We start from the raw sequence: 227617 nt of genomic DNA, 5'->3' as shown, positions 1-227617 counted from the left end.
CCTGCCGGCGGCCGATCCGACCGTCATTCCGCTTCTGGCGGACATTCCCGTCATCGGCCCGGCCTTCTTTCGCCATCACCTGCTCGTCTATCTGGCGGTGCTGCTCGTCGTCGTCATGAGCTATCTCTACCGGCGCACGCAGCTCGGCCTCAACCTGCAGGCCGCCGGCGACAAGCCGGCCGCGCTGGATGTCGCCGGCATCGACGTGATCCGCACCCGAACCATCGCCGTCTTGACCACCGGCGCTCTTGCCGGGCTCGGCGGCGCCTATCTCGCCAATGTCGGGGCCGGCCTGTTCATCCCCTTCATCACCAACGGCGCCGGCTTCCTCGGCATCGTGCTGGCAATGCTGGCACGAGGGCGTCCGGTCTGGGTCCTGTTCGGCGCCCTCCTGTTCGGCGCGTGCCTGTCGCTGACGACGGCCATGCAGGTGGCCGGCATCAACATCCCGACCGACGTCATCCAGATGCTCCCGTTCCTGGCGGTGATGATCATGCTGGTGCTGTTCGGCCGCCAGGCCAGCCTGCCGGCGGCACTGGGCATCCCCTATGAGCGCGGGGCGCGCTGACGACGACGACAACCGCGTGGCAGGACGCCGCGAAACAAGGAGGCATGAATGTCGGATACCAAGGTCTACCTGCTCGACGGCGGTTCGCTCGTCCTCGACGGCTACCATGTCTTCTGGAATCGCGGCCCCGGCGGCGAGGTGCGCTTCCCGGTCTATTCGATCCTCATCGACCATGCCGAAGGCCGTTTCCTGATCGACACCGGCTTCGACTACGACCACGTCATGAAGGTGCTGCCTTTCGAAAAGCCGATACAGGAAAAGCATCAGACCATTCCCGGCGCCCTCGGCCTGCTCGGGCTCGAGCCGAAGGATATCGGTGTCGTCGTCAACTCGCATTTCCATTTCGACCACTGCGGCGGCAACAAGTACTTCCCGCACGCCAAGAAGATCTGCCATCGCACGGAAGTGCCGCAGGCCTGCGATCCGCAGCCCTTCGAGCATCTCGGCTATTCGGATTTGAGCTTCTCGGCGGAAGCCGCCGAGGCGCGCGGCGCGACGGATCAGCTGATGGACGGTACCACCCGCGCCAACTCGACCTTCGAAGGCATCGAGGGCGACGTCGAGCTCGCCAAGGGCGTCAAGCTGATCTCGACGCCCGGCCACTCGATCGGACACTACAGCCTGCTGGTCGAGTTCCCTCAGCGCAAGCCGATCCTGTTCACCATCGACGCCGCCTACACGCAGAAGAGCCTGGAGACACTCTGCCAGGCCGCCTTCCACATCGATCCGGTCGCCGGCGTCGAGTCGATGCGCAAGGTGAAGAAGCACGCCGAGGACCATGACGCCGAGCTGATGTATTCGCACGACATGGACAACTTCAAAACCTACAGGACCGGCACGCAATTCTACGGCTGACGGCAGGCATCAGGGGAGAAGACGATGCGTTATTCCGATCACGCCAATCCGGTCCTGACGCTGACCGCTGGTCCGGTCGACGCCTATCCGGACGTGCTGCGCGGCCTCGGCCGAACCGTGCTCTACGACTACGATCCGACCTTCCAGCTCCTCTACGAAACGGTTGTCGGCAAGGCGCAGAAGGCGATGCGTCTGTCGACCCGGCCGGTGATCCTGCATGGCGAGCCGGTGCTCGGCCTCGAGGCGGCGGCCGCTTCGCTGATTACGCCGGGCGACGTCGTCCTCAATCTCGTCTCCGGCGTCTACGGCAAGGGGTTCGGCTATTGGGCGAAGCGCTATTCGCCCCATCTCATCGAAATCGAAGTGCCCTACAACGAGGCGATCGACCCGCAGGCGGTCGCCGGGATGCTGAAGGCGCATCCCGAGATCACGATCGTCTGTGTCTGCCATCACGACACGCCGTCGGGCACCATCAATCCCATCGACGCCATCGGTAGCCTGGTCTCGGCCCATGGCGCCTATCTGATCGTCGACGCGGTGTCCTCCTTCGGCGGCATGAAGACCCATCCGGAGGACTGCAGCGCCGACATGTATGTCACCGGCCCCAACAAATGCCTGGGCGCGCCGCCCGGTCTCACTCTGATGGGCGTCAGCGACCGTGCTTGGGCGAAGATGAAAGCCAATGACGAGGCGCCGCGCGCCTCGATGCTGAGCATTGTCGACTGGGAACATGCCTGGTCGCGCGACGAGCCCTTTCCGTTCACGCCGTCGGTCGCCGAGATCAACGGGCTCGACGTCGCACTCGACCTCTATCTCGGCGAAGGACCGGAGGCCGTCTGGGCCCGCCACGCACTGACGGCGAGAGCCATGCGAGCCGGCGTCACCGCCATGGGCCTTTCCCTCTGGGCCGCAAGCGACGCGATCGCCTCGCCGACGACGACAGCCGTTCGCACGCCCGACGGGATCGACGAGGCCGCGATCCGGCAGGCCGCGCGCGCCCGCTACGGCGTGGTGTTTTCGGCAGGGCGCGGCGAGACGCTCGGGAAGCTGACGCGCATCGGCCATATGGGGCCGACCGCCCAGCCGATCCATGCGGTCGCGGCGCTGACTGCCCTCGGGGGCGCCATCAAGGCGCTCGGCAAGGATCTCGCAGTCGGCAGGGGCATCGAGGCGGCGCTGGCCGTCATCGACGCCGACGCCTGACAATCAACCACTTGATCACGGGAGACTTTCATGACAGGATGGCTCGAGGGAAAGACGGCGCTGGTGACGGGCGCCGCGCAGGGCATCGGCAAGGCGATCGCGGCACGGCTGGCTGTCGACGGCGCGACCGTCATCCTCAGCGACATCAACGCCGACGGCGCCAGTGAAGCTGCCGCATTGATCGGCGGCAAGGCGAAGGCGTTCGCCGCCGACATTTCCGACCCCGCCTCGGTCAAGGCGCTTTTCGACGAAATCCAGACACTTGCGGGCGGCCTCGACATCCTGGTCAACAACGCCAGCATCGTGCCGTTCGTCGCCTGGGACGACGTCGACCTCGATCATTGGCGCAGGATCATCGACGTCAACCTGACCGGCACCTTCATCGTCACCCGCGCCGCGACCGACCAGATGCGGGCGGCGGGCAAGGCCGGACGGGTGATCAGCATCGCCTCGAACACCTTCTTCGCCGGCACGCCCAACATGGCGGCATATGTCGCGGCCAAGGGCGGCGTCATCGGCTTCACCCGCGCCCTCGCCACGGAACTCGGACAATACGGCATCACGGCGAATGCGGTGACGCCCGGTCTGATCGAGAGCGACGGCGTCAAGGCGAGCCCGCACAACGGTGCGTTCGAATTCGTCGAGATGCTGCAGGCGGTCAAGGGCAAGGGCCAGCCCGAGCATATCGCCGATGTCGTCGCGTTCCTCGCCAGCGAAGACGCCCGGTGGATCACCGGCCAGACTTTGAATGTGGACGCGGGAATGGTCCGACATTAGCGCGCCCTGCGTCCATTTGGAGGCGCGGCGATCTGAGCTACCGAATCGCCGCATCGTCCCGACTGTTTCGCCGGCGCCAACCGGGGCGATCATTCGATCATTAGCTTGGCGGCTCACCGTCAAGACTCCCGCATGATCGAGATCGCCTTCATGCGCCGTTCCAGCTCCGCGGCTTGACGTCAGCCTCTGCGATCACCGCGCCGGCGCGGCCGGCTGCGTCACGCGGCGGTCACGCGGCGGTCACGCGCCAGATGACGTCTCCGACGTCGTCCGCCATCAGCAGCGATCTGCCGTCCGGGCCGATCGCCACGCCGACGGGACGCCCATAGGCAAGCTTTTCGTCCTTGGACAGGAAGCCGGACAGGATATCGCGAGCCGGTCCGCTCGGCGCGCCGTTCTCGAAAGGGACGAAGATCAGCTTGTAGCCCGAAAGCGTCGAGCGATTCCACGATCCGTGCTGGCCGATCACCATGCCCTCGCCGAACCCCGGCAAGGTGCCGTCCGGCATCCAGCAGAGGCCGAGCGATGCCGTGTGGCCGCCGAGAGCATAATCCGGCTGGATGGCGCGGGCGACAAGGTCCGGGTCCTGCGGGACGCGATCGTCCACCGTCCTGCCCCAGTAGCAATAGGGCCAGCCGTAAAACCCACCCTCTTCGACGGAGGTGAGGTAGTCGGGCGGGGTTTCGTCCCCGAGCCCGTCGCGCTCGTTGACGACGGTCCACAGCTTTCCCGTGACCGGCTCGAAGGCCATGCCGACCGGGTTTCGCAGCCCCGAGGCGAAAATCCGCGCCGTTCCGGTGGCAACGTCGAGTTCCCAGATCGCCGCGCGACCCTCTTCCTCCGCCATGCCCTTGTCGCCGATGTTGGACAACGAGCCGACGCCAGCGTAGATCTTCGCCCGATCCGGCGAGACAATCAGGCTGCGGGTCCAGTGGCCGTGCGGCTTGAAGTCGACGAGCTTTTCACCGTCGCCCATCAGGCTCGTATCGCCTGGCCGGTAGTCGAAACACCTTATGCCGTCCGTGTTGCCGAGGTAGAACTTGTCACTGATCAGCGCCATGCCGAAGGGCTGGTTCTGGTTTTGAACGAAGACCTCGCGGCGCTCGGCGACACCGTCCCCGTCCGCGTCCCGCCAGAGGGTGACACGATTGGCGCTCTTTCCGACCGCCTTGACGCGGCGCATCGTCGCCTGCTGGGCGTGGTCCATGAGAGTGCGCGGCGTCTCCGGCTGCTCCTTCGATTCCGCCACGAGGACGTCGCCGTTCGGCAGAACCTCGATCCAGCGGGGATGATCGAGGTTCGACGCAAAGGCATTGACCTTCAGCCCCGGCGCGCAGATGGGAAGGCGCCCGTCCTTCCAGCCCTCTGCGGCGGGAAGTTTCAAGGTCATGATGCCCTGTTTCCGAGCCTCCGGGATTTGCGGTGTCTGCCCGACGGCCTGATGCGACGGAGAACCGTAGCGCCTGACAAGCGCGACAGCGCCACCCACGACTTCCGTCGCCTTCGCGACAATTCCCATAGTCGACCGCCTTGTCCCGAGGATCATGTCTGGAGAGCACCAATACCCGTAGGGCATTGGCGTCGATCTGCGGTTTTCGCCATGACATGAGGCGACGTCAAGGCGGCTCAGACCGCCTCGGCCCCAGCCATCCGAATGTCGGGCGACCGCGTCGAAGCCCGTTTGGCAGGACGGTTCATTGACCGTCTGCGAGCGCGCGTGCTGTGAACCGGGAGCCAAAGGCAACCGAGCAGAGAAGGAATCGGCACTGAAATCAATGGGCTAGGACGTATTGGCTGGGGAACCTGGATTCGAACCAGGACTAACGGAGTCAGAGTCCGTGGGTCTACCGTTAACCTATTCCCCAACGCCGCCCGCCTGAGGGGCGTTGTGCCTGCCGCCGATCCGATAACGGAGCTTGCTGGCGTCAGGCTGGCCGGGCGATCCGCCCGACGCGCCGTCATATAACGGCCTCGCCGCCGGATGTGAACCCTTGGCGAGGGTTTTTTTGGCGGGCGGCTCCGGCGGCGGTGTCGCCCTTTTCAGCGCGGTAGGAGGCAGGGGACCGCCTTTGCCGGCGCATCGACATCTGCAGAGGCCTGGCCGTCGGGTCCACCGAGCGGACCAAAGACGGCATTGTCTTCGTGGTCGACGAGCGCAGAGGTCGAATCGTTTCGGCGTCAGCGAAGGTGCGGCCAACGAGCCGGGCCCCTGAGGTCTCGGGCGACAAAAGCGATACGTCTGGCGGGAACCGTTCGCCGTGCCTATTTTCTCCGTCCGTGACCGCCCGCCCCTCCCCCTTTGCGCCCGGCCCGTCCGAGCCAGACAGCGCGTCGATCCACCTGCCCGAACCGTTTGCAAAATGGTTCGCCGGGCATGGCTGGGCGCCACGGCCGCATCAGCTGGAACTGCTCGCAAAGGCCGAGGCAAGGGCGTCAGTCCTGCTGATCGCGCCGACTGGCGCGGGCAAGACACTCGCCGGCTTCCTGCCGGCACTGGTCGATCTCCACCGCCGCGTCCGGCCGAAGCCCGGCACCCGGCCACGCGGGGTGCATACGCTCTATGTCTCGCCGCTGAAGGCGCTCGCCACCGACATCCAGCGCAATCTCAAACGGCCGGTCGCCGAGATCGGGCTGTCGGTGACGCTCGAAACCCGCACCGGGGATACCAGTCAGGTCCGCCGCCAGCGCCAGAAGCTGAAGCCGCCGGACATTCTTCTGACCACGCCGGAACAGCTGGCGCTGCTGATCGCGGCGAAGGACGCGGACAGCTTCTTTTCCGACCTCAGATACGTCGTTTTCGACGAGTTGCATTCGCTGGTGACGTCGAAGCGAGGGCATCTCCTCGCTCTCGGCCTTGCCCGGCTGCGCAAATTGCGCCCTGAACTCCAGACGATCGGCCTGTCGGCGACGGTCTCCGAGCCGGCCGAGCTTTGCCGCTGGCTGGTGGCGCAGTCGCCCGATGCGTCTCCTGAGGCAGATCTCATCACCGTCGAAGGCGGGGCCAGGCCGGAGATTGCGATCCTCGAATCGGAAGAACGCGTTCCCTGGCAGGGTCATACGGCAAGGTATGCACTCGCCGAAGTCTATCAGGCGATCAAGGCGCACAAGACGACGCTGCTCTTCGTCAACACCCGCAGTCAGGCCGAGCTCTTGTTTCAGGAGCTGTGGCGGATCAACGAGGAGACGCTGCCGATCGCGCTCCATCACGGCTCGCTCGATGTCGGTCAGCGCCGCAAGGTCGAGGCGGCGATGGCGAAGAATGCGCTTCGCGCCGTCGTCGCCACCTCGACCCTCGATCTCGGCATCGACTGGGGTGACGTCGACCTCGTCATCCATGTCGGCGCACCGAAAGGCGCCTCGCGCCTCGCCCAGAGGATCGGCCGGTCGAACCACCGGATGGACGAGCCGTCGAAGGCGATCCTTGTGCCCGCCAACCGCTTCGAGGTGATGGAGTGCCGGGCGGCGCTCGACGCCAACTATCTTGGCGCGCAGGATACGCCGCCCTTGCGCGACGGAGCGCTGGATGTCCTCGCCCAGCATGTGCTCGGGATGGCGGTGGCGGCGCCCTTCCGCGCCGACGAGCTTTATGACGAGGTCACCTCCGCCGCCCCCTATGCCGACCTTTCCCGCGAGACATTCGAGCGGATCGTCGAATTCGTCGCCACCGGCGGCTACGCCCTGAAGGTCTATGAGCGCTACGCCAAGATCAAGCTGACCGAGGACGGCACCTGGCGGCTCACCCATCCGCGTTTCGCGCAACAGTACCGGATGAATGCCGGGACGATCATCGAGGCGCCGATGCTGGAGATCCGGCTGGTGCGCCGGCGCACCGCCTCGGCGATCGCCCGGGGCGGCCGGGCGCTCGGCAAGATCGAGGAGGCGTTTCTGGAGACGCTGGCACCGGGCGACACCTTCCTCTTCGCCGGCGAGGTCCTGAGGTTCGAGGGCATCTTCGAGACCAGCTGCCTCGTAACCAAGGCCGCCAGCGAGGAGCCGAAGGTGCCCTATTACGGCGGCTCGAAGTTCCCGCTGACCACCTATCTCGCCAAGGAGGTCCGGGCGATGCTCGCCGATCCCGCCCGCTGGCATGCTCTGCCGGACCAGGTGCGGGACTGGCTGTCGATCCAGAAGCTGAAATCGGTGATCCCCGGGCCAGACGATCTCCTGGTCGAGACCTTTCCGAACGGCAGGCTCTTCCACATGGTGCTCTACCCGTTCGAGGGCCGCCTCGCCCACCAGACCCTCGGCATGCTGCTCACCCGCCGGCTGGAGCGCGCGCGAGCGATGCCCCTCGGCTTCGTCGCGACGGACTATGCCATTTCGATCTGGGGCCGGCGGGACATGGGCGCAATGATCGCCGAGGGTTCCCTCTCCCTCGACGCGCTCTTCGATGAGGACATGCTGGGGGACGACCTTGAAAGCTGGATGGCCGACAGCTGGCTCCTGAAGCGCACCTTCCGGCAATGCGCGGTGATCTCCGGGCTGATCGAGAAGCGCCATCCCGGCCAGGAGAAGACCGGCCGGCAGGTCACCGTCTCGACCGACCTCGTCTATGACGTTCTCAGAGCCCACGAGCCGGACCATATCCTCATGCAGGCGACTTGGGCGGATGCTGCGACGGGCCTCCTCGACGTTGCCCGCGTCTCCGATCTCCTCGCCCGCATCAAGCACCACATCGTCCATCAGGACCTTCCGCAGATCTCGCCGCTCGCCGTTCCCGTCATGTTGGAGATCGGCCGCGAGAGCGTCGTCGGCGAGGCCCGCGATGCGGATCTGCGCGAGGCTTCGCAGGAGGCGATGATCGCGCTCGCGATGGGGGAGCCAGACCGGGAGGCGTAGTGCCATCGGCCCCGCCCGATCTGCCGGTGGGATCGACGCGATGCGGGAGCGCCCCTCGCCCTTCGAGGCTCGCTGCGCTCGCGCCTCAGGATGAGGGGCGACTGGGGTGTCGCAGCCGGTGTCTGCCGATGGAGGTCTTGCCGCGGCCGAAGTCGCCGAAGTCAATGAAAGCGCACGGCGGGTGAAAAGTCCCTCATCCTGAGGCGCGAGGCGAGCGAAGCGAGGCGAGCCTCGAAGGGCGAGGGACTTCGCGCCGGCTACCGGAACTCAAACGACAGACCCGGCGTCACCGATCCCCACCCATCACCGTCGCGTCGCCTGGCTCGAACTGAGCGCCGGGCGCGCTAGCTCCGAAGCGACCCGTCAAGGAGCTAAGCCCCATGTACAATCTCTGGTACAAGAACGCCGTCATCTACTGTCTCGACGTCGACGCCTTCATGGATTCCGACGGCGACGGCGTCGGCGACTTCCAGGGCCTTGCCGACCGGCTCGACCATATCGAGGCGCTCGGCTGCGACACGATCTGGCTCCTGCCCTTCTACCCCTCGCCGGACCGCGACAACGGCTACGACATCACCGACTACTATTCGGTCGATCCGCGGCTCGGCAATCTGGGGCATTTCGTCGAATTCTCCCAGGCCGCCAAGGATCGCGGCCTGAAGATCATGGTCGACCTCGTGGTCAACCACACCTCGATCGACCATCCCTGGTTCCAGATGAGCCGCGAGGGCCACCCGAAATATGCCGACTGGTATGTCTGGTCGAAGGAGAAGCCGGCCGATGCCGACAAGGGCGTAATCTTCCCGGGCGTGCAGGAATCCACCTGGACCTTCGACCGCAAGCGCCAGGCCTATTATTTCCACCGCTTCTACAAGCATCAGGCCGATCTCAACATCGCCAATCCGGCGGTGCGCGAGGAGATCGAGCGGATCATCGGCTTCTGGCTGGCGCTCGGCGTGTCTGGCTTCCGGGTCGATGCGGTGCCCTTCATGCTGGAGGATCTGCAGGGCTCTGGCGACGGCGAGACCCCCTACGGCTATCTCGCCCAGATCCGGCGGTTCCTCTCCTGGCGCAGGGCCGAGGCGATCCTGCTCGCCGAGGCGAACATTCCGATGGATCAGGCGGACGACTATTTCGGCAATGACGACCGGCTGAATCTCGTCTTCAATTTCCCGCTGAACCAGAAGCTGTTCCTGGCCCTGGCCCGCCGCGACGGAACGCCGGTCGGCGAATTCCTCAAGGCGCTGCCGAACATCCCCGAGACGGCGCAATGGGCGACCTTCCTGCGCAATCACGACGAGATCGACCTCGGCCGGCTCGAGGATGACGAGCGCAAGGAAGTGTTCGCCGCCTTCGGGCCGGAAAAGTCGATGCAGATCTACGACCGCGGCATCCGTCGCCGTCTGGCCGCGATGCTCGGCGGCGACGAACGGCGCATCGCCATGGCCTTCTCGCTGATGCTCTCGCTGCCCGGCACGCCGGTGATCTGGTATGGCGACGAACTCGGCATGGGCGACAATCTCGACCTTCCCGAACGCGATGCAGTGCGGACGCCGATGCAGTGGACGGCGCGAAAGAGCGGCGGCTTTTCCACCGTCAATCCCGAGGACTGCGTCAGGGTGCCGGTGAGCGAGGGGCCGTTCGGCTACGCTCATGTCAATGCCGAGGCGCAGCGGATCGACCCGACATCGCTGTTCTCGACGGTGCAGCGGCTGATCCGGGCGCGGCGCAGCTGCCCGGAAATCGGCTGGAGCGGTGCCGAGGTTCTGGATTGCGGCAAGCCGGCGGTGATCGGCCTTGCCTATTCCTGGCGCGGCAACCGCCTGATGACGCTGCACAACCTCTCCGATGCGCCGCAGACCGTGGAGATCACCAATCTGATCGACGGCGGCGAGGTCCGCCCAGTCCTGCAGGCGGGGATCGACATCGACCGCTCCGGCGACGGGCTGACGCTGAAGCTCGGCGCCTATGGCTATCAGTGGCTGCACCTCGACCCCCCGGTCGAAGTGGAGTGACGCTAGCTCGATGAGCGCGTCGTCCCGCCGCAGGAAGCCGAAGAACCGGCGCCTTGCCAAGCCGCCAACGCCTCTGCCAGATAGAACGAAACGCGAATCAGTGCGGCCCGCAACGGGGCGTCCCTCGGGACGAGCAGGGTCGCCGGCAGAGGGAAGTCAGGCGATGAACGCTTTGGCGCGGCGGCGAGCCCAAGGCGAATGCGAGGCGTTGGAGATTTCGCTGGCGGGCGAAAGGGTCGCCTGCGATCCGTCGGGCGTCCTCTATCTTCCCGGCGAAGACTGCCTCGTCGTCTCCGACCTCCATCTCGAAAAAGGGGCGGCATTTGCCCGTCGCGGCATGCTCCTGCCGCCCTACGATACCGCGGCGACGCTGGCGCTGCTCACCCTCTGTCTCGAGCGCTATCGGCCGGCCCGCGTCGTCTGTCTCGGCGATTCCTTCCACGACAGGAAGGGTGCCGCGCTGATGCCAGCCGGCGAGCGCGACAGGCTCGCAGCGCTGATGGCCGGCCGCGAGTGGATCTGGATTGCCGGCAATCACGATCCGGAACCGCCGGTCGGCATCGGCGGCGAAACTTTTGGCGAAATCACCATCGGCGGCCTCACCTTCCGCCACGAACCGAGCGTCGGCGTCCGCCGCGGCGAAGTTTCGGGCCATCTCCATCCGGTCGCGCGGCTCGCCGGCCGCGGCTCACGCCGGGCCTGTTTCGCCACCGACGGCAGCCGGATGATCCTGCCTTCATTCGGCGTCACCACCGGCGGGCTGAACGTCCTCGACCGGGCGTTTCACGGGCTGTTCGATGCGAGCCGTGCGCTGGCCTGCATGATCGGCCATTCCGGCATCTATCCGGTGCGCTTCGGCGCCCTCGCCGCCGGTTGACGGCAGCCGGCCAGGCTGACCGCTACAGCATCGCCCGAAAATCGGAATCGATTTTCGGAAAGCACGATGCGTAGATTCAATAACTTAGAGCGTCCTTTGTGCGTCCGTTCGGACGCACGGCGCTCTAACCCCAGGTCGAGACGAAGGCGACGATCTGGCAGAGCGTGACGGCAGCCGAGAGCACTAGGCGCAGCCGCCCGAACCAGGCCGGCAGCGCGCCATTGCGGGCGGCGATCGCGTCCCAGATCCCGGTCAGCACGAATCCGGCGGCAAATCCCGCAAAGACGAACGGGCTCGGCACGAAAAGCAGCGCCCAGCCGAGGAGCGAAGGCAGCACGGAAACGGCAAGGGTCCCGATCGCCTGGTGCCCCGGGGCGAGGCAGTAGCCCCAGCGGATCCCGCCGAGAAAGGCGAGAATCGTCGCTGAATAGCCGGTGAAGGCGAGGATCAGCTGCGGGAAGGCAATGAAGTCGCGCCCGGCATAGGCAAACAGCGCCGCCATCACCACGAAGGGGACGAGGCCGGCGAGCGCCAGCCCCCAGGCTGTCCGGGCATGGTCGTGGGGCGCAGCAGACCTCGCTGCGGGCCTGCCGGCATCCGTGACCTCACGCCGGGTGTCGTCTTCGATCGTGCTCATTCGATGCAACATAGGCCGCGGATGCCCGCGGACAGGGGCGATCAATCCCGCTTGAAGACCAGGCGGCCGAACCAGCCGGTGAAGATCGCCAGGAGCACGGCACCCACGCCGTAAAGGATGCCGTAGCGGGTGGCGATGTCGTCGATATAGCTCTCGAAGCCGGATTTGCGGACATAGAGCGGCTCGGACGTTTCGCGGATGAAGACACCGCTGCGAAAGAGATAGGCCCTGGCGGTATGGGTGCCAGTCGGGAGGTCGGCCGGCAGCTGCAGGTCGGCGCGGAACAGCGTCGGGCTGACGAACTGCACCGATCCGACCCGCTGGTTGTAGAGCCCCTTGGCCTCGCGGATGCGCTTCAGCGCCTCGGCATAGGCGCCGACGCTCGACTCCCCCTGCATCGAGACCACTGGCTTGCCAGCGGCCAGGGCGCGGCGCTCGGCGAGGCTGACATTGGCCTGGGGGGCGCCCTTGTCCCGCGGCTGATCGACGGCCGGCTGGCCTGACGGCCCCGGCGGCGGCACGCTGCCGAGCTGCAGGTCGCTGATCCCGAGCGACAGGCGCTCGCGGAGCTCCTTGCGGGCGATGTCGGCGAGCGGCCGCGTCGCGGCGAGCGCATAGGAGCCCGGAACCGATTCGAAGGTTTCCGAGCCGCGGTTGATCCAGATGCCGAAGGTGCGCTCCTTCTCGCGCACCACCACCGGCCGGCGTGGCCCGATCAGCACGACGACGATGTCGTAGCGCTGCTGCCGGAGGAGCCTGGCGTCGGCATTGTCGAGGGCGCCAAAGACGACCAGCCGGGCGCCGTTGAAGTCGGAGGTGATCGAGATCGTGCTGGTGGAAAGACCGATCTCGAAGCTCTCATTGCCTTCCTGGGCATCGGCCGTCGGCCCCGCGAGGGAAAGAAGGCAGGCCAGCGCCAGAGCGCTTCGCCGCCGGTTGCGCAGCGTTCCGCGTGGCTTCCGCCGGGCGCCGGTCACCCCGTCTCTCCCGTCGGCAGGGTGATTGTGAAAGGCTCCTGCGGCTGGACGACCAGCTGATAGCCGAGGCGCAGGCCGACGGCGAGGACGAGCAGGGCGAGCAATGCCCGCAGCTGGTCGCCGCGCAGCTTGCGGCCGGCTTCGGTGCCGAACTGCGCGCCGATGACGCCGCCGAGCATCAGCAGGAAGGCGAGGACGACGTCGACCGTCCGGTTGGTCGCCGCCTGCAGGATGGTCGTCGCGGCGGCGGTGAAGATGATCTGGAACAGCGAAGTGCCGATGACGACGCTGGTCGGCACGCGCAGCAGGTAGATCATTGCCGGGACCGCGATGAAGCCGCCGCCGACGCCCATGATGCCGGCAAGCACGCCGATCAGCGCCCCGAGGCCGAGCACCGGCAGCACCGAGACATAGAGCTTGGAGCGGTGGAAGCGCATCTTCAGAGGCAGGCCGTGGACCCAGCTGTGCTGGCCGGGGCGGCGCACCTCGCCGGTCCCCTGCGACTTCGACCGCAGCATCGACTGGGCGCTTTCGACCAGCATCAGCCCGCCGATGCCGCCGAGGAAGACGACGTAGAGCAGCGAGACGACGAGATCGAGCTGGCCGAGCCGTCTCAGCAGCGTGAACAGGAGGACGCCGCCGGCCGAGCCGAACAGGCCGCCGATCAGCAGCACCGTCCCCAGCCTCAGATCGACGGTGCCCCGGCGGTAATGCGCGAGCGCCCCGGAAAAGGAGGCGGCGATGACCTGGTTGGCGCCGGTCGCCACCGCGACCGCAGGAGGAATGTTGTAGAAGATCAAAAGCGGCGTGATCAGGAAGCCGCCACCGACGCCGAACAGGCCGGAGATGAATCCGACCGCAGCGCCCATGCCCACCAGGACGAAGACGTTGAGCGAGATTTCCGCGATCGGCAGATAGAGATTCACGGGAGGTCGCGGCCGATGAAGCTGAAGTATGCCCGCCGCACGGCGGACAAGGTCGTTCTCGCCCGAAGGCACTCTGCTGTCAAATCCCGAAACGCCGTCGCCGCGGGACTTTAAGCCCGGCGTGTCAGCCGTCCTTGCGCTCGAGCAGCTTGCGGATCAGCGTCTCGTCGACCTTGCCCGTCGCCTCGAGGCCGGAGTCCTTCTGGAAGGCCTTGATCGCATCGGTCGTCTTCGTCCCGATGACGCCGTCCGGGGCGCCGGGCTCGTAGCCGAGCTTGATCAGGATCGCCTGGATGTTGCGGATCGCCCGGGTCATGTCGATGGACGAGGTCTCGGTGGTCTGCGACGGGCCGGACCAGTCCTTCGGGATGTCGACGGTGTTCGCCGCCTCGTCGCGGGGCTGCGGCTGGAAGCTCTCGACCGCCGCCTCGGCGGTCTTCAGCTGGGCCGGCGTCAGCGCCTTCTTGATCTCGTCGCGCTTGGCGGCGGCGTCCTTGTCGCCCGCCGCCGCGACGATCGAGAACCACTTGAAGGACTTGACAAGATCCTGATCGACACCGGCGCCGCGGGCATAGAGGATGCCGAGATTGTACTCGCTGTCCGGCATGCCGTAGCTCGCCGCCTTCTCGAACCACTTCGCCGCCTGCACCGGCTCGGACTTGCCGTCGATGCCGGTGGCGTAGAGGACGGCGAGATTGTGCATCGCCCGCACATTGCCGCCATTGGCGGCGGCGAGATAGGCGTCGCGGGCGCGGGCGAGATCGCGATCGACGCCGTTGCCCTTCTCGTAGAGCGTGCCGAGGCTGTACTCCGCCGGGGCGAAGCCGCGATCGGCGGAAAGCTGGAACCACTTCGCAGCGAGGGTCGGATCGGGCTCGCCGACGCGGCCCTCCATCAGCCTGAGGCCGATCTCGAACAGCGCCTTCGGATCGCCCGCCTGCGCCGCCTTGGTCAGCGGCGCCGAGGCGAGGCCCTCCGGAATGGTCGGAAGATCGGCCGAGGCGATCGACTGCGCTTCGGCGGGTGCGGCGGGCGCATCGGCGCCGGCATCAGGCATGGCCGCTGGGGTCGCCGCGGGCGCGGCGTTCAGGCCAGGCGTGGAAGCCGAAAAGCCGTTGTCGGCCGGACCGTCGCTCAAGGAGAAGCCGACCTTCGGTGCGCCGTCGGCCGTGTTCGGCGCTGCCGCCAGCGGCGGCTGCGACGGAGCCGGCGCGCCCGATGTCTCGGGGCCACCGCTCCCGGCGGCCGGCATTGGCGCGTCCGTGCTGTCGGCGATGTCGGGCGAAGACCGCTCGGTTTCTCCAGTTGCAGGGCTCGCATCGACCGGCGCCGTCTGTTCGGCAGGCGCCTCGGCGGTGATGGTCGGCTCGCTCGGCGAGGGCTTTGAGAGCATCGTCGAGGCCATCTGGCCGAGCGGCAAGGCGAGGAGCGCCAGAAGGACGGCGCTGACGGCGAGCAGGATCGGCTTGCGACGCCGCTGCAGCGTACCGGCGAGACCTTCGCCGGAGACCTCGTCCGCATCGGAATCGCGCGAGCTGCGCATCGCGTCGGCTTCGGCGGCGGCGGCAAGCGCTGCCCGGCGGGCGGCGGCGATGAAGTCCGCCTTGCCGCCGTGGTCTTCCTCGGCGCGGCCGGCCTGCTGGGCGCGAACCCGCTCGATCAGCGAGACGATGTCCGGCTGGCCGGAGCCGACCGCGAGCGGCCGGTTGGCCTCCTCGGAAGCAAGGTCGGCGGTGTCGTCTTCGAAGACGGTCGCATCTTCCTCGGGAGCCTCGGCATGGACCAGGCCCTGGTCGGCGCCGTGATCTTCGAACTCCGGCTCCTGCCAGTGATCGTCGCTCGCCGGCGCCGCCATTTCAACGCGCTTCAAACCGCGGCGCTTCAGCATCCCGCGCAGGCCGCGCGGCGCCTCTTCCGCGGCGGCAGCCGGGAGCGCCTCCGCAACAGGCGCGCCAGGAGCGCCGGTGCTCGTCAGCTCGGTGTCGATCCGGTCGATGCGGTCGACGAGCTTCAGCAGCGTCGCATGCATCGCCTCGTAGAAGCTCTGGCTCTGCTCGCCGCTGGCCCGCGACATTTCCTGCAGCGCCTTGAGGTCGCCGGCAAGCTGCTCGACATAAGCGTTCTGGCCGCCGGCGCCGGTCTCGATCATCCGGCGGACGGCCGACTCGGCGGCAGCCTCGGCCGATTCGAGGATCGACTCGCGGTTCTCCTCGATGCGAAATTCGATCGTCGCCAGACGCTCGTCGAGTTCGGGGTCGTTGAGAGCGGAGACGCTGCCGACCTCGGCGATGCGTTCCGACAGGCGACCGATCTGGGCTTCCAGCGCCGCGACGATCTCCGGGTCGAGGCTCGGCGCGGCGATCGCCTCGAGGCGCTCGCTCAATGCGGCGAGCCTCTCCTCGATCGCGCTGACGTCCGGCGATACGGCACCGGGCATGCCGACAAGCGTGTCGAGCTGGGTGGAAAAGGCCTCGATCCGCTCGGTCAGCGACGCGATGGCCGGGCCGCTTGAGAGGCTCTCGATGCGGTCGGCCAGCTCCGCGATGCGGGTCGACATCGCATCGACATCGGCCTCGCCGAGACTGTCGACGCGGTTCGACAGCGACTGCAGCCGCGCCTCGACACGCTCGACCGGCGACATGTCGACGGGCGGCGCCTTGCTGGCGGCGGCGACGATCGCCCGGGAGATCTCGTCGAGGCGCTCGTCGAGCGCCTGGAAATGCGCGTCGTCATCGTCGTCGCGGCTTCCGGCGAGGGCCTCGAGCCCGTCCGAAAGCGCCCGCAGACGCGCCTCGATCGGCTCGAGGGCAAGGCTGTCCGGCAGCCTCGTCAGCGTCTGTTCGAGCTGCTCCATCCGCGAAGCGAGGGCTTCCATATTCTCTTCGATCGCCCGCGAAGCAAACCGCTCCTCGAGCGAGCCCCAGCGCTCCTCGACGGCCTTGACCGACTGCTCCGAGGCCAGCGTCTCGAGCTTTTCGCGAAGGCTCGCCATCTCCGAACGCAGGATCTCGCCGAGATCGGGACTCTCCTCCCTGGCGGCCCCGTCGAGATAGCGGCTCTCGAATTCGTCCCAGCGCCGTTCGACCGCCCTGACATGCTCCTCGCTGGCGAGGCTGCCGAGCGACTGGCGCAGCCGCTCCAGCTCGTCCTTGATGTCGCGACGCTCGGAGGTGTTGGCGACCTCCTGGCTGGTGATCGTCGCGCGGATGTCGTCCCATTTCTGGTCGGCGACCTTGAGGCTCTCCTCGCGGGCAAGCTCCTTGACCAGCGAGCGGATCGAATCGAGCTCGGAGCGCAGCCCCTCGACACCGGCGGCGTCGGCGCCGTTGGTCGCCATGCGCGCCAGACCCTCGTTCACCCGGGCGATCTCGGCGTCGATCCTGTCGCTGCTGGCATGCTCGGAGATCATCCGCCTGAGGTCGTCCACCGCCTCGCGCATGTCGTCGAAGCGCGGCTGGAAGCTCTTCGCCATGTCGGCGCGCAGTTCCTCGCGCAGCCGTTCGAGCTGCTCGGTGATGCTCGGGCCGGCCGGCGGGTTCTGCCGCGCGGAGCTGCGGGCGAGCGCCTCGGCATCGGCGAGCGGCAGCGCGCTGTCGCGCATCGGCGCGGCGGCCGGGCGGCGGCGGTCTTCTGCGTCACGCTCCTCGGCCTGGACAGGCCGCGCCGGCTGCGGCCGGTTGAGCGCCCGCTGGCGCATGACGATTTCTGAAACGGCATGGGAAAGTTCGGCGCGCGGCGAGGCCCGCCCGCCTGCGGCCGCAACGCGGCGCTGCACGAGTTCGGGCTCGGCCTGCACTTCCTCAGGAGGCGCGGTGCGCTCGGCATGTCTGAGATCGGCGGCAGCGCGCGCATGGCTGGCGGTCAGGCGCGACAGCCTGGCTTCGAGCTGTTCGAGAGTCCGGTTCAGCGATTCCAGCGATGTCGACTCCTCCGCCGACCGCCGCCTGCCCGCTTCCATCCCTCTAAGATCGGCCATCTAAAGCTCTTCCCGGTTCGCACGGCCTGTGGGTCCGCCCCACGCCCTGGATCGCGCGACGATTCGACTTGGAACCGCTCCGTCCCGCACCATCTTTCCTCCGTGAGGACACTGCCTGTCCCACTTACGGCTCGTTAGGGATTAGAACGGGAAGCCGGCTTGAAGCTGGAGCCGGATTTACCCCTTGTTACAAATTTGTCTTTGAAGAGCCGCAATTGGATCGATATTCCTCTAGGTAGGGACTCGGGGCTCGCCTTCCGGCAAGCTGACCTGAGTCTCGGGGCAAAAGTGGAATTTTGTAATGGCAAACCAATCGGCGGCCGCACGGCTGCAAGATGACGACGTCGAAGTCGATATCGACTTCCTCCTGGGGCTCAGCGGCGATCCCCATGTCGAGAAGGAGACTTTCCGGATCGGCGATCTCTCCCAGGAATTCGGCGTGACGCTCAGAACCCTGCGGTTCTACGAGGATCGCGGGCTCCTGTCGCCGGCACGCCGGGGCACTACCCGCCTCTACAGCCGCCGGGACCGGACGCGGCTCCGGCTGATCCTGCTTGCAAAGATGCTTGGGTTTTCGCTCACTGAGGCCAAGCAACTCATCGAGCTCTACCATCAGCCGAACGGCAAGCAGAAGCAGCTCGAAGTGTCGCTTGAGCGTTTCGAAGAACAGCGGCATATCCTGCTCGAGCAGAAGCGCGAGATCGAGGAATCGATCGTCGCCATGGACAAGACCATCGACTATGTCCGCTCGCGGCTGAGCGAACCGGTCGCGCAGTAGCGCCTGCGCCATGCGCGCCGCTGGCTTGCCGGCGGCCGGCGCCTCTGAGACCGATCTGCGGAGCGACGCGCTTCGACGATCATCGCCGCCGGCTTCCCGGCTCGGCGGCGATATCCTGCGAGCTTGGCTTCGCCCTTCCCCACACCAAGATCCCTCCACACGAAGACGTGTGCGAGAAAATATCGGCGGGGCCGGCTGATCGGCGACCGGCTGATAGATAGCGCACGGGCAGTCTCTGACGGGCTCATCGCCCCTTGCCGGCCGCCATCTTCGCGGTTTCCTTGCGCGGCCTCCTCCACCGATGGCCCCCGGGTCGCAGATGCCCACGGCCACCGGCCACTCGTCGGCATTGCCACACCCGCATTGCCATCCGCCTCCGCACGCTATGTCGTCGTGAAAAGCATGGCCTATCCGGCGGGACGCGCCCGCACCGCCGCGCCAGTCGCCCCGGGAAAACACCCGGCCCGCCGAAGGCTGTCCATGGCGACAGCATGGAGACGAAGAAATTGACGTTTACGTCAATGTAATTCATATAACGGGCAAAGGTTGGTCCCGCCGCCGACGTCTCCGGTCGCGGTTTCGGGATCGCCGAAAGGGAGAGGAGGCACGCTCGTGACTGAGGCTTACATCTACGATCACGTCCGCACCCCGCGGGGTCGCGGCAAGAAGGACGGCGCGCTGCACGAGGTGCCGGCGGTCCGTCTCGGCGCCAAGGTGCTCGAGGCGCTGAGGGACCGCAACGGCATCGACACGGCGAAGGTCGACGACATCATCTTCGGCTGCGTCGATCCGGTCGGCGAGGCCGGCAGCGTCATCCCGAAAGCCTCGGCCTTCGAGGCCGGCTACGACTTCGCCGCCCCCGGCATGCAGATCTCTCGCTTTTGCGCTTCGGGCCTCGACGCGGTGAACCTTGCCGCGGCCAAGGTGGCGCAGGGAGCCGACGATCTCGTCATCGCCGGCGGCGTCGAATCGATGTCCCGCGTCGGCATGGGGATGTCGGGCGGCGCCTGGGTGATGGACCCGTCGGTGGGCATCCCGGCCTATTTCATGCCGCAGGGCGTCTCGGCCGATCTGATCGCCACCAAATACGGCTTTTCCCGCGACGACGTCGACGCCTATGCGGTCGAGAGCCAGAGGCGCGCCGGCAAGGCCTGGTCCGAGGGACGGTTCGCGAAGTCCGTCATCGCGATAAAGGACCAGAACGACATGACGATCCTCGACAAGGACGAGCACATGCGTCCGTCGACGGACATGCAGTCGCTCGGCAGCCTGAAGGCTTCCTTCGCCCAGATCGGCGAAATGGGCGGCTATGACGCCGTCGGCATCCAGGCGCATCCGGAGATCGAGACGGTCGAGCATGTCCACCATGCCGGCAACTCCTCCGGCATCGTCGACGGTGCGGCGGGCGTGCTCGTCGGCTCGAAGGCCGGCGGCGAAACCCTCGGGATCAAGCCGCGGGCGCGCATCAAGGCGTTTGCGAATATCGGCTCCGATCCGGCACTGATGCTGACCGGCCCGGTGGACGTGACGAACAAGCTGCTCGAGCGGTCGGGCATGTCGCTGAAGGACATCGACCTCTTCGAGCTCAACGAGGCCTTCGCCGCGGTTGTCCTGCGCTACATGCAGGCCTTCGACATCGACCACGAGGTCCTGAACGTCAATGGCGGCGCCATCGCCATGGGCCATCCGCTCGGCGCCACCGGCGCGATGATCCTCGGCACCGTCCTCGACGAACTCGAGCGTCAGGACAAGCAGACGGCGCTGGTGACCCTCTGCATCGGCGCCGGCATGGGCACGGCGACCATCATCGAGCGCGTCTGAGGCCTCGCCATGCCGGCTATCAGACTGGAGATTTCAGGCGATGGCTGTCACGGTGTCGCGGGGAGCCGCGACGTCGCAGCCGACCGTCACCGGCGGCAGCGCCTCGAAGGCCGGCCTGGCGAAGTAGTAGCCCTGGAACAGGCTGACGCCGGCCGCCTTCAGCGCGCCGAACTCGGCCTCGGTCTCGATGCCTTCGGCCAGCACCGTGATGCCGAGTTCGCGGGCAACGTAGAGGATCGCCGACAGGATCGCCTGGCGGGGATGCGAGCGGTCGACGTCGCGCACCAGCTTCATGTCGATCTTGATGAGGTCCGGCTGGAACTCGGCGAGCAGACCGAGCCCGGCAAAGCCGGCGCCGAAATCGTCGAGCGCGGTGATGAAGCCCATCCGCCGGTACTCTTCGATGATGCGCTGGAGATGGGCGATATCGGTCATCTGTTCGGATTCGGTGAATTCGAACATGATCGACTCGAGCGGAAAGCTGTACTTGCGGGCCGCGGCAAGGGTGGCACGCAGGCAGGCCGAGGGCTCGTAGACGGCGTTCGGCAGGAAATTGATCGACAGATGCAGGTCCGGGCGGGGGAACAACTGGGCGGCGAGCTCGATCGCCTTCACCCGGCAGGCCTGGTCGAAGCGGTATTTCTGCTCATCCGAGACCCGGCTGAGAACCTGGAAGGCGCCCTCGCCCGCTTCGCCCCGCACGAGGGCCTCATAGCCCCATACGCGGCCAGCACGGCTGTCGACGATCGGCTGGAAGGCCATGGAGAAGGTGAAGTCGAGAGGTCGGGAGGCCTGGCAGCCAGGACATGCGGGCGCGGACATGTCGTCGTCTCCTGTTCATCCGTTCGCCAGGATGACGATGCACCGCAAAGATTGAAACTGTCTCAACGGAATGCACTGCCGCGTGCAGTAAGACATTCATACGAAACGAAAATCGGTAGCCGGACAAGCGAAGTCCGGGATGGGAGCCAGCCATGAGCTATGAGAACTTCACCGTCGAAACCGACGCGGACGGCATCGCCCTCGTCACCTGGGACATGCCCGGGCGCTCGATGAATGTCTTCACCGACGAAGCGATGAGCGAGATCGACAGGATCATCGACGAGGTGGTGGCCGACGAGGCGATCAAGGGCGTCGTCGTCACCTCCGGCAAGGCCGGCTCGTTCACCGGCGGCGCCGATCTGAAGACCATCAGCGCGATGTTCGAGCGGTTCCATGCCGAGGTCGATAAGAACCGCGAGGCGGCGATCGCCATGCTGTTCGAGCGGGCCGGCCGGATGTCGTGGCTCTGGCGCAAGCTCGAGACCTGCGGCAAGCCCTTCGTCGCGGCGATCAACGGCACCTGCATGGGCGGTGGCTTCGAGCTGGCGCTGGCGAGCCACGGCCGCGTCGCCGCCCGCTCGGCGAAGATGGGCCTGCCCGAGGTGAAGGTCGGCATCCTGCCCGGCGCCGGTGGCACACAGCGCGTGCCGCGGATGATGGAGACGCAGGGCGCCCTGCAGATGCTGATGAAGGGTTCGACCCTTTCGGCCGACGACGCGGCGAAGATGGGCCTCGTCGACACCGTCGTCGACGACGGCGATGTCGTTGCCGCCGCGAGGGAGATGCTGAAGAAGGGCGTCTTGCCGGTGAAGCCTTGGGACGAGGAGCGCTTCAAGCTGCCCTCCGGCCCGGTCTATTCGCCGGCCGGCGCCAAGGTCTGGCCCGCCGTCGCCTCGCTCTACCGCAAGGAGACGAACGACAACTATCCTTCGGCAAAAGCGATCGTGAAATGCGTCTATGAGGGCCTGCTGCTGCCGATGGACACGGCGCTGAAGGTCGAGCAGCGCTATTTCACCGAGGTGCTGCGCACCACCGAGGCGCGGATGATGATCCGCTCGCTCTTCGTCTCGGCGCAGGCTCTGGCGAAGGGCGCACGCCGCCCGCAGGACGTGCCGCCGACGCAGTTGAAGAAGGTCGGCATCGTCGGCTCCGGCTTCATGGGCGCCGGCATCGGCTATGTCGCCGCCATGGGCGGGCTCGAGGTGGTACTGATCGACCAGGAGCAGGCGGCCGCCGACAAGGGCAAGGCGCATTCGGCGAAACTGGTCGAGGCGGCGGTGTCGAAGGGGCGGATGAGCCAGGCGAAGGGCGAGGCCCTGCTCGGGCGGATTACCGCGACGACCGACTATTCGCTGCTCGGCGATGCCGGACTGGTCATCGAGGCGGTGTTCGAGGATCGCGACGTCAAGTCGGAGGTCACCAAGAAGGTGGCCGAGGTCCTTTCGGCGGACGCGATCTACGCCTCGAATACCTCGACCATCCCGATCACCAGCCTCGCCGAAGCCTTCCCCGATCCTGAGCGCTTCATCGGCATCCACTTCTTCTCGCCGGTCGACAGGATGCAGCTCACCGAGGTGATCCTCGGCGAGAAGACCGGCGACAAGGCCCTGGCGGTGGCGCTGGACTTCGTGCGGGCGATCAAGAAGACGCCGATCGTCGTCAACGACTCGCGCGGCTTCTTCGCCAATCGCTGCGTGCTTCGCTACATGAACGAGGCCTACGACATGCTGGTCGAGGGCATTCCGCCGGCAATGATCGAGAATGCCGCGAAGTTCGCCGGCATGCCTGTCGGCCCCCTCGCCCTCAACGACGAGACGGCGATCGACCTGTCCCAGAAGATCATGAAGGCGACCATGCGCGACATGGGCGAGGCCGCCGTCGACCCCCGCCACTACGAGCTGGTCTCCAAGATGGTGGCCGACGGCCGGCTCGGCCGCAAGTCCGGCAAGGGCTTCTACGACTATCCGGAAAAGCCGGCGAAGAAGAAGCTCTGGCCGGGCCTGAAGGACATGTTCGAGCAGAAGGACCCGGCGAGCACCGACTTCGAAGAGCTCAAGCAGCGCTTCCTCGTCACCATGGCGTTGGAAGCTGCGCGCACCATGGAAGAAGGCGTCGTCGTCGATCCGCGGGAGGCCGACATCGGCTCGATCTTCGGTTTCGGTTTCGCGCCCTATACCGGCGGGACGATCAGCTATATCGACGGCATGGGCGTGAAGGCCTTCGTGGCACTCTGCGAAAAGCTCGAGGCAAGGTTCGGCGAGCGATTTTCGCCGACGCCGCTGCTGCGAGACATGGCCGGAAAGGGTGAAACCTTCTACCAGAGGTTCGACCCGGCCGGCGATTCCGCCAGGGCTGCCTGACCCGGCAACCGCAAATCGGCAGCGCGCGGACGAGGCGCGCCGCCCCTCGCATATCGAAGGTCTGACGTCGCCCTGTCATGAAACGGGGATGACGCCAGACCTTTGCCATGTTTAACAGCTCAAGTTTTAACGAAGGGGCAGAAGCCGGCTCGCCCGATCGCAGAACCGTGGGGACGGGCGCGCGCGATCAGGCAGGGCGCCGATCGGTGGGATGCGTGCGGCATTGCCGGCGCGTGCCGATCGGTGCGGCCGCCACCGCAGGGATTCCGGCGAGAGATGAGGAAGCAATGAGGACGGGGGATCGTCATTCAGGCGCCGTGACCGGGGATCGCGGCGTCGGCCGGCCGAGCGAGGAAGCCATCCGCAACCGGCTGATCGATCGCCGCAAGGCCTACGACGCCGCCGAGGCGGATCGCCGGCTGATGAACCGCCTGCGCCAGAGGCTGCTGCAGCGTGGGCCCGGCTCTTCCCGTCCGGGCAGGCCGCTGCCCGGTATCGGGCCCGGCACCCGGGCTATCCGCGGATTGCGCGACCGGCCGATCATCGCCTTCTGCCTCGCCGCTTCGCTTTCAGCCGTCATTCTGGTGCCGCTGGCGCTCTCCTCCTACGCGCCGCTGCCCGGCGAGGCGCCCCTGCCGCTCGCGGCCAACAATGTACCGGAAGCCCGGACCGCCGTGCCGCAGGACGTGAAGGCCCGCAGGGTCGACGATCTTGCGGAAAAGGCCGGCGAAAAAGCCGTTGCGGATACCGGCGCCAAGCCGTCGATGTTCGAGGCGCTGGAACGCGAAGAGGCGCCGGCCAAGTCGGGCCGGGCGATAGCAGCGGAAAGCGATAGGGGGCGGGAGACGCCTCGGCAGGCGGCCGCTGCAGGCGTCGTCACCCCCGATGGCGAGCTCAAGGAAAGCGCGGCGCTGCGAAAGACCGCGCCGGCCGAAGCTTCGGCAAGCGCCGCCACCGCAGGTGAGAACGCCGCTGCGCCGGACACCGACGGCGCGGCCTCCATCGATCCCGTCGCCGCGGCGCTCGCCCTTCGCCTGCCCTCGGAGCCCGTGCCGATGGCGGGCAATGCCGAACCCGATCCGGTAACGACCGGAGGCATCCCATCTCCCGCTCCGCTGGGAGACGTCGCAGTTGTCACCGCGGGTGATCCTGCTTCTGGTATGGCTGCGGAAGCCGGCCCCTCCGCTCCGGCTGAAGCGGCCAGCCAGGCCGGCGGCGTCGTCGCCGTCTCGCCCTCGATCCTCATTGCCGACACTGCGACTCCCGGAACCGCTGCGCCCGCGCCGAACCAGGCCGAGGCGGACCAGCCAGCCGAAGGCGAGGCCCCCGACGCCAGCCGTGCCGATGCCGGCGCGATGGCGGAGGCCAGCGCCGCCCCGACGGGTTCGAAAGCCCGCGCCACTGCGTCGGTCAACATGCGCTCGGAGCCGACCAATAACGGCAAGATCGTCGCCATCCTGGCCAAAGGCGACGCCGTGACCGTGCTGTCCTGCAAGGGCTGGTGCGAGATCGAGACGGCGAGCGGCGCCAAGGGCTACGTCTATGAGAAGTTCATCGACCGCGGATCCGAGGGGTAGCGATCCGTCAGCCGGGATGCGCGGCCGCCCAGCGGGCGTTCTGCGTCCGGCCGCCATAGCCATAGGCGTCACCGTCGGCCGCATGGACATGGACGTAGCATTCCTCGTGCAGCGGCCCGAGCAACTCCTCCATCCGTGCATAAGCGGCATCGACGAAGGCCGCCGTCTCCGCCTTGGTGTTCGTTCCGGCGGTGATCTTGATGTCGAGCCAGAAGGCCGAAAGCCCCGCCTCCGTCGGCCTTCGCCCGGCGATGAACCAGCTGTCGGGATCGGCCGCCTCGACCAGAACGGCGGTCACGCCGGGATCCTTGCCGAGGATCTCGGCGCTGAGCCTAGCCGCCAGCGCGGCAATCTCCGGCTTCAGCTCGGGTCGCGGCCGCGGGGTGACGAAGCGAATGGTGATCATCGGCATTTCGGTTCTCCTTCATGAGGCTGAGACACCGAATGTGAATTTTCGTAATCATCGTGCAATCCTATGATAATCGATATCTGCGATAGCGATTTCATATGATGCTCGATCCCGAATCCGTCCGCCTGTTCGTCATGGCCGCCGACTACGGCAATCTCACCCGTGCAGCCGAGGCCGCCGGGACCGTGCAGCCCGTCGTCAGCCAACGGATCAAGGCGCTGAAATGGGACGATCACGAGCCGCCGACGCTGGCGCTCGGCATCAGCGACCATGCTCTCGGCACCGCTTTCGACGGCGTGTTGCGCCGCCTGCAAGGCGCTGTCCCCGCCCGCACCCCGATCACCGTGCGATTGGGGCAGTCGGCCGAGGTCAGGAGCCTCTACGAAAGCGGTACGGTCGATCTGGCGATCATCCGCCGCGAGGCGAATGCCGGCGATGGCGAGATCCTCGGCGAGGACCCGCTCGCCTGGCGCGTTCCGGAGGGCTGGACGATGCCGAGCGGTCCGGTCCCGATCGTCAGCCTGCCGCCGCCCTGCGGGGTGCGTGCCGTTGCCTCAAGAGCCCTCGATCACGCCGGCCTGGCGTGGCGGGACGCCTTTGTCGGCGGAAGCTGCCTCGCTCTCGTCGCCGCGGTCCGCGCCGGTCTCGGCATCGCGCCGCTCGGCCGGCTGGTCGGCGGCGGCCTTGCCACGGCGAACAGCGCCCATGGGTTGCCGGATCTTCCGTCCTCGAAGATCGTGCTTCTGGCGCGAACGTCGATGCCGGCTCAGGCCGCGGCAGGACGGGCGCTCGCCGCAAGCGTCCGGGAAGCCCTGAAATAGCGCGCCGTGCGTCCAATAGGACGCACAAAGGACGCGCTATCGGTTCGATTCACCGCATCGTGCTTTCCGAAAATCGATTCCGATTTTCGGGTCGATGCTGCAGCCCGCAGTTTGGGCGCCGTCGCGCGGATGCCTCAGCACAGGGTGACATTGGCGGCGAGGCCGCCGAGCGCGGTTTCCTTGTATTTCTCGCTCATGTCCTCGCCGGTCTGGCGCATCGTCTCGATCACCTGGTCGAGCGAGACGAAATGCGTCCCGTCGCCCTTGAGGGCCAGTCTTGCGGCGTTGATCGCCTTCACCGCGCCCATGGTGTTGCGCTCGATGCAAGGGATCTGGACGAGGCCGCCGATCGGATCGCAGGTGAGGCCGAGATTGTGCTCCATGGCGATCTCGGCGGCGTTCTCGACCTGCCGCGGCGTTCCGCCGAGGACGGCGGCGAGCCCTCCCGCTGCCATCGAACAGGCGACGCCCACCTCCCCCTGGCACCCCATCTCGGCCGCCGAGATCGAGGCGTTCTGCTTGTAGAGAGCGCCGATCGCCGCGGTCGTCGCGAGGAAGCGGATCGACCCTTCGTCGTCGGCGCCGGGGATGAACCGCTCGTAATAGGCGAGCACGGCGGGGATGACGCCGGCCGCGCCATTGGTTGGTGCGGTGACGACGCGGCCGCCCGCGGCGTTCTCCTCGTTGACGGCAAGCGCATAGAGATTGACCCAATCGAGGGTCGTCAGCGGATCGCGCAGCGCCCGCTCGGGGCGGTGGATCAGGTCCTGATAGAGCAGCTTTGCCCGCCGCTTCACCTTCAGCCCGCCGGGAAGGCAGCCCTCCATGCGGCAGCCGCGCTCGATCGAGGCGACCATCGCGTCGCGGATCGACAGGATGCCGGCCCTGACTTCGGCGCGGCTGCGCCAGGTCTCCTCATTGGCGAGGACGAGGTCGGCGATCGACAGTCTCTCCCCGTCACAATGGACGAGAAGCTCTGCGGCATCGGCAAATTCGTAAGGCGCCACGGCGTTTCTTAGGACGGGAGTCTCATCGCTCGCCTCCTCGGCCGACAGGACGAAGCCGCCGCCGACCGAATAGTAGTCGGCACGGTCGATCTCCGCCCCGCTCTCATCGAAGACGATGAAGCGCAGGCCGTTCGGATGGTGCGGCAGGCGCTCGCGCTTGCGGAAGACGAGTTCCTCGCCGTCGCGGAACGGCATGGCCCGCCCGCCGTCGAATCGCAATTCGCCGCTTTCGCGGATCGTCGCATAGTCGCGTTCTGCCGCGTCGGGATCGAGCTGGTCCGGCCGCATGCCCTGCAGCCCCAGCATCACGGCCTTGTCGGTGCCGTGACCGATGCCGGTCAGCGCCAGCGACCCGTAGAGTTCGGCGGCGGCGCCCGCCACGCGGTCCTTCAGCCCGCGCGATTCCAGCCGGTCGAGAAAGCGGCGCGCCGCCCACATCGGGCCGACCGTGTGGGAAGAGGACGGGCCGATGCCGATCTTGAAGAGATCGAACAGGCTGATCGACATGGCGAACCGCTCCCACTTCCGCATCGCGCCGGCTTGCCGCCCGCACCTTCGCCAAGGGGAACCCGAAGCTGCGGCGGCGTCAAGCGCCCCGGCCAATCCTCCGCCCGACCGTGTCGGCGACCCGCGCGCCGCGCCGCCCGATGGGTTTCGGCGGCGGGTCGGTGGTGTCGACGGCGGTCTGGTGCTCCATCTCGGCGTTGATCTCGGCGCCGACGATGAAGATCAGCGAGGATATCCACACCCACATCATGAAGCCGACGACGGCGCCGAGCGAGCCATACATGGCGTTGTAGTTGGCGAAATTCTGCAGGTACCAGGAGAAGCCGATCGAGGCGACGAGCCAGACGCTCGCCGTCAGCACCGCGCCGAAGGTGACCCAGCGCCAGCGCGCCCGCTTCCGGCTCGGCCCGTAGCGATAGATGACCGCGATGGCCGAGACGATCAGCACGTAGACCACCGGCCAGCGCAGCGCCGCGATGACCTTTTCGGAAAAGCCTTTCAGCCCGAAGATCGCCATCAGCGCCGGCACGACGCCGACTGCGGTGATCAGCACGATACCGATGAAGATCGCCCCCAGCGTGAAGCCGAAGGCGACGAGATTGAGACGGAAGAAGCTGCGCTTCTCGTTCTCGCCATAGGCGACGTTCATCGCCTCGAACAGCGTCTTGATGCCGTTGTTGGCGCTCCACATGGCAAACAACAGGCCGGTAAAGAAGCCGAGGGAAAGCGACGTCGAGTTCTGCGAGGTGAGATTGTCGAGCTGCGCTTCCAGAAGCTGCGTCCCCGCCTGCGGCAGGAACTGGCCGATGAAGGCGATATGCTCGCTGATCGATTTGGGATCGCTGACGAAGCCGTAGAAGGAGACGAAGACGGCAAAGGCCGGAAACAGCGCCAGGAGAAGATAGAAGGTAGCGCCGGCCGCGATCAGCATCACCCGGTCTTCGAAGAAGGACACATAGAGCCTCGCCCCGATGTCCTTCCAACCCTTCCATGGGATTGAAGTCGGATGGGAGGCGTCCCGGCCACGGCCTGGCTCGCCGGCCCGGTGGCGCATCTCCTCGCTGGTCTGGGCGGCGAACCGCGTCTCACTCACCTCGTCTCGTCTCCACCGCCAAACCCTGCGACCGGTCGCGCCACGCGCCGCAACAAAAGCTCAAAAGCCATTTCGAAACCGTTCCAGGCCAACGTGCAGGACCGGCCCGCGGCCAGACAGCATCGCGCCCCATGATTGCCACAATGTCACAGGTGGCGTCTTCGTTCCCGTGCGGGATGGTCGCAGCGCAGCGCTGCCTTGCATCTTGACCATCCCCTATGGACAATCGCCCCGCGCGCTTTTAAGAAAGGCGTGAGGTATATTTTCCTTGACTGCCCGCCGACGGAACTCCGCCATGTTCTCGCACGACCGAATCTGGGCCGCGATCGACGCGCTCGCCGCGCGCCACAATCTCTCGGCCTCCGGTCTGGCGCGTCGGGCGGGCCTCGACCCGACAACCTTCAACCGGTCGAAGCGCAGCGCCGGCGACGGGCGGCCGCGCTGGCCCTCGACGGAATCGATCGCCAAGGTGATCCAGGCGACGGGCGCGACGATCGAGGACTTCACCACGCTGATGGCCGGCAAGGGCGCGCTCGACGCCGGTGTGCTCGCCCGTCGCTCCGCCGTCACCGTGCCGCTGCTCGGCTTCGCCCAGGCCGGCACCGGCGGCTTCTTCGACGATGCCGGCTATCCGGTCGGCCAGGGCTGGGACGAGATCCAGCTTCCCGCCCAGACCAACGAGACGGCCTATGCCCTCGAGGTCGCCGGCAATTCCATGCTGCCGCTCTACCGCGACGGCGACGTCATCATCGTCGCGCCGGGCGCCTCGGTGCGCCGCGGCGACCGGGTGGTGGTGCGCACCCGCGACGGCGAGGTGATGGCGAAGATCCTGCAGCGCCGGACCGCCAGGACGATCGAACTCGCCTCGGTCAATCCGGACTATCCCGACCGGCAGTTCACGGTCGACGAGGTCGAGTGGATGGCGCGGATCCTCTGGGCAAGCCAGTGAGACTGGCGATCGAGGATGTCCGGCGCACCATCGTGGTCGCCGTGGCGCTGGTCCTCGTCTTCTGGATGGTGCTGTGGCTGGCGCCGGCAAAGGACGGCCGCCACACCGTCTTCGACCCGGCGCCGCAGCCGCCGGTGACCACCACCGCCGCCACCGGAAGCGAAAAGCCGGCCCGGACGACCGCCCGGCCGGAAGACGCTGCCCTGAGCGAGACGTCCGAAGACCAGATGGCGGTGCGAAGCATCGATGGCGAGGACCTGCCGGGCTCAAGCGGGCCGTCCGCGCCGCTCGAGCGCCTGCCGCCCCGCCCGCCGCTGTCTGAGGCAAAGCTCCGGCCCGACACGCCGAAGCCGCGCCTTCTGCCCCGGCCCGTCGCGCTCGACGGCGCCAGGATCGCCTACCGCCAGGGCGTCATCACGCTGCCGGGGGTCGAGGCACTGCCGCTGGCGGAGCGCTGCGGCCCCGACGAGGGCAACTTTCCCTGCGGAGTGATGGCGCGCACCGAGCTTCGGCGCTTCCTGCGTGGCCGCTCGATCGCCTGCGACGTGCCTCAGGATTTCGGCCTGAAACGCGGCGAGGCGACCAGCGCCTGCACCGTCGCGGACGAGGATATCGGCCGCTGGGTGGTCGAGAATGGCTGGGCGAAGGCGGCGCCCGGCGGCCCCTACGAGAAGGCCGAAGCGGCGGCAAAAGAAGCAAAGCGCGGCCTCTGGCGATAGGCCGCGGCAGGCGACGCCGCGGCACGCCCGAACTGGCGCCTCAGGCGGCGTCGGCGAGCTTTCCCTCCAGCGCAAGACGGATCAGTGCGCGGGTCTCGCCGATCCCGTAAAGCGCCACGAAGGAGCCGAAGCGCGGTCCCTTCTCCTGGCCGAGAAGGATCTGGTAGAGCGCCTGGAACCACTCGACCGAGACCCCCGGCCCGCCTTCCGGCCCCTTCTTCTTCAAATCCTGATAGCGCTCGATCGGCCGGGCGACGTCGAGCATGGCGTTCTGGATCGCCTCGCCATCGGCATCTTCGGGAAGCTCGGCGAGCTTGGCGTCGAGAGCGGCAAGCGCTTCGCGTTCCACCTCATCCGGCGCGCGGAAACGCTTGGCGGGCTTGACGAAATCATCGTAGTAGCGCAGCGCGTAGCCGACCAGCCGGTCGAGCTCCGGATCGGTCGTCGCAGTGACGCCCGGCGCATAGCGGCTAATGAAGCCCCAGAGGGTTTCCTTATTCGACGCATTGGACGCCGAGACGAGGTTGAGCAGCATGGCGAAGGGCACAGCGATGCCCTGTTCCGGCGGCATGCCGTCATGGATGTGCCAGACCGGGTTCTGCAGCTGCTGGCGCATCTCCTGGCGCCGATAGGCCGACAGGAAGGCGTAATAGTCGTCTACCGCCTTGGGAATGACGTCGAAATAGAGCTTCTTTGCCGTCTTCGGCTTCTGGAACATGTAGAGCGACAGGCTCTCCGGCGAGGCATAGGCCAGCCAGTCGTCGATGGTCAGGCCGTTGCCCTTGGACTTCGAGATCTTCTGGCCGTTTTCGTCGAGGAAGAGCTCGTAGTTGAAGCCCTCCGGCGGCTTTGCCCCCAGCGCCCGGCAGATCTTCGAGGAAAGGGTCACGCTGTCGATCAGGTCCTTGCCGGCCATCTCGTAGTCGACGCCGAGCGCCGTCCAGCGCATCGCCCAGTCGGCCTTCCACTGGCACTTCACCCTGCCGCCGGTGACGCTGGTCTCGATCCGCTCGCCGGTCTCTGGATCGAGATAGGCGATGGTGCCGGCGGCCGGATCGCGCTCGACCATCGGAACCTGCAGGACGATGCCGGTCTTCGGATGGATCGGCAGGAAGGGCGAATAGGTTGCCCGCCGGTCCGGCCCGAGCGTCGGCAGGATGATCTCCATCACCTCGTCATAGGCGGCGAGCATCTTCAGGAGCGTCGCGTCGAAGCGGCCGGCGGTGTAGTAGTCGGTCGCCGAGGCGAACTCGTAGTCGAAGCGGAAGCCGTCGAGAAAGTGCCTCAGCCGCGCATTGTTCGCCGCGGCGAAGGACGGGTGCTCGTTGGAGAACGGATCCGGGATGCGCGACAGCGGCTTGCCGAGATGGGTCGCCATCATCTCGCGGTTCGGCACGTTGTCCGGTACCTTGCGCAGGCCGTCCATATCGTCGGAAAAGCAGAGGAGCCGTGTCGGAACCGCGTCGTCGGTCAGGACGCGAAAGGCATGACGCACCATCGAGGTTCGCGCCACCTCGCCGAAGGTGCCGATATGCGGCAGGCCGGAGGGTCCGTAGCCGGTCTCGAACAGCACCTCGGCAGGCATGCCCGGCGCCTCGAAACGCTTCAGGAGCTTGCGAGCCTCCTCGAACGGCCAGGCATTGGAGGCGAGCGCCTCTTCGCGCAAGGGTGCAGCATCGTTCTCGAGCGTCGGCATCCGGTTTCCAGACAGTCATGGGGGTCGAGGGCCACGGCCCTGGCAAGACGTCGCGGCAGATCAGCGAACGGTCTAGAAAGAAGCCGGCGGCGCGTCAACAAAGCCCACCGCCCGCGGGCGAAATCGTCGCGGCAAGGCCCCGCACCTTGTGGGGCCACACTCCGGTCCCTAGGTTCATCGCTCTGTCGAGACTGGGAGAACAGCAAGACAATGGCCGGACTGAATCCGCAGGAAGCCCTCATTCACCTGATGATCGCCGTCGCAGCGGCGGACGGCCAGATCAGCGGCATCGAGCAGCGCGAATTCACCGTGCTCCTTCGCACCCTCCCCGTCTTCGAAGGCTTCGACGAAAGCCGCCTCACCGAGATCGCGCATGATTGCGGCAAGCTGCTCGACGAGGATGACGGCATCGACCGGATCATCGAGAACGTCCACGCCTCGGTGCCGAACAACCTCTACGAGACCGCCTATGCGCTGGCCGTCGAAGTCGTCTCGGCGGATGTCGAGGCATCGCAGCCTGAGCTGCGGCTTCTCGAAATGCTGCGCGACGCCTTCGAGCTCGACCGGCTGACCGCCGGCGCGATCGAGCATTCGGCAAGGGTGCGCTACCGCCGCGCCTGAGCGAGGGCGAGCCGCTCCGACCTGCAGCTTTTCCTGCCTTGAGGCCCTCTCAGAAGGCGCTGATCGGAAAGTAGCGCAGCATCAGTTCCGTCATCCGGCCCTTGGCGACGAGCTGCGCCACGGCATAGTCGACGGCGTCGGCAAGTTCCGTGTCGCCCGGCGCGACGGCGACCGAAAGCCCCTCGCCGAGAAAGCGGTCCGACAGGAACGGTCCGCCTGCGAAAGCACAGCATTTGGCCGCGGCGTCGCTTTCCAGCCAGAAGGACAGGCTGACGCCGTCGCCGAAATAGGCGTCGACCTTGCCCTGCCGCATCGCCGCAAGCCCTTCCAGCCGGTCGGGAAAGGTCTGCACCGTCACGTCGGGAAAGAACGCCCGGAGCATGGCGGCATGGGCGCTGCCGTCCGTCACCCCGACCACCTTGTCGGTGAGATGATCGGCGACCGGCTCGGCGATCGTCCGGTCCTTGCGCGAAACAAAGCGCGCCGGATAGCGAAAATAGGGCTGGCTGAAAGCAAATTCGCGCCGGGTCGTCGCGGTCATGGCAAGGCCGGCGACGACCGCCTCGCCGTCTCCGCGATTGAGCGCGGGAACGAGATCGCCAAATGGCAACGCCTCGATCTGGCACCGCGCCAGAACGCCGAGTTCCTCGCAGATCGCCTTGGCGAGATCGACGTTGAAGCCGGTGAGCCGGCCCCGCGCATCGAGGAAGTTGAAGGGCGGATAGTCCGTCGAGGTCAGAAAGCGGATGCGCTGGCGACCCGAAAGGTCCGGCTTGGCGATGCGCTGGTGCTGGTCGACGAAATTCGGGGTCGCCACCGTGCCGGCTTCCTCGGCCATCGCCGGAGCCGCCGCGCAAAGTCCTGCAAAGGCAAGGAGAATCAACCAGCGCAAGAACATTTCCCCTAATGGTTAGTTTACCGAATAGTTCAACTTGAACACGATCACTTTCAAATTGTGAAAGGTCGAAACACCCTCGGTCACGGAGCGGGCCTTGCGAGCGGACGTCGAACTCGCAGACGCGTGCGAGGCGCATTCCTACCCGATGCCCCAAGCGGCGGGCAAGCGCGGTTCCGCGGCTGCGGCGCCGACGCAGGTCGACGCCCAGCCGGAAGCGGGCGACACGCCCCGGCCAACGCCACCGCAAAGCCCGTTCAGCCCGCGCCAGCTGGCGCTCCTGAATGCCATGGGCATCGACCATGCCGACGCACTCGAAGCCTTTCGCGCCGCCCGCCGGAACGGCAGCGACGTGGCGTCCGAGCTGATCGTCGCGGGTCGCGTCACCGAGCGGCGCTACGGGGAGTGCTACGCCCGCGAACTGCGACTGCTATTCGAGCCGATCCGCGACGATGCCGCCTTGCGCGGCGCCGCGGCGTTTCTCGGCCGCCCTCCACCGCGAACGCTGGAGATCTATCCCCATCGCGTCGATGGGAAGTTCTTCGTCTGCCCGGCCATCGAGAGCATCGACCGCTTCGCCCGCTATCTCGACCGCCGACCGGACATGCGCGCATATCTGCGCGTCACGGCGCATTCGCAGATCGCCCGCGCCATCGAGCGGGAGACGATGGCGCAGCGTTACGCCGCCGCGAGACTGAGCCTTTCCGCCGACCTACCGCGGCTGTCCGCAAGGCTGGCGATCGAGCCGCTGCAGGCGGCGCTCGGTCTTGGAACGGCCGTCGCCGTCTGCCTGTTTCTCTACTACCTGCCGGGCTTCGCGCTCGCGACTGGGCACGGCGGCGCGACGCTGTTCTTCGCCGCCTGCCTCGCCATCCGCCTGCCTGCCGCCCTCGCCGCCGACCGTCCGCCCCCTGTCGCCGACCTTCCGGCACCGGGCGTGCTTGAAACCGGCTGGCAGGGCGTGCCGGTCTACAGCGTCCTCGTCGCGCTCCACGATGAAACGACGATAGTGCCGCAGCTCGTGGCGGCACTGGAGCGGCTCGACTGGCCGAAGACGCGGCTCGACATCAAGATCGTCTGCGAGGCAGACGACGGCAACACGATCGCCGCGGTCCGCCAGGCGACCACGGGTCTTGCCCATGTCTCGACGGTGCTGGTGCCTCCCGGCGAGCCGCGGACCAAGCCGAAGGCGCTCAACCATGCCCTGCCCCTCGCCTATGGCGAGTTCCTGGTACTCTATGACGCAGAGGACGTGCCGGATCCCGGCCAGCTCCGCGAGGCCTATCTGCGGTTCCGCACCGGTCGGCCGGATCTTGCCTGCCTGCAGGCGCCGCTGGTCGTGACGAACGGCGAGACGCACTGGCTGTCGGGCCTCTTCGCCCTCGAATATGCCGCGCTGTTTTGCCGGATGTTGCCCTGGCTCGCCAGCCAGGGCTTTCCGCTGTCGCTCGGAGGAACATCCAATCATTTCGTCCGCGAACGCCTCGTCGAGATCGGCGGCTGGGACTCCCACAATGTCACCGAGGACGCCGATCTCGGCATCCGCCTGCATCGTGCCGGCTACCGCGCCGAAACGATCACCCGGCCGACATACGAACAGGCCCCGGTGCGCTGGAAAGTCTGGCGCAACCAGCGCACACGCTGGATGAAGGGCTGGTTCGTCACCTATCTCCTGCACATGCGCCAGCCGCTGCTGCTTTTTCGCCAGCTCGGCCCTAGGGCGATGGTGGCGTTCCAGCTGGTGTTCTTCGGCATGGTGGTCTCGGCCTTCGCGCACCCGCTGTTTCTTCTGCTGGTCGTCATCCAGCTCGTCCCCGTCGCGGTCGGCCTCTCCGAGCTCGACGAACTCAGCCCCTTCGTCATCGTCGACGTCTTCAACGTTGTCGCGGCCTATGGCCTGTTCATCGCGCTGTCGGCGCGAGGCCTCGAGCCCGGAACGGCAAGAGGCCTCCGCCGCTGGTATGTCCTCCTGCCGGCCTACTGGGCGCTGCTCGCATGGGCATCGCTGCGCGCCCTGTGGCAGCTGCTGACTGCTCCGCACAAATGGGAGAAGACGCCGCACGGGCTGGAATCGCGGATGAATGCGGGAGAGCCGCGCCATCAGATCTGGCCGACGCTGACAGGCTGACGCGGAGCCGCGGAACGGCTTCCAGCCTAGTCTTCGGGCATGGTCAGCGGCCCGGTTGGCCGGCCGCCTGCAGCCGCTCCATCGCCTGCTTCAAGACCGCGGCGAGCCGCGCCCGTTCGCGCTCGCTGACCTGCCCCATATCGAGGAAGATGCGGGCGCCTTCGGTGAATTCGTTGATGACGTCGCCATTTTCCTCGGCCCTCTCGTCCGGCACGGCCTCGACGACATAGGGCACCACCTGGCGGCTGATCCCCTTCAGCGAGATCGCCTCCAGCGGCCGGGCGCGGACGATGTCGGAGACGAGGGCATAGGTCTCGTAGCTGAGAACGATCCCGCCGGGCTCGGCGATCGATTCCAGCCGCGCCGCAAGGTTCGCCTCGGCCCCGATGATCGTATAGTCCATCCGGTCTTCGCTGCCGAAATTGCCGACATTGCAGTACCCGGTATTGATGCCCATCCGGGTCTGGAAGGGCTTTTCGATGCCGCGCTGGCGCCAGGTGTCGTTGAGCTCCGCCATGCGCCGCTGCATGGCGACAGCCATGCGCACGCAGGCCTGGGCATCCTCCTTGGGCCCCTTGGTCTCGGGATCGCCGAAGAAGGCGAGGATCGCGTCGCCGATGAACTTGTCGACGGTGGCGCCGTGTTCCTGGGCGATCTTCGACATTTCGGTGAAATACTCGTTGAGGAGCTGGGTCAGCTCCTCCGGCTGCAGCCGCTCGGAGGTGACGGTGAAATCCTTGATGTCGGAGAAGAACACCGTCAGCTTCTTGCGCTCGGTGGAAATGACGACATCCCGCTCGCCCGAGAAGATGCTGCGATAGACCTGCGGCGAGAGATATTTCGAGATCTTCATCGAGACTGCGGCGAGGAAGGAATTGGCTTCCTCGAGATCGGTGTTCATTCGGCGGAACACCCGTGCCTGCCGCCACTGCATCGAGGCGAAGGCCACACCGAACAGGCCGGCTCCGGCGAAATAGGTCAGGAGATATTTGAAGGAGAAGATGTTGTCGGCGATCGGCTGGGCGATCTCCACCTCCTGGATTCCGCGGACGTCGCCGACCGCCCAGTCGCGCTTGGGGCTTTCCGGATGGGTGTTGTGGCAGCCGACGCAGCTCTCGCCCATCAATACGGGCGCCGCAAGGCGGACGTTCCGATTGAAGATGGAACCGGCGGTCCGCACGATCACCGGCTTCTCTGCCCCCGCCGCCCGAAAGGTCTTCAGCGCCGACCGCTCGAATTCGTCGAGGTCGTGGGGCTTGCGCGACTTGAACGGAAAGTCCGAGACGAAGCGATACTTCATGTTCTCGCCGCGCCCGCCGATCACCTCGCCGAGTTCGAGCGACAGCGTCGCCGGGATCGGGATGCCGCCGTCGACATCCTCGTAATTGTGCACCGGGACAGCCTTGCCCCCCGCTGCATTGACCCGGGAAACGATGTTCTTGGCGTAATAATTGCGGATGTCGCTGATCATCAGATCGAGGCTGCGGGCCTGATCACCGAGCGCCGTATCGGAGAGGTGGCGCAGGTCCAGCCACACGGCGACGGGAAGCAGCGCCAAGGCTGCGACGACGGTCGCAACGAAGAAGATTGGCCGCGCCATTAGCGCATTGAACAACGCGGTCATCTCTGCCTCGATCCGACACCGAACCGAGGCGGAGCTTATACTATGTCTTCGAACCGGTCACTCGCCTGCGTACGAATGCGGGCACAACAAAGCCGGCTGATCGCCGGCTCGCTGGATTCGGTGAGGTCGTCGGCCTTAGCGCGCGACGTCGTTGACCGCGGCGCCCGTCGCATCGACCGTATTGCCGACATCGCGGCCGACGCCGCGGACGGTGTTGGCACAGGCCGAGAGCATCATAGCGCCGGCAAGGAGGGTGATGATGATGGTGTGGCGCCTGTTCACGGCCGATACTCCTGTACATGGAACAAACGCCAAACGGCTTCGCCGTCGAAAAGGTTCCCGCGCGACCGAGCCGGGCCGCCGATCCTGCCTCGATCATGCCATGCTGCACTGCGAGAAAGAGGAGGCGCTGCGGCCCTTGCCGGCCACGCCAGAGTCCCGCCCGACCGCGATGGGATGAGGTCCGATGAAGACGTCCGGAAAACAGACATCCATCTCCAATGACGTTGCCCTGACCAAGAACGACGAGATGCTTGTCCTCGTCTTCCAGGGCGGCGGGGCGCTCGGCTCCTATCAGGGCGGAGCCTTCGAAGCGATGGAGAAGCGCGGCGCGCGGCCGGACTGGGTCGCCGGCATCTCGATCGGCGCGATCAATGCCGCCCTCGTCGCCGGCAATGCTCCAGGCGAACGCAGCCGGGCACTCAGGGCGTTCTGGGACGAAGTCTCCTCGACGATCACCTTCGGCCCACCGCTGCCGGGGGTGTTCCTGCGCTCGGCCTTCAACGAGGCGAGCGCCGCGTCCTCGGCGCTGTACGGAATTCCCGGCTTCTTCAAGCCGCGCTTTCCGCCGACCTATCTGCTGCGCGACGGCTCGCCCGGCGATGTCGGCTATTACGATACCGCGCCGCTGAAGGCGACGCTCGAACGACTGGTCGATTTCGACCGCCTCAACCGCGGCGAGATGCGCGTCAGCCTCGGCGCGGTGAACGTCGAGACCGGCAACTTCCGCTATTTCGACACCGAAGACACCCGGATCGGCCCGGAACACGTCATGGCCAGCGGCGCACTGCCGCCGGGCTTTCCGCCGATCGAGATCGACGGCGCCTGGTACTGGGACGGCGGTCTCGTCTCCAACACGCCGCTGCAATATCTGCTGGAGCGCGACCATCACCACGACATGTGCATCTTCCAGGTGGACCTGTTCAGCGCCAGAGGCCCGCTGCCCCAGACGATCTTCGACATCGCCGAGCGCGAAAAGGACATCCGCTTCTCCAGCCGTACCCGGCTCAACACCGACATGATGAAGGAGGAGCGCAAGCTGAAGCGGGCTCTGCACCGCCTGCTCGGCAAGCTGCCGCCGGAACTTGCGAGCGATCCCGACGCCGCGACGCTGATCGGCGCATCCTGCGACGCCTCGGTCACCATCATCCATCTGATCAACCGGCGGCGGGCGGCGAGCAGCGAGTCCAAGGACTACGAGTTCTCCCGCCATTCGGTCGAGGAGCGCTGGAGGGACGGCTTTGCCGACGCCGAGGCGACGCTCGTCGACAGTCGCTTCGTGCATCGGAAGATGCCGCCGCATTCCGTCGAGATACTCGACCTCACCAAGGACTGACAGTCCGAAACCGGTCTTCGGTCCCGGTCTGCGGCCGTCTTGGCGGGTGCCGGAACCAACGGACCCTTAGGGAAGTCCATGGTGAAAATCTCAATGCCACGTTCGATGCGGCGCCCAGTCTCGATGGTGAGTTACATGGCAGATCAGATCCGCCGGACCGTAGCGGAAGGCCGGCCGACCGGCGACAGCTGCGCAACATCGCGACTGTTTCGGCAACAGATCACCCCTCTCCTGCATTGAAACCTCGACTTAAGCGGGGAAAGGGCATAGTGAGCCCGATGCCGTCAGCCCGGCGCCGTCCCGCCCGATCCGTGGCGGCGTCTGACGGGCGGTGAGCCCGCTTCTGCGACCTTGGTCAAACCGTCGTGTCACACCACAGAGTTTCGTCCGTGTCCCCTCCTGGTGGCTTCTCCAGTTTGCGCCGCGCCCTTCGCCGGCAAGGCGGCAGGCGGCAGAAGCGCATTTCTGCGATCCTGCGCACCTTCAGCCACCATCGCCGCGACGAGCCGACGATCGGCGAACTGTCCCAGGCTTTCGACACCCGTGCCTTCGGTGCGTTCTTCATCCTGTTCGGTGGGCTGAACCTCGTGCCGCTGCCGCCGCCGGCATCGTTCTTCTTCGGCCTGCCGCTGATGTTCTTCACCTTCCAGCTGGCGATCGGCCGGCATCGCCTCTGGCTGCCGAATTTCGTGCGGCGGATGAAGCTCAGTCCCGATCGGATCGCCCAGGTGATGGAGAAGATCGGCCCGATGCTGCGACGCATCGAGCGGCTGGCGCGCCATCGCTACTGGATCGAACCGGAGCGGCTGCTGCTTCCGATCCTCGGCTGGTACTGCTTCATCATGGCGACGATCGTGGCCATCCCCTTCCCACTGACCAACCTCATCCCGGGTATCTCCGTCGCCCTCGTCGGGGTCGCGATCAGCACGCGGGACGGCCTCTGGCTCGGGGCGGCGCTGATCACCGGGCTGATCGGCCTGATCGTCCTCGGCGGCTTCTACGGCGCGGCGGCTTTCGCGCTGCTGCAGCTGTTCTGAAGAGACCGGCTGCGGCAGCGCAAAATTATTCGTGTTGCACTGCCACCTTTCGGCGGGTTTCGGGTTCCTGCCCCGAACCCACCGAGGAATATCTGCCATGGATCAACGTCAGCCTTTCTCGTTCGGAACCGATCTCGCCGCCCCGAAGAGCACCGCCGAACTTTTCACTCTCGCCACGCTGTCGCCCCTCGTCATTGCCAGCCGGGTCGGCCAGCTGTGGCTGGCGATGGCGACTGCGCCGACGGCGAAGGACAAGGCGGAGGCCGTCCGCATGGTGAGCGAGAAGATGGCGGCCACCGGCGAAGCCGTCATGGCGGTGCAGACGGCTATGGCGAAAGCCGCAGGCGACGCGGTGATCGCTTCGATGAGCGGGCGCCGCCAAAGCGGCAATCCGATGGACGCCGTGCTCACCGCCGGGCTGCGGCCCTATTCGAAGCGGGTGCGGTCGAACCACCGGCGGCTGTCGCGATAAAGCGCCGACGTCCTGCAGGAGGCGCGAGAAGCGCCGCATGGCCCATGCGATGGGCGACGGTGCACTGCGATCTGCCGCAGTCCCCGCCGATCGCCCGGATCGGCTCGAATCGGTAACCGGTGCTTAACCCTGCTCCGAGAAATCGGCTCGCCAAACGCGCTCATCCCCAGATTTTCTGCAATTGCAAGCGGCACCTTAACGTGACCACAGGAAACTTCCGCCCTTCGTAAGGCAGGCGGAGGATAACGTGATGGCACGGAATCGTTTCTGGTCCCGCTGGTCGATGGGTTCGGCCGGCCGGTGCATTGCCCGGTTCATGAAGGACCGGCGCGGCAATTTCGGCATGATGGTCGGGCTCGCGGCCGTCCCGCTGGTTTTCGCCATCGGCGGCGGCGTCGACCTCTCCAATGTCTGGCGTTACAAATCCGCCGCTCAGGCCGCCGCCGATACCGCGGTGATCGTCGCGGCGAAATATCTCGGCACCGATTCCGCCGAGCGCGAGCGCCTCGCCGACATGTATTTCCTGGCGAATATCAGCGACGACATCGACGCCGACGTCTCGGCCACCAATCTCAGCATCGTCGACGGCAAGTACAAGTACAACGTCGATTTCGACGTCGACACGCCGTTCCTGTCGCTGTTCCACGTCGCCTCGCTCAATGTCGCGCTCGAGGCGGTCTCGGCCCGCTCGAACATTCCGCTCGACATCGTCCTCGTGCTCGATTCCTCCGGCTCGATGCAGAACGACAGCCGGATGACCGAGCTCAAGGCGGCGGTGAAGCTGTTCCTCGGCCAGTTCTCCGGCGCGGTTGCAGGCGACGCCAAGGTCCAGGCAGCCCTCGTGCCCTTCGACACCCAGGTCCGGCTGGATGCCGCGACGATGGGAACCTATTCGACCACCCCGACGAATCCGTATGCGACGACCACCAACTGCAGCAGCATCACCGACGCGGCCGATCGGGCTGCCTGCGAACTGGCCCAGACGGTGACCGATCCGGTGGTGAACTGCAGCGCCCTCAATTCCAACGCCAACAGTGTCGATCGCTCGGCTTGCTCGCCGACAGCGGATGGCTTCAAGCTCGGTACCACGAACTACGTGGCATACAACTGCTACAGGTACAGCTGCAGCTTTTACCAGTACAAGGCTTCAAAGAGCGGCACGACTTTTCAGGTCGAGCGTACCAGCGCCTCCTGCGTGCTGATCTGGTGTTCGACCTTCGGCAATTCGACGACGATCTATTCGGTCACGGTCCAGAGCAATACGTCGACACCCGTCGCCACCAAGGACAACGACACGACGACCGCCAACAACGACCTGATCCTGACGGGCACGGAAACCTGGTCGGGCTGCGTCATCGACCGCACCCAGCCCTACGACGTCCAGAAGGATGCGCCGCAGTCGAGCATCGCGGCAACCCTCTATCCCAAGGCGAATTGCGCCAGGAACACGCTGCTGGCGGCCTATCCGCTGACGACCGATCTTGCGACACTGAAGACCAAGGTCGACGCCATGCAGCCCTCGGGCAACACCAACATCACCATCGGCGTGCAATGGGGGATGGAGGCCTTCACCCCCACCTACCCCCTCGCCGGCGCCAACACGGATGCGCGCACCCAGAAGGTGATGATCGTCCTCACCGACGGCAACAACACCCAGAACCGCTGGAACGGCTCGAGCCAGTCTTCGCAGATCGATGCGCGAACCTCGCTCGCCTGCACCAACGCCAAGGCGATGGATGTCGAGCTCTACACCATCCGCCTGATCGACGGGAACGAGACGCTGCTCAAGAACTGCGCCACGGACACTTCGCACTATTTCTCGGTCACCTCCGCAAGCCAGCTGACCAAGACCTTCCAGGAGATCGCCGAACGCGTTTTGCGGATCCGCATCGTCAGCTGACCGGCTCGCGGCATCGCCAAGCGCGAAAATCCCGCCTCACGCCTCTTGCGTCCGACTTCAGGCGGGCGCAATTACCGCCGGATCGTCTGCGGCCTAAGTCGGATTGCGGGTCTGACGAAATTTCGTCACCGTTAAACGGCGCAATGGGTCGGGACGTCACGGATTCGGTAGTGAGCGCTTCGATGGATGAAGGTGTTGAAGCCGGCGTCGGGAGGGTGCCCACCGCTTGGGGTGCGGCCGCCGACGCTCCGCGCAGGACGATCGTCTTCCTGCTGGTTCCGAACTTCTCGATGATCGCATTTGCCAATGCGATCGAGCCGTTGCGGATCGCCAACCGGATCATCGGACGCGAAGCCTATCGCTGGCGCCTGACCTCGGCCGACGGCAGGCCGGTCGCCGCGTCCAACGGGGTGACCTGCGCGGTCGCCTCGAGCATCGAGGACGAGCGACGCGAACTGATCGGCGGCGGGCGGCCGTCGATGATCTTCGCCTGCTCTGGCGTTTTCGTCGAAGAATTTCAGGACAAGCCGCTGTTCTCCTATCTGCGCGAAGCGCATCAGCGCGGCATCTCGGTCGGCGGCCTCTGCACCGGCGCCTGGATCCTCGCCAAAGCCGGGCTGCTCTCCGGCCGGCGATGCGCGATCCACTGGGAGAACCTTCCGGGCTTCGCCGAAGCCTTTCCGCGGGCGGACGTCTATGCCGATCTCTTCGAGATCGACCACAACATCTATACCTGCGCCGGCGGCACGGCGGCGCTCGACATGATGCTGGCGCTGATCCGCGAGGATCTCGGCGACGGCGTCGTCGACCGGGTCTGCGAGCAGGCGCTGACCGACCGGGTGCGCGGACCGCACGACCGCCAGCGACTGCCGCAGAAGGCGCGGCTCGGCGTCCAGCATGCCAAGGTCGTGCGGGCGATCGAGATCATGGAGGCCAATCTCTCCGATCCCCTGTCGCTCGCCGGCATCGCCTATCACGTCGGGCTGTCGCGCCGGCAGGTGGAGCGGCTGTTCGAGCGCGAAATGGGCCTCTCGCCGGCCCGCTATTACCTGGAGATGCGGCTCGACCGCGCCCGCCATCTTTTGCGCCAGTCGCAGATGCCGATCGTCGAGATCGCCATGGCCTGCGGCTTCGTGTCGTCCTCGCATTTCGCCAAATGCTACCGCGAGCTCTATACCCGCTCGCCCCAGCAGGAGCGGGCGAGCCGCCACAAGGTCGCCTCCGTCGCCTGACTCCTCGCACCGGCAGGACGTCTCGTCCGAAGCAGGGACCCTGAAGAATCCGGGCGGCGCGGGTGAACCACGAGCTGCTTGGGGACGGCCCGGACCGTTCGGTCAGGACACTCAGCGCGAGTCGTCCATCCAGCGCTGCTGGCGCTCCATCCACATGTTCTCGCCGACGAGACAGTCGGCCGAAGGCAGCTCCTGAGCCCGCAGCACGGGCCCTGGCAGGTGCTGCTCGACGGGCCAGCCGCCGGCGAGTTCCAGGATCAGCTTGCGCCGGACCGCCTCCGGAAACTGCGACCAGTCATTGACCGGGATGACAAAGGCACGCGGGCCGCCGATGACGCAGTTGGAATAATAGCGATCGAGATCGGGGATCGAGCCCCAGGAGTAGCCGCCGTCGGAGGTCATCAGCGGCAGGCCGTTGATGGTGATACCGGAAGCGACCGCCGCATCGCGCGCCATGGTGACCATGCGGCCCTGATTGTTCGGCCCGTCGCCGGAAATGTCGATCACCCGCCGCAGACCCTCGAAGCCGTTGCCGGTGAACATCGGAACGATCGCGTCGATGGCCGCCGAGATCGAGGTGCGGCGCTCGCGGTCCGGTAGTTCGGTGGCGAGGCGATAGGCGAAGGCGTCGGCGCTTTCCTTGGAATCGATCAGCGTCCAGGGGACGACGACGGTCTGCGACACGGTCCCTGCCCACTCGACATAGGTGACCGCGACCCGGCCGTTAACGCCCTCCATGATCGCTTCCTGGACCTTCGGATCGCGGAAGGCCGCTGCATAGCCGTCGCGCTGGATCTCCTGCTCGCTGCGGTCCATAGACCAGGACACGTCCACGGCGAGAACCAGCTCGACGTCGACCGGCGCACCGTCCGGCTGCCGCTTGCCGGCGGCACCGAAATCGGAAAGCCCGCGCTCGAAGGCCTGGCCCTGAAGCGGCATGGCAAAAATTGCGCAGAAAGCGGCGGCCAGCAGGGCTGCGAGAGTTCGGTGGGGCATCGCCCGCCTTACGGCGCTGGCGCGCGGCAAGCTGCGCCCCGCTGTCAGGGCCGCCCCACGATTTTCGGAAATCGTCTGGTTGCAACGCCGCTTTTGCATTGCAATACGCTACGCCGAAGGTGAAGACGCGCAATTCACATAAACGTCAAAACAACCCTTTCCGGCCGCCTGCCCGAGCGACCAATCGCCGCGCAAAAGACGCTCAGATGCTCGGAATTGCCGAGGCGATCATCAGTCTTTCTTAATGCCGTTGCGGCATGATGCGGCGAAATCTCGCAATGGGAACAGTCGACCCGTGACGCTCGCTCCGACGGCAAGCCGACCCGGCAGCCTCAGACTTCTCCGCCCCCTCGCCTCGCCTCTGGTCATCGTGCCGGCGGTCTGCGCGGTGCTCGCCTGCCTGCTGATGACGCCGCTGACGGTCCCGATCGGGGCCTTCTACTGGGACCTCTTCATCTATTTCGACGCGGCGAACCGGATCTTTTCCGGCCAGGTGCCGGGCCTCGACTTCTTTACCCCGGTCGGCCCCCTTGGCTACTGGCTCTTTGCGCTCTGCGAGCGGCTTTTTCCGAGCGCCCAGCCGCTGCTTCTTGTGCAGTGGTCGCTGCTCATCGTCACCGGCCCGCTGATCGCCCTCGTTGCCCACGACGTCGACAGGCGCTCGCGCGCTCTGGCGCTCGCCCTCTTGCTGCCGTTCCTGGTGTTCCAGATCCTGCCGATCAACGTCACCGAATATTACTCCTATCCGAGCGTCGACGGTTTCGGCATCTACAACCGGCAGATCACCGAGATCCTCTACGTCCTCGTCGCGGCTCTGGTCTTCGCAAGGTCGCGGCGGATCATGCTGGCGGTCATCGTCACGACGATGCTGGCGCTGTTCCTGATCAAGGTGACCGGCTTCTTCGCTGGCGGCCTTCTCTGCGTCGTGGCGCTTCTTGCGCGCCGGATCGACCTGCGGCTGTCGCTCGCCGCGGCGCTCGGCTTTCTCCTCGTCCTTGCCGGGCTCGAGCTCTGGCTCGGCGTCGTCTCTGCCTATCTCGGCGACATCGCCGCGCTTCTGGCGCTGAACGAAGAGAGCCTGCTGCCCCGTTTCCTGCAGGCGGCCTCGATCCACTTCACCGTCTTCGGGCCTCTGGCGCTGCTGATGCTCCTGCTTCTCGTCCTCGACGGTCGCGACATGGTGGACAAGGCGAAGGCGCTGTTTCGCTCGCCCGGCGCATCGTCCCTCGCAGCGCTTGTGGACCGGCCACTGGTCTGGATCGCCGCGGCGACATTCGCGGCGCTGTTCGTCGAGACCCAGAACACCGGCGGCCAGGGCTTCATCTTCGTCTGGCCGGTGCTCCTGATGGCCTGGGATCGGCGTGGTCGCATCGCCGGTACGCGGCTCGGCCTTCTCGCCGTCCTCATTGCGGCGGCTTCGCTTCCCTATCTCACCGAGGTGACGGCGCGCGCCGCCCGCGCCTTCGTCGGACAGATCAAATACGAGCGGCTCGCCGGGGACCATCTCGGCCAGCTCGGCCTCGTCAGCCAGCGCTCCGAGATCATGCACCATGCCGAGGTGATGAAGGGAATCTTCGCGGCGCATCCCGAGACCTACGAGGCTATCGCGACGGCCGGGGAACTGCCGAACTTCACGCTCTACAACGAGCCCGACTTCCAGCTCGCCTGGCTGATGGCGGTGGACGAGGCGGTCGGCGCGATCAATGCCTTCGAGGCAGAGCATGACGTCAGGTTCGGCACGATCATGAGCCTCAACTTCACCAATCCGTTTCCCTGGCTGCTCGGCCGCGAGGCGCCGAAAGGCATCGCCATCGGCGCAGATCCGTTCCGCGCCGTGCCGGATCCGGACGCTGCCATCCTGTCATCGGTCGAGGCGACGGATCTCGTCCTCTATCCACGCTGCCCGATCACCGATGCCAACGAGAAGCTGCGCGATCTCTACGCGCCGGCACTCGAGGCACTGACGAAGATCACGCTCTCCCCGTGCTGGGAGGCCTATGTCGCGCCGGACGTCGCGGCAAAGCTCGGCACGAAGTCCGCAGCGGCAGGCCCGCTTCGCCCGTCGCTGGCAGCGAAGCCCTGACAAGCGAGCACAACCCGGGCGCGGCGGGGAATCATTCCCCCCGCTTGTCTTTCCGCAGACACAGTTTGTCGGCAAAGCTTCAGCCAGAGTCTGAGCCTTCCACTCATGCTGCCTGACGCCAAAAACTCAAGTTCGGAACGAGACCGAGATGCGCCTTCGCCCCGCCCTTGCCGCTGCCGCCCTTCTCCTCACTTCCACCGCCGCCTTCGCCGCAGACGGCGACAAGGCCGGAACCGCGCTCGGCGCCGCGACGCTGAGGGCGGCCCTGAAGGACTATCTTGGCACGCTTCCCTTCGACAGCGGCTTTGCGACCATTGAACCCGACCCGCAGGGCTACCGGATCACCCTCGGAGCCAATGGCAGCTTCACCAGCGAGTTGCCGGACGGCAGCAGCGTCAAGGCCAACCTGACCCCCTATTCCTGGGTCGTCAGCCAGCGCGACGACGGCAACTGGCAGGTCGATGCCAGTGGCGCCATCGCGGTCTCCTACGACGCCGTCGTCGCCGGCCAGCAGACTCATGTCGATTATGCGATCAACGGTGTGACGATGTCCGGCGTCTACGCGTCGGAATATCGCGCCTTCCTCGACATCGGGGGCTCGATCGACGAGGTCACCGTCGAGCAGAACCAGGGGACCGGCAACGTTTCCGCGACCCTCGGGCCCCAGACCATCAAGGCGACCGCCACGCCCAATCCGGACGGCAACGTCGAATACAAGAGCGACCAGGAAGCCAGGAGCTTCACCGAGACATTGCGCATCGCCGCCGATCCCGCGCAGCCCGACAAGCTTGTCGAGGTGGAGATCTCGGCGGGAACCTACACGGTGGCGATGACGGCCTCGGACTTCCGGTCGCGCCAGATCGCAGATCTCTTCGCCTTCCTCCTGCGCAATGCCGACAAGGACAAGATCCGGGCCGCGCAGGCGGAGCTGAAGCAGCGCCTCGGCGAGGCGATGCCGCTCTGGAGCGGGATTGGCGGCAAGACCGGCATCGACGGCATCAAGGTGAAGACGGCCTACGGCACCTCCGAGATCGGCCGCTTCGTGATCGGCCTGACCGGCGACGGGATCGTCACCGACGGCACCTATCGCTACAGCCTCGAACTCGGCGGCATGAGCTTCGATTTTCCGCAGATCCCCGAATGGGCGAGACCGCTGGTGCCGACCGATCTCACGATGGACGCGGTCGGGGCGGGCGTCGATCTCGACACGCCGCTGCGCATCCTCCTCGCCAATCTCGATCTCTCGGCCGATAAGCCGGTCTCGGACGCCGCTTCGCAGGAGATCCTCGCAAGCTTCGAGCAGCACCGGCCGACGCTGAAGTTCGAAAATGTCAGGCTTGCGGCGCGGGACTACGATCTCAAGGTCGATGGTTCGATGACCTTCGAGAGCGACAAGCCGGAGACACGTTTCGACATCGTCGCGACCGGTCTCGACAAGGCGCTGAAGTCGCTGCAGGACGCTGGCGCGAAGGATCAGAATGCCCTGCAGGGCTTCGCCTTCGGATCGATGGCCAAGGGCTTCGGCAAGCAGCTCTCCGACGGCAGGACCGAGTGGCTGATCGAGACCGCCGCCGATGGCTCGGTGAAGATCAACGGCGTGACGATCAAGGGTCCCGATGCGCCGACCGTGGCGCCGGAGGCTGCGCCCGACGCGATCCCCGCGCCCGCTCCTGGCGGCGAGACCATGCCGGGTGGCGAAACAGGCAGTCAGCCGCTCTGAGGACGCTACGGCAGGAAGCCGAGGGCGAAGAGACCGGCGCTCCCCACCGCAGAGGCGGCGAGCGTCGCCAGCATGCCGAGCCGCAAGACGAAGATCGCCACCGCCGCGAAGACGAACAGCGCGAGCGCGATCGGGTCGAGGCTTGCCGGGTCCGGCAGGTCCAGCGAAAGGCCGAGGCCTTCGATCGTCCTCACCCGCGAAAACAGGATGTGCAGCGCGAACCAGACGGCGAGATTGAGGATCACGCCGACGACGGCGGCGGTGATGGCCGACAGCGCCGCCGAGAGCGCGCGGTTCTGCCGGAGGCCCTCGATGAAGGGCGCCCCGGCGAAGATCCAGAGAAAACAGGGGGCGAAGGTGACGAAGGTGGTCAGACACGCTCCCACCACCCCGGCGACCAGCGGATCGAGCGCCCCGGCCTGACGATAGGCGGCGAGGAAACCGACGAACTGGGTGACCATGATCAGCGGTCCCGGCGTCGTCTCGGCAAGGCCGAGGCCATCGAGCATTTCGCCCGGCCGCAGCCAGCCATAAGTGCCGACGGCCTCCTGTGCGACATAGGCGAGGACGGCATAGGCGCCGCCGAAGGTGACGACCGCCATCTTCGAGAAGAACAGGGCGATCTGCGAGAAGACACTCTCCGGACCGAGCGCGAGCAGGATCGCCGCCGTCGGCAGCATCCATAGGGCGAGACAGATTATCGCTGCGATCAGTGCAGAGCGACGGGCCGCCGAGGTTTCAGCGCCCGTCGCCAAACGATCGGAAAGCCCCTCCTCCGCCTGGTCTGCGCCGCCCGCCTTACCGCCATCGTGTTCCGAAAAGGCTGGATGGCCGCTCCTCTGGCCGAGGAAGCCGGTCACAGCGGCCAACGCGATGATCAGCGGAAACGGTACGCCGACGACGAAGATCGCCACGAAGGCGAAAGCGGCGATGGCAATCATGAAGCGATTTTTCAGCGCACGACCGCCGATGCGGATCACCGCCTGAATGACGATGGCGAGTACCGCCGTCTTCAGCCCGAAAAACAGCGCAGTGACAATGCCGATCTCGCCATAGGTGGCATAGACGATGCTGAGAGCAAGGATCGCCAGAAACCCCGGCGCGACGAAGAGCAACCCGGCGACGAGGCCACCGAGCGTCCGGTTGAGCAGCCAGCCGCAATAGGTCGCGAGCTGCTGGGCTTCCGGCCCCGGCAGAAGCATGCAGAAGTTCAAGGCATGGAGAAACCGCTCCTCGCCGATCCAGCGCTTCTCTTCGACGAGGATGCGGTGCATCACGGCGATCTGCCCGGCCGGTCCGCCGAAGGACAGGCAGGCGATGCGGGCGAAGGCCTTCGTCGCCTCGCCAAAGGGCACGACCAGGGGATCAGCAACACCCTGCGGCGTGGACGGTGCCTCGAACTTTGTCACCTGTCCCACCCTTTGCCGGCACCCTCTGGTGCCGCATCCCCGACGCGCGTTGCAGGCAGGGTGAGCAAACCGATCCAGATCAAGACCGCCTCGCTTCCGCCCAACCGCGAATTCTACGGGCAACGAAGCCATCAAGCCATGTCGGCTATGTGACGGGCAAGCCGGATGAATGGCAGATCATCGCGTCGAGGCCTTCGCGAATGCCGCGCGCTTCGCTATCAGCCTTGCCATGACGAATGACTTTCTGGCCGTGGCGGCGCTTTTCTGGTCGGCCTTCCTTGCTGCGACGATCCTGCCAGGGGCGTCCGAGGTGCTGCTCGCCGTGACGCTCATCGAGAGAACGGCAGACCCGTGGCTGCTGATTGGCGTGGCGACGCTTGGCAATACGCTCGGCTCGCTCGTCAACTGGATGCTTGGGCGGTTCCTGATCGGCTTCAAGGATCGGCGGTGGTTCCCTGTCCCGTCGGATCGGATCGACCGGTTTTCAAAGACATTCAACCGCTATGGAAGCTGGAGCCTGCTTTTCGCCTGGGCGCCGATCGGCGGTGATGCTCTGACCGTCGTAGCCGGAATTGCGCGGGTCGGCGTCATCCCGTTCCTCGTCCTCGTTGGTGTCGGAAAACTGTTCCGCTACCTCGTGGTCGCTGCGGGCGCGCTGAGCTGGCCATGGATATGAGGCGACCGCGATCGATCTTCGTCGCGGAAGCCTCTCGCGCCAGGCTCGCCTGTGTCAGCCGGCCTTCTTCAGCTCGGTCTCGGACTTCAGCACCTTTCCGCCGTCCTCCTGCTCGATGAGATAGGCGGGATTGTCCTCGCTGGCGTTGCGGGTCACTTCGGCGCCGTCGATGGTGCGGGTGACCTTTTCCTTGAAGTGGTCCTTCACCTGTCCGGTGCCCTCGCCATTGCCCCACGACCAGGCGACATGCTGGCCCTTCCGGAATTTCGTCATCGCGCGTGTCCTCCTGCTGGTTGCGATCGACGCCACAAGCCCGGCACTCGCCGGCGGGTTCCCTGACAAGTGTTTGATCCAGGAATCGAAATTGCCGCGGCCGGGTGACGGAACGGCGAAGCTGAAAACCACGTTAGCACGCCACCGAACCATCAGTGTCACCTGTCGCCAACGGACTGACGATGCAATACGAACTCGCCATGCATGCCGAGCGCTACGGGCTCGAAATGGTCGATCCCGGGAGCTTCGAGATCGAGCGGCACAAATGCGGCCGGGGCTTCAAGATCTGCTTCTGCTCCGGCGAGACGATCCACGACAAGCAACTCAAGCGCCGGGTCAAGGCGCTGGCGATCCCGCCCGCCTGGTCGAGCGTGAAGATCTGCGTCTATGAGAACGGCCACATCCAGGCGGTTGGCCGCGACGAGAAGGGTCGCCTGCAATATCGCTATCACGACGCCTGGGTGAACGTGCGCAATGCCGTGAAGACCGAAAGGCTGATGCGCTTCGGCAAGGCACTGCCGACGCTTCGGGAGGCCATCGAGCGCGATCTGCGTCGCCGCAAGGCCGACCGGCGGATGACGGCCGCGGTCGCGACGCGCCTCATCGACGTCGCCGCCATGCGGCCGGGCCACGAGAAATACGCCGCCGACGGCGGCCGGGGCGTCGCCTCGCTGCGCCGGAAGAACCTCAAAATCTCGGGCGATGTCGCAGTGCTCAAATTCGTCGGCAAGTCGAACAAGGAGCACCGGATCGAGATCCTGGAACGCCCGCTCGTCACCTCGCTGAAGAAGATGCGCCAGGGTCGCGGGCAGCGGCTGTTCCGCTTTCCCGGCAAGACCAAGAAGCAGCGGGAGCTGACCGCCAACCTCCTCAACGACTATCTGGCAGAGGCCTCGGGTGCCCGCATATCGGCGAAGGATTTTCGCACCTTTCACGGTTCGGCAGAGGCGCTGCGCTTCCTGATCGAAGAGGCCGGCGACGCGAACACCCCGAACAAGCGCAAGCGCGCCGTTGCCGCAGCGATGCGCTCAGTCGCCGCAAGGCTGCGCAACACGCCTGCGGTGGCGCGCTCGTCTTATGTCCATCCGGCGATCGTCGAAGCGTACGAGGCCGGCGTCTTGCCCCCGGATCTTCTGCGCGGCCGGCGCCGCGAGCGCCTGACGGCCCCGGAAACCGGCCTGATGCGTTTTCTGGAAGAGGTGGCGCGGTAAGCGATCGAGCCGGCGTCTAGGCAAGCGCTGCCGGCTTGTCCCCGCCGAACGCCCAGTCGAGCAGCTCGACCGTGTGGACCACGGGAATCTGGGTTCCGCTGCCGATCTGGGTCATGCAGCCGATATTGCCGGTGGCGATCACCTGCGGCATGACGCTCTCGATGTTCTTGACCTTGCGATCCCTGAGGCGCCCGGCGATCTCCGGCTGCAAAATATTGTAGGTGCCGGCAGAGCCGCAGCAGAGATGCCCCTCGGGAACGTCGCGGACGGCAAAGCCGGCGCGCGAGAGCAGCGCCTTCGGCTGGCGGATGACGCGCTGGCCGTGCTGCATCGAACAGGCGGAGTGATAGGCGACGACGATCGGGCCGACGGCGCGCGGCGCCGGCAGCTCCAGATCGGTGAGCAGTTCCGTGACGTCCTTGGCGAGGCCCGAAACCTTTGCTGCCTTTTCGGCATAAGCGGGGTCCAGCCGCAGCATGTGGTGATAGTCCTTGATCGTCGTCCCGCAGCCCGACGCGGTGATGACGATCGCGTCGAGCCCGCCGGCCTCGATCTCCCGCATCCAGACATCGACGTTGCGGCGGGCAAAATCGAGCGCCGGTTCCTCCTGCCCCATGTGATGGACCAGCGCGCCGCAGCACCCCTCGCCTTCCGGCACCACGACCTCGACGCCGAGCCGGGTGAGCAGGCGGATCGTCGCCTCGTTGATCTTCGGGTCGAGAACCGATTGGGCGCATCCCGTCAGGAGCGCGACGCGTTTTTTCCGCGGTCCCTCGGCGGGACGGACCGCCGGGCGATTGGCATCGGACGCGGCAGGCAGGCTGGCCGGCGCGAGCTTCAGCATCGCGGCCAGCGGCTTGAGCGGCTTGATCCCGTCAAGCACCGCGGCGAAGGGTCGCCCGAGCCGCGCCAGGGTCAGGCTTGCCCGGAACCGCCCCGGATAGGGCAGCGTCATGGCAAGGATCCTGCGGATCATCCGGTCGGCGAACGGGCGCTTGTAGGTGCGCTCGATATGCGCCCGGGCGTGATCGACCAGATGCATGTAGTTCACATCCGCCGGGCAGGTGGTGATGCAGGAGAGGCAGGACAGGCAGCGGTCGATATGGGTCACCACCCTCTCGTCGGCCGGGCGGTCGTCCTCCAGCATCTCCTTGATCAGATAGATCCGCCCGCGCGGCGAATCGAGCTCGTTGCCGAGGGTGACATAGGTCGGGCAGGTTGCGGTGCAGAAGCCGCAATGGACGCATTTGCGCAGGATCTTTTCGGAATGCGCGACATCCGGTTGTTCAAGCTGGTCGGCGGTGAAGGCGGTTTGCATGCGGCGGAACTTTCGTGACTCACGCGGGATGGAAGTTGAGATGGCCCTCGGAGTCGAGGACCATAAATCGCCCATCGACAAACGCCTCAAGACAACCGACGATTTGCGATGCCTGCCTATCGGCGGACTTTCGGTCTGATGTCAGCATCACGACGACGCAGAGTTTTCGATGTCCCAACGTTTGCTGGAACGGCATGTTTTTGTCCGCGGTCAGTATCAGATCGAAGCCCTGCTTCTCGGCGAAATCCAACATCTCAGCATCCGGCGGTCGCTTCCAATCATTCGGAAACGGTGTGGCATCGCCACCAGCTTCGTTGATCAATCGCGACAATCGCCGCGGCATATTTTCGTCGAGAAGGATTTTCCTCATGCAGCCGCGCGAAGGCGTGACGCGGCCAACCGTATTGCGGCTTCCGCCCGTTCTCGACCGATCGTGGGAAAATCCTCGAGAATTTCGTCGAGCGACGATCCTCCGGCGAGGTTCTCGAACAAGACATCGACGGGGATACGCGTATCCTTGAAGACCAGCGCGCCACTGACGATCCCGGGAACGCTTTCGAAAATGTCGCTTTCGCGCATGGCCCTACGTCCTCTGAACTGAGCCCGAGACACTACCCCATGCGTCCTGGATTCAGCACGCCTTTCGGATCGAACTGCTCCTTCAGACGCCGCGACAGTGCCGCCAGGGGTGCCGGCTGGGGCTGGAACACCGCGGAGACGGCCCGTGCCGTTTCAGGTGCCCGCACCAGCGTGCCGTGGCCGCCCCCGAACCGCGCGATGGTTTCCCGCAGGAGATCTGCCTCCGGCTCCCCATTCTCCATGCGAAGCCAGACCAGACCGCCCTGCCAATCATAGAACGCGTCGATCGCCGCCTGCATGCGAAGGCTCATGACGATCTCGTGGCCCTTCGCCGGCGCGACGGACAGCCGCCATACGGGTTTTTCGGTCCCGTCGACGAATGGTTTCGCGTCGCGCACATCCCGCCAGAGCCGCTCGGAAGCGTCCCGTTCGAGACGTTCCAGCTTGCCGACCTTTTCGAGCGCCTTGCCGAGATGGGCGGCACGCGCCTCGACCGAGGGCCCGAAACCGTCGATGCGGATCAGCGTCGCCGCGGCCTCGCCGAGTTCGCCGTCAACGACGCGGGAAGCGACATAGGCCGGCAGATGCGCGGCGCCCGAGACCTCGGCCGACGAGCCCATGGAGGCCGCCATCGCGCCGGCCGCCTCCGCGTCTGACAGGCCGCGCAAGACCAGCGTCGTCTCGGTCTCGCATTTCGGCAGAACCTTGATGGTGATCTCGCTCATCACCGCCAGAGTGCCATATGAGCCGGTCAGGCCCTTGGACAGGTCGTAACCGGTGACGTTCTTCACGACGCGGCCGCCGGACTTGAAGATCTCGCCGCGCCCGGACACCGCCCTGACGCCGAGGATGTGGTCGCGTGCCGCCCCCTGCTTCAGCCGTCGCGGGCCGGACAGGTTGCAGGCGATCACCCCGCCAAGCGTCCCCTGCCCCGCTTCGAGGCCATGCAGCGGGCCATAATCCATCGGCTCGAACTCAAGCCGTTGACGGCTCGCCGCGACGAGCGCCTCGATCTCGGCGATCGGCGTGCCGGCCCTGGCGGAAAGGACGAGCTCCTCCGGTTCGTAGAGGGTCACGCCGCTCATCTTTCGAAGCGACAGCGTCCGCGCGGCCTGGACCGGCCGGCCGAGGCCGCGCTTGGAGCCCGTTCCCTCGATCGCCAGCGGCTCCTCGGCCGAAACCGCAGCGGCGAGGATGTCGCGAATGTCGTCCTCGCTCTGCGGCTCGATGATTCGCGTGAGCGCCTCATTAGGCATTCGATGCGTAGCACTCATCTTGGGTGACGCCGCATCAGGTCGGTGCGCTCATAGAGATCTCCGACAGCACAGGAGAAGCCGAATTCCGGCAGATCGATGCGATCGTCGGCAGATCGCAAGACGCGCCCCTGCCAACCACTCGATCGCGACCAGATCTCCACGCCGAAATCCGACTGGGAGATGATCAGGACGTGGAGACAATCGGGGTGGTCCGAGTAGCGGGCGCGCTTGATGCTGATGAACTCGGACGTGTTGGAGTCCGACAGAACCTCGGCGGCGAGATAGAAGCGCTCGGCGAAGTAGACGCCGTTCGGCTCACGATCGACCACAGCCACATCGGCCTGCGGCCGAAAGTCTGGATGCGCTTCCACTGCCAGGCCGATTTCCCGCATAGCGTCGAATTCCGGTCTGCTCTTGTCGAACTGGTCGTTCAGCAATCGCTCCAGATTGGACGCGATCCGCTGATGCTTCAGGCTCGGAGGAAGCATCATCATGACGGGCTCACCATCGATCAGCTCCCAACGTTCGTCCTCCGAACGCGCCTCCAGGAATTTGAGAAAGCCTGCCTCGTCCATCGGACGGGCATCCTTGATCGACGGCCATGTTTCGATCGCGCTCATTGCTCGATCCTCGTCCTAGAATCTCGGCAGGTCGGGAAAGGCGACCTGTCCCTTGTGCACATGCATCCGGCCGAGTTCGGCGCAGCGATGCAGTTCGGGGAAGACCTTGCCCGGATTGAGAAGGTGCTTGTCGTCGAAGGCGCATTTCACCCGCTGCTGATGCTTCATGTCGTCATCGCCGAACATTTCCGGCATCAGATCGCGCTTCTCGACGCCGACGCCGTGCTCGCCGGTCAGCACCCCGCCGACCTCGACGCAGAGCCGCAGGATGTCGTTGCCGAATTCCTCCGCCCGGTGCAGTTCCCCCTCGTTGTTGGCGTCGTAGAGGATCAACGGGTGAAGATTGCCGTCGCCGGCATGGAAGACATTGGCGACGCGCAGACCGTATTTTTCCGACATCGCCTTCATGCCTGCCAGCACCTTCGGCAGTTCCTTGCGCGGGATCGTGCCGTCCATGCAGTAATAGTCCGGCGAGATGCGCCCGACCGCCGGAAATGCCGCCTTGCGTCCGGCCCAGAAGGCGGCGCGCTCCTCCTCCGACTGCGATACCCGGCAGGTGACGGCGCCATTGGTGTTGCTGATCGCCTCGACCTCGGCGAGGAGATGGTCGACCTCGGCCGCCGGCCCGTCGAGCTCGACGATCAAGAGTGCCTCGACGTCGGTCGGATAGCCGGCATGGACAAAATCCTCAGCAGCCCGGATCGCCGGCCGGTCCATCATCTCCATGCCGCCCGGAATGATCCCCTTGGCGATGATCGCGGCGACGCACTCGCCGGCCTCCTCCGAGGTCGGAAAGCCGATCAGCACGGCCCGCGCCGTCTCCGGCCTCTGCAAAATGCGCACGGTGACCTCGGTGACGACGCCGAGAAGTCCTTCGGAGCCGGTCATCAGCCCGAGAAGGTCGTAGCCCTCGGCGTCGAGATGCTTGCCACCGAGACGGACGACCTCGCCCTCGATGGTGACGAACTCGATTCCGAGGACGTTGTTGGCGGTCAGACCATATTTCAGGCAGTGCACGCCGCCGGAATTCTCCGCGACATTGCCGCCGATCGAGCAGGCGATCTGCGACGAGGGATCCGGCGCGTAATAGAAGCCGCGGTCGGCAACGGCATGGGTGATGCCGAGATTGGTGACGCCCGGCTGGACGACCGCGCAACGATTGTCGATGTCGATCTCAAGGACGCGGTTGAACTTCGAGAGGACGAGCAGAACACCGTCTTCGAGCGGCAGAGCGCCACCCGAAAGCGAGGTGCCGGAGCCCCGCGGCACCACCGGGATTTCCTCGCGATGGCAATATTTCAGCACCGCCGAAACCTGACCGACGGTCTCGGGAAGAACGACGACGAGAGGCAGCTGGCGATAGGCGGTGAGCCCATCCGATTCGAACACCGCCATCTCGTTGGCGGCATCGACGACGCCCTCGCCGGGCACGATGGCGCGCAAGGCCTCGACGATCGCCCGGCGACGGGCGAGGATCGCCTCGGACGGCTTCGGCATCATCACGGACATCGGCGATCTCCCAATCTTCATCCCAACTTATGCAGAGAGGCTGCCGCCGTCCACCAAAGGCATGTGCGAACCGCGACCTTGCCGGTCACGCCGCGGCCTCTGCAGAAGGCGCCCCTCAGTGGTCGACATCCTTCGCAGAGCCGACGTGATGTCGCCGGATGCGCTCCACCACCATCCAGACGAAGAGCAGCGCAAACGGCACGAAGAGTGCCGTCATCAGCGTCGAGGACACCGGAAACCCTTCGTGCTCCAGCCCCTTGGCGACATAGCCGAAGAGGCCGACGACATAGTAGCCGATCGCGGCGACGGATAGCCCCTCGACGGTCTGCTGGAGGCGCAACTGCAGCTGTGCGCGCCGGTTCATCGAGGACAACAGGTCGCGGTTCTGGTGCTCCAGTTCGACGTCGATCCGCGTGCGAAGGAGGTTGGCGGCCCGGGCGAGCTTTTCGGACAGGTTCGCCTGACGCTCCTCGATCGCCCGGCAGGTGCGCATCGCCGGCGCCATCCGGCGCTTCAAGAAGGCGCTCCAGCTCTCCTGCCCGGCAATCGGCTGCTCCCCCACAGCCGAAAGCCGCTCCCTGACGATTTCGTCATAGGCCCGGCTCGCGCCGAAGCGGTAGAGCACCGCGGCAGCAGAGGCTTCGACCTCCGCCGCCGCGAGGGTGATCTCCTGCAGGAGTTCGCGCGAATGGCCGGGCCCGCCCTTCATCTCCTCGGTGATGCGCATCAGCCGCCCTTCCAGCGCCTGCACCTCGGGCCCGATGGAATGGGCGAGCGGCAGGCCGAGCAGCGCCAGCGTGCGGTAGATCTCGATCTCGACGAGGCGCATGGCGAGCGCGCCGGCGCGCGGCGGCGGAAGACCGTCATCGAGGACGAGGATGCGCGTCAGCCCGTCGCCGTCCTGGCGAAAATCCGTCGCGGCATGGGCAAGACCGCTCTCCATCACAGACAGGCAGAAGCTCGACTTGTCAAAGATCTCCAGCGCCGCCTGCCCGGCATCGTCGTTCGGCCGCATCTCCAGATGCACACCGGCAATGAACGGTCCCGGCGGATCGAAATCGGCGCCGAACGGGTGGCCGGCGACCGGATCGCCGAAGCGCTCGGGCACCGGCCCTTCCCAGCTATAGGTGCAGAATTCGGTGTGGCGCTCCCAGCGCAGCCGGCCCTTGCCGAAGGCGAAGGAATGGGTGCGGGCATCCTTGGCCGGTGGCGGCACGCCCCGGCGTACCGACATCTCGGAAAGGATCTGATGATCCCGCGCACCGTGGTCGGTATTCATGAAGGCAAGAACGATGAGCGTCTTCGGCAGCTCGATCAAAGGAAACGGGCGGGCGTGGAGTTCGCCGAGCACCAGCGCACGGCGCGGATCCTGCTCGAAACGCTCGACCGCCTGCTGAGCGAAGCTGATGGCCGTCATGACGGCACTTTCACGAGACTGGCCTCATGATCGGTTTCCTTCCCTCCCTAGCTCCGCCGTAGCCATGCTCCCGAGCCGTCGTCGCAAGCGGCGAGACGCTTTCGCTCTGCCTGCCCGGGCGGCCCTGCCCCCCGTCCCGCTATCGACGACCGGAGCGGAATCGCATGGCAAATGCGGGACCCCTAGCTACAGGATGACGGTAGGCGAGAAAACGGCAATTTGCGATCGTTCCAAAAGGCGCCCAGACTCCTAGATGAGTCGATCGATCGCGGCTGGCGTCACAAGATGCGGGCCGGCCTTTGCTTCAGTGGAGTTTCAGTGCCTTGACCATCAATGGCGTGACGACTGGCGATCCTGCCGGCACCACCGTTCCCGAAGTTCCGACCGTCGCCCTTTTCGTCACCTGTCTCGTCGATCTCTTCCGGCCAAGCGTCGGTTTCGCGGCCATCAAGCTCCTGGAGGACGCCGGCTGCCGCGTCGTCGTGCCACAGAGCCAGACCTGCTGCGGCCAGCCGGCCTACAATTCCGGCGATCGCGAAGACACCAAGGCGATCGCGCGGCAGGTCATCGAGACCTTCGAGGGTTTCGACTATGTCGTCGCACCGTCGGGATCCTGCGGATCGACCCTCAGGAAACACTATCCCGAACTCTTCGCCGACGATGCCGAGTGGTCAAAACGGGCGACGGCGTTTTCCGCAAAGGTGTTCGAACTCGTCAGCTTCCTCGCCGATGTCAGGGGCGTTGCGGCGGTCGATGCGGCGCTACCGGTGACCGTGACATATCACGATTCCTGTTCGGGCCTGCGCGAACTCGGCGTGCGCGATCAGCCGCGCCGCCTGTTGCAAAGCGTTACGGGGCTGACCCTGAAAGAGCTGCCAGAGGCCGACGTCTGCTGCGGCTTCGGCGGCACATTCTGCGTCAAATACCCGGACGTATCGAACGCCATCGTCGGCAAGAAGACCAAGCACATCGCCTCGACGGGGGCGGACCTGCTGCTCGCCGGCGATCTCGGCTGCCTGATGAACATGGACGGCAAGCTGAAGCGCGAACAGATCGGCGTCGAGGTGCGGCACGTCGCCGAGGTCCTGGCCGGAATGACCGACACCCCGCCGATCGGAGGCAAGCTTTGACGAGACCAGGCGGTGAGATGGAATGGCAGCGTCAGCCGGACCGGCGATCACGATCGTGGCGGAGCACGATCAACCGGGAACGCGGCACGCTGCAGATTGACGAGGCGAAAAATCCGTCACTCGCAGCGCGACCCCAGGGCCTCGTCGACGAAGCATACCGTGCGGCGCGGGTTGATGCCGCTGACGAGACCGAGCTCCCCCTCTCGACCTTCCCGGAAACCTGCCCCTATACCGTCGACCAGCTTCGCGACCGCGACTACCTGCCCGAATAGGCGAATTTGATGCAGATCACCTCACAGACCTTCAAGGCGAACACCGTCAAGGCGCTAGCCGACGTCGAACTCCAGCGGGCGCTGAAGCATGTCGAGAAGGGCTTCATCGGCAAGCGCCAGAAGGCCGCCGACGCGCTGCCCGAATTCGAGGCGCTGCGCGACAGTGCCATGGCGATCAAGCAGCACACGCTGAAGCATCTCGATCTCTACATCGACGCCTATGTCGAAAAGGTCGAGGCTTCCGGCGGCAAAGTTCATTTCGCCGAGGATGCCGACCATGCGAGGCGGATCTTCCTGGACATCGCAAAGCGCCGGAAGGCGAAGACCGTCACCAAGGGCAAGACGATGATCTCCGAGGAGATCGGCCTCAATGCATTCCTTGAAGAAAACGGCATCACCCCGGTCGAGACCGATCTCGGTGAATACATCATCCAGCTGCGGGGCGAGCACCCCAGCCACATCATCGCACCCGCGGTCCACATCAACCGCGACCAGGTCGAGGCGGATTTCCGCAAGTTCCACGTCGATCTCGACCCGAAACGGGATCTGGTGAAACCCGAGACGCTGCTGTCCGAAGCGCGTGAGATCCTCCGTCGGAAATACGGCGAGGCCGACATCGGTGTCACCGGCGCGAACTTCCTGATCGCCGAGACCGGCACCTCGGTCATCGTCACAAATGAAGGCAACGGCGACCTCACCCAGCTCCTCGGCAAGTGCCATGTGGTGCTGGCCTCGCTGGAAAAGATCGTGCCGACGCTGGAGGACACGGCGCAAATCCTGCGCGTCCTCGCCCGCTCGGCCACCGGTCAGGAGATGAGCGTCTATACGACGCTCTCGACCGGTCCCCGTCGCGCCGAGGACCAGGACGGGCCGGAGGAATATCACGTCATCCTCCTCGACAACGGCCGCTCCAACATGCTCGGCACCGAGTTCGAGGACATGCTTCGCTGCATCCGCTGCGGCGCCTGCATGAACCACTGCCCGGTCTATCACGCGGTGGGCGGCCACTCCTATGGCTGGGTCTATCCCGGCCCGATGGGCGCCGTCCTGACACCCTCCCTCATCGGCGTCGACAAGGCCGGCCACCTGCCGAACGCCTCGACCTTCTGCGGCCGCTGCGAGAGCGTCTGCCCGATGCGCATCCCTTTGCCGAAGATGATGCGGCACTGGCGGGAAAAGGAATTCGAGAGCCACCTGCAACCGACCACCGCCCGCGCCGGGCTCGGCCTCTGGGCATTCTTCGCCCGGCGGCCGACTCTCTACAGGGCAGCGGTGTCCTTCGCCATGCCGGCACTGAAGCTGATGGCTGGCAGCAAGCGCCGCTTCCGTTCGCTGCCGCTCGCCGGCGGCTGGACCAAATGGCGGGATTTGCCGGCGCCGGAAGGCCGCACCTTCATGCAGGCCTATGCACAGAGCGGCCACGCACGGTCGAGCGGCCGGGGAGCCTCGAAATGAGCGGGTCGACGCGCGACGCCGTGATGGGTCGGATCCGCCGCGCCGTCGGCGCCACACCGGCCAACGAGGAGGCGCGCAGGCGTGTCGTCGAAGACCGCCTCGGCGCGGCGCCGGCCGGAGTGATCCCGGAACGCGGGCAGTTGCCGCCGGCCGAACGGCTGGCGCTGTTCATCCAGATGGCGACCAAGGCGGACGCGACCGTCGCCCGGCTCAAAAGCACGGCCGAGATCCCCGAGGAAGTCGCCGCCTATCTGCGCGAGCGCAACCTTCCCGCGACGATCCGCACGGGCGGCGATCCGCGGCTTTCAGGGTTGGATTTCTCACAGACGTCGCTGTCGGTGACCCAAGGACCGAGCGACGGCGACGACCTCTCGAGCCTGTCCCATGCCGACGGCGGCATTGCCGAAACAGGCACGCTGGTCCTGAGCTCCGGCCCGGACAATCCGACCAGCCTCAACTTCCTGCCGGAATATCACATCGTCGTCCTCGATGCGGCAGACGTCACCGGCGACATGGAGGCCGTGCTCGCGCGGCTGAGGCAGCGCCAGGGGAAGGGCGTGATGCCCCGGTCGGTGAACTTCATCACCGGCCCGTCCCGCTCGGCAGATATCGAGCAGACGCTGCTGCTCGGCGCCCACGGTCCGCGGAGCCTGCACATCCTGGTGGTGGGAGACGCCTGACCGGACCGGCGTTTATCCGAACAAGGGGCCCGGAACGAACTCGATGCCGTCGTAGATTTCGGCGAGCGGCAGCGCGATGCCGAGCGCGGGTATCGCGACGTCGTTTTCGAGGCCGACGACGCGCCGTTCGGGCTGCCAGCTCTCTACCGGCCCTTCAGCCCGCTCGAAGACGTACACCTCCGGCCGGTTCGGCTCGACATAGAGGATCGTCCGGATCGACGTGACGGCCTTGTATTCCGTCAGCTTGGCGGCCCGATCAAAATCGCGCGTCGATGGGGAAAACACCTCGACAACCAGCACCGGCTTCTTGGCGACGAGATCGGCTGGTTCACGCCGCCCGCAGTCTACCCCAGCATCCGGTCGCCGGATCTGGTCGGCTGAGGTTCTAATGCATAGGTCGGCCGAAAACGGCCGACAGGAACGCCCCTTCAGACGTTGGCGCAACTCGGCAAGAACATTGAGCACGATGTCATCGTGGCGGGCCGTCGCGCCGGTCATCATCTTGACCGGCATTCCCCCGACAAATTCGTAACGGCCCGGCCGGCCCTCCTGCCAGGTCAGAAATTCATCGACGGTCCATGGCTCTTGAGCAGCGTGGCTCACGACTATCTCCGACAATCGGCCGTTCCGCCCATCGTAGCATGCCGGGGCACGCTTGAAAGCGGCTTCTCCTCTCAGAGCCCTTCGGCGAATTCGTCGATCAGCATGCGGATGACGCCATGCAGCGCTTCGCGCTCGCTCGCGCCCGCTCCCCGCAGGGTGGAGAATTTCGACAGCTGCCTGTCGGCGCTCGTCCCATTCTGAAAGACGTCGCGCAGTCCTTCGACTTCGGCAAGGCATCCGAGCGCCTCGGCGTGGGGGCGCGCCAGCGCGATCAATTCGTCGAGCAGGGCGACATAAGGCACGAGTTCGCCTTTGCCGAAATCGATGAGGCTTTCACTGACACCGTAGCGCTGGGCCCGCCAGCGGTTCTCGGAGATGAGGAAGCGGTCATATCGCCGCCAATAGCGGTTCTCGGCCCGCAAGCCATAGAGAAACCGGAAGAGCGACTGGGTCAGCGCGGCGACCCCGATCGCTTCCGAGATCTTCGGCATCACGTCACAGATGCGCGATTCCAGCGTCGGAAACCGCTCGGACGGCCGGACATCCCACCAGATCTTGGTGCGATCCTCGATCAGACCGGTATCGATCAGGATGCCGGTTGCTCTCGCATATTCGGAGAAGCTCGAAAAGCTCGGCGGGATGCCGGTGCGCGGCATGTTGTCGAACACCGTCAGACGGTAGGATTTCAGCCCCGTATCGCGCCCGCCCCAGAACGGCGAGGATGTCGACAGCGCCAGGAGATGCGGCAGGAAATAAGAGAACTGGTTCATCAGGTCGATGCGCAGATCGTCGTCGTCGATCCCGACATGGACATGCATCCCGCAGATCAGCATTCGCCGAGCGACGGCCGCGAGATCCTCTTCCAGCTCGCGATAACGCTCCTTGTCGGTGAAGCGCTGCTCGTCCCACTCGGCGGTCGGGTGGGTGGAAACGGCCAGCGGTGCACAGCCATGCTCACCGGCGATGCGCGCGACCGTCTGCCTCAGCCGGGAGAGATCCTCGTGCGCCTCGGCGATCGTCTTGCAGATCCCGGTCCCGACCTCGATCTGGCAGCGCAGGAATTCCGGATTGACCTTGTCGCCAAGCTCGGCGACGCAGTCTTCCAGCAGGCCTTCCGGCGCCGAAGCAAGATCGAGAGTTTCCCGGTCGACGAGGAGATATTCCTCCTCGATGCCAAGAGTGAAGCTGGGTTCGACACTGGCCATCACCACAAATTGCGGCTGCGTGAGTGGAAGGCAAGCCGCAGGACCTGCTTGCCGTCACATCGGCAGGATGCGGCCGCCCCGCATTGCTTGACAGGCGAAACGTTGTCCGGGCTTCCTTCGGAACAAACCATCCGGAGAGCCGTCTCATGCCCGTCGAGCCTGCCACCTTTCTGGCCTTCGTCGCCGCCTCGGTGATCCTCCTCGCAATCCCGGGCCCGACGGTGGTGATGGTCGTCGGCCAGGCCCTCGCCCATGGCCGCAGAACGGCGCTCGCAAGCGTTCTCGGCGTCGGTCTTGGCGATCTCGTCGCCGCGACCCTCTCGCTTGCCGGGATCGGCGCGCTGCTCGCGGCATCGGCGGAGGCCTTCGCCTTGGTCAAATGGGCCGGCGCCGCCTATCTCGTCTTCATCGGGCTGAAGCTCTGGCGAAACCCGCCGCGGCCGGCCGACGCCGTTGCAACCGGTGTGACGAGCGGACCCGGCCGGGTGTTTCGCGATGCCTTCCTGGTAACGGTCTTCAACCCCAAGGGCCTCGTCTTCTTCGCCGCCTTCGTGCCGCAGTTTATCGCTCCGGGCCGCGACTATCTCCCGCAGGCAGCGGTCTTCATCATGACCTTCGTCCTTCTCGGCGTCCTCAATGCCGCCCTCTATGCGAGGCTCGCATCCGGTGCCCGGTCGCTGCTGACGCGGCCGAGAGCGCTGACGATAGCGGGTCGCTTCGGCGGGGCCTGCCTCGTCGGCGCGGGCATCGCCTCGGCACTGGTACGCCGGCCCGCGTCCTAGGCATCAGCCGAGCCACGTATGCCTGTGAAATAGGCACTCTGTATCCTTCTTGTGCATCATTGTTCGAAGGAGGCGGGCAAGGTACCCCAGCAAGCCGTGCCGGGAGGCTTGGCATGGCCGTTGCTTCAGTCGGAGCGAACGACGCCTGCCCTGAAGGACATGCCTTGCCGAATCGAGCCGCCGATCTGGAACTTGCCGCCATCACCAAGGCCTATGGAGAAACGATCGCCGTCGACCGGGTCTCGTTGAAGATCCCGGCGGGCACCTATTGCTGCCTGCTCGGCCCGTCCGGCTGCGGCAAGTCCTCGACGCTGCGGATGATCGCCGGCCACGAGTTCATCTCCGACGGCGACGTGATGATCGGCGACACCGTCGTCAACGACCTGCCGCCCGCCAAGCGCGGCACGGCGATGATGTTTCAGAGCTACGCCCTGTTCCCGCATCTGTCGGTGCGCGAGAACGTCGCCTTCTCGCTGAAGATGGCCGGAGCGGCCAAGGCCGAGCGGCTGAAGCGCGCCGACGATCTCCTGGCGCTGGTCGACATGACGCGTTACGGCGACCGGCTGCCGGCACAGCTCTCCGGCGGCCAGCAACAGCGCGTCGCCCTCGCCCGGGCGCTCGTCACCAACCCGACGGTGCTGCTTCTCGACGAGCCGCTCTCGGCCCTCGACCCGTTCCTGCGCATCCGCATGCGCGCCGAACTGAAGCGCTACCAGCGCGAATTCGGCATCTCCTTCATCCACGTCACTCACAGCCAGGAAGAGGCGATGGCGCTCGCCGACATGGTGGTGGTGATGAACGACGGCCGCATCGAGCAGGTCGGCTCACCCCGCGAGGTGTTCAACGCCCCGAAGACGGTGTTCGTCGCCAAGTTCATGGGCGGCCACAACGTCGTTCCGGAAGGCGGCAAGTCCTATGCCGTGCGGGCCGACCGCATCAAGCTCGCGCGGCCCGGCGAGGCCGGCGCCAAGGCGACCGTCACCGACGTCGAATATCAGGGGATGACCGTGCATGTCGCCCTCACCCGCGAGGACGGGACGGACCTTCTCGTGACGCTTGCCGAGACCGAATTCGACCGGGCGCCGGTGAGTGTCGGCGACACGGTGTCCGTCGGCTGGCAGCCGGCAGACCGCCACGAACTCGCGGCCTGACCGCCGCAATCGATCCCACCACCCAGACTTTAACCAGAGACGGAGGAAGCATTTCCATGACGATCCTGAAGGAAACCCGCGGCGGCGTCACCCGCCGGTCGATCCTCAAGGCATCGGCGGCCATCGCCGGCGCCGGCGTCATCACCAAGGTCACCGGCTTTCCGGCGATCGCCCAGGAAAAGGTGACGCTCCGCTATCTCTCGACGGCGGTGAACCAGTCGCCCGCGATCGCCGAAAAGGCCGGCGAGGATCTCGGCATCAAGGTCGAATATATCGCCGTGACCACCGACGACGTCGCCAAGCGCGTGATCACCCAGCCGAACTCCTTCGACCTGGTGGACACCGAATATTTCGCCCTGCCGAAGCTGCTTCCCTCCGGCAACATCATGGGCCTCGATGCCAAGAAGATCAAACTCGCGGACAAGATCGCCTCGGTGATCCGCGAGGGTACGGTCGCCGGTAAGAAGATCGGCCTCGACGGCACGGCGCCCGCCGAGGTGCTCTATCTGCCGGACGAGGAGGCGACGGAATTCGCCGAGGAGCCGACCGACTTCCTCACCCTCATCCCGACCACCTACAACGCCGACACGCTGGGCATCCGTCCGGACCTCATCGACGGTCCGGTGGAGAGCTGGGCCTCCCTGCTCGACCCGAAGTTCAAGGGCAAGGCGGCGATCCTCAATATCCCGTCCATCGGCATCATGGACGCGGCGATGGCGATCGAAGCCCGCGGTGACATGAAATATGGCGACAAGGGCAACATGACCCGCGAGGAGATCGACGCGACCATCGCGGCGCTGATCGAGGCCAAGCGCGCCGGCCAGTTCCGCGCCTTCTGGACCGACTTCAACGAGAGCGTCAATCTGATGGCCTCCGGCGAGGTGGTCATCCAGTCGATGTGGTCGCCGGCGGTCACCGCGGTCCGCACGCAGGGCATCGAATGCAAGTACCAGCCGCTGAAGGAAGGCTACCGCGCCTGGGCCTCGGGCTTTGGCCTGCCGGTTGCGATCGAGGACCGCGAGAAGGATGCGGCCTACGAGTTCATCAACTGGTTCCTCTCCGGCTGGGCCGGCGCACATCTCGCCAAGCAGGGCTACTACACCGCCGTCCTCGAGACGACCAAGGAAGCCATGGAACCCTACGAATGGGCCTACTGGTTCGAGGGCAAGCCGGCCGAGAAGGACATCCACGCGCCGGACGGCAAGCTTCTGGAGAAGGCCGGCGCCACCCGCGACGGCGGCTCCTATGACGAGCGCATGGGCCGCGTCGCCTGCTGGAACGCCGTCATGGACGAGAACATCTACATGATCCGCAAGTGGAACGAGTTCATTGCCGCCTGAGGTCATGACCGAGACGCTGGACGCTCCGACGCAGGTCGGGGCGTCCAACGCCGACAAGGGAGTGGCGCGCACCGGCGCGCGCCGCACCTCCTGGACGCCTGCCTGGGTGGCCTATCTCCAGGCGGCGCCGATCGCGCTCGTCTTCCTTCTCTTCTTCATCCTGCCGCTGATCGCGACCTTCGTCGTATCTTTCTGGAACTACACCGAATATTCCATCGAGCCGGCCTTCGCCCTGACCAACTACCAGGACGTCTTCTATGGCTGCTTCTCAGGCTCTTCCGGCCTCTGCACGACCTTCGCCACCTATCTCTCGACGCTGAAATTCGTCGCCATCGTCTGGGCGATGACGCTCGCGATCGGCTTCACGATCGCCTATTTCCTCGCCTTCCACATCCGCACGCTGCCGATGCAGATCGCGCTCTTCATGGTCTGCACCATTCCGTTCTGGACCTCGAACGTCATCCGGATGATCTCCTGGATCCCGCTGCTCGGCCGCAACGGTCTCGTCAACGAGATGCTGCTGGCGACAGGGCTGATCGACCGGCCGCTGGAATGGCTGCTTTACTCCGACTTCGCCGTCTCTCTCGCCCTCATCCACCTCTACACGCTGTTCATGGTGGTGCCGATCTTCAACTCGATGATGCGCATCGACCGCTCGCTGATCGAGGCGGCCTACGACGCCGGCGCTTCCGGCTGGCAGACGCTGACCAACGTCATCATCCCGCTGGTCAAGCCCGGCATCCTGATCGGCTCGATCTTCGTCGTCACAATCGTCACCGGCGACTATCTGACCATCGGCATCATGGGCGGCCAGCAGATCGCCTCGGTCGGCAAGGTCATCCAGACCCAGATCAACTTCCTGCAGTTCCCGATCGCCGCGGCCAACGCCATCGTTCTCCTCGCGGTGGTTCTCGTCACCATCTGGGGCATGCTGCGCCTCGTCGATATCCGCAAGGAGCTCTGAAGGCATGGCCACCGCCTCCACCACCCGCGAGGAGAAGCGCCCCGGCTCGTTCTACGCGCTGTCGGCGTTCTTCGCGCTCTTCGTGGTCTTTCTCTACGGGCCGGTGGTGACGATCCTCATCCTGTCCTTCCAGGGCCCCTCCGGCGGTCTCACCTTCCCGATGAACGGCGTCTCGCTCTACTGGTTCGAGCGGCTGTGGAGCGGCCGCGGCACCGTCGATATCGGCAGTGCCTTCCAGCGCTCGCTGATCCTCGGCCTGACGGTGATGGTGCTGACGGTCGTCATCTCGGTGCTGGCGGGACTTGCCTTCCGCAAGAAGTTCTTCGGATCGACGGCGCTGTTCTATGTCGCGATTGCCAGCCTGATCGTGCCGTCGATCGTCGTCTCGCTCGGCATCGCGCTGGAATTCCGCATCCTCGACGACATCCTGCGACCCCTGCTCTACCAGATCGGCCTTCTGTCGCGGCGAGGCAATTCGCTTGGCCTCTTCACCTCGGGCCTCGGCGCGCATCTTTCCTGGACGCTGCCATTCGGCCTCCTGATCATGTTCGCGGTGTTCAACCGGCTGAACAAGAGCTACGAAGAGGCAGCCCGCGACCTCGGTGCCTCCAACTGGCAGAGCTTCCGCCATGTGGTGCTGCCGATGATCGCGCCCTTCCTGATCGGCATCGCGCTGTTCGGCTTCACCCTTTCCTGGGACGAGATCGCCCGCTCCAGCCAGACCATGGGTTCCACCAACACCCTGCCGCTGGAGCTTGCCGCATTGACGACGACGGTGACGACGCCGGAGATCTACGCGCTCGGAACTTCCGTCACGGCGGTGTCCTTTACGGTGATCTTCGGGACGCTCGCGGCCTTCGTCCTGTTGCAGCGCAGAAGGCAGCGCCGCGCGCTGGCGGACTGATCGCCCGGACGCATCCATGAAAATCGGTTTGGCCGCGTGACAAATTCGCCGCCTCCGCGCTGCGACAATGCCGTAAGAGTGCTGATGTTGCGACAGTGTCCCGGAACGTCGGAGCCGCCGGCAGCCGATCGTCTAGAGGGACCACCAGCCGTCTGAGGGGGCCCGTTGCGGATCTCGATCGTCAATCCCAACTCCACCCGGTCGATGACCGAGACGATCGCCCTAGCGGCGCGCCATGCGGCGGCGCGGGGCACTGAAATCCTTGCCTATCAGAACGACGCGGGGCCGGTCTCGATCGAGGGCCATGTCGACGGCGCACTGGCCGTGCCGGGGCTTCTCCATGCCCTGGCGATCGCCGAGCGTGACGGCGCGGACGCCCATGTCATCGCCTGTTTCGACGATACCGGCCTCGAAGCCGCCCGCTCGATCCTCAAGGGGCCGGTGATCGGCATCGGCGAGGCCGCCGCGCGGATGGCGAGCCTCGTCGCCCGGCGTTTCTCGGTGGTGACGACCCTGTCTGTCTCCGTGCCGATCCTCGAGGACAATCTTGCTCGCGCCGGCCTGTCCGGGCTGTGCGCCAGCGTCCGCGCGTCGGAACTGCCGGTCCTTGCCCTCGAGGCCGACCCTGAGGCCGCCAACGACAAGATTTCCGAGGAGATCGCCAGGGCCATCGACCAAGACGGCGCCGAGGCGATCGTCCTCGGCTGCGCCGGGATGGCGGGTCTTGCCGCCGAGCTTTCGGAGCGCCATGGCGTGCCGGTGGTCGAGGGGGTCTCGGCGGCGGTCAAGCTGATGGAGGGGGCCGTGACACTCGGCCTGAAGACGGCCAAGCGCGGAGGCTATGCGCCGCCTTCGCCGAAGGACCAGGGCTTCGTCTATCCGGACGGCATGGTCCCCGCAAGGGCCGAAGTCGAAGCATGACCGGCACTCCGCCCGATCTCGAAATCCGCCCGATGCGCGAGGCGGAACTCGAGATCGCCGTCGACTGGGCGGCCGAGGAGGGCTGGAACCCCGGCCTCGGCGATGCAGCGGCCTTCCGAGCCGCCGATCCGGACGGCTTCTTGATGGCCTTCCTGGATGGCAAGCCTGCAGCCTCGATCTCGGTCGTCGCCTATGACGGGGATCACGGCTTTCTCGGCTTCTACATCGTGCGGCCGGGCCTGAGAGGCCAGGGAATCGGCTGGGCGCTCTGGCAGGCAGGCATGGCTCGGCTCGAAGGCCGCTCGATCGGGCTCGACGGCGTCGTCGACCAGCAGGCGGCCTATGCCAGATCCGGCTTCGTCCTGCAGCATCGCAACATACGCCATCAGGGCGTCGCCGCGCCGATCGCCGACGGACAGGAGGGTGCGCGGCCGGTCGGCGACGACGATCTCGAACCGATCGTCGCCTTCGACGCCCGGCATTTCGGTTTTGAACGCGGCGCCTTCCTGAAGACCTGGCTGTCGACGCCCGGCCACGTGTCGCGGCTGATGACGTTGCCCGGCGGCGGGCTTGCCGGCTACGGCGTCGTGCGGCCCTGCCGCACCGGCTTCAAGATCGGGCCGCTGTTTGCCGAGACGCCCGATGCGGCATCGGACCTCTTCGACGCGCTGGTGCGGATGGTCCCGCCGGGCGAACCGCTGGTGCTCGACGTTCCCGAACCCAACAAGGCCGGGATCGCCCTTGCCGCATCGCGGGGGATGAAGCCGGTCTTCGAGACCGCGCGGATGGTGAAGGGCGAGCCGCCTGTCCTGCCGCTCGATCGGATCTTCGGTGTGACGAGCTTCGAGCTCGGCTGAAAGACGAGGACGGGCGATGTTCGACTTCATCCTGCGCGATGCCAGGCTCGGCGGCCGCGACGAGATCCTCGACATCGGCGTTGCGGGCGGGCGCATCGCGGCCCTCTCGCCGGGTCTTCCTGAAGGGGCCCCAAGCCGCTCGGCCGAGGGCCGCTTCGTGTGCAGCGGCTTCGTCGACGCCCACATCCATCTCGACAAGGCATTGATCCTCGATCGCTGCCCGATCTGCCAGGGCACGCTGCAGGAAGCCGTGTCGCTGACGGCGAAGGCCAAGGCCGGCTTCACCGAGGAGGACGTCTATGCCCGCGCGGAGACCGTGCTCCGTCAGGCGATCGTCTCCGGCACCATGGCGATGCGCAGCTTCGTCGAGACCGACCCGCGCGTCGGCCTCAGATCCTTCGAAGCTCTGACCCGGCTGAAGAGTGACTATGCCGGGATGATCGACCTCGATCTCTGCGCCTTCGCCCAGGAGGGCCTGACCCAGGAGATGGCGACCCACGACCTTCTGGTCGCGGCGCTGGAGGGCGGCGCCACCAGCGTCGGCGGCTGTCCCTATACCGACCCCGATCCTGTGGCCCACATCGATCTCGTGCTCGACCTTGCCGAGCGCTTCGGCGTTCCGGCGGACTTCCACATCGACTTCGACCTCGATCCAGAGGGCTCAGACCTGCCGGCGCTGATTGCCGCCGTGAAGGCGCGCGGACTCCAGGGGCGGGTGTCGATCGGCCATGTCAGCAAATTGTCGGCGATGGCGCCGGACCGCTTCGACCGGCTTGCCGGCGAACTGGCCGCAGCCGATATCGGCCTCGTCGTCCTGCCGGCGACGGATCTCTATCTGATGGGCCGGGATGCCGACCGGCTCGCCCCGCGCGGCATGGCGCCGGCCGACCGCCTCGCCAGGGCCGGCGTCAGGACGGCGGTCGCCACCAACAATGTCATGAATCCCTTCACGCCTTTCGGTGATGCATCGCTGATCCGCATGGCGAACCTCTTCGCCAATGTCGCGCAGATCGGCAGCGACGAAGAGATGGCATCCGCCTTCGCGATGGTCGGCGAGCGGGCCGCCTCGGTCATCGGCCTTGCGAGGCCTGAAACGCCGGAGGTCGGCGCCCCAGCCGACCTCGTTGTCCTCGATGCCACGAGCGCGGCAGAGGCCGTCCGCCGCATCGCCCAGCCGATCGCCGGATGGAAGGCCGGCCGCCAGACATTCGAGCACCCGCTGCCGACGATTGTCGCTGACAAGGCCGGAGACTAGTCGGTCCCGGCTTTTACTCGGGAGGCCGGTCAGACGCCGCATCGCCGCATCCCCGGCTGCACGCCTCGCGGGCGAAGCCACGGATGCGCTCGAAGACGTTCACTCGTCATAGGATTCAACCACAACCCGCAAGCCGATCACTTGTCAGCATACCGATCATCAGTATAGTGAGAGATGGGCTTGTCTGGCTCTCGCGAGGCGGCGCGGCGGGCCGGTCGGCACTCCGGGACAAGTCTCGCGTCCGGCTGCATGAACTCCCGCACACCATTCCCTGGGCAGCGGCGGAGAAGACGACGCATGTATCCACGATGATTGGGCAAGAGCGATGCGGAATGGATGACTGCACAGACGCCGCGCCGGACTTGAAAGACCGCGGGCAAGGGGTCGGCGCCTCGCCATTGCGGCTCGAGGATGCGCGCTATCTCACCGGCCGCGGGCGCTTCGTCGCCGACATCAAGCTGCCCGGCATGCTCGACGTCGCCTTCGTCCGCAGCCCCCTCGCCCATGCCCGCATCGGCCACATCGCCAAGCCAGACGCCCACGCGGACGCGGTCTTCGTCGCCGCCGATCTCGTGGGCGCGAAAGGCATTCGCGCCGATTCCGGCCTGGCCGGCTTCCGCTCCTCCGTGCAACCGATCCTCGCCGACGCCAAGGTCCGCCATGTCGGCGAGGCAATCGCTGCCTGCCTCGCCCCGTCCCGCGCTTTGGCCGAGGACATCGCCGACGAGGTCGTCGTCGATCTCGAAGAGCTTCCCGCCGTTCACGAGATGACCACGGCGCGCGACGCCGAAATGCCGCTGCTCCACGAAGACTGGGAGGAGAACGTCTTCCTTGAGACCGCCGTCGACTATGACTTCGACGCCGGCATTGCCGGGGCGGCTGCGGTGGTGAAGCGGACCTACCGCACCTCGCGCCAGTGCATGGCGCCGATGGAGGGTCGCGGCGTCGTCGCTTACTGGGACAATCAGGCCGAACAGCTCGTCGTCTACACCGCGACGCAGATGCCGCATATCGTGCGCACCGGCCTCTGCGAATGCCTCGGCCTCGATCATGGCCGAGTGCGGGTGATCCCGCCGGATGTCGGCGGCGGCTTCGGCTACAAGGGCATCCTCTCCACCGAGGAGGTGTTCGTCGCCTGGGCCGCTATGACGCTGCGCCGCCCGGTGCGCTGGATCGAGGATCGCCGCGAGCATCTGACCGGCAACGCCAATTGCCGCGAACATCACTACGAGATCATTGGCTATGCGAGCGCCGACGGCACGCTGCTCGCCGTCGACTGCGAGGCGATCGTCGATTCCGGCGCCTATTCGATCTACCCCTTCTCGGCCTGCCTCGAGGCGGCGCAGGTCGCCAGCATCCTGCCCGGCCCCTATCGGATGGCCGGCTATCGCTGCCGCACCTGGTCGGTCGCTACCAACAAGCCGGCGATCCTGCCCTATCGGGGCGTCGCGCGCACCGGCGTCTGCTTCGCCATGGAGCTGATGATGGACGCGCTCGCCGCCGAGCTCGGCATCGAGGGCCATGAGATCCGGGCGAAGAATCTGGTGCCGCCCGAGGCGATGCCCTTCACCAACATCACCGGCAAATATTTCGACAGCGGCGACTATCCCGAGGCGCTCAGGCGCGCCGTCGAGGCGATCGACGTTCCCGCCGTCAGGGCGCGGCAGAAGGCCGGCGAGCGCATCGGCGTCGGCTTCTCGATCTTCTGCGAACAGGGCGCCCACGGCACCTCCGTCTATGCCGGCTGGGGCATCCCGATGGTACCGGGAGCCGAGCAGGCCGGCGCGCGGCTCACCCCCGATGGCGGCCTCGAACTGCGCGTCGGCGTGCAGAGCCACGGCCAGAGCCTCGAGACGACGCTGGCCCAGATTGCCCATGAAGAGCTCGGCGTGCCGATCTCGCGGGTGCGCCTCGTCCATGGCGACACGGCGCTGACGCCCTATTCCACCGGCACCTGGGGCTCGCGCTGCGCGGTCATGGCCGGCGGCGCGGTGGCGGCGGCGACGCAGAAGCTCGGCGAGCGCATCAGGACGATCGCCGGCCATCTCCTGCAGGTTCCCGCCGAGGAGATTGTCCTTGCCGGCGGCATGGCCCGCACCCGCCAGGGCCAAGGCAAGGTCTCGCTCGCAGAGATCGGCCGCCTCTGGTATCTCGGCCCGCAGCACCTTCCCGCCGGGGCGGAACTCGCCGGCCTCGAAGTCACCGAGGCCTACAAGCCGCAACGCGACACCGGCACCTTCTCCTATGCCTGCCACGCCGTCGTCGTCTCCCTCGACATCGAGACCGGTTCGGTTCGGCTCCTCGACTATGTGATCGTCGAGGATGCCGGGGTGATGATCAATCCGATGGTGGTCGATGGCCAGGTTCTCGGCGGCGCGGCCCAAGGGATCGGCACGGCGCTGTTCGAGGAGATGGCCTTCGACGCCTCCGGCCAGCCGATGGCCGCGACCTTTGCCGATTATCACCTGCCGGGGGCCGCGGAGATCCCGGCGATCCGCATCCAGCACATGGAATCGCCCTCGCCGCTGACGCGCTTCGGCCAGAAGGGCATCGGTGAGAGCGGCGCGATCGGCCCGCCGGCCGCCATCGCCAACGCCGTCAACGATGCCATGGCCGATCTCGGCGCCAGCATCGGCGAATTGCCGATCAAGCCCGAGCGGGTGCTCGGCGCCCTCGCCGCGCAGAAGGAACGGGCGGCATGAAGCCGGCGCCCTTCGCCTATGTCGCAGCGGCCTCGGCCGCCGATGCGCGCCGGCATCTCGGCGCCGGCGGCGTCTCGGCAAAGATCCTCGCCGGTGGCCAGTCGCTCGGCCCGATGCTGAACCTGAGGCTCGCCCGGCCGAGCCATCTCGTCGACGTCACCCGCGCCGGCGATCTTCGCACCGTCACCGACGAGGGCGACGCGCTGCTCTACGGCGCCGCCATCCGCCACGCCGAATTCGAGGATGGCGACGTTGCCGACGCGACGCCCGGCTGGCTGGCGGCGATCGCCCGCGGCATCGCCTATCGCGCCGTGCGCAATCGCGGCACCATCGGCGGCAGCCTCGCCCATGCAGATCCGGCCGCCGACTGGGTGGTGACGCTGACGGCGCTGGGCGCCGAGGTGGTGATCGCCGGCGAAAACGCCGCACGGACGCTGCCGATGACCGGTTTCGTTCAAGGCCCGCTGGCGACGGCGCTCGAGCCTGGCGAGGTGATCACCGGCATCCGGATCGCCAAGCGCGGCTCCAGCGCGCGCTGGGGCTACTGGAAATTCACCCAGAAGGCCGGCGAGTTCGCCAAGGCCAGCGCGGCGGTGCTGATCGACCTCGAGCGCGGCGAGACCCGCATCGTCGTCGGTGCCATCGAGCGAGCGCCCATCGTCCTCGACGACCCTGAAGCAGTCCTGGCCGATCCCGATATCGCCCTGCCGCTGCTCGAGCGCCTCACGGCGCCGAACCCGCCGGCGACCCTGGCGCTGCACGCCGCCGCCGTCCGCAGAGCCTGTCTCGCGGCGGCGAAAGACGAGGACATGCCGTCGTGACCGCCATTTCGCTGACCGTCAACGGCCGCCGCCAGTCTGCCGAGGTCGAGCCGCGAACCCATCTCGCCGATTTCCTGCGCGAGGACCTGCTTCTCACCGGAACCCATCTCGGCTGCGAGCACGGCGTCTGCGGCGCCTGCACGCTGATGGTCGACGGCCGGCCGGTGCGCTCCTGCCTGACCTTCGCGGCAAGCTGCGACGGCGCCGAGGTGCAGACCGTGGAAGGCTTCGAAGACGATCCGCTGATGACGCGGCTGCGCGACGCCTTCAGCCGCCATCACGCGCTGCAATGCGGCTACTGCACACCGGGCATGCTCGCCACCGCCTACGACATCGTCCGCCGGCTGCCGGAGGCCGACGAGCCGCGTATCCGGGAAGAGCTCGCCGGCAATCTCTGCCGCTGCACAGGCTATGCAGGCATCGTCGCGGCGATCGCCGAGGTTCTCGCCGACCCGCTAACGGCGCCACTTCAGCCGCGCGAGCGTCCCGCGCTTTCGGCGGCGGAGAACGGGCCGCAGCCCCCTGCCGCGGCGACAGCCTCCGCCAGGCCTGCAGCAACCTCCTTTGCCACCACGTTGCCGATCCCCGAGCGGATCGACGGCGGCGTCACGCTGGAACGGCGGCTCTCTTTGGACATCGCGCCGCAAGCCCTCTGGACGCTGCTTGAAGATTTTCAGGCCGTCGTCGCCTGCCTGCCGGGCGCATCGCTGGAGAGCGTGCCCGAGGGACCAGGCGAGCCCGTGACGGGAAGCTTTACGGTGGCGATCGGCCCGATGCGGGCGCAATTTCGCGGCCGCGCCCTCGTCGCCTATGACGAAGTGCGAAGGACAGGCCTTGTGCGCGGCACCGGCGGCGATCCGGTCAGCCGGTCGCAGGCCGAAGGCCAGATGCGCTTTGCCGTCGAGGCGGGTGCCGATACCGCAGGCAGCGTCCTCGTCGTCGCCCTCGTCTACCGTCTGAAGGGCCCGCTGTCGCAATTCGGACGCCCGGCCATCGTCGCCGACGTCGTCGACAGGCTGCTCGCCCGCTTCGCCGACAATCTGGCGGCACTCGCCGAGGGCCGCGGCCCGGTGCATGCCGCACCGATGTCGGGCTTCGGGCTGATCTTTGAAACGATCTCGATGCGCGTGCAGAAGCTTCTTGCGAGGCTGCGCGGTTGATCCACGTTGCGTCGAAAGGCTTTTTCCTGACGATCCCATCCGGGTCTGCTTAAAGGCATCATGACAAACGCTTCGAAAGACCCTGAGATCGCCACCGGCGAAGCCGCCGAGAGCCCCGCGCTGGCAGCCCTCCGCGAGCGGCCCGGCTTTCTCATCCGCCGCCTGCACCAGATCCATGTCGCGCTGTTTGCCGAGGAATGTGCCGGCGAAAACATCACGCCGGTGCAGTTCTCGATCCTCTCGGCGCTGGAGGAAGCCGGAAGCTGCGAGCAGACCGGCCTCGGCCAGGCGGTCGGGCTCGACCGCACCAACACCGCCGACGTGCTTGTGAGGCTGCAGAAGCGCGGGCTGATCCGCCGCCGCGTCGTCACCAAGGACCGGCGCCGCAAGCTCGTCAGCCTTACCAGCGTCGGCCAGGCGACGCTGGAGCGGATCAAGGCGGCCGCCGCCCGCGCCCATGACCGGACCGTGCAGTCCCTGCCCGCCGAAGAGCGTCGGCGTTTCGTCGACAGTCTCGTTACGCTGGTCGAAGCCAACAACGACGTCGGCCGCGCCCCGTTGCGGCTGAGCTGAGGCGACAGACGACGGCGCCAGGCGCCGCTCAAGACACGGAGTGCAGCCGATGACGCTGGAAGTGAACCGTCCCGATATCCTCGCCGAAGTCGAAGCGGCCTTCGCCCGATACGAGGCGGCGCTCACCTCGAACGACGTCGCCGTGCTCGACGAGCTGTTCTGGCAGAGCGAACTCACGGTGCGCTACGGCGCCGGCGAGAATCTCTATGGCTATGAGGCGATCGCCGCCTTCCGGGCCGCACGCCCGTCGAAAGGTCTCGAGCGGGACCTCTCGCAGACGCTCGTCACCACCTTCGGCGAGGATTTCGCCACCGCCTCGACGCTGTTTCGCCGCGAGGCGACGAGCCGGATCGGCCGGCAGATGCAGACATGGGTGCGCATGCCGCAGGGCTGGCGGATCGTCGCCGCCCACGTCTCGCTGACGGACGATTGAGGCGTCGGGCGCTGGAACGCGCCCGAACGCGCAGGAAAAGCCCTCGCGTCTTTCCCGAAACATTCCCAGGCGGCCTCAGGCCGCAGCGGCGCGGATGACCTCCACCGCGATCGGGGTCGGCTTGCCGCCCGCGGCCGGATTGTGCTCCTGCGGGCAGTTGGACAGGACCGCGATCACCGGCTGCTCGGCCTTCAGCACCACCTGGTCGCCGGGCTTGGAGATGCCGTGGGCGATGACCACCTCGCCGTCCTCCTTGAAGGGAACACGCATGAAAAAATTGATGTTGGAGACGATCTCCGACGGCCCGAGCCCCCATTTCGCCAGTTCGGCAATGAAATTGCTCCGGCAGCTCGCCGTACTCGTAACGTCGTAGCGCAGCCTGTTGCTCTCGTTGCTGCAGCAGCCGGCGAGCGTGTCGTGATAGCCGCAGCTGTCCTCCTCGACGGTGAACAGCAGGCGGGCGTGATCGGAATAGATCCGTGAGCCCTTGGTCACATAGAGCGACCTGTTCAGCTTGATGGTATTGGGAAGGTTCATCCGGTCGAGCGGCATGTCGGCGCCATAGCAGAGGAAGTCCACCGCCTGCTGGCCTTCGAGATCGGTGATGCGCAGCCGGTCGCCGCTTTCCAGCCGGCCGGACCAGCGGCCGCCGGCCGGAATGATTTCACGTAAAGCTGCGGCGGGTTCCGGGCGGGCGGGCGATGTCATGGCGAGACTCCAGAATGTGGTCGGACGGGCAGCCGCGAAGGCAGCCACCGGGCCTGTCGGAAGCAAGCGGCGAGCCAATCGCACCTGCCCACGATCATTATGCAGTACACTGACGGAAATGCCTCGCGTCGCCCATTTGAGCATGCCGATCGATGCCGACGAGACGACCGCGTGATGCATGCATTCGTGGTCAGCACAGCATCGAGCACCGCCTGAAAGCTGAGCAGCCCTCCCTGCTGTTGCCCAGATAATAGGCGTCGTGACACGTCTCCCGGCGCTCAGAAGCCAAGCCCGCTAGCCGTCCCGCCTGGAAGAACTCCAGCAAATCCGCGCGCTCCACCCTGATCGGCCCAGCGTGGCACGCCACTTGCTCAGCATACTTACGATCGACCCTCCGTGGCACCGCCGATGCCAGCCCGGCTGGCAGCAAGCGCGGCATCGCGGATCGGCGTCGGTCGTCAACCCCGGCAGCCGCGGCTGTGCCTTTCCGCCTGATGAACAGGAGCCTTTCATGCGCCTCGATCGTGATTTCCTCACGCCTTTCGCCTTGCGGCGTCTCGCGCTCGCCGCCGCCCTCCTGGTGCCTCTTTCAGGCGCCGGCGTTCGCGGTGCGCATGCCGCCGATCTCGACGCCATCAAGTCGAGCGGCACGATGCACGTCGCCACCGAGGACGATTTCCATCCCTTCGAATTCGTCGAGGACGGCAAGCCGAGCGGCTACGACAACGCGCTTCTCGACCTCGTCCGCGAGAAGGCGCCGTTCAAGATCGAGCAGGACATCATTCCCTGGGCGGGCATCCTGCCGGGCGTGACGACGGGCAAATACGACATGGCCGTCACCGCCGTTCTGGTGAACGACGAGCGCAAGCAGACCCTCGCCTTCACCAGCCCGGTCGCCGAGTCGACCAGCTATTACGTGATGAAGAAGGATCAGGACGCCATCGGCTCGGCATCCGATCTCAACGGCAAGACCGTCGGCGTCCAGGCCGGCAGCGCCATGCTCAAGCATCTCCAGGCCTTCGACGCGAAGCTGAAGGCCGATGGCGGTTCCGGCATCGCCAAGATCGTCGAATATCAGAGCTATCCGGAAGCCTATCAGGATCTCGCCATCGGCCGCACCGACGCCGTCGTCAACACGCTGATCAACGTCCAGGCGCTCGTCAACGAGAAGCCGGAAGTCTTCAAGCTCGGCGAGGCGGTGTCGGAACCGGTCTACATCGCCTGGGCGACCGCCAAGGGCAACGACGCGCTGGTCGAGTACATCAGCTCGGTCCTGCTTGCGGCCCGCAAGGACGGCACGATGTACGAACTCCAGAAGAAGTGGTTCGGCGCGAGCTTCGAGGACATGCCGGAAGCCATCCAGTGATCCGACTGTCGCAACACTGAACGGACGCTGGACCGCCGCATGACCTGGTACGATGTCTACGCCATATTTCAGGGCGCCGTGTTCACGGTGGCGATCTCGCTCGCGAGCATCGTCATCGGCCTGCCGCTCGGCCTCGGCTTCGCGCTCATCCGCTGGTCCCGCATTCCCGTTCTCGACCGCATCGTCGTCGTCTATGTCAGCGTCATCCGGGCCTCGCCCGCGGTGACGCTGGCGCTTCTGATCTTCTTCGCCCTCCCGGTGGTGGGGATATCGATGGGCGCGGTCACCGCCGCCATCGTCACCCTCACCCTCTCGACCGCGACCTTCAACACCGAGATCTGGCGCGGCGCGCTGATGAGCTTTCCGAGCGACCAGCTGGAATCGGCGCGCGCCTTCGGCATGCCCCGGGCCTTGCGCTTTCGCCGCATCGTCTTTCCGCAGATCCTCCACTCGGCCCTGCCGGCCCTCGTCAACGAGATGACGCTGCAGGTGAAATCGAGCCCGGCGATCGCCGTTCTCGGCCTCGTCGACATCACCCGTGCAGCCTCGCGCGTCGGAGCGCGGACCTACGACCCGCTGCCGCCCTTCGTCGTCGCGCTGGTCCTCTACAGCCTGATCGTCGCGGTCTTCGTCATGAGCCAGCGCTTCATCGAGCGCCGCCGCGCGGCCGAACTGGAGGCGGCGCGATGAACGGTCTCGCCATCGTCTGGGACAATCGCGGCGTCTTGCTGGCGGGCTTTGCCAACACCCTCACCTTGTCCTTCGTCGCCGCCGTCGTCTCCCTCCTTCTCGGCACGCTGCTCGCCATGGCACTGATGGCGCGGGCGAAGCCCGTGCGCCTCGTTGCCACCCTCTATGTCGACGCGATGCGTTGCGTGCCGTTCCTGCTGCTTGCCTATCTGATCTATTACGGCCTGCCGAGCTTCGGCATCAGGATGAGCAACTGGACCTCCGGCCTCATCGCGCTCATCGTCTACAACATCGCCTATATGGCCGAGCTCTTGCGCGCCGCCTGGTCGAACCTTTCGAAGGAATCGATCGAGGCGGGCCACGCCTTCGGCTTTCACGGCCTGAAGCTGGTGCGGCGGATCATTCTGCCGCCGGTGTTCTTCGCCGCCGTGCCGATGATCGGCAACCAGACGATCCAGATCGTCAAGGACAGCGCCTTCCTGACGATCATCGCGGTCGCCGAGCTGACCCAGGCGGCCATGGCCATCCAGACCACCTATTTCGTGCCCTTCGCCTCCTTCGTCGCGGCGATCGCCCTCTACTGGATCACCTGCATGGCGATCGAGACCGGCGTCGCCTTCGTCGGGCGCGCCGCGAGGACCCGGCAATGATGGAGCTGCAATGATCCCGCCCATGGATGCTGCCGAAGCGCCGGTGGTGCTCGCCGCGCATGGCATCTCGAAGTCGTTCGGTGCCAACACGGTCCTCACCGACATGGAACTGACCGTCCGCAAGGGCGAGACCGTCTGCCTTCTCGGCCCGTCCGGTTCGGGAAAGTCGACCTTCCTGCGCTGCCTGAACTGGCTCGAGGAGCCGGATGCCGGCTCCGTCCTCTTGAAAGGCCAGAGGATCGGCGTGCGCGCCTCCGGCAACATCGTCATGAGCGACGGCGAGCTTGCCGCGATCCGCACGCGGATCGGCATGGTGTTTCAGCATTTCGCCCTGTGGCCGCATCTGACCGTGCTGCAGAACGTCATGGAAGCGCCGATCCACGTCCAGCGCCGGGACAAGGCCGAGGTCCGCCGCGAGGCCGAGGCGCTGCTCGAGCGGGTCGGCATCGCCGACAAGGCGGGCCAGTATCCGGCGCGTCTTTCCGGCGGCCAGAAGCAGCGGGTCGGCATTGCCCGGGCGCTGGCGATGAAGCCCGACCTTCTCCTGTTCGACGAGCCGACCAGCGCGCTCGATCCCGAACTCGTCGGCGAGGTGCTCGCGGTGATGAAGGATCTCGCCCGCGAGGGCATGACCATGGTCGTCGTCACCCACGAAATGGCCTTCGCAAGGGACGTCGCCAGCCGGGTGGTCTTCCTCGACCGCGGCCGCATCGTCGAGAGCGGATCGCCGGAAGAGTTCTTCACCCGGCCGAAGACCGACCGGGCAAAGCAGTTTCTGCTCCGCTACTCGGCGCAATAGCGGTTGGGCACGACCGTCGAACCGGGCCGTCCGGGGCGGCGCAGGTGACACGCCTCATGCCCTGGCATCGGAGCGCGGTCCGCGACGCCGCGGTGCGAAGTGCGGATCAAGGCTATGCCGCCCGATGCACCTCCCCGCCAGCGGCGTTCCATCGCTCCGCCTGCTGCGCATCCTCGCGGCAACGCACAAAAATTCGCCAAAAGAACCACCCGCGACTTCACCTAACCCGTTGAAATCCTGTCGCCGCGGCTTGGCACGGTGATTGCATGCAATTTCACGACAGCGCCGAACCCTCCGCCCACCACCCTCGAAGGCTCCTCCTCCCGTTCCAGTCAGAAGGACAGCACATGGACCGTAGAACATTCTTCAAGGCCGCGGCCGCCGGCGGCCTCGCCGCGGCCAACCTTCCCTTCCTGCGCAACATCGCCCATGCGCAGGGCCGGCAGCAGGCGGTCATCGTCACCGGCGGTTCGATCAACAGCCTCGACATCCATCGCACCGGCACCAACCGGCCGAGCTATCAGGTGGCGGTCAACGTCTACGACCGGCTGGTGAGCTTCGGGGTCGATCAGCGGGAAGACGGCTCCTACACCTTCGACTATTCAAAGGTCGTGCCGGAGCTCGCCGAAAGCTGGGAGAGCGCCGAGGACGGCAAGTCGATCACCTTCAGGCTCAGGCCCGACGCGACCTTCTGGGACGGGACGAAGGTCACCGCCGAGGACGTGCGCTGGTCGTTCGAGCGGGCGCTGGCGCTCGGCGGCTTTCCGAAGTCGCAGATGGGTGCGGGCGGCTTCGTCGATCCCGCCCAGTTCGTCGCCGTCGACGAGGCGACCTTCCGGGTCGATCTGAAGGAGCCATCGAAGCTTTCGCTGCCGGATCTCGGCGTTCCCGTCGCCATCGTCATCAATTCCAAGCTCGCCCTTGAAAACGCCACCGACGCCGATCCCTGGGCCAGCGACTATCTGCACCGCACTCCCGCGGGCGGCGGCGCCTTCAAGGTGGAGCGCTGGGATCCCGGCCAGCAGATCGTCTATGCCCGCAACGAAAACTGGACCTGCGGCCCGGTGCCGGCGATGGAGCGGGTGATCGTGCGCGAGGTGCCGAGCCTTGCCACCCGCCGCGCCCTCATCGAACGCGGCGACGTGACACTCTCCTTCGACATACCCAACAAGGATGCCAAGGACCTGAAGAATTCCGCCTCGGTGAAGGTGGTCGGCTCGCCGATCGCCAACTGCATCCACACCCTTTGCCCGAACCTCACCTTCGAGCCCTTCAAGGACAAGCGGGTGCGCCAGGCTCTCGCCTGGGCCCTGCCCTATCAGCAGCTCTTCGATCAGGCGGCCTATGGCCTCGGCGTGCCGCTGTGGGGCGGCGACAGCACCACTCCTCAGGACATCAGCTGGCCTCAGCCCTTTCCCTACAAGACCGATCTCGACAAGGCCCGCGCGCTGCTCGCCGAAACGGACTATGCCAAGGGCTTCGACGTGCCCCTCTCCTTCAGCCTCGACTTTGCCGACTGGGGCGAGCCGGCGGCCGCGCTGATCCAGGATTCGCTCCGCCAGATCGGCATCAACGTCACGCTCGAAAAGATCCCCGGCGCCAACTGGCGGACCATCGCGCTCGTCGAAAAACGCCTGCCGCTGTTGCTCGAGAACTTCGGCGGCTGGCTCGATACGCCGGACTACTACTTCTATTTCGCCTATCTGAAGGGCAATCTCTTCAACGCGTCGAACTACGACAATCCGGAAATGCAGAAGCTCGTCGACGCGACGCTGCCGATGCCCGTCGACGCGCCGGACTATGCGCCCAACGTCCGCCGGATGATCGCCATCGCCATCGACGATCTGTCGCGCATCCCCCTCTGGCAGCCGACCCTGAACTCCGCCATGGCCGAGAATCTCGACGGTTACGAGTTCTGGTTCCACCGCCAGATCGACGCCCGCCCGCTGAAGTTCAAGGCCTGAGACGAAGCCTTGGGAGGTGGCGGGCCGGCCCCGCCACCTCTCCCGCGACCTCGCCGTCACCCAACGGATCGGACCCAACGGATGAGCCGTATTTCTCTCGTCGCGGGACGCATCGCGCTCTCTTTGCCGACGATCTTCGGTGTCATCGTCATCAGCTTTCTCCTGACGCGCGCTTTGCCGGGCGATCCCGCGGCCTATTTCGCCGGGCCGACGGCGACGCCCGAGTCGATCGCCGAGATCCGCCATTCCCTCGGCCTCGACCGCTCGCTGCCGGTGCAGTTCCTCGCCTATCTGCAGGATCTTGCCACCGGCGATCTCGGCCGCTCGATCTCGACCGGCCAGAGTGTCCTGTCCGACCTTCTGACGCGTCTGCCCGCCTCGCTGGAGCTGACCTTCCTGGCACTGCTGATCTCGCTCCTCGTCGCCATTCCGGCGGGCATCCTCGCGGCCACCCGCCCCGACGGGATCGTCGACCAGGCGACGCGCTTCCTGGTCACTGCCGGGGTCAGCCTGCCGACCTTCTTCACCGGCCTGCTGCTTCTCTTCATATTCTACTTCAAGCTCGGCTGGGCACCCTCGCCGCTGGGGCGTCTCGACATCCTCTACCTGCCGCCGCCGCAGTTGACCGGCTTCTATCTCGTCGATTCCCTGCTCGCCGGCGACTTTGAGACGTTCCGGGCAGCACTCGCCCAGCTCGCCCTGCCGGCGATCACGCTGGCGCTCTTCACCATGGCGCCGATCGCCCGCATGACCCGCGCCGCGATGATCGCCGCCCTCGGCAGCGAATATATCCGCACCGCCCGCGCTGCCGGCCTGTCGCGCCGCAAGGTGCTGTTTGTCTATGCGCTGCGCAACGCCCTCCTGCCGGTGGTGACGACCCTCGGCATGGTGTTCTCCTTCGCCCTCGGCGCCAACGTCCTGGTGGAAAAGGTCTTCGCCTGGCCGGGCATCGGCTCCTATGCCGTCGATGCGCTGATCTCGTCGGACTATGCCGCCGTCCAGGGCTTCGTCCTGACCATGGCGCTGCTGTTCGTCACGCTGAACCTTCTCATCGACATCCTCTACACCCTGCTCGACCCGCGGATTGCCCATGAGAGCTGACCCGATGCGCGTTGACCCGACGACGGGCGAAGCCGTCCCCCTCCCCGCCGCGCCGCAGGGGACGCAGGGCCGGTGGAAAGACGCCGCCGGCGAACGGCTTCGGCTTTTCGTCTATGTCGCCCGCGGCTCGACGACGACGATGCTCGCCATGGCAATGGCCACGCTCTTCGTCCTCGTCGCGATCCTCGGCCCGGCGATCCTGCCCTTCGATCCGCTGGCCTCCAATCCGCAGGCGGCGCTGCAGCCGCCTTCCGCCGACCACTGGTTCGGCACCGACAATCTCGGCCGCGACGTCTTCTCCCGCGTGCTCGCCGCCACCCGCCTCGACCTCGGCATCGCCTTCGGCGCGGTCGCCCTCTCCTTCGTCTTCGGCTCGTTGATCGGGGCCCTGTCGGGCTATTTCGGCGGCTGGGTGGATGCGGTGTTCGGCCGCCTGATCGACGTGATCATGGCCTTTCCGCTGTTCGTGCTGGCGATGGGCATCGTCGCAGCCGCCGGCAACACGGTGGAAAACATCGTCTACGCCACGGCGATCATCAACCTGCCCTTCTATGCCCGGATCGTCCGCTCAGAGATCGCGATCCGGCGTGAGGCGGGCTTCGTCCAGGCCGCCCGCCTGTCCGGCAACGGCGACTTGCGGATCATCGCCGTGCATCTCTTTCCCAACGTGCTGCCGCCCTTGATGGTGCAGCTCTCGCTGAATCTCGGCTGGGCGATGCTGAACGCGGCGGGCCTCTCCTTCATCGGGCTCGGCGTGCGCCCGCCGACGCCGGAATGGGGGATCATGGTCGCCGAAGGATCGAACTTCATCATCTCCGGCGAGTGGTGGCTGGCGCTGTTTCCCGGCGCGACGCTGATGCTCGCGGTCTTCACTTTCAACCTTCTCGGCGACGGTCTGCGCGACCTCGTCGATCCGCGCCAGCGCACGTGAGGCGGTAGCGATGAACGACGTTCCGCTGCTTCAGATCGACGATCTCGCCGTCACCTTCGAGACCCGCGGCGGCAAGGTGGAGGCGGTGCGCAACGTCTCCTTCCAGCTGAAAAAGGGCGAGGCGCTGGCCATCGTCGGCGAGTCCGGCTCGGGCAAGTCGGTGACCTCCTATGCCACGATGCGGATTCTCGATCGCAACGGCACCGTGGCCGGCGGCAGGATCACCTTCGGCGGCATGGATCTCACGACCGCGAGCGAAGCTGCCATGTCAGACCTTCGCGGCCGCGAACTCTCGATGATCTTCCAGGATCCGCGCTCGGCGCTCAATCCGATCCGCACCGTCGGCCGCCAGATCGAGGACGTGCTCCTGCGCCATTCCCAGGCGACGCGCCACGACATGCGCGCCAAAGCCATCGAGATGCTGCGCAAGGTGAAGATCGCCCGGCCGGAGGAGCGCTATCACGCCTATCCGTTCGAGCTCTCCGGCGGCATGTGCCAGCGCGTCGTCATCGCGATCGCGCTCGCCTGCGATCCGCAACTTCTCATTGCCGACGAGCCGACCACCGGCCTCGACGTGACGACGCAGAAGGCGGTGATGGACCTTGCCGACGACCTGCGCCGGCAGTCGAACCTGTCGCTCCTGCTCATCACCCACGATCTCGGCCTCGCGGCCACCTATTGCGACCGCATCGTCGTCATGGAAAGGGGGCGGATCGTCGAGGCGGCCGAAGCCCGCACCCTCTTCGCAGCCCCCCGGCATCCCTATACCAGGCGCTTGATCGCGGCGATGCCCCGGCGCAGCGCCGGGCTTCGCGATCTCCTGCCACCGGGCGACACCAAACGCGCCCCGCCCACCCGTCCGGCGATCGCGGCCGAGCCGCTTCTCGTCGTCGATAAGCTCACCAAGACCTTCGGTCCGAAGCTCGGACTGCCGGGACGGCTCTTCGGCAAGAGCGAAGCGCCGGCGCCCGCCGTCGACCGCCTGTCCTTCATCCTTCACCGCGGCGAGAGCCTCGGGCTCGTCGGGGAATCGGGCTGCGGCAAGTCCACCACCTCCTCGATGATCATGCGGCTGCTCGACCCGACCGCGGGACAGATCGTCTTCCACGGCGAGCGGATCGACCAGATCCCCCGCGCCCGCTTCGCGAGTTCGCCCCTCAGGGCCCGCATGCAGATGGTCTTTCAGGACCACACCGCGAGCCTCAACCCGCGCTTTACCGCCCGGCGGTCGATCGCCGATCCGATCCTGCGGCTCGGGCGCCGCCGCGACAGGCGCTCCCTCGACCAGAGGGTGGCAGAACTCGCCGAAAAGGTCTCGCTGCCGCCCGAGCTTCTCGACCGGTTTCCGCATCAGCTCTCCGGCGGCCAGAAGGCGCGCGTCGGCATCGCCCGGGCGATCGCCCTGTCGCCCGACCTGTTGATCCTCGATGAACCGACCGCGGCGCTCGACGTCTCGGTCCAGGCGGTCGTCCTCAACCTTCTCGCCGATCTGCGCGCCGAGATGGGCCTGAGCTATCTCTTCATCAGCCACGATCTGGAAGTCGTGCGGCTGCTCTGCGACCGGGTGATTGTGATGCGCGCCGGCGTCATGGTCGAGGAGGGCCTGACCGGAGAAGTGCTAACCCATCCGCGGGCCGACTATACGCGCGAGCTGATCGACGCCATCCCGTCGATCGAGCCCGACTCAGCCCTTCCCAACGCCCCTGTCACTGACGATCCAGCAGCCGGTGTGCCGGCCGCGCCGGTCCGATGAGCGGCGATCACGCTCCGCACGAGCCTTCCGTCGCACCGACCGAGGTCTGGCAGGCACTCTATCCGCCCGGAAGCTTCGCCGCCCCCGATCGCCGCAATCATCAGGAAACCTTTCCGGCCAGCCTTCCGGACCGCCGCCAGATCGCCCTGCCGATCCGGCCGCTGCCGGAGGAGCCTGGCTTCGCCGTCGCCTCGCTGATCGTCAACCAGGCGAGCTTCGCCGTCGAGGACGCGCTGATGGACATGATGGCAGAGCTGGTTGCTGAGGCCGGCGCCGAGATCGTCGTCGCCGTACCGACCCTCGGCCTGACGCTGGCGAATGGCGTCGCCCGGCGCCTCGGTCATTCCCGCATGGCGGCGCTCGGGACCACCCGCAAGTTCTGGTACGACGACGCCCTCAGCCAGCCTTCGGCCTCGATCAGCAGCCGCAAGGCGCCGAAGACGCTGTTCCTCGATCCGCGCCTCGCGCCGCTTCTCGCCGGGCGCCGCGTCGCGGTGGTGGACGACGTGATCAGCACGGGTTCGTCGCTCCTCGCCGTCCTGCGTCTTCTCGAAAAGATCGATATCGAGCCGGTGGTGGTCGCAGCGGCGATGCTTCAGACCGACCGCTGGCGCAGCGCCCTCAGCGCCGGCCTGCCTGATTTCGCAGGCAAGATCGTCGGCGTCTTCGAAACGCCGCTGCTTGAACGCACCTCGGCAGGCGGCTGGCGACCGGTCACGCCCGCCGGTGCCGACGGCACGGCAGGGGTCACGTCGCCGTGACTGGCCACGGGGTTGAGCGGTCCGATCGCCGCCATCATGCCTTGTGGACCGGAATGCCTAGCTGGTCGCCGGCTCCGGTATCAGGCTGGCCGCCGGTCCCGACCCTGCCGGGTGTCCGATCAGGAAGGGTCGCTGCTCTCGGCGTGAGACCCGCACTCCGGCCCTGCCTCGCCCGCCTCCGCCGCGTCGCAGCTGTCGTGATGAGCCGCGACCAGCTTCTGCATCAGGGCGATCAGCTGCGCCTGCTCCGCCGGATCGAGCCGCTCCACGGTCGCCTGATGGGCGCGGCGCACCGCCAGCTCCATCGCCTTCAGCAGAGCCCGCCCCTCGGGCGTCAGCCGCGAGGTCTGTACGCGGCGGTCGCGGGTGCCGACGCTGCGCTTCAAAAGACCCCTGCCCTCCAGCCGCTTCAGCGCGCCGGTGGTCGTCGTGCGGTCGAGGGCGACGGCGCGAGCAAGGCTCGTCTGGTCCGCCTCGCCGGTCTCGCCCAGCGTCGACAACAGGCTGTATTGCACCGGCGTGATGGCGAACTCGGCGCAGAGTGCGCTGAACAGGCTGACATGGATCTGATGGATCCGGCGGGCGAGAAAGCCCGGGCGCTCCTCCAGCGGCCAATAGGTCGGCTCGCCCTCGGGCGCCCCGTGATCTGCCATGATGTCCTTCCTTGCCGTCGCCGCCTGGCGCTTCCAGCTTGCGCTGGATTGCGAAGTATGCTTCGCTTTTTTCAGCACGTCCACACCGCCATGCCGTCGTGAAGGAAAATGCCATGGAAGTCAGCGGATATGATCTCGTTCTGAAAGGCGGGCGGGTGATCTGCCCGGCATCGGGGATCGACGGTATCAACGACGTCGCCGTCAAGGACGGGCGCATCGCCGCCATCGCCCCGACCATCCTGCCGACAAGCGCAAAAGAGGTGATCGACGTCTCCGGCAAGCTGGTGCTGCCGGGCATGATCGACACCCATGGCCATGTCTACCAATACGTTACCGGCCGCTTCGGCCTGCCGGCGGACATGGTGGGCGTTCGCTCCGGCGTCACCACCGTCGTCGATCAGGGCGGCCCGTCCTGCATGACGCTTCCGGGCTTCCGCAAGTTCATCGCCGAGCCGGCGAAGACCCGAGTCCTCGCCTTTCTCTCGGCCTATCTGGTCGGCGGCCTCGAGGGGCATTTCTACCCCAATCTCTACAGCCCGGACGGCGTCGACGTCGAAGCCACCGTCCGCTCGGCGACCGCCAACAAGGACATCGTCCGCGGCATCAAGGGCCATGCCGAGATCGGCGGCTTCGCCCGCTGGGGCATCAAGGTGATGGAGCTCGCGGCGGAGATCAGCCGGCGTTCGGACCTGCCGCTCTACGTCCATTTCGGCCAGCTCTGGGGCCTGCCGGAAAGCGGCGCCAACGGCGAGGACGCCGACACGATCATGGAGCGGGTGATCCCGCTGCTGCGCCCCGGCGACGTCCTCGCCCACCCCTTCACCCGCCATCCCGGCGGCTTCATCAACGAACAGGGCGAGGTCCATCCCATCATCCAGACCGCCATGGATGCCGGGCTGAAGGTCGATGTCGGCCATGGCAGCCACTTCTCCTACAGGGTCGCCAAGGCGGCGCTGCCGGCCGGCGTGATCCCCTATACGCTCGGCGCCGACATGCACGGCTACAACACCGAGATCCCGGAAGTGCCGGCTCCCGCGGGAACGCCCGAGGAGCACCACGACGACGAGAACCATCCCTTCAAGGGCCAGGCGCGATTCAGCCTGACCCAGGCGATGAGCTCGATGATGACGCTGGGCATTCCGCTGGAAGACGTCGTGCCGATGGTGACGTCCCATCCGGCCGAAATGCTGGGCATGACGGACGAGATCGGCAGCCTTGCCGTCGGCCGCGTCGCCGACGTCTCCGTCCTCAACGACGACCGGGGCCGCTTCGTGCTCCGCGACAACGAGGACATGCGCATCATCGCCGAGCGTCTGCTGCGACCGGCCTTCTGCCTCAGAGCCGGGATGCGCTTCGACGCCGACGCGCCGATCCTGCCGGCGGCGGTCGCCGCGTGAGCGGGCCGGAGAAGGCTCCGGCGCCCCAGGAGGTCTGGGAGACGCTCTCCCAGGCGGAGCGGGACGCCGCCTACAACAACAATGCGGCGGTGAAGAACAGCGCCGATCTGGTGGCGGCGCGCGACCGAGCCTCCACGAGCCTGCGCGGCCGCTATCCCGCCAAGCTCGACCTTGCCTATGGCGGCCGGGAGCGGATGCTCTTCGACCTTTACCCCGCCGCCGATGCGAATGCCGCGTGCCTCGTGTTCATCCATGGCGGCTACTGGCAGAAGAACTCCCGCGAGGTCTTCGCCGCCTATGCCGAGGGCCCGCTCGCGGCCGGCTGGTCGGTGGCGATGCCGAGCCACACCCTCGCGCCCCATGCCAGCCTGACCGACATCGTCGCCGAGATCGGCGACGCCCTCGACTGGATCACCCGTGAGGGCCGCATGCACGGCATTGCCGGGCCGATCGTCCTTGCCGGCTGGTCGGCGGGCGCCCAGCTGACGGCGATGCTGCTCCGCCATTCCTCGGTGGTCGCGGGTCTCGCGGTCTCCGGCGTCTACGAACTCGGCCCAATCAGGGACACCTATCTCAACGAGGCCCTGAAGCTCACCGACCGGGAAATCGCGACGCTGTCGCCGCTGCGCCTGCCGGTGACCGACAAGCCCCTCGCCATCGCATACGGCACGAACGAGGTCCCCGCCCTCGTCCACGACGCCATTCGATTCCACGACAAGCGCATGGCGGCGGGTGCTCCGGGCCCGCTGATCGCCATCGAGGGCGCCGACCATTTCACCATTCTCGACGAGTTCCGTTCGCCCAACGGGCGTCTGGTCGAGGCCGCGGCGGCTCTGTTGCCCGAAGCGCAGCGGCCACGCGGCGGCGCCTGACGGCGCATTTCAGCGGGGCGCGGCAGCCCCGGCATCGGGAACCGCGATCCAGACGACGCCGTCACGGAGCTCGACGGGATAGCTTCGCGGCGGCGCAAAGGACCAGCCGGCCGAGACCGCGCCGCTCGAAAGGTCGAAGGAGGCCTGATGGCGCGGGCAATGCAGCCGCCCCGCCGCGCACCAGCCCTCGGCGAGATCCGCCCCCTCATGCGGACAGGCACGCTGGAAGGCATGAAACCTGTCGCCGGCCCGCAGCACGACGATGGAATGTCCGGCGAGGCTGACCGGGCGCAGCGTGCCGTCTTCAAGTTCCTGCGCCCGGAAGAGCGGGTGCCAGTGCAGAGCGTCGGCCACACGCTGTCCATCGACTGCAAGATCGTCAGAGCCGCCCGCGGGGTTCGATCGTCTCATCCACGGCCTCCTCGACGGCTGGATTTGCTGCTGCCGGCTCTTCCGCACAAGGCCACCGCCGGAGCGACCAGATAGCCTCCGCCGACATTTCCGACGCGACTGTCCCTTGGCTTGCCCGGATCGCAACCATCTCCCGCGAGCCGAGCCTGCGACGGTACGGCTCTTCAAAGCAAGTTTGACCGCGGATCTGCGGATGGTGCCGGCGGAGAGGATCGAACTCCCGACCTTCGGTTTACAAAACCGCTGCACTACCGCTGTGCTACGCCGGCCCGCAGCGTCGGATATCATATCCCGTTCGTGCGAGACACCCCAAAAACCCGGCCCCGGCGGGCCACGCCATCTCCCCGCCCCGACCCTTTAGACGGCGCCGGCCCGCAACCCCGAGACGCATGTGTCTCAGCCTCCGAGCGACGCGAGGTCGGCGGCCGAGATCCGGCCGTCATGCAGCGCCGTCGCAACCAGCGCGCCGGCAATGCCCATGTCGGCAAGCGCCCTCAGATCCTCCGGCCCGCGCACCCCACCGGCGGCGAAAACCCTGCGCGCCCCTGCCCTCGCCTTCACCGCGGCGAGCCTTTCGAAGTCAGGCCCGGCGCCGCTGCCAACCTTGGCGAGCGTCATGACGATCAGCGTCTCCGGCCAGAGGCTGTCGTCGTCGAGGATCTCGCGCGGCCCGAGAAAGGCGTCGGCGCGAAAATCCAGCGACAGCGCGAAATCCGCCGTCAGGGCCAGGCGGCGCAGGCTCTCGACACCGTCGACCGATTCGCTGCCAACGACCGCCAGAAGCCCCGACATCGCGGCAATCCGCGCCGCCTCGACGCAAGTCCTGACACCCGCATCGAGCCAGATGGTGGTGCCGGGATACGCCGCGAGGAGGCTCTGGATCAGCGCGGTGTCGGCCTCGCCGCGCCCTCGTCCCGCATCGCCGTGCCCCTCGATGGCGTCGAGATCGGCGATGTAGAGCGTCCCGAAGGGATGCAGCGCCATCAGCCCCTCAGCCACGTCGAGCGGCTCCGGACTTGCCGAGAGCGGCGTCTCGATCGGCCGGTAATTCGCCCGCTCGCCCATCACCCCGCGCACCACGAGGGAGTTCTTGATGTCGAGGACTGGTACGACTTGCATCTTCGACCTTGAGACCGGAACGCTTTCGGTGGTCATATAGGCCCACGCGGCCATCCGCACCAAGGGCTGGCGGAACTGCCCCAGAATGGCGGAGCCGGCGCAGGAGACGGATTGCCTCGCCGCCGGCGGCGCATCGGAACGAAACAGAGACGCAAGTAGCAGCGATGACGAGAATTCTGGGCTGGGACGTCGGCGGTGCGCATCTGAAGGCGGCGCTTGCCGAAGACGACCGCATCCTGCGGGTCTGGCAGGAGAAGACGCCGCTCTGGCAGGGGCTCGACCATCTGGAAGCCGGGCTTGGACGCATCCTGGCGGAGATCGACGCCACGTCGATCGATCGCCATGCCGTCACCATGACCGGCGAACTCTCCGACGTCTTCGCCTCGCGCCGCGAGGGCGTCGAGACGCTTTCCCGGCTGTTTGCCGAGCGGCTTTCCGGCGACGTCTCGCTTTATGGCGGCGGCGCCGGGCTCCTGTCGCCGGGCGACGCGCGCTCCCATGCAGACGAGATCGCCTCGGCCAACTGGCACGCCAGTGCTGCGCTTGCCGCGGCTTCGATCGAAGAGGCGGTCTTCCTCGACATGGGATCGACCACCACCGACATCCTGCCCGTCTCGGGCGGCAAGGTGGCGAATCTCGGTGCCAGCGACAACGGCCGCCTTGTCTCCGGTGAACTCGTCTATCAGGGCTACACCCGGACGCCGCTGATGGCGGTCGCAAGCACCGCGGCCTTTGCCGGCCGGCTGGTGCCGGTGATGAACGAGCTTTTCGCGACCATGGCCGACGTCCAGCGCATCACCGGTGTCCTCGACGAAGGCGACGACCTCTACCCCGCAGCCGACGGCGAGGAGAAGACGCTGGAGGCCTCGCGCCGGCGGCTCGCCCGGATGATCGGCCTCGACGCCGAGGACGGGACCGACGGCGCCTGGGAATGGCTTGCCCACGGCTTTGCCGAGGCGCAGCTGCGCAAGGTCCACGACGCGGTGCTGCTCGTCCTGTCGCGGGAGGACATCTCGGAGGACGCGCCGGTGGTCGTCGCGGGGACCGGCCGGCCTGTGCTGAAGCGTCTCGCGGCACGGCTCGACCGCGGCGTCGTCGACTTTCCCGATCTCTTCGACTGCCCGGCGGAGCTGCGCGACGCGGTGTGCCGGGCAGCGCCCGCGGCGGCCCTCGCGGTGCTCGCCGGCCAGGCGGGATAGAGCGCCGGGTGGGATAGCGGGCGGCGCAGATCCGCAAGCCGCAACGCTGCGAGACGGCGCAGGCTGCGTCGTCTCGTGGGGCGATCGATCCGAAAACGTGAGATAGGGATCGTGAAAAATGCCCGGGCGCCGCGAACGGCTCGGTCCGGGGCATCGGGGCTGGCTTTTGGAAAACTGGTCGGAGCGAGAGGATTCGAACCTCCGACCCCCTGAACCCCATTCAGGTGCGCTACCAGGCTGCGCTACGCTCCGACGAAAGACTGCCTATCCAATGGGCGCGGTCGACGCAAGATGTTTCGGCGGCCTCGCGGCCGGCGACGGAACGGGGACGAGCGGCCCTGCGCCCCTGCCGATATGCTTGCACTCGTCCATCGGGTTTCGGACCCCGACGGCTCAGGTGCCTGAGCAAACCGTTCGGGGTGTCGACATGCTGTCACCCATGTCTCCGGTACGGGGTCATCGCAGGTACGGGATCATCGCATCACAGGCTGGCGCGCATCAGCGGCGAGCCGATCCGCTCGATGTCCCAGCGCGGCACCCAGTCCGCGGTGACATCGACGATTCGTCGCATGTCGAAGATGTAGCGGCGCGCGACCAGCGCCTCGACGGCGGCAAAGTCGAAGCTTTTGAACTCCGCCCATTCCGTCGCGACGAGGACGGCGCTGGCGCCTTCGCAGGCCGCCGCGATGCTGTCGCACTGGCGATAGCTGCGGTGATCGACGGCGAGCCTCGCGACCGGGTCAAAACTCCTGACGTCCGCCCCCTCCTCCAGCAGCGCATGGACGAGATCGACCGCCGGGCTGTCGCGCACGTCGTCGGTATTGGCCTTGAAGGCGAGGCCGAGCACGGCGATCCGCTTGCCGGCGAGCTTGTCGCCGACCGCCGATTCGATCCGCTTGAGGATGTGAAACCGGCGCGAATCATTGATTCTGATGACCGTCTCGACGATCTGTTGCTGGACGCCATGGCGCCGGCCGATGGTCGCGAGCGCCAGCGTATCCTTCGGAAAGCAGGAGCCGCCATAACCGGGGCCGGCCTTCAGGAACTGCGGGCCGATGCGGCTGTCGAGGCCGATGCCGCGGGCGACCTGGTCGATGTCGCCGCCGACGGTCTCGACGAGGTCGGAGATCTCGTTGATGAAGGTGACCTTCGTCGCGAGAAAGGCATTCGCGGCGTATTTGATGGTCTCGCTGGTCGAGGTGTCGGTGAGGATCATCGGCACGCCGCGTTCCTCGAAGGCGGCGTAGCTGCGGCGAACCCTTTCGCGCGCGCTTTCGCCAGCGCCGCCGATGACGATGCGCTCGGGATTGAAGAAGTCCTTGAGCGCCGTCCCCTCGCGGAGGAATTCCGGGTTGGAGACGATCTGCAGGCGCTTGGCCGGATGGTCGCGGTCGAGCCGCGCCTGCAGCCCGGCGCAGGTACCGATCGGCACGGTCGACTTGACGACGATGACGGCATCTTGCGGCGCAACCGCCGCAATGTCGGATACCGCCGCGTCGAGATAGTCGAGCCGGGCATTGCCGGTGCGCTCGCTGGTCGGGGTTCCGACGGCGACGAAGAACAGATCGGCGTCGGCCGCCGCGGCAATGTCGGTGGTGAAGGTGATGAGGCCGCGGGCAATGGTCTCTTTCAGCGCCTCGTCGAGCCCCTCCTCGAAGATCGGCGGGACGCCCTTCTTCAGCATCTCGATCTTGCATGCGTCGAGGTCGACGCACTTCACCTTCAGCCCGAAGCTTGCGAGTCCGACCGCCTGGATCAGGCCGACATAGCCGACCCCGACGACACAGATGGTTTCTGCCTGCACGATACCGTTCCCACACTGATAGTCGTGCCGAGGCGATAGGCCCTTTGACGGGCCAGTCAAGCAGAGTCTGCGACCGGATAGCCATCGCGCCGTCTCCGCGGCAGGACTGTCACGGACCGCCACCCGCCGGCCGCCGGTGTGGCAGGCTGATCAGACGAAATGCTTCGACAGCTTCAGGCCCTGGGCCTGGTAGTTCGAGGCGAGGTCGGCGCCATAGAGCCGCTCGGGGATCGCCGCCATCTTCTCGTAGATCAACCGGCCGACGATCTGGCCGTCCTCGAGGATGAACGGCACGTCGTGGCTGCGCACCTCGAGCACCGCCCGGCTGCCGGTGCCGCCCGCCGCCGAATGGCCGAAACCCGGATCGAAGAAGCCGGCATAATGGACGCGGAACTCGCCGACCAGCGGATCGAAGGGCGTCATCTCGGCCGCGTGGTCCGGCGGCACATGCACAGCTTCCTTCGAGACGAGGATGTAGAATTCGTCCGGATCGAGGACGATCTCGCCGCTGCCGCGCCGAAGGATCGGCTCCCAGTAGTCGGCGATCGGATAGGCGGCGCGCTTATCGACGTCGACGAGGCCGGTGTGGCGCTTGCCGCGATAGCCGACGAGGCTGCCCGGCTCGCCGGCAAGGTCGATCGACAAGGCTATGCCCGCATCGGAGATGTTGACCGTCTCGGCCGACGTCAGCCGCGCCTCGGCATGGAGCGCCGCGAGGTCCGCTGCCGACAGGGTCGGCTCGCCGCGGCGGAAGCGGATCTGCGACAGGCGCGAGCCCTCGCGGACGAGGATCGGGAAGGTGCGCGGCGAGATTTCCAGATAAAGCGGCCCCTGATAGCCCGCCGGCAGCTTGTCGAACTCCTGGGCATTGTCGGCAAGCACCCTGGTGAAGATGTCGAGACGGCCGGTCGAGGATTTCGGGTTCGCCGTCGCCCGCACGTCGGCCGGCAGAGCGAGACGCTCGATCAGCGGCACGACGTAGACACAGCCGGTCTCCAGCACTGCTCCGCCTTCAAGGCTGAATTCGTGAAGGGCAAAGCGCGTGAGCTTGTCGGCGACCGAATGGGCGCCGCCCGGCAGGAAGCTTGCCCGCACCCGGTAGGCGACGGGCCCGAGCCTGAGGTCCAGCGAGGCCGGCTGGATCTGGTCGCCGTCGCGCTCGCGCTCGGCGACGAGCCCGCCCGCATCGAACAGCGCCGCGATGTCCCGATCCGGCAAAATCCCTTCCAGCCTCGCGCTCACCTCGCGCCGTCCTCTCGTCTCTCGGCCCGCCTGCCGGGCCATGTCCCAAGTTTTCGCGGATTGACGCCTAACCGCATCGGAGCTATTTGCAAAGCCATCGTGGTGATTTGGCCGGCCGGCTTGCAGCCACGTAAAACAACTCGCTAAAGGGCCGATCCGAAGACGAGGACGTTCTGGAGGACCGGCGTTGCGGGATCGCAGTGGCCGGTTTTTTGCTGTTCGGAGATGACGATGCTGAAGCGAAGCGACGAAAAGAAACCCCTCAGGCCGGCGACCATGATGGTCCATGGCGGGACAACGCGCTCAGGCTTCGGCGAGACCTCCGAGGCGATGTTCCTGACCCAGGGCTTCGTCTACGACACGGCGGAAGCCGCGGAGGCGCGCTTCAAGGGCGAAGAGCCGGGATTCATCTATTCGCGCTACGCCAATCCCACCACCCGGATGTTCGAAGAGCGGATGATGGCGCTCGAAGGCGCCGAGGACGCCCGCGGCACCGCCTCGGGCATGGCGGCGGTCGCATCCGCCATCCAGTGCCAGGTGAAGGCCGGGGACCACGTCGTCGCGGCGCGGGCGCTGTTCGGCTCCTGCCGCTACGTGGTCGAGACGGTGATGGCGCGCTGCGGCGTCGACTGCACGCTGATCGACGGCCGCGACCTCGATCAGTGGCAGAAGGCGGTGCGGCCGAACACCCGCGTGTTCTTCATGGAGACGCCCACCAATCCGACGCTCGAGGTGATCGACATCGCCGCCGTCGCCGAAATTGCCCACGCCGCCGGGGCAACGCTGGTGGTCGACAACGTCTTTGCGACGCCGATCCACCAGAAGCCTTTGGCGCTCGGCGCCGACGTGGTCGTCTATTCGGCGACCAAGCACATCGACGGCCAGGGTCGCTGCCTCGGCGGCATCGTGCTGTCCTCGAAGGACTGGATCGACGAGAACCTCCACGACTTCTACCGCCATACCGGCCCGGCGCTGTCGCCCTTCAACGCCTGGACGCTTCTGAAGGGTCTCGAGACCCTGCCTTTGCGTGTCGCCCACCAGACCGCCGCCGCAGCGACCGTTGCCGACCGGCTGGCCGAGCGGCCGGAAGTCTCGCGGGTGCTCTACCCGCATCGCGAGGACCATCCGGACCATGCGATCGCCAAGCGGCAGATGGCGGCCGGCTCGACCCTCGTCGCCTTCGATATTGCCGGCGGCAAGGAGGCAGCCTTCCGCTTCCTCAACGCGCTGGAGATCATCCTGATTTCCAACAATCTCGGCGACGCCAAGAGCCTCGTCACCCATCCGGCAACGACCACCCACAAGAACCTGACGCCCGAGGCCCGGGCCGAACTCGGCATCGACGACGGCCTGGTGCGGCTGTCGCTGGGCCTTGAGGACGTCGAGGATCTGTGGGACGACATCGAGGGCGCACTGGCGGCTGTCTGATCCGTGCTCCCACTCCCTCATGGTGAGCCTGTCAAACCACGAGGGGATCCGACCCGTTCGCGCCCGGCGCCCCTCGCCCTTCGAGGCCGCCTGCGGCGGCACTTCAGGATGAGGGGCTAGGTAAAACTCGGCGCTCTCGGTTGCGAAAACCGAGCCCTCTCGTCTGGCGAAAAGCGCCCGCACTCATCGGCGAAGCCCGAGCGCCCTCATCCTGAGGTGCGAGACCGATCTCCGATCGGGCGAGCCTCGAAGGGCGAGGGTGCGGGCCGCTGCGTGAAACTGCCAAGACCCAGGCGCGCGGAGGAAACGTCGCGTTCTCGTGGCGAGCAGCTTGCGGCCTCACCCGAACGTCTTCACCGCCAGCCAGACGCGGGTGACAAAGGTCCACGCCGTCATCGCCGCGAACACATAGGCGATCACCGGAAACCACGCCGGAAACAGGCAGAAAAGGCAGAAGGCGATGATCGTCTCGCTGGCCTCTGCCAGTCCCGTCGAGAAGAAGAACGACTTCTTCCCCCTCACATCGGTGGTGATCTGCCGCTTTTCGGCGAGGACCGCGTAGGCGAGGAAACTCGCGCCATTGGCATAGAAGGTCAGCAGCAGGACGGCGGCCGGCAGGGCGTTCTCAGCCGGGTCGAGCGCCGCAAAGCCGAGCGGGATTGCACCGTAGAAGACGAAGTCGAACGTGATGTCGAGATAACCGCCGAGATCGGTCGGCCGGGTCTGTTTGGCGATCGCCCCGTCGAGCCCGTCGCAAAGCCGCGAGACGAGGATGAGGACGAGCCCGGCAAGCGGGCTGCCGAGCGCGATCGCCGCTGCCGCGCCGATGCCGATGGCAAGGCCTGCCACCGTGACGGCATTCGCCCCGAGCCCGTATGACACCAGCCGGGCTGCCAGTCTCTCGACCGGCGGATCGATCCTCCGCCTCAGTATCGCGTCGAGCACTGCAACTCCACTCGCCTCGTCGCCAGCCCTGCGGGCGCCATCCGCATCGTCAGGACTTCTTCAACCTCTGAAGCGCCTTGCGGGCGTCCTCATGGCCGACGGCTGCGGCCCTGCTATACCATCTCGCCGCCTCGGCGAGATCCTTCCGAACACCTTGACCCGACTGATACATGGCGCCGAGATTGTAGAGAGCCTGGGGCTCGTCCTGTTCGGCCGCCTTCCGGTACCATTTGATCGCCTCGGCATCGTCTTCGCGAATGCCCCGCCCTGTCGCATACATCCAGCCTAGCAGCCTCTGGGCAGCGGCTTCGTTCTTTTCGGCGGCCTTGCGGTACCATTTGACCGCCTCGGTTTCGTTCTTTCGCAGGCCGAGACCATTGGCATACATCCAGCCGAGCAGCCGCTCCGCCGCGGCGTCGTTCTGGTCGGCCGCCTTGCGGTACCACCTGACCGCTTCGGATTCGTTCTTGCTGACGCCGGTGCCGTTGGCATAGGCCCAGCCGACTTCCCGCTGCGCATCGGCGTCACCCAGATCGGCAGCCTTGCGGTACCACGCCACGGCCTCCGTCGCGCTCTCGGCAACGCCGTAGCCGTTCTCGTGCATCCAACCTATCAGGCGCACCGCCGCCGGTTCATTCTGGTCCGCCGCCTTGCGATACCATTTCAGCGCCTCCCCATCGTTTCTCTCGACGCCTTGCCCGTTGGCATACATCCAGCCGAGAAGTCGTTGCGCGGATGCATCGCCCTGGTCGGCCGCCTGCCGGTAGAGCCGCACCGCCGCAGCATCATCTTCGGCCGTGCCCAGACCGTGATCGTACATCCAGCCGAGCTTGCGCTGGCCATCGGCATCGCCCTGGGCAGCGGCCAGGCCGTACAGGCGGAAGGCTTCGGCATCGTCGCGCGGAACGCCCTCTCCCTCCGCATAAATCTCGGCAAGGTTGAACTGCGCCGGAGCATATCCGCGCTCGGCGGCGCTCCTGTAGTGCTTGATCGCTTCGCTCGGGTCTTTCGTTACGCCGAGGCCGTATTGATACATGAAGCCGATATTCGACTGCGCCGGCGCGTAGTTGGCGGCGAGCGCCTTCTCGTACCAGTAGAGCGCCTCGTCATAGCGCTTCAGCTTGTCGAGGCTCCGGCCGAGCTGAAATTGCAGGCGCGGCGAATCCGGCTGTACTGCCGCAGCCGACCGGCAGGCGGGCACGGCACGATCGGCATTCAGATCGTCGAAGGAGACGCCGACGATTCCCGCCGGCCGGTTGCGGTCCGCGGGATAGGCCGCGAGTTCGTCGCACAGGCGGATGGCCTCGCGGGCCTCGGCAGAGAGCCGTGCCTCGACCGGCGCCCCGGCGCCACTGTCCGGCGGCGAGGCAGAGCGGCCGCTCGATCCGCCCGCCTGGTTGATCGCCAGCCGCTCGATTTCCTCGGCGTTGAAGACGTGCATCTGGTCGGCCGGTGTCGCCAGCATGATCTGCGCGATCTCGAGATCGACCCCGGCGCGGCGGAAAAGATCGAGCACGTCCGACAGCGTCGACTGGGTGAAGCCGACGTCCCCGGAACTGGTCGAGGCCACCTGGTGGACGCCGAGGCGGCCCTTCACCACACGTTCCCTGCCGGCGAAGAAGACCAGCGCGCAGGCCGAGAGGCATCGGGATCCCTCCGCGACCTCGGTCGTCAGCCCCCGCTCCAGCACGTCCTCGGCAAGATCGAGAGCGATGATCAGCGAGCCGCCCTCACTGTCGAGCAACAGGGTCCGCGCCTCCGGAATGGCCCTGAGCGCCCGGCGGAACTGCAGGCTGTCGCGGACCCCGATCGGCCCGGTGAGACGGATGACGCCTGGCCGATCGCTGCTCACCACGAATGCGCCGAAGCGGCGTTCGTCGGCGACACTCTCACCGGCAACCACCATGAGCATCGCAGCCAGCGCGGCCATGAAGATCCGATTTAGCGTCATGATCAATCCCGTGGCGCGGAGTTCGTACGCTCCCGGAATGTCCATGAAATGACCTAGCGTCACAAGGGGTTTGCCGGTCAAATTCCGGTTGGTGCCGCAAGGTGCCGTGCGGAGACGGGGCTGGATCGCCGGGCGCGCGCCGCTTTGCAAACCGCATGCAGGGCTCGGCGAGCGTGCTTGTAAAGCCGGACTCATCACTTCCTTGGTGAAGACCGCCTCTTCCCGTCGTCGACACGCATCGGCGACGCTTCCCACTGCCGGAACCAGCGATTGGTCACGCTTTCCGGGCAGATCGCCGGCTGCCCTGTCATTATGAGGCGCGGACCGATGAATTCCGCCGCGATCCGCGCTATAGCCATGCATGCGACTGTCATCATGACGAAAAGGTTGCAAGTGTGATGTACCAGGCGACGACACGGCAGATCGTCGTGACCGTGAAGCCGGCCTATCTGGAGGAGCAGTCCGATCCCCCGGGCGGCCGCTGGGTCTGGGCCTATCAGGTCGAGATCGAGAATGCCGGCGACGTCGCCGTGCAGCTGCAGTCGCGCTACTGGCAGATCACCGACGCGGCCGGTCACGTGGAGGAGGTCCGCGGACCCGGCGTCGTCGGCGAACAGCCGGTGATCCTGCCGGGCGACAGCTTCTCCTACACTTCCGGATGCCCGCTGCCGACCCCATCCGGCATCATGCGCGGCAGCTACCACATGCGCAACGACATCGGCGAAACCTTCGAGGTGGAGATCCCTGCCTTCTCGCTCGATCTGCCCGGCGACCACCGCACCCTCAACTGACCCTGCAGCCCTTCTTTCAGAGTATCCGCGATGGTCCTCCCGGCTTTGCCAAGCGCCATGCGAGGGTCTAGAAGCGTCCCGCAACAATGGCCGGAGGGGGCAATGAACGAGCCTCGAAAGTCCGATCCGTCGCGGCTTGTGGAGCTGCGGGCGAAGATCGACGCGATCGACGAGTCGGTGCACCGCCTGCTGATGCAGCGCGCCGTGGTGATCGACGAGCTGATCGCGGTGAAGGGGACGGCGAGAAACGGCGCGGCCTTCCGTCCGGGCCGTGAGGCCGACATGATGCATCGCCTTGCCGAGCGCCATTCCGGCCATCTGCCGCTGACGGCGATCGAGCATCTGTGGCGGGAGATCATCTCGACCTTCACCGCGCTGCAGGCGCCGTTCGGCGTCTTCGCCTCCGGTGACCCGGCCGCGATCATCGACACGGCGCGGTTCTATTTCGGCTTCACCGTGCCGCTGACCCTGCTCGATTCCGCGGCGGCGGTGATCGAGGCGATCGAGACCGGCGGCGACGACCGGCTCGGCGTCGTCGCCATCGAGGGCGACGGTGGGGCTTGGTGGGAACGGCTCTCCAATGCTCATGTCGTCGCACGGCTGCCTTTCTACGCGATCGACGCTCGCCCCGCGGCAACGCCGAGCCTCGTCATCGCGCCGCCGCTGTCGGACCCGGTGCCGCCGGAAATCGCCTGCTATGCGGTCGCCGGCGCCAATCCCCTGCCTGCGCCGGGCGACGGCATCGACGTCCTCGCCTCCGTCAGCTCCGCCACCGGCGCCAGCGCCCTTGTCGCAGCGCCGCTTGCCGAGGAAGAAGTCTCCGCCCGCCTCGGCGGCGGCCTCGACATCCGCCGGATTGGCGGCTATGCGGCTCCCTTGGCGTTCCCGGCCGCCTGAGCGTGCCGGCCAGGCTCTCAATCAAGGTTCTTCGACGATGAAACCCGTGCCCAAGAACGGCGTGCTCGATATCGAGATCTACGTCCCCGGCAAGAGCCGCGCACCGGACGGGATCAAGCTCTACAAGCTGTCGTCCAACGAAACGCCGCTCGGGCCTCCGCCTGCGGCTCTGGAGGCGGCGAGCCGGACGCTGTTCGACCTCGCCTCCTATCCGGACGGCCAGGCGAACGACCTGAAGGCGGCGATCGCCGAGGTGCACGGCCTCAACACGGCGAACATCCTCTGCGGCAACGGCTCTGATGAACTCCTCGGGCTGCTTTGCCAGTGCTATCTCGCGCCGGGCGACGAGGCGATCCACACCGAGCACGGCTTCCTCGTCTACGAGATCCAGATCAAGGCCGCCGGCGCGACGCCAGTGGTCGCGCCCGAGACGGACCGCACCGCCGACGTCGACGCCATCCTCGCGCGCGTCACCGAGAAGACGAAGCTGGTCTTCCTCGCCAATCCGAACAATCCGACCGGCACCTATCTTCCCTTCGACGAGATCCGGCGGCTGCAGGCGGGGCTGCCGGGCAACGTCATCCTCGTCCTCGACGCGGCCTATGCCGAGTATGTCCGGCGCAACGACTACGGCGCCGGCATCGAGCTCGTCTCCTCGGCCGAAAACGTCGTGATGACCCGCACTTTCTCGAAGATCTACGGTCTCGCCGGGCTGAGGATCGGCTGGCTGTTCGGCCCCGAGGCGATCGTCCAGGCGATCGACCGGGTGCGCGGTCCGTTCAACCTCAACGCCGCGGCGATCGCCGCGGGCGCCGCGGCGATCCGTGACCGCGCCTTCGTCGAGGAAGCGGCGAGCTTCAACGCCGAATGGCTCGAATGGACGACACGCGAGATCGAGGCCCTCGGGCTGACGGTGACGCCGAGCGTCTGCAACTTCATTCTCATCCACTTCCCGGACGAGCCCGGCAAGGGCGCCGCCGAGGCGGACGCCTATCTCACGGCCCGCGGCTACATCCTGCGGCGCGTCGCCGGCTACGGCTTCCCGAACGGGCTGCGGATGTCGATCGGATCGGAAGAGGCCAATCGCGGCGTCGTCGCGGCACTTGCCGAGTTTCTGAAGAGCCCGTCCCCATGACGGAACCGCTCTTCGACCGCGTCGCCCTGATCGGCATCGGCCTGATCGGCTCCTCCCTCGCCCTCAACATCAGGGCGAACGGTCTTGCCCGGCATATCGCCGTCACCACCCGGCGGCGCGAGACGCTGGAAAAGGCCGAGGCGCTCGGGCTCGGCGACAGCTATCATCTGGAAGCGACGGAGGCCGTCGCCGATGCCGACTTCGTCATCCTCTGCGTGCCGGTCGGCGTCTGCGGAGCGATCACGAGCGAGATCGCGCCACATCTGAAAAAGGGCGCGATCGTCTCCGACGTCGGCTCGGTGAAGGGCGCGGTGATCGACCAGATGCGCCCGCACCTGCCGGAAGGGGTGGATTTCGTGCCGGCCCATCCGCTCGCCGGCACCGAACAGTCCGGCCCGGAATCCGGCTTTCTCGAACTCTTCCGCAACCGCTGGTGCATCCTGACGCCGCCCGAGGGCACTGACCCTGCGGCCATCGAAAAGGTCGAAGCGTTCTGGCGGGGCTGCGGCTCGAATGTCGAGACGATGACCGCCGAGCACCATGATCTGGTCCTCGCCATCGTCTCCCACGTCCCGCATCTCATCGCCTACAACATCGTCGGGACCGCCGCTGACCTCGAGACGGTGACCCAGTCGGAAGTGGTGAAGTTCTCTGCCTCTGGCTTTCGCGACTTCACCCGCATCGCCGCCTCCGATCCGACCATGTGGCGCGACGTGTTCCTCACCAACCGCGACGCGGTGCTGGAGATGCTCGCGCGCTTCTCGGAGGATCTCGCCTCGCTGCAGCGAGCAATCCGCTGGGGCGACGGCGACACGCTGTTCGATCTCTTCACCCGCACCCGGGCGATCCGGCGCAACGTCATCGAGGCCGGACAGGACACCGCCAAGCCGAATTTCGGCCGCGAGCCGGGAAACGGCGAAGCGGCGCCCGGCGAGTCCACCGGCAGCTGAACTGGGTTATGGACCGGTAGGACATAGTCATCGCCGGCCACGCGTCCGGCGGCCTGCGACGCTGCGGCGGTCGTCCGCCTCAGCCTCTCGCGCTTTCCCGCCGCAGCGCCATGGCCGGCGCCTCGGGTACCAGCAGCCCGTCGAGAAAGACGTCCGCAAGCCGGGTGACCGCTCCCTCCCAACGATCCTCGCGGCGGGCGAGGCACATGCCGATCACCGTCTGCAGGATGTCGTCGGCGGAGACGTCGGGGCGCAGCCGGCCGCTCGCCACTGCCGGCTCGTGCAGCCGCTGCATGGCCGCAGAAAGCGTCGTGAAGGAATAGACCGCGATGTCGCAGGAACCGTCGATGGCGATGGCGAGAGCCGCGACCATGCCCTTCTTCGTCGCGACCATGCCGACCATCCCATGCAGGAAGCGGCGCAGCGCCGCAACCGGATCGTCATCCTCGGCGAGTTCGCGTGACAAATCGTCGAGCTGGTCTATCTCGCGGCGATAGACCGCCTCGAACAGCGCCTCACGAGTGGGAAAGTGCCGGTAGAGCGTTCCGATGCCGACGCCGGCAGTGCGAGCCACGGCTTCCAGCGTTCCCTGGCCGCCGGTCTCGCGAAACACCGCGGCCGCCGCGGCGAGCAGCTTCTCACGGTTTCGTAACGAATCGGCGCGGGGGCGGCGGATTGCCGTAGTCAATTCTCTCTCCATCTCGGAAATTATAATCCTTCCACTCTTGAAAGCGGAGGAGCCCTCCGTATAAATATGGCGGGCAGGCGGTCCCCTCCGTATCCCATCGTCTTCCTCAATCAGCTCCGGATCGCAAGGAAAACCCTCGCACCTCGCCTGGACACCCTGTCCCGAAGGATACGCGACGGCTGGACGATCGCCTGTTCCGACATTCCCATTCCTCGAAAGGTAACCCGATGAACCTTTCCCTGACACTCACGATCAACGGGGAGCGACGCGAAATCGTTCTCGACGATCCTCGCGTGACGCTGCTCGACCTTCTGCGCGAGCGTCTGCACCTCACCGGCGCCAAGAAGGGCTGCGACCGCGGCCAGTGCGGCGCCTGCACGATCCTCGTCGACGGCGAGCGGATCAATTCCTGTCTCGCTCTGGCGATCAGCTACGACGGCGCGGCGATCACCACCATCGAGGGCCTCGCCGAGGGCGACAAGCTGCATCCGGTGCAGCAGGCCTTCATCGAGCATGACGGCTTCCAATGCGGCTTCTGCACGCCGGGCCAGATCATGAGCGCCGTCGGTCTGATCGCCGAGGGCCAGGCCTGCGACGATCCGGAGCGGGTGCGCGAGGCGATGAGCGGCAACATCTGCCGCTGCGGCGCCTACAAGGGCATCACCGAGGCGGTGATCGACGCGAGCGGCAAGCTTTCGGCCGGCAAGGAAAGGGACGCGGCATGAACCTCTTCGAATATGTTCGCCCGGCCTCCGTCGCCGAGGCCATCGCCGCCGCCGGCGAGCCGAACTCGGCCTATCTCGGCGCCGGCACCAACCTCCTCGACCTGATGAAGGGCGGCGCCCTCACCCCGGCCCGGCTCGTCGACCTCACCCACCTGCCTGATCTCGGCAGCATCGAGACCCTGCCGGACGGATCGACGCGGATCGGTGCCCTGGTGAAGAACGCCGCCCTCGCCCATGACACCGACTTCGCGAAGCGGTTTCCGGTGGTGGCCGAGGCGCTCCTTTCGGGTGCCTCTGCGCAGCTGCGCAACGCCGCGACGGTGGGCGGCAACCTGATGCAGCGCACCCGCTGCCCGTACTTCACCGACACCGCCAGCGCCTGCAACAAGCGCCAGCCCGGCTCCGGCTGCGACGCGATCGGCGGCGAGAACCGCTCCCACGCCGTTCTCGGCTGGAGCGAAAACTGCATCGCCGTCCACCCGTCGGATTTCTGCGTGGCGCTGACGGCGCTCGGCGCGATCGTCGAGATCGAGGGAACGACCGGCCGGCGCGAGGTGCCGATCACCGAGTTCTTCCTCCTGCCCGGCGACACGCCCGAGAAGGAGACGGTGCTTGAGGCCGGCGAGATGATCGTCGCCGTCAGACTGCCTGCGGAAGCGGCCAAGCTCGCCGCCAACCAGCGCTATCTGAAGGTCCGCGAGCGCACCTCCTATGCCTTCGCCCTCGCCTCGGCGGCAGCGGCGTTGACGATCGAGAACGGTGCCATCACCGAAGCGCGGCTCGCCCTCGGCGGCGTCGCACCGAAGCCCTGGCGGGCGAGCGAGGCGGAAGCCGCCCTCGTCGGCAAGGCGCCGGGCAAGGAGGCCTTTGCGGCTGCCGCCGAAGCGGCCTTCGCCGAGGCGAAGCCCTCCGGCGACAACGCCTACAAGATCGAGCTCGGCAAGCGCGTCGTCGCCCGCGTTCTGGCGATGGCCGCGGCCGGCACCCCGGAGCGCATGCCGGCGCTTCCCGCCTCGGCCTTCGCCCCCCTTCCGGAAGGTGTCGTCAATGTCTGATATCGCCTCGCTCCCGACGGGATCGCGGCAGCGCCAGGGATCGAACATCGGCCAGCCGATGACCCGGCGCGACGGGATCCTGAAAGTCACCGGCAGCGCCACCTATGCGGCCGACAACAACCCCGAGGGCCTCATGCATGCGGTGCTCGCCACGGCGACGATCGCCCGCGGCAAGGTCACCCGCCTCGACGTCGAGGCTGCGCGGGCGCATCCCGGCGTCGTCGAGGTGATGACGCCGGAGAACCGGCCGCCTCTCGCCACCGACCCGGACGAGAAGACCAATCCCTTCGCCTTCCGGCTCGATGCCCTGCAGAACGACGGCGTGCGCTATGCCGGGCAGCCGATCGCGGTGGTCGTCGCAAAGACGCTCGAGGCCGCCGTCGAGGGCGCGGCGCTCTTGCGGCCGAGCTACGAAACCGAGGCGGCGCGCGTCGATCTCGAAGGCGAGAGCTTCGTTGCCGAGATCGTCGGGCCCGGTGCGCCGGGCCGCGCCGCAAGCGGCGACTTCGACGCGGCTTTCGCCAGCGCGGCGAAGCACATCGAGGCGACCTACGACACCCCGCCGCAATATCACAACGCCATGGAACCGCATTCCATCGTCGTGCGATGGGAAGGCGACAGCCTGTCGATCGACATGCCGACCCAAGGTCTTGCCATGGCGGTCGGCCGCACGGCGGAGCTCTTCGGCATCTCGCCCGAGAAGATCCACATCCGCAGCCCGTTCCTCGGCGGTGGCTTCGGCTCCAAGGGCCTCGCGGCGGGACCGCAGGTGCTCGGCATCCTTGCGGCGAAGCTCGTCGGCGCGCCGGTCAAGCTCGTCCTCACCCGCCAGCAGATGTACGGCCCGGTCGGTCATCGTGGTCAGACGCGGCAGACGGTGAAGCTCGGCATGGGCGAGGACGGCCGGCTTGCCGCCATCGAGCATCACACGCTCACCTCGACGAGCCGCTTCGACGACTTTCTCGAGCCGGCCTCCAATGTCACCCATTCGCTCTATGCGGCGCCCGCCATCCGCACCACCCACGCCGGTTCGCGCATCGACATCGGCACGCCGATGTTCATGCGGGCGCCGGGCGAGGCGCCAGGCTCGGCGGCGCTTGAGAGCGCCATCGACGAGGCGGCCTTTGCAGCGGGAATGGACCCGCTGGACTTCCGGCTCCTCAACTATGCCGAGGTCGAGCCGATCTCCGGCAAGCCCTTCTCCTCGAAAGCTTTGCGCGAATGCTACGAGCGGGGCGCCGCGCGGTTCGGCTGGTCGAAGCGCCCCCAAGCCCCGCGCTCGATGCGCGACGGCGAAGGCCGGCTCCTCGGCTGGGGTGTCGGCACCGCCACCTTCCCGGCGATCATGTTCCAGGCCGAGGCCCGGGCGGTGATCCGGGCCGATGGCAGCGGGCTGATGGAGATCGGCGCCCATGACATGGGCCAGGGTGCCTGGACGGCGCTGCACCAGATCGCCGCCGACGGCCTGGGCCTGTCGATGGACGAGGTCGAGTTCCGTTCCGGCTCGTCCGACCTGCCGAATGCCGGCATCGCCGGCGGCTCCGGCCACACGGCGACGGCGGGCACGGCGCTGCATGGCGCCGGCGAGGACGTCATCGCCAGGCTCACCGAACTCGCCGTGAATGACGAGGCGTCGCCGCTCTATGGCGCCGGCAATGTCGGTGTCGTCGCCAGGAACGGCCGGCTGGTTCGCCAGGACGACGAGAGCCGCGGCGAGCCCTATGCCGCCATCCTGAAGCGGGCCGGCCTTGCCGAGATCGAGGGCCGCGGCCAGAGCGCCGCCGACCCGGCCGCGCAGGAGCGCTACGCCATGGACGCCCATGGCGCGGTCTTCGCCGAGGTGGCGGTCGATCCGAATCTCGGCCAGATCCGGGTGACGCGGCTCGTCGGCGCCTTTGCCGCCGGCCGGGTCATCAATCCGCGGATGGTCGAGAGCCAGTATTACGGCGGGATGATCTGGGGTCTCTCCTTCGCCCTCCACGAGGAAGCGGTGCACGACAAGCGCACCGGCCGGATTATGAATGCCAACCTCGCCGAATACAGGGTGCCGGTGAATGCCGACGTCCCGTCTCTCGAGGCAATCCTCGTCCATGAGGACGACCCCCACGTCAACGCGCTCGGGGTCAAGGGCGTCGGCGAGATCGGCATCACCGGCACGGTCGGCGCCATCGCCAATGCTATCTGGCACGCGACGGGCGTCCGCGTCCGGCGCTTTCCGATCGGGCTCGCCGATCTTCTCGGCGGCACGCCCGACGTCTCCGACAAAGGAGTCTAGCGTCATGTCTGATGCGATCCCCATGCCGGGCGGGCGCAACCGCTTCGGCTCCAACAGCGGCCAGCCTTTGACCCGCCGCGACGGCGTCCTGAAGGTGACGGGCGCCGCCACCTTCGCCGCCGACAACCATCCCGACCGGCTGCTCCACGCCGTGACCGCCGGCGCCACCGTCTCGCGCGGCCGGGTGACCTTCCTCGACGTTGAGGCTGCGAAGGCGCATCCCGGCGTCGTTGCGGTGATCACGCCGGAAAATCGGCCGCCGCTGGCGATGGATCCGGACGAGAAGCCGACGCGTTTCTCCTTCCGCACCGAGGTGCTGCAGGACGACACGGTCCGCTATGCCGGCCAGCCGATCGCCCTCGTCGTCGCCGAGACGCTGGAGGCGGCCACCGAGGGAGCGCGGCTGCTCTCGCCGCGCTACGAGGAGGAACCGGCTCGGCACGGCTTCGACGCCGTCGACACCTACGAGCCCGAGGCCGTCGGCGTCGGCGCCCCTGCGAAGGTCGGCAAGGGCGACGTCGAGGCGGGGCTTGCAGCCGCCACCCGGCGGGTCGAGGTCCGCTACGAGACGCCGGGGCAGTATCACAACGCGATGGAGCCCCATGCCATCGTCGCCGAATGGGATGGCGACCGCGTCACCCTCGACACGCCGAACCAGGCGCTCGTGATGTCGACCGGCGCCTTCGCCGCATGGTTCGGCATCCCGGCCGAGAACGTCACGATCCGCAGCCCCTTCCTCGGCGGCGGCTTCGGGTCGAAGGCGATCATCTTCGGCGGCCAGGTCCTCGCCATCCTCGCTGCCAGAATGCTTCAGCGGCCGGTCAAGCTCGCCCTCAGGCGGGACCAGATGTACGGCCCGGTCGGCCATCGCGGCGCGACGCGGCAGGAGATGCGGCTCGGCATCGACGACGAGGGACGGCTCACCGCCCTCGATCACCTGACGACGTCGGCGACGTCGAGCTTCGAGGAGTTCCTCGAGCCGGCCTCCAACGCCTCGCTGAACACCTATGCGACGCCGGCGCTGCTGGCGCGGCACAAGGCGGTGCGGTGGGACATCGGCACGCCGGGTCCGATGCGCGCGCCGGGCGAAGCCTCCGGCTCGGCGGTGCTCGAATCGGCGATGGACGAGGCGGCCTTCGCCGCCGGGCTCGATCCGCTGGAGTTCCGGCTGCGCAACTATGCCGAGACCGATCCGGCCTCCGGCAAGCGGTTCTCCGCCAAGGCGCTGCGCGAATGCTACGCCGACGGTGCCAAGCGCTTCGGCTGGGCCGGCAGGCCGCTCGCGCCGGGGCAGATGCGCGACGAGACCGGGCGTCTCGTCGGCTGGGGCATGGGGACGGCGCTGTTTCATGCGCCGATGTTCCAGGCCGAGGCGAAAGCCACCCTGCGGGCCGACGGCACCGCGCTGGTCGAGACCGCCGGCGCCGACATGGGCCAGGGTGCCTGGACGGCGCTGCACCAGATCGCGGCGGACGGCCTCGGCCTCGCCATCTCGATGGTCGAGTTCCACTCCGGCCATTCGGGGCTGCCCGACGGTGGCATCGCCGGCGGCTCGGGCCACACCGCGACGGCAGGCAGCGCGCTGCACGCCGCCGGGACCGATGCGATCGCCAAGCTCTCCGAACTCGCGGTGGGCGACGAGCGCTCGCCGCTCTTCGGCGCCGGCAATGTCGGTGTCGAGGCGCGCGACGGCAGGCTCTACCGCGCCGACGATCCGGAACGGTCGGAAAGCTATGCCGAGATCCTCGCGCGAGCCGGCCTCTCGGAGATCGGCGGCGCCGGCCAGGGCGCCCGCGATCCGGCGAGCGCCGAGGAACGGGCGATGTTCTCCCACGGCGCGGTGTTCGCCGAGGTGAAGGTCGATCCCGATCTCGGCCAGATCAAGGTCAGCCGGCTGGTCGGCGCCTTCGCGGCTGGCCGCATCATCAACCCGAGGCTGGCATCGAGCCAGCTCTATGGCGGGATGATCTGGGGCCTCGGCTTCGCCCTCGAGGAACAGGCGGTCCACGACCGGCGGTCGGGGCGGATCATGAATGCCAACATCGCCGAGTACCATGTGCCGGTGAATGCCGACGTGCCGGAGATGGACGTGATCCTCGTCCCCGAGGACGATCCATACGTCAATCCGCTCGGCATCAAGGGTGTCGGCGAGATCGGCATCACCGGCACCGTCGGGGCCATCGCCAATGCCGTCTGGCACGCCACCGGAATTCGCGCCCGCCGCTTTCCGATCGGGATCGCCGACATGCTGACGCGGCCGCAGGCCGCCTGATCGACCCGATCGCTCCTCGCCGGCGACCCGATCGGTCATCCTCGGTGACCCGATCGCTCATCCGGGGCGACCCGATCGCAGACGTTCGAACCCGCCGGTGGCCACCATCGGCGGGTTTGTCCTATCCGGCATGACATCGACAACGCCCGGGCCTCGCGATAAGAGCGCAAGGACCGACTGGATTGACGTAGCGGACCGTCGGCTCCCGCCTATTTTCATGCGCGTGGGTCCGCGGCGGGCGCCTGGCCGACGATGAGGGAAAGATTGATGCTCGATTTGCTTGGCGCGGGACGACCGGACAATCCGGCGATCGGAGCACCGGATCGGCCCGCCCTCACCTATCGGGATCTTTCCGCCCTCGTCGACAAGACCGTCGCGGCGCTGAACGGCTTCGGCATCGGTCGGGGCGACAGGGTGGCGATCGTGCTGCCCAACGGCCCTGAAATGGCCGCGGCCTTCGTCTCGATCGCCGCCGGCGCCGTCGCGGCGCCGCTCAACCCGGCCTACCGGGCCGAGGAGATGGAATTCTACCTGACGGACCTCAGGGCCAAGGCGATCGTCCTCGATGAGGCCGGACACGAGGCGGCCGAGGGTATCGCGGCGAAGCTCGGCATCCCGGTGCTGCGGCTTTCCGTCGATGCCGTCGCCCCCGCCGGTGCCTTTTCGCTGAGCGGCGAGGCGCGCGGGACGGCAGCGCGGCCGGGACTTTCCGCGGAAAATGAGGAAGCGCTCGTCCTCCACACATCCGGCACCACCTCACGGCCGAAGATCGTGCCCCTCACCCTCGGCAATCTCAAGGCCTCGGCGCGTCACATCCGCACCTCGCTGGAGCTGACGCCCGAAGACCGCTGCCTCAACATCATGCCGCTTTTCCACATCCACGGGCTGATCGCGGCGGTGCTGTCTTCGCTTTCGGCCGGCGCCTCGGTCATCTGCACCCCGGGCTTCAACGGCCTGAAGGTCTATCACTGGATGGATGACGCCGCCCCCAGCTGGTACACGGCGGTGCCGACGATGCATCAGGCGATCCTCGCCAGGGCGCCGCGCAACAAGGACAGCGTCGCGCGGGCGAAGCTGCGCTTCATCCGCTCCTCCTCCTCGTCGCTGCCGCCGCAGGTGATGACCCAGCTGGAGGAGACCTTCGACTGCCCGGTGATCGAGGCCTACGGCATGACCGAGGCGGCGCACCAGATGACCTGCAACCTTCTGCCCCCCGGAGCCCGCAAGGCCGGCAGCGTCGGCCCTTCCGCCGGCCCCGAGGTGGCGATCCTTTCCGATGACGGCGAGATCCTGCCGACCGGCGCCATCGGCGAGGTCTGCATCCGCGGCCCCAATGTCACCGCCGGCTACGAGAACAACGAGGCGGCCACCGCCGAGGCCTTCGCCCATGGCTGGTTCCATACCGGCGACCAGGGCCGGCTCGACGAGGACGGTTTCCTGTTCCTGACCGGTCGGCTGAAGGAGATCATCAATCGTGGCGGCGAGAAGATCTCGCCCCGCGAGGTCGACGAGGTGCTGATGGACCATCCGGCCGTGCAGCAGGTGGTCTGTTTCGCCATGCCCCACGACAAGCTCGGCGAGGACGTCGCCGCGGCGGTCGTGCTTCGCGACGGCATGCAGGCGAACGAGCGGGAGCTCCGCGATTTCGCGGCGGAGCATCTCGCCGATTTCAAGGTGCCGCGGCGTCTCGTCTTTCTCGACGAGATCCCGAAGGGCGCGACCGGCAAGCTGCAGCGGATCGGCCTCGCCGAGAAGCTGGGCCTCGGCAAGGAGGGGGGAGCATGAAGATCTGCATCTATGGCGCCGGCGCGATCGGTGGACTGATCGGGGCGCGGCTTGCCGAACGCACCGATGCCGAGGTCAGCCTCGTCGCCCGCGGGCCGCATCTTGCGGCCATGCAGGAGAAGGGCCTGACCCTGCGCACCGCGGAGGGCGAATTCACCGTCAAGGTCCGCGCCACCGACGACCCGGCGACGCTCGGCCCGCAGGACTACGTACTGATCGCGCTGAAGGCCCACTCGGTGCCGGCGATCCTGCCGGGGCTCAAGCCGCTGCTCGGCGAGGAGACCGCGGTCGTCACCGCCCAGAACGGCCTGCCCTGGTGGTATTTCTACAAGAGCGGCGGCGAGCATGAGGGCCGGCGCATCGAAGCCGTCGATCCCGGCGGCGCGATCTGGGACACGATCGGCCCCGAGCGCGCCATCGGCTGCGTCGTCCATCCGGCCGCCGACATCGAGGCGCCCGGCGTGATCCGTCACACCGAGGGCGAGCGGCTGCCGCTCGGCGAGCCTTCCGGCGAGAAGACCGAACGCTCGCAGGCGCTGTCGCGGCTCCTGGTCGCCGGCGGCTTCCGCGCGCCGGTGCGGCCGCATATCCGCTCGGAGATCTGGGTGAAGCTCTGGGGCAACGTCTCCTTCAACCCGATCTCGGCGCTGACCGGCGCGACGCTGGCGGCGATCTGCGGCCATGACGGCACCCGCGCCGTCGCCCGGGAGATGATGGAGGAGGCCGAAGCGATCGCCGAGGCCCTCGGCATCCGCTTCCCGATCGACGTCGACAAGCGCATCGCAGGCGCCGCCGAGATCGGCGAGCACAAGACGTCGATGCTGCAGGATCTCGAACTCGGCCGGCCGATGGAGATCGACGCGCTCGTCGCCTCGGTGCAGGAGCTCGGCCGGCTGACCGGCATTGCGACCCCGACGATCGACACGGTGCTCGGCCTCGTGCGGCTGAGGGCCGAGACGCCGCTCGCCCGCTGAGGTTACGGACCGGTGGCCTCCAACCCGGCGAAGACCTTCGGCAGCATGCCCGGGAGATCCTCGGCGATCAGGCCGGCCCCGAAGGCCTCGGCCGCTTTGCCATGCATCCAGACGGCGGCCGCCGCCGCCTCGAAGCTGGGCGTCCCCTGAGCGAGCTGTGCCGCGACGATGCCCGACAGGACGTCGCCGGAACCGGCGGTGGCAAGCCACGGCGTGCCGGTGGCATTGATCGCGGCGCGGCCGTCCGGCGCCGCGATCACCGTGTCGCGTCCCTTCAACACCACGACGGCACAGGCGCGCTCCGCGGCCAGCCGGGCCTGGTCGAGCTTCGAGAGACCCTCGGCCGAGGCGATATCGGGAAACAGCCGCTTGAATTCGCCTGAATGGGGGGTCAGCACCAGCGCCGGCTCGCTATCTCCGCGCGCTTCCGATGCCGCCCTCGCAGCGGCGAACAGCGCCTCGGGATCGTCCTTGAACGAGGAGATCCCGTCGGCGTCGAGCACCAGCCGCCCCCCGGCCGCGAGCACCGCCTCGGCATAGGCACGGGCTGTCTCGCCGGCGCCGAAACCCGGCCCGAGGACGAAGGCGTTCAGCCGAGTGTCGCCGAGATGGGATGCGAGTTCGTCCGTATCCTCGCAACGCTTCAGCATGACCGCGGTCAGATGGGCGGCATTGACCAGCACCGCACCGGCCGGAGAAAACATCGTCACCAGCCCGGCGCCCGCCCGCAGCGCCGCCGTCGCCGCCAGCCGCGCGGCGCCCGTGCGGCTCGCCGGCCCGGAGAACACGACGGCATGGCCGCGGTCGTATTTGTGGCCGGCGTCGCTTGGCACAGCGAGACGATGGCGCCAGAGCGCCGGCCGGTTCTCGAAGCATTTGGGCGCGATCGTCTCCAGTGCCGTCGACAGGACTCCGATGTCGCTGACGGCGACAGCGCCGCAGTGGGACCGACCGGGTTCGAGGAGATGGCCGGGCTTCCGACGGAAGAACGTCACCGTCGCCTCCGCTTCGACCGCCGTGCCGAGCACCGCGCCGCTCGCCCCGGAGATGCCGGACGGCAGGTCGATCGCGACGACCGGCGTTGCCGCCGCGTTGAGCCGCTCGACCAGTTCCGCAACTTCGCCCTCGAGCGGCCGGGCAAGCCCTGCCCCGAAGAGCCCGTCGATGACGAGGTCGAAGCTCTGAGCATCGAACGCCGCGAGGGGCTCGGCCGGTCCGTCATAGGCCGCCGCCGCATTCGCCGCGTCGCCCTGCAGCTTCTCGGGAGGAACCAGATGGAACAGCCGCACCTCGCGCCCGGCGCGCAGCAGGATCGCGGCTGCGGCATAGGCATCGCCGCCATTGTTGCCCGGCCCGGCGAGGCAGGCGACGCGTTCGGCGCCAGGATAACGCGCGAGGACGGTTTCGGCGATCGCCTCGGCCGCCCGCTCCATCAGAACGATGCCCGGCGTCCCCGCAGCGATCGTCAGCCGGTCTGCCTCACCCATTTCGGCGAGGGTGAGTAGCGCAGCATCCATTGCCTGATTTTGCGCCATTCTAACTGCCGACTTCTTCATCTTTGTGCCTATCAATTATGCAATCTAACGCGATCGGCCATCCGGCGCCGATGGATCGACGAGCCTGGCCGGCGGCCTCGGGAAAAAAATCTCGGTCCTTGGCGCCGTAGCGTCATCGCTCCATTGCCGGCTTGCGGAATCAAGCTATTTCCGTTTGGCCTGCACAGCCGGCCTGTTGGCATGACACCTGCATCGTCGGCGCCGACGGGCAGAAGGCCCGGTGCAACGATAAAGATTGAAAAAGGGCAGTCGATGAAAAAGGTCGAGGCGATCATCAAGCCGTTCAAGCTGGATGAGGTGAAAGAGGCGCTTCAGGAAGTCGGCCTCCAGGGCATCACCGTGACCGAGGCAAAGGGATTCGGCCGCCAGAAGGGACATACCGAGCTCTATCGCGGCGCCGAATATGTCGTCGACTTCCTCCCCAAGGTGAAGGTCGAGATCGTTCTCTCGGACGAGACGGTCGAGGCGGCGGTCGAGGCCATCCGCAAGGCGGCGCAGACCGGCCGCATAGGCGACGGCAAGATCTTCGTCTCGCCGATCGAGGAGGCCATCCGCATCCGCACCGGCGAATCCGGCACCGACGCGATCTGACGGATTTCTGCCCATCAAGCCCTGTGGATCAAGGACATCGCAGAATGCCGTCCGCAGCCGGCTGAACCGAGGATGGATCGGCGCGCCGATTTCAGGTAGCCAAGCGCCGATCCGGCACACGATCGGACAAAACACACGCAACGGGAAGGACGGCCATGACGAGTGCCAACGAGATTCTGAAGCAGATCAAGGACAACGACATCAAGTTCGTCGACCTGCGCTTCACCGATCCAAAGGGCAAGATGCAGCATGTGACGATGGATGCCTCCATCGTCGATGAAGACATGTTCTCGGAAGGCTCGATGTTCGACGGTTCGTCGATCCAGGGCTGGAAGGCCATCAACGAGTCCGACATGGTGCTGATGCCGGATCCCGAGACCGCCTATATGGATCCGTTCTTCGCCCAGGCGACGATGGCGGTGACCTGCGACATCCTCGATCCGATCTCCGGCGAAGGCTACAACCGCGACCCGCGCTCGACCGCCCGCAAGGCCGAGGCCTATCTTTCCCAGTCGGGCATCGGCGACAGCTGCTATTTCGGCCCCGAGGCCGAGTTCTTCGTCTTCGACGACGTTCGCTACAAGGCCGACCCGTACAACACCGGTTTCAAGCTCGATTCGACCGAGCTGCCGTCCAACGACGACACCGAATACGAGACCGGCAATCTCGGCCACCGGCCGCGCACCAAGGGCGGCTACTTCCCCGTCCCGCCGGTCGACAGCTGCCAGGACATGCGCTCGGAGATGCTGACGGTAATGGCCGAGATGGGCGTCTCGGTCGAGAAGCATCACCACGAGGTGGCGGCCGCCCAGCACGAGCTCGGCATCAAGTTCGACACCCTCACCCGCAACGCCGACAAGATGCAGATCTACAAATACGTGATCCATCAGGTGGCGAACGCCTACGGTAAGACGGCAACCTTCATGCCGAAGCCGGTCTATGGTGACAACGGCTCGGGCATGCACGTCCACCAGTCGATCTGGAAGGGCGACAAGCCTGCTTTCGCGGGCAACGAATATGCCGGACTGTCGGAGAGCGCGCTGTTCTACATCGGCGGCATCATCAAGCACGCCAAGGCGATCAACGCCTTCACCAATCCCTCGACCAACTCCTACAAGCGCCTGGTCCCGGGCTTCGAGGCTCCGGTGCTGCTCGCCTATTCAGCCCGCAACCGCTCGGCCTCCTGCCGCATCCCCTTCGGCCAGTCGCCGAAGTCGAAGCGCGTCGAGGTCCGCTTCCCCGATCCGACGGCAAACCCCTATCTCGCCTTCGCCGCCATGCTGATGGCCGGCCTCGACGGCATCAAGAACAAGATCCATCCGGGCGCCGCCATGGACAAGGATCTCTACGACCTGCCGGCCGAGGAGCTGAAGGAGATCCCGACCGTCTGCCGCTCGCTGCGCGAAGCCATGGAGAGCCTCGACGCCGACCGCGACTTCCTGAAGGCCGGCGGCGTCTTCGACGACGACCAGATCGACGCCTTCATCGACCTGAAGATGGCCGAGGTGCTGCGCTACGAAATGACGCCGCATCCGATCGAGTTCGACATGTACTACTCGGTCTGATCGAGAGATCTGCCATCGGCGGAATGAGACGAAGGGCGCCCGGCAACGGGCGCCCTTTTCATGTCCGCCACCGTCGGTGCCGGGATACGGGCCGGACGCCCTCGCGTCGGGGCATAGGGCGCCCGCTCCGAAAATCCTTCGCAGCCGCCGATTTTTCCGTGGAAAACGCCGCAAGCGGCCGCGAAACCGGCAATCCGCCCAACCCGCACCTTGAAGAACATTTCGTGAAAGTGTAGGCAGGGCCCTATGATTGCGGCGCAGCATGACACTTCCTGGATCGAGCGAGGAAATCCCGGCCGATGAGCGACGACCTGTTCTCGGGCAACGCCGCTCGCAAGCCCTCTCCGCCAAAGCCGGCGGCGCCCCGCCGCCAGCCGGCCCAGGAATTCGTCCCCGGCGCCGACTATACCGCCGCTGACATCGAGGTGCTGGAAGGGCTGGAGCCCGTCCGGCGACGGCCCGGCATGTATATCGGCGGCACCGACGAGAAGGCCGTCCATCACCTCTTTGCCGAGGTGATCGACAACTCGATGGACGAGGCGACGGCCGGCCACGCCAATTTCATCGAGGTCTCGCTCGAGGCCGACGGCTCGCTCGCAGTCTCCGACAACGGCCGCGGCATTCCGATCGACCCGCATCCGAAATACAAGGACCGCTCCGCCCTCGAAGTGATCATGACGACGCTGCATGCCGGCGGCAAGTTCGACTCCAAGGTCTACGAGACCTCTGGCGGCCTCCACGGCGTCGGCGTCTCCGTGGTGAACGCCTTGTCGGAGCAGCTCGAGGTCGAGGTCGCCCGCAACCGCAAGCTCTACCGCCAGACCTATGCGCGGGGTCTCGCCACCTCGCGGCTTGAGGAGGTCGGCGAGGTCCACAACCGGCGCGGCACCAAAGTGCGCTTCCGCCCCGACCCGGAGATTTTCGGCACCAATTGCCGCTTCCGTCCCGAGCGGCTGATGGCGATGGCCCGTTCGAAGGCCTATCTCTTCGGCGGCGTCGAGATCCGCTGGGCCTGCGATCCCTCGCTGATCGGCGCCGATTCCGGCGTGCCGACCCGCGAGACCTTCCACTTCCCCGGCGGCCTCAAGGACTATCTCGACACGACGCTCGGCACCGAGCACCGCGTGACCTCGCAGATCTTTGCCGGCCGCACCGAGAAGATCTCCGGCCACGGCGCCGTCGAATGGGCGGTGAGCTGGACCGCCGACGACGGCTTCGTCCGTTCCTACTGCAACACCATCCCGACGCCGGAGGGCGGCACCCACGAGGCCGGGCTGCGCTCGGTCTTGCTCCGCGGCCTCAAGGCTTTCGCGGAAGTCTCCGGTAACAAGCGCGCCGCTATCATCACCGGCGACGACATCATGCAGACCGCCTCGGCGATGTTGTCGGTTTTCATCCGCGAGCCGGAATTCGTCGGCCAGACCAAGGACCGTCTCGCCACCGCCGAGGCACAGCGCATCGTCGAGCAGTCGATGCGCGACAGTTTCGACATCTGGCTTGCCTCTTCGCCGCAGGACGCCGCGCGTCTGATCGACTGGGTGGTCGAGCGCGCCGACGAGCGGCTGCGCCGCCGCCAGGAAAAGGAGGTCAGCCGCAAGTCGGCGACCCGCAAGCTCCGGCTTCCCGGCAAGCTGGCAGACTGCTCGCAGACCGGCTCTGCCGGCGCGGAGATCTTCATCGTCGAGGGCGACTCCGCCGGCGGCTCGGCCAAGCAGGCCCGCGACCGCAAGGTCCAGGCCATCCTGCCGCTCAGAGGCAAGATCCTCAATGTCGCGAGCGCCGGACGGGACAAGCTCGGCGCCAACCAGCAGCTCGCCGACCTGACTTTGGCACTCGGCTGCGGCACCCGTTCGAAATACCGGCAGGAGGATCTGCGCTACGAGCGTGTGATCATCATGACCGACGCCGATGTCGACGGTGCCCACATCGCCTCGCTGCTGATCACCTTCTTCTATCGCGAGATGCCGGAGCTGATCCGCGGCGGCCATCTCTTCCTCGCCGTGCCGCCGCTCTACAAGCTGTCCGGCGGCGGCAAGACCTTCTATGCCCGTGACGATCGGCACCGCGAGGAGATCACCCAGCGCGAGTTCAAGGGTCGCAAGGTCGAGGTCGGGCGCTTCAAGGGCCTCGGCGAGATGCTCCCTGCCCAATTGAAGGAAACGACGATGGACCCGAAGAAGCGCACGCTTCTGCGCGTCATCGTCGACGAGACGCCGGAAGCCGGCACCTCGGGCGCCGTCGACGCGCTGATGGGCAACAAGCCGGAATCGCGCTTCCGCTTCATCCAGGAGCGCGCCGCTTTTGTCTCCGACCTTGACATCTGAGGATCGGCAGGGTCCGTCGATCGTCGTCCGGAGGGCCTTCGTTAGAGCGTCGCCTTGAAAGCCCTGAAATCCGCGACGACGGAGTGCCACGCGCCGCTGGCCACCTCGTCGATGACCACACACAACGTATCGCGTATTCGTGGCGTAGCTTCCAAATCCTTGCGTTTCACATGCCGGCAAAAAATCGGCACGACGTCGAGCATCGTCTCCCACTCAAAGTGAAAAGCCGGCCCGGAAAAACCCGGGCCGGCTTTGTCTGCCGCGCGGACTGTCACCGCCACGCGGATTCCTGATCAGTTGAACTTGTAGTTCAGGCCGACCCGGACCGTGTGCATGTCGAGATCGACCTCGTGATCGAGCGGCTGGTTCGGAATGTTGGCGTTGATCGTCCGGAAGCTCTCGGTGCCGAAGTCGGTGTACTGGTATTCGACCTTGGCCGTGAGGTTGTCCAGGAAGGCATATTCCAGACCGGCGCCGATCGTGTAGCCGAAGTCGAAGTCCTCGCTGCCGACATGGCAACGCTGAAGGCCGCCACCGACGGGCGGGCAACCATCCGCGAAGCTCCAGTCGAGATTGCGGCTGATCTCGGCGTCCGACCAGGCGACGCCGCCCGTACCGTAGATCAGCAGCCTGTCTGCTGCGTAGCCGAGGCGGCCGCGAAGGGTGGCCAGCACGTTCATGTCCAGATCGTCCGTCGTGCGGGCGTTGAAGCCGCCGAGCGAGAAGATGCCGGAGTCACGCGAGCCGTCCATGCCCGACCAGTCGATATCCGCCTCGACGCCGACGACGTAAGGCCCGCTCTGGTAGTTGTAGCCGAACTGGACGCCGGCGAGGCCGCCATCGCTGTCGAAGCTTCCGTCGCCGGTTCCGACGGCGAGTGCCGATGCGACAGCATTGATATTGCTGCCAGTAGGGACAGACGTGCTGGTGTCGCTGTTGCCCCAGCCGTACCCGCCGTTGATACCGATGTAGAAGCCACTCCAGTCATAGCCCGACGGTGCTGCGGTTTCGTACATGACATCGGCTGCCATGGAAGACGTCGCAACAACGAACATGCCTGCGGACGCCAGAAGTACTGCACGAATCATTTTGGGATCCCCCGTTTATCAGTCGACGGAGCAATTTGTCGCACCGTCACTACGAGTCGGCTACAACACTTTTGCAACACTAGATAACCGTAATCCAATACGTTCATTCACAAACAGCAATCATTCATTCATATGACCGTTGCGATGCGCCACTACTTACAAGTCTCGCACCAGCTTCGGCCGCATCTATACCGCAACGGTATCTCTTGACCGGATGCCGCAAGGCGGGGTCAAACGCCTATACAGCCGGCTCTCGACAAATTCGCGCGCTGAAGCAATTGTCGCCGCGGGAGTTTGAGTGTTCCGTGCGTCCGCGATCGGCCCGAAGCGATGCGCAAGCGGTTTCCAAGCGATCGCGTTGCTTGAAAACGGATTGCCGGGGCCGCGAGAGTTTTCAGCAAGTGGCGCTTGCGCCACACCAAAATCCATCCCGAGGCGACGGCCCCCGCGGACCGGTCTCGCCCCAACCGAGGTGATCATCATGCCCAGCCTGACCCCATTGCGTTCCGCCGGCATCGTCGCCGCCGCGCTGCTGCTGGCCGCCCCGGCTTCTGCTCAGGATGCAGCAGCCCCCGCCGCGCCGGAGGCGGGCGCCGCGGCAGCGCCGGCTCAAGGCAAGGATGCATCCGGCGAATTCTCGGCGGCCGTCGAGGCGCTGTCGCCGCTGATCCAGGACGTCCAGGTGGTCGGGCCCTGGTCGGACGGCGACGAGCACGGCGTCTGGCGCACGGTGATGGTCCAGCCCGCCGGCGATAACGCAGGGGCGCATTTCTTCATCCAGCAGCTCGATGCCTCCGGGCACAACGGATTGTCCTTGCGCTCGACGACGGAAATCCCCGAGATCGCCAAGATCGACGGCCAGGTCGTCGGCTATCGGGCGGACGACCCCAGCGAAACCGAGCCGAACAGCCTCGGCCTGTTCTTCGAGGTGGTGCCGTCGGACGGCGAGATCAGCGAGACCTACGAGCTGCATTTCACCCCGGGCCAGCCCTACCTCTTCGGCCCCGCCTCCAACTGAGCCGGTTCCGCCTGCCGAGCCTCTCGCCCTGCGGCAGTCGCGGGCGGGCGCCTCGGCGTGCCCGACGCGCCCGCGAGAGCAGGTCTGCCCATCTCGGGTCACCAGGTCCGGACCGTGGTGGCCGCCCTGCCGGCCCGCGCGCACCCTCGTCGGCCGCCGAAGGGTGACATTTACGACATTCCGATGAAAACCTCTTCAAAATCCCCGGAATCCTGCCCATATGCGCAGAAACGGTTGACTTGGACGACCAGTCGACCTATCGCCCGAGCACGACGGGCTCCCAAGGGCGCGACCTGCGCCGACATCTCGATCCGAAGAGACACGCCAGCTTGACACTTTTTTCCGAACTCGGTCTCAGCGCCAAGGTGCTGGCGGCTGTCGAAGCCTCCGGCTACACCGAACCGACCCCGATCCAGGCGGAGGCGATTCCGCACGCCTTGGAGCGGCGGGACGTGCTCGGCATCGCCCAGACCGGCACCGGCAAGACTGCGTCCTTCGTGCTGCCGATGCTGACGCTTCTGGAAAAAGGCCGCGCCAGGGCGCGCATGCCGCGTACGCTGATCATCGAGCCGACCCGCGAGCTCGCCGCGCAGGTGGAAGAGTCCTTTACCCGATACGGCAAGGACCAGAAGATCAACGTCGCGCTGCTCATCGGCGGCATGTCCTTCGATGAGCAGGACCGCAAGATTGATCGCGGCGCCGACGTCCTGATCGCGACGCCGGGCCGCCTGCTCGACCATTTCGAGCGCGGCAAGCTGCTGCTGACAGGCGTCGAGATCCTGGTCATCGACGAGGCCGACCGGATGCTCGACATGGGCTTCATTCCGGACATCGAGCGGATCTGCAAGCTGCTGCCCTTCACCCGGCAGACGCTGTTCTTCTCAGCGACCATGCCGCCGGAGATCACCCGGCTGACCGAGCAGTTCCTGCAGAACCCGGTGCGGGTCGAAGTCGCCAAGCAGGCATCCGCCGCCCTCACCGTCACCCAGCGGCTCGTCGCGACGGGCGGCAAGGAATGGGACAAGCGCGAGACCCTTCGCCGCGTGCTGCGAGAAGAGGCAGATCTCACCAACGCGATCATCTTCTGCAACCGCAAGCGGGACGTCTCGACGCTGTTCCGGTCGCTGGAAAAGCACGGCTTCTCGGCCGGTGCGCTGCATGGTGACATGGACCAGCGGGCACGCATGACGATGCTGCACAATTTCCGCGAGGACAAGATCCAGCTCCTCGTCGCCTCCGACGTCGCCGCCCGCGGCCTCGACATCCCGAAGGTCAGCCACGTCTTCAATTTCGACGTGCCGATCCATGCCGAGGACTATGTCCACCGAATCGGCCGTACCGGCCGCGCCGGCCGCTCCGGCAAGGCCTTCACGCTGGTCACCAAGTCCGACCGGAAATATCTCGACGCTATCGAGAAGATGATCGCCAATTCCATCGAGTGGCACGGGCCGACGGTCGCCGAACTGCCGGCCGACACCGAGGAGGACGAGCGTCCGAAGCGGGGCCGCGGCCGAGGTGGCAAGACTTCCGGCGACAAGCCGGAACGCCGCAGCCGCCGGGCGAAGTCGGAGCCGCGCGCCGAGGCTGATGTCACCGAGATTGCGGCGGACAGCGCCGTGCTCGAGCGGGCCGAGGCGGGAGAGCTCGCCGTTCCGGTCGAGGAGATCGCCGACCTGCCGGTGGCGAACGAGAACACCTCGCGTCCGGCTGCAGCCAGCTATCCGCGCGGCAACGGCGCCAGCCGGGGCGGGCGTTCGCAGCGCAGCCAAGATGGCGGGCACGGCAATGGTGGGCACGGCGGCGGTCGCCGCCGCGACGACGACGGCAAGCAGCCGGTCGGCTTCGGCGACGACATCCCGGCCTTCATGCTGATCAACACCGGCACCTGACGCCTCGCGGCGGGCGCCTCTGACGCCCGCTTGGCTCAGCCTGCGATGGTGATCCCGTCGGACGATGCGCCGAGCCGACGAAGCTCGGCGCGGGCGCTTGCCGTCATCTCCGCCTTCAGATGCACCACACCATCCTCGCCGTCTTCGCGTGCGAGGACCGTGGCGTTGTCGTAGAGCCAGGGGATGAAGCTCATCGCCTCGGGCCTGACGTCGAGGCTGACGTCGGTCATGTTGCCAGCAATCCGGCGCTCGATGTCGGCAAGCAGCGCCTCCGTCCCCTCGCCCGTCACCGCCGAGACGAGAAACGCCGCGTCGGGATGGGCGAGCGAGGCCCGCGACGCCGCCACGAGGTGCAGCGCGTCCTCATCCAGCCGGTCGATCTTGTTCCAGACTTCGACGACGTGATCGGTGTCCTCCGTATCGACGTCGAGATCGCGCAGGATCCGCCGCACGTCCTCCGCCTGGGCCAGCGTGTCCGGGTCGGCGATATCGCGGACATGGAGGATGAGATCGGCCTCGATGACCTCCTCCAGCGTCGCACGGAAGGCAGCGACGAGATGCGTCGGCAGATCCGAGACGAAGCCGACGGTGTCGGAAAACAGGATCTCCGTGCCATGCGGCAGGACGGTCTTGCGCAGCGTCGGATCGAGGGTCGCGAAGAGGAGGTCGCGGGCCATCACGTCGGCGCCGGTCAGAAGGTTGAACAGCGTCGACTTGCCGGCATTGGTATAGCCGACCAGCGCGACGATCGGATGCGGGCGCTTGCGCCGCTTGGCGCGGTGAAGCTGGCGGGTGCGACGCACCTGCTCGAGCTCCTTTTCCAGCCGCTTGATCTTTTCCTGCAGCTGCCGGCGGTCGGCCTCGATCTGGGTCTCGCCCGGACCGCCCATGAAGCCGGCGCCGCCGCGCTGGCGCTCGAGGTGGGTCCATGAGCGGACCAGCCGCCCGCGCTGATAGTTCAGATGCGCGAGTTCGACCTGCAGCCGGCCCTCCTTGGTGCGCGCTCGCCGGCCGAAGATCTCGAGGATCAGCCCGGTGCGGTCGAGGACCTTGGTCTCCAGCTCCTTTTCGAGATTGCGCTGCTGCACCGGCGTCAGCGGATGGTCGACGATGACGAGACCGACGGCTTCCGCCGCGACCAGTCCCTTCAGCTCCTCCACCTTGCCGCTGCCGATCAGCGTCGCGGGCTGCGGCTTCTGGCCAGTGACGATCGAGCTCGCGACGATGTCGAGATCGATCGCCGCGGCGAGCCCGACCGCTTCGGCAAGGCGCGCGTCGTCGCTGCGGCGCGCCGGCTCGAGCCCCGGCGTCGCGCGGTTCTCCGCCTCGCTGCGCTGCCGGAACACCGGCACCAGCACGGCCGCACGCGTCGGCTCCCGCCGATGCTCGACGGGTCCGCGCGGCCCCTTTTCCTGAAATTCAGCCAATCAGGCCTTCCCGCTCTCGTCGACGCCCTCATACATCTGCACGGGCTGCGAAGGCATGATGGTCGAAATCGCATGCTTGTAGACTAGCTGCGAATGACCGTCCCGGCGCAAGAGAACGCAGAAATTGTCGAAGGAGGTGACGACCCCGGTCAGCTTGACGCCGTTGACGAGGAAAATCGTCAAGGAAATCTTCTGCTTGCGGACCGTATTGAGAAACAGGTCCTGAAGGTGTTGTGTCCGTTCTGGCATGCAGAGATGTCCTTTTTTGATTTGTGCTGCAGCCTGGTTGAATCCGATCGCGCCCGCCCATGCATCGAACGCTTAGCCATTGATACCGCACGGCCGGGCGAGTTCGAAAGCCTGACCTTGCCGAATCATGACACAATTTTTGCGTCTGCGAACAGGGTGATCGTGCTGGCGGGGAAAGTCACGGGGGTCAGAAGAATTCCAGCGACACCCTGAACATCTGTTCGACATGGCGAACCGCCGCCGCCGCCGCAAAGATCACCACCCTGTCCTTGGCGCGAATCTTGGTCTGGCCGGTCGGCTTGACGTAGGCGCCGTTCCTGAAGATCGCGCCGATCCTGAGATTGTCCGGCAGGTCGAGATCGCGCAGCGGCTCTCCGACCAGCGGCGAGGTTTCCAGCGCCTCGGCCTCGATGACCTCGGCGACGCCGTTCTGGATCGAGTGCACCGCCCGGATGCGGCCACGCCGGACATGCTGCAGGACACGCGAGATCGTCACCGACCGCGGATTGATGAAGGCGTCGATGCCGAGCATCCGGGTGAAACCCTGGTAGTCGGCATTGTTGAGCAGCGCGAGATTGCCCTTGCAGCCGTGGCGCTTGGCCATGACGCTCGACAGGATGTTCACCTTGTCGTCGTTGGTGAGCGCGACGAGCAGGTCGCTGGAGCCGACGTCGGCTTCCTTGAGGATCGACTGGTCGAGGCCGTTGCCGTGCAGGACGATTGTCCGCTTCAGCCCGTCGGCGATGGTGACCGCGCGATCGTGATTGTCCTCGATCACCCGGATCTTGGCACCGAAATTGCGCTTTTCGATCTGCCTGGCGACGAAATAGCCGATATTGCCGCCGCCGACGATGACGATCCGCCCGGCCTCCGGCTCCTCATGGCCGAACAGGCCGAGGGCGCGGCGCACATGGGTCTTCTCGGCGACGACATAGGCGACGTCGCCGGGCACCATGTGATCGTTGGAGCCGGGGATGAACAGCCGGTCGCCGCGCCAGATGCCGACGACGGTCGCGTTAAGATCCGGGAAGAGGTCGGTCAGCTGGTCGAGCGGCGTGTTGACGACCGGGCAGTCCTCCGAACATTCGATCGCCACCATGGCGATGTGATCGTCGGCAAACCGCACCGCATCCATCGCGCCCGGCAGGGCGATGCGCCGCAGCACCATCTCGCCGACCTCGACTTCCGGCGAGATGATGACGTCGATCGGCAGGTTGTCGGTCGAGAAGAGGTCCTGCCAGTGCGGCCGCAGATAGCTCTGGGAGCGGATGCGGGCGATCTTGGTCGGCACGTTGAACAGCGAGTGCGCGACCTGGCAGGCGATCATGTTCACCTCGTCGTGCAGGGTGACGGCAATGATCATGTCGGCCTGTTCGGCGCCGGCCTCGGCAAGAACGTCGGGCTGGGCGCCGTGGCCGACGAAGCCCCGGGCATCGAGATTGTCGCGGATCGCCTGGACGAGACTGCGCGAGGTATCGATCACCGAAACGTCGTTGCGTTCGGAGGCCAGCCGCTCGGCAATGCCGTAGCCCACCTGCCCTGCCCCGCAGATCACCACTTTCATTCCGGCCGCTCCGTGCTCGCCAATAGGTTTCGCCGCGCAGCCATACCGTATCGCGCCATCAGATGCCGAGCGATTTCAGTTTCCGGTGCAGCGCCGAGCGCTCCATGCCGACGAATTCGGCGGTGCGCGAGATGTTGCCGCCGAAGCGGTTGATCTGGGCGACGAGATATTCCTTCTCGAACACCTCGCGGGCGTCGCGCAGTGGTAAGGCCAGGATCTGGCCATTGGCCTGGCTCGGCGTTCGCGGCAGCATGTCGCCGACCTCGTTCGGCAGCATGTCGGCGGTGATCGGGCTTTCGGCGTCGCCGTCGCGGGCGAGGATCATCAGCCGCTCGACATTGTTGCGCAGCTGGCGGACATTGCCCGGCCAGTCGCTCGCCTGAAGCACGGCCATCGCCTCGTCGCTGATCGGCTTGGCCTTGATGCCGGTCTGCTCGGCGATCTGGTTCATGAAGGCCTCGATCAAAAGCGGGACGTCCTGGCGCCGATCGGCGAGCGGCGGCACCGAGATCGGCACGACGGCGAGGCGATGGAACAGGTCCTCGCGGAACAGCCCCTCGGCAATCAGCGAATCGAGATTCTGCGAGGTCGAGGAGATGATCCTGACATCGACCTTCACCCGCTTCGAGCCGCCGACGCGTTCGAAGGTCTGTTCGGTGAGAACCCGCAGGATCTTGTTCTGGGTCTCGCGCGGCATGTCGGCGACCTCGTCGAGATAGAGGACGCCGCGATGGGCCTCCTCCAGCGCCCCGATCTTGCGCTCGACGCCCGGCGGCGTCTCGTTGCCGAAGAGTTCGAGTTCCATCCGGTCGGGGGTGATCGCCGCTGCGTTGAGCGCGACGAAGGGGCCTGACGCTCGCGGCGAAGCAGCGTGGATTGCCCGCGCCACCATCTCCTTGCCGGAGCCGGAGGCGCCGAGGATCATCACCCGGCTGTTGGTCGGCGACACCCGCTCAATGACGCTGCGCAGATGGTTCATCGGCTGCGACTTGCCGATCAGTTCGGCGAAGTCGCTGGAGCGGCGCCTGAGCTCGGAGACCTCGCGTTTGAGCTTCGAGGTCTCCAGCGCCCGCTCGGCGACGAGGATCAGCCGGTCGGCCTTGAACGGCTTCTCGATATAGTCGTAGGCGCCGCGCTTGATCGCCGAGACGGCGGTCTCGATGTTGCCGTGGCCTGAGATCATCACCACCGGCACCTCCGGATGCTGCGCCTTGATGGCGTCGAGAAGATCGAGGCCGTCGAGCCGGCTCCCCTGCAGCCAGATGTCGAGGAAGACCAGCCGCGGGACACGATCGGTCAGCGCCTGCAACGCCGCGTCGGAATTGCCGGCCGTGCGGGTCTCGTGCCCCTCGTCCTCGAGAATGCCTGCGACGAGCTCGCGAATGTCGGCTTCGTCATCGACGATGAGGATGTCCGATGCCATGGCTCACCACTCCTTGTGTTGGTCTCGATCTTTCGGTGCGCTCGCGCCGTCCGGCCCACTGCCTGCGGGCAGAACGATCCGCACCATCGCGCCCTGGGGCTGATCGGGAGCATCCTCCAGCGAAATCACGCCACCATGGTCTTCGATGATCTTGCGGACGATGGCGAGGCCGAGGCCCGTGCCCTTCTCGCGCGTCGTCATGTAGGGCTCGAGCAGCCGATCGCGATTGTCTTTCGGAAAACCGCGGCCGTTGTCGACGATATCGATGCGGTAGACGTCGCCATCGGCCCGCGCCCGGACCTTGATCCGGCCTTCGATGCCCTCGGTCGCCTCGAGGGATTCCACCGCGTTCTTCACCAGATTGCCGAAGGCCTGGGAAAGCAGCCGGGTATCATAGGATCCGTACATCGGCGTGTCGGGAATCTCGGCGGAGAACGCAATGCCGTGATCGCCCATCTCGCGCATGAACACCGCCTCGCGCAGCGCGTCGCGCAGGTCGATGCGCTCCATCGTCGGCTTCGGCATGCGGGCGAAGGTGGAGAACTCGTCGACCATCCGGCCGATGTCGGAGACTTGTCGCACGATCGTTTCGATGCAGCGGTCGAAGACCTCGCGGTCGTCCTCGATCCGCTTGCCGTAGCGCCGGCGGATGCGCTCGGCGGAAAGCTGGATCGGCGTCAGCGGGTTCTTGATCTCGTGGGCGATGCGCCGCGCGACGTCGGCCCAGGCCGAGGTGCGCTGGGCATCGACGAGATCGGTGATGTCGTCGATGGTGACGACGAGGGAATGTTCGCCCTCGCTCTCCTCGAAGGAAGTGATCCGGATCGCCAGGGTGCGCTCGCGCTCGCGGATCTTCAGCTTGGCCTCTTCCTGATATTCCGGCCGCCAGGAGGCCGCCGCGGCCTGCCGGATACGCCCGATCTCGGGGAACACTCCGTCGACCTTCCGGCCCGTCACCGCTTCGGCATCGACGTCGAGGATCCGCTCGGCCGAAGGGTTCAGCATCGAGATGGTGCCGTCGCGCTCGATGCCGATGACGCCGACGGTGACGCCGGAGAGCACCGCCTCGATGAAGCGGCGGCGCTCGTCGATGACGTCCTTGGCGTTGACCAGTTCGGAGCGCTGGCTCCGCAGCTGCAGGATCATGTTGTTGAAGGTGTTGGAGAGCGATCCGACGTCGCCGTCGGAGACCCTCACCGGCACCGTCACGGAGAGATTGCCCTCCGACACCTCGTCGGCGGCACCGATCAGAAGGCGGATCGGCCGCACCAGCCGGTCGGCGACGCCGATGCCGGTCCAGATCGCCGACAGAAGCACGATCAGCGTGATGCCGAGATAGAGCAGCGCGAAGGCGACCTGCAGCCCGAAGCGGTTCTCCGAAAGGCTCGAATATTCCGCCGAGCGCTCCTCCATCTGCCGCAGCGCCGTGATCACCTGGGGGTCGACGGCGCGCACGGTATAGAGATAGGCGTTGGAAATCTGCCTGAGACGGATGATCGCGCCGACGAGATTGGTGATGCCCGGCGGAATGAAGACCAGATTGCCGGCCGCCGCCTGCTGCAGCGCGTCGTTCGGCGGCACAGGCAGCGGCTTCTCCTCGTCGACGTCGGCCTTGAGGATCGGCGTGCCGTCGAGGCGCAGGATCTGCGCACCGAGCAGGGAGCGGCCCCGCGCCTGCTCGGTCATCAGGTCCTGAAAGCCGCCGCGATCGAGATCGAAGAGCTGGCGCTGTTGGTCGAGGTCGTAGGCCATCGACAGCGTCGTGCCCTGCAGGTTGCGGGCGTTCTCATTCACATAGGCCTGGGCGACGTTGATCGAGGATTCGACGATCGCCCGGGTACGCATGCCGAACCAGCGGTCGAGGCCGAGATCCAGGGTGACGCTGGCGACGATGGCCACCAGGAGCGCCGGCAGGATCGCGACGATCGAGAACAGGACGACGATGCGCACATGCAGCCGCGAGGCGGCCCTGCCCTGCCGCCGGGCGCGCACCATGCGCATCACCTCGCGGCCGATCAGCACGCAGAGGAGGAGCACGAAGCCGCCGTTCACCACAGTCGCGATGGTGACGATCGTATCGGTCGGCTCGATGGGCGTCAGGCCCATCAGCACGACGAAGGAGATCGCGCCGGAGATCAGCGCCCCGGCAACGGCGAAGAGGCCGGGGAACAACAGGAACCGGCGTCGTTCCATCAGGAACGGGACTTCGGTTTCGGACTGAATCGGGTGCGTCGTCATGCTCTGCGTGCAGTTTTGATTTCGTTGCCACAGAGCAACGGAATGTGTCTAAACTGCAACGAAATGCCGAAAAAAGCGAGTCAGCGGATCGAGCGGACGACGGAAATGTCGAGATCGCGGATCTTCTTGCGCAGGGTATTGCGGTTCACCCCGAGGAGATCGGCCGCCTTGACCTGGTTTCCGCGGGTCGCCGCGAGCGCTGCGGCGATCAGCGGATATTCCACCTCGCGCAGGATCCGGCCGTGCAGCCCCGGCGGCGGCAGGTCGTCGCCGAAGGACGAGAAATACTCGGCGAGATAGCGCTCCACCGAGGCGCTGAGATCGATCGGCTTGTTGCCGTCGGCCTCGAGGCCGGGGCTCTTGATCGGATCGTTGGTGAGCTCGTGCTCGACGATCTCGGTGGAGATCTCGTCCTGCGGATAGAGCGCGGCGAGCCGGCGGATCAGGTTTTCCAGCTCGCGGACATTGCCGGGCCAGGCATAGCGCCGCATCACGTCGAGTGCGCCCTGGCTGAGCGCCTTGCGCGGCAGGCCTTCCTTCTCGGCCTGGGCGAAGAAGTGGCGGGCGAGATCCGGCAGGTCTTCGATGCGCTCGCGCAGCGGCGGCAGGCGCAGCGGCACGACGTTGAGCCGATAGAACAGATCCTCGCGGAACTGGCCGCGTGCGATCAGCTGGCGCAGGTCCTTGTTGGTCGCGGCGACGATCCTGACGTCGGTGGCGATCGGCGTGCGCCCGCCGACGATGGTGTATTCGCCCTGCTGCAGGACGCGCAGCAGCCGGGTCTGCGCCTCCATCGGCATGTCGCCGATCTCGTCGAGGAACAAAGTGCCGCCTTCGGCCTGTTCGAAGCGGCCGCTGGTGCGCGCCTGGGCACCGGTGAAGGCGCCCTTCTCATGGCCGAAGAGTTCTGATTCGATGAGGTCGCGGGGGATCGCCGCCATGTTGATCGCGACGAATGGCCCCTTGCGGCGGCGGCCGTAGTCGTGGAGCGCCCGAGCAACAAGCTCCTTGCCGGTGCCCGATTCGCCGGTGATCGTCACTGTCAGGTCGGTCTGCATCATCCGGGCGAGCGCCCGGTAGATGTCCTGCATGGCGGGCGAACGGCCGACCAGCGGCATCGATTCCTGCAGGTCGTCCTGGGCGCCCGGGCGCGGCCCCTGCTTGGGCTCGGACAAGGCGCGGCGGACGATCGAGACGAGTTCGGTGAGGTCGAAGGGCTTTGGGATATAGTCGTAGGCGCCCCGCTCGGACGCCTTGATCGCCGTCATGAAGGTGTTCTGGGCACTCATCACCACGACCGGCAGCTCGGGCCGCGAGTTCTTGATCTTCGGCAGTGTGTCGAAGGCATTGCCGTCCGGCATGAGGACGTCGGTGATGACGAGATCGCCCTCGCCCGCCGAGATCCAGCGCCACAGCGTCGCGATGTTGGAGGTCACACGCACTTCGAAGCCGGCGCGCATCAGCGCCTGGGAGACGACCGTGCGGATCGCGGCATCGTCGTCGGCTACGATAATCTGCATTGCCATGTGTGAAATCAGCCCTGTTCGTCGGTCTCGGCGAGTGTCTCGCCCGGCACGGACAATTCGCGCCAGGCCGGCATGAGGATGCGGAAGATGGTGTGACCCGGCTGGGACTCGCATTCGATGACGCCGCCATGGTCACCGACGATCTTGGCGACCAGCGCGAGGCCGAGGCCGGAGCCGCTCGGCTTGGTGGTGACGAACGGGTCGAAGATGTGCTCGCGGATATCGTCCGGCACACCGTCGCCATTGTCCTCGACCGCAAATTCCAGAGGCAGGGTGACGCGGTCCTTGGTGCCGGGCACCGACAGCCGCACGCCGGGCTTGAAGGCGGTGGTGAGGCGGATCTCGCCATCCTCCTTGCCGCGAACCGCCTCGGCGGCGTTCTTCAGGAGATTGAGGAACACCTGCACCAGCTGGTCGCGGTTGGCAAAGACCGGCGGCAGCGACGGGTCGTAGAGCTCGACGATCCTGATGTCGCGGGCAAAGCCGTTGCGGCCGAGGGTCTTCACATGTTCGAGCACGGAATGGATGTTGACCGCCGACCGCTCGATCGGCCGCTGATCGGAGAACACCTCCATCCGGTCGACCAGCTTGACGATGCGGTCGCTCTCCTCCTGGATCAGCCGGGTCAGCGTCCGGTCCTCGTCGCTGGCCGAGGTCGCGAGCAGCTGCGCTGCCCCCTTGATGCCGGAAAGCGGATTGCGGATCTCGTGGGCGAGCATCGCCGCAAGGCCGGTGACGGTCCGCGCGGCGGAGCGATGGGTGAGCTGGCGATCCATCTTCTCGGCGATCGAGCGCTGCTGGATCATCACCACCACCAGCTCCGGCGCCTCGTTCATGCCGGAGACGTAGAGATCGACCAGCCGCTCGCCGCCGAGCCGCGGCGAGGAGATGTCGACACGATATTCGCTGATCCGCGCCTGCTGCTCGCGGGCCTGCTCGATGAGGAAGAACAGCGGGCTGTCGCCCGGCACGAAATCCTGCAGCCTCTTGCGGGCGAGATAGGCAAAGCCCGCCGAGAAGAACTGTTCAGCGTCGGAATTGGCAAAGCGGAAACGGCCGGTCGGATCGACGACGATGACCGGATGCGGCAGCGCATTCAGGATCTGGGCGGCATCGCCCGGCAGCGCGGTGTCTTCGTCGGGTGAATCGGTCATGGTCAGGCAGCCTCGGCGTCCGGGGTTGCGGCAGCAGTCTCGACGGAGGCGAGCGTGGTGCCCGCAAAGAGGCGGGCGATCTTCCGCCGCACATCGGTCGGATCGGTCGCGGTCATGATCGCCTTTCGCTCGGACGGCGGCACGAAGGCGCCCGCCGCCGCGAAGCGGTCGAGATACCAGCCGAGATGCTTGCGCGAATGACGGATGCCCGTGGCCGGCCCGTAATGATCGAGCATCGCCTCGTAGTGCTCGAGGACGAGATCGGCGAGATCGAGCCGCGCCAGGTCGGCGATGCCGATGGCGCCGGCGATCAGCCCGGCGAGCCATGGCCGGCCATAGCAGCCGCGGCCGACCATCACCGCATCGGCGCCGCTCGACCGCAGCATTTCCGCCAGGCGCTCCGACGAGACGAGGTCGCCATTGGCGACGAGTGGCACGTCGATCGCCTCGCGGACCGCGCCGATCGCCCGCCAGTCGGCGGTCCCGTCGTAGAAATCCATGCGGGTGCGGCCATGCACCGTCACCATCCGCACGCCGGCCTCCTCCGCCCGTCTGGCAAGCCAGGCAGCATTCATCGAAGAGCGATCCCAGCCGAGCCGCATCTTGACGGTGACCGGCACGTCGCCGGCACCGGCGACCACCGCCTCGACGATGGCGAGGGCGAGGTCCGGCTCGCGCATCAGCGCCGAGCCGGACAGCCCGCCGACGACCTTCTTGGCCGGGCAGCCGAAATTGATGTCGATGATGTCGGCGCCGGCATCTCTGAGCCGCGCTGCGGCCTCGCCCATTACCTCGGGCTCGCGCCCGGCAAGCTGCACCGCATGGATGCCATTCCCTGCACGCAGGGCTCGAAGGTTGGATTCGGCGACGCCGCGCAGATATTCCCCGCTGGCGACCATTTCGGAGATCACCAGCCCGGCTCCGAAGCGGCTCGCGAGGCGGCGGAAGGGCACGTCGCTGACGCCGGACATCGGCGCAAGCAGAACGCGATTTGCCAGAGTCCGGTCGCCGATCCGCAAGGGTTCGGAAACGTCTCCCCGTCTTTGCAATACGCCTAAACTCTGAGCGATCATCGCAACTGTCGATTCTTGCAGCACCTGTGCTGTATCTAATCGGAGCATGCTCAAATGACAAGCAAGCTGGTGCTTGCTTTTGCCCCGCCCTTCGTGCTCCTCCCCGGAAAACTTTCGAAAGGACGGCTCAGATGACGCAGAGCGTCGCGGCGATCCTGGTGGCGGCCGGCCGCGGCGAGCGGGCCGGCGGCCTGACCGATGGGCCGAAGCAGTATCGCCGGATCGGCGGGCGAGCGGTTCTCGCCCATGCGCTCGACATCTTCCGCAGCCATCCGCGGGTCGGCCCGATTGTCGTCGTCATCCATGCCGACGACGCCGTGCTCTGCCGGGACGCGCTCGGCGATGCGGCCGACGACGTCCAGATCGTCACCGGCGGTGCCGAACGGCAGATCTCGGTGCGCTGCGGCCTGGAAGCCCTAGCGGCTTCGGGCACGCTGCCGGAGATCGTCCTCATCCACGACGCCGTCAGGCCTTTCACCGATCCCGCGACCATCGACCGGGTGATCGCCGCGGCGGCCAGCCATGGCGGCGCCATCCCCGCCGTCGCCATCGCCGACACGATCAAGCGGGCGGCGGCCGGCGGCGCGATCGCCGAGACCGTGCCCCGCAGTGGCCTCTATGGCGCCCAGACGCCGCAGGGCTTCCGCTTCGCGGCGATCCGCGACGCCCATGCGGCGGCGGCGGCCGGCTCGGGCCGGACGGATTTTACCGACGACGCCTCGATCGCCGAATGGGCGGGGCTTGCCGTGATGCTGGTCGAGGGCGCTGCGGGCAACGTCAAGCTGACCACCCGCGAAGACATTCTGACGGCCGATGCGAGACTGAAGGAGACACCGCCGATGATCGATGTTCGCACCGGAAACGGCTACGACGTCCACCGTCTCGTTGCGGGCGATCATGTGACCCTCTGCGGCGTGCGCATCCCCCATGACAGGCGGCTCGACGGCCACTCCGACGCCGATGTCGGCCTCCACGCCCTCACCGACGCCTTGCTCGCCACTTGCGGCGCCGGCGACATCGGCGACCATTTTCCGCCGAGCGATCCGCAATGGAAGGGCGCTGCGTCGCACATCTTCGTCGAAAAGGCGGTGGAGATCATTTCCGCGAAGGGCGGCCGGATCATGAATGCCGACGTCTCGCTGATCTGCGAGGCGCCGAAGATCGCGCCACATCGCCGGGCGATGCGCGAGGCGATCGCGGCGATGACCGGGCTGACGCTGGACCGGGTCTCGGTCAAGGCGACGACCAACGAGGCGATCGGCTTCGTCGGCCGCAAGGAAGGCATTGCGGCGATTGCCACCGCCTCGGTGGTCTATGGAGAGACGGCGTGACAGGCGAGCAGCAGGACACCGCAAAGCGGATCGCCGCCCTCGCCCGCGAAGTCGTCGAGCGCTACACCGCCGCCGGTTGGACGATCGCTACGGCGGAGTCCTGCACCGGCGGTCTCGTCGCCGGCGCGATCACCGACATTGCCGGCTCCTCCGCCGTCCTCGACCGCGGCTTCGTTACCTATTCCAACCAGGCGAAGATCGACATGCTCGGCGTCGATCCGGCGGAGCTCGCCGCACACGGCGCCGTGTCGGAGACGGTGGCGCGGCAGATGTCCGAAGGCGCGCGCCAGAGGGCTGGCGTCAGCGTTGCGGTGTCGATCACCGGCATCGCCGGGCCGGGTGGTGGCTCGGATGAAAAGCCGGTCGGGCTGGTGCATTTCGCCTGTGCGGGGCCGAATGGGACGGTGCACCGCGAAGAACGCTTCGGCGACATTGGTCGAAGGGGAATACGCGAAGCGTCGGTGTTGGTGGCGCTGGAGATGCTGGCGGTTGCGCTGAAGAGCTGAAACAGACGTACCAATTCGGTGTCGGAAACCACTGAAAAGCGTTCGGCGGGTTTCCACCCATTGCGGACTTCGGCTCGGTGAGGCTGAATGTTGCCAGTCTCAACTTTGAGGCATGCCGATGCGCAACATGGATCTGACAGCCGAACTCGTAGCTTTGGTCGATAGGATGGAGCCTGATCCAGGCCCCGAACCCGGAACGAGTGACCATACCGACGCTGACTTGCACGATATGGCAACCGCTCTGCTCGCAGAATACAATCCCAAGCATCTCTGGGTTTTCGCCTACGGCTCTCTGATCTGGAATCCGGAGTTTCAAGCTGACGAGCAAAGACCCGCGGTCGCTGCGGGATGGCATCGCTCGTTCTGCCTGAAGCTGACAAGGTGGCGGGGCACGCGCGAACTGCCTGCCCTGATGCTAGCGCTCGATAGGGGCGGAACCTGTCTCGGGATTGCCTATCGATCGCCCGAAGACGACATGCACGGACAGATCGTGAGATTGCTCAAGCGCGAACTTGACGCGAAGCCTCCAACGAATATCGCCAAGTGGATAAATGTGTCGACCACGAGCGGACGCCTGAAGACCTTGGCATTCGTGGCGCTTCGGACAGGCGGCGCCTATGCGGGGAAGCGCCCGTTGCCTGAAGTTGCGAGCGTGCTCAGCCGCGCCGCCGGGCATTGGGGCTCATCCGCGCAGTATGCTTTCAACACAATCACGAAACTGGAAGAGCATGGGATTAGAGATCGCAACCTGTGGAAAATACAGAAGCTGATGGCAGAACAAATATGGGAAAGCCAGCGCCAACAGGTCAGCTGATCACCCACTCGGCGGCTCGATTTCTCGTGTCTGAAACGCTTTTCTTGCATCCTGTTTCAGATTGGGTTGAGAGACGGCTGCCAACAGTGACGGCATATTTCAGCGGGCTTTTTGCCCGCTGCACTATCTCACCCATACACCTTGTCCGCCCGCTCCTCGAAGGCGGTGGCGAAGCGGCGGAAGGCGTAATCGAACATCGAGCCCATCAGCATGCCGAGGGTGCGGCTCTTGAACTCGTATTCGATGAAGAACTTCACGTCGCAGGTGGTCTCGCCGGTCGGCACGAAGTCCCAGCGATTGTCGAGGAACCTGAACGGGCCGTTGACGTAGGACACCTCGATCCGCCGCTCCTCGGGCTTCAGCAGCACCTGCGAGGTAAAGGTCTCGCGGACCATCTTGTAGGCCACCGTCATGTCGGCGACGAGCAGCCGCTTGCCCTCCTTCTCGCGTTCCTGACGGATCGTCAGCGCCTGGCAAAGCGGCAGGAACTCGGGATATTTCTCGACATCGGCGACGAGGGCGAACATCTCGTCGGCGGTGTGATGGACGTGGCGGGTCGTTTCGAATTTCGGCATGGCGAGGCGGGTTACGCGGCGGACTGACGGGCCAGACGGGCTGCCTTGAGGCGTTCGAAATCCTCGCCGGCATGGTGGGATGAACGGGTGAGCGGGCTCGCAGACACGACCAGGAAGCCCTTGGTGAGGGCGACCTTCTCGAAGGACTGGAACTCCTCCGGCCTCACATAGCGGATCACCGCATGGTGCTTCTTGGTCGGCTGTAGATACTGGCCGATGGTGAGGAAATCGACATCCGCGGTGCGAAGATCGTCCATCAACTGCAGCACCTCGTTCCGCTCCTCGCCGAGCCCGACCATGATGCCAGATTTGGTGAAGATCGTCGGATCGAGTTCCTTCACCCGCTGCAGCAGCCGGATCGAATGGAAATAGCGGGCGCCGGGGCGTACTGTGAGATATTTCGACGGCACGGTCTCGAGATTGTGGTTGAAGACATCGGGCTTCGCCTCGACCACCCGCTCCAGCGCGCCGGGCTTGCGCAGGAAGTCGGGCGTCAGGATCTCGATCGTGGTGCCGGGCGCTGCGGCGCGGATCGCCCGGATGGTGCGGACGAAATGCTCGGCGCCGCCATCGGCAAGATCGTCGCGGTCGACCGAGGTGATGACGACGTGGTTGAGGCCCATCTTGGCGACGGCGCGACCGACGCTCTCAGGCTCGCTCTGATCGAGCGCGTGGGGCATGCCGGTTGCGACATTGCAGAAGGAGCAGGCCCTGGTGCAGATGCCGCCCATGATCATGAAGGTCGCGTGCTTCTTCTCCCAGCAGCCGCCGATATTGGGGCAGCCGGCCTCCTCGCAGACCGTCACCAGCCTGTTTTCCCGGGCAATCTCGCGGGTCTCGAAATAGCCTTTCGAAACGGGCGCCTTGACACGGATCCAGTCCGGCTTCGGCGGGCTCGCCACGGCATCCGGGCGATGGGCCTTTTCGGGATGGCGAAGCTTCGGCTTGTCGGCTTCGGCGAGGCGGGTGTCGAGGATGGTGACCATGGGGCCTACTTAAGCCTCCGGTTTTGGCGATGCAATCGGCTCGGCACCCGCGGGGGAAGGTGCATGACGGCCTTGACCGTCATGCAAGGGTGTTAAGATCGCGTCAGCGCCGAACGGCGCGGGCGATGAAGATCAGAAGGCAGGCGCCGACGAAGCCGGTGAGCAGGTAGGCCCAAGAGAATTCCGCCCCGGCCGGCACGCCGATGTTGAACAGGCTGAGGACGAAGCTGAGGATCAGCGCGCCGACGACGCCGAGGATGATGTTCATGATGAAGCCCATGTCGCTTCGCATGACCTGTTCGGCAAGCCAGCCGGCAAGGCCGCCGACGATTATGGCTGCAAGAAAACCCATGATGTTGACTCCTGAGGACGATTGATCGGGTTGCCGAAGTAGTTAGGGCTCTCAGAAGTCGGGCAAGAGGTTTTCTCGCCGATCGCGCGAACTATTCGCGGGAAATGGCGTGGCCGACGATGCGCCGCGCCGCCCGGACGTTGCATTGGCGGCGAGACTGGCGGAGCGGGCGAAACCAGCCCTACCCTCCCAAGACTCGTCAGAGGTGAATGACCTTGCCGTATGCGTCGAGGACGCTCTCATGCATCGTCTCCGACAGGGTCGGATGCGGGAAGCAGGTGTGTATCAGCTCTTCCTCGGTGGTCTCCAGGCCCATGGCGATGACGAAGCCCTGGATCAGCTCGGTCACCTCCGCCCCGACCAGATGGGCGCCGAGAAGCTCCCCGGTCTTGGCGTCGAAGATCGTCTTCGCCATGCCCTCCGGCTCACCCAGCGCAATGGCCTTGCCGTTACCGTTAAAGGTGAAGCGGCCGACCTTGACCTCGTGGCCGGCTTCCTTCGCCTTGGCCTCCGTGAGGCCGACCGAGGCGACCTGCGGCTGGCAATAGGTGCAGCCGGGGATCTCGGTCTTCTTCATCGGATGGACGTCCATCCCCTTGATCTTCTCGACGCAGATCGTCCCCTCGTGCTCGGCCTTGTGGGCGAGCATCGGCGGCCCGGCGACGTCGCCGATGGCATAGATGCCCTCGACATTGGTCTTGCCGAAGCCGTCGATCTTGATGCAGCCGCGCTCGGTCTCGACGCCGAGTTCCTCGAGGCCGAGGCCCTCGATATTGCCCTGAACGCCGACCGCCGAGATCAGCCGCTCGGCCTTCAGCGTCTCGGACTTGCCGCCCTTGGTCTCGACCGAAACGGTAACGCCGTCCCTGCCCTTCTCGACCTTCGCCACCTTGGCGTCCGTCAGGATCTTCAGCCCCTGCTTCTCGAACTGCTTGCGGGCGATCTTGGCGATCTCGGCGTCTTCCACCGGCATGATCTGCGGCAGGAGTTCGACGACGGTGACGTCGGCGCCCATCGTCCGGTAGAAGGAGGCGAACTCGATGCCAATGGCGCCGGAGCCCATGACGATCAGGCTCTTCGGCATCGCCTTCGGCTTCATCGCCTCGAAATAGGTCCAGATGCGGTCGCCGTCCGGTTCGATGCCCGGCAGCACACGGGGCCGTGCACCGGTCGCGACGATGACGTGCTTTGACTTGTAGGTGCCCTCGCCGAGCGTTCCCTTCGGCACCGGGTTCTGCGGCTCGACGACCGGCTTCTTCGACTTGCCGACCGTCACTTCGACCGGGCCGCCCTTGCCGGCCTTGGTCAGCTTCGCCTCGCCCCAGATGACGTCGATCTTGTTCTTCTTCATCAGGTAACCGACGCCGCCGCAGAGCTGGCCGGAGACCTGACGCGAGCGCTTGACCACCGCTTCCATCTCGAAGCTCGGCTTCTCGATCTTCAGGCCATAGTTCTGGGCGTTCTCGGCATAGTGGAAGATCTCCGCCGAGCGCAGCAGCGCCTTGGTCGGGATGCAGCCCCAGTTGAGGCAGATGCCGCCGAGATGCTCGCGCTCGACGACGGCGGTCTTGAAGCCGAGCTGGGCTGCGCGGATCGCCGCGACGTAGCCGCCCGGCCCGCCGCCGATGACCAGGATGTCGTAGGTGTCAGCCATATCGTCGTTCCCTCGGTCGATCTGTTCTTTTGATGTCAGTGATTTATGGCGCGGCGAAAAGCCCGGCTGCGGGAAGGCAGCCACTCGCCTGCTGCGGGGCCGGTCCGTGACCCGGTCACGCGTCGTCCGCCAGCAGCGCCCGGATCGGCTCGACCAGCGCCTCGCCGAGGGCGCGCGTGTGTTCCGCCGTCAGATGGACGCCGTCGGCCGACGAGGCCTCGCAGACTTCGGCGGCGTCGAACATCTCGCAGCCGTATTCCTCGGCGACCTTGGTCACCGCCGAGCGGAAGTGCTGGCTCTCCTCGATGGCATGGCCGAAGAGCAGCGAGAAATCCGGCTCCGTCGTCGCGGTGAAATGCGGCGGCGCAACGAGCAGCAGCTTCGGCGGCTGGTAGCCGCGCTGGTAAGGGAAGGTCTGGACGATCTCGACCAGTCGCTCCAGCCCCTGCCGGCTTTCGAAGACCCGGCCGCCGCCGGTGTGGAACTTCAGATCGTTGGTGCCGAGCATGATGACCACGAGGTCGAGCGGCTGGTGGCTGGCAAGCACCGTCGGCAGGATCCTCGCGCCGTTGCGCTCGGCAAAGACCATCTCGTCGTCGAACACGGTCGTCCGGCCGTTCAATGCCTCGGAGATCACCCGGACATTGTGGCCGAGCGCCTTGGCGACGACGTTCGGCCAGCGGTCGAAGAACTCATGCCTGAGGCCGGTCTCGGGGTTGTAGCCCCAGGTGAGCGAGTCGCCATAGGCGAGGACGGTCTTCATCGCCGCGTCCTCACACCAGCATCGACATCGGGTTTTCGATGAAATTCTTGAACGCCGCGATCAGCTCGGCGCCGAGGACGCCGTCCACGGCCCGGTGGTCGGTCGAGAGCGTCACCGTCATGATCGTCGCGACGGTGACGGCGCCGCTTTTCACCACCGCCCGCTGGTCGCCCGAGCCGACCGCGAGGATCGTTGCGTGTGGCGGGTTGATGACCGCGGAAAAGTCCTTGATGCCGAACATGCCGAGATTGGAGACCGCGGACGTGCCGCCCTGATACTCGTCCGGCTTCAGCTTGCGGGCGCGGGCCCGCTTGGCGAGATCCTTCATCTCGTTGGAAATCGTCGACAGGGTCTTTTCCTCGGCACGGCGGATGATCGGAGTGATCAGCCCGCCCTCGATCGAGACGGCGACACCCACATCGGCATGCTTGTGGATCAGCATCGCGCCCTCGGTCCAGGAGGCGTTGGCCATCGGCACCGCCTTCAGCGCCAGAGCATGCGCCTTGATGATCATGTCGTTGACCGAGAGCTTGTAGGCCGGCTTGTCGCCGGCATCGGTCTTGGTCATCGGCGCGGCGTCGTTGAGCTGCTTCCTCAGCGCCAGCAGCGCGTCGATCTCGCAGTCGAGGGTGAGGTAAAAATGCGGGACCGTCTGCTTGGCCTCGACGAGGCGCTTGGCAATTGTCTTGCGCATCCCGTCGTGAGGCACCTTCTCGTAGGAGCCTTCGGGGAAAAGCTTGAGAATGGATTCGTCGCTGGCGGCCTTGGCCATCGGAGCAGCGGCGGCCTCGGGCGCCTTCTTCTCCTCGGCAGGCCTGTCGGCCGCAGCCTTCTTCGCGCCGCCGTCCTTCTGCGCAGCCTCGATGTCGGCCTTGACGATGCGGCCATGCGGGCCGGAGCCCTCGACGGCCGAAACCTCGATCCCGGCCTCCCTGGCGAGCCGGCGGGCGAGTGGCGAGGCGAAGACGCGGCCGCCCTTGCCGTCAGAGGGCGCCGACCCGGCCCTGGACGAGGCGGCACCATTGGCGCCGCTTTTCGCCGCTTCGTCGCTGCTGCGGCTGTCGCCGCGCATCTCCGGCTTCTCGGCGTCTGCCTTGCTGCCGGTCGAAGCGTTGTCCGCCTTCGGGTCGGGCGCCACGGCGCCGCCCTTGTCGTCGCCGGCGGAGGCCTTCTCCGCCTTGCCGCCGCTTTCAGCGGCATCGGAGACGTCCTCGCCTTCGCTGGCTAGGATCGCGATCACCTCGTTCACCTTGACGCCCTCGGTGCCGGCCGGGACGACGATCTTGGCGAGGGTGCCCTCGTCGACGGCTTCCACCTCCATCGTCGCCTTGTCGGTCTCGATCTCGGCGATGATGTCGCCGGCGGAGACCTCGTCGCCCTCCTTGATCAGCCATTTGGCGAGATTGCCCTCCTCCATCGTCGGAGACAGGGCGGGCATGGTGACGTTGATCGGCATATGGGCGTCTCCGAAAGCGTCTTACTGCGCGTTTTGAGTGTCGGGGGCCGGGTCGAGCGGCCAGAGAATGGTCAGCGGAAAGGCAATGGCGTCGAAGGGCTCGGCCCTGACTTCCGCGGCGTTGTCGAAGGTCGGGCCGACGATCCACCGGCCATTGGCGAGAGCGAAGGTCTCGAGCAGCTCGGCGCGCGGATCGAGAAGCCACATGTGCTTCACGCCGGCCTCGGCGTATATCCGGCGCTTGGCGTTCCGGTCGTAGCGCTCGGTCGAGGGCGAGATGACCTCGCAGACCCAGTCCGGGGCGATGTCGAAATAAGCCCTATCCGGCAGCGCGCTCAAACGCTCCTTCCGCCAGCCGGCAATGTCAGGGACAATCACGTCGGGGCCTAGATGCAATTCTGGTTCATCCAGGATGATCCAGCCGCCCGGGCCTGAACGGCCGCGTCCGAATGCATCGAGGATCTCGGCTCCGAGATAGGAAGCCGCTGCAGCATGCTTCGGCACCGGCCGCGGATGGGTCACCAGTTCGCCGTCGATGATCTCGGCGACGAGCAGCGGATCGGCCGCCTCGAGATCGGCATAGGTCGCCTTGCGGGGCCCGGGAGAAAGCTGCTCAGCTCTGGACATCGCCGCCTCCCTCATCAGTGCCTGGCGCCACCGGCGCGCAGCATCGGCTCGGCCTCGTCGGCAACGAGATCCTCGGCGAAGGCGGCGAGATTGTCGAGATGGCGCCCCCACCCGCCATGGTGGTCGAGAAGATAGGTCGCGCGATCGGGTTCTGCCGCCCGCTCCCAGCCCTGATGCTCGATCGTGACGCGGGTGCCGCCGTCGATCGGCGTCAGCGTGACGGAGACGACGGTGTCGAACTCCCAATCCTCGTCGGCCCAGATCATCACCAGCCCTTCCGGCGGCTGATACGCCGTCACCTCGGCCTGCGTCCTGCGCTGGCGGCCCGACGGGTCGACCCAGGGCTCGACGAAACGTCCGCCGAGCCTTGCCTCGAATTCGAGGTTGTCGCGCCACCATACCTTGAAGCAGGCGGGGTCGGTCAGGCAGCGCCACACATGCTCGCGGGGCCGCGCCACGTCCCTGGTCAGGACGAGCGCGCCATCTTCGGTCAGGTCTGGCGAGCCGGCGGGCATCATTGCGGCGGCGGTCCTTTCGAAAGGTCTTCAGCTCAATCCGAGTAGGTGACGGCCTTCACCGCGTCGATCACCTCCTTGACCGAGGGGAGCGCCAGCTTTTCTAGATTCGCCGCATAGGGCATCGGCACGTCCTTGCCGGCGACCTTGAGGACCGGGGCATCGAGATAATCGAAGGCGCGGACCATGATCTCCGAGGCGATGTGCGCGCCGACCGAGCTCTGCGGGAAACCCTCCTCGACGGTGACGCATCGATTGGTCTTCTTCACCGAACGGATCACCGTATCGAGATCCATCGGGCGGATGGTGCGAAGGTCGATCACCTCGGCGTCGATGCCGTCCTTGGCAAGCTCTTCGGCGGCCTTGACCGCATAGGTCATGCCGATGCCGAAGGAGACGATGGTGACGTCCTTTCCCTTGCGGTGGATGCGCGCCTTGCCGATCGGCACCGTCCAGTCGTCGAGCTTCGGGATCTCGAAGGAGTGGCCGTAGAGGATCTCGTTCTCGAGGAAGATCACCGGATTCGGGTCGCGGATCGCCGACTTCAGCAGTCCCTTGAAGTCCGATGCCGTGTAGGGCTGGACGACCTTGAGCCCCGGCACGTGGCTGTACCAGGCGGCATAGTCCTGGCTGTGCTGGGCGGCAACGCGGGCAGCCGCGCCGTTCGGGCCACGGAAGACGATCGGGCAGCCCATCTGGCCGCCGGCCATGTAGAGGGTCTTCGCCGCCGAATTGATGACCTGGTCGATCGCCTGCATGGCGAAGTTGAAGGTCATGAACTCGACGATCGGCTTCAGTCCGCCAAAGGCCGCACCGACGCCGAGGCCGGCAAAGCCGTGTTCGGTGATCGGCGTGTCGACGACGCGCCTTGCGCCGAATTCGTCGAGCAGCCCCTGCGTGATCTTGTAGGCGCCCTGATACTCGGCGACCTCCTCGCCCATGACGAAGACCTTCTCGTCGCGGCGCATTTCCTCGGCCATGGCGTCGCGGAGCGCCTCGCGCACGGTGGTCGAGACCATCTCCGTGCCCTCGGGGATCTCCTGGGCGAGTTCGCCCTCGACGTCGTCCGGGTCCGGATGGGTCTTGCCCTCGGCCGGCACGCGGCGGGCCGACATGTCCTCGACAGACGAAGCCGCGGGCTTTTCGGCGGGCTCCGGCTTTTCCTCGGTCTTGCCGGATTCATCCGGCTTGGATGATTTCGCCGCGCCGGCCGCGCCGTTCTGAAGCGCGCTCTCGTCCTCGCCCTCCTCGAGCAGGAGGGCGATCGGCGTGTTGACCTTCACCCCCTCGGAGCCTTCGTCGATGAGGATCTTGCCGAGGGTGCCCTCGTCGACCGCCTCGACTTCCATGGTGGCCTTGTCGGTCTCGATCTCGGCGATGACGTCGCCCGGCGCGACGCTGTCGCCGACCTTCTTGACCCATTTGGCGAGCGTCCCCTCCTCCATGGTCGGGGACAGCGCCGGCATCAGGATTTCAGTCGGCATGAAGGTGTTTCCTCCTGACAAACGGGTCGTTTGGCTGGTCTTTTGGGCGGAGTACCCGGATGCCGCCTTCGGCACCGCGGGCTGACCGCCAGCCTGTCTTCACATGGGGCGGCGCGAACTCCTCGCGCCAGCTTGCGGGCCGGCGGCAGGCGCCAGCCCTAAAATCCGTCACGGCCTTATTCCGCCGCCTGCGGAATGTCCTCGGCATAGACGTCGGTCCACAGCTCGGAGACATCGGGCTCGGGATCGTTCTGGGCAAAATCGGCAGCGTCGGCGACGACGTCCCGGACTTCCTTGTCGATCGCCTTGACGTCGTCCTCGGACATACCGTGATCGCCGACGAGTCGCTTCTTCACCTGCTCGATCGGATCCGATTCCGACCGCATCTTCTGGACCTCGTCACGGCTGCGGTATTTCGCAGGATCCGACATCGAATGGCCGCGATAGCGGTAGGTCATCATTTCGAGGATGATCGGACCGTCGCCGGAGCGGCAGTGCTCGGCGGCGAGATCGCCGGCCGCCTTGACTGCCCTGACGTCCATGCCGTCGACCTGGAAGCCCGGGATCTTGAACGACACGCCGCGGTGGGAAAAGTTGGTCTCGGCCGAGGCGCGGCTCACCGAAGTGCCCATGGCGTAGCGGTTGTTCTCGATGACGTAGACGACCGGCAGCTTCCACAGCGAGGCCATGTTGAAGCTTTCGTAGACCTGCCCCTGATTGGCGGCGCCGTCGCCGAAATAGGTGATCGCGATCGCGTCGGCGCCGTTGTACTTGTTGGAAAAGGCGAGCCCGGTGCCGATCGGCACCTGCGCCCCGACGATGCCGTGCCCGCCGAAGAACTTCTTCTCCTTCGAAAACATGTGCATCGAGCCGCCCTTGCCCTTGGAATAGCCCGAGCGACGGCCGGTGAGCTCGGCCATGACGCCGCGCGCTTCCATGCCGGTGGCAAGCATGTGGCCGTGGTCGCGATAGCCGGTGACGACCTCGTCGCCTTCCTTCATCGCCATCTGCATACCGACGACGACGGCTTCCTGGCCGATATAGAGGTGGCAGAAGCCGCCGATGAAGCCCATGCCGTAGAGCTGACCGGCCTTTTCCTCGAAGCGGCGGATGAGGAGCATGTCGCGATAGGCGCGGACGTCCTCGTCCTTGGCGAACTTCGCCGGCTTCGGAGCGTCGAAATGTTCGAGCGTCTTGACGATCTCATGCGCCGAGCTCTCGGGCGCAGATTTCGCGGTCTTGGCGCCGGACGAATTCGCAGCAGATTTGCGTGGCCTTGCCGCCATGGCGACTCCCCTTCTTGACCGGTGGCTTCGACGTTCCACGTCTCTCGTTTGCAGCCAACTATATTGGAGGACCACCCCTCTTCAAGCGCGGCCCGATACTTTAACCGAATTTCTGTTAAACACATCTCAGACCGGCTGTTTAACCGTCGATCAGTTGAAAAAGCGCGGCAGTTTCATGGTGCAATGCGGGAGAAATCTTTTGTCGCCGCGTCCGCTTCGCCGGGGCGCCGCCCTCTGGCGAGCCCGTTCGCGCCCGCAATATTTCGCCCCGACAAACCTCCCACTGAGAGGCCCGGATGACGAGCGACGTCGCCATCGGAGCTAGGATGGCCCCGGCCGATGGCAAGATCGCGGCGTTAATCACATGATGGGATAGCGAATCGCGGCGCTCAGCGCAGGATGACGATCTCGTCCTCGCGGGCGACATTCAGCGCCCGGCGGGCATTCTCGTCGACCATGTCCTTTTCGAGGGTGCCGTCCTTCATCGCCTTGACACGCCGTTCCAGCGCGTCGCGCTCGGCCAGCAGCTCGGCATATTCGGCATTGCGCACGGCCAGCTGGCGGGAAAAGGCCTGCTTCGCCTCGCTGCCATATTGCCCGGTCTTGGCGTGCAGCACGAAATAGGCGAGCACCGCCGAGGTGAGCGCGGGAATGATCAGCTTGCCGAAAAACGACTTGCGTTTCTGGATCGTGTGCATGGAGGCCTCCGGGGACCGCCAGATTCGCACGGGCTTGGTTAAGCCGGCGTAAACCCGCCGCGCCTGCAGGCGAAGCAAAATGCACGCGGTAGCGATTGCGCCCATTCTTTCAGGCCCTTGCCACCCTATCCTCTCATCGGCCGGCGATTGATCCCGGAAAGGGTCCGGGACGTCAGGCGCGGAAAACACGTCGATGGTGCGCGAGGCCAATATCGCTCGGGACGACCTCAACGAAGACGCCGACGAGGCGGAAAAGGCCCGGCGGGATCCGGAAGAGTCGCTGGACAATGCCCCCTCCGACGGCTCGACGATCCGCGACTTCTTCTCCTTCGAGGAGATCTTCGCCCGCGTCCTCTCGGTCGCCGACCACGAACTCGACGCGACGAACCGCTATCTGTTCTGGAGCGGCCTCGGCGCCGGCGGTGCGCTCGGCCTGACCTTTCTCGCCCGCGTCATCTTCGCCGAGACGGCCCACGAGGCGACGCCCGGCGTCGTCGGCAACCTGCTCTATCCGGTCGGCTTCCTGATCATCGTTCTCGGCCGCTACCAGCTCTTCACCGAGAACACCCTGACACCGGTGGTGCTGGTGCTGACGAAGCTTGCCAGTGTCGCCAATCTCGCGCGGCTGTGGCTGGTGGTGCTCGTCGCCAACATGGTCGGCGCCGTCGGCGTCGCCGCCCTCCTCGCCTATTTCGACGTACTCGACGCGCCGCGGCTCGAAAAGGCCATCGAGATCGGCCGGCATGCCCATGAGACCGGCTGGTTCAAGATCTTCTCGAAGGCGATCATCGCCGGCTGGATCGTCGCCGCCATGGTCTGGCTGGTGCATGCCTGCAAGGACACCGTCTCGCGCATCCTGGTCGTCTGGCTGCTGATGTATTTCATCGGCGTCGGGGCCTTCTTTCACGTCATTACCTCGTCCGTGGAGGTGTTCTTCCTCGCCTTCCGCGAGTCCGACGTCGATCTCCTGCCACTGTTTCCGGAGTTCGTCCTGCCGGTGCTGCTCGGCAATACGATCGGCGGCGTCACCTTCGTTGCCGTGCTCAACTACGCGCTCTTTGCCGAACACAAGGACTCCCGTCTGTTCGAGCGTTATGGCGAACGGCTGAACTGGCGCGACTGGCTGATCGGCATCGAGAAGAAGCATCGGCACTGAAGACCGGGCACCGTCTCAAGAGTGATACACGGCATTTCATTCAATTATGCGAGTTTAACCCTAGCCGCAGTCAGACCGTTCTACTTCGATACGCTTTGAAGGAAAGCGCGTTATCCTGGTTTCGACGAGGTATCGATCCGGGAGAACGGGTATGGCTGCAAGACCGCTCATCGCTCTATTGACCGCCGCGAGCAGTCTCTCGCTGGCCATCGCCCCGGCGAGCGCCGGCGGCAGCCCGACTGCCTGCTATCAGCCGGTGGTGGAACCGGCGGCCTATGCGACGGTCGAGGAGACCTATGTCGTCCGCCCGGCGGAACGGGTCTATGACGTCGTCCCCGCCCGCTACGGCTGGGTCACCCGGGAGGTGCTGGTCGAGCCAGGGGGCGTCACGGAGCGCCACGTCCCGGCCGAATATCGCTACGTCGAGAAGCAGATCGTCCTCGAACCGGCACAGGTCATCCGCCGAGCCGCGCCGTCGACCTATCAGACGGTGTCCGAGCCCGTGCTGCTCGAGCCGGGAGGCGATCGCTTCGAATGGCGGATCGTCAACGGCAAGCGGGTCTATTGCCGCATCGCCGTCGCGCCACGCTACGGCTCGAGCACCCGCGCCATCGTCGTGCCCGGCCGGGAATGGACCGAGGTGATCCCCGCCCGGTACGGCATCTCCCGCGAAAGGGTGCTGGTGCGCGAAGCGACGGTCGAACGCTATGTCGTCGCGCCTCGCTACGAGACCGTCCGCGAATGGGGCGTGATCGAGCCGGAGCATCAGGTCGCGCGGGTCATCCCGGCGGAATACGGCACCAGGCAGGTAACCGTGAAGGTCCGCGGCGAGCGCAGCGGCTGGAAGCAGGTGCATCTGCGCGGCTCCTGCTGAGTAACGCAATCTCGACAGCCATCAGCGGGAATTGACGGCTTTCGGCGAGTTTGTGCGTCTCCGGTCGGCAAAACGCCCCAGCGGCTAGCCGCAGACGCGCCTTGTCCCATGCCGCGGCTCGCTGGCTCTTCTCCTGCGGAGTTGTCGGCCCCGAGCCATCCGTAATAGCTTATTGCGCACTGGCCTATTGCGGACAGGCCCATTGCGTCGGAGCAAAGCCGGCGCGATGAAGCGGCATGTCCGACGATCTCGCCCTCCCCCCAGACTTTCGCCTCGCCGCCGGCGAACTCACGCTCGATCCGCGCGACCCGGCCTTCTTCCAGAACCCCTACCCCGCCTATGCCGCGTTCCTCCGGGCCGGCGGCATGGCGCGGTGGGAGGCGGTCGGCGCCCTCGCCGTCGCGAGGCACGATCTGGTCTCGTCGATCCTGAGGGACCGCCGCTTCGGACGGATCGTTCCCGATAATGTCGAGGGGCGGCCGGATTTTTCCGGCAAGCCGGCGCATCTTGCGGCCTTCTACGCGCTCGAGGCGAACTCGCTGCTGGAGCTCGAGCCGCCGACCCATACGAGGCTGCGGGGGCTGCTGACGAAGGCCTTCGTTTCGCGCCAGATCGAGCGACTGGCGCCGAAGATCGCGGCGATCGCCGACCGGCTCATCGACGGTTTCGAGACGTCGGACACGGTCGATCTCGTCACGGCCTATGCGGCGCCTCTGCCCGTCCTGGTAATCGCCGATCTCATCGGCGTGCCGCGAGAGGCCGCCGACCGGCTGCTCGACTGGTCGCACCGCATGGTGGCGATGTACACGCCCGGTCGCACCCCGCAGACCGAGATGGCTGCGAACGATGCAGCCAAGGACTTCGCGTCCTTTCTGCGCGACGTCGTCCAGGCGAAATCGAAGCGACCCGGCGACGATCTCGTCTCGGCGCTGATCGCCGCCGAAAGCGAGGCCGGCAGGCTCGAACGGGACGAGCTGATCTCGCTGGTCGTGCTGCTTCTCAATGCCGGGCACGAGGCGACGGTTCACCAGATCGGCAATGCGGTAACGACCATCCTGGAATGGAGTGCGGCGACCGGTGCCGATCCGGCTTCGCTCCTTGCCAGCGATGCGGCGGCCGAAGCCGCCGTCGAGGAGACCCTCCGCTTCGACCCGCCACTGCATCTCTTCGAGCGCTATGCGCTGGAACCGGTCGAGCTGTCGGGCGGTGTCCGGCTGGCCCGCGGCGACAAGGTGGCGCTGCTGCTTGCCGCGGCCAATCGCGACCCCGCCGCCTATGACGATCCGGACGTCTTCCTGCCCGGCCGTTTTCTCGACCGCTCGGCAAAGACGATCACCGCCTTCGGCGGCGGCATCCATTTCTGCATCGGCGCTCCGCTTGCTCGGCTGGAGCTGCAGATCGCTCTGACGCGGCTGTTCGCACGGTGTCCGGGGCTGCGCCTTGCGACGCGCCCGCGTTACCGCGACAGCTGGCACTTTCATGGGCTGAAGCGGCTGGACGCCGCGCCTGGTCGCTCGACCTGAGGGCGGCCCCGCCGCTTTGTCGTTCCCGGCCCGTCGGGACAACTCTGCGTATCGCGCGCTCGGCCGCGCTGCCGGGCCAAAAAGAACTGAACCCGCTCATCATTCGTCGAGCTGCAGCGTCGCAACCCAAGCACCCTCACCCTGAGGTGCCGCCGCAGGCGGCCTCGAAGGGCGAGCGTGCGGATGCCGGTCTTGGAGGCGTTCGGCGCATGCCGCTTCGGTGTCGGAGCCCCTCGCCCTTCGAGGCTCCGCCACTCTCCGAGCGGCTACGCACCTCAGGATGAGGGGCTTTCATTGGCGCGGCGGTCGCTGTTGCCCATGTGTCGGGAGCCCGGCCGTATCGCCGCATCAAATATCACGCGGCGTCCTCGCCCGTTTACCGCCCGAAGGCGTCGGAAAGCCTGGCATCCATTCTTTAAGCACAGGGCCGAAGAGCCTCGTCATCCCGAGGTGCGAGCGAAGCGAGCCTCGAAGGGTGAAGGTGCGAGGGCGCCAGCGGTACAGCCCGCAGCCTCACACCTTCACGACGTAATGCTTCTTCGTCGGCTCGACGACCTTCCAGCGCCCCTTGAAGCCGGGCCGGATGACGAAGCTGTCGCCGGCCATCAGCTTGAGCGGCTCGCCGCCCTCCTCGGTCAGGATCGAGACGCCTTCGAGAATGTGGAAGAACTCCCACTCGGTATAGTCGACATCCCACTCGCCAGCGGTGGATTCCCAGATGCCGGCATAGAGCCCGTTGCCGTCGTCCTCGAGGTTCCAGGTCCTGTTGGTCGGCCGTCCGCTCTTCACCTTCTCCTTGTCCGGCGATGCCGTTTCGGGCTCGACGCCCGCCTTGTCGAAACGGATCAGATGGTCGGTCATGGTCGCTCCTTGGTCCGGTGCCGCTCGCCGCTGGAGCGCCGCGCGTCCGAATGGACGCACGGAGAACGCTCTCAGTCATTGAATCACCGCATCGTGCTTTCGAGAAAATCGGTTCCGATTTTCGGGCCGATGCTTTTGACGATCGGCAGACGGGCGGGAATGCGCAGCCGGCGCAGCCGTTCCCGCATGGCAGCCCTGCCTGGCCGGGGAAGCTTGTCGCGGCGCATCGTTGGCGGCCGTCGGAGCGCCATCGCGACGCCTTTGGGACCGGCCGTTGCCGCAGGCAGCGCCCGGCGCATCGAAGGTGATGCACCGGGCCGCTCACACCGTCAGATCTTCGCCAGCGCTTGGTCGAGATCGGCGATGATATCGGAGACCTCCTCGATGCCGATCGACAGGCGCACGACGTCCGGCCCGGCGCCGGCGGCGGTCTTCTGGTCGTCGGCAAGCTGGCGGTGGGTGGTCGAGGCCGGGTGGATCACCAGCGAGCGGGTGTCGCCGATATTGGCAAGGTGGGAGAACAGCTCCAGCGCCTCGACGAACTTGACGCCCGCTTCGTAGCCGCCCTTGAGACCGAAGGTGAAGACGGCGCCCGCGCCCTTCGGGCAGTAGGTCTGCATCCGCTCGTGGGAGAGATCGCCCGGCAGCCCGGCATAGGAGACCCAGGCGACCTGCTCGTGGCCCTGCAGGTGCTCGGCGACCGTCAAGGCGTTGTCGCAGTGCCGCTGCATGCGCAGCGGCAGCGTCTCGATGCCGGTGAGGATCATGAAGGCGTTGAACGGCGAGATGGCCGGGCCGAGATCGCGCAGGCCGAGCACCCGGCAGGCGATGGCGAAGGCGAAGTTGCCGAAGGTCTCGTGGAGGACGATGCCGTTATATTCCGGCCGCGGCTCCGACAGCATCGGATAGCGGTCGTCGGCCGACCAGTCGAAGCTGCCGCCGTCGACGATAACGCCACCCATCGAGTTGCCATGGCCGCCCATGAACTTCGTCAGCGAATGGACGACGATGTCGGCCCCATGCTCGAGCGGCCGGCAGAGATACGGCGTCGCCATGGTGTTGTCGACGATCAGCGGCAGCTTGTGGCGATGGGCGATCTTAGCGATCGCAGCGATGTCGAGGACGACGCCGCCCGGATTGGCGATGGACTCGATGAAGATCGCCTTGGTCTTCTCGGTGATCTGCGCCTCGATGTCGGCGAGATCGAAGGGATCGGCCCATTTCACCCGCCAGTCGAAGGATTTGAAGGCGTGGCCGAACTGGTTGATCGAGCCGCCATAGAGCTTGCGCGAGGCAACGAACTCCTCGCCCGGCCGCATCAGCGCCTGAAAGACGATCATCTGAGCGGCATGGCCGGAGGCGACAGCCAGCGCCGCAGTGCCGCCTTCCAGCGCCGCGACCCGCTCCTCCAGCACCGCCTGGGTGGGATTCATGATGCGGGTGTAGATGTTGCCGAACTGCTGGAGCCCGAACAGCGAGGCGGCGTGGTCGACGTCGTCGAAGACGAAGGACGTGGTCTGGTAGATCGGCGTCGCACGCGCCCCGGTCGCGGGGTCCGGCTGGGCGCCCGCATGGATCGCCAGCGTCTCGAATTTCGGTTCGCTCATTGTGTACCTCCCTGATGCTCGAATTCAGGGAGGAAGTAACACGTGCACCACCCAGTGGATACATCTGGCAAGCCCGTATCGGCATCTCACATGGCGGTGAATTCGGTCTTGCCAAAGGCGTTGCCACTCAACGGACAAAGCCCCAGCCGCGACGGCGAAGTCTCAGGGATGTTGCGGCATATAACAGCGGTCTGCGCGTGGCTCCGCGCCGATCAGCTGCGGGAAGTCGTCGATGGACTGGCCGGCCGAACCCCCACGGTCCCAGTGATAACTTTCCTCTCGCCGAAATCCCCCACTCGGGGCAGCGTATAGCTTCGGACTTTGCCTATACCAGTGGATGGCCAAAGCGGGATTGGACGCTATAGGTCCGACGTCAGGCCAAGCATCCTTGATCACCGTTCCGACAAATGTTTCACGCTGATGAAATGAAACGACGATCAAAATGCCGTCTCCGAGTTTGAGCTTCGAACGTTTTTCTCGGAGCGCCGACTGAAACCAATTCGCCTTGATTCTCTCGTTCAGCGCGTGGACGGCCGCCTTATTGGCGAAAACCCGCGATACTCCGCCGAATGCTTCGGCATACGCCTTTGCGGTGCGCACGCGCTCTTCGACGAATTCCATTGTCGTCAACTCCGTCTTGATCACCCGCGACGCCCGGTCTCGCCGAAGGCTGTGCGCGCGTACCGCTTGAGATTTTGATTGTATCATCAATTATACACAACCTAAAGACGACAACGACGCCGCCCATCCGAAATCCTCCGATCTCGACGAATTTCGGGACGGTGCTACTTCGCCGACGAACAGTCACTTCAGTCCGAGACGCGGGAATTGCCATGGCGAGCCTCGAAGGAAAAATCCGCTACGGCGTCGTCGGCGGCGGCTGGATCTCGCAGGCCGCCTTCATGCCGGGCGTCGGGCAGACCTCCAATTCGCTGATGACGGCGATCGTCACGGGCGACAGGGCCAAGGGCGAGGAACTCGGCAAGCACTACGGCCTCGACGTCTACGGCTATGACGACTACGAGGCGATGCTGAAAAGCGGCAAGGTCGACGCGGTCTATGTCGCGACGCCGAACTTCCGTCATCGGGAATTCGCCGAGCCGGCCCTGAAGGCGGGCATCCATGTGCTTCTCGAAAAGCCGATGGAGGTCAGCGTCGAGGACGCAGAGGCCATCGAGGCGGCGACAAAGGCTTCCGGCGCGAGGCTGATGATCGCCTACCGGCTGCACTGCGAACCCGGCACCGTCGCCATGGTCGAGGCAGTAAGGAAGGGTGAGATCGGCAAGCCGCGCTTCTTCACCTCGACCTTCTCGCAGACGGTCAAGGCGTCGAACCATCGCGCCACCAGCGGCTACTGGGCGGGGCCGGTGCCGGACATGGGCACCTATCCGATCAATGCCGTGCGCAACCTCTTCGAGGCCGAGCCGGTCGAGGTCATGGCCTTCGCCTCGCGCACCGACCGCGGCCTCGGCTGCGACGACACCGTCAGCGTCATCCTGAAATTCACCGAAGCGCGGCAAGCGAGCTTCACCCTCTCCTATTCGTCGGAAGGCGTCGACCAGGCCTATCTGGTCGGCACGGAAGGCGCGATGAACATCGCCCCGGCCTTCGGCTTCGGCGCCGGCACCGCGATCACCTACGACCTCATCACGAACGGCGAGACGACCCATCACGAAGCGCCGGTCGTCGATCAGTTCGCCGGCGAGACGGAGTATTTCTCCGACTGCATCCTCGAAGGTCGCGATCCCGAGCCGAACGGCGAGGAAGGCGTGCTCGACATGATCGTGCTGGCCGCGATCGAACGGGCGATCGAGACGGGCGAGGCGCAGAAACTCGAGCCTCGCTCGCGCCAGCGCCGCATCGGCCCCGACCAGACGCGCGAGCTGAAACTGGCAAAAAGCCCGGATCTCGTCGGCATCGATGTGCCGATGGAATAGTCGCGACCAGTGGCATGGTGATCACGGCCGGTCTGGCGAAAGTATCCGCAACCGGTCGTCGCCGAGGGACGCGAGGGCCTGTTCGCGGCCGCCTCGTCCGTTACCCTCCCAGCCGGTAGCGATGAAGCGCCTCGTAATCGGCACGGCAGGCGTCGCCGATGGCCTGATGGGCAGGCGACAGCCGCGGCATGGCGGTCGGCGGCGGCGCGAAAGTGGTCGACTGGTTGACGCTGGCGTACCAGTGGGCGCCCCAGACGCCGTCTTCCGGGTGTGGCCCCTTCTCCCAGGAGAGCATCGCCTCGCTCCAGGGGATCTCCAGTGCCTCACAGAGCGCCTGCAGCGTCTCGGCCGGCCGGGCCAAGAGGTCGTCGGCATCGATCACCGCCGGCGCCCGGCCGAGCCTTTCCGCCTCCCATTCGAAATATCGCCGCAGGATGCCGTAGCCGAGCAGTTCGGGCCGATCGAGCGCGTTCTTGGCGGCGTAGCTCGCCGCGACCCGCTCCGGTGTGCGGATGAGAAAGGCGTGGCGGTGGCCCGGCATGTCAGCAATGCCGACGTCAGAAACCATGTGATGGGCCATATGCTTCTGATACCAGACGTCCGCGCCGCCTGGCACCGGGCCACTGATCGCGGCGAGAACAGAGCGGTAGTCGCAGTCCATGGAAGCCATGGTTTCCGCCGACATCGGATGCGGCGCGCCCGTCAGCCTGAGATAGGCGCCGAAGAACGGCTCGTCCGAAACGGCCGCGTCGGGTCTCGCGCCGAAGGAGCGCATCATCGCCGTCGAGATGTTGCGGGGCCCGGACCACATGGCGATGCGAACCGTCATCGGTATTCTCCTGTCGATCGACTCAAGGCAGCGGACGCTGGGGGTTTCAGCTGCAGCCGCCAGCGAGGATGGCCGAGTCTTCGCCCTCGGCCAGGCAAGCTCAAGCGCCAGATCCGAAAATCGGCTGTCGTCCCCAGCTCTCCTAGCCGACGGGATTCTCAACGCTTTTCAGAAGGCGAGACAAAACGGTTGGTTTCTCTACCGAAAATTATATTGCAAATCATCGGCGCTTGGGATTCCCTGATCGTATCGCGCTAACCGGCGCGGCCCGGAGCAGCCTTCCAATCTGGCGGGGGTGACGACCGGGCAAGCGGCACCGCCGAAGAGACGGACGGCATTCTCAGGCGGGCCGGCGATCAGATGGGAATGAGGCCGTCGGAAGGCTGCGGGTCCGGTTGCGCCGAACAGCTGACGGCGCGCCGGCAACCTCGATGGCCACGCGGTCGTAAGGCAACGCCAGACGGGCGGCGAGGACTTGAGGTGGGCGAAACTGTCGGCATCTTCGGTGCGGTCTTCGGGCTGGTCATCGCCCTCGCGCTGCTGTGTGCCCTGATCTATTGCGGAATGCGCAGCCAGTCCTCGCTCCTCTGGCTCGCCGCGACGCTGCTCTGTTCCGGCCTCGAAATTGTCGTGCTCACCTTCGGCTACGAGACCTGGCTGCAGATCACCGGCGCCACCGTCCTCATGCCGCTGAAATATCTCTGCGCCAGCCAGACGATCCGGCTCGCCATCGGACGCAGTCCCTCGAGCGTTCCCTTCGTCGCGACGATCGCCGTTCTGGTCTGTGTCTCGCTGGTCATCGCCGGAATGGGCATCGAGACGGTCTATCAGACGCTGCCGTTCAAGACGGCCGCCGCCCTGGCGCTCATCGACATGCTGCTCTGCCTCGGCCGGCTGCACCGCAAGAGCCCTCTCGACTACGCGCTGCTTGCGGCAATCGTCATGCTGGCAGTCGTCTTTATCCTGCGGATCCCGGTCTATCCGGCAATGGAGCCGCAGGAGCTGTCGGTCTACGGTCTCACGCGTCTCGAAATCGAGCGCCTGCTCGTCGCGATCACCGCGTTCCTGGCACCGATCGCGGCCTTCCTCATCGTCGCGAAGGTTCTCGGCGGCGTCATTGCGAGCTATCACGACCGCTCCGAACACGATCCGCTGACGGGCCTCTTCAACCGCCGCGCCTTCGACCGGATGGCAGCGGGAATGCGCCAGCAGAGCGGTGTCGTGGTGCTCTGCGACATCGACCACTTCAGGCGGATCAACGATCGCTACGGCCGCGACGTCGGCGATGCGGTGATCCAGGCGGCTGGCAGGATCCTGCTCGATGCGCACGTATCGGCAGCCCGGCTCGGCCGCGGCGAATTCGCGCTGCTTTTGCCATCCACCTCGGTCGCCGAGGGCGTGTCGCTGGCGGTGACGATCCGCACCGCCATCGGCTCCGTGGATCATCCGGGCCTCGACGCCAAGCATCGGCTGACCGCAAGCTTCGGCGTCGCAGCCTTCTCGCCGCAGGAGCCAATCCGCGACGCCCTTTCGGCGGCGGAAGAGGCGCTTTCCCGCGCCAAGAATGCCGGCCGAGACCGCGTCGCGATCCATCCGAGCGGCCTCATCGTCCCCAACACGGCGCCGCATGCCGCGTGAACGGGCGCCCGTCAGCGGCGGGTGTTGAGGCCGAAGCTCTGATAGCCCTTGCCAAGCTTGGGCTTTTTCGACGACAGCACCCGCGAATTGACGCCGTTCCAGCCGATCTCGCCGGACAGCCGGGCATATTCGATCTTCGGGCAGCGATCCATGATCACCGTGATGCCGGCGGCCTCCGCCTCCGCCGCAGCCTCGTCGTGGCGGACGGTGAGCTGCATCCAGATCACCTTCGGCAGCGGGGCGAGGCTGAGCGCCTCCTCGACGATGCCGGGGACGGCATCGGAGCCGCGAAAGACGTCGACCATGTCAATCGCAACCGGGATCGATTTGAGATCCGGATAGACGGTCTGGCCGAGGATTGTCTTGCCGGCCAAACCCGGATTGACCGGAATGACCTCGAAGCCCTTGGCGAGGAGATATTTCAGAACGAAAAAAGACGGCCGGATTTCCTTGGCGCTGGCGCCGACCATGGCGATGGTCTTCGTCTCGGAAAGGATATTTTGGATCAGCGCATCCGGATAGGAGAGCGGCGCCGCGTCTTTCGATGTGGCATCGCCGGCTGCCACCTGATCGCTGGCGGTCAGATCGTTCATCGTCCGGTCCATTCCGGCTGGCGCTTGTCGAGGAAGGCGCCGATCCCTTCTTCCGCATCGCGGGCCAGCATGTTTTCCACCATCACCGCGGCGGCATGGTCGTAGGCCTCGGCGAGGCCCATTTCGGCCTGGGCGTAGAAGGCCTCCTTGCCGATCCGGACAGTCGCCGCCGATTTTGAGGCGATGGTGGTCGCGTATTTTCCGACGACGGTGCCGAGATATTCCGGCGGCACGACGCGATTGACCAGGCCGAACTCGCGGGCGGTCCGCGCGTCGATCCGCTCGCCGGTGAGCAGCATCTCCATGGCGTGCTTGCGGGTGAGATTGCGCGACAGCGCCACCATCGGCGTTGAGCAGAACAGCCCGATATTGACGCCTGGCGTCTGGAACTGCGCCTCTTCCGAGGCGATGGCGAGATCGCAGGAGGCGACGAGCTGGCAACCGGCGGCGGTCGCAAGACCGTTCACCTCGGCGATCACCGGGCAGCGATGGCGGACGATCTGCTGCATCAGCGCCGAGCACTGGCGCATCGTCTTTTCGAAAAAGGCCCGGCCGCGGTCCTCGTCCGCCCGATGGGCGGTGAGTTCCTTGAGGTCGTGGCCGGCGGAAAACACCTTGCCGTTGGCGGCGAGCACCACGACGCGGCAGTCGGTGTCCTTCGCTGCTGCAGTCAATGCCTTGGACAGTGCATCCATCGTGGCGATCGACAGCGCATTCGCCGGCGGGCTGGACAGAGCGATCCGGGTGATGCCGGGAGCCTTCTGCACCTCGATCGGATGTGGCGCGGGGGTCATTTCGAGAATTTCGGCCATGCGGCTTTCAGCTTTTTGTCGGGTGATGGAACAGGACCGCCAGCGTCTTCCCGAGACTGAAAACGACCATTCACTGGAAGAGATTTTAAGCGGCGGTCGAGGGCGGTGAACCCCTCGTCGCTTTGGTTCAGCTTCTCTGCGCAGTCGGCAGCTTCCTCAGCAGCCTTGCGCGCCTTCTCGTCGTCGAGACTGGCCTGACTGAGAGCGTCGGTGAGTGAACTCATCATCGGCGCCATGCGCGTGCCTCCTTGCCGCAGCCGGCGGTTCCTGATCTGAACATAGTCGGGAGACCGGCCCGAGCCAATGCATCGCGGTCCGGGGATTGTGGGAGGGCGTCGCATGAAACCGGTCATGCATGTCGAGGAACTGCGCAGGTTTCTCAGCGAGGGGTTTCCCCAGGTGATGGGGCCGGAGAGCGGCTTTTCCGTCGAAGCGATCGGCGAAGGCTTCGTCACCATGAAGCTGGTCGCCGCCGAGCGGCATCTGCGCCCGGGCGGCACCGTCTCCGGACCGACGCTCTTCACCCTCGCCGACGTCTCGGCCTATGTCGCGATCCTCGCCCATATCGGACCGGTGGCACTGGCGGTCACCACCAACATGTCGATCAACTTCCTGATCAAGCCGCCGCCGGGGACGCTGGAGGCAAGAGCCTCGATCCTGAAGCTCGGCAAACGGCTGGCAGTGGTGGAGGTGGCGATTTCCGGCGAAGACGACGGCACCACCGTCTGCCATGCCGTCGCGACCTACTCGATCCCGCCGACGCGAGAGGCCAAGGACGGCGCCGGGAATATTGCGGTAAAATAATACCACTATCGCCCAATCCCCTGCATGTCAGAGGATTGCGCCCGGCCACCGCAGCCATTCGGCGTTGACACGGTGATCGGCTGCCCGTATGGAAGCCCCCACGAAGAGCGGCCCGTCGGCCGCCCTTTTCGTATGGCGGCCCCGAAGGCTTGCCTCGAGAACAAGACCAACATCCAGGGGCAACCCATGAAAACCTTCTCGCAGAAGACCGAGACGGTGGTGAAGAAGTGGATCGTCATCGACGCCGAAGGGCTCGTCGTCGGTCGCCTGGCTTCCCTCGTCGCGCTTCGCCTCAGGGGCAAGCACAAGGCCACTTTCACGCCGCATGTCGACGATGGCGACAACATCATCATCGTCAATGCCGACAAGGTGGTCCTGACCGGTAAGAAATACTGGGACAAGACCTATTACTGGCACACCGGCTATGCCGGCGGCATCAAGGAGCGCAAGGCGCGCGAGATCCTCGAGGGGCGCTTTCCCGAGCGCGTCGTCGAGAAGGCCGTCGAGCGCATGCTGCCGCGCGGACCGCTCGGCCGTCGCCAGCTGAAGAATCTCCGCGTCTATGCCGGACCGAACCATCCGCACGAGGCGCAGTCTCCCGAAACGCTCGATGTCCGGGCGATGAACTCCAAGAATGTGAGGGCAGCCTGATGTCCCAGCTCTCGTCACTCGAAGACCTCGGCACCGCCGCGAACGTCCCTGCCCCGCAGGCCGACGCCCCGGTCCATGTCCAGAAGCTCGACAAGTTCGGCCGCGCCTATGCCACCGGCAAGCGCAAGGACGCCGTCGCCCGCGTCTGGGTGAAGCCCGGCTCCGGCAAGATCATCGTCAACGACAAGGACTTCACCGCCTATTTCGCGCGGCCGGTCCTGCAGATGGTGCTGCGCCAGCCGATCGTTGCGACCGATCGTGACGGCCAGTTCGACATCGTCGCGACGGTCGCCGGCGGTGGTCTCTCCGGCCAGGCCGGCGCGGTGCGCCACGGCATCTCCAAGGCGCTGACCTATTACGAGCCGGGCCTTCGCTCGGTTCTGAAGAAGGGCGGCTTCCTGACACGCGACTCGCGTACGGTCGAGCGCAAGAAGTACGGCAAGGCGAAGGCCCGCCGGTCCTTCCAGTTCTCCAAGCGCTGATCGCGACCGTCCGGTCGAAGCGATCGCCATTGCAGCGGCCGCCGGGCAATCGTCCGGCGGCTTTTTTCATGCCCCGCCGGTCCGGTTGCGGACCCCGCCGTCGGCTGGGCGGTTCCTCCCGGCAAGGCTCCCGTCACCCTTCGGTGAGGGCAGCCGATATATTGCGATTGTCATCTTCCCGCCGTTCGAATCTGGCACATATCGGCTGCCATCAACGAGGACGAAGACGATGGATTCCCTATCGAGTTCAGAAACTTTTGAAAGTTTCTTCACTTGGATCAAAGAGCGCGGCGGCAATCGGCAATCCCTCTCCGCGGACTGCCTGAAAGGCGAGCCAAGCCTCGATGAACTGCTTGACGAGCCGATCGCCCGCCTGCTCATGGCCTGCGACAAGGTCGACCCGAATGTGCTGGAGGAACTCGTCCGCCGCCGCTTCGCCTGACGGCCATAGGCAACTCGCCGACGGGACCGCGCAGCGTCGGCACGGCCGCTTGCCTTCCTCCCGTCGGCGCGGCGACGCAAGTGGGAACGCCGCTCCCGAAACGACGAGACCCGGCGCGGGGGTGGTCCGCGACGGGTCTTTTTTCGTCGGCTCCCTCGACAGTTCGGGCAATCTTGAACGAGCGGCGGCAAAAACCGCCGCCAAGCCGCTCAGAAGTCCTGCCAGTCGGCGGCCTCGCTCGCCTCGGCCACCGGCTTCAGCGCGGCGCTCCCGACCGACTGCAGCCGGGGGGCGGCGGCCGGCTTCGACTTGCGCGGCGACGTCGCGACCGCGGCCCGGCGGGGCGCAGAGGCGAGTTCGAACTGGCCGATCAGCCGTGCCAGTTCATCGGCCTCGCTCAACAGATGGTTGGCCGCAGCCGTCGATTCCTCGACCATCGCGGCGTTCTGCTGGGTCATCTGGTCCATGTTGGTGACCGCGGTATTGACCTCGGAAAGGCTCGCAGCCTGCTCCTCCGACGAGGCGGCGATTTCGCGGACGATGCCGTTGATCGTCGCAACGTGGTCGGCGATCGCCTTCAGCGACTCGCCGGCTTCGCCGACGAGGTGAACCCCGTCCGCCACCTGATCCGCCGAACGGCTGATGAGCGCCTTGATCTCCTTGGCGGCCTCGGCGGAGCGCTGGGCGAGCGCCCGGACTTCCTGGGCGACGACGGCAAAACCCTTGCCGGCCTCGCCGGCCCTCGCCGCCTCGACGCCGGCATTCAGCGCCAGGAGGTTGGTCTGGAAGGCGATCTCGTCGATGACGCCGATGATCTGCGAGATCTGCTGCGACGAATTCTCGATGTTGCCCATCGCCGCGATCGCCCCGTCGACGACGCTGCCGGACTGCTCGGCCTCCTGCTTCGCGCGGGCGACGGCGTTGCGCGCGTTGCCGACGCTTTCGGCCGTGCGCCGAATGCCGTCCGTCACCTCGCCGAGCGCTGCAGCGGTCTCCTCGAGGCTCGCCGCCTGCTGTTCGGTCCGTCGCGACAGGTCGTCGGTCGCCTGGGACATCTCGCGCGAGCCGACGCGGATCTGTTCGCCGCTGAGCGAAATCGTCGCCATGGTCCGGTCGAGCGTCGCGACGGCCGAGTTGAAATCGGCCTTGAGGCCTTCGTATGCGGCCGGGAACGTCGCCTCGATCCGGTAGGCCAACCGGCCCGCCGAGACTGCCGAGAGCCCCTGCCCGATCTCCGCGACGACCATCGCCTGTTCCCGGGCGGTCACGGCCTGGAACTCGGCCGCGCGGCCGCGCTCGGCATCGGCCTCGTCCCGGCGGGCATTGGCCTCGCTCTCGAGCCGTGCCTTCTCTTCGGCGGCGCGCTTGAAAGCCTGGAAGGCCCGGGCGAGATCACCGACCTCGTCGCGGCGCCCGGCCTCGCCCAGATCGTCCACTTGCTCACCGCGGGCGAGCCGGTCGAGGGCGTCGGTGACATGGTCGAGGGGCGCCATCAGGCGGCGGCGCGTGAACAGGATGAGCGCAAGGCCGGCGACGATCGTCATCACGCCCATGGCGATCGACAGCGCGGAGGCGATTTCGGCCTTCACCGCAGCGTCGGACGCAACGTCGTTCTGCTGGGAGGCGAGCCTTTCGAGGAGAGCGTCGATGCTGGCCTTCGACTTGTCGACCGCCTCGCCGAGACGCTGCGCCGTTTCGTCGAAGTCGCCCATCAGCAGGTTTCCGCCGGCCGGGCCCTCGGCGACATAGGCCTGTGCCATCTTCTGGCCGAGGGCGTAGAATGGCGGGAACGCCGTCTGAAGTTCGTCGAGGGTCGCCAGCGTCTCCCTGGCGTCGAGGCCCGTCGCGAGATCGCGTGCGGCGGCGAGATTGCCGGCAAAGGATTCGGCATGTTCCTTGGCCAGATCGAAACCGTCCGCCAGACCGTCGAGGCCGCGCGTCGCCGAAACGTCGGTCAGGAACTGCTGCACCTGGACGACGTCGATCTGAATTTCCTTCTGCAGGACCGCGAGATCGAGAGACTTGCGCGCGAATGCGAGCTCGGAAGCCGTCGTCTCCCGCAGGCGGGCGATGTTCGCTTCATGCATCCGGTCGACGACGATTTCGCCGCAGAGAATTGCGGCGATCGCCGAAACGATGGCGATCGAGATGGTCTTCTGAAGGCGCTTCGATCTGGCGCTCATGCGTCGTCCCTCGTCTCTTTGGCGAAACAGAAATTCGAGGCTCCAATATATCTGAAGCCTTACCGGGATTTCACTTGCGTTCAGTCCAACTTTAGCCAAGGCAATAAATCGGCGTGATTTAAGATTTGGTGTCATCGGCAATAGTTGCATTTACGTAAAGTACGCGCAATTTATAAGTTAAAATGACATTCTTACGCTGGTGCGCATATAAGGGAGCGGAACGAAGGCTGCAGCCGTTGGTTAGCGCTGAGGCACCGGGCCGCAGGAATCTGCGACGGTGCGGCAACCAGTGGCAGGGAAAGGACCGGACGATGAGCAACGCGCCGGACAAATTCGACAACCAGCAGAACAATCCCGACGCGCAGGATCGCGACCAGGATCTCGGCTACCGCCGCGACGCACCCAAGGCGCGGCCGAGCGAGGACAACGCCTTCGACCGGCCGGGCAGCATCGACCGCCTTGGCGGCGAGCCAGAGCGACGGCCGGCCGAGGCTGTCGATGGCGATGAGGAAGCGGACGAACCATCGAGGTAAGATCCGTTTGCGGGCATACCTCTTGACTACAATCCGATGGGCCGGGCCAACCGAGAAGGTGGCCCGGCCTTTCTGAATCAAGGCCTTTTCGATCCGGTCTTTCGTCGCTCGCCTTGGGACAACGAACGCACTACCATCGGCGCCATGTTCCTGACCTTCTTCCTCAAGCTCAAGGCCGTCGGCGTCCCGGTGACGCTGCGCGAGCACCTGCAGCTGCTCGAAGCGATGCAGGCCGATCTCGTCGCCTATGACGTCGAGGCCTTCTATTTCCTTGCCCGCGCGTGCCTGGTGAAGGACGAGCGCTTCGTCGACCGGTTCGACCGGGTGTTCGCCGATGTCTTCAAGGGCGTCGAGGCCGTCTCGGGGGCGGCGGAGGGCGAGATCGCCGCGCGTGAGCTTCCCGAAGAGTGGCTGCGCCGGCTCGCCGAGAAGCATCTCACCGAGGAGGAGAAAAAGCTGGTCGAGGGCCTCGGCGGCTTCGACAAGCTGATGGAGACGCTGAGGCAGCGGCTGGAAGAGCAGAAAGGCCGCCATCAGGGCGGCAACAAATGGGTCGGCACAGGCGGCACTTCGCCTTTCGGCGCCTATGGCTACAATCCCGAGGGAGTGCGCATCGGCCAGAACGAAAGCCGGCACCGCCGCGCCGTCAAGGTCTGGGACAAGCGCGAATTCCGGGATTTCGACGACGACGTCGAGCTCGGCACCCGCAACATCCGCATCGCGATGAAGCGCTTGCGACGCTGGGTTCGCCAGGGCTCGCAAGAGGAATTCGCGCTCGACGCGACGATCGATTCCACCGCCCGCAAGGGCTATCTCGACGTGAAGACCCGCCCCGAGCGCCACAACGCCGTGAAGCTCCTGCTCTTCCTCGATGTTGGCGGCTCGATGGACGATCACGTGCGCGAGGTCGAGCAGCTGTTTTCCGCGGCACGGGCCGAGTTCAAGCACCTCGACTTCTTCTATTTCCACAACTGCCCCTATGAGCGGCTGTGGAAGGACAATCGCCGCAGACACGCCGAGGTCACCCCGACCGAGGAGGTGATCCGCACCTATGGCCCGGACTACAAGGCGCTGTTCGTCGGCGACGCGGCGATGAGCCCCTATGAGATCGCCATGCCCGGAGGCTCGGTCGAGCACTGGAACGCCGAGCCTGGCGGCGTCTGGCTGGACAGGCTGACGGCCAAGTGGTCGAAGGCCGCCTGGCTCAACCCGTCGAACCAGCGCTACTGGGACTACACCCAGTCGGTCGGCATGATCCGCGAGGCGATGGACGGACGGATGTTTCCGCTGACGCTTGCCGGCATCGAGGCGGCGACGCGCGAACTCGCGCGCTGAAAGCCAGGCGCACCGCCGCTTTTCGGGCAGATCGCCGGGACGCAAGGCGCGGCACCTTGCCACTGGTGCAGATTGTAACGATTCTTATTTTGCCTGATGAGCTCGCTGCACAGATAGTGCGGCGCTATCGACAGGCCGTCAGCATCCGCAGCCGCGGCCTCCTCCAGAACTGTCTCTACAGGATCGCCGGCGAATGACTGCTTCAGCCAACCCCACTCCCGTCTCAGCCCCGCGTTCGACGGGCTGGTCCTCTCTCAGCGTGGCGCTGCACTGGACGATCGTCGTGCTGATCATCGTCCAGTTCATCGACCACGAATGGATGGTCGACATGTGGCGCGCCACGCGTCGCGGCACCGAGATCGACGCGGCGACCGAGACCTGGGGCTGGGTGCACATCATTGCCGGAACGCTGGTGCTCGTCGCGGCGCTGGTCCGGCTGTGGGACCGCTTCGCCCACGGCCGGCCGCCCTACCCCGCCGAAGAACCGACCTGGGCGTCCTGGCTCGCCAGGATCACCCACGGCCTGATCTACGCGATCCTGATCCTCATGCCGATCGCCGGTCTGGTTGCCTGGTTCCTTGTCATCGGCGAGGCAGGCGAGGTCCACGAACTCATGTGGACGCCGCTCCTGATTCTGATCGGGCTGCATGTGGTGGGCGCGCTGGCCCAGCAGTTCTGGTTCAAGACCAACGTCCTGAAGCGGATCTTCGTGCCGGGCACGGTGTGAATGGCCGTCAGCTCACGTCAACAGCGCCCGCGCCGCAGCGACCATGACGGTGCCGATGACGACGACGACGATCAGCGGCAACCGGAAGGACAGGACCGTGCAGACGACGATGGCGACCCGCTCGGCCCAGTCGCCGGAGACGAGCACCGGTGCGACGATCGCCGTCATCACCGCCGCAGGGACAGCGTCGAGCGCTGCCGAGGCGCGGGGCGGGATGGTGCCGAGAAGCTGGATCAGGATGTGGCCGCCGAAGCGCGTCACATAGGTCAGAGCGCCGGCGGCGAGGATGATGAACCAGATCGAGCCGACCGACCAGGCGCCCTCGGAGAGCAGAGGTTCGCCGTTCACGACGCCACTCCCCGCCGCGTCTCGCGCCCGGCCTGGCGTTTGGGCGGGCCGATGACCGCGGCGACGGCAATGCCGGCGAGCCCGCCGAGGCTGACATGCCAGGGCGGCCCGGCCAGCCAGTAGGCGATGACCGAGACGACGAGGCTGGTGCCGGCAACGGGATAGAAGGATGCCCGCCGGCGAAAGCTCATGACGAGGCCGAGGAAATAGACCGGCAGCACGAAATCGAGACCGAAGGCGTCGGGGTCCTCGATCAGCCGCCCGAAACTCGCCCCGGCAAGGGTCGCCAGCAGCCAGCTGCAATAGAGCGTGACGCCGTAGGTGAAGTAGAATGTCGGCGTCAGCCGCCGCTGTGCCGCGCGTACCTCCGCCGATCCGAACAGCGGATCCACCAGCAGAAAGAAGGCGAGCGCCTTCTGCACCGGGGAAAACCCGCCCAGATGCCGGCTGATCGACGCCGAATAGAGCACATGGCGGAAGTTCAGCGCGAAGACCGTCAAAAGGATCGACCAGATCGGCGCGCCGATGCCCATCAGTTCGAGCGCCGCGAGCTGCGAGGCGCCGGCGAAGATCGCGCCGGAAAAGCCGAGCGCCTCGGCGGTCGTCAGCCCCTTCTGCACCGCGACTGCGCCATAGACCATGCCGAAGGGCAGGACCGCGAGCAGCACCGGCAGCAGCGCCCGCAAGGCATCCCTGCGCTCGCTCGCGGCATCCGCCGGCCTGTCGCTCGATGGGGCGTCGATGTTCAATGGGGACTGCCGGAAAGGGTGATGGGGCAAGGCGACCGATTCGACCGTTCGGTGACGATACAGCAAGTCGGGCGAGCCCCAACCGCTTTCCTGCGGTGCGGGCCGCAAGCCCTACTGATCGGCCTTGTCGAGCACTTCGCGGGGAAATTCGGCCAGCGTGACCGTCCAGCGGTCGAAGAGATCGGCGAGCCGCCGCCTGGTCAGGTCGAATGAGGAGGCGTTGAGCTCGACGACTGGCATTCCCGTTTCGGTGAGGTAGGACTTGTTGTAGGCGCCAAGGGAATTCCAGTGATTGACGAGATCGAGCGACACGCCGGCGCCGTCCCATATGGCGTAGAAGTTCAGGGTGCGGCAGTCGCGATTGTTCCGGCAGTCGAGGAAGAACAGCTGATAGGCGGTGCCGTTGATGTCGCCGGCGATCACCGGATCGCCGGTCTCGGTCTTGGTCAGTTCCGCCTCGCCATAGCCCCTCGCAAGGTCCAGCATCGCCGGAAAATCGTTGCGGTCGATGGTCTCGGCGGCGGCCCTCGCCTCGGTGGCGGGCGCCGGGCCGGCAAAGAGCGACAGGAGCGCCGCGAGAAGAATGGCTGAGCGCAGGCCGCGCGCCGGTCGGTCGGTCATGGGCAGTCCCGTGTGTCGTCGTTTCGCGCGACGCTGCCGCCCGCGCCTCGCCGACGCAAGAGCCGGCCGGACGAGGTAGAAGCTTTCGCCGGCCGCCGTGGCGGTTCTGCACCGCGGCAAAAACGCCTTACGTTACGGTGGGTTCGCGGCCGATCAGCGTGAACCAGCCATCCTCGTCGACCACCTCGATGCCGAGTTCCTCGGCCTTCTTCAGCTTCGAGCCGGCACCGGGGCCGGCAACGACGAGATCGGTCTTCTTCGATACCGATCCGGCGGTCTTCGCGCCCAGCCCCTCGGCCATGGCCTTCGCCTCGTCGCGGGTCATCTTTTCGAGAGAACCGGTGAAGACCACCGTCTTGCCGGCGACCGGCGAGGTCTCGGCGGGCTTTTCCACTTCCTCCACCTGAAGCTCGGCGACCAGCGCCTCGACGAGTTTCAGATTGTGCTCCTCGGAGAAGAACCGCGTGACGGCGGTGATCACCGCTCCGCCGATATCCTCCAGCGCATCCATCTCGGTGGCGGCTTCCTCGTCGCCGGCGGCAATCTTCAGGCCCGCCTCGTGAAAGGCTTCGAAGCTGCCATAGGCCCTTGCCAGCACCCGCGCCGTCGCCTCGCCGACATGGCGGATACCGAAGGAGAAGATCAGCCGGTCGAGGCCGATCGGCCGCCGTGCCTCGATCGCCTCGAAGAGGTTCTTCGCCGAGAGCTCGCCGAAGCCCTCCTTGTCCTTCAGCTTCTTCATGCCGGCATCGTTGCGGCGCTTCAGGGTGAAGATGTCGGCAGGGGTGCGGACCGGGAAGTCCGGGTCGTCATAGAAGAAGTCGATCTGCTTGTCGCCGAGGCCGTCGATGTCGAAGGCCTTGCGCGAAACGAAGAGCTTCAGGTGCTCGCGGCGCTGAAACGGGCAGGCGAACTCGCCGGTGCAGCGCCTGACGACGCTTTTCGCGCCCGAGGCCGTTTCCTCCTGCACCACTTCGGTCGAGAGCTCGCAGGGACAGACCGCCGGGAAGGCGAAGGGCTCGGCTCCTTTCGGCCGCTTCGCTTCGACGACGCCGAGCACCTGGGGAATGACGTCGCCGGCCCGCTGGATCTCCACTGTGTCGCCGATCCTGACATCGAGCCTCGCGATCTCGTCGGCATTGTGAAGCGTCGCATTGGTGACGACGACGCCGCCGACGGTAACCGGTTCGAGCTTGGCGACCGGCGTCAGCGCGCCGGTGCGACCGACCTGGATCTCGATGTCGTGAAGGAGCGTCGTCGCCTTCTCGGCGGGAAATTTGTGGGCGATCGCCCAGCGGGGCGAGCGCGAGACGAAGCCGAGCCGCTTCTGCAGCTCCAGATCGTCGACCTTGTAGACGACGCCGTCGATGTCGTAGCCAAGACTCGATCGCTGCTCTTCGATCTTATGGTAGTGCTCGATCAACGCGTCGATCGTCTCGAAGCGCTGCATCAGCGGATTGACCGAGAAGCCCATCTTGCCGAGCGCGGCGACCACCTCCGTCTGGGTGGCGCCCGGCACATCGCTCGTCTCGCCCCAGGCATAGGCGAAGAATTGCAGCTTCCGCGAGCGGGTGATGCCGGCATCGAGCTGGCGCAGCGAGCCGGCCGCAGCGTTGCGCGGATTGGCATAGACCGGGCCGCCGGTTTCTGCCTGGCGGGCGTTGAGGGCCTGGAACGCCTCGTGGCTCATATAGACCTCGCCGCGTACCTCGAAGACTTCGGGCGCCTTGCCCTTCAGCTTGTTCGGGATGTCGCCGATCGTCCGCGCATTACGGGTGACGTCCTCGCCCGTCGTGCCGTCGCCGCGCGTCGCGGCAGAGACGAGCTCTCCGGCCTCGTAGCGCAGGGACAGCGACAGTCCGTCGATCTTCGGCTCGGCGGTGATCGCCAGCGGCGCGTCCTCGGCAAGCTTGAGAAAGCGGCGCACGCGTTTGGCGAAATCCGCGACATCCTCGTCGGAAAAGGCGTTGTCCAGCGAGAGCATCGGCAGCGCATGGCGGATCTTGCCGAACTTTTCCGAAACCTCCGAGCCCACCCTGACGGAGGGCGAATCCTCGCGGATCAGGGCAGGAAACCTTGCCTCGATCTGGCTGTTGCGCCGCCGCAGCGCATCGTATTCGGCGTCGGAGACGCTCGGCGCGTCCTCGCGGTAGTAGCGGGCGTCATGCTCGGCGATTTCGCCGGCGAGCCGCTCCAGCTCCTCGGCGGCTTCGGCTTCGTTCAGCTCTTCGACCGGTCTGTCGGCCATGTCAAAACTTGCTCCGTCTCGCTCGGCGACCGGCGGCTCGGCGCGGACTGATTGCTCAAGACTCGGCGCGAGCTTGCTCTATGGTGACCGATACCGCATTTTTCATGAAGATGACCGCGTGGACAGAACCAGATATGGCCGAGCCCCTCCAAGTCACACTGCCGGAAGACCTGATGCAGGAAATCGCCGCCGAGGTCGAATCCGGCGCCGTTCCGACGCCTGACGAATTGATACGCCAGGCGCTGGCAACCTATTTCGAGATGGACCGAGCGGCGCGCATCGAAGCTGTGCGGGCACGAGTGGACGCGGCACGGAGAGACCCGCGCCCCTCCGTACCCGTTAAGGAGGCATTCGAAAGGGTCCGACGGGAAGTTTCACGACGGCATCGCTCGTCGTGAAAGTTCTGCCGGTCCGACTATCGGAAGCGGCAATATCCTCCCTTGCGGACCTTGCGACCTACATCGCGACGTCGACTGGATCACTCGATGTCGCACTATCATTCACCGATCGCATCGAACGGCGTTGTACGAAGATCGGCAGGGCGCCGAATGGCGGCTCTCCGCGCGCTGATCTTGGGGACGATGTCCGCCTTGTTCCGTTCGAGCGGTCGGCGGTGATCCTGTATCGGACGTTGGAAGATCACGTCGAAATCATCGACGTCATCTATGGCGGCCGCGACTACAATGCGATCATGCTTCGAAAATCATGAATGGAGCCACTCTGGCTGTGGCAGGTCGAGCGCCAGAACGCGTTCGGCAATCTTGCGCCGCACCGGCGCCAGCATCGTCGCCATCGGCATGGCGTATTTCAGCATCGAGCCGAGATAGGCCGGCGGACGGCCGAGCCGGTCGGTCATCTCGCGCGTCTGGTCGATGACGGCTCTCGCCACCGGCAGCCGCTGCGTTTCATATTCGGTTTCGCGGTGCTCGCAATAGAGATGGGCGAATGCCGCGACATCCCAGATGCCGAGATTCATGCCCCGCCCGCCGACCGGCGAATGAACATGGGCCGCGTCGCCAGCGAGGAACACCTTGCCGCGGGACATCCGCTCGGCATGGCGGAACGAGACGTGGAAGGTCGACTTCCAGGTAACCTCGGCGATGCTGGCGCGAAACGCCTCGACGAGCGCCTCGGGCGAATCGTGAAAGCCGATCAGCCGCGCCCGGTTCTCGCCCATCGGCAAAAGGGCGTGGGACTTCTCCCGCGACGAGCCGATCGAGAGCTTGCCCCGGTGGGCGTCGATCGGCTCGTCGAAGACGACGTCGGCAAGCGCGAAGGCGCCGGGATAGCCCTCGCCGCTCCAGGGCACGCCGAGCTCCTGGCGAACCCGCGAATGGCTGCCGTCGCAGCCGAGGATCGCCGCCGCCTCGACGCGTTCGCCGTTGGACAGCATCGCCGTCGGGCGATGGGTCTCGCCGACGGTGTCGAGGCCGACGGACCATTCCACCGGCACCGAATGCGCCGCCAGCCATTCGATCATCAGCCGTTCGGTGCCGCCTTGCGGGAAGGCGAGGATGAAGGGATAGGGCGTGTCGGCGTCGGAGAAATCGAAGGCGAAGGCCGGCTTGTCGTCGAGCGCGATGTCGGCACCGGTGATCTTCGTTCCGGCCGCCAGAAGCTTCGTCGTGATCCCCGAGGCTTCGAAGATCCGCAGCGTCGTCGGCAGGACGGCGAGCGCGCGGGACTGGTCGGCGGGCGTCGGCCCCTCGCCGGCATCGACGATGCGGACGGCAACACCGCGCCGCGTGAGTTCCACCGCCGCCGCAAGCCCGACGGGCCCGGCCCCGGCAATCAATACGATCCCGTCGCGCGCCATGTTCACCCCCATCCTGTCCGACGGGGACGATTATAGGGCGCCGGCGCGGCCTTGCCGACCGGTCCTCAGGAGCGCCCCGCCCCGATCAGCCGGGCGGCGGCCGCTCTTGCCTCTTCCGTGACGCTCTCGCCGGCCAGCATACGGGCGATCTCCTCGCGCCGACCCTCGACGTCGATGGTCGCAACGCGGGTCGCCACACGGTCCTCGACCTCGCTGCCGACGCTCGCCTTGGAGATCAGGAGATGCGTCGCGGCCCTTGCCGCGACCTGCGGCGCGTGGGTCACCGCCAGGACCTGCACGGAGCCGGCGAGACGCGCCAGACGCCGCCCGATCGCATCGGCGACGGCGCCGCCGACGCCGGTGTCGATCTCATCGAAGACCAGCGTCGGCGCCGAGCCGCGATCGGCGAGCGCCACCTTCAGGGCCAGCAGAAAGCGCGACAGCTCGCCGCCCGAAGCGACCTTCATCATCGGCCCGGCTCGGGTGCCGGGATTGGTGCGGACATGGAACTCGGCTGTATCAATGCCGGAGGGATCGCGCCGCTCGGCGTCGCTCGCGATCTCCACCATGAAGCTCGCCCGCTCGAGCTTCAGATCCGGGAGTTCGGCCATCACCGCAGCTTCCAGCATGCGGGCCGCCACGGCGCGCCTTTCCGACAGGACGGCCGCCTCGGCATCATAGCGCTCGCGCTTTGCCTCGACCTCCGCCTGAAGGGCGACGAGCCTCTCCTCGCCGGCGTCGAGATCGGCAAGATCGCCGATCATCCGTGCCGTCAGTTCCGGCAGATCGTCGACGGGAAGGTTGAACTTGCGGCCGGCGGCGCGCAGCGCGAAAAGCCGCTCCTCGGTCGCCTCCAGGGCACGCGGATCGAATTCGAGGCTGCGGAGCGCTGCTTCAAGGCTGGTCTGGGCATCGGACAAGGCATCGAGGGCGGTATCGAGCCGTTCGATCGCCTCGTCGAGCAGACCGGGGAGTTCGTCGCGCTTGCGGTCGAGCCGCTTCAGGAGATTCGCCAGCCCCGGGATCGGTGAGGTCGGGCCGGAGAGTTCCTCATTGGCGTCGTTGACGTCGGTGGCGATCTTTTCCGATCGCATCATCACCTGACGCCTTTCGGCGAGTTCCTCTTCCTCGCCGGCGAGCGGCTGGAGTTCGGAAAGCTCCTCGACCGCGCTCCTCAGAAAATCCGCCTCGCGCGCCGCCGCCTCCACCTTGGCGCGATGCGCCGAGAGGGCCTCGCGAGCGCCGCGCCACTCGCCATGGAGCCTTGCGAGCGATTCGGCTTCGTGCTCCAGCCCGCCGAACTCGTCGAGGAGCATGCGATGGCTGGCGGCATCGACCAGCGCCCGGTCGTCATGCTGGCCATGGATCTCGACCAGCGACAGGCCGATCTGGCGCATCAGCGCGACGCTGGAGGGCCGGTCATTGACGAAAACGCGGCTGCGCCCATCGGCGGTCTGGACACGCCGCAGCACGACGTCGCCGTCGTCGTCGAAACCATTGTCGGTAAGAAGCTGCCTCGCCGGATGATCGGCGGCGACGTCGAAGGCGGCGATCACCTCGCCCTGCTTCGCGCCGTGACGGACCAGCGAACCGTCGCCGCGGCCGCCGAGGGCCAGGGAGAGCGAATCGAGCAGGATCGACTTGCCGGCGCCGGTCTCGCCGGTCAGCACCGAGAGACCCGCCCCGAGCGTCAGGTCGAGGCGTTCGATGAGGACGATGTCGCGAATGGAAAGATGGACCAGCATGTCCGGTTCGTCGGTCAGGGCAGGATGCGGCGCAGACAATGTCGGTCGCTGGCAGTGGTTTCGCAAGCCGGCTCGGCGGACAATGCGGGCGGCGGCGCGTCGCTTCTTGCAAAAAGCGGCGCTTGCGCGCCGCCTTGTCTTGCCGATGCGGCCGGGATGGCCGCCGCCTTCAGCCGATCTCCCGGCCTCAGGACGCGCCGGTGATCTTCTTCGTCGCCGCGGCGAACCAGGAGTCCGACGCGCCGGCCTGCGGCTCCAGCCCGTGGCCCTTCAGCAGAGCGTAGGAGTCGCGATACCAGGGCGAGTCGGGATAGTTCTGGCCGAGCACCGAGGCGGAGGCCTGCGCCTCGCGGATGAGCCCCATGGCGTAATAGGCCTCGGTCAGGCGGGCCAGCGCCTCTTCGACCTGGCGGGTGTCGGGATAGACGTCGACGACGTTCTTGAAGCGGTTGATGGCGGCGAGATAGTCGCGCCGCTCGAGATAGTAGCGGCCGACCAGCATCTCCTTGCCGGCCAGCTGGTCGCGGGCAATGCGCAGCTTGCCCTTGGCGTCCTCGGCATAGGCGGTGTCGGGGAAGCGCTCCATCAGCGCCCGCATCGCCGTCGCGGTGTAGGCCGCCTGCTTCTGGTCGCGGGTGACGTCGGGGATCTGGCGGAAGTGCGACAGGCCAATGATGTACTCGGCATAGGCCGCATCTTCGGAATTCGGATAGAGCGAGATGTAGCGCTTGGCCGCCGTCGTCGCTTCCTCGTAGTCGCCGCCGCGATAGCTGGCGAAGGCCTGCATGATCAGCGCCTTGCGGGCCCATTCCGAATAGGGATGCTGGCGGTCGATCGCCTGGAACTTCTTGGCCGCCTCGCCGAGCCGTCCGCCTTCGAGATTGGCGAGGCCCTGATTGTAGAGAACGTCCGGCGGATCGGTCTCGGCGGCGAGCGCCAGGACGTCGACGTCGTTGTCGCCCCCCGACATGCACCCGCCAAGTCCGAGTGCGGCACCAAGGACCGCGCCGGTCAGCGCCATGCGCTGCGCCCATTTCGTTGGTCCGGCGGACTGCCTTGTCGCTTCGATCATGTTCTGCGGGTCCCCTACCCCATTCAGCCTCCGGCCGGCATCACTACCCCCCGAGCGAGGCTCGAACAATGCCGAAGCCCGAGTAAGGTGCCTTTTTTGTGGCCGGGCGACGTGAAACCCCTTGCACGCCATCATTCACCCACCGCCTGTTGCCGCAGCGTCACCATCTGACCCGCACTCGGCGTGAGGGTGGATCGTCGGCCGAAAGCGGGCAAGTGACGCAGAAACGAGCCCGTCCGGACACCGGACAGGCTCGCCGCCTTGTCGAGCGGATGCGACGCAGATGTCGGACCTCAGAGGATCTGCGGACCAAAGGCCGGCGCGGCAACCGCGACCAGCGGCGCATGGCGCACCGGGTCGACGCGGCGGGCCGGCATCTCGACGATCTCGTAGGCCGTCGGATCGGCGAAGAGCGCCTGCAGCGCCATGGCGTTCAGCCGGTGGCCGCCGCGATAGGAGCTGTAGCAGCCGAGGATGCGCAGGCCCGCGAGAGCCTGGTCGCCGACGGCGTCGAGCGCCTTGTGGCGAACGAATTCGTCCTCGAAGCGCAGCCCTTCCGGATTGACCACACGGCCGTCGTCGGAGAGCACCACCGAATTGTCGAGCGAGGAGCCCAGCGCATAGCCGGCCGCCCAGAGCTGTTCGACATCGGCCATGAAGCCGAAGGTGCGCGCCCGGGCGAGATCCCGGGTGAAACGGGCGGCCGTGAGGTCGGCCCGGTAGGTCTGCCGGCCGATCGCCGCATTGGCGAAATCGATCTCGATCTCGAAGCGGGTGCCGGCATAGGGCCGGTATTCCGCCCTCGCCTTGCCCATCTCGATCGCCACCGGCTTCAGGATCCGCAGATAGCGGCGCTTGGCACCCTGGCTGACGACGCCGGCCTCGTTGATGCCGCGGACATATTCCGCCGAGCAGCCGTCGAGGATCGGCGTCTCGCGGGCATCGATCCGCACCGCGACGTTGTCGACGCCCATGGCGTAGAGCGCGGCCATCAGATGCTCGATGGTCGAGACATGCGCACCGGCAAGATCGCCGACGACGGTGGAAAGATCGGTCAGCGAGGAATTCGCCGAAACGGCGGGGATCTGACGAATGCTGCCGTCGGGACGGACGAGATGGAAGACGATGCCGGTGTCGACCTCGGCCGGAAGCAGTGCGAGTCGCACCGGCAGACCACTGTGCACACCCACGCCGTCGAAATCGATACGCGATGCTATCGTCTGCTGAAACATCAACACGTCAGGATTACCTTTCCCCGTCCAGCCTTCGGCACCCCCGCGCCGCGGCCGCCTACACACACATCCAGTCGACTGATTCACCCGGTTGAGACCGGCCGGGGAATCCGCAATGGTTCCCCTTTCGTTGCGATCGTTGGTAAATCGGCAAGCGGTTTTGGCAAAATCACGCTTTCTTACCCACTGTTACCAACAATCCGTGAACGAATGGCTGCAAGCCCATAAATTCAGTGACTTAAACGCAAATGCCCGCCGGATTGCTCCGACGGGCAGTGTCGCGAAACCGCAACAATGACGCGAGATCAGTTGGCCTGACGCCTGAGGAACGCAGGAATCTCCAGCTGTTCCTCTTCGCTGACCGGGCGGGAGGCGGTCGCCGGACGGGCAGCCGATTCCGCCGCGGAGCGACGCGGGGCGTAGGGATTCGGCTCGACATGGGCGCGGCGCGCCGGCTCGGCGGCCTGCTGCTCGTCCTCCTCGCGGCGCGACAGACCGGTGGTCAGCCGCCGCAGAAGGCCCATGGCGCCGCGCTCGTCGGCAGCCTGCTCGTGGTTGGCGGCCTGGCGCTGCTCCATCTCGCCGCGCACCACCGGCGGGAAGTCCTCGACCCGCGGCATGCGCGCCGGCTGGATCGGCTCCATCGCCGTTTCGGCGCTGGAGACGCTCGGACGGGCCGCCGGCTGCGGAGCCACCTGGGCGATCTCGGCGGCGAGTGCGACGGTGAAGGCGTCCTCGATCTCGGCGTCGTCTTCCTCGGCCTCGGCCGGAGCCTCATGCATCGTCGCGGCAACGGGCTGCTGCGGCGCGGCCTGAACGAAGGCAGCGGCCGGCTGGGCGGCGCGGTGCTGCGCCACGGCAGCCGTGTGGCTGGCCATCGACGAGCGCTGGGCCATCTCGACGTCGCTCTTGTCGATGCCGGTGGCGACGACCGAGACGCGAATCACGCCTTCCAGATTCTCGTCGAAGGTGGCGCCGAGGATGATGTTGGCGTCCTGGTCGACTTCCTCGCGGATGCGGGTCGCCGCTTCGTCGACTTCGAAAAGCGTGAGGTCGCGGCCGCCGGTGATCGAGATGAGCAGGCCCTTGGCGCCCTTCATCGAGGTTTCGTCGAGCAGCGGGTTGGCGATTGCCGCTTCTGCGGCGGCCATGGCACGGCCCTCGCCCGAGGCCTCGCCGGTACCCATCATCGCCTTGCCCATCTCGCGCATCACCGAACGGACGTCGGCGAAGTCGAGGTTGATCAGGCCTTCCTTGACCATCAGGTCGGTGATGCAGGCGACGCCCGAATAGAGCACCTGGTCGGCCATCGCGAAGGCGTCGGCGAAGGTGGTCTTGTCGTTGGCGATGCGGAAGAGGTTCTGGTTCGGAATGACGATCAGCGTGTCGACGTTCTTCTGCAGTTCCTCGATGCCCTGCTCGGCGATCCGCAGCCGGCGCTGACCCTCGAAGTGGAACGGCTTGGTGACGACGCCGACGGTCAGGATGCCCTTTTCGCGCGCGGCGCGGGCGACCACCGGGGCAGCGCCGGTGCCGGTGCCGCCGCCCATGCCGGCGGTGACGAAGCACATGTGCGAGCCGAGAAGGTGATCGCAGATCTCGTCGATCGATTCCTCGGCGGCCGCGCGGCCGACCTCGGGCTGCGAACCGGCGCCGAGACCCTCGGTCACGGCGACGCCCATCTGGATGATGCGCTCGGCGCGCGAGGAACGCAGCGCCTGGGCGTCGGTGTTGGCGATCACGAAGTCGACCCCTTCGAGGCCGGCGCTGATCATGTTGTTGACGGCGTTGCAGCCACCTCCGCCGACACCGAAGACGGTGATGCGGGGCTTCAGTTCGGTGATGTCCGGCTTCTTCAAGGTAACACTCATGCCCTCATTCCTCTTCCAATTCGCTCAGGCCGTCTCGCCGCGCGGCCGTTTGTTGCAATTCTCAAAGGCGCGCGGCGCGCACCGTTTTCCCGTCCCTGGCGCAGCGCCCCCGCGGCGCCTGATCCCGGTCTGGCGTGACGATCCGAAGCTCGATCATCGTCCCGCCGGAATTCCTTTCCTCACAGCGCCCGGCGCAGCCAGGAGCCGAAACGGCCTCCCTCCATCGCCTTGTCGATCGCCTGGACGGCGAGCGAACGCTCCGCGACGTATTCGCGGTGAGCGACCTGCGGATAGATCAAGAGACCGACGGAGGTCGAAAACCCCGGCCCCTTGCTCGATGGATTGAGTCCCGTAACACCCAGCGGTCGCCCGAGCCTGACGTTGCGCTGCAGCACCATGCGGGCGGTGTCGGCGAGGCCGGCCAGCTGGCTCGCGCCGCCGGTGAGCACAACGCGCTTGCCGATGACGTGGCCGAGGCCGGAGGCGTTCAGCCGGTCGCGTACCAGCTCCAGCGTCTCCTCGACGCGCGGCCGGATGATCTTGGTGACCAGCGAGCGCTTGACGACGATCGGATGGGCGTCGCCGCTGTCGCCGAGCGGGGCGACGCTGAGCGGCTCACCGGTGTCGTCGAGAAGCTCGGCGAGGGTCGAGCCGTGCATGACCTTGATCCGCTCGGCGTCGGCCGGGCTGATCGACAGGCCGCGGGCGAGATCCATGGTGATGTTGGCGCCGCCGATGGCGATCTGGTCGGCATAGACGAAGCGGCCGTTCTGGAAGATCGCGATGGTCGTTGCGCCGGAGCCCATGTCGATGCAGGCCGAGCCCATCGCCGCCTCGTCCTCGACCATGGTCGAGAGCGCGCTGGCGTAAGGGGTGGCGACGAAGGCCTCGACGACCAGCTGCGCCCGGTTGATCGCGGCTTCGAGGTTGCGCAGCGGCGCGACCTCGGCGGTCAGCATATGGAGATTCGCCGAGAGGCGGTCGCCGGTCATGCCGACCGGATTTTCCAGGCCGGCATCGTCGTCGAGCTGCAGGTCGTAGACCGTCGAATGCAGCGCCACGCGCTCGTCGTCGAGCGGCATCTTGGCGGCATTGCCGGTGACACGCGACAGATCGGCCTGGGAGACTTCGCCGACCACCTCGGTCTCGGCCCGGCGCCGGACACTCTTCAGCCGGCCGGCGGTAACCGAGACGATCAGCGACTCGACGGAGAGGCCAGCCATGCGCTCGGCCGCATCGACGCACTGGCGGATCGCCAGTTCGGCAGCCGCGATATCGACGACGGCGCCCGACCGGATGCCGCGGGAGCGGTGATGGCCGACGCCGATCACCTCGATCGTGTGGGTGCGATCGGGCAGCATCTCGCCGGCGATGCGCGGACGCAGCCTGGCGATCAGACAGGAAATCTTTTCCGAACCGACGTCGAGGACGGAGATCACCCGCGCCTTGCGAGGCGACAGGCCCTTGATCCTCGGCAGATCGGATTTGCCGAAACCGAACAGACTCATACCGGCTTATCCTTGCCAAGGCGCTTGATCAGCTTGGCCCGCTCTTCGAGACGCTCCTTGCGCCGCGTGAAGGAACCGTCCGTCAGCCTGACCACGACGCGATCGGAAAGCCGCAGGTCCACCGCCGCGATCTCGCGTTCGAGCAAAGTGTTCTGCCGATCCAAACGCACGACTTCCGCCACCGCCTCCATCGGTTTGACTTCCGGCAGCCGGACGATGACCCCGTTGTTCAGCTCGAGGTCCCAGCGACGGCCGCCAACCCGGACATACGCCTTCACCCTTGCGCGAAGCTCAGGAAAACTTTCCATGTCATCGATGATGCTCGCCGCGGCGCTGCCGGCGCCCTCGCCGACCACGACCGGCAGGGCGTCGAACCGGCCCGGCATGTAGGGGACGATCTTCTTGCCCTCGCGATTGACCACGAAGAACGACTGACCGGTCTGCCAGACGGCGTAGGGCCGATGCTCCTCGAGATCGATCTCCACCCGGTCGGGGAAGATCTTCGAGACCGAGGCGCGGTCGATCCACGGCATGGATTCCAGCGTCTGGCGGGCATCCGTCGGATCGAGCGACAAAAGCGTCTGCGAGCCGGTCTGCCAGAGCGCCTGGAGAACGTCGATCTCCGAGGTCTCGCTGTTGCCATGCACCGCGACCTTGTCGATCGAGAAGCCGAGGGGCTGGCCGACGCCGTCGAGCACTTCGCCCGTGTGGCCGCCGACGGCGATGCCGTAGATCACGCTGCCGGCGACGACGGCAAAGGCCATCTGGCCGAAGCCGGGAAGCGGCAGATCGGAGGCCGTCGCAACGAGGCCGACGATGCGCCGGGTCGCCTTGGCCCTCGCACGAGCAAGCCGGCCGGGGCCGTGCGGATCGGCGGGGATATGGTTGGGGTTCAGCGGTCGCACGAGGCGTCCTCCACCATCCAGCCGACGAGTTCCTCGAAGCTGTGGCCCGCGACCCGCGCGATATCCGGAACCAGCGAGGTCGGCGTCATGCCAGGCTGGGTGTTGATCTCCAGCCAGATCAGTTCGCCGCCTTCGCCGAAGCGGTCGTCATAGCGGAAGTCGGAGCGCGTCACGCCGCGGCAGCCCATCGCCTTGTGGGCGGCGAGCGAGTGCTCCTGGACGCGGCGGGCGACGCTCTTCGGTATCTCCGCCGGCACGACGTGGCGCGAGCCGCCGGCGGCGTATTTCGATTCGTAGTCGTAGAAGGCGTGGCCTTCCGGCACGATCTCGCAGACGTCGAGGGCGACGTCGCCCATCACCGCGCAGGTCAGTTCGCGGCCGTGGACGTAGCGCTCGACCATCACCCGGTCGCCATAGGGCCAGTCGGCCGAGTAGAGTTCCTGCGGCGGCTTGGACTGGTCCTCGCGCACGATCAGAACGCCGAAGCTCGACCCCTCGGCGACGGGCTTGATGACGTAGGGCGGCGACAGGACATGGGCGGGCGCCGCATCGAGGCGGTGCAGGACGCGCGCCTCGGCCACCGGAACACCGGCGGACTTCGCGACGATCTTCGCCCGCTCCTTGTGCATCGACAGGGCCGAGGCAAGGACGCCCGAATGGGTGTAGGGGATCTGCAGATATTCGAGGATGCCCTGAATGGTGCCGTCTTCGCCATAGGGGCCGTGCAGCGCGTTGAAGGCTGCATCGGGGGCGATCTCGGCAAGCCGTGCCGCGACGTCGCGGCCGACATCGAGCCGCGTGACGGTGTGGCCGACCGCCTCCAGGGCGTCGGCGCAGGCATTGCCCGAGGAGAGGCTGACCGGTCTCTCCGACGAGAAGCCGCCCATCAAGACCGCCACATGCTTTGCCATTGCGACTGCCGCTCAAAATTAACAAAGGGTTTGATTCAATCTTTCGCAGATCGATGGTTAAGCATCGGTTAACCGACTGTGGCGAAAGCAAGAAATTTGAAAGGGTCGGGCTTTGGCGGCGACTTTGCCGCACCAATGAAAAAGGGGCCGCGCCCGGCGCAGCCCCTGATGTTCCCGGCTCGAGAGGCGATCGTCAGAACAGGAAATCGCCCGCGTCGAGATCGGTGACGTCGACGCCGACGAGCGTGATGGTGTCGCCGCCGACGGTGATGACCGCGTCGTCGCCCACCTGCGACAGGTGGTTCGCCGAAAGATCGGCAAAGTCGCTGATGCCGGTGACGGCCGACAGGCTGATCGCCTCGGCGGCATCGCGTGCGTCGAAGTCGGTGATCACGTCGCTGCCGAAGCCGTCGGCAAAGACAAAGACGTCCGATCCGCTGCCGCCTTCCAGAATGTCGTTGCCGGCACCGCCCGAAAGGCTGTCGTCACCGCCGCCGCCGGAGAGACGGTCGTTGCCGGCAAAGCCGCTCAGCGCGTCGGCGCCGCCAAGCCCGGACAAGACGTTGGCCGTCGCGTCGCCTTCGAGCGTATCGCCATGCGCCGAGCCGATGATCCGTTCGATGCCGGACAGCGTGTCGCCCTCGGCCTCGCCACCGCTGCCGGTGCCGGTCGTCAGGCTCACCCACACGGCGGCGCTGGAGTTGCGGTAGCTTGCCGCGTCCGCGCCGTCGCCACCGACAAGCGCGTCGGCCCCATCGCCGCCGGTCAGGACATCATTGCCCTCGCCGCCGTCGAGGCTGTCGTTGCCGGCTCCCGCGAGCACGCTGTCGTTGCCGCCGAGGCCGCTGAGCGTGTCGGCACCGTCGAGGCCGTAGAGGACGTTGGCGCTGTCGTCTCCCTCGAGCACGTCGTCATGGGCCGACCCCGCCAACCGCTCGATGCCGGTCAGCGTGTCGCCCTCGGCATCGCCGCCGCTGCCGGTGCCGGTCGCCAGGCTGACGGAAACGGCGGCGTCGGAGTTCCGGTAGTTCGCCGTGTCGATGCCGTCGCCGCCGTCGAGGATATCTGCTCCGGCGCCGCCGAGCAGCGCGTCGTTGCCGGCCCCACCCTCGAGCGTATCGTCGCCGGCAAGCCCCCACAGCACGTCGGCACCGGCAAGGCCGGAGAGAGTATTGGCGCCGTCGTCGCCGGCGAGAACGTCGCCGCGCGCCGACCCGATCAGCCCTTCGATCGCCGTCAGCCTGTCGCCTTCGGCGTCGCCGCCGCTGCCGGTGCCGGATGTCAGACGGACCGTGACGGCGGCTGCCGAATCCTGATAGCTCGCGACGTCGAAGCCATCGCCCCCGTCGAGAGCGTCGGCTCCGGCACCGCCGTCGAGGAGATCTTCGCCGGCGCCGCCATAGAGGCTGTCGCTGCCGGCGAGCCCCTGCAGGCTGTCGGCGCCGTCGAGGCCGAAGAGGACGTTGTCGTTGCCGTCGCCCTCGATCACGTCGTCATGGGCCGAGCCTGCGATCCTCTCGACATTTACCAGCGTGTCGCCTTCGGCCTCGCCGCCACTGCCGATGCCGGTCGCGAGACTAACGGACACGCCGGCCGAGGAGGCGCGGTAGTTGACCGTGTCGATGCCGTCCCCGCCATCGATGACGTCGGCGCCCTCGCCGCCGAGCAGCGCGTCGTCGCCTTCGCCGCCGTCGAGAACATCGTCACCGGTGCCGCCGAGCAGGCAGTCGTCGCCGCCAAGGCCCAGCAGCGTGTCGGCGCCGCCAAGGCCGAAGAGGACGTTGGCGCCTGCATCGCCTTCGAGGGTATCGCCGAATCTCGAACCGAAGACCCGCTCGACATCCGTCAGAGTGTCCCCCTCGGCATCGCCGCCGCTGCCGGTGCCGGTGGCAAGGCTGACGGCAACCGCCGCGGCAGAGGCGCGATAATTGACCGTATCGATGCCGTCGCCGCCGTCCATGACGTCGGCGCCGTCACCACCGAAGAGGACGTCGTTGCCCGCCCCGCCGTCGAGAACATCGCTGCCGGCGCCGCCGAAGAGCCCGTCACTGCCGTCGCCGCCTTCGACGCTGTCGTCTCCCTCGCCGCCGTCGAGAATGTCGTCGCCGATGCCCCCGGAGATCGTCTCGCCGGCAGAACCGCCACGGACCCGGTCGTTGCCGGCGCCGCCGTCCAGACCGATCGACGAGCTGCTTCCCATCAGGATGTCGTCGCCGGTCGAGCCGACGACGCTCTCGATGCCGGACAGGATGTCAAGGCCCGATTCAAAGCCGAAGGAAAGGCCCCAGCCGAGATTGACGTAGACGCCGGAACTCGTGCCGGCAAAGGAGATGGTGTCGGAGCCTTCGCCGCCGACATAGCGGTCGGTCGCAAGGTCGGCCTCGGCGACGAAGAGGTCGTTGCCGGCATCTCCGAGCAGCACGTCCTGGCCGCCGCCGCCAGCAAGGGTGTCGTCGCCCTCGCCGCCGCTGAAGATCTCGTCGGAATTGCCGCCGGCAAAACCGTCATCGCCGCCGCCGCCGAGAACGGCGCCGGAAACAGAACCGTTGCCGCTCGCGGCATAGACGTCGTCGCCGTCGCCAAGATCGACGTCGCCGAAGACGCTGCCGGAATTGGTGAAGCTGTCGGCGCCACCGCCGAGCCAGACACTGCCCTCGACGGAGCCGGAATTCTCGAAGGTCAGCTGCGAGGTCGAGCCGTTCAGATCTGAGGCGTCGCCATCGAGGACGGCCACCCGCAGGCCGGTGTCGCCGTCGATCTCGGCGGTGATGCTGCCGCTGTTCGAAAGGCTCGTCGCACCGGTTCCGGCCGCTCCCGTGTGGATCGCGGCGCTCTGGCCGGGGGCTGAAGCATCGGTGTCACCGCCGGTGACCTGGCCGCCGCCGCCGACGGTGATCGTCGTTCCGTCGCCCGAAGCGACGATGGCAGTCTCTGCGGCAGTGATCGCCCCGCCGACGAGAAGCGTCGCGCCCGCGCCGCCGAGGACGACGCCGATCCCCTGGCTGTCGATCCTGCCGCCGACCGTCGCGACGACATTGGCGCCCGTCAGGTCGAGGCCGATCCGGTCCGCCGAGACGTCGCCGTGGATCTGCACCTCGTTGCCCGCGGTACCGTCGTCGGCAACGCCGACGTCGGCGAAGATCGAGCCGCTGGAGGTCAGCAGGAAGCTGTCGTCGCCGTTCAGCCGCAGGCCCGCCGCATCGGCGATCAGCATCCCCGTCCAGTTCAGCGTGACATTCGTCGACGCGGTGATCGTCACCGCATCAAGGCCTGCCGACGACGCGACATAGACACTCGAAAGGCCGTAGAAGGTGCCGTCCCCGACACGTGCCTCGTCGATCGTCAGGGTCGTGTCCTGACTGGCTGAAATGACCTCTGCCATGAAATTCCTCTCTCGAACCGCCGTGTCGGGGCCGGCCTCGTCAAGGCCGGTCGAACGATCCGAGGCACCCGCCTTCCGTCCGCCCCGCTAATTGTCGAGGGAGCTTTATGGGAAAACTTTCTTTCATAATTCCAAAGGCTTGGGAGAATAGTTTGTGAGCCGCCCACACTCCGTCCATGGGTCACGGCCAGTCTGGTGTGCGGAGAACAGGCGGCTCGGCGGCGTCCGCTGGCGTCCGTCCGGGCGCCTCGGCGGCCTGCAACGGCTTATCGACATTTGGCGGTTTTCGCCCCTTGCGAAACGACAGCCGTATCAGTAGGTAGAGCGCCGGTGAGGCCTCGTGGCGGAGTGGTTACGCAGAGGACTGCAAATCCTTGCACGCCGGTTCGATTCCGGCCGAGGCCTCCAGCCATCCCCGCGCGTTTCGCCGCCGGCAGCTGAAAAGACCGCCAGGGCACGGCCGAGCTTATGCTCTGGCCCTTGCGACGTTCCGATGACGGTTTGGCCCGTCGCGGCAGGAAGCGCGCCCGAACGCAGCGGGCTCGTCTGGCATTCGGCTGGCGACACACCACATGCATGTCACGACGGCTGGGCCGATTGTGATGCAGGGGCTTTTGGTCTATTCACCCGCTCGACAGTGCTCATTGCTCAGGCGATTCCCGCCGGGGCATAGCCTTACCATGATAGAGTTTTCATGATGACACGTCGCCGCCGCATCTACGAAGGCAAAGGCAAGATTCTTTACGAGGGCCCGGAGCCCGGCACCCTCGTCCAGTTCTTCAAGGACGACGCCACCGCCTTCAACAAGAAGAAGCACGAGATCGTCGACGGCAAGGGCGTCCTCAACAACCGGATCTCGGAATACATCTTCTCGCATCTGAACAAGATGGGGATCCCGACGCACTTTATCCGCCGGCTCAACATGCGCGAGCAGCTGATCAAGGAAGTCGAGATCATTCCGCTCGAGGTGGTGGTGCGCAACATCGCCGCCGGCTCGCTGGCCAAGCGCCTCGGCATCGAGGAAGGCACGGTGCTGCCGCGCTCGATCATCGAGTTCTACTACAAGGCCGACGCGCTCGACGATCCGCTGGTCTCCGAGGAGCACATCACCGCCTTCGGCTGGGCTTCGCCGCAGGAGATCGACGACATCATGGCCCTGGCGATCAGGGTCAACGACTTCCTCTCCGGCCTCTTCCTCGGTGTCGGCATCCAGCTCGTCGACTTCAAGATCGAGACCGGCCGGCTGTTCGAGGGCGACATGATGCGCATCGTCGTCGCCGACGAGATCTCGCCCGATTCCTGCCGGCTGTGGGACGTCCAGACCAACGACAAGCTGGACAAGGACCGGTTCCGCCGCGACATGGGCGGCCTTGTCGAGGCCTATCAGGAAGTCGCTCGCCGCCTTGGCATCATGAACGAGAACGAGCCGCCCCGCCCTTCCGGGCCGGTGCTGGTCAAGTGAAGCGGCGAAGGCCCGTGAAACAGCCGGCACCGGCGCTCCGACTCGTCTATTCCAGCGACATCTCGCAGAAGCGGGCTCATCCCCGCGCAGAGGATCAATGATCAAGGCCCGCATTATCGTCACGCTGAAGACCGGCGTCCTCGACCCGCAGGGCAAGGCGATCGAGGCCGCCCTCGGCAATCTCGGTATCGACGGTGTCGGCTCCGTGCGGCAGGGTAAAGTCTTCGACGTGACCCTCGACGGCGACGATGCCGCCGGGGCCAAGACCAGGCTCGACGCCATGTGCGAGCAGCTTCTCGCCAACACCGTCATCGAGAATTATGCTGTGGAGATCGACCACGGGTAGCAGGAGCCGGTGTCATGCCCGAGGTGACGAACGAGCTGATCTATGAGGCTCTCAAACAGCTTCAATCTCGTATGGGGAACCTCGACGTCGGACTGCGGGAAGTCAAACAGGAGCTGATCTCGATCCGAGGTCACATGCTGTCCATGCAGAACGACATCCACAACATCTACGACAAACTCGACCGTCACGACGAACGGCTGGAACGCATCGAGCGCCGGCTCGAGATTCGTGAACTGGCCGAGCCGGCGGCACCATTCAGGCCCGAATGAGCAACGAGATCATCGAGCGCCCTGCCATCGATCCACTGCCTCGTCAGGACGCGGCGAGCGCGGTTCTGCGGTCCCTGCCGCGGAGCAACGGAATGAGGGTTTTTCCCGTCATTCTGCTGGCTACCCTGCTGTCCGCCCCCGCCGCCCACGCGCAGATCCCGTCCGGCTGGGACAAGCCGATGCACGGCGTATCCGCCGAAACGCCGCCGCAATGGACGAGCGAGTATTCGCCCGCCGACACCCAGATGACCACCTATGTCTGCCACACGGCGGCGTGCGAGAGCGCAACGCAGGAGGTCTGCAAGTTGATCGTCACCAACAAGCCCATCGGCCTCTCCGGCTATCTGCCGTCGGGCTGGATGGTGTCGCTGACGATCGGCGCCGGAAAAATCCGCAACTCCGTGCTCAAGGGCTCGCACGAGGGCGCGACCGTGACAAAGGACCCCGGCACCGAGTGGATCGGCGACCAGTCCTGGTACACGGCCGAAAGCCTAGCGCCCTACGGCTGGAAGTCGCTGTTCCACGCCACCGCCGTCATCGGCCAGCGCTTCATCCGGGTCAGATGCCAGACCTGCGACCGCTCCGACGATCGTTTCGACTTCGCCCGCCAGTTTCTCGCCTCCGTCAGAGTGAAGCCATGAAAACCGCCGTCGTCCTTCTTCCCGGCCTCAACCGCGACCGCGACATGATCGCGGCACTGACCAGCATCACCGGCAGGGCGCCGCAGACGGTCTGGCAGACCGAGACGGCCCTCCCCGACGTCGATCTGGTGGTGGTGCCGGGCGGATTTTCCTTCGGCGATTATCTGAGAGCCGGCGCCATCGCCGCCCGCTCGCCGGTGATGCGCGCCGTCGCCGATGCGGCAGGCAAGGGCGTGCCGGTTCTCGGCGTCTGCAACGGCTTCCAGATCCTCTGCGAGGCAGGGCTCCTCCCCGGCGCCCTGATGCGCAATGCTGCGCTGCGCTTCGTCTGCCGCGAGGTGAAGCTCGAAGTCGTCAATGCCGGCACCCGCTTCTCCTCGGCCTATCAGGCGGGTCAGGTGATCCGCTGCCCCGTCGCCCATCATGACGGCAACTACTTCGCCGACGACGCGACGCTGAAGGCGCTCGAGGACAACGGACAGATCGTCTTCCGCTATGCCGAGGGCACCAATCCCAACGGCGCGGTGCGCGACATCGCCGGCATCGTCAATGCAGGCGGCAACGTGCTCGGGATGATGCCGCATCCGGAGAACCTCATCGAGCCGGAGCATGGCGGCACCGACGGGCGCGGCATCTTCGAGAGCGCCCTCGGCGCCTCGACAGGTCTGGCCGCCTGAGGCAGCCCCCGTGCAGACCAGAGCCCCGCTCGCGACGACCGCGCTCCTCTCCGTCCTGCTGGCCCTCGGCGCGTGTTCGACCGGGCCCAGTGTGGGCCCACAATCGTCGGATACCGGCCTCGACCGGATGGAGCGGCTGGCCCTCAACGCCAATCGCTGCTGGTTCAAGTCGAAGGATCCGGCCTTCGCCGCCTATTCGCTGGCGCCGGAGCTCTCCTCCTTTTCCGGCAGGCCGCGGTTCCTGCTGGTGCCGAAAGGCAAGCCCGAGGCCCGGCCGCTGGTCGTCGTCGAGGGTGAGAGCGGCTCGGCCAGGATCTCGACCTATGGCCCGCTGATGAGCGACAGTCTCGGCGGGCGGATCGGCGCCGACGTCAACCGCTGGGCCGCCGGCAATAACGGCTGCTCGGCCTGACCGGCATGGCGGCTCGCCTTCCCCTTGCGATCGCCCTTGTGGCGCTGCTGACCGGATGCGCCGCGTCCGATCCGATCGCCCTGGCGCCCTTACCGGCGCCGATGCCGGCAAGCCAGACTTCGCCGGCCAATCCCGTCGGGGCGATTGCGGCTGCAGACGATAGCGCGCCGACCGATCCCGGCGAAACCGGCGCAGTTCTGGGAGGCGGCACGCCATCCAAGGCCGAGATCGCCTATGCCGAAGCCACCGCCGCCGGTGTCTTCCGCCGCCGCAAGGCGGAGCGCGCGACGAGCTTCCTGCCGGCGGGCACCGTCGACGGCTACGGGCTGTGCCTTCGCTCGCCCGCCCGCAAGGGGGCTGGCTATGACTATGTGCTGGTTCTGCAGGTTCGCCGCAACGCCGGAAGCGCAATCTCGCAGGTCGACGACGACACGCTGGTGATGCGGCGGCCCGGCGACTCGGCGCCCTGCCGCACGGCCCGGTTGGACTGGGTCGGCGTCGGCTGAACCTGTCGACGCACCGGCACGGTCCCTGCGGCCTTTTTCGCGAGCCATCGCAGTGCTAACAGGCTCACCAAACGAAATTCCACTCCCGGACGCCGCCGCCATGACCGACGAACCCGCCATCACCCCCGAGCTCGTGGCCGCCCACGGCCTGAAGGCAGACGAGTACGAGCGCGTGCTTGCCCTGATCGGCCGCGAGCCGACGCTGACCGAACTCGGCATCTTCTCGGCCATGTGGAACGAGCACTGTTCCTACAAATCCTCGAAGAAATGGCTGCGCACCTTGCCGACCAAGGGAGAGCGGGTGATCCAGGGCCCGGGCGAGAATGCCGGCGTCGTCGATATCGGCGACGGGCTCTGCGTCGTCTTCAAGATGGAGAGCCACAACCACCCCTCCTATATCGAGCCCTATCAGGGCGCGGCGACCGGCGTCGGCGGCATCCTGCGCGACGTCTTCACCATGGGCGCACGGCCGATCGCCGCGATGAACGCTCTGCGCTTCGGCGCGCCGGACCATCCGAAGACCCGCCATCTGGTGGCCGGTGTCGTCGCCGGCGTGGGCGGCTACGGCAATTCCTTCGGCGTGCCGACCGTCGGCGGCGAGGTGAATTTCCACGCCCGCTACAACGGCAACTGCCTGGTCAACGCCTTTGCCGCCGGCCTCGCGAAGACCGACGCGATCTTTTATTCGGAAGCGAAGGGCGTCGGGCTGCCAGTGGTGTATCTCGGCGCCAAGACCGGCCGTGACGGCGTCGGCGGCGCCACCATGGCCTCGGCCGAATTCGACGAATCGATCGAGGAGAAGCGCCCGACGGTGCAGGTCGGCGATCCCTTCACCGAAAAGTGCCTGCTGGAGGCCTGCCTCGAGCTGATGCAGACCGGCGCCGTCATCGCCATCCAGGACATGGGCGCAGCGGGGCTGACCTGCTCGGCCGTCGAGATGGGCGCCAAGGGTGGTCTCGGCATCGAGCTCGACCTCAACGCCGTGCCGGTGCGCGAAGACCGGATGAGCCCCTACGAGATGATGCTGTCGGAAAGCCAGGAGCGCATGCTCATGGTCCTCGATCCGGAAAAGCGCGAGGTGGCCGAGGCGATCTTCGTCAAATGGGGTCTCGACTTTGCCGTCGTCGGCAAGACCACGGACGATCTGCGCTTCCGCGTGCTGTTCGAGGGCAAGGAGGTCGCCAATCTGCCGATCAAGGAACTCGGCGACGAGGCGCCGGAATACGACCGACCCTGGGTCGAGCCGCAGCCGAGGCAAGACGTCGCTCCGGGGGACGTAGCGGTCCCGAAGAACTGCGGCGCGGCTCTGCTGTCGTTGCTCGGCTCGCCGGACCTCTGCTCGCGGCGCTGGGTGTTCGAGCAGTATGACACGCTGATCCAGGGCAATTCGCTGCAGCGCCCGGGCGGTGATTCCGGCGTCGTGCGGGTCGACGGCCACCCGACCAAGGCGCTCGCCTTCTCGTCCGACGTGACGCCCCGCTACTGCGAGGCCGACCCCTATCGCGGCGGTGCCCAGGCCGTCGCCGAATGCTGGCGCAACCTGACCGCGGTCGGCGCAGAGCCGCTGGCAGCGACCGACAACCTCAACTTTGGCAATCCGGAAAAGCCCGAGCTGATGGGCCAGTTCGTCAAGGCGGTGGAAGGCATCGGCGCCGCCTGCAGCGCTCTTGCATTCCCGATCGTCTCCGGCAACGTCTCGCTCTACAATGAGACGCAGGGGACGGCGATCCTGCCGACGCCGACCATCGGCGGAGTCGGGCTGATCGAGGACCGCAGCAACACCGCCCGCGTCGACGCGCTGAAGGAAGGCGACGTCCTCTTTCTCGTCGGCCACGACGGCAGCCATCTCGGCGCCTCGGCCTATCTTTCGACGATCGAGGAGCGCGAGGACGGCGCGCCGCCGCCGGTCGATCTCGCCGAGGAGAAGCGCAACGGCGATTTCGTCCGCAGCTTCATCCGGGCCGGCAGGATCCGCACCTGTCACGACCTTTCCGACGGCGGTCTCGCCGTGGCGCTGGCGGAGCTCTGCATGGCCTCGCGGATCGGCGCCGCGATCGAGGCGGGCGACGGGCCGGATCACGCGATCCTCTTCGGCGAGGACCAGGCGCGCTATGCGGTCGCACTCTCCCCGGCCGATGCCGAGAGTTTTGCCGCTGCCGCGGCAGATGCCGGCGTGCCGCTCCGCCGGCTCGGAACCGCCGGCGGCGACCGGCTGAAGGTCGCCGGCCGGCTCGATCTCACCATCCGGGCAATGACCGTCGCCCATGAGAGCTGGTTCCCGAGCTACATGTCGGGGACGGTGATCGAGCCGCCCGCGGCGGCCTGAACGGTCTCGTTCCCCCTGCCCTCGACGAGGCGCCGCCCGCCGCGCATTGCGGCCGGCCGATGCGGCGCCTATCATCCGATACCGACCGATCCGAGCCGGAGTACCATGATGCCGATGAACGCCCAGGACATCGAGAAAATGATCAAGCAGGAGATTCCGGACGCCGTGGTCAGCATCCGCGATCTCGCCGGCGACGGCGATCACTACGCCGCCGAGATCGTTTCCGAGAGCTTCCGCGGCAAGTCGCGCGTGCAGCAGCACCAGATGGTCTACAAGGCCCTGCGCGGCAATATGGGCGGCGAGTTGCACGCCCTCGCGCTGCAGACCAGCGCGCCCAAATGACGGCGCCGCGGCCGCCGATCCACTGACGGCGACCGCTTCGCAACCAGCGAGATCCTGTGAATGCATTCCGGCCCGGCCGAGCCTGAGCGAACACTGCGGCCGTGCCGACCCCACTCGGCGGCGTCGCTACGCCCGGCGCGCACCATGCACTACCGCCCCGAGATCGACGGCCTTCGCGCCGTCGCGGTTCTGCCGGTCATTCTGTTCCATGCGGGCTTCGCCGGCTTTTCCGGCGGCTTCGTCGGGGTCGACGTCTTCTTCGTCATCAGCGGCTACCTGATCACCGGCATCCTGCTCGACGAGATGGAAGCCGGGCGCTTCAGCCTGGTCGGCTTCTGGGAACGGCGGGCTCGACGCATCCTGCCGGCGCTGTTCGCGGTGCTGGCCGTCTCGAGCGTCGCGGCGGCGCTGACGATGGACCCGGGGGAAATCGAGCGCTATTCGAAGAGCGTTCTCTCCGTCGCGACCTTCTGGTCGAACATCCGCTTCTGGCAGGAAAGCGGCTATTTCGACACGGCCGGCGAGCTGAAGCCGCTGCTCCACACGTGGAGCCTCGCCGTCGAGGAACAGTACTACATCCTCTTTCCGCCGTTTCTGGCGCTTGTCTGGCGCTTCGGCCGCCGGTTCCTCCTGCCCGTGCTGATCGCCTGCTTCGTCGTCAGCCTGGCGATCTCCGAATGGGCCGCCCATTTCGATCCGGCCTTCGGCTTCTACTGGCTTCCGGCAAGAGCGTTCGAACTCGGCATCGGCGTCTTCGCGGCTCTCTACCTCAAGCGCCGGCAATTCCCGGCGTCGCTGCGCACCCGCAATGCCGTCAGCCTTTCCGGTGTTGCCCTGATCGTTCTGGCGATCTTCCTCTACGACGCCGAGACGCCGTTTCCCGGCCTCGCTGCGCTCTTTCCGACACTTGGCGCAGGCTTCGTCATCCTGGCTGCGACGCCGGGCACGATCGTCCACCGCCTGCTTTCGGCGCGGCCGCTGGTCGGCATCGGGCTGATCTCCTACAGCGCCTATCTCTGGCACCAGCCGCTCTTTGCTTTCGCCCGGATCGCCGCGAATGGAGAGCCTGCGCAACGGGTGATGGCGCTTCTCGCCGTCGCCAGCCTCGCACTCGCGGTCCTCAGCTGGCGGTTCATCGAGCAACCGTTTCGCAGCAGAAACCTCATCGGTCGATCGGCGATCTTCCGCCTCGCGGCGACGGCCGCCACGGTCTTCATCGCCCTCGGCGCGACCGGAATGGCGAATGGCGGCTATCGTGACGTCCTCGCGCGATATCGGCTGCCCCCCGAGGCCACAGACCGATACGAGATCGTCTCGAAAAGCGTTGCACCCGACTTCATTGGCACAATGTTCGACGATGGCGCCTGCCGGATCTGGATTCAACAGATGGCCGAACTTCTGGGCAAACGGGTTCGGGATTGTTTCGGGCACAATCCACCGCCGATAGTCGTGTTCGGCGACAGCCACGCAATGAATATCTACAACGCCGTCGCCCGCAGCGACATCGCCCCCTTCGTCATCGGCGCAGTGTTGCCCGGATGCCGCCCGCCGCGCGGCTCACGCTGTGACCTTGCAGCTTTTGAGCGGTTTCTCGATCGCTACGATTCGCGGCTGGGCACGGTCCTGTTTCATCAGTCAGGCTCTTATTTCGTCGCCGACAACGCGGGTAAGCTGTCGCCAGAGGCGGCGTTCGAAGGCGGCCGATACACCTTGCGTCCCGATCTCGTCCGTACGGCCGCTGCTTATCTCGAGCAACTCTCTGCAGAGCACAATCAGCGCCTTGTCTGGGTCGGTCCCTTCCCAGAGTTCCGTCGCCGGCCACTTGCCGTCGCCTTCCTCGGTGAGCCGCTGACGATCAATCCTGCCTCGCCCCGCATCTTCTTCGAGATCGAGCGAATGGTCCGGCAGATTGCCTCCAGCTATCCGGGAATTCAGTATGTCCCGTTCTCCAGTGTCTTCGCGATCCCGCAAGATCCCATCGAAGGGAACTGTTTCATTTACATGGATGGCGATCATCTCAGCCGTTGCGGCGAAGGTATCATTGCCCGCAGTCCGCGTTTCCAAAAGTTCGTCAGGCAGTTGATGAGTGCGAAAGAGGCGGGACCATGGACCGCTGGGGGCGACGGCTTCTCCGCCTCATCGAAGGGGCAGTGAAGTCACTGACAAATTCGGTCGCACCGGGTGATCCCGCGCAGGCGATTACCGCCATCCTTCAATTCCGGCAGCACGGATGCTATCTATCGACGGGAACAGCCGTCCTTGCTTCGCTTGCAAGCGAGGCTGACGGATCACAGCGCAGGCATTCGGCCAGACAGCCGGTTACGGGAGTTTCGAACCGGGCCCTGCCTGCAGCAGGAAACACGAAAAGGACGATAGCATGAGCGGCATCAACGAGTGGATCGACAACGAGGTGAAGTCCAACGACGTGATCCTCTTCATGAAGGGCACGCCGCCCTTCCCGCAATGCGGGTTCTCCGGCCAGGTCGTTCAGATCCTCGACTACCTCGGCGTCGACTATAAGGGCATCAACGTCCTGACCTCCGACGACCTCCGTCAGGGGATCAAGGAATATTCCGAGTGGCCGACGATCCCGCAGCTCTACGTCAAGGGCGAGTTCGTCGGCGGCTGCGACATCCTGCGCGAGATGTTCCAGGCCGGCGAGTTGAAGGGTTTCTTCGAGGAGAACGGCATCAAGACCGGTGAGCCGGCGGCGGCGAACGGCTGATTCCGGCAGGTCCTCGCGGCTGACGGCCGACACGCCGTCGGCCGAGGTCGCAGCCAGCATTCCCAGGGCCTTGCAGGCCCCTTACCGATGAGGCAGCCGGCAATCGCCGGCCGCCAAGCGTTGAACACTGCGTATTGCTGCAGTGCGAAATTAGACTTTTGTATCGGCCGGCCGACCTGATAAGGGTTCGGCTGCCTTCATTTCGTTTCTTCAGGAAACATCCATTCACAAAGCGCCCGACCACTGCCGCAGCCCGACACCGGGCCGGGCGTGGCGTTCGGCGCTTCGCAGTCGTTGATTGAGGTCCACATGGCAGTGCCAGCACAGAAGATGGACACGCACGGAATGCCCTATTGGGAGCTCGTGCTGCTCGTTGCCTGCATGATGGCGATGAACGCCGCGGCGATCGACATCTTCATTCCCGCCCTGCAGGACATCGGCACGGCGCTCGAAGTCTCCGATTCGAACCGCCGCCAGTTCGTCATCACCGCCTATCTGCTCGGCTTCGGCGCCGGCCAGATCCTCTACGGCCCGGTCAGCGACCGTTTCGGACGGCGGCGTGTGCTGCTCGTCGGCATCGCCATCTATGTCATCGCCGCCGGCTTCGGCACCTTCTCGACCTCCTTCACCATGCTCCTGGCGCTGCGGGCGATCCAGGGCTTCGGCGCTTCGGCGACCCGGGTGATCGCCATCTCGGTGGTGCGCGACTGTTTCGGCGGCCGCCGGATGGCGAGCGTGATGTCGCTGGTGATGATGGTGTTCATGGCGATCCCGGTGGTGGCGCCGAATATCGGCCAGGGAATCATGCTGTTCGGCAGCTGGCGGGAGATCTTCATCCTCGTCGCGGTGTTCGGCGCCGGCGTCGGCATCTGGGCGGCGCTCAGGCTTCCCGAGACGCTGGCACCGGAGAATCGCCGTGAGCTCACCGGCAAGCGGGTGGCGGAGGCGTTCCGCATCGTGCTCACCAACCGCATCGCCTTCGGCTACACGATCTCCACGGCGACGATCTTCGGCGTGCTGTTCGGCTTCATCAACCAGGCGGAGCAGATCTACACCCAGTCCTACGGTCTCGGCCCCTATTTCACGCTGGCATTCTCGGCGACGGCGATCTTCATGGCTGTGGCCTCGTTCCTGAATTCCCGCCTCGTCGAAACCTTTGGCATGCGGCGGCTGTCCCACGGCGCCCTGATCGGCTTCATGGCCACGGCGGCGCTGCATCTCGCCGTCGCCTATTTCTGCGGCGGGCAGGCACCGCTGTGGTTCTTCATCCCGGTGATGACGTTCAATTTCTGCCTGTTCGGCTTCATCGGCACCAATTTCAACGCCCTTGCCATGGACCCGCTCGGTCATGTCGCCGGCACCGCCTCGGCGGTGCTCGGCTTCATGCAGACCTTCGGCGGCGGCATCATCGGCGCGGTCATCGGCTATTTCTACGACGGCACGCTGATCCCGCTGCTCTGCGGCTTCATCGTCCTGTCGATCCTGTCGATCCTCTGCGTCTATCTCGCCGAGGGCCGGCTGTTCGACGCCAAATACGACGCCGTCACCACGCCGCATCCCGAGGAAGCCAAGCCAAGCGCCGCGGAATAGGGTTTCGCCGAAGCCGTGGTCGTGCGTCCAGTCGGACGCATGACGCTTCAAAGGGTCGTGATCGCACCGCCGAGAAGGCCGATCCCGACCAGCGTCAGAAGGGCCGCGCCGGCAATCTCCAGCAGCATCACGGCAGCGGCGGCGCGGTGGGCATGCCGGCCGGCCCGCTCGACAGCGCCCCGGCCTAGCACCGCCAGGCACGCCAGCGCTGAGACGGTCACCGCCGTGCCGATCGCCATGGCGAAGACGGAGACGAGACCGCCGAGATAGAGCTCGTTGAGCAGCGCGAAGGTCAGGACGACGATTGCTCCCGCGCAGGGGCGAAGGCCGATCGCCGCGACGACGGCAACGGCCGTGCGCAAGGTCAGCGGCTGGCGCAGCCGCGCCGGATCGGCGATATGCGACCGTCCGCAGCCGCAATCCTCGTCCGCCTCTGCGCAGACCCTGCCTGCGGAGAGCGCCTCAGCCGCCGGCATCGACCGGGCGGTCGCTTGGGACGGCGCGGCAAAGGCCAGGCCGCCCATCGCACCGGCACCCCCGGATCTCGAGAAGCGGGCCAGCGGCCCGCCGAAACCGGCGACCGGCCGAAATCGCCGCCAGAGCTTCGTCAAGGCGCGTGCGAGCAGCACCAGGCCGAATACGGTGACGAGGACGTAGGAAGCGATCTCCAGCCAGTCCGTCGCGTCGGTCATCGAGATGCCGGTGCCGCGCAGGAGATACCAGCCGGCGCCGACCACCAGGATCGCCGTCGCCGCCTGCATCAGCGACGAGGCGAAGGCGAGCGCCACGCCGCGCCGCAGCTGGGCCCGGCTGGCCAGGAGATAGGACGAGATCACCGCCTTGCCGTGGCCGGGGCCCGCGGCGTGGAAGATCCCGTAGGCAAAGGACAGCCCTGCTAGAAAGAACAGCGCCCCGTCGCCGCGCTTCAGCCCGACGAGCGCCTCGCGCAGCGCCGAGAAGAACTCCCGCTGTCTTGCGGCGATCTCGATGAAGAGTGCCGAGAAGAGGCCGTTGCCGGGCGCCGTGACGGCATCGGAGGTGCCGATGCCGATCGACGATCGGGCGAGCGCCGGCGACGTCTCCAGCCAGAACAAAGCGGCCACCGCCACGAGCGCAAAGGCCATATTCGCTGCGCGAAGCACCACGCCCTGGCGGACAATGGCCCGCTTCGGCGGACGCGGAACGCCGCCGTTAGGCCGTGCCAGAGAGCGCCGGAGGGCGCCCGCGATCAGCTCGGCCGCGCGCATGAGACCTCCAGCCGGGTGGCCAGCACGTCGGCATAGACATTGGCCTGGTCCTGCGGCACCTCTTCGTCCGCGCCGATCCCGGCGATCATGTTCATCCAGTTCTTCGCCGCCTCGTCCTCGTCCGGCACGTGCAGGCTCTTGCGGCAGGTGGCGGGAAGGTCGATCAGCTGGAAATCGTCGGCGCTCTTGAAATCGAAGGCGACGAAGAAGCTGTCGTCGAAATTCGATACCTTGACCGGGCTGCGGGTGAGATCCACTGGCTCCTTCACCGGCATCTCGAAGAAGAAGATCAGCTGGCCGTCCTCGAACAGCGTATGGATCTTGTCCGGCGGCGTCAGCTTGACGTCGCGGCCGTCCACCTCCGCAAATGTATAGAAGCCCCATTCGGCGATCGACTGGCGCACCGTCTCGCCGACGGCGTCGAGCTCGTCCGGATCGAGGGAGCCATTGGCGTTCTTGTCGAAATCGACGACCACCGAGGAGGAGAAGAGTTCGTCCATCCGCCAGACATTGCGCAGGGCGGTGAACTCGCCCGCAGCATTGCCGACGATTTCGACATGCGGCTCGACGAAGACATGCGGATGGGCGAAAGCCGCCGCTGGCAGACCGAGCAGGCTGCCAAAGCCGACCAGACATCCGAGGACACGAGACCCCACCGCCACTCCCCCTACCGCTTCAAGGCCCTGCAAAAGCCGAGAAGAGTGGCCGAAGTTTGAATCGGCCGCGCGAGCATGACAATCGCGCCGCTGCATTTTCGCAAGCTTGCGTCGTCGGCCCGGGAGGACGGGGGATTCGGTGGCGAGACGGAGACGCGCGCCGCTTCGGACGAGCGCTGCCTCCGACGCTCGGCCTCTATCGCTCGACGAAGACCTGCGCGCCGACATGGACGCGTTCGTAAAGGTCCTTGACGTCGGCATTGCGCATCCGGAAGCAGCCCGACGAGGCGGCTGAGCCGATGGAGCGCGGCGAGTTGGTGCCGTGGATACGGTAGGACGTCCAGCCGAGATTCATCGCCCGCTCGCCGAGCGGGTTCTTCGGGCCGGGGCCGACCGAGCGCGGCAGGCTCGGCTTCTTGGCGCGCATGTCCGGAGTCGGCGTCCAGGTCGGATGCGGGCGCTTCATCGACACCCAGCTCTTGCCGAACCACTGCTCACTCGGCTTGCCGACGGCGATGTCGTATTGCAGGGCCCGGCCGTTTCCGGTGAGAAGATAGAGCTTGCGCTCGGAGGTGCGGATGACGATCGTCCCGGGATCCCCCGCAGCCTCGAAGACGGTGTCCTGCGGCCCGGCGCCTCTGGCGAGCGCGGGCGCGGCGGCTGCCGTCGAAAGAGCGGCGGCGAGAACGGCAAAGGCGAGAAAGCGACGCATGGCAGGACCGTGGCACGGGATGTCTGAATGCCCCGTTAAGGGCGTGTCTCTGCCGGGATTGGGCCATGATTGCGCAAGGCAATCAATCGCCTGCCGGTAGCAGGAGCGCTTTTGACGAACCGGTGATGCGGGCGGGTGACGGATCACCAAGGACGGCCGCATGCTATTTGATCCTCGCCATGCCCAGCGGTACCGCGAACTCCTCGCACCAGATCCAGACCTCGTTGTAGCCGGAAACGTCGAGGCCCGCCGGGATCGCGTAATTCTGCGCGCCGGCATCCGACTTCAGCGGCCCGAGCAGCGATTTCGGATCGTAGCCGCCCCTGCCGAAGGCGACCTTGGGATCCGGCGCCCCGTCGAACGCGAAGTCGGAACTGAACTGCAAGACGGCCTTGCCGCCGGTCTCCTCGATGCGGACGCTGCCCGAGACGTCGTGACCGCTGGCACCGGTGAAGTCGCCGGATTTCAGCGTCTTCGCGGCGGCAGATCCCGCCGGCGCTGCACCGCAAAGGATCACGGCGAAAAGCATCGCGGCGCCTCGCGCGGCGGCGGATGGGGTGGAGACGGTCACGATCTCACTCCTCGAGCTTTCATGCCCCAGGGTAAGCTTCGCATGTTCCGCCCGAATTGAAACCGGCGTCACGAAGATTTTTGCAGTCGCCATCAGGCCGGTCGCAGGTCGCGCATCGCCGTCTCACGCCAGACGGGGCGCGCCACAGGGGCTGACCGGCCGGGCCGGCCGGGCAAGTTTGTCACCTCCTGCCCACCTCGCCCGATCGGGACCCGGCGGGCGCTCAGGCCACCCGGTCGGCCTGCGCCGTGCCGGAATTGCCGGGCCTGTGCACCGCTTCGAGGGATTTCTGCCGGCCGCACTTCTTGAACCATTCGGCGAGAAAGTCGACGAAGACGCGAACCCTCGCCGGCAAGTGGCGACGATGCGGAAACACCGCATAGATCCCAGCCTCGCTCGACATGTATTCGTCGAGGACCGTGATCAGCCGGCCGCTCTCCAGATCGTCGCGGACGACGAAGGACGGCGACAGCGCGAAGCCGAGGCCCGCGAGCGCCGCCGCGCGCACCGTCACCGGGCTGTTGGCGGTGAACTGGCCGGAGACCGCGACGGAAATCTGCTCCTGGGTTTCCGGATCGCGGAACATCCAGTTGGAAAACAGCCGCGAATTGGAATCGATGACGGCGGGATAGTTGACGATCTCGCCCGGATGCGTCGGCCGGCCGGTGCGCTCGAGGAATTCCGGGCTGGCGACGATGACGAAGTCGAGGGAGGCGAGCCGGCGGGCGATCATCGCCGAATCGTTGAGCCGCGTCATGCGGATTGCGACGTCGAAGCCCTCTTCGACCAGATTGACGAAATTGTCGTCGAGATGGATGTCGAGGCTGATGTCCGGATAGGCCTTGGCGAAATCGACCAGGCAGTGGCCGAGTTCGGCGTCGCCGAAGGTACGCGCGGCGGAGACGCGAATGCGGCCCTTCGCCTCGCCGGTCGCCTCGCGCGCCTCCTCGTTCAAACTTTCGAGATCGGAGAGAATCGTCCCGGCGCGGCGCACATAGACCTCGCCGGCGGCCGTCAGGGCGATCTGCCGGGTGGTGCGGTTGATCAGAAGGACGCCGAGCTCGTCCTCCAGCTCGCGGACATATTTCGACAGCAGCGCCTTCGAACGCCCGGTCTTGCGAGCCGCGGCGGAAAAGCCCTCGCTCTCAATGACGGCGAGAAAGGCGCGCATCCTGGTCAGTGTATCCATGGCTTCGAGCTTGCTCCAACCTGACCCGTTGTGGCTGCGCTGCCGCAGCCTTTCCCCTTCCTTCAACGGCTTGGATGAAAAATCAACCGTGGGGGACATTGGGTCTTGCGTATGACGGCAACTCGGCATAGATCGCGACTTGCCCCATGTCGCACGTGCCTGTGGGCGTCCCACGGTCCTCAGATGCGAGGGTAGCCGTGACGGTACCTGGACGTAACACACCCAGTCGATTTCGCGAGCCGCGCGATATCGAGGACGCCTTGAAGCAACGACGGTCCGGGCCTTTCTGGTCTCTCCCGGTCTCCACAGCCGGGAATACTGAAGAGGCACACCATCCTTGCCTGAAGTGCGGCGGGTTCAAGCCCTCCAAACCATGGCAGACGAAGCCGGAATGCTCGCGTTGTCTTGCGCGGGTTTCCGATGAAGTCGCGTCGCGAAACTGTCTCTCCCGGTCGGCGTTGTCGCCGTTCGGGCGCGCGGTTGCGCACGCTCCCTGTCGACCCATTCCTGGTCCCTCGGAGGCTCCCATGGTCACGCAGCGCATCATCGATTTCCTCGCCACCCGACGTCCCGACGGCCCCTGCCTCGTCGTCGATCTCGACATCGTCGAGGACAATTTCCGTGCCTTCCGCCGGGCGCTGCCGGACTCGGCGATCTTCTACGCCGTCAAGGCCAATCCGGCGCCCGAGATCCTGAAGCTCCTCGCCTCGCTCGGCTCGAACTTCGACTGCGCCTCGGTCGCCGAGATCGAGATGGCGCTCGATGCCGGCGTGACGCCCTCGCGCATCTCCTATGGCAACACCATCAAGAAGGAGCGCGACGTCGCCCGTGCCCACGAGCTCGGCGTCTCGCTCTTTGCCGTCGACTGCACCGAAGAGGTCGAGAAGATCGCCCGCTCGGCGCCCGGCGCCCGCGTGTTCTGCCGCGTCCTGACCAATGGCGAGGGCGCCGAATGGCCGCTGTCGCGCAAGTTCGGCTGCGTGCCTGCGATGGCCGTCGACGTCCTCACCGAGGCCGCCCGCCTCGGCCTGAAGGCGACCGGCGTCTCCTTCCATGTCGGCTCGCAGCAGACCAATACGGAAGCCTGGGACTCGGCGATCGCGGATGCCAAGTTCGTCTTCGACGCGCTGGCCGAAAAGGGCATCGTGCTGACCCTCGTCAACATGGGCGGCGGCTTCCCGACCCGCTACCTGAAGGACGTGCCGGCGGCTTCTGCCTACGGTCAGGCGATCTTCCAGAGCCTCACCAAGCATTTCGGCAACCAGCTGCCGGAGACGATCATCGAGCCCGGCCGCGGCATGGTCGGCGACGCCGGCGTCATCAAGACCGAGGTCGTCCTCGTCTCGAAGAAGTCGAAGGCGGACGAGAACCGCTGGGTGTTCCTCGACATCGGCAAGTTCGGCGGTCTCGCCGAGACGATGGACGAGGCGATCCGCTATCCGATCCTCAGCCACCGCGACGGCGAGGCGACGGAGCCCTGCGTGCTCGCCGGCCCGACCTGCGACTCGGCCGACGTGATGTACGAGAAGACGCCCTACCCGCTGCCCGTCTCCTTGACCGTCGGCGACGAGCTGCTGATCGACGGCACCGGCGCCTACACCACGACCTACGCCTCGGTGGCCTTCAACGGCTTCGAGCCGCTCAGGTCCTACGTGATCTGAGGATGGCTGTGACGCGAAGCATATCCCAACGACGAAGGGACGGGCGACGAAGGCCCGTCTAGACCCGGCAGAACACGCCCCCGATCTGACAGTTGATCGGGGGCGAGGCGCCGGGTGATCCGCCCGCGCGCCGACCGGCACGCAAGTCTTCAACCTCCTTTTTCATGGTTCGGGAGGTTTTCGTGACCGCATTCGTCTCCGCATCCGCCTTTGCAAACGCCGTTCCCTTCATCGCCATCGTCGAAGAAGCCGCAACCCATGTCTCGGCCCGCGAGGCTCTGCTCGACGCCGCGATGGGGCCCGGCCGCACCCGCAAGTCCTCTGAGGCGATCCGCGCCGGCCGGCTGCCGGCCGAAGGCCTCGCCTTCTCCGCCGTGCGCCCGGACGGCTCGCTCGCCGGCACCGTCCGGCTGTGGAACATTTCGGCCGGTACCCGAAACGGACGCGACGTCCCTGCCCTCCTCCTCGGCCCCCTCGCGGTTTCGCCGGAAAGCCAGGGCACCGGGCTCGGCGGCCTTCTGATGCGCCAGGCGATCGCCGAAGCCGCAAGGCTCGGCCATGGCGCCATCATCCTCGTCGGCGATCCGGAATATTATGCCCGCTTCGGGTTCACCGCGGCTCGGACCGCAAGGCTCGCCATGCCCGGCCCGTTCGAGCAGCGGCGGCTCCTGGCGCTGGAACTGGTCGAGGGCGCCCTGGACGGCGCTAAGGGCGTCGTCGCGCCGACGGGTCGGTTCGCGATGGAGGAGCCGCTCGGCCTAGCCGCCTGACGCCGTCACCGACAGGGTCGAAACCAACGCATCCTCGATGCATGATCCTGAAGCAAGTCTCCGGGCGATGTACGCGCTTTTCGAGATGCTCGGTCTCGGTAGAGCAGAACCGCCCCGACCCATACTGCCCCTCGCCAAGGATGCAAGAGAGCAACTTGCCCTGACCATTGAGCCATTTGTCGAGTTGGCCTGAGGTAGTCGGGCATCTGACCCTGCCCTTCCGGTATTCAGATCAAGGCCGGTCTGCGTTCTTTAGAAAAATGAGAACGGCCGGTTATCGTTGGCCGGCCGTTCCGCTCAATTTTCGTGCGACTATACCTTGCCGGCGTTTACGCCGCTGCGCCGACCTCCTCCGGCAGACGCGGCAAGAGCTTGTCCATGGTGATCGGGTAGTCGTAGACCCTGATCCCGGTGGCATTGTAGACCGCATTGTTGATCGCCGCGCCGACACCGGCGATGGCGAGTTCGCCGATCCCCTTGCCGGCGAGCGGGCTGGCATAGGGGTCGCGATCCTCGAGAAGCACCACGTCGAGCTTCGGCACGTCGGCATGCACCGGCACGTGATATTCGGCGAGATCGTGATTGACGATCAGCCCGCTGCGTGGGTCAACCACCAGTTCCTCTTCGAGCGCGTAGCCGATGCCCCAGATCTGACCGCCATAGCACTGGGACGTTGCTGTCTTCATGTTGAGGATGCGCCCGGCCGTGCCGACGGTCAGCAGCCGCCGGACGCGGGTCTCGCCGGTGGTGACGTTGACCGCGACCTCGGCGAAATGCGCGCCATAGCTCGCCTGGTTGGTGTTGTCCGACGTGTCGCCCGGTTCGATCTTGCCGGTGACCGTCAGCGTCTCGCGTTTGAGGATCTCCGAGAACGGGATCTGGCGGTTACCGGCGATCGCGTGACCGTCCTTCAAGGTCAGGGTGCTGGCGTCGACATCGAGACGCCTGGCAAATTCCTCGACGATCGCTTCGGCCGCGACGAAGACGGAGGAACCGGCCGAGTTGGCGCCCCAGGATCCACCGGAACCCGACGATGCCGGCAGCGAGGTGTCACCGAGAAGAACGTCCACCCGGTCCAGCGGCAGGCCGAGCATCTCGGCGGCGATCTGCTGCAGGATGGTGTAGGTGCCGGTGCCGATGTCGGTCATCGACGTCTTCACCGTCGCCCGTCCGTCAGCACTCATCTCGATCTCGGCGGAAGACGCCATCAGCGAATTGGCGCGGCTTGCCGAAGCCATGCCGTAGCCGACCAGCCATTCGCCCTCACGACGCGTCGCCGGCTTCGAAGGACGGTCCGCCCAGCCGAAGCGCCTGGCGCCCTCGTCGATGCATTCGAGCAGCCGGCGGGAGGAGAACGGCACGTCCTCCTGCGGATCCTTCTCAGGCTCGTTCAGCTTGCGGAAGGCAATCGGATCGATGCCGAACTGCTCGGCCAGCTCGTCGAGCGCGCTTTCGGTGGCGAGCATGCCCGTCGCCTCGCCGGGCGCTCGCACCGCCGAGGTCGTCAGGACATCGGTGGTGACGACGCGGTGGGTGACCAGCCGGTCGTCGCCCGGATAGAGGAACACCGTCGAGATGCCGGACGGCTCGAAGAACCCCTCGCCTTCGGCATTCGGCGTATCGGTCTCATGGGCAAAGCAGGTGATCCGGCCGTCCTTCGTCGCGCCGATGCGGACCCGCTGGATCGTCTCGCCGCGGCGCGAGGTCGCCTGGAAGACGTTCTGCCGGGTCAAGGCCAGTTTCACCGGCCGGCCCACCTCACGGGCGCCGAGCGCCGCGAGGACCGCATCCGGACCGATGCCGAGCTTGGAGCCGAAGCCGCCGCCGATATAGGGGCTGAGCAGCCGCACCTTCGAGGCGTCGACGCCGACGCCGTTGGCGATCTGCTTGACGTTGAGGTCAAGCAGTTGGCAGGACGACCAGACCGTCAGCTGGTCGCCATCCCATTTGGCGACGGAGGCGTGCGGTTCCATTGCCGCCGCGTGATAGGAGGGCGTCGTGTAGGTGCGGTCGAACTGCACCTCGGACGCGGCGAAGGCCTTTTCGAAATCGCCCCGCTTGGTGTCCGCCGCCATCGGCCCGCCGTCGCTGGCCCGGCCGGTCTCCCGCCGGCCCTCCATTTCGTAGTGGCCCTCGAGCGGCTCGTAGTCGACCTCGACGAGATGCGAGGCATGGCGCGCCGTCTCAAACGTCTCGGCGACGACGAGAGCCACCGGCTGGTTGTAGTGGAAGATCTCGCCCTTCATTGCCGGCACGTCGGGCCCCATCGGCTGCGCCGAGGAGTGCATGATCGCGTCGCCGGTGACGACGGCGAGAACGCCGGGCATCGCCCTGGCCTTCGCGGTGTCGATCGACTTCACCCTGGCCCTACCGATGGGGCCCGGCACGACGAAGCCATAGGCGACCTTTTCGCCGATCAGATGCTCATAGGCATAGGGCGCCTTGCCCGAGACCTTGAGCTTTCCCTCATAGCGATCGACGCCCTGGCCGATCACCCCTTGCGTGCCGCGATCGAGGCGGGTCTCGCCGATCGCTTCGTTCATCACGTGCTTGTTCATGGCGTTAGGCTCCCTTGGTGGCGTCGGCGAGCACGGCTTTCAGCGTGCGCCGCGCGAGCGGGATCTTGAAGTCGTTCTCGCCCTGGCCCTTGGCCTCGGCGAGGAGGATGTCGGCGGCCTTGTCGAAATTCGCCATTGCCGGCTCCTGTCCGATCAGCGCCTTTTCCACGGTCTCGTCGCGCCATGGCATGTGCGCGAGCCCGCCAAAGGCAAGCCGGGCCTCGGCGATTTTGCCGCCGTCCATCCGCACCACCGCGGCGACCGAGACCAGCGCGAAGGCGTAGGACGCGCGATCGCGGACCTTGCGGTAGCGATGCTGGCCGGCAAAGGGTTTCGGCAGACGCACGGCGGTGATGAGCTCGCCCTGTTCGAGGACGTTTTCGATCTCGGGCGTATCGCCCGGCAGCCGGTAGAACTCGCCGAGCGCAATCGCCCGGGTCGATCCGTCGACCTTCTGCGTCTCGACGACGGCGTCGAGCGCCCGCATCGCCACGGCCATGTCAGAGGGATGCGTCGCGATACACTTGTCCGAGGTGCCGAGGACCGCATGGATGCGATTAAAGCCGCCGATCGCTCCGCAGCCGGAGCCCGGCTCGCGCTTGTTGCAGGGCTGGGATGGCTCGTAGAAATAGCTGCAGCGGGTGCGCTGCAGGAGGTTGCCGCCGGTCGTCGCCTTGTTGCGCAACTGGCCCGATGCGCCGGCGAGCAGCGCCCGCGAGAGCACTTCGTAGTCGCGGCGGATGCGCGGATCGGCGGCGAGGTCGGCATTGCTGACGAGAGCGCCGATACGCAGCCCGCCATCATCGGTCTCCTCGATACCCCGCAGCGGCAGACGGGTGATGTCGACGAGCTTGTCCGGCGTCTCCACTTCGAGCTTCATCAGGTCGAGCAGATTGGTGCCGCCGGCAATGAAGCGCCCGGCCATCTGGCCTGCCTCGGCGACGTTGCCCGCCCGGGCGTAGTCGAACGGTCTCATGCGTTCTCCTTCATCTTGGCGCTGGCGGTTTCGATGGCGTCGACGATGTTCGGATAGGCCGAGCAGCGGCAGAGATTGCCGCTCATACGCTCGCGTATCTCGTCGCCGGACAGAGCCGCGCCAGCCTTGACGTCGGCGCTTGCGTGGCTCGGCCAGCCGTCGGCCACCTCGCCGAGCATGCCGACGGCCGAAACGATCTGGCCCGGCGTGCAGTAGCCGCACTGGAATCCGTCATGGTGGAGGAAGGCCTCCTGCATCGGATGCAGATTGCCCGGCTCGCCGATGCCCTCGATGGTGGTGATCTCGTCGCCTTCGTGCATGACGGCGAGGGTGAGGCAGGAATTGATGCGCCGGCCGTTCACCAGCATGGTGCAGGCGCCGCACTGGCCATGGTCGCAACCCTTCTTCGAGCCGGTGAGGCCCAGATGGTCGCGGCAGGCGTCGAGCAGCGAGGTGCGCATATCGATGTCGAGCTCATGCTCGACCCCGTTGATCTTCAGCTTCATCGAACGTTTCGCCCTTCGGTTTCGCTTCATCGAGGCTCCCGAGATGGGACCCTGATTGGAACGGTTCGAAATCCGTCCCTTAACGAGGGCATCGGGCGATGGTTTCGAGTGGGGGTGACGAAGTGTTCAGTCAGGTTGTAGTGATCGGGTCGCGGCGGCGCCGTTCCAGCGACCGAGGTGGATCCGCCGCGGCTGTCTCCCGGCACTGTAATCCTGCCCCAAGCGCGGACTGCTGCAGCCATGCCCGCGCAAAGCGGCAACCGGCCCGTCACGCGTTGCGTGTTCGTCTGTGGCCTTTCTCTTCTCGGTTCTCGCGGCCCCAGAGTTCCGGATTGCGCTCGAAATAGGCGATCAGCGTCTCGGTCAGGATCCTGATCTTCCGGGCGGGATGCTGGCCTGGCGGGCGGACGACATAGGTGCCGGCCGGCGGCGGCGGATAGCGCGTCATCACAGGGACGAGCTTGCCCGACGAAACATGCTCGTGAGTCAGGCAGTCGGGAAGATAGCCGATGCCGAGCCCCGCCACGGCCGCGGCGGTGAGGGCCGTGCCGTTGTCGGCCTTGAAGCGTCCCTGCGGCTGCACCGTGATGATCCTGTCGCCATCCATCAGCTGCCAGGCTTCCGTCCCCTGCATCAGCGCCTGATGGGTGACGAGGTCCTGCGGCGTCTCGGGCGCTCCGTGCGCCGCGATATAGTCCGGACTGGCGACGAGCTTTCCGGACACCGGGCCGACGCGTCTCGCGATCATGTTGGAGTCCGGCAGATAGCCGACCCGGATCGCGCAATCGAACCCCTCGGCAATGAGATCGACGAAGCGGTCGCTGTACGAGGTGTGGATGTGAAGCTGCGGATGGTCCTTCGCCATTTCCGCCAGCACCGGGGCGAAATGCGACGGGCCGAAGGAGAGCGGTACGGCGACCCGCAGCCGGCCACGGAGATCGCCGGTCGGCAGGATGTTTTCCCGCGCCAGATCCATTTCGGCACCCACCCGGGCGGCATGGTCCCGAAAGGTCGCGCCGGCCTCCGTCAAAGCGGCGCCGCGGGTGGTCCGGGCGAGGAGCTGGACGCCGAGTTCGGATTCGAGCCGGAAGAGCCGCCGGCTGACGATCGACTTGGAAATGCCGAGACGGCGCGCCGCGGCCGAGACGCCCCCGGCATCGGCCACGGCGACGAATGTGTGCAGGTCTTCGGTGTCCATTCGGCGTTCCTCATTCCGCGACGCAGCTTGCCGCATCATGGCACTATCGCGGCAAAAAGGGGAACGGCAATTTGCCTCCAGGCAACGGCGTCGCCGACGCATGTCTCCTGGAAACCCCGTGCCGCCACCGCGGCAGCAAAGGATGTCGCAATGACCTTCCGAAATGGCCTGGCTTCGCTTCTTCGCCCCGAGGATTCGGTTCTCGTGATGATCGATCACCAGCCGTTCCAGCTCACCAACCTGAACAGCCACGACCCCCAGACGGTGGTCAACAATGCCACCGCTCTCGCCAAGGCCGCCAGAAGCTATGGCGTGCCGACCATCCTGACGAGCGTCCTCGCCGATCGCGGCGGCGTCATCTTTCCGCAGATCACCGATCTCTTCCCGGACCAGGAGGTGATCGACCGGACCTTCATCAACACCTGGGAAGACCGGAAGGTGGTGGAGGCAGTCGCGGCAACGGGCCGCAAGCAGCTGATCATCGCCGGTCTCTGGACCGAGGTTTGCGTCGCCATGCCGACGATCCAGGCGCTCGGCGAAGGGTGGGACGTCACCGTCGTCACCGACGCCTCCGGCGGCGTCTCGCTGGAAGCCCACGAGGTCGCCATCCAGCGCATGATCCGCGCCGGCGCCAACATGATGACCTGGCTGGCGGTGGCGGCCGAGTGGCAGCGCGACTGGGCGCGTGTCGAACAGGCCGGAAAGTTCACCGAGGTGCTCCTGCAGCATGCTGCCGGCAGCGGCATCGCCTATGTCTGGGAGCAGCAGCTGCTCAATACCCCGGCACCGAAGGGCGAGCGCTGAGCTGACGGGATGGCGGGGCCGCGTCGCTCGCTTGCGGGTGGCCGGCCCTCGTCCTTGCCTCGTCGGCGAGCAGGATCCGCCGTCGTCAGGACGTCCCCTCGACCTCCGCCAGATGCTCGATGACCTTTTCGAGCAGCCAGTAGAAGGCGGTCTCCTCGTCGGGGCCGGCGGTCTTGTCGATGGCAATCTTCAGATAGGCGATCTCGGTCTCGATCTTTTCGGCCGGCAGCATCTTCAGCCGGCTGACGAGAATCGCCGCCTCGAGCACCGCGGCCTTGGCGCGGTTCATGCCGGTGAAGGGCCTGTGCTGGCCGGAGCCGATTACCTTGCAGAAATAGCGCGGGCGGGTTTCGTCCTCGGTGACGCTCTCGACCTTCAGGACATCGTGGGCGAGCGCCGCGTCGAGCCGGGGCACCGGACAGTTCTCGATCAGCGCCAGCGGCCAGTCCTTTCGGTCGGTCAGGCAGCCGGCGAAGATCTTCGCCTCGTCGGTGTAATTGACGACGGCAAGGCCATTGGCCGCGATATTGGCAAGCGTCGTCGACGGCCGGAACGGCGCGATCACCCAGCCGTCCTTCTCCTGGATGATGCCGAGCGGCGCGATGTGCACCTCCCCCGCCTCGGAGATCGTCGTCAGGATCGTTTCGCGAATATAGGCCAAGGCCTCACCTCCCCTCGCCGCCGTCCCCGGCCGGCGTTCCCTTCTTCTTCGCCTTCAGCGTATGGCCCGCCTCTTCCAGCCGGGTGCGGTCCTCCTCGTCCCGAGGCGCCGCGACGCCGAAGTCGAGGGCCGTGTCCTGGGCATAGCGCTTGCCGAGCCTGAAGGCGATCTCGGCCTTCTGGAGTTCCGCCCCGAGATAGAAGGCATGGCCGGTGTCGCCGTCCACCTCGATATGCGGAAACAGCTCGAAGGCGTCGGTCGCAACCTCGTGGATGTCGCGATTATAGAGGTGGATGCCGTCCTCGGCCGTCTCGATCCGGTAGTTCCTGTCGCGGATCGTCGCGGCCATCTCGGCAAGTTCGTCTGGCGTCACGGCGAAGGGCTTCACGTCATGGGCCTGCAGCAGCGTGTTCGAATAGCCGCGCGGCAAAGCGTTGTCCTGCCGCGCCGCAAAGAACATGCGCCGGGCGGCGTCGTGCTCGGAGATCGTCCGGCGGGTATGCGGGCTGACATGGACGACGAGAAGATTGTCGATCGCAAGTTCCGAGCAGATGCCGAGCAGCGTCGCGGTGATGCCGGAGGTATCGGCGTCCGTCAGCTCGGTGAGATTGCCGGTGCCCATCAGGATGGCGATGTCCGGATGGCGGCGGCGCAGCTCGTGATAGCGCGCCAGCGAGGCCGAAAAGCCGAAATGGATCGGATCGAGAATCGAATCGGCGATGACGTCGATCCCCATCGCAGCAGCCTTCTCGATCGCACGGTCGAGCGAGTTGAGGTCGTGCGGCGTCGCCGGCACGACGACGGGCACGGCGTCGCCCTCCCGGGCGATATCCAGAGTGTCCTCGGTCAGGCTGAGGAGATAGTCGGCGCCGGCCCGCGTCGCCCGGGCGAGCTCATCCGGATCGGCGGAATCGACGCTGACCAGGTGGCCGGCCGCCTTCAGCGCGGCGATCGTCGCTTCAAGATGCGGGAATGGCGTGTCCGGCAGGCAGCCGAGATCGATGACGTCGGCGCCCTCGTCGCGCATCTTTTCCGCCCGGACCAGGATCCTCTCGACCGGATGGGCGGTCGCATCGACGATCTCGGCGAAGATCCGCATCGAATGGCGCGAAAGATCCGGCGGTCCGCCCTTCCTGCCGAGAAAGGCCGGCAGGTCGGCCAGCTCGTCAGGGCCGCGAAGGAAGGGCACGCCGAAGGAGGCCTCGAGCCGGTCGAGATCGGCCCGGCAACGCCCCGGCAGGATGACGCGGTCGGCCTCGACCGGCCGCTGCAGCCGCCGCTCGATGATGTCGCCGGTGGCGAGCGCCGCGACCTTCACGCCGATGTCGGCGATCGCCCAGGCGAAATCCGTCGCCTCGAGGCCGGAGAGGATCCGCTCGAGGCGCGGGCGGGCGAGATGCCCTGTCAGGAAGAGAAGTCGCGGTGTCGCCATCCCGGCTATGTCGGTCATTCCCGCGCGGTTGAAAAGCCTCCCGCACGGGAAGAGGGCGTCACCGGCGCGGCCGTCACTCGGCGGCGACGACCAGTTCGATGCCCTGGCGCGAGAGCGGATGGCCCGGCACCTTGCCGTCGGCGAGCCGCAAGCCGGCCGTGGCGACGTCCCCCGGTCCGGCGACATAAACCGTCGACAGCGGGCCGAGATACTCGGCGAAGGTGTCGTCGACGATCTTGGCGCCGACCAGCGCATCAACGTCGGCACCTTCCGGAACGTCGAGCTGCTTGATCAGGCAGAGATACCGGGCCGATAGCCGGCGGGCCAGCCAGGCGGCGAGCGAATCGGAGGTGACGCTCCAGTCCTGGGCGATGTCGGGGGCGGTCAGCGCCACGTCGCGGGGCAGCCAGACCGGAATGCGCCCGGCCTCGATCGCCGTCTCGATGTCCTCGCGGTCGCGCGCCCGGACCATCCGGCTCGACAGGCTGATCAGCGCCAGGCCGAACTGCTCCATTCCGAGGATCGCCATCTCGTGGGCGGCGCGGTCGTCGAAGCCGAGCTTCGGCTGGTAGCGCCGGACGGTGTTGGCGAAGGGCCCGCCGCCGGGGACGACGACCATCGGGATCTTCGCCTGTTCGAGCGCTTTCACCCAGCGGTAGAGATCCGGCGACGAAGCCGAACTGCCGCCGAGCTTGACGACAAGAAGTTGCTGACGTTTTCCCATGGTGCCCTGCCCCGTTTTCTGGCGTTTCCCGGGCGAAGGCGCCGAAACCGGCGCAATTGCCCCGCTTTTTGGCCGGCCTCTGCGGGCCGATTGCCGAGTCAAATGGACGCGCCGAGCGTTTCGTCGAGAGAGCGAGACATCGCGCCCAGGTCGCAGAACGCGGTGGCGGCTTTTGTGAAAGCGCAGTGAACGCCAGGAAACGACAAGGCGCAAGATCATCTGCCTCATGGATGCCGGGACAGCATTGCGCCGGCGGCATGGCAAGCGGGGCGCGAAGCCGCCCGGGGTCTGCCGAAGCTGTCCCCGGAGGCGTTGCCTCATCCGGGTTGCCTCATCCGGAAGGATCGGCGCGGCTGCGGCGGATCTCGATGCCAACCGCGCCGGGGCCAAGTTCCAGCTTTTCCACGCGCACGGTCACCTCGAAGAGACGGCTGTCCTTCAGAAGCGTCCCGGCGAGATCGAGGGCGAGGGTCTCGACGAGCGCGGTATGGCCTGCTTCGACCAGCGCGCGGATGGCGTCGATGATGAGGTCGTAGGAATAGACCTCCGCAATGTCGTCGTTGCGCGTGTCGATGCGGGTAATCAGCGCCTCGACCGAAAAGCGGACCTTCTGGCGCCGTCCATGCTCATAGCCATAGGCGCCGATCTCCATGTCGAGAACGAAGTCGCGGACGAAGATGCGGTCGAGGCCGTCACCCTGCGATGCTGCGCCCGGCATCGCGCCGGCCGCCGACTTCCCCGCGACCAGCCCGGCAATGCGGCGCACCCGCGCTTCGTCGATCGCGTCGCCGCGGGCCCCGACCGTCAGCGCGCCGCGAAAGCCGAGATAGTCCGGCTCGAGGGCGAGCAGACGCGGCACGTCCGGCGCCTCCAGCGAACCGGCGAGCCCGGTCATCAGCCCGAGCGTCTTCGCCGAGCCGACGAAGCCCGAAAGGGCTCCGACCGAAAGCCTTGTGAGCAGGCCGCCCTTGCCCTTCTCAATCGTGTCGATCATCGCGCCGTGAATGCCCGCCTCGGCGAGCGGCGTAAGAAGGGTGAAATCCGGATCGCCGTCGGCGAAGAACACCGCCACTAGCCGGACGTTTCGGGCGGCGTCGCCGAGTGCCGAGATCACCGCCAGCCGCTCGTCCCGCGAGGACGGGAAGAGGCCGATCTTGACGAAATCCGCCGCGCCCCGCGCCCGAACCGCCTCGAGAATCGCGTCCGGCTGCATCGGCAGATCGCCGGCCACCGCCGAGACCGGCCGCCGGCCGGCGACCCGCTCGATGGTCGCGGCGAGGATCTCGGGCGACACGGCGCCGAGGGCACCCTGCGCCGGATCCTTCAGGTCGATGATGTCGGCGCCGCCGGACAGCGCGGCTTCGGCTTCGCCCGGACCGGTGACGCTCGCCAGAAGCTTCGTCAATGCGCCGCCTCCAGCTGCTTCTTCAAGGTGTTTTCGAACAGGTAGCGCAGGCCGCGATCCCAGCTCTCGTCGGTGTTGGAGCGGATGTCGGCGCTGCCTCTCGCGACGGCCTTGCCGCTTTTCACGTCGAAGGCATAGGCGTTGATGTTGAGGATCAGGTTGGACACCTTCTGGACAGTGCCGACGACGGCGATATCCGCCCCGACCTCGCCGGCAAATTTCAGCGCGCAGTTGCCGCAGCTCTGCAGATTGGCGTCGTCCGCCTGCGATTCGACCGGCCCGACGTCGACGATGGAATAGCCGTCGACGCTGGCGATGTCGTCACGCAGCTTCGGTGCCATGCGGTCGAGCCGGGCCTCCTGCGCCGCGTCCTTTCCCTGCATCGAGCCCTGCAGGCTGGAATCGATCAGTTGGAAATCGAACACCGCGATCTTGTGCTCGGCAGCCGCCGCCGGCCCCGCCGCGACCAGTGCGAGGAGAACAACGGGAAAAAATCTTGCTTGCCTGAAACGGTTCGCTCCGCGACACATCATGGGCGCAAACATACGGCTCCTCCGTTTTGCGATGTGCGGTGCCCGACGCCAAGTGATAGCGCAAGCGGCGGCAGGAGCAATGATCGCGACGTTCAAGCGGCGCCGCGAGGGAGGAAACCACCATGCTCGACCTCGATCGCCTCAGGCGGGGGCTGACGCCCTTCGTCCTTGCGTCACTCGCAGCCTTCGCCCTGACGCTCTCCGCCAGCGCGCAGGGCACCGACGCGAAGGTGCCGGCCAGCCCGGCACAGAAGAAGCTGGAGACGGTGCGGATCGGCTATCTGCGGACCTATGAGCCCACCCTCGCCCTCTCGGTCCTCGACATTCCGCCCGAGGATATCGGGCTCGCCGGCGCAAGGGTCGCGATCAAGGACAACGACACCACCGGCTCCTTCATGGGCCAGAAATTCGTGCTCGACGAGGTGACGCTGAAGCCGGGGGACGACATCGCCGACCCGCTCGCAAAGCTGCTCGCCGACGGCGACCACTACATTGTCACCGATCTATCCGCCGATGACACGCTGAAGGCCGCCGACCTCGCCAAGGAGAAGGGCGCGATCGTGCTCAATGCCGGCGCCGAGGACGACCGGCTGCGCAATGACGACTGCCGGTCCAACCTCTTCCATACGGCGCCTTCCCGCTCGATGCTGACCGACGGTCTGGCGCAGTATCTGATGTGGAAGCAGTGGCGGAACTGGGCGCTCGTCGAGGGCGAGCACGAGAACGACCAGCTTTTCGCGGCTGCGCTGAAGCGCTCGGCAACGAAGTTCGGCGGCAAGATCGTCGCCGAAAAGACCTTCAAGGATGCCGGCGGCGCCCGCGCGACGGATTCCGGCCAGGCGCTCGTGCAGCGGCAGATCCCGGTGTTCCTGCAGGACCTGCCGGATCACGACGTGCTGCTCGTCGCCGACGAGAGCGAGGTGTTCGGCAGCTACATCCCCTGGCGGACCTGGATCCCCCGGCCTGTCGCCGGCACCGCCGGGCTCGTCCCCGGCTCATGGCATCCGGCGAGCGAGCAGTGGGGCGGCGCGCAGATCCAGAACCGCTTCGTGGACGCCTCCGGCCGGCGGATGGAATCGAAGGACATGCAGGCCTGGACCGCGGTGCGGGTGATCGGCGAGGCCGCCTCGCGGACCCAGTCGACCGATCCGGAAAAGATCGACGCCTTCATCCGCTCCAAGGACTTCACCGTCGCCGCCTTCAAGGGCCAGCGCCTGACCTTCCGCGACTGGGACTGGCAATTGCGCCAGCCGGTGCTGCTCGGCACCGAGGATTCGGTCGTCTCGTCCTCGCCCCAGGAAGGCTTCCTGCATCAGGTCTCGGAGCTCGACACGCTCGGCTTCGACCGGCCGGAATCGACCTGCAACTTCGACAAGTGACGCCCGAACGCGATCCAGTTTCGCTCGGTTCACCGGCAAGCCATGACATCGGAGCGCCTCGCGGCCTCGTCGCTCCCGGATACCGCTCCAAGGACGGCGAGGCGTTGACGGCCGCAGCCGCAAGCCTGCAACGATGTGCGGACATTTCGGCTGCAGTCGGATGCGGACCCACCATGCGTCTCAACCTTCACCAGCGAGCGTCCCGGCAGGGAAGGCCAGCGAGTGGCGCTGCCGCCGGGCGGCCAGTCCCATGTCGCTGAAGGCCCGCCTTGCCCTGACACTGACGATCGCCTTCGTCGCGATCCTTGTCATCGGCGCGGTCCTCACCTTCTTCCAGGCACGCGACACCATCGCCACCGAGCTTCAGGCAGCACGCAGCGTCGCCACCAACCGCGTCGCCCAGATGGTCGCCGAGCTTCCGGCCTCGCGCGACGTCCGGGGAAAGCTCGCCGGCTTCGTGCGCACCTTCAACGGCGACCGGCGGGTGAAGGTCATCCTCATCGATTCCGTCGGCGTCATCCGTGACGAATCGGTCATGGCGAAGGAGTCCGGCCTGCTGCCGGAATGGTTCGTGAAGCTTCTCGCTCCCGATCCCTCGACTGTCGTCATGCCGCTGACGGCGGCCTCGGCCCCGATCACCTCCGTCGCGGTCATCGTCGATCCGCGCAACGAACTTGCCGACGCCTGGCTCGACCTTCTGATCGTTCTCGGCCTTCTCGTCCTGTTCCTGCTGATCGCCTTCGGGGCGGTCTGGGTGGTGGCGGATCGGGCGCTGAAGCCGCTCGACGCGATCCATGCATCGTTTTCCCGGATCGGCGACGGCGACTATTCGGCCAAGGTCGCACCTGAGGGCCCGCCGGAAATGCGGGAGCTCGCCGGCGGCCTCAATGCGATGACCGAGCGCCTCGCCGCGATCTCGGACCGCAACCGGCGGCTTTCCGACCGGCTTCTCCATCTCGAGGACGAGGAACGGGCGGAACTCGCCCGCGATCTTCACGACGATGTCGGCCCGCTGCTCTTCGCCATCGACGTCGATGCCTCGAGCATCAGGCGCGCGGCGGCTGACGGATCGCCCCGCAAGGAGATCATCGCGGAGCGTGCCGGGGCGATTGCCGCCGCGGCTCACGAGGCGCGGCGGGAGCTGAAGCGGATCCTCGGCAATCTCAGGCCCGGCGCGACGTCCGGCCTCGGGCTGAAGGGGGCGATCGAGGAGATGGTCGCCGATCTTCAGCCACGCCACCCGGACGTCGAATTCGACCTCACCCTTGCCGACGGCGAATTCGGCGCGACCATCGAGACGCTGGTCCATCGCGCCGTCCGGGAGGCCGTCACCAATGCGCTGCGCCACGGCGATCCGTCGAGGATCGCCGTCGAGGTTGCGGAGCATCCCGGACGGCTGAACTTCACGATCATCGACGATGGCGGCGGCTTCACCCGGCCGCGAGGCGACGGCGGCTTCGGCCTGGTCGGCATGGGCGAGCGGATCGAGGCGGCCGGCGGCACGATGATTGTCGAGGAGACGAAGACGCCGCGGGGCGTCCGGGTGAGCGGCGCGGTGCCGCTCGGCGGGCGCAGCCTTGCCGAGCCTCCTCGCCGCGAGGATAGACTGGGACTCGACGAAACGGCGGCGGCGAACGCCATGGCCGCAGCGAAGGACGGACGATGAAACTGTTGATCGTCGACGACCACAAGGTCGTCCGGGATGGCATCAGACGGCTGGTGGAGACCATCCCGGTGACCGAGATCGGCGAGGCCGAGAGCCCCTCCGATGCGCTGCGCGAATTCCGCAACATGCGGCCGGACGTCACCATCCTCGACATCAACCTCAAGAACGGCAGCGGGCTCGACGTGCTGCGCCGGCTGCGGGCCGACGATCCGAAGGCGCGGATCGTCGTCTTCTCGATGTATTCCGACGTCGTCTATGCCGTTTCGGCCAGGCGCGACGGCGCCCTCGGCTACGTCTCCAAGAGCGCGCCGTCGGACGAGCTGCTGGTGGCGGTCGAGAAAGCTGTCGCAGGCGAGCCCTATGTCGACAGCGAAACCGCGGCGCTGATGAAGGACCATGCGACGCGGGAGACCGGCGTCGGCGATCTCACCCGGCGGGAGTTGCAGATCCTCCACATGCTCGGCGACGGCAAGAGCCTGTCAGAAATCGCCGACGGGCTCGGTGTCGCCTACAAGACCGTCGCCAACACCTCGACCCGGATGAAGGAGAAGCTCGGCGTCGAGCGCACCTCCGATCTCGTGCGCTTTGCCCTCGAGACCAAGGGCGGCAGGATGCTCGACAGCGGCGACTGATCGGCCGCCGGTTTCCGGGAAGTTGTCCCGTTGCCGGGTGGCGATTTCATAAGCTACCAGTTTGGACGCTGGTGCTCCTCGGGGCTTGTCGCTCCCAAGGACAGGTCCCGGGGGGCGCCGGGCACCGCCAGGCGAGACGGGAGGCTCGCTTCGACGACACGCGCGCCAGGGTCCATGTGCCCCTGTTCGCCGGGCGTGACCGGCCGGTCCGGGATCGAGCTGAGCGGCGCCGTAGGATCGACGCGGTCGACGGGCGATGCGCGATGGCGCATGAAGGGGCCGGACGATGCCGGCGATGGCCGGGTCCGGCTCAGGGAGGAATGGTATTGAAACGACTGTCACTGGCGGCCCTTGCCGCGGCGCTCATGCTGCCCGCGAGCCCGGCCTTCGCCTACAAGATCTTCGTCTCGAACGAGAAGGGCAACGACGTCACCGTGCTCGACTCGGAGAAGGAGTTCTCCGTCATCGACACCTTCAAGGTCGGTCAGCGGCCACGCGGCATCGCCGTCAGCCCGGACGGCGCCTCGCTCTACGTCTGCACCAGCGACGACGACATCATCAAGGAATTCGACACGAAGACCCACGCCTTCAAACGGACGCTTCCCTCCGGCCCCGATCCCGAACTCCTGACGCTGTCTCCCAACGGCGACCAGCTCTATGCCGCCAACGAGGACGACAACCTCGTCACCGTCATCGACCTGAAGACCGGCGGGCGCCTTGCCGAGATTCCGGTCGGCGTGGAACCGGAAGGCATGGGCGTCTCGCCGGACGGCCAGACGATCGTCAACACGTCCGAGACGACGAACATGGCGCATTTCATCGATCGCGACAGCCAGCAGATCACCGCCAACGTCCTCGTCGATTCCCGGCCGCGCTTTGCCCAGTACAAGAAGGACGGTTCGGAAATCTGGGTTTCGGCGGAGATTGGCGGCACGGTCTCGGTGATCGACGCGGCGACCAAGGAAATCACCCACAAGATCAGCTTCGAGATCCCCGGCATCCGCTCCGAGGCGATCCAGCCGGTGGGCATCCGCATCACGGACGACGGCAAGAAGGCCTATGTCGCGCTCGGCCCCGCCAATCGCGTCGCGGTGGTCGATACCGCGACCTACGAGGTGGAGGACTATCTCCTCGTCGGCCAGCGGGTCTGGCAGCTCGCCTTCTCGCCGGACCAGAAATACCTCTTCACCACCAACGGCCTCTCCAACGACATCTCGATCATCGACGTCGAGGACGACGAGGTGATCAAGTCGGTCCAGGTCGGCCAGCAGCCATGGGGCGTCGCCGTGACGCCGAAGTGAGCGGCATTCGAAAATCGCAGGCAATTCGGGAGGACTGACATCATGAAATCACCCTGGCTCGCACTGATGGCGGCGCTCTTCGGCCTCGGCCTCCTTGCCGCGCCGGCCGGCCCCGCCTTCGCCCAGGCGGACGACGACGATGACAAGCCGGCGGCCGGCGCCGCCACCACCAAGGCTGATGACGACGACGATAGCGACGGTGCCAGCCAGAGTGCCAGCTTGGTGCCCGCAGCCGACGGGCTGAAGGTTCCGCCGGGGTCGGAGCTGATGCCCGCCGCGGCGCTCAACGGCGACATGCTCGGCCTGCCGAAGAAGAGCCTGACCTCGCAGATCGTCACGCCGCTGATCCTCGGCGTCGGCGGCGACGCCTTCAAGACCAACCACAAGGACTTCTATCTCAGGGCCGGCCAGGCCTATCGCTGGGACATCAAGTCCGAGGGTGACATCGAGTACAAGTTCAACGCGCCGGACTTCTTCCGGAACGTCTGGATGAACCAGATCGTCATCGACGATCTCGAGGTGCACATGGCCGGCGCCCCGGCCTGGCTCGAATACGACTCCCACGGCACGATCACCGTCCAGTTCCAGACCGTGCGCCCCGGCCGCTACGAATGGAAGGTCGGCGGCCTCGACGAGGATCACGTGATGGAAGGGACGATCACCGTCGTCCAGTGACCACAATATCCGAACACCGGCCGAGGCCGCGGCTGTCTCCGCGGCCTCGGCCGTTTCGCGCGACTGCCCTATCTGTTCCATGGCAGAGGCGCCTGAAAGAGCGAAAGCGGCAATGCAGGACGGCAAGCTGAACGGCCCCCATCCGGCGGACGACCTCCCGGCACTCGCCGTCGAGCGGGTCAGCCATTCCTATGGCCAGCGCAAGGCGCTGAACGATGTCTCCTTCACGGTGCCGCAGGGCTCCTTCACCGCCCTCCTCGGGCCGAACGGTGCCGGCAAGTCGACGCTGTTCTCGCTGATCACCCGGCTGTTCAACGTCCGGCACGGCGCCATCCGGATTCTCGGCTTCGACCTGTCCAAAGATCCTGGCGAGGCGCTGCGCCGGCTCGGCGTCGTCTTCCAGGCTAGAACCCTCGATCTCGACCTGTCGATCAGCCAGAACCTCATCTACCACGCTGCCCTGCACGGCCTGCCGGCATCGGCGGCGAAAACCCGCATCGGCGAGATTCTTGCGACATCGGAGCTGCGTTCGAGGCTGAAAGAGAAGGCCCGCAACCTGTCCGGCGGCCAGCTTCGCAGCATCGAGATCGTCCGCGCCTTCATGCACCGGCCACGCCTCATCCTGCTTGACGAGCCGACCGTCGGCCTCGACGTCCGCTCGCGCGCCGCGATCCTTTCCGAAGTGAGGCGGCTTGTGCATGAGGAGGGCGTCAGCGTCCTCTGGGCGACGCATCTGATCGATGAGATCGACGCCGGCGACCGGGTCGTCGTGCTGCATCAGGGAGAGGTGCTCGCCGAAGGCTTCGTGCCCGACATCGTCGCCGCACAGGGCGCCCGCTCGATCGGCGACGCCTTCACCCGGCTGACGGGCGTGCGCGCCAAGGCCGCTCAGCCGGAGGGAGTGGCCTGATGAGCGAAGCGACGATCCAGACTGCCACGCCGGTGCGCCGCGGCTTTCCGCTCTCGGCCTATCTGGTCTGTTCCGGCGGCATCGCCTGGCGCGAGGCGCTGCGCTTCATCCATCAGCGCGAACGCTTCGTCTCGGCGCTGGTGCGCCCGCTGCTCTGGCTGTTCATCTTCGCCGCCGGCTTTCGCCAGGTGCTCGGCGTCTCGATCATCCCGCCCTACCAGACCTATGTCCTCTACGAGGTCTACATCGCGCCCGGGTTGATCGGCATGATCCTGCTCTTCAACGGCATGCAGTCGTCGCTGTCGATGGTCTACGACCGCGAGACGGGGACGATGAAGACGCTGCTCGTCTCGCCGCTGCCGCGCTGGTTCCTGCTCGTCTCGAAGCTCTGCGCCGGTGTCGCCGTCGGCGTCGTCCAGGTCTATGTCTTCCTCGCCATCGCCTGGTTCTGGGAAGTGCGGCCCGACTGGCAGGGCTATCTCTACGCGCTGCCGGCGATCCTGCTGGCCGGGCTGATGCTCGGCGCGCTCGGCATGCTCCTGTCCTCGCTCGTCCAGCAGCTGGAGAATTTCGCCGGGGTGATGAATTTCGTGATCTTCCCGATGTATTTCGCTTCCTCGGCGCTCTATCCGCTCTGGCGGGTGCAGGAGTCGAGCCCGCTGCTCTACCGGATCTGCCAGGTCAATCCGTTCACCCACGCGGTGGAGCTCGTGCGTTTCGCCCTCTACCGGGAGCTGAACCTTCAGGCGTTGGCGATCGTCCTTGGCTGCACGGTGGTGTTTCTCGGCGGGGCGATCATCGCTTACGATCCGGCGCGCGGGCTGATCAGCCGCAAGCGGCAGTGACGCCGGGAGAAAGCGTCAGGAAAATACGGGAGGAAAACTCATGGCGAAAGAATTTGTCGTCAGACGGGCGAACCGCTGGGTGACCGCGGGCGTGATCGTGGCGCTCAGCGCATTTGCGCCGGTAAGCCTCGCTTTCGCCCAGGATGGCGCCACGTCCAAGCCGATCCCGAAGGGCTTCGTGCTGCCCGGCCCGGCGCCGACCAACGCGCCGGCCGGCACCGGCAATGCCCCCTCCGCAGGCGCGCCGCCCGCCGAGGGCAAGACCGGCGGTACGAAGAACCCGATGGCCTTCGCCAAGGCCCCGGCCCCCGCGACCACCGACTGGCCCTGCATCCAGCGACGGGTCGAGCAGATTTCGGCCGGGCAGATCTGGGCCGGACCACCGCTGCCGGAGGCCGCCGAGGTCGATCCGGGCGAAGAACTGCGCCGGCTCGTCGACCAGGTGGCGGCGCGGCGCACGCCGCTCTCCGAGGCGGAAGCCGCGGTGAAGGACTATCTGAGCGGTCTGCCAGAGGCAGAGCGCGAAAAGCAGGCCACCGCCTTCGTCGCGGTGCTTCTGTCGCGTTTCAATTCCGAACGCGGCCAGATCATGCGCGGCATCGAGCGCTATGGCGCCAAGCAGAAGGCGCTTGCGGCGAAACTGCGCGAGGAGGCGAAAACCGTCTCGACCCGCCAGAACAATCCGACCGAAAACCCGACCGCCCTCGACGAGGCCAGGCAGAGGGTGCTCTGGGATACCCGTGTCTTCAACGAGCGCCGCAAGTCGCTGAGCTATGTCTGCGAGGTGCCGACGCTGATCGAGCAACGCGCCTTTGCGCTGGGCCGCGCCGCCGAACAGGCGCTGTGACGGTGTCGGCCGGAGATTTGCCGGAAGATGGAAGACCGCCGGTCAGCATCACGCTGCGGGTCCTTCCAGAAACCTATGCCGTGAGCCGGCTCGGACCGGACGCGGCCATCCCGCACTGGGCAGACGGCGAAGGCTTCGTCTCGATCTCCCGGACGGGCGAAGAGCTTTCGATCCTCTGCGAGGCCGGGAGGGTGCCTGATGGTGTCCGCGTCGATGCAGGGTGGAGCGGCTTCCAGTTCGTCGGCCCCTTCGCCTTCGAGGAGACAGGCATCGCGGCTGCCGTGCTCGAACCGCTGGCAGCGGTGGGGATCGGGATCTTCCTCGTCTCGACCTTCGACACCGACTATCTGTTCGTGAAGACAGAGAATGCCGGCCGCGCGGCCGAAGCGCTCACCGCCGCCGGGCACGTTGTTGCGGCTGTATGAGCCGAAAGCGTTTCACGCTCAGCGTTTGAGCTGGGCGATCAGCGAACTTCGCATCGGCAGCTCGAACATCGCGCCACCCGCCACGATCGATGCCTGCTTCTCCATCGTGTCCCAAAGCGAGAGGATGCGCTCCATCTGCTTCGTCACCTTGGCCTTGTAGAGCCCCCTCGAGAGGAAGAAGCCGACGAGCCGAGAATTCCTGAAGGCCCGGTATTCGAGCTCGTTTTTCGTGATGCGACGGTCAGCCGACAGGATCACCCATCGTCCCTCGGAGCTCAAGGCGGAGATCCATTCGACGTCAGTCACGCCGGGGCCGAATTTCGTCCGTAGATGAACGATCTCGTGTTCACCCTGGAAGAGCGCCTGTAGGGCACGAGCGAGAGCCGGTGAGAGGTTCTCGTCGACCAGCATCCTCACGCAGCTTCGAGGCTCTCTTCGAACTTGACCGCATCGCGCACGATCAGCGCGGGGATATCGAACAGACCGGAAACCTTTTCGATCGATCCTTCTGCATTGACGGCATCGGAAAGTGCGACCGTCGGCACACCAAACTCTGCTGCAATCGGCTGTCCGAAGGATCGCGACGGATCTATCACGATCGTGCTCTTGCCTTGGAACGGGCGCCATCTCGCAACGACTGTGTCGTCGAGATCGAGGTCCCGGAAGCTTTTCTCGATGACCTTCTTGAGCTCGTATTGCCGCGTTTTGAGATCGAGGAAACCCTCTCGGTCACCGGATCGCTCGATGCTCTCAAGGCAAATTGTCCGGCCGTCCATCTGAAACCGCCGCGTTGAGAATGGGTGGTCGACGCCGACGCATTCTCGCGCGTGTTCGAGACAGTGACGCACAGTCTTCAGCCCAATTCCCGCATCGAGGAACGCTTTGACGAAGCGAAGCTCGATCAGGTCTCGAAAGCCGATTTCGACGTGGTTTTCGGCGGATGGGAGTTGCGAATCCCAGAGCGGCGGAACCTGTCGGATCTCACCATCAACGCTGTGACCGTAGCCGCGCATCCAGCGCCGGATATTGCGCGCAGGCGTTTGCAGAAGACGCGCTGCCTCCTGCGCCGTGTAGGAACCGACGTCGAACAGAACGACAGGTGGCTTGGTCATCTGGTTCATCAGCGGCACAGTATCCCCATTGGGACCGCCGGCAAACTCACCTGCCTTCGACAATTCGGACAACGGGCAGGAGAAGAAGACTGGCAGGGGCAACAGGGCTCGAACCTGTGACCTGCGGTTTTGGAGACCGCCGCTCTACCAACTGAGCTATACCCCTTCGGCCGCGCTGGGAATAATGCTTCGGCGGGCCGGATGCAACAGCAATCTTGTGCCTCGGAGGTGTCGTGCCGCGCGGCCCGCGAAACGGCCCCGCCGTCACGCTACCCCGAGCGAGAGGCCGAAAGCCGCCGAGCCAGATCGCCGCCGGCGTCCTTCCGTCCGACTCGCCGGGTCCGCTTTCCGCCAGGGACCGTCTCCGTCAGGCCGAGGCCTGCATCCGGCCGCCGGTCTCCTGGCCGATGACCCGGCGCACGACCAGCATCACCGCGATGACGGCGAGGTAGGCGGCAAGTTCACTGGCGGATGGCTGGGCCATGTAGCCGAACAACACATGCGCGACGCGGCCGGGAATGCTGGCCTCGGAAAGCACCGAACTCGTATCCCAGAGCGGCGTCACCCAGTCGTTCAGCCACCCGCCCTGGGCAAGGAAGCGCATCGCCTGCGCGGCGAGGCCTGCCGCCAGAAGGGTGATCAGCGCCGTCAGCACGCCGAAGAGATGGCGCAGCGGAATGGCGATGAGGCCGAGATAGAGCAGCGCCGAGATAACCGCGCCGCCGGCAATGCCGAGGAGGCCGCCCGACAGGATGCCGAGAGCAGTGGTCTGGCCGGCCGCGGCGACGCCATAGAGGAACAGCACCACCTCGGAGCCCTCGCGCAACACCGCGACGGCGCAGACGATGGCAAGTGCCATCAGCGAGCGGCTGCCCTCCTTCACCGCATGGCCGACAGCCTTCAGTTCCCGGGCGAGTTCACGCCCGTGGCTCGCCATCCAGGCATTGTGCCAGACGAGCATGGCGACGGCGACGATCAGCACTCCGGCATTCAGCGCCTCCTGCCCCGAGCCCTCGAAGAGATCGGCGATGCCGCCGGCAAAGGCCGCGACGAGACAGGCGCCGAGGAAGCCCGCGAAGATGCCCCCGGCGACATAGGTGCCGCGCCCGGCAAGGCCGCGGGTCGCCGCCAGCACGACGCCGACGACGAGACCGGCCTCGATGACCTCGCGAAAGACGATGATGAAGGCAGCGAGCATCGGACTACTTCGCGACCACGATGCCGCGCGCCGTCGCGGCATGATATTCGCCCATGAACATATAGCGCCCGGGGACCAGCGGCTGGATTCGGATGATGCCGGTCTGGCCGCCGCCGACCACCTTCTCGACCCTGAGATCCGTCGAGTCGAACTCGTCCGGCGTGGCGTCGGCATTGGTCAGCTTGATCTGGAACCGCTCATTCGCCGGCACCTCGATCGTCTCTGGCGAGAACTTGTGGTCCTTCAGCGTCAGTTCGATGGTCTGGACGTCGGCCGCCGCCGCCGGCAGGGCGGCACAGGCGATGCAGGCGGCCGCGAGAATCGCGGGACGAAGGATCGAAATCGTCATCGGTTTTCCTGAGAAAAATGTTCGGGGATCGTCGCCAGTGCTGCAAGGACCGGGAATGCGTCTCCTGAGGCGCGATCGAAGGTTTCTGCATGCCGGAGGGATACACCCGACGCGGCTAAGCAGACAGTTTTCGTCAGATTAAATTTCGGTAATCTCCGAGTGTGTGGCCCGGGGAGCGTGAGGGACGGCTTTCGGCCAGAGCCTCACTTGCCGCGCTTCAGGCTCCCGAGGATGCCGCGGACGATGGCAGTCGTCACCGTGGAGGCGACCGTGCGGCCGACCTGCTTCATGATCGTCTCGGTCACCGTCTGGCGCTGGTATCCGGAAGAGCGCGTCGCCTTTCGCCGCGGCGCCCTGCGGCGCGGCTGGTCGTCGGCGTATTCGGCGTAGTCCTCGGCATCGTCGCGGCCGTCCCCGCCGAGGCCGAAATCGGGAATCTGGAAGCCGGTGCGGGTGCGTCGGCTCCGCGGAACGGATGACCCGCCGCCCCATGGGCCGCGCCCGTCGTCGCCTTTCTCGTCCACCGCCTCGGCGCGGCGCCGGGCGGCTTCTGCCCGCGCCTCCTGCCCCGCCCGCTCGGCCGCTTCCCGCTGGCGGGCGGCTTCCGCCTCGCGTTCGCGCTCCTCTTCCTCGCGCTTCAGCTCCGCGCCGGCGCGCTCGACGAGGATTTCATAGGCGGATTCGGAATCGATCGAATGGTCGTAGAGCCCTGCGACCGGGCTCTGGCGCATGGTCTCCGCCCGCTCCTCGTCGCTGACCGGTCCGAGCCTTGCGGCAGGCGGGCGGATCAGAGTGCGCTCGACGACTGAGGGAACCCCGCCCTTGCCGAGGGTCGAGACCAGCGCCTCGCCGACGCCGAGCGTGGTGATTGCCTCGAAAGCGTTGAAGGCGGGGTTCGGCCGGAACGTCTCTGCGGCCGTCTTCACCGCCTTCTGCTCGCGGGGCGTATAGGC

General features: G+C 66.4%; 208 protein-coding genes, 5 tRNA genes and 1 riboswitch (2 of these 214 running past the window's edge). Of the genes, 112 read left to right on the top strand and 101 right to left on the bottom strand.

Features of this window, described 5'->3' with window-relative positions:
* The 4 genes in view from E3C22_RS01365 to pldH are tightly spaced (at most 48 nt apart) and all read left to right on the top strand, a layout consistent with a single transcriptional unit that may run on beyond the window.
* On the top strand, positions 1-568 hold the 3' portion of the coding sequence (locus tag E3C22_RS01365) for a putative B6 ABC transporter permease subunit 1 (protein WP_134759497.1). Its footprint begins 368 nt before the window's first position; only the last 568 of its 936 coding nucleotides appear in the window; its start codon lies off the left edge, out of view; the stop codon is at positions 566-568.
* A gap of 48 nt (positions 569-616) precedes the next feature.
* Positions 617-1423 carry a 4-pyridoxolactonase gene (gene pldA, locus E3C22_RS01360; RefSeq protein WP_134759495.1) on the top strand — a complete coding sequence of 269 codons (807 nt, stop codon included), beginning with the start codon at positions 617-619 and terminating at the stop codon, positions 1421-1423.
* 24 nt (positions 1424-1447) lie between these two features.
* Entirely contained in the window at positions 1448-2626 is a 1179-nt protein-coding gene (ppaT, locus tag E3C22_RS01355) for a pyridoxamine--pyruvate transaminase (RefSeq protein ID WP_134759493.1), read from the top strand.
* Between the two features lie 30 nt (positions 2627-2656).
* The gene (gene pldH / locus E3C22_RS01350; RefSeq protein ID WP_134759491.1) at positions 2657-3403 is read left to right on the top strand and encodes a pyridoxal 4-dehydrogenase, SDR-type; all 747 of its coding nucleotides are present in this window, start codon (positions 2657-2659) and stop codon (positions 3401-3403) included.
* A gap of 229 nt (positions 3404-3632) precedes the next feature.
* Here the strand turns inward: pldH and E3C22_RS01345 are convergent, their stop codons facing one another.
* Positions 3633-4922 carry a PQQ-dependent sugar dehydrogenase gene (locus tag E3C22_RS01345; protein ID WP_134759489.1) on the bottom strand — a complete coding sequence of 430 codons (1290 nt, stop codon included), beginning with the start codon at positions 4920-4922 and terminating at the stop codon, positions 3633-3635.
* A 272-nt stretch (positions 4923-5194) separates the two neighbouring features.
* Positions 5195-5268 (bottom strand) — tRNA-Gln (locus E3C22_RS01340).
* Between the two features lie 412 nt (positions 5269-5680).
* Here E3C22_RS01340 and E3C22_RS01335 point away from each other — a divergent pair.
* From E3C22_RS01335 to pdeM, 3 genes are all read left to right on the top strand, one after another.
* On the top strand, positions 5681-8242 hold the full coding sequence (locus E3C22_RS01335) for a ligase-associated DNA damage response DEXH box helicase (protein ID WP_134759487.1): 2562 nt from the start codon (positions 5681-5683) through the stop codon (positions 8240-8242).
* 380 nt (positions 8243-8622) lie between these two features.
* Complete coding sequence (locus tag E3C22_RS01330) at positions 8623-10257, top strand: alpha-amylase family protein (RefSeq protein WP_134759485.1); 1635 nt, start codon at positions 8623-8625, stop codon at positions 10255-10257.
* A gap of 208 nt (positions 10258-10465) precedes the next feature.
* On the top strand, positions 10466-11134 hold the full coding sequence (gene pdeM / locus E3C22_RS01325) for a ligase-associated DNA damage response endonuclease PdeM (protein WP_425364947.1): 669 nt from the start codon (positions 10466-10468) through the stop codon (positions 11132-11134).
* Between the two features lie 124 nt (positions 11135-11258).
* Here the strand turns inward: pdeM and E3C22_RS01320 are convergent, their stop codons facing one another.
* The 4 genes from E3C22_RS01320 to E3C22_RS01305 all read right to left on the bottom strand — a co-directional run bounded on the left by E3C22_RS01320 (position 11259) and on the right by E3C22_RS01305 (position 17650).
* Positions 11259-11771 (bottom strand): DUF3429 domain-containing protein, encoded by a 513-nt coding sequence (locus E3C22_RS01320; RefSeq protein ID WP_167591589.1) that lies wholly within the window; start codon positions 11769-11771, stop codon positions 11259-11261.
* A gap of 41 nt (positions 11772-11812) precedes the next feature.
* Positions 11813-12748, bottom strand: a complete 936-nt coding sequence (locus tag E3C22_RS01315; RefSeq protein WP_134759479.1) for a TIGR02186 family protein — start codon at positions 12746-12748, stop codon at positions 11813-11815.
* Entirely contained in the window at positions 12745-13674 is a 930-nt protein-coding gene (locus E3C22_RS01310) for a sulfite exporter TauE/SafE family protein (RefSeq protein ID WP_134759477.1), read from the bottom strand. Before E3C22_RS01310 ends, E3C22_RS01315 begins: the two co-directional genes overlap by 4 nt.
* A 124-nt stretch (positions 13675-13798) precedes the next feature.
* Complete coding sequence (locus tag E3C22_RS01305; RefSeq protein WP_134759475.1) at positions 13799-17650, bottom strand: peptidoglycan-binding protein; 3852 nt, start codon at positions 17648-17650, stop codon at positions 13799-13801.
* Positions 17651-17951: 301 nt separating this feature from the next.
* On the opposite strand from E3C22_RS01305, the gene E3C22_RS01300 reads away from it, so the two are divergent.
* Complete coding sequence (locus E3C22_RS01300) at positions 17952-18428, top strand: MerR family transcriptional regulator (RefSeq protein ID WP_134759473.1); 477 nt, start codon at positions 17952-17954, stop codon at positions 18426-18428.
* A gap of 612 nt (positions 18429-19040) precedes the next feature.
* On the top strand, positions 19041-20249 hold the full coding sequence (locus tag E3C22_RS01295) for an acetyl-CoA C-acetyltransferase (RefSeq protein ID WP_134759471.1): 1209 nt from the start codon (positions 19041-19043) through the stop codon (positions 20247-20249).
* Between the two features lie 33 nt (positions 20250-20282).
* On the opposite strand, the gene E3C22_RS01290 is transcribed toward E3C22_RS01295, so the two are convergent.
* Entirely contained in the window at positions 20283-21071 is a 789-nt protein-coding gene (locus E3C22_RS01290; protein ID WP_134759469.1) for an EAL domain-containing protein, read from the bottom strand.
* Positions 21072-21223: 152 nt separating this feature from the next.
* Here E3C22_RS01290 and E3C22_RS01285 point away from each other — a divergent pair, with 152 nt between their 5' ends.
* Positions 21224-23431 (top strand): 3-hydroxyacyl-CoA dehydrogenase NAD-binding domain-containing protein, encoded by a 2208-nt coding sequence (locus E3C22_RS01285; RefSeq protein WP_134759467.1) that lies wholly within the window; start codon positions 21224-21226, stop codon positions 23429-23431.
* A gap of 287 nt (positions 23432-23718) precedes the next feature.
* Positions 23719-25008: an SH3 domain-containing protein gene (locus E3C22_RS01280; protein WP_167591588.1), complete on the top strand. Its 1290-nt coding sequence runs from the start codon at positions 23719-23721 to the stop codon at positions 25006-25008.
* Between the two features lie 7 nt (positions 25009-25015).
* On the opposite strand, the gene E3C22_RS01275 is transcribed toward E3C22_RS01280, so the two are convergent.
* Positions 25016-25420, bottom strand: coding sequence for a tautomerase family protein (locus tag E3C22_RS01275; RefSeq protein ID WP_134759463.1), 405 nt, complete (start codon positions 25418-25420; stop codon positions 25016-25018).
* Between the two features lie 95 nt (positions 25421-25515).
* Between E3C22_RS01275 and E3C22_RS01270 the strand changes: the two genes are divergently transcribed.
* Positions 25516-26238: a LysR family transcriptional regulator gene (locus E3C22_RS01270; protein WP_245514703.1), complete on the top strand. Its 723-nt coding sequence runs from the start codon at positions 25516-25518 to the stop codon at positions 26236-26238.
* 134 nt (positions 26239-26372) lie between these two features.
* On the opposite strand, the gene E3C22_RS01265 is transcribed toward E3C22_RS01270, so the two are convergent.
* On the bottom strand, positions 26373-27752 hold the full coding sequence (locus E3C22_RS01265; RefSeq protein WP_134759461.1) for an L-serine ammonia-lyase: 1380 nt from the start codon (positions 27750-27752) through the stop codon (positions 26373-26375).
* A 79-nt stretch (positions 27753-27831) separates the two neighbouring features.
* Positions 27832-28806, bottom strand: coding sequence for a YihY/virulence factor BrkB family protein (locus tag E3C22_RS01260; RefSeq protein ID WP_134760861.1), 975 nt, complete (start codon positions 28804-28806; stop codon positions 27832-27834).
* Between the two features lie 334 nt (positions 28807-29140).
* Between E3C22_RS01260 and E3C22_RS01255 the strand changes: the two genes are divergently transcribed.
* Together E3C22_RS01255 and E3C22_RS01250 are read left to right on the top strand one after the other, a co-directional pair.
* Positions 29141-29794: a S24 family peptidase gene (locus tag E3C22_RS01255; RefSeq protein WP_134759459.1), complete on the top strand. Its 654-nt coding sequence runs from the start codon at positions 29141-29143 to the stop codon at positions 29792-29794.
* Positions 29791-30513, top strand: coding sequence for a thermonuclease family protein (locus E3C22_RS01250; protein WP_134759457.1), 723 nt, complete (start codon positions 29791-29793; stop codon positions 30511-30513). Before E3C22_RS01255 ends, E3C22_RS01250 begins: the two co-directional genes overlap by 4 nt.
* Before the next feature lie 40 nt (positions 30514-30553).
* Here the strand turns inward: E3C22_RS01250 and E3C22_RS01245 are convergent, their stop codons facing one another.
* The gene (locus tag E3C22_RS01245; protein WP_134759455.1) at positions 30554-32209 is read right to left on the bottom strand and encodes a lysine--tRNA ligase; all 1656 of its coding nucleotides are present in this window, start codon (positions 32207-32209) and stop codon (positions 30554-30556) included.
* A 210-nt stretch (positions 32210-32419) separates the two neighbouring features.
* Between E3C22_RS01245 and E3C22_RS01240 the strand changes: the two genes are divergently transcribed.
* Positions 32420-32830: a tellurite resistance TerB family protein gene (locus tag E3C22_RS01240; RefSeq protein WP_134759453.1), complete on the top strand. Its 411-nt coding sequence runs from the start codon at positions 32420-32422 to the stop codon at positions 32828-32830.
* A 49-nt stretch (positions 32831-32879) separates the two neighbouring features.
* Here E3C22_RS01240 and E3C22_RS01235 read toward each other — a convergent pair whose 3' ends face one another.
* On the bottom strand, positions 32880-33728 hold the full coding sequence (locus tag E3C22_RS01235; RefSeq protein WP_134759451.1) for a transporter substrate-binding domain-containing protein: 849 nt from the start codon (positions 33726-33728) through the stop codon (positions 32880-32882).
* Between the two features lie 145 nt (positions 33729-33873).
* Between E3C22_RS01235 and E3C22_RS01230 the strand changes: the two genes are divergently transcribed.
* Positions 33874-35853, top strand: a complete 1980-nt coding sequence (locus tag E3C22_RS01230) for a glycosyltransferase family 2 protein (protein ID WP_134759449.1) — start codon at positions 33874-33876, stop codon at positions 35851-35853.
* Between the two features lie 43 nt (positions 35854-35896).
* Here the strand turns inward: E3C22_RS01230 and E3C22_RS01225 are convergent, their stop codons facing one another.
* A complete protein-coding gene (locus tag E3C22_RS01225) occupies positions 35897-37477 on the bottom strand; it encodes an adenylate/guanylate cyclase domain-containing protein (protein ID WP_134759447.1) in 1581 nt (526 codons plus the stop codon).
* Positions 37478-37612: 135 nt separating this feature from the next.
* Entirely contained in the window at positions 37613-37759 is a 147-nt protein-coding gene (locus E3C22_RS24360) for an entericidin domain-containing protein (protein ID WP_167591571.1), read from the bottom strand.
* Between the two features lie 184 nt (positions 37760-37943).
* Here E3C22_RS24360 and E3C22_RS01220 point away from each other — a divergent pair, with 184 nt between their 5' ends.
* From E3C22_RS01220 to E3C22_RS01200, 5 genes are all read left to right on the top strand, one after another.
* A complete protein-coding gene (locus tag E3C22_RS01220) occupies positions 37944-39092 on the top strand; it encodes a patatin-like phospholipase family protein (RefSeq protein ID WP_134759445.1) in 1149 nt (382 codons plus the stop codon).
* A gap of 389 nt (positions 39093-39481) precedes the next feature.
* On the top strand, positions 39482-40129 hold the full coding sequence (locus E3C22_RS01215; RefSeq protein ID WP_134759443.1) for an exopolysaccharide biosynthesis protein: 648 nt from the start codon (positions 39482-39484) through the stop codon (positions 40127-40129).
* A 97-nt stretch (positions 40130-40226) separates the two neighbouring features.
* Positions 40227-40601: a hypothetical protein gene (locus tag E3C22_RS01210; RefSeq protein WP_245514701.1), complete on the top strand. Its 375-nt coding sequence runs from the start codon at positions 40227-40229 to the stop codon at positions 40599-40601.
* Positions 40602-40851: 250 nt separating this feature from the next.
* Positions 40852-42501, top strand: coding sequence for a vWA domain-containing protein (locus E3C22_RS01205; protein ID WP_134759441.1), 1650 nt, complete (start codon positions 40852-40854; stop codon positions 42499-42501).
* 290 nt (positions 42502-42791) lie between these two features.
* The gene (locus E3C22_RS01200) at positions 42792-43733 is read left to right on the top strand and encodes a GlxA family transcriptional regulator (RefSeq protein WP_245514776.1); all 942 of its coding nucleotides are present in this window, start codon (positions 42792-42794) and stop codon (positions 43731-43733) included.
* A 111-nt stretch (positions 43734-43844) separates the two neighbouring features.
* On the opposite strand, the gene E3C22_RS01195 is transcribed toward E3C22_RS01200, so the two are convergent.
* Positions 43845-44672, bottom strand: a complete 828-nt coding sequence (locus tag E3C22_RS01195) for a DUF1194 domain-containing protein (protein ID WP_245514700.1) — start codon at positions 44670-44672, stop codon at positions 43845-43847.
* 352 nt (positions 44673-45024) lie between these two features.
* Between E3C22_RS01195 and E3C22_RS01190 the strand changes: the two genes are divergently transcribed.
* Positions 45025-46812: a hypothetical protein gene (locus E3C22_RS01190; protein ID WP_134759435.1), complete on the top strand. Its 1788-nt coding sequence runs from the start codon at positions 45025-45027 to the stop codon at positions 46810-46812.
* A 148-nt stretch (positions 46813-46960) separates the two neighbouring features.
* The gene (locus tag E3C22_RS01185; protein ID WP_134759433.1) at positions 46961-48532 is read left to right on the top strand and encodes a DUF2125 domain-containing protein; all 1572 of its coding nucleotides are present in this window, start codon (positions 46961-46963) and stop codon (positions 48530-48532) included.
* Positions 48533-48537: 5 nt separating this feature from the next.
* Here E3C22_RS01185 and chrA read toward each other — a convergent pair whose 3' ends face one another.
* On the bottom strand, positions 48538-49941 hold the full coding sequence (gene chrA / locus E3C22_RS01180; RefSeq protein WP_245514699.1) for a chromate efflux transporter: 1404 nt from the start codon (positions 49939-49941) through the stop codon (positions 48538-48540).
* A 169-nt stretch (positions 49942-50110) separates the two neighbouring features.
* Here chrA and E3C22_RS01175 point away from each other — a divergent pair, with 169 nt between their 5' ends.
* The gene (locus E3C22_RS01175; protein WP_245514698.1) at positions 50111-50617 is read left to right on the top strand and encodes a YqaA family protein; all 507 of its coding nucleotides are present in this window, start codon (positions 50111-50113) and stop codon (positions 50615-50617) included.
* Between the two features lie 54 nt (positions 50618-50671).
* Here the strand turns inward: E3C22_RS01175 and E3C22_RS01170 are convergent, their stop codons facing one another.
* Positions 50672-50890 (bottom strand): hypervirulence associated TUDOR domain-containing protein, encoded by a 219-nt coding sequence (locus E3C22_RS01170; protein WP_134759429.1) that lies wholly within the window; start codon positions 50888-50890, stop codon positions 50672-50674.
* A gap of 182 nt (positions 50891-51072) precedes the next feature.
* On the opposite strand from E3C22_RS01170, the gene E3C22_RS01165 reads away from it, so the two are divergent.
* Positions 51073-52101 (top strand): DNA topoisomerase IB, encoded by a 1029-nt coding sequence (locus E3C22_RS01165; protein ID WP_134759427.1) that lies wholly within the window; start codon positions 51073-51075, stop codon positions 52099-52101.
* A 16-nt stretch (positions 52102-52117) separates the two neighbouring features.
* On the opposite strand, the gene glcF is transcribed toward E3C22_RS01165, so the two are convergent.
* The 7 genes from glcF to E3C22_RS01130 all read right to left on the bottom strand — a co-directional run bounded on the left by glcF (position 52118) and on the right by E3C22_RS01130 (position 58800).
* Complete coding sequence (gene glcF / locus E3C22_RS01160; RefSeq protein WP_134759425.1) at positions 52118-53419, bottom strand: glycolate oxidase subunit GlcF; 1302 nt, start codon at positions 53417-53419, stop codon at positions 52118-52120.
* A 19-nt stretch (positions 53420-53438) separates the two neighbouring features.
* A complete protein-coding gene (locus tag E3C22_RS01155) occupies positions 53439-53789 on the bottom strand; it encodes a DUF5615 family PIN-like protein (protein ID WP_167591587.1) in 351 nt (116 codons plus the stop codon).
* Positions 53786-53998, bottom strand: a complete 213-nt coding sequence (locus E3C22_RS01150) for a DUF433 domain-containing protein (RefSeq protein ID WP_134759421.1) — start codon at positions 53996-53998, stop codon at positions 53786-53788. Before E3C22_RS01150 ends, E3C22_RS01155 begins: the two co-directional genes overlap by 4 nt.
* 32 nt (positions 53999-54030) lie before the next feature.
* Positions 54031-55254, bottom strand: a complete 1224-nt coding sequence (glcE, locus tag E3C22_RS01145) for a glycolate oxidase subunit GlcE (RefSeq protein ID WP_206026879.1) — start codon at positions 55252-55254, stop codon at positions 54031-54033.
* 14 nt (positions 55255-55268) lie between these two features.
* Positions 55269-55874: a Uma2 family endonuclease gene (locus E3C22_RS01140; RefSeq protein ID WP_134759417.1), complete on the bottom strand. Its 606-nt coding sequence runs from the start codon at positions 55872-55874 to the stop codon at positions 55269-55271.
* A gap of 15 nt (positions 55875-55889) precedes the next feature.
* The gene (locus E3C22_RS01135) at positions 55890-57383 is read right to left on the bottom strand and encodes an FAD-linked oxidase C-terminal domain-containing protein (RefSeq protein WP_134759415.1); all 1494 of its coding nucleotides are present in this window, start codon (positions 57381-57383) and stop codon (positions 55890-55892) included.
* Positions 57384-57498: 115 nt separating this feature from the next.
* Entirely contained in the window at positions 57499-58800 is a 1302-nt protein-coding gene (locus E3C22_RS01130; RefSeq protein ID WP_134759413.1) for a DUF3422 family protein, read from the bottom strand.
* A gap of 329 nt (positions 58801-59129) precedes the next feature.
* On the opposite strand from E3C22_RS01130, the gene E3C22_RS01125 reads away from it, so the two are divergent.
* Genes E3C22_RS01125 through E3C22_RS01110 form a run of 4 tightly spaced genes read left to right on the top strand, consistent with a single transcriptional unit; the run spans position 59130 to position 62337 of the window.
* The gene (locus E3C22_RS01125; RefSeq protein WP_425364952.1) at positions 59130-59930 is read left to right on the top strand and encodes a (Fe-S)-binding protein; all 801 of its coding nucleotides are present in this window, start codon (positions 59130-59132) and stop codon (positions 59928-59930) included.
* 17 nt (positions 59931-59947) lie between these two features.
* Positions 59948-60202: a DUF29 domain-containing protein gene (locus tag E3C22_RS01120; RefSeq protein ID WP_134759411.1), complete on the top strand. Its 255-nt coding sequence runs from the start codon at positions 59948-59950 to the stop codon at positions 60200-60202.
* 9 nt (positions 60203-60211) lie between these two features.
* Entirely contained in the window at positions 60212-61657 is a 1446-nt protein-coding gene (locus tag E3C22_RS01115) for a LutB/LldF family L-lactate oxidation iron-sulfur protein (RefSeq protein ID WP_134759409.1), read from the top strand.
* Positions 61654-62337, top strand: a complete 684-nt coding sequence (locus E3C22_RS01110) for a LutC/YkgG family protein (RefSeq protein ID WP_134759407.1) — start codon at positions 61654-61656, stop codon at positions 62335-62337. Before E3C22_RS01115 ends, E3C22_RS01110 begins: the two co-directional genes overlap by 4 nt.
* A 12-nt stretch (positions 62338-62349) precedes the next feature.
* Here the strand turns inward: E3C22_RS01110 and E3C22_RS01105 are convergent, their stop codons facing one another.
* The gene (locus E3C22_RS01105; RefSeq protein WP_167591586.1) at positions 62350-62940 is read right to left on the bottom strand and encodes a Uma2 family endonuclease; all 591 of its coding nucleotides are present in this window, start codon (positions 62938-62940) and stop codon (positions 62350-62352) included.
* Positions 62941-63011: 71 nt separating this feature from the next.
* Positions 63012-64145 (bottom strand): carboxylate-amine ligase, encoded by a 1134-nt coding sequence (locus E3C22_RS01100; RefSeq protein WP_134759403.1) that lies wholly within the window; start codon positions 64143-64145, stop codon positions 63012-63014.
* A 146-nt stretch (positions 64146-64291) separates the two neighbouring features.
* Here E3C22_RS01100 and E3C22_RS01095 point away from each other — a divergent pair, with 146 nt between their 5' ends.
* The 13 genes from E3C22_RS01095 to hpxZ all read left to right on the top strand — a co-directional run bounded on the left by E3C22_RS01095 (position 64292) and on the right by hpxZ (position 78008).
* Positions 64292-64927 carry a LysE family translocator gene (locus tag E3C22_RS01095; protein WP_134759397.1) on the top strand — a complete coding sequence of 212 codons (636 nt, stop codon included), beginning with the start codon at positions 64292-64294 and terminating at the stop codon, positions 64925-64927.
* 164 nt (positions 64928-65091) lie between these two features.
* Entirely contained in the window at positions 65092-66078 is a 987-nt protein-coding gene (locus E3C22_RS01090; RefSeq protein ID WP_245514697.1) for an ABC transporter ATP-binding protein, read from the top strand.
* Positions 66079-66134: 56 nt separating this feature from the next.
* Complete coding sequence (locus tag E3C22_RS01085) at positions 66135-67418, top strand: ABC transporter substrate-binding protein (RefSeq protein ID WP_134759393.1); 1284 nt, start codon at positions 66135-66137, stop codon at positions 67416-67418.
* Between the two features lie 4 nt (positions 67419-67422).
* Complete coding sequence (locus E3C22_RS01080) at positions 67423-68382, top strand: ABC transporter permease (protein ID WP_134759391.1); 960 nt, start codon at positions 67423-67425, stop codon at positions 68380-68382.
* A gap of 4 nt (positions 68383-68386) precedes the next feature.
* Positions 68387-69286 (top strand): ABC transporter permease, encoded by a 900-nt coding sequence (locus E3C22_RS01075; RefSeq protein WP_134759389.1) that lies wholly within the window; start codon positions 68387-68389, stop codon positions 69284-69286.
* Positions 69287-69451: 165 nt separating this feature from the next.
* Positions 69452-70207 carry an aspartate/glutamate racemase family protein gene (locus E3C22_RS01070; RefSeq protein WP_134759387.1) on the top strand — a complete coding sequence of 252 codons (756 nt, stop codon included), beginning with the start codon at positions 69452-69454 and terminating at the stop codon, positions 70205-70207.
* The gene (locus E3C22_RS01065; RefSeq protein WP_134759385.1) at positions 70204-71064 is read left to right on the top strand and encodes a GNAT family N-acetyltransferase; all 861 of its coding nucleotides are present in this window, start codon (positions 70204-70206) and stop codon (positions 71062-71064) included. The genes E3C22_RS01070 and E3C22_RS01065 overlap by 4 nt, the downstream gene beginning before the upstream one ends.
* Before the next feature lie 16 nt (positions 71065-71080).
* Complete coding sequence (locus tag E3C22_RS01060) at positions 71081-72319, top strand: amidohydrolase family protein (RefSeq protein WP_134759383.1); 1239 nt, start codon at positions 71081-71083, stop codon at positions 72317-72319.
* Between the two features lie 332 nt (positions 72320-72651).
* Entirely contained in the window at positions 72652-75021 is a 2370-nt protein-coding gene (locus E3C22_RS01055; protein WP_134759381.1) for a xanthine dehydrogenase family protein molybdopterin-binding subunit, read from the top strand.
* Positions 75018-75842 carry an FAD binding domain-containing protein gene (locus tag E3C22_RS01050; protein ID WP_134759379.1) on the top strand — a complete coding sequence of 275 codons (825 nt, stop codon included), beginning with the start codon at positions 75018-75020 and terminating at the stop codon, positions 75840-75842. Before E3C22_RS01055 ends, E3C22_RS01050 begins: the two co-directional genes overlap by 4 nt.
* Complete coding sequence (locus E3C22_RS01045) at positions 75839-77002, top strand: 2Fe-2S iron-sulfur cluster-binding protein (protein ID WP_134759377.1); 1164 nt, start codon at positions 75839-75841, stop codon at positions 77000-77002. Before E3C22_RS01050 ends, E3C22_RS01045 begins: the two co-directional genes overlap by 4 nt.
* Before the next feature lie 60 nt (positions 77003-77062).
* Positions 77063-77575: a MarR family winged helix-turn-helix transcriptional regulator gene (locus E3C22_RS01040; protein ID WP_134759375.1), complete on the top strand. Its 513-nt coding sequence runs from the start codon at positions 77063-77065 to the stop codon at positions 77573-77575.
* A 49-nt stretch (positions 77576-77624) separates the two neighbouring features.
* Positions 77625-78008 carry an oxalurate catabolism protein HpxZ gene (gene hpxZ / locus E3C22_RS01035; protein ID WP_134759373.1) on the top strand — a complete coding sequence of 128 codons (384 nt, stop codon included), beginning with the start codon at positions 77625-77627 and terminating at the stop codon, positions 78006-78008.
* A 75-nt stretch (positions 78009-78083) separates the two neighbouring features.
* On the opposite strand, the gene E3C22_RS01030 is transcribed toward hpxZ, so the two are convergent.
* The gene (locus tag E3C22_RS01030; RefSeq protein ID WP_167591585.1) at positions 78084-78716 is read right to left on the bottom strand and encodes a DUF1989 domain-containing protein; all 633 of its coding nucleotides are present in this window, start codon (positions 78714-78716) and stop codon (positions 78084-78086) included.
* A 511-nt stretch (positions 78717-79227) separates the two neighbouring features.
* Between E3C22_RS01030 and E3C22_RS01025 the strand changes: the two genes are divergently transcribed.
* The 9 genes from E3C22_RS01025 to E3C22_RS00985 all read left to right on the top strand — a co-directional run bounded on the left by E3C22_RS01025 (position 79228) and on the right by E3C22_RS00985 (position 88731).
* Positions 79228-80082, top strand: a complete 855-nt coding sequence (locus E3C22_RS01025; protein WP_134759369.1) for a transporter substrate-binding domain-containing protein — start codon at positions 79228-79230, stop codon at positions 80080-80082.
* A 39-nt stretch (positions 80083-80121) separates the two neighbouring features.
* Positions 80122-80772, top strand: coding sequence for an amino acid ABC transporter permease (locus E3C22_RS01020; RefSeq protein WP_134759367.1), 651 nt, complete (start codon positions 80122-80124; stop codon positions 80770-80772).
* A complete protein-coding gene (locus E3C22_RS01015; protein ID WP_134759365.1) occupies positions 80769-81422 on the top strand; it encodes an amino acid ABC transporter permease in 654 nt (217 codons plus the stop codon). The genes E3C22_RS01020 and E3C22_RS01015 overlap by 4 nt, the downstream gene beginning before the upstream one ends.
* Before the next feature lie 10 nt (positions 81423-81432).
* Positions 81433-82221 (top strand): amino acid ABC transporter ATP-binding protein, encoded by a 789-nt coding sequence (locus tag E3C22_RS01010; RefSeq protein ID WP_134759363.1) that lies wholly within the window; start codon positions 81433-81435, stop codon positions 82219-82221.
* 347 nt (positions 82222-82568) lie between these two features.
* Positions 82569-84185: an ABC transporter substrate-binding protein gene (locus tag E3C22_RS01005; RefSeq protein ID WP_134759361.1), complete on the top strand. Its 1617-nt coding sequence runs from the start codon at positions 82569-82571 to the stop codon at positions 84183-84185.
* A gap of 81 nt (positions 84186-84266) precedes the next feature.
* Positions 84267-85286 (top strand): ABC transporter permease, encoded by a 1020-nt coding sequence (locus E3C22_RS01000; protein WP_134759359.1) that lies wholly within the window; start codon positions 84267-84269, stop codon positions 85284-85286.
* 139 nt (positions 85287-85425) lie between these two features.
* The gene (locus E3C22_RS00995; protein WP_134760853.1) at positions 85426-86217 is read left to right on the top strand and encodes an ABC transporter permease; all 792 of its coding nucleotides are present in this window, start codon (positions 85426-85428) and stop codon (positions 86215-86217) included.
* 10 nt (positions 86218-86227) lie between these two features.
* A complete protein-coding gene (locus tag E3C22_RS00990) occupies positions 86228-87970 on the top strand; it encodes a dipeptide ABC transporter ATP-binding protein (protein ID WP_134759357.1) in 1743 nt (580 codons plus the stop codon).
* Positions 87967-88731 carry a phosphoribosyltransferase gene (locus E3C22_RS00985; protein ID WP_134759355.1) on the top strand — a complete coding sequence of 255 codons (765 nt, stop codon included), beginning with the start codon at positions 87967-87969 and terminating at the stop codon, positions 88729-88731. Before E3C22_RS00990 ends, E3C22_RS00985 begins: the two co-directional genes overlap by 4 nt.
* A 119-nt stretch (positions 88732-88850) precedes the next feature.
* On the opposite strand, the gene E3C22_RS00980 is transcribed toward E3C22_RS00985, so the two are convergent.
* Positions 88851-89384, bottom strand: coding sequence for a MarR family winged helix-turn-helix transcriptional regulator (locus E3C22_RS00980; RefSeq protein WP_134759353.1), 534 nt, complete (start codon positions 89382-89384; stop codon positions 88851-88853).
* 113 nt (positions 89385-89497) lie between these two features.
* On the opposite strand from E3C22_RS00980, the gene E3C22_RS00975 reads away from it, so the two are divergent.
* Both E3C22_RS00975 and E3C22_RS00970 read left to right on the top strand, forming a co-directional pair.
* The gene (locus tag E3C22_RS00975) at positions 89498-90781 is read left to right on the top strand and encodes an amidohydrolase/deacetylase family metallohydrolase (RefSeq protein ID WP_134759351.1); all 1284 of its coding nucleotides are present in this window, start codon (positions 89498-89500) and stop codon (positions 90779-90781) included.
* A complete protein-coding gene (locus tag E3C22_RS00970; protein ID WP_134759349.1) occupies positions 90778-91653 on the top strand; it encodes an alpha/beta hydrolase in 876 nt (291 codons plus the stop codon). Before E3C22_RS00975 ends, E3C22_RS00970 begins: the two co-directional genes overlap by 4 nt.
* 9 nt (positions 91654-91662) lie before the next feature.
* Here E3C22_RS00970 and E3C22_RS00965 read toward each other — a convergent pair whose 3' ends face one another.
* The 3 genes from E3C22_RS00965 to E3C22_RS00955 form a co-directional block, all read right to left on the bottom strand.
* Complete coding sequence (locus E3C22_RS00965) at positions 91663-92064, bottom strand: Rieske (2Fe-2S) protein (protein WP_134759347.1); 402 nt, start codon at positions 92062-92064, stop codon at positions 91663-91665.
* Positions 92065-92258: 194 nt separating this feature from the next.
* Positions 92259-92333, bottom strand: a tRNA-Thr gene (locus E3C22_RS00960).
* 127 nt (positions 92334-92460) lie between these two features.
* Positions 92461-93183, bottom strand: coding sequence for a HisA/HisF-related TIM barrel protein (locus E3C22_RS00955; protein WP_134759345.1), 723 nt, complete (start codon positions 93181-93183; stop codon positions 92461-92463).
* Positions 93184-93347: 164 nt separating this feature from the next.
* Between E3C22_RS00955 and E3C22_RS00950 the strand changes: the two genes are divergently transcribed.
* Complete coding sequence (locus E3C22_RS00950; RefSeq protein ID WP_134759343.1) at positions 93348-94382, top strand: hydantoinase/oxoprolinase family protein; 1035 nt, start codon at positions 93348-93350, stop codon at positions 94380-94382.
* A gap of 175 nt (positions 94383-94557) precedes the next feature.
* Here the strand turns inward: E3C22_RS00950 and E3C22_RS00945 are convergent.
* The 3 genes from E3C22_RS00945 to E3C22_RS00935 all read right to left on the bottom strand — a co-directional run bounded on the left by E3C22_RS00945 (position 94558) and on the right by E3C22_RS00935 (position 97470).
* Positions 94558-94634: transfer RNA gene (locus tag E3C22_RS00945), tRNA-Pro, on the bottom strand.
* A 229-nt stretch (positions 94635-94863) separates the two neighbouring features.
* Complete coding sequence (locus tag E3C22_RS00940; RefSeq protein WP_167591584.1) at positions 94864-96186, bottom strand: UDP-glucose dehydrogenase family protein; 1323 nt, start codon at positions 96184-96186, stop codon at positions 94864-94866.
* Positions 96187-96336: 150 nt separating this feature from the next.
* Positions 96337-97470, bottom strand: coding sequence for a 2'-deoxycytidine 5'-triphosphate deaminase (locus E3C22_RS00935; RefSeq protein WP_134759339.1), 1134 nt, complete (start codon positions 97468-97470; stop codon positions 96337-96339).
* 47 nt (positions 97471-97517) lie between these two features.
* Positions 97518-97595, top strand: a riboswitch (SAM riboswitch).
* A gap of 64 nt (positions 97596-97659) precedes the next feature.
* Between E3C22_RS00935 and E3C22_RS00930 the strand changes: the two genes are divergently transcribed.
* A complete protein-coding gene (locus E3C22_RS00930) occupies positions 97660-98856 on the top strand; it encodes an O-succinylhomoserine sulfhydrylase (protein ID WP_134759337.1) in 1197 nt (398 codons plus the stop codon).
* 339 nt (positions 98857-99195) lie between these two features.
* On the opposite strand, the gene E3C22_RS00925 is transcribed toward E3C22_RS00930, so the two are convergent.
* Together E3C22_RS00925 and E3C22_RS00920 are read right to left on the bottom strand one after the other, a co-directional pair.
* Complete coding sequence (locus E3C22_RS00925) at positions 99196-99801, bottom strand: CDP-alcohol phosphatidyltransferase family protein (protein WP_134759334.1); 606 nt, start codon at positions 99799-99801, stop codon at positions 99196-99198.
* 49 nt (positions 99802-99850) lie between these two features.
* Positions 99851-102145, bottom strand: coding sequence for an SEL1-like repeat protein (locus E3C22_RS00920; protein WP_134759332.1), 2295 nt, complete (start codon positions 102143-102145; stop codon positions 99851-99853).
* Positions 102146-102150: 5 nt separating this feature from the next.
* Between E3C22_RS00920 and apaG the strand changes: the two genes are divergently transcribed.
* The 4 genes from apaG to E3C22_RS00900 all read left to right on the top strand — a co-directional run bounded on the left by apaG (position 102151) and on the right by E3C22_RS00900 (position 105525).
* Entirely contained in the window at positions 102151-102543 is a 393-nt protein-coding gene (gene apaG, locus E3C22_RS00915) for a Co2+/Mg2+ efflux protein ApaG (RefSeq protein ID WP_134759330.1), read from the top strand.
* Between the two features lie 102 nt (positions 102544-102645).
* On the top strand, positions 102646-103440 hold the full coding sequence (gene pheA, locus E3C22_RS00910) for a chorismate mutase (RefSeq protein WP_134759328.1): 795 nt from the start codon (positions 102646-102648) through the stop codon (positions 103438-103440).
* A 37-nt stretch (positions 103441-103477) separates the two neighbouring features.
* Positions 103478-104575: a histidinol-phosphate transaminase gene (gene hisC, locus E3C22_RS00905; RefSeq protein ID WP_134759326.1), complete on the top strand. Its 1098-nt coding sequence runs from the start codon at positions 103478-103480 to the stop codon at positions 104573-104575.
* Complete coding sequence (locus E3C22_RS00900; protein ID WP_134759324.1) at positions 104572-105525, top strand: prephenate/arogenate dehydrogenase family protein; 954 nt, start codon at positions 104572-104574, stop codon at positions 105523-105525. The genes hisC and E3C22_RS00900 overlap by 4 nt, the downstream gene beginning before the upstream one ends.
* A gap of 79 nt (positions 105526-105604) precedes the next feature.
* Here the strand turns inward: E3C22_RS00900 and E3C22_RS00895 are convergent, their stop codons facing one another.
* Positions 105605-106213, bottom strand: a complete 609-nt coding sequence (locus E3C22_RS00895) for a TetR/AcrR family transcriptional regulator (protein ID WP_342635610.1) — start codon at positions 106211-106213, stop codon at positions 105605-105607.
* 227 nt (positions 106214-106440) lie between these two features.
* Between E3C22_RS00895 and E3C22_RS00890 the strand changes: the two genes are divergently transcribed.
* The 6 genes from E3C22_RS00890 to E3C22_RS00865 all read left to right on the top strand — a co-directional run bounded on the left by E3C22_RS00890 (position 106441) and on the right by E3C22_RS00865 (position 115299).
* A complete protein-coding gene (locus E3C22_RS00890) occupies positions 106441-106938 on the top strand; it encodes a (2Fe-2S)-binding protein (RefSeq protein WP_134759320.1) in 498 nt (165 codons plus the stop codon).
* Complete coding sequence (locus E3C22_RS00885; protein WP_134759318.1) at positions 106935-107993, top strand: FAD binding domain-containing protein; 1059 nt, start codon at positions 106935-106937, stop codon at positions 107991-107993. The genes E3C22_RS00890 and E3C22_RS00885 overlap by 4 nt, the downstream gene beginning before the upstream one ends.
* Positions 107986-110268: a xanthine dehydrogenase family protein molybdopterin-binding subunit gene (locus E3C22_RS00880; protein WP_134759316.1), complete on the top strand. Its 2283-nt coding sequence runs from the start codon at positions 107986-107988 to the stop codon at positions 110266-110268. The genes E3C22_RS00885 and E3C22_RS00880 overlap by 8 nt, the downstream gene beginning before the upstream one ends.
* Positions 110269-110272: 4 nt before the next feature.
* Positions 110273-112540, top strand: a complete 2268-nt coding sequence (locus tag E3C22_RS00875; RefSeq protein WP_134759314.1) for a xanthine dehydrogenase family protein molybdopterin-binding subunit — start codon at positions 110273-110275, stop codon at positions 112538-112540.
* A gap of 267 nt (positions 112541-112807) precedes the next feature.
* The gene (locus E3C22_RS00870) at positions 112808-114325 is read left to right on the top strand and encodes an acyl--CoA ligase (RefSeq protein WP_245514696.1); all 1518 of its coding nucleotides are present in this window, start codon (positions 112808-112810) and stop codon (positions 114323-114325) included.
* Complete coding sequence (locus E3C22_RS00865) at positions 114322-115299, top strand: 2-dehydropantoate 2-reductase (RefSeq protein ID WP_134759310.1); 978 nt, start codon at positions 114322-114324, stop codon at positions 115297-115299. Before E3C22_RS00870 ends, E3C22_RS00865 begins: the two co-directional genes overlap by 4 nt.
* Positions 115300-115301: 2 nt before the next feature.
* Here the strand turns inward: E3C22_RS00865 and E3C22_RS00860 are convergent, their stop codons facing one another.
* Positions 115302-116816: an NAD(P)H-hydrate dehydratase gene (locus tag E3C22_RS00860; RefSeq protein WP_167591583.1), complete on the bottom strand. Its 1515-nt coding sequence runs from the start codon at positions 116814-116816 to the stop codon at positions 115302-115304.
* Positions 116817-117107: 291 nt separating this feature from the next.
* Between E3C22_RS00860 and E3C22_RS00855 the strand changes: the two genes are divergently transcribed.
* The 3 genes from E3C22_RS00855 (at position 117108) to parE (ending at position 121335) form a co-directional block, all read left to right on the top strand.
* Positions 117108-117446, top strand: coding sequence for a P-II family nitrogen regulator (locus E3C22_RS00855; RefSeq protein WP_134759306.1), 339 nt, complete (start codon positions 117108-117110; stop codon positions 117444-117446).
* 155 nt (positions 117447-117601) lie between these two features.
* The gene (glnA, locus tag E3C22_RS00850) at positions 117602-119011 is read left to right on the top strand and encodes a type I glutamate--ammonia ligase (RefSeq protein WP_134759304.1); all 1410 of its coding nucleotides are present in this window, start codon (positions 117602-117604) and stop codon (positions 119009-119011) included.
* A gap of 299 nt (positions 119012-119310) precedes the next feature.
* Positions 119311-121335 carry a DNA topoisomerase IV subunit B gene (gene parE / locus E3C22_RS00845; protein ID WP_134759302.1) on the top strand — a complete coding sequence of 675 codons (2025 nt, stop codon included), beginning with the start codon at positions 119311-119313 and terminating at the stop codon, positions 121333-121335.
* 41 nt (positions 121336-121376) lie between these two features.
* On the opposite strand, the gene E3C22_RS00840 is transcribed toward parE, so the two are convergent.
* Positions 121377-121616 (bottom strand): hypothetical protein, encoded by a 240-nt coding sequence (locus E3C22_RS00840; protein WP_134759300.1) that lies wholly within the window; start codon positions 121614-121616, stop codon positions 121377-121379.
* A 12-nt stretch (positions 121617-121628) separates the two neighbouring features.
* Positions 121629-122366 carry an outer membrane protein gene (locus E3C22_RS00835; protein ID WP_167591582.1) on the bottom strand — a complete coding sequence of 246 codons (738 nt, stop codon included), beginning with the start codon at positions 122364-122366 and terminating at the stop codon, positions 121629-121631.
* A 538-nt stretch (positions 122367-122904) separates the two neighbouring features.
* Here E3C22_RS00835 and E3C22_RS00830 point away from each other — a divergent pair.
* Together E3C22_RS00830 and E3C22_RS00825 are read left to right on the top strand one after the other, a co-directional pair.
* The gene (locus E3C22_RS00830; protein WP_134759296.1) at positions 122905-123441 is read left to right on the top strand and encodes a hypothetical protein; all 537 of its coding nucleotides are present in this window, start codon (positions 122905-122907) and stop codon (positions 123439-123441) included.
* Positions 123442-123770: 329 nt separating this feature from the next.
* A complete protein-coding gene (locus E3C22_RS00825; protein ID WP_134759294.1) occupies positions 123771-125330 on the top strand; it encodes a DEAD/DEAH box helicase in 1560 nt (519 codons plus the stop codon).
* Positions 125331-125365: 35 nt separating this feature from the next.
* Here E3C22_RS00825 and hflX read toward each other — a convergent pair whose 3' ends face one another.
* From hflX to dusB, 8 genes are all read right to left on the bottom strand, one after another.
* Positions 125366-126757: a GTPase HflX gene (hflX, locus tag E3C22_RS00820; RefSeq protein ID WP_134759292.1), complete on the bottom strand. Its 1392-nt coding sequence runs from the start codon at positions 126755-126757 to the stop codon at positions 125366-125368.
* Positions 126758-127006, bottom strand: a complete 249-nt coding sequence (gene hfq / locus E3C22_RS00815; RefSeq protein ID WP_083589440.1) for an RNA chaperone Hfq — start codon at positions 127004-127006, stop codon at positions 126758-126760.
* A gap of 187 nt (positions 127007-127193) precedes the next feature.
* The gene (gene trkA / locus E3C22_RS00810; RefSeq protein ID WP_134759290.1) at positions 127194-128570 is read right to left on the bottom strand and encodes a Trk system potassium transporter TrkA; all 1377 of its coding nucleotides are present in this window, start codon (positions 128568-128570) and stop codon (positions 127194-127196) included.
* Positions 128571-128628: 58 nt separating this feature from the next.
* Positions 128629-129993, bottom strand: a complete 1365-nt coding sequence (gene ntrX / locus E3C22_RS00805) for a nitrogen assimilation response regulator NtrX (protein WP_134759288.1) — start codon at positions 129991-129993, stop codon at positions 128629-128631.
* 3 nt (positions 129994-129996) lie between these two features.
* A complete protein-coding gene (locus tag E3C22_RS00800) occupies positions 129997-132231 on the bottom strand; it encodes a sensor histidine kinase NtrY-like (RefSeq protein WP_134759286.1) in 2235 nt (744 codons plus the stop codon).
* An 80-nt stretch (positions 132232-132311) separates the two neighbouring features.
* Positions 132312-133757, bottom strand: a complete 1446-nt coding sequence (ntrC, locus tag E3C22_RS00795; protein WP_134759284.1) for a nitrogen regulation protein NR(I) — start codon at positions 133755-133757, stop codon at positions 132312-132314.
* An 8-nt stretch (positions 133758-133765) separates the two neighbouring features.
* A complete protein-coding gene (locus E3C22_RS00790; protein WP_134759282.1) occupies positions 133766-134911 on the bottom strand; it encodes a two-component system sensor histidine kinase NtrB in 1146 nt (381 codons plus the stop codon).
* A gap of 2 nt (positions 134912-134913) precedes the next feature.
* Positions 134914-135984: a tRNA dihydrouridine synthase DusB gene (gene dusB / locus E3C22_RS00785; RefSeq protein ID WP_134759280.1), complete on the bottom strand. Its 1071-nt coding sequence runs from the start codon at positions 135982-135984 to the stop codon at positions 134914-134916.
* 131 nt (positions 135985-136115) lie between these two features.
* Here dusB and E3C22_RS00780 point away from each other — a divergent pair, with 131 nt between their 5' ends.
* From E3C22_RS00780 to E3C22_RS00770, 3 genes are all read left to right on the top strand, one after another.
* Entirely contained in the window at positions 136116-137315 is a 1200-nt protein-coding gene (locus E3C22_RS00780; protein WP_134759278.1) for a bifunctional 2-C-methyl-D-erythritol 4-phosphate cytidylyltransferase/2-C-methyl-D-erythritol 2,4-cyclodiphosphate synthase, read from the top strand.
* A complete protein-coding gene (locus tag E3C22_RS00775) occupies positions 137312-137821 on the top strand; it encodes a CinA family protein (protein ID WP_425364946.1) in 510 nt (169 codons plus the stop codon). The genes E3C22_RS00780 and E3C22_RS00775 overlap by 4 nt, the downstream gene beginning before the upstream one ends.
* Positions 137822-137948: 127 nt before the next feature.
* Positions 137949-138635, top strand: coding sequence for a gamma-glutamylcyclotransferase (locus E3C22_RS00770; protein WP_245514694.1), 687 nt, complete (start codon positions 137949-137951; stop codon positions 138633-138635).
* Positions 138636-138763: 128 nt separating this feature from the next.
* Here the strand turns inward: E3C22_RS00770 and E3C22_RS00765 are convergent, their stop codons facing one another.
* The 11 genes from E3C22_RS00765 to E3C22_RS00715 all read right to left on the bottom strand — a co-directional run bounded on the left by E3C22_RS00765 (position 138764) and on the right by E3C22_RS00715 (position 149031).
* Positions 138764-139210, bottom strand: a complete 447-nt coding sequence (locus E3C22_RS00765) for a type II toxin-antitoxin system RatA family toxin (RefSeq protein ID WP_134759276.1) — start codon at positions 139208-139210, stop codon at positions 138764-138766.
* A gap of 11 nt (positions 139211-139221) precedes the next feature.
* Positions 139222-140196, bottom strand: coding sequence for a lipoyl synthase (gene lipA / locus E3C22_RS00760; protein WP_134759275.1), 975 nt, complete (start codon positions 140194-140196; stop codon positions 139222-139224).
* A 103-nt stretch (positions 140197-140299) separates the two neighbouring features.
* Positions 140300-140548: a GlsB/YeaQ/YmgE family stress response membrane protein gene (locus tag E3C22_RS00755; protein WP_134759273.1), complete on the bottom strand. Its 249-nt coding sequence runs from the start codon at positions 140546-140548 to the stop codon at positions 140300-140302.
* 199 nt (positions 140549-140747) lie between these two features.
* Positions 140748-142202, bottom strand: coding sequence for a dihydrolipoyl dehydrogenase (lpdA, locus tag E3C22_RS00750; protein ID WP_134759271.1), 1455 nt, complete (start codon positions 142200-142202; stop codon positions 140748-140750).
* Positions 142203-142317: 115 nt separating this feature from the next.
* Positions 142318-142965: an SGNH/GDSL hydrolase family protein gene (locus tag E3C22_RS00745; protein ID WP_134759269.1), complete on the bottom strand. Its 648-nt coding sequence runs from the start codon at positions 142963-142965 to the stop codon at positions 142318-142320.
* A gap of 10 nt (positions 142966-142975) precedes the next feature.
* Positions 142976-144421 carry a pyruvate dehydrogenase complex dihydrolipoamide acetyltransferase gene (locus E3C22_RS00740; protein WP_134759267.1) on the bottom strand — a complete coding sequence of 482 codons (1446 nt, stop codon included), beginning with the start codon at positions 144419-144421 and terminating at the stop codon, positions 142976-142978.
* Positions 144422-144442: 21 nt separating this feature from the next.
* Complete coding sequence (locus tag E3C22_RS00735; protein ID WP_134759265.1) at positions 144443-145048, bottom strand: Uma2 family endonuclease; 606 nt, start codon at positions 145046-145048, stop codon at positions 144443-144445.
* A gap of 14 nt (positions 145049-145062) precedes the next feature.
* A complete protein-coding gene (locus E3C22_RS00730; protein ID WP_134759263.1) occupies positions 145063-145566 on the bottom strand; it encodes an SRPBCC family protein in 504 nt (167 codons plus the stop codon).
* 32 nt (positions 145567-145598) lie between these two features.
* A complete protein-coding gene (locus E3C22_RS00725; protein WP_134759261.1) occupies positions 145599-147047 on the bottom strand; it encodes a pyruvate dehydrogenase complex E1 component subunit beta in 1449 nt (482 codons plus the stop codon).
* A 176-nt stretch (positions 147048-147223) separates the two neighbouring features.
* Entirely contained in the window at positions 147224-148333 is a 1110-nt protein-coding gene (gene pdhA, locus E3C22_RS00720) for a pyruvate dehydrogenase (acetyl-transferring) E1 component subunit alpha (RefSeq protein ID WP_134759259.1), read from the bottom strand.
* A gap of 389 nt (positions 148334-148722) precedes the next feature.
* Entirely contained in the window at positions 148723-149031 is a 309-nt protein-coding gene (locus E3C22_RS00715; protein ID WP_134759257.1) for an FtsB family cell division protein, read from the bottom strand.
* Between the two features lie 193 nt (positions 149032-149224).
* Between E3C22_RS00715 and E3C22_RS00710 the strand changes: the two genes are divergently transcribed.
* The 3 genes from E3C22_RS00710 to E3C22_RS00700 all read left to right on the top strand — a co-directional run bounded on the left by E3C22_RS00710 (position 149225) and on the right by E3C22_RS00700 (position 152584).
* Positions 149225-150187 (top strand): formate/nitrite transporter family protein, encoded by a 963-nt coding sequence (locus E3C22_RS00710; RefSeq protein ID WP_134759255.1) that lies wholly within the window; start codon positions 149225-149227, stop codon positions 150185-150187.
* Positions 150188-150338: 151 nt separating this feature from the next.
* Positions 150339-151061, top strand: coding sequence for a hypothetical protein (locus E3C22_RS00705; RefSeq protein WP_134759253.1), 723 nt, complete (start codon positions 150339-150341; stop codon positions 151059-151061).
* Between the two features lie 236 nt (positions 151062-151297).
* Positions 151298-152584: a cytochrome P450 gene (locus E3C22_RS00700; protein WP_134759251.1), complete on the top strand. Its 1287-nt coding sequence runs from the start codon at positions 151298-151300 to the stop codon at positions 152582-152584.
* A gap of 513 nt (positions 152585-153097) precedes the next feature.
* Here the strand turns inward: E3C22_RS00700 and E3C22_RS00695 are convergent.
* The 4 genes from E3C22_RS00695 to E3C22_RS00685 all read right to left on the bottom strand — a co-directional run bounded on the left by E3C22_RS00695 (position 153098) and on the right by E3C22_RS00685 (position 155673).
* The gene (locus tag E3C22_RS00695) at positions 153098-153445 is read right to left on the bottom strand and encodes a cupin domain-containing protein (RefSeq protein WP_134759250.1); all 348 of its coding nucleotides are present in this window, start codon (positions 153443-153445) and stop codon (positions 153098-153100) included.
* Between the two features lie 83 nt (positions 153446-153528).
* Entirely contained in the window at positions 153529-153672 is a 144-nt protein-coding gene (locus E3C22_RS24355) for a hypothetical protein (RefSeq protein ID WP_167591581.1), read from the bottom strand.
* 102 nt (positions 153673-153774) lie between these two features.
* Positions 153775-155052 carry an O-acetylhomoserine aminocarboxypropyltransferase gene (locus E3C22_RS00690; RefSeq protein ID WP_134759248.1) on the bottom strand — a complete coding sequence of 426 codons (1278 nt, stop codon included), beginning with the start codon at positions 155050-155052 and terminating at the stop codon, positions 153775-153777.
* A 162-nt stretch (positions 155053-155214) separates the two neighbouring features.
* Positions 155215-155673 (bottom strand): hypothetical protein, encoded by a 459-nt coding sequence (locus E3C22_RS00685; protein WP_134759246.1) that lies wholly within the window; start codon positions 155671-155673, stop codon positions 155215-155217.
* Between the two features lie 212 nt (positions 155674-155885).
* Between E3C22_RS00685 and E3C22_RS00680 the strand changes: the two genes are divergently transcribed.
* Entirely contained in the window at positions 155886-156989 is a 1104-nt protein-coding gene (locus E3C22_RS00680) for a Gfo/Idh/MocA family protein (protein WP_134759244.1), read from the top strand.
* A gap of 100 nt (positions 156990-157089) precedes the next feature.
* Here the strand turns inward: E3C22_RS00680 and E3C22_RS00675 are convergent, their stop codons facing one another.
* Positions 157090-157818 carry a sulfotransferase-like domain-containing protein gene (locus tag E3C22_RS00675; protein ID WP_134759242.1) on the bottom strand — a complete coding sequence of 243 codons (729 nt, stop codon included), beginning with the start codon at positions 157816-157818 and terminating at the stop codon, positions 157090-157092.
* Between the two features lie 480 nt (positions 157819-158298).
* Between E3C22_RS00675 and E3C22_RS00670 the strand changes: the two genes are divergently transcribed.
* Entirely contained in the window at positions 158299-159456 is a 1158-nt protein-coding gene (locus tag E3C22_RS00670) for a GGDEF domain-containing protein (RefSeq protein WP_167591580.1), read from the top strand.
* Positions 159457-159467: 11 nt separating this feature from the next.
* Here E3C22_RS00670 and E3C22_RS00665 read toward each other — a convergent pair whose 3' ends face one another.
* From E3C22_RS00665 to E3C22_RS00655, 3 genes are read right to left on the bottom strand one after another with little or no spacing between them, the layout of a single operon-like run.
* Positions 159468-160049 carry a CoA-binding protein gene (locus E3C22_RS00665; RefSeq protein WP_134759238.1) on the bottom strand — a complete coding sequence of 194 codons (582 nt, stop codon included), beginning with the start codon at positions 160047-160049 and terminating at the stop codon, positions 159468-159470.
* A complete protein-coding gene (locus E3C22_RS00660; protein ID WP_134759236.1) occupies positions 160046-160861 on the bottom strand; it encodes an enoyl-CoA hydratase in 816 nt (271 codons plus the stop codon). Before E3C22_RS00660 ends, E3C22_RS00665 begins: the two co-directional genes overlap by 4 nt.
* The gene (locus tag E3C22_RS00655; protein ID WP_134759234.1) at positions 160840-161097 is read right to left on the bottom strand and encodes a hypothetical protein; all 258 of its coding nucleotides are present in this window, start codon (positions 161095-161097) and stop codon (positions 160840-160842) included. The genes E3C22_RS00660 and E3C22_RS00655 overlap by 22 nt, the downstream gene beginning before the upstream one ends.
* A gap of 103 nt (positions 161098-161200) precedes the next feature.
* On the opposite strand from E3C22_RS00655, the gene E3C22_RS00650 reads away from it, so the two are divergent.
* The 4 genes from E3C22_RS00650 to E3C22_RS00635 all read left to right on the top strand — a co-directional run bounded on the left by E3C22_RS00650 (position 161201) and on the right by E3C22_RS00635 (position 163240).
* A complete protein-coding gene (locus E3C22_RS00650; RefSeq protein WP_134759232.1) occupies positions 161201-161665 on the top strand; it encodes a PaaI family thioesterase in 465 nt (154 codons plus the stop codon).
* 186 nt (positions 161666-161851) lie between these two features.
* Positions 161852-162316 carry a 50S ribosomal protein L13 gene (rplM, locus tag E3C22_RS00645; RefSeq protein ID WP_134759230.1) on the top strand — a complete coding sequence of 155 codons (465 nt, stop codon included), beginning with the start codon at positions 161852-161854 and terminating at the stop codon, positions 162314-162316.
* Positions 162316-162798, top strand: a complete 483-nt coding sequence (gene rpsI, locus E3C22_RS00640) for a 30S ribosomal protein S9 (RefSeq protein WP_134759228.1) — start codon at positions 162316-162318, stop codon at positions 162796-162798. Before rplM ends, rpsI begins: the two co-directional genes overlap by 1 nt.
* Before the next feature lie 229 nt (positions 162799-163027).
* Complete coding sequence (locus E3C22_RS00635) at positions 163028-163240, top strand: hypothetical protein (RefSeq protein WP_134759226.1); 213 nt, start codon at positions 163028-163030, stop codon at positions 163238-163240.
* A 209-nt stretch (positions 163241-163449) separates the two neighbouring features.
* On the opposite strand, the gene E3C22_RS00630 is transcribed toward E3C22_RS00635, so the two are convergent.
* Entirely contained in the window at positions 163450-165423 is a 1974-nt protein-coding gene (locus tag E3C22_RS00630; RefSeq protein ID WP_167591579.1) for a methyl-accepting chemotaxis protein, read from the bottom strand.
* A gap of 311 nt (positions 165424-165734) precedes the next feature.
* On the opposite strand from E3C22_RS00630, the gene E3C22_RS00625 reads away from it, so the two are divergent.
* The 3 genes from E3C22_RS00625 to E3C22_RS00615 all read left to right on the top strand — a co-directional run bounded on the left by E3C22_RS00625 (position 165735) and on the right by E3C22_RS00615 (position 168018).
* Positions 165735-165956, top strand: coding sequence for a hypothetical protein (locus tag E3C22_RS00625; protein ID WP_134759222.1), 222 nt, complete (start codon positions 165735-165737; stop codon positions 165954-165956).
* A gap of 144 nt (positions 165957-166100) precedes the next feature.
* Complete coding sequence (locus E3C22_RS00620; protein ID WP_134759220.1) at positions 166101-167291, top strand: vWA domain-containing protein; 1191 nt, start codon at positions 166101-166103, stop codon at positions 167289-167291.
* Between the two features lie 193 nt (positions 167292-167484).
* Complete coding sequence (locus tag E3C22_RS00615; protein WP_134759218.1) at positions 167485-168018, top strand: cytochrome b; 534 nt, start codon at positions 167485-167487, stop codon at positions 168016-168018.
* 12 nt (positions 168019-168030) lie between these two features.
* Here E3C22_RS00615 and E3C22_RS00610 read toward each other — a convergent pair whose 3' ends face one another.
* The 4 genes from E3C22_RS00610 to ligA all read right to left on the bottom strand — a co-directional run bounded on the left by E3C22_RS00610 (position 168031) and on the right by ligA (position 171984).
* Positions 168031-168366 (bottom strand): AzlD family protein, encoded by a 336-nt coding sequence (locus E3C22_RS00610; RefSeq protein ID WP_245514693.1) that lies wholly within the window; start codon positions 168364-168366, stop codon positions 168031-168033.
* Complete coding sequence (locus E3C22_RS00605; RefSeq protein ID WP_245514692.1) at positions 168363-169115, bottom strand: AzlC family ABC transporter permease; 753 nt, start codon at positions 169113-169115, stop codon at positions 168363-168365. Before E3C22_RS00605 ends, E3C22_RS00610 begins: the two co-directional genes overlap by 4 nt.
* Before the next feature lie 111 nt (positions 169116-169226).
* Positions 169227-169736, bottom strand: a complete 510-nt coding sequence (locus E3C22_RS00600) for a YbjN domain-containing protein (protein ID WP_134759216.1) — start codon at positions 169734-169736, stop codon at positions 169227-169229.
* 127 nt (positions 169737-169863) lie between these two features.
* Positions 169864-171984, bottom strand: coding sequence for an NAD-dependent DNA ligase LigA (gene ligA / locus E3C22_RS00595; protein ID WP_134759214.1), 2121 nt, complete (start codon positions 171982-171984; stop codon positions 169864-169866).
* 80 nt (positions 171985-172064) lie between these two features.
* Between ligA and E3C22_RS00590 the strand changes: the two genes are divergently transcribed.
* Together E3C22_RS00590 and E3C22_RS00585 are read left to right on the top strand one after the other, a co-directional pair.
* The gene (locus tag E3C22_RS00590; RefSeq protein WP_134759212.1) at positions 172065-172382 is read left to right on the top strand and encodes a ribbon-helix-helix domain-containing protein; all 318 of its coding nucleotides are present in this window, start codon (positions 172065-172067) and stop codon (positions 172380-172382) included.
* On the top strand, positions 172379-172693 hold the full coding sequence (locus E3C22_RS00585; RefSeq protein ID WP_134759210.1) for a type II toxin-antitoxin system RelE/ParE family toxin: 315 nt from the start codon (positions 172379-172381) through the stop codon (positions 172691-172693). Before E3C22_RS00590 ends, E3C22_RS00585 begins: the two co-directional genes overlap by 4 nt.
* Here E3C22_RS00585 and E3C22_RS00580 read toward each other — a convergent pair.
* The 9 genes from E3C22_RS00580 to E3C22_RS00540 all read right to left on the bottom strand — a co-directional run bounded on the left by E3C22_RS00580 (position 172688) and on the right by E3C22_RS00540 (position 186426).
* Positions 172688-173800, bottom strand: a complete 1113-nt coding sequence (locus E3C22_RS00580) for an FAD-dependent oxidoreductase (protein WP_134759208.1) — start codon at positions 173798-173800, stop codon at positions 172688-172690. The genes E3C22_RS00585 and E3C22_RS00580 overlap by 6 nt on opposite strands.
* A 65-nt stretch (positions 173801-173865) precedes the next feature.
* The gene (gene recN, locus E3C22_RS00575; protein ID WP_134759205.1) at positions 173866-175545 is read right to left on the bottom strand and encodes a DNA repair protein RecN; all 1680 of its coding nucleotides are present in this window, start codon (positions 175543-175545) and stop codon (positions 173866-173868) included.
* A 187-nt stretch (positions 175546-175732) separates the two neighbouring features.
* On the bottom strand, positions 175733-176617 hold the full coding sequence (locus E3C22_RS00570) for an outer membrane protein assembly factor BamD (RefSeq protein WP_425364945.1): 885 nt from the start codon (positions 176615-176617) through the stop codon (positions 175733-175735).
* A 293-nt stretch (positions 176618-176910) separates the two neighbouring features.
* Positions 176911-177849: a UDP-3-O-acyl-N-acetylglucosamine deacetylase gene (gene lpxC, locus E3C22_RS00565; protein WP_134760842.1), complete on the bottom strand. Its 939-nt coding sequence runs from the start codon at positions 177847-177849 to the stop codon at positions 176911-176913.
* 305 nt (positions 177850-178154) lie between these two features.
* The gene (ftsZ, locus tag E3C22_RS00560; RefSeq protein WP_134759203.1) at positions 178155-179720 is read right to left on the bottom strand and encodes a cell division protein FtsZ; all 1566 of its coding nucleotides are present in this window, start codon (positions 179718-179720) and stop codon (positions 178155-178157) included.
* Between the two features lie 179 nt (positions 179721-179899).
* Positions 179900-181228 (bottom strand): cell division protein FtsA, encoded by a 1329-nt coding sequence (ftsA, locus tag E3C22_RS00555; protein ID WP_134759201.1) that lies wholly within the window; start codon positions 181226-181228, stop codon positions 179900-179902.
* Positions 181225-182133 (bottom strand): cell division protein FtsQ/DivIB, encoded by a 909-nt coding sequence (locus E3C22_RS00550; protein ID WP_245514691.1) that lies wholly within the window; start codon positions 182131-182133, stop codon positions 181225-181227. Before E3C22_RS00550 ends, ftsA begins: the two co-directional genes overlap by 4 nt.
* Positions 182121-183044, bottom strand: coding sequence for a D-alanine--D-alanine ligase (locus E3C22_RS00545; RefSeq protein WP_134759199.1), 924 nt, complete (start codon positions 183042-183044; stop codon positions 182121-182123). Before E3C22_RS00545 ends, E3C22_RS00550 begins: the two co-directional genes overlap by 13 nt.
* A 193-nt stretch (positions 183045-183237) precedes the next feature.
* Positions 183238-186426: a beta strand repeat-containing protein gene (locus E3C22_RS00540; RefSeq protein WP_134759196.1), complete on the bottom strand. Its 3189-nt coding sequence runs from the start codon at positions 186424-186426 to the stop codon at positions 183238-183240.
* 334 nt (positions 186427-186760) lie between these two features.
* On the opposite strand from E3C22_RS00540, the gene E3C22_RS00535 reads away from it, so the two are divergent.
* The 13 genes from E3C22_RS00535 to E3C22_RS00475 all read left to right on the top strand — a co-directional run bounded on the left by E3C22_RS00535 (position 186761) and on the right by E3C22_RS00475 (position 197722).
* Positions 186761-186834: transfer RNA gene (locus E3C22_RS00535), tRNA-Cys, on the top strand.
* Positions 186835-187123: 289 nt separating this feature from the next.
* On the top strand, positions 187124-187888 hold the full coding sequence (purC, locus tag E3C22_RS00530; protein ID WP_134760837.1) for a phosphoribosylaminoimidazolesuccinocarboxamide synthase: 765 nt from the start codon (positions 187124-187126) through the stop codon (positions 187886-187888).
* Between the two features lie 97 nt (positions 187889-187985).
* Positions 187986-188234: a phosphoribosylformylglycinamidine synthase subunit PurS gene (gene purS, locus E3C22_RS00525; RefSeq protein ID WP_134759194.1), complete on the top strand. Its 249-nt coding sequence runs from the start codon at positions 187986-187988 to the stop codon at positions 188232-188234.
* Positions 188235-188248: 14 nt separating this feature from the next.
* On the top strand, positions 188249-188503 hold the full coding sequence (locus E3C22_RS00520) for a hypothetical protein (RefSeq protein WP_134759192.1): 255 nt from the start codon (positions 188249-188251) through the stop codon (positions 188501-188503).
* The gene (locus E3C22_RS00515; RefSeq protein WP_134759190.1) at positions 188500-189144 is read left to right on the top strand and encodes a hypothetical protein; all 645 of its coding nucleotides are present in this window, start codon (positions 188500-188502) and stop codon (positions 189142-189144) included. Before E3C22_RS00520 ends, E3C22_RS00515 begins: the two co-directional genes overlap by 4 nt.
* Complete coding sequence (gene purQ, locus E3C22_RS00510) at positions 189141-189821, top strand: phosphoribosylformylglycinamidine synthase subunit PurQ (RefSeq protein ID WP_134759188.1); 681 nt, start codon at positions 189141-189143, stop codon at positions 189819-189821. The genes E3C22_RS00515 and purQ overlap by 4 nt, the downstream gene beginning before the upstream one ends.
* A 10-nt stretch (positions 189822-189831) precedes the next feature.
* Positions 189832-190233: a hypothetical protein gene (locus E3C22_RS00505; protein WP_134759186.1), complete on the top strand. Its 402-nt coding sequence runs from the start codon at positions 189832-189834 to the stop codon at positions 190231-190233.
* A gap of 5 nt (positions 190234-190238) precedes the next feature.
* A complete protein-coding gene (locus tag E3C22_RS00500) occupies positions 190239-190739 on the top strand; it encodes a hypothetical protein (RefSeq protein ID WP_134759184.1) in 501 nt (166 codons plus the stop codon).
* A gap of 100 nt (positions 190740-190839) precedes the next feature.
* Positions 190840-193065, top strand: a complete 2226-nt coding sequence (gene purL, locus E3C22_RS00495) for a phosphoribosylformylglycinamidine synthase subunit PurL (RefSeq protein ID WP_134759182.1) — start codon at positions 190840-190842, stop codon at positions 193063-193065.
* Between the two features lie 108 nt (positions 193066-193173).
* Positions 193174-193407 (top strand): BolA/IbaG family iron-sulfur metabolism protein, encoded by a 234-nt coding sequence (locus E3C22_RS00490; protein ID WP_134759180.1) that lies wholly within the window; start codon positions 193174-193176, stop codon positions 193405-193407.
* Positions 193408-193467: 60 nt separating this feature from the next.
* Positions 193468-195561 (top strand): acyltransferase family protein, encoded by a 2094-nt coding sequence (locus E3C22_RS00485; protein ID WP_134759178.1) that lies wholly within the window; start codon positions 193468-193470, stop codon positions 195559-195561.
* A gap of 223 nt (positions 195562-195784) precedes the next feature.
* Positions 195785-196132, top strand: a complete 348-nt coding sequence (grxD, locus tag E3C22_RS00480; protein WP_134759176.1) for a Grx4 family monothiol glutaredoxin — start codon at positions 195785-195787, stop codon at positions 196130-196132.
* A 309-nt stretch (positions 196133-196441) separates the two neighbouring features.
* Entirely contained in the window at positions 196442-197722 is a 1281-nt protein-coding gene (locus tag E3C22_RS00475; RefSeq protein WP_245514690.1) for a multidrug effflux MFS transporter, read from the top strand.
* A gap of 47 nt (positions 197723-197769) precedes the next feature.
* Here the strand turns inward: E3C22_RS00475 and E3C22_RS00470 are convergent, their stop codons facing one another.
* The 5 genes from E3C22_RS00470 to E3C22_RS00450 all read right to left on the bottom strand — a co-directional run bounded on the left by E3C22_RS00470 (position 197770) and on the right by E3C22_RS00450 (position 202097).
* Complete coding sequence (locus E3C22_RS00470) at positions 197770-198846, bottom strand: nickel/cobalt transporter (RefSeq protein ID WP_167591577.1); 1077 nt, start codon at positions 198844-198846, stop codon at positions 197770-197772.
* Between the two features lie 104 nt (positions 198847-198950).
* On the bottom strand, positions 198951-199625 hold the full coding sequence (locus E3C22_RS00465) for a DUF1007 family protein (RefSeq protein WP_245514689.1): 675 nt from the start codon (positions 199623-199625) through the stop codon (positions 198951-198953).
* 196 nt (positions 199626-199821) lie between these two features.
* Positions 199822-200337, bottom strand: coding sequence for a L,D-transpeptidase (locus E3C22_RS00460; RefSeq protein WP_134759169.1), 516 nt, complete (start codon positions 200335-200337; stop codon positions 199822-199824).
* 163 nt (positions 200338-200500) lie between these two features.
* Positions 200501-200908, bottom strand: coding sequence for a DM13 domain-containing protein (locus E3C22_RS00455; RefSeq protein WP_167591576.1), 408 nt, complete (start codon positions 200906-200908; stop codon positions 200501-200503).
* Between the two features lie 223 nt (positions 200909-201131).
* Complete coding sequence (locus E3C22_RS00450) at positions 201132-202097, bottom strand: LysR family transcriptional regulator (RefSeq protein WP_134759165.1); 966 nt, start codon at positions 202095-202097, stop codon at positions 201132-201134.
* A gap of 527 nt (positions 202098-202624) precedes the next feature.
* Between E3C22_RS00450 and odc2 the strand changes: the two genes are divergently transcribed.
* Both odc2 and E3C22_RS00440 read left to right on the top strand, forming a co-directional pair.
* Entirely contained in the window at positions 202625-203758 is a 1134-nt protein-coding gene (gene odc2, locus E3C22_RS00445; RefSeq protein WP_134759163.1) for an ornithine/lysine decarboxylase, read from the top strand.
* A gap of 182 nt (positions 203759-203940) precedes the next feature.
* Positions 203941-204528, top strand: a complete 588-nt coding sequence (locus E3C22_RS00440; RefSeq protein WP_245514688.1) for a GNAT family N-acetyltransferase — start codon at positions 203941-203943, stop codon at positions 204526-204528.
* Positions 204529-204857: 329 nt separating this feature from the next.
* Here the strand turns inward: E3C22_RS00440 and E3C22_RS00435 are convergent, their stop codons facing one another.
* The 4 genes from E3C22_RS00435 to E3C22_RS00420 all read right to left on the bottom strand — a co-directional run bounded on the left by E3C22_RS00435 (position 204858) and on the right by E3C22_RS00420 (position 209766).
* The gene (locus E3C22_RS00435; RefSeq protein WP_134759159.1) at positions 204858-207086 is read right to left on the bottom strand and encodes a xanthine dehydrogenase family protein molybdopterin-binding subunit; all 2229 of its coding nucleotides are present in this window, start codon (positions 207084-207086) and stop codon (positions 204858-204860) included.
* Between the two features lie 4 nt (positions 207087-207090).
* Complete coding sequence (locus tag E3C22_RS00430; protein ID WP_134759157.1) at positions 207091-208062, bottom strand: FAD binding domain-containing protein; 972 nt, start codon at positions 208060-208062, stop codon at positions 207091-207093.
* Positions 208059-208598, bottom strand: coding sequence for a 2Fe-2S iron-sulfur cluster-binding protein (locus tag E3C22_RS00425; RefSeq protein WP_167591575.1), 540 nt, complete (start codon positions 208596-208598; stop codon positions 208059-208061). The genes E3C22_RS00430 and E3C22_RS00425 overlap by 4 nt, the downstream gene beginning before the upstream one ends.
* A 238-nt stretch (positions 208599-208836) precedes the next feature.
* On the bottom strand, positions 208837-209766 hold the full coding sequence (locus tag E3C22_RS00420) for a LysR family transcriptional regulator (RefSeq protein WP_134759153.1): 930 nt from the start codon (positions 209764-209766) through the stop codon (positions 208837-208839).
* Positions 209767-209916: 150 nt separating this feature from the next.
* Between E3C22_RS00420 and E3C22_RS00415 the strand changes: the two genes are divergently transcribed.
* Positions 209917-210570 (top strand): hydrolase, encoded by a 654-nt coding sequence (locus E3C22_RS00415; protein WP_134759151.1) that lies wholly within the window; start codon positions 209917-209919, stop codon positions 210568-210570.
* A gap of 85 nt (positions 210571-210655) precedes the next feature.
* Here the strand turns inward: E3C22_RS00415 and E3C22_RS00410 are convergent, their stop codons facing one another.
* The 5 genes from E3C22_RS00410 to E3C22_RS00390 all read right to left on the bottom strand — a co-directional run bounded on the left by E3C22_RS00410 (position 210656) and on the right by E3C22_RS00390 (position 215421).
* Positions 210656-211231, bottom strand: coding sequence for a DUF447 domain-containing protein (locus E3C22_RS00410; protein WP_134759149.1), 576 nt, complete (start codon positions 211229-211231; stop codon positions 210656-210658).
* 4 nt (positions 211232-211235) lie between these two features.
* Positions 211236-212663 (bottom strand): DUF6513 domain-containing protein, encoded by a 1428-nt coding sequence (locus tag E3C22_RS00405; protein ID WP_134759147.1) that lies wholly within the window; start codon positions 212661-212663, stop codon positions 211236-211238.
* Between the two features lie 73 nt (positions 212664-212736).
* Positions 212737-213387, bottom strand: a complete 651-nt coding sequence (locus E3C22_RS00400; RefSeq protein WP_134759145.1) for an amino acid kinase family protein — start codon at positions 213385-213387, stop codon at positions 212737-212739.
* Positions 213388-213718: 331 nt separating this feature from the next.
* Positions 213719-214792, bottom strand: coding sequence for a (5-formylfuran-3-yl)methyl phosphate synthase (locus E3C22_RS00395; RefSeq protein ID WP_134759143.1), 1074 nt, complete (start codon positions 214790-214792; stop codon positions 213719-213721).
* Complete coding sequence (locus tag E3C22_RS00390; RefSeq protein WP_245514687.1) at positions 214789-215421, bottom strand: DUF3280 domain-containing protein; 633 nt, start codon at positions 215419-215421, stop codon at positions 214789-214791. The genes E3C22_RS00395 and E3C22_RS00390 overlap by 4 nt, the downstream gene beginning before the upstream one ends.
* Positions 215422-215447: 26 nt before the next feature.
* Between E3C22_RS00390 and E3C22_RS00385 the strand changes: the two genes are divergently transcribed.
* The 9 genes from E3C22_RS00385 to E3C22_RS00345 all read left to right on the top strand — a co-directional run bounded on the left by E3C22_RS00385 (position 215448) and on the right by E3C22_RS00345 (position 224005).
* Positions 215448-216704, top strand: a complete 1257-nt coding sequence (locus tag E3C22_RS00385; RefSeq protein ID WP_134759141.1) for an ABC transporter substrate-binding protein — start codon at positions 215448-215450, stop codon at positions 216702-216704.
* Positions 216705-216954: 250 nt separating this feature from the next.
* Positions 216955-218370 (top strand): sensor histidine kinase, encoded by a 1416-nt coding sequence (locus tag E3C22_RS00380; protein ID WP_134759139.1) that lies wholly within the window; start codon positions 216955-216957, stop codon positions 218368-218370.
* Positions 218367-219002 carry a response regulator transcription factor gene (locus E3C22_RS00375; RefSeq protein ID WP_134759136.1) on the top strand — a complete coding sequence of 212 codons (636 nt, stop codon included), beginning with the start codon at positions 218367-218369 and terminating at the stop codon, positions 219000-219002. The genes E3C22_RS00380 and E3C22_RS00375 overlap by 4 nt, the downstream gene beginning before the upstream one ends.
* A 320-nt stretch (positions 219003-219322) precedes the next feature.
* The gene (locus E3C22_RS00370) at positions 219323-220303 is read left to right on the top strand and encodes a PQQ-dependent catabolism-associated beta-propeller protein (protein ID WP_134759134.1); all 981 of its coding nucleotides are present in this window, start codon (positions 219323-219325) and stop codon (positions 220301-220303) included.
* Between the two features lie 42 nt (positions 220304-220345).
* Positions 220346-220978, top strand: coding sequence for a cupredoxin domain-containing protein (locus E3C22_RS00365; protein WP_134759132.1), 633 nt, complete (start codon positions 220346-220348; stop codon positions 220976-220978).
* 112 nt (positions 220979-221090) lie between these two features.
* Positions 221091-221888 (top strand): ABC transporter ATP-binding protein, encoded by a 798-nt coding sequence (locus E3C22_RS00360; RefSeq protein WP_134759131.1) that lies wholly within the window; start codon positions 221091-221093, stop codon positions 221886-221888.
* Positions 221888-222733 (top strand): ABC transporter permease, encoded by an 846-nt coding sequence (locus E3C22_RS00355; protein WP_134759129.1) that lies wholly within the window; start codon positions 221888-221890, stop codon positions 222731-222733. Before E3C22_RS00360 ends, E3C22_RS00355 begins: the two co-directional genes overlap by 1 nt.
* Before the next feature lie 40 nt (positions 222734-222773).
* A complete protein-coding gene (locus tag E3C22_RS00350) occupies positions 222774-223580 on the top strand; it encodes a hypothetical protein (protein WP_134759127.1) in 807 nt (268 codons plus the stop codon).
* The gene (locus E3C22_RS00345) at positions 223577-224005 is read left to right on the top strand and encodes an ACT domain-containing protein (RefSeq protein WP_342635609.1); all 429 of its coding nucleotides are present in this window, start codon (positions 223577-223579) and stop codon (positions 224003-224005) included. The genes E3C22_RS00350 and E3C22_RS00345 overlap by 4 nt, the downstream gene beginning before the upstream one ends.
* 18 nt (positions 224006-224023) lie before the next feature.
* Here E3C22_RS00345 and E3C22_RS00340 read toward each other — a convergent pair whose 3' ends face one another.
* The 6 genes from E3C22_RS00340 to E3C22_RS00315 form a co-directional block, all read right to left on the bottom strand.
* Positions 224024-224416 (bottom strand): PIN-like domain-containing protein, encoded by a 393-nt coding sequence (locus tag E3C22_RS00340; RefSeq protein WP_342635608.1) that lies wholly within the window; start codon positions 224414-224416, stop codon positions 224024-224026.
* 2 nt (positions 224417-224418) lie between these two features.
* Positions 224419-225126 carry a MerR family transcriptional regulator gene (locus E3C22_RS00335; RefSeq protein ID WP_134759123.1) on the bottom strand — a complete coding sequence of 236 codons (708 nt, stop codon included), beginning with the start codon at positions 225124-225126 and terminating at the stop codon, positions 224419-224421.
* 81 nt (positions 225127-225207) lie between these two features.
* A tRNA-Trp gene (locus tag E3C22_RS00330) sits at positions 225208-225283 on the bottom strand.
* A gap of 201 nt (positions 225284-225484) precedes the next feature.
* Entirely contained in the window at positions 225485-226315 is an 831-nt protein-coding gene (locus tag E3C22_RS00325; protein WP_134759121.1) for an FTR1 family iron permease, read from the bottom strand.
* Between the two features lie 4 nt (positions 226316-226319).
* Positions 226320-226664, bottom strand: coding sequence for a cupredoxin domain-containing protein (locus E3C22_RS00320; RefSeq protein ID WP_134759119.1), 345 nt, complete (start codon positions 226662-226664; stop codon positions 226320-226322).
* Between the two features lie 203 nt (positions 226665-226867).
* Positions 226868-227617: the final stretch of a helicase HerA-like domain-containing protein gene (locus tag E3C22_RS00315; protein WP_134759117.1), read on the bottom strand. 996 nt of this gene lie beyond the right edge of the window; only the last 750 of its 1746 coding nucleotides appear in the window; the start codon falls outside the window, past its right edge; the stop codon is at positions 226868-226870.

This window comes from Jiella endophytica (genome assembly GCF_004519335.1).
In the GTDB taxonomy this organism is placed as follows: Bacteria; Pseudomonadota; Alphaproteobacteria; order Rhizobiales; family Rhizobiaceae; genus Jiella; species Jiella endophytica.
Note: the sequence above shows the minus strand (reverse complement) of the source record. Positions and strands in the feature narration are given on the sequence as shown.

Bases quoted from the DNA above. Each gene is read 5' to 3' on its own strand.
- pheA (WP_134759328.1), top strand. From the start codon at position 102,646: ATGAACGAGCCTCGAAAGTCCGATCCGTCGCGGCTTGTGGAGCTGCGG.
- E3C22_RS00980 (WP_134759353.1), bottom strand. From the start codon at position 89,384: ATGGCAGATCACGGGGCGCCCGAGGGCGAGCCGACCTATTGGCCGCTG.
- E3C22_RS01040 (WP_134759375.1), top strand. From the start codon at position 77,063: ATGACAAACGCTTCGAAAGACCCTGAGATCGCCACCGGCGAAGCCGCC.
- E3C22_RS00885 (WP_134759318.1), top strand. From the start codon at position 106,935: ATGAACCTCTTCGAATATGTTCGCCCGGCCTCCGTCGCCGAGGCCATC.
- E3C22_RS00370 (WP_134759134.1), top strand. From the start codon at position 219,323: ATGGTATTGAAACGACTGTCACTGGCGGCCCTTGCCGCGGCGCTCATG.
- E3C22_RS00935 (WP_134759339.1), bottom strand. From the start codon at position 97,470: ATGGCCCGGCAGGCGGGCCGAGAGACGAGAGGACGGCGCGAGGTGAGC.
- E3C22_RS01020 (WP_134759367.1), top strand. From the start codon at position 80,122: ATGACCTGGTACGATGTCTACGCCATATTTCAGGGCGCCGTGTTCACG.
- E3C22_RS00780 (WP_134759278.1), top strand. From the start codon at position 136,116: ATGACGCAGAGCGTCGCGGCGATCCTGGTGGCGGCCGGCCGCGGCGAG.
- E3C22_RS00705 (WP_134759253.1), top strand. From the start codon at position 150,339: ATGGCTGCAAGACCGCTCATCGCTCTATTGACCGCCGCGAGCAGTCTC.
- E3C22_RS00855 (WP_134759306.1), top strand. From the start codon at position 117,108: ATGAAAAAGGTCGAGGCGATCATCAAGCCGTTCAAGCTGGATGAGGTG.
- E3C22_RS00930 (WP_134759337.1), top strand. From the start codon at position 97,660: ATGCTGAAGCGAAGCGACGAAAAGAAACCCCTCAGGCCGGCGACCATG.
- E3C22_RS00450 (WP_134759165.1), bottom strand. From the start codon at position 202,097: ATGGATACACTGACCAGGATGCGCGCCTTTCTCGCCGTCATTGAGAGC.
- purQ (WP_134759188.1), top strand. From the start codon at position 189,141: ATGAAAACCGCCGTCGTCCTTCTTCCCGGCCTCAACCGCGACCGCGAC.
- E3C22_RS00430 (WP_134759157.1), bottom strand. From the start codon at position 208,062: ATGAGACCGTTCGACTACGCCCGGGCGGGCAACGTCGCCGAGGCAGGC.
- trkA (WP_134759290.1), bottom strand. From the start codon at position 128,570: ATGAAAGTGGTGATCTGCGGGGCAGGGCAGGTGGGCTACGGCATTGCC.
- E3C22_RS01050 (WP_134759379.1), top strand. From the start codon at position 75,018: ATGAAGCCGGCGCCCTTCGCCTATGTCGCAGCGGCCTCGGCCGCCGAT.
- E3C22_RS01060 (WP_134759383.1), top strand. From the start codon at position 71,081: ATGTTCGACTTCATCCTGCGCGATGCCAGGCTCGGCGGCCGCGACGAG.
- E3C22_RS00675 (WP_134759242.1), bottom strand. From the start codon at position 157,818: ATGACGGTTCGCATCGCCATGTGGTCCGGGCCCCGCAACATCTCGACG.
- grxD (WP_134759176.1), top strand. From the start codon at position 195,785: ATGAGCGGCATCAACGAGTGGATCGACAACGAGGTGAAGTCCAACGAC.
- purS (WP_134759194.1), top strand. From the start codon at position 187,986: ATGATCAAGGCCCGCATTATCGTCACGCTGAAGACCGGCGTCCTCGAC.
- E3C22_RS24355 (WP_167591581.1), bottom strand. From the start codon at position 153,672: ATGCGCCGCGACAAGCTTCCCCGGCCAGGCAGGGCTGCCATGCGGGAA.
- E3C22_RS00890 (WP_134759320.1), top strand. From the start codon at position 106,441: ATGAACCTTTCCCTGACACTCACGATCAACGGGGAGCGACGCGAAATC.
- E3C22_RS00570 (WP_425364945.1), bottom strand. From the start codon at position 176,617: ATGATCGAAGCGACAAGGCAGTCCGCCGGACCAACGAAATGGGCGCAG.
- E3C22_RS01255 (WP_134759459.1), top strand. From the start codon at position 29,141: ATGTTCTCGCACGACCGAATCTGGGCCGCGATCGACGCGCTCGCCGCG.
- E3C22_RS01230 (WP_134759449.1), top strand. From the start codon at position 33,874: ATGCCCCAAGCGGCGGGCAAGCGCGGTTCCGCGGCTGCGGCGCCGACG.
- E3C22_RS01210 (WP_245514701.1), top strand. From the start codon at position 40,227: ATGGATCAACGTCAGCCTTTCTCGTTCGGAACCGATCTCGCCGCCCCG.
- E3C22_RS01010 (WP_134759363.1), top strand. From the start codon at position 81,433: ATGATCCCGCCCATGGATGCTGCCGAAGCGCCGGTGGTGCTCGCCGCG.
- E3C22_RS00325 (WP_134759121.1), bottom strand. From the start codon at position 226,315: ATGCTCGCTGCCTTCATCATCGTCTTTCGCGAGGTCATCGAGGCCGGT.
- E3C22_RS01165 (WP_134759427.1), top strand. From the start codon at position 51,073: ATGCAATACGAACTCGCCATGCATGCCGAGCGCTACGGGCTCGAAATG.
- E3C22_RS01170 (WP_134759429.1), bottom strand. From the start codon at position 50,890: ATGACGAAATTCCGGAAGGGCCAGCATGTCGCCTGGTCGTGGGGCAAT.
- E3C22_RS00470 (WP_167591577.1), bottom strand. From the start codon at position 198,846: ATGGCCTTTGCGCTCGTGGCGGTGGCCGCTTTGTTCTGGCTGGAGACG.
- E3C22_RS01015 (WP_134759365.1), top strand. From the start codon at position 80,769: ATGAACGGTCTCGCCATCGTCTGGGACAATCGCGGCGTCTTGCTGGCG.
- E3C22_RS00335 (WP_134759123.1), bottom strand. From the start codon at position 225,126: ATGAACCAGATGACCAAGCCACCTGTCGTTCTGTTCGACGTCGGTTCC.
- E3C22_RS01195 (WP_245514700.1), bottom strand. From the start codon at position 44,672: ATGCCGCTTCAGGGCCAGGCCTTCGAGCGCGGGCTTTCCGATTTCGGT.
- glcE (WP_206026879.1), bottom strand. From the start codon at position 55,254: ATGCCTAATGAGGCGCTCACGCGAATCATCGAGCCGCAGAGCGAGGAC.
- E3C22_RS00975 (WP_134759351.1), top strand. From the start codon at position 89,498: ATGGAAGTCAGCGGATATGATCTCGTTCTGAAAGGCGGGCGGGTGATC.
- E3C22_RS01300 (WP_134759473.1), top strand. From the start codon at position 17,952: ATGGCAAACCAATCGGCGGCCGCACGGCTGCAAGATGACGACGTCGAA.
- E3C22_RS00830 (WP_134759296.1), top strand. From the start codon at position 122,905: ATGCCCAGCCTGACCCCATTGCGTTCCGCCGGCATCGTCGCCGCCGCG.
- E3C22_RS00600 (WP_134759216.1), bottom strand. From the start codon at position 169,736: ATGACCGACCGACCGGCGCGCGGCCTGCGCTCAGCCATTCTTCTCGCG.
- hfq (WP_083589440.1), bottom strand. From the start codon at position 127,006: ATGCCAGAACGGACACAACACCTTCAGGACCTGTTTCTCAATACGGTC.
- E3C22_RS00770 (WP_245514694.1), top strand. From the start codon at position 137,949: ATGGATCTGACAGCCGAACTCGTAGCTTTGGTCGATAGGATGGAGCCT.
- E3C22_RS01095 (WP_134759397.1), top strand. From the start codon at position 64,292: ATGCCCGTCGAGCCTGCCACCTTTCTGGCCTTCGTCGCCGCCTCGGTG.
- E3C22_RS01275 (WP_134759463.1), bottom strand. From the start codon at position 25,420: ATGCCGATGATCACCATTCGCTTCGTCACCCCGCGGCCGCGACCCGAG.
- odc2 (WP_134759163.1), top strand. From the start codon at position 202,625: ATGGTCACGCAGCGCATCATCGATTTCCTCGCCACCCGACGTCCCGAC.
- E3C22_RS00865 (WP_134759310.1), top strand. From the start codon at position 114,322: ATGAAGATCTGCATCTATGGCGCCGGCGCGATCGGTGGACTGATCGGG.
- E3C22_RS00520 (WP_134759192.1), top strand. From the start codon at position 188,249: ATGCCCGAGGTGACGAACGAGCTGATCTATGAGGCTCTCAAACAGCTT.
- E3C22_RS01305 (WP_134759475.1), bottom strand. From the start codon at position 17,650: ATGGCCGATCTTAGAGGGATGGAAGCGGGCAGGCGGCGGTCGGCGGAG.
- E3C22_RS01280 (WP_167591588.1), top strand. From the start codon at position 23,719: ATGAGGACGGGGGATCGTCATTCAGGCGCCGTGACCGGGGATCGCGGC.
- E3C22_RS01200 (WP_245514776.1), top strand. From the start codon at position 42,792: ATGATCGCATTTGCCAATGCGATCGAGCCGTTGCGGATCGCCAACCGG.
- E3C22_RS00680 (WP_134759244.1), top strand. From the start codon at position 155,886: ATGGCGAGCCTCGAAGGAAAAATCCGCTACGGCGTCGTCGGCGGCGGC.
- E3C22_RS00485 (WP_134759178.1), top strand. From the start codon at position 193,468: ATGCATTCCGGCCCGGCCGAGCCTGAGCGAACACTGCGGCCGTGCCGA.
- ligA (WP_134759214.1), bottom strand. From the start codon at position 171,984: ATGGCCGACAGACCGGTCGAAGAGCTGAACGAAGCCGAAGCCGCCGAG.
- E3C22_RS00615 (WP_134759218.1), top strand. From the start codon at position 167,485: ATGACTGCTTCAGCCAACCCCACTCCCGTCTCAGCCCCGCGTTCGACG.
- E3C22_RS00375 (WP_134759136.1), top strand. From the start codon at position 218,367: ATGAAACTGTTGATCGTCGACGACCACAAGGTCGTCCGGGATGGCATC.
- E3C22_RS01290 (WP_134759469.1), bottom strand. From the start codon at position 21,071: ATGTCCGCGCCCGCATGTCCTGGCTGCCAGGCCTCCCGACCTCTCGAC.
- E3C22_RS01225 (WP_134759447.1), bottom strand. From the start codon at position 37,477: ATGACCGCGTTGTTCAATGCGCTAATGGCGCGGCCAATCTTCTTCGTT.
- recN (WP_134759205.1), bottom strand. From the start codon at position 175,545: ATGCTGGTCCATCTTTCCATTCGCGACATCGTCCTCATCGAACGCCTC.
- E3C22_RS00420 (WP_134759153.1), bottom strand. From the start codon at position 209,766: ATGGACACCGAAGACCTGCACACATTCGTCGCCGTGGCCGATGCCGGG.
- E3C22_RS00490 (WP_134759180.1), top strand. From the start codon at position 193,174: ATGCCGATGAACGCCCAGGACATCGAGAAAATGATCAAGCAGGAGATT.
- E3C22_RS00735 (WP_134759265.1), bottom strand. From the start codon at position 145,048: ATGTCCAGAGCTGAGCAGCTTTCTCCCGGGCCCCGCAAGGCGACCTAT.
- E3C22_RS00730 (WP_134759263.1), bottom strand. From the start codon at position 145,566: ATGATGCCCGCCGGCTCGCCAGACCTGACCGAAGATGGCGCGCTCGTC.
- E3C22_RS00710 (WP_134759255.1), top strand. From the start codon at position 149,225: ATGGTGCGCGAGGCCAATATCGCTCGGGACGACCTCAACGAAGACGCC.
- E3C22_RS01185 (WP_134759433.1), top strand. From the start codon at position 46,961: ATGCGCCTTCGCCCCGCCCTTGCCGCTGCCGCCCTTCTCCTCACTTCC.
- E3C22_RS00650 (WP_134759232.1), top strand. From the start codon at position 161,201: ATGAAACCGGTCATGCATGTCGAGGAACTGCGCAGGTTTCTCAGCGAG.
- E3C22_RS00545 (WP_134759199.1), bottom strand. From the start codon at position 183,044: ATGGCAAAGCATGTGGCGGTCTTGATGGGCGGCTTCTCGTCGGAGAGA.
- E3C22_RS00625 (WP_134759222.1), top strand. From the start codon at position 165,735: ATGAGCAACGCGCCGGACAAATTCGACAACCAGCAGAACAATCCCGAC.
- E3C22_RS00790 (WP_134759282.1), bottom strand. From the start codon at position 134,911: ATGACCGATTCACCCGACGAAGACACCGCGCTGCCGGGCGATGCCGCC.
- E3C22_RS00590 (WP_134759212.1), top strand. From the start codon at position 172,065: ATGGTGACCGATACCGCATTTTTCATGAAGATGACCGCGTGGACAGAA.
- E3C22_RS00755 (WP_134759273.1), bottom strand. From the start codon at position 140,548: ATGGGTTTTCTTGCAGCCATAATCGTCGGCGGCCTTGCCGGCTGGCTT.
- E3C22_RS00690 (WP_134759248.1), bottom strand. From the start codon at position 155,052: ATGAGCGAACCGAAATTCGAGACGCTGGCGATCCATGCGGGCGCCCAG.
- E3C22_RS01100 (WP_134759403.1), bottom strand. From the start codon at position 64,145: ATGGCCAGTGTCGAACCCAGCTTCACTCTTGGCATCGAGGAGGAATAT.
- E3C22_RS01080 (WP_134759391.1), top strand. From the start codon at position 67,423: ATGACCGAGACGCTGGACGCTCCGACGCAGGTCGGGGCGTCCAACGCC.
- pldA (WP_134759495.1), top strand. From the start codon at position 617: ATGTCGGATACCAAGGTCTACCTGCTCGACGGCGGTTCGCTCGTCCTC.
- E3C22_RS00965 (WP_134759347.1), bottom strand. From the start codon at position 92,064: ATGAGACGATCGAACCCCGCGGGCGGCTCTGACGATCTTGCAGTCGAT.
- E3C22_RS01025 (WP_134759369.1), top strand. From the start codon at position 79,228: ATGCGCCTCGATCGTGATTTCCTCACGCCTTTCGCCTTGCGGCGTCTC.
- E3C22_RS00765 (WP_134759276.1), bottom strand. From the start codon at position 139,210: ATGCCGAAATTCGAAACGACCCGCCACGTCCATCACACCGCCGACGAG.
- E3C22_RS01135 (WP_134759415.1), bottom strand. From the start codon at position 57,383: ATGTCCGTGATGATGCCGAAGCCGTCCGAGGCGATCCTCGCCCGTCGC.
- E3C22_RS00800 (WP_134759286.1), bottom strand. From the start codon at position 132,231: ATGACGACGCACCCGATTCAGTCCGAAACCGAAGTCCCGTTCCTGATG.
- E3C22_RS00405 (WP_134759147.1), bottom strand. From the start codon at position 212,663: ATGGCGACACCGCGACTTCTCTTCCTGACAGGGCATCTCGCCCGCCCG.
- E3C22_RS01065 (WP_134759385.1), top strand. From the start codon at position 70,204: ATGACCGGCACTCCGCCCGATCTCGAAATCCGCCCGATGCGCGAGGCG.
- E3C22_RS01075 (WP_134759389.1), top strand. From the start codon at position 68,387: ATGGCCACCGCCTCCACCACCCGCGAGGAGAAGCGCCCCGGCTCGTTC.
- E3C22_RS01240 (WP_134759453.1), top strand. From the start codon at position 32,420: ATGGCCGGACTGAATCCGCAGGAAGCCCTCATTCACCTGATGATCGCC.
- lpdA (WP_134759271.1), bottom strand. From the start codon at position 142,202: ATGGCTGACACCTACGACATCCTGGTCATCGGCGGCGGGCCGGGCGGC.
- E3C22_RS01140 (WP_134759417.1), bottom strand. From the start codon at position 55,874: ATGAGCGCGATCGAAACATGGCCGTCGATCAAGGATGCCCGTCCGATG.
- E3C22_RS00700 (WP_134759251.1), top strand. From the start codon at position 151,298: ATGTCCGACGATCTCGCCCTCCCCCCAGACTTTCGCCTCGCCGCCGGC.
- glnA (WP_134759304.1), top strand. From the start codon at position 117,602: ATGACGAGTGCCAACGAGATTCTGAAGCAGATCAAGGACAACGACATC.
- E3C22_RS01220 (WP_134759445.1), top strand. From the start codon at position 37,944: ATGAAGACGTCCGGAAAACAGACATCCATCTCCAATGACGTTGCCCTG.
- E3C22_RS00655 (WP_134759234.1), bottom strand. From the start codon at position 161,097: ATGGCGCCGATGATGAGTTCACTCACCGACGCTCTCAGTCAGGCCAGT.
- lipA (WP_134759275.1), bottom strand. From the start codon at position 140,196: ATGGTCACCATCCTCGACACCCGCCTCGCCGAAGCCGACAAGCCGAAG.
- E3C22_RS01000 (WP_134759359.1), top strand. From the start codon at position 84,267: ATGAGCCGTATTTCTCTCGTCGCGGGACGCATCGCGCTCTCTTTGCCG.
- purC (WP_134760837.1), top strand. From the start codon at position 187,124: ATGACACGTCGCCGCCGCATCTACGAAGGCAAAGGCAAGATTCTTTAC.
- ntrC (WP_134759284.1), bottom strand. From the start codon at position 133,757: ATGGCAATGCAGATTATCGTAGCCGACGACGATGCCGCGATCCGCACG.
- E3C22_RS00950 (WP_134759343.1), top strand. From the start codon at position 93,348: ATGACGAGAATTCTGGGCTGGGACGTCGGCGGTGCGCATCTGAAGGCG.
- E3C22_RS00880 (WP_134759316.1), top strand. From the start codon at position 107,986: ATGTCTGATATCGCCTCGCTCCCGACGGGATCGCGGCAGCGCCAGGGA.
- E3C22_RS00875 (WP_134759314.1), top strand. From the start codon at position 110,273: ATGTCTGATGCGATCCCCATGCCGGGCGGGCGCAACCGCTTCGGCTCC.
- E3C22_RS00435 (WP_134759159.1), bottom strand. From the start codon at position 207,086: ATGAACAAGCACGTGATGAACGAAGCGATCGGCGAGACCCGCCTCGAT.
- E3C22_RS01265 (WP_134759461.1), bottom strand. From the start codon at position 27,752: ATGTCGATCAGCCTGTTCGATCTCTTCAAGATCGGCATCGGCCCGTCC.
- hisC (WP_134759326.1), top strand. From the start codon at position 103,478: ATGAAACCCGTGCCCAAGAACGGCGTGCTCGATATCGAGATCTACGTC.
- E3C22_RS00725 (WP_134759261.1), bottom strand. From the start codon at position 147,047: ATGCCGACTGAAATCCTGATGCCGGCGCTGTCCCCGACCATGGAGGAG.
- E3C22_RS01320 (WP_167591589.1), bottom strand. From the start codon at position 11,771: ATGAGCACGATCGAAGACGACACCCGGCGTGAGGTCACGGATGCCGGC.
- E3C22_RS00715 (WP_134759257.1), bottom strand. From the start codon at position 149,031: ATGCACACGATCCAGAAACGCAAGTCGTTTTTCGGCAAGCTGATCATT.
- E3C22_RS00620 (WP_134759220.1), top strand. From the start codon at position 166,101: ATGTTCCTGACCTTCTTCCTCAAGCTCAAGGCCGTCGGCGTCCCGGTG.
- ftsZ (WP_134759203.1), bottom strand. From the start codon at position 179,720: ATGAGTGTTACCTTGAAGAAGCCGGACATCACCGAACTGAAGCCCCGC.
- E3C22_RS01235 (WP_134759451.1), bottom strand. From the start codon at position 33,728: ATGTTCTTGCGCTGGTTGATTCTCCTTGCCTTTGCAGGACTTTGCGCG.
- pldH (WP_134759491.1), top strand. From the start codon at position 2,657: ATGACAGGATGGCTCGAGGGAAAGACGGCGCTGGTGACGGGCGCCGCG.
- E3C22_RS01005 (WP_134759361.1), top strand. From the start codon at position 82,569: ATGGACCGTAGAACATTCTTCAAGGCCGCGGCCGCCGGCGGCCTCGCC.
- E3C22_RS00500 (WP_134759184.1), top strand. From the start codon at position 190,239: ATGGCGGCTCGCCTTCCCCTTGCGATCGCCCTTGTGGCGCTGCTGACC.
- dusB (WP_134759280.1), bottom strand. From the start codon at position 135,984: ATGATCGCTCAGAGTTTAGGCGTATTGCAAAGACGGGGAGACGTTTCC.
- E3C22_RS01245 (WP_134759455.1), bottom strand. From the start codon at position 32,209: ATGCCGACGCTCGAGAACGATGCTGCACCCTTGCGCGAAGAGGCGCTC.
- E3C22_RS00400 (WP_134759145.1), bottom strand. From the start codon at position 213,387: ATGGGAAAACGTCAGCAACTTCTTGTCGTCAAGCTCGGCGGCAGTTCG.
- E3C22_RS00365 (WP_134759132.1), top strand. From the start codon at position 220,346: ATGAAATCACCCTGGCTCGCACTGATGGCGGCGCTCTTCGGCCTCGGC.
- E3C22_RS00515 (WP_134759190.1), top strand. From the start codon at position 188,500: ATGAGCAACGAGATCATCGAGCGCCCTGCCATCGATCCACTGCCTCGT.
- E3C22_RS01285 (WP_134759467.1), top strand. From the start codon at position 21,224: ATGAGCTATGAGAACTTCACCGTCGAAACCGACGCGGACGGCATCGCC.
- E3C22_RS01270 (WP_245514703.1), top strand. From the start codon at position 25,516: ATGATGCTCGATCCCGAATCCGTCCGCCTGTTCGTCATGGCCGCCGAC.
- E3C22_RS00660 (WP_134759236.1), bottom strand. From the start codon at position 160,861: ATGGCCGAAATTCTCGAAATGACCCCCGCGCCACATCCGATCGAGGTG.
- E3C22_RS01260 (WP_134760861.1), bottom strand. From the start codon at position 28,806: ATGCGCCACCGGGCCGGCGAGCCAGGCCGTGGCCGGGACGCCTCCCAT.
- E3C22_RS00360 (WP_134759131.1), top strand. From the start codon at position 221,091: ATGCAGGACGGCAAGCTGAACGGCCCCCATCCGGCGGACGACCTCCCG.
- ftsA (WP_134759201.1), bottom strand. From the start codon at position 181,228: ATGAGTCTGTTCGGTTTCGGCAAATCCGATCTGCCGAGGATCAAGGGC.
- apaG (WP_134759330.1), top strand. From the start codon at position 102,151: ATGTACCAGGCGACGACACGGCAGATCGTCGTGACCGTGAAGCCGGCC.
- E3C22_RS01345 (WP_134759489.1), bottom strand. From the start codon at position 4,922: ATGGGAATTGTCGCGAAGGCGACGGAAGTCGTGGGTGGCGCTGTCGCG.
- E3C22_RS00350 (WP_134759127.1), top strand. From the start codon at position 222,774: ATGGCGAAAGAATTTGTCGTCAGACGGGCGAACCGCTGGGTGACCGCG.
- E3C22_RS00415 (WP_134759151.1), top strand. From the start codon at position 209,917: ATGACCTTCCGAAATGGCCTGGCTTCGCTTCTTCGCCCCGAGGATTCG.
- E3C22_RS00955 (WP_134759345.1), bottom strand. From the start codon at position 93,183: ATGCAAGTCGTACCAGTCCTCGACATCAAGAACTCCCTCGTGGTGCGC.
- E3C22_RS01055 (WP_134759381.1), top strand. From the start codon at position 72,652: ATGGATGACTGCACAGACGCCGCGCCGGACTTGAAAGACCGCGGGCAA.
- E3C22_RS00860 (WP_167591583.1), bottom strand. From the start codon at position 116,816: ATGGATGCTGCGCTACTCACCCTCGCCGAAATGGGTGAGGCAGACCGG.
- E3C22_RS01115 (WP_134759409.1), top strand. From the start codon at position 60,212: ATGCAGATCACCTCACAGACCTTCAAGGCGAACACCGTCAAGGCGCTA.
- E3C22_RS00745 (WP_134759269.1), bottom strand. From the start codon at position 142,965: ATGAAGACCGTCCTCGCCTATGGCGACTCGCTCACCTGGGGCTACAAC.
- E3C22_RS00630 (WP_167591579.1), bottom strand. From the start codon at position 165,423: ATGAGCGCCAGATCGAAGCGCCTTCAGAAGACCATCTCGATCGCCATC.
- E3C22_RS01130 (WP_134759413.1), bottom strand. From the start codon at position 58,800: ATGACGGCCATCAGCTTCGCTCAGCAGGCGGTCGAGCGTTTCGAGCAG.
- E3C22_RS01110 (WP_134759407.1), top strand. From the start codon at position 61,654: ATGAGCGGGTCGACGCGCGACGCCGTGATGGGTCGGATCCGCCGCGCC.
- hpxZ (WP_134759373.1), top strand. From the start codon at position 77,625: ATGACGCTGGAAGTGAACCGTCCCGATATCCTCGCCGAAGTCGAAGCG.
- E3C22_RS00740 (WP_134759267.1), bottom strand. From the start codon at position 144,421: ATGCCGATCAACGTCACCATGCCCGCCCTGTCTCCGACGATGGAGGAG.
- E3C22_RS00425 (WP_167591575.1), bottom strand. From the start codon at position 208,598: ATGAAGCGAAACCGAAGGGCGAAACGTTCGATGAAGCTGAAGATCAAC.
- E3C22_RS00900 (WP_134759324.1), top strand. From the start codon at position 104,572: ATGACGGAACCGCTCTTCGACCGCGTCGCCCTGATCGGCATCGGCCTG.
- E3C22_RS00870 (WP_245514696.1), top strand. From the start codon at position 112,808: ATGCTCGATTTGCTTGGCGCGGGACGACCGGACAATCCGGCGATCGGA.
- E3C22_RS00460 (WP_134759169.1), bottom strand. From the start codon at position 200,337: ATGCGTCGCTTTCTCGCCTTTGCCGTTCTCGCCGCCGCTCTTTCGACG.
- rpsI (WP_134759228.1), top strand. From the start codon at position 162,316: ATGTCCCAGCTCTCGTCACTCGAAGACCTCGGCACCGCCGCGAACGTC.
- E3C22_RS01150 (WP_134759421.1), bottom strand. From the start codon at position 53,998: ATGCGCGAAAGCGACATTTTCGAAAGCGTTCCCGGGATCGTCAGTGGC.
- pdhA (WP_134759259.1), bottom strand. From the start codon at position 148,333: ATGGCGGCAAGGCCACGCAAATCTGCTGCGAATTCGTCCGGCGCCAAG.
- E3C22_RS00685 (WP_134759246.1), bottom strand. From the start codon at position 155,673: ATGGAATTCGTCGAAGAGCGCGTGCGCACCGCAAAGGCGTATGCCGAA.
- E3C22_RS00835 (WP_167591582.1), bottom strand. From the start codon at position 122,366: ATGGCAGCCGATGTCATGTACGAAACCGCAGCACCGTCGGGCTATGAC.
- E3C22_RS00320 (WP_134759119.1), bottom strand. From the start codon at position 226,664: ATGACGATTTCGATCCTTCGTCCCGCGATTCTCGCGGCCGCCTGCATC.
- E3C22_RS01120 (WP_134759411.1), top strand. From the start codon at position 59,948: ATGGAATGGCAGCGTCAGCCGGACCGGCGATCACGATCGTGGCGGAGC.
- lpxC (WP_134760842.1), bottom strand. From the start codon at position 177,849: ATGTTTCAGCAGACGATAGCATCGCGTATCGATTTCGACGGCGTGGGT.
- glcF (WP_134759425.1), bottom strand. From the start codon at position 53,419: ATGCAAACCGCCTTCACCGCCGACCAGCTTGAACAACCGGATGTCGCG.
- E3C22_RS01085 (WP_134759393.1), top strand. From the start codon at position 66,135: ATGACGATCCTGAAGGAAACCCGCGGCGGCGTCACCCGCCGGTCGATC.
- rplM (WP_134759230.1), top strand. From the start codon at position 161,852: ATGAAAACCTTCTCGCAGAAGACCGAGACGGTGGTGAAGAAGTGGATC.
- E3C22_RS00985 (WP_134759355.1), top strand. From the start codon at position 87,967: ATGAGCGGCGATCACGCTCCGCACGAGCCTTCCGTCGCACCGACCGAG.
- purL (WP_134759182.1), top strand. From the start codon at position 190,840: ATGACCGACGAACCCGCCATCACCCCCGAGCTCGTGGCCGCCCACGGC.
- E3C22_RS00540 (WP_134759196.1), bottom strand. From the start codon at position 186,426: ATGGCAGAGGTCATTTCAGCCAGTCAGGACACGACCCTGACGATCGAC.
- E3C22_RS00995 (WP_134760853.1), top strand. From the start codon at position 85,426: ATGCTCGCCATGGCAATGGCCACGCTCTTCGTCCTCGTCGCGATCCTC.
- E3C22_RS00475 (WP_245514690.1), top strand. From the start codon at position 196,442: ATGGCAGTGCCAGCACAGAAGATGGACACGCACGGAATGCCCTATTGG.
- E3C22_RS00380 (WP_134759139.1), top strand. From the start codon at position 216,955: ATGTCGCTGAAGGCCCGCCTTGCCCTGACACTGACGATCGCCTTCGTC.
- E3C22_RS01175 (WP_245514698.1), top strand. From the start codon at position 50,111: ATGGCAGATCATCGCGTCGAGGCCTTCGCGAATGCCGCGCGCTTCGCT.
- E3C22_RS00635 (WP_134759226.1), top strand. From the start codon at position 163,028: ATGGATTCCCTATCGAGTTCAGAAACTTTTGAAAGTTTCTTCACTTGG.
- E3C22_RS00665 (WP_134759238.1), bottom strand. From the start codon at position 160,049: ATGAACGATCTGACCGCCAGCGATCAGGTGGCAGCCGGCGATGCCACA.
- E3C22_RS01155 (WP_167591587.1), bottom strand. From the start codon at position 53,789: ATGAGGAAAATCCTTCTCGACGAAAATATGCCGCGGCGATTGTCGCGA.
- E3C22_RS00580 (WP_134759208.1), bottom strand. From the start codon at position 173,800: ATGGCGCGCGACGGGATCGTATTGATTGCCGGGGCCGGGCCCGTCGGG.
- ppaT (WP_134759493.1), top strand. From the start codon at position 1,448: ATGCGTTATTCCGATCACGCCAATCCGGTCCTGACGCTGACCGCTGGT.
- ntrX (WP_134759288.1), bottom strand. From the start codon at position 129,993: ATGGCATCGGACATCCTCATCGTCGATGACGAAGCCGACATTCGCGAG.
- E3C22_RS00355 (WP_134759129.1), top strand. From the start codon at position 221,888: ATGAGCGAAGCGACGATCCAGACTGCCACGCCGGTGCGCCGCGGCTTT.
- E3C22_RS00385 (WP_134759141.1), top strand. From the start codon at position 215,448: ATGCTCGACCTCGATCGCCTCAGGCGGGGGCTGACGCCCTTCGTCCTT.
- E3C22_RS00990 (WP_134759357.1), top strand. From the start codon at position 86,228: ATGAACGACGTTCCGCTGCTTCAGATCGACGATCTCGCCGTCACCTTC.
- E3C22_RS01330 (WP_134759485.1), top strand. From the start codon at position 8,623: ATGTACAATCTCTGGTACAAGAACGCCGTCATCTACTGTCTCGACGTC.
- E3C22_RS00340 (WP_342635608.1), bottom strand. From the start codon at position 224,416: ATGCTGGTCGACGAGAACCTCTCACCGGCTCTCGCTCGTGCCCTACAG.
- E3C22_RS01030 (WP_167591585.1), bottom strand. From the start codon at position 78,716: ATGACATCGCCCGCCCGCCCGGAACCCGCCGCAGCTTTACGTGAAATC.
- E3C22_RS00695 (WP_134759250.1), bottom strand. From the start codon at position 153,445: ATGACCGACCATCTGATCCGTTTCGACAAGGCGGGCGTCGAGCCCGAA.
- E3C22_RS01205 (WP_134759441.1), top strand. From the start codon at position 40,852: ATGGCACGGAATCGTTTCTGGTCCCGCTGGTCGATGGGTTCGGCCGGC.
- parE (WP_134759302.1), top strand. From the start codon at position 119,311: ATGAGCGACGACCTGTTCTCGGGCAACGCCGCTCGCAAGCCCTCTCCG.